Raw genomic sequence first — 203,384 nt, 5'->3', positions numbered from 1 at the left:
TATTGGAAGTGAATTCAACGCAGTTAGCGCTAAAACTGGCTGCTAGAAAGGCATTAATTATCCGCAGCTCAGGTTATATTACTTAAGTTAATCTCTCGGCAAGGTTTCAAACGCCAGCACTTGCTCTAATTTTTCATCCCACTTCGCTTTACTCGCGATAAATAGGTGTGCCGTTGGCGTAAGACTCGGCGCATCATCTAAGCTACCGGCAGGTACCACTAAACCAACAGGCTGCTGGTTTGGTACTGCGGAACCACAAAAAGCGCAAAAGGCTTTAACGTGCTTAGTATTCGGTAAAGTAAAGCGGGTTATCAACTTTTCGCCCGCGAGCCAAGTTAGCATTGCATTTTGAAAAAATAAATTCGCAGCATGTGCGGATCCTGTGTCTTTTTGACAATATTCACAATGACATAGATAAAAGCCCTGCACGTTGCCCTCTACAAGATATTTAACCTGACCACACAGACAACTACCAGCAAACATCTCTTTCATTTGCATCTCCTTATCAAATACAAAAACACCAGCTCACTAGGCTGGTGTTTTAAAAAGCTTAAATTACTTTCTTCTTGGGGTTTTGACCCTTTGATTATGCTTTTTCACTGCTTTGCGGATCTTATTAATTTTCGCGCGCTTGTCTTTACGCTTTTCTGGCATGACCGACAACTTAGTTTGCTGCTCGGCTCTCATGCTTACCGATTTACGTAAGTAGTTAACATCTTCTAATTTTAATTCTTCCCATCCACCTTGTGGCAAGCGTTTGTTAAGCTCCAATTTACCATAACGGATACGGATCAAACGCGACACTTCAACCTCTTGCGACTGCCAAAGACGCCTGACTTCACGATTACGCCCTTCGGTCAGTGTTACGTTGAACCATTTATTCAGACCTTCACCACCAAGTGGCTTAATCTTAAGGAATTTTGCAGGACCGTCTTCTAGCTCAACGCCTTTGGTTAATGTACGCAACGTTTGATTTGTTACTTCACCAAATACCCGGGCAGAATATTCACGTTCGACTTCGTATTTTGGATGCATCAAGCGATTAGCTAGCTCACCATCATTGGTAAAGAGTAACAGGCCTGATGTATTGATATCTAATCGCCCAATAGCTATCCAGCGGTCACCATCTAACTTTGGTAGCCTATCGAATACAGTACGACGACCTTGAGGGTCGCGACGAGTACACAGCTCACCTTCTGGCTTATGATACATAAGTACGCGACAGATGCGCTCTTCTTGCTGCTCTATTTTAACAATATGTCCATCTACACGGATCACCGAAGTCTCTTCCACTCGGTCTCCTAGCTTGGCAACTTTTCCATCTACACTTACGCGGTTAGACTCAATATACTTTTCCATTTCGCGTCTTGAGCCAACGCCAGCTCTTGCCAATACTTTTTGTAGTTTTTCACTCATTCAGATGGTTCTCTCACAGAAGGATCGTTTAATAACTGTTCTATTTTCTCATTATGTTGTTCAGGTAATCGAGGTAATTCTCCAAGGCCAGATAATGAGAAGTAATCTAAAAATTGTTTTGTCGTTGCATACAATGCAGGCTTACCCGGTACCTCTTTGTAACCCACCACTTTTATCCACTCGCGATCTATCAAGCTTTTGATAATATTAGAACTCACGGTAACCCCGCGAACTTGCTCTATTTCACCTCGAGTGATTGGTTGTCGGTAAGCAATCAATGCCAAAGTCTCAAGTGTAGCACGTGAGTATTTTGGTGCTTTTTCCTGCCACAGTTTACTTAGCCAAGGGCTCAAGCTCGGGCAAGCTTGAAAACGGTATCCGGTACCAACCTCAACCAGCCTTACACCGCGAGTTTGATAATGATTTACCAGTGTTTCCAGTGCCTGATCAATACGCGGTGATGACACGCTGATATCTTCCAGCACAGTTTCTTTTAAGCGCTTTTTAGATAACGGCTTATCTGAAACGAAAATCGCTGCTTCAACCAATTCAACCAGTTGTTCATCGCTAACGCGTCTTTTCATATTTTATGCTTGAAGATAAAAATGCGGAGTATAGCAGAGGCTGCAGCCATCCCCTAGCCTTTTAAATGCAGGTAAATCGACGCTGCCGTTGCTGACTGAATATAGTCAACCAATTGCTCCTTAATGAGTTCGAGCATGGCAATAAAAGTAACCACCACACCACTGCGCCCTTCGTCCAAGGTAAAGAATCGCGCAAATTCTACCGGCTTATTCTGTTCTCGTAGCAATTGCAATATAAAACTCATACGCTCTCGAGTCGAAAGTGCTTCTGCGGATATATGATGGTGCTCAAAAGTCTTGGCTCTAGCCATCACTTCCGACAGCGCCAAAAGTAATTCCCTCAGTTCAATGTCTGGGAATTCTGGCTCATTGTCGGTACTACTGTCTACCAGCGCATGAGCGACAAAGATATCACGCTCAACACGAGGGATCTCATCTAAATTCTCAGCGGCTTGCTTAAATTGCTCGTATTCCTGCAAGCGTCTCACCAGCTCTGCTCTGGGGTCTTCCTCTTCCTCTAACTCTTCGTGTTTTGGTAGTAGCATTCTTGATTTTATTTGTGCCAGCAAAGCTGCCATCACTAAGTATTCACCCGCAAGTTCGAGCTGCATGTCCTTCATCATTTCAACGTACTGAACATACTGCTGAGTAATACTAAAAATCGGTAATTCTAGAATATCTAATTTATGTCTTTTAATAAGATAAAGCAGTAAGTCCAACGGGCCTTCAAAGGTCTCTAAGATAACTTCTAGGGCTTCGGGGGGAATATAAAGATCTTCCGGCTTTTCAATTACCGCTTCACCGTGTAAAAAAGCCAGCGGTAATTTCTGTTGGAGTGCTTCTGTCATCTCAACATGCGTTATTCAAAAGGCGATGTATCGCCACAGCCACGACGCAAAATTTCAATGGTGTCTTCAGACATATCAATAACTGTGGTTGCTTGCTCGATTAAATAGCCACCATGAATTATTAAGTCTACGTGCTTCTCAAGACGCATGCGGATATCATCGGGGTCAGACTCAGTAAACTGCTCTCCTGGCAAAATCAAAGAGCATGACATCAAAGGTTCACCCAGCGCTTCCAACAACGCGCAAGTAATTGGGTTATCAGTCACACGGATCCCGATGGTTTTTTTCTTCTCATTGAGCAAACGACGAGGAACTTCTTTCGTCCCTTTAAAAATAAACGTGTACGGACCGGGCGTATTATTTTTAATCATCCTAAACATTTGATTATCGACACGGGCATAGGTCGAAAGCTCCGACAGATCGCGGCATAAAAGAGTGAAGTTATGGTGCTTTTCAATGCCGCGGATCCGCTCTATCCGCTCCTTAGCTTGCTTATTACCGAGGTTGCAACCAATGGCATAGCCGGAGTCGGTTGGAAACACCACCACGCCACCTTGTTCAATAATATCAGCCGCTTGGCGAATTAAACGCGTTTGCGGGTTATCTGGGTGAATATGAAAAAATTGGCTCATAAGCTTATTCCTCTTTGCCTCCCCAATGACGCCAAACTCCTTGACAATCTTTAGGTAAATACAAGTTACGACCAAGGTCGACCCAAGGCATTGGGAAGTGGAAATCTGACCCTTGGCTTGCTAACAATTCAAACTCTTGACTTAGTCGCCCCAAAAATTGGCGCTCAGTAGGCGCTTGCTGCGGCTGTGCAACTTCCATTGCAGCTCCCCCAACCGCTTTAAACTCAGCAATTAACTTTCTTAACCACTTATTCGACATCTTATATCGAGCAGGGTGTGCCAATACACTTACTCCACCCGCTGCGTGAATAGCGGTAACGGCCGTTTGTATATCGCACCATTGACTTGGCACATACCCAGTTTTACCACGTGCTAAAAATTTATTGAAAACGCTTTGCACGTTTTTAGCCACGCCCCGCTCAACCAGCACTTGAGCAAAATGCGCTCTGGTGATCTGCGCCGTTTGGGCAAGTGCAAGGGCATCTTCGTAGACATGTTCATAGCCCTTTTTGGCTAATCGCTCGCCGATTTCTTTTGCTCTGGCTTCTCGCTTTTGCTGCTGCTCGTGCAGCAACTTCGTCAATGCTTCATGCTCAGGGTCAAAATTTAATCCAACAATATGGATCTCAAAGCTTTCCCACTTTGTGGAAATTTCAACACCATTAATAAGCTCTAAAGTGAGATTATTTTGGCTAATGTAGTCTCGGGCAGGCTGGATCGCATCTATCGTGTCATGATCTGTAATTGCAAGAATATCAACGCCTTTTTCCGTTGCTCGCTCAAGCAATTCAGCAACAGCTAAGCGGCCATCGGAAAAAGTAGTATGGCTGTGGAGGTCATATTTAATCAAAATGTATTAACTATCTCTATGAATTATCAACGTTTTGATTATATCACAAGTTAACTGATACGACCTTAGGTTATTTTCTGATATTTGCCCTTGACACTTGTAGCAAGAATAGGGTTTACTGTAGCTAATTTAGATTAAACAACGAAATATTCACAAATGAACAAACAAATTCAAAAAAACATTTGGTGGTGGCACTCGAACTAAGCGGGTGTGTTTCGTTATATCTACGATTTATCAACCCGCGCAATGTCGCGGGTTTTTTTATACTTTTTAGAGGCTTATATGAACAACAATATCACAGTAAACACAATTTGGTGGTGGTGGATGCCCTAGCGGGACGGTATTGTTGTGTCTGAACAATAACCCCCGCAGAGCTCAGCTTTCGGGGGTTTTTTATTTTCTAAACAGAATATCTAGAAATTAAGAGGAATGAGGTTTGATTTTTAGTCATATAACGACCACACCAGGTGAGGTCACCAGCATAAGACAAAGGCGCGATTATATTGCCAGCCCACTGTCTTTATACGCAGGTTTAAACAAAACAAACTCGTTACTGCTCGAATCAGCAGAAATAGAGTCTAAAGACAATGTGAAAAGCATCGTGCTTGTGGATAGTGCGATTCGATTCGAATGCAATGGCGCCCAAGTCATTGCCAAAGCCTTGTCTAACAATGGTGCTCAGTTGCTACCGTACCTTGCGCAAAAGGTCACTAATTGTGACGTGATCCTCAATGATAATACCTTGACGCTCACGTACAACGCATTGGAAAGTAACATTGATGAGCATACAAAACTAAAAGCGGATAACGCCTTTAGTGCGCTCAGAACCTGTATCAATGAAATTAAACGTAACTCAGATACGCCGTTTTCCGTCTTTTTAGGTGGAGTATTCGCCTATGATATGGTGGCAAACTTTGAGCAACTTCCTGAAGTACCAGATGGGGACAACGACTGTCCCGACTATGTTTTCTATCTCGCTGAAACCTTAGTTGTGATCGATCATCAAGCACGAACTACTGAGCTCATTGGTAATGTTTTCAATGGCCCTGAGGTTCACGCCAATTGTTTTGAAGTAGGCAAACAGCTAGAAGAGCTAAACAGTCAGTGTGACCAAATCACTGAATTTCAGTTTGAGCCACAAAGTGGCAGTGCAGACGTCAAAGTCAATGTGAGTGACGACGAATATTGTCAACACGTTGAAAAGTTGAAAACCAACATTATCAACGGTGACATCTTTCAAGTCGTTCCCTCTCGCACTTTTTCACTTCCTTGCCATAACTCACTCGCCGCCTATAAACAGCTCAAACTACAAAATCCTAGTCCCTACATGTTTTATATGAAGGATGAACGTTTTGTACTATTTGGCGCATCTCCAGAGTCGGCGCTCAAATATTGTGAGCAGAGTAACCAAGTTGAAGTCTATCCCATCGCGGGGACGAGACCACGAGGTAAGTTTGCTGATGGTAGTATCAATCCAGATTTAGATAGTCGCATTGAGCTTGAGCTGCGCAACGATCAAAAAGAGCGTGCTGAGCACCTTATGCTGGTTGACCTTGCTCGTAACGATGTCGCACGGATCAGTATTGCAGGTACTCGACACGCAAAAGAATTATTGAAAGTGGACCGCTACTCACAAGTCATGCATTTAGTATCACGCGTCGTTGGCCAATTAAAGCCGGATTTAGATGCGCTTCACGCCTATCAGGCTTGTATGAATATGGGCACTCTCGTCGGCGCACCAAAAGTTAAAGCCGCAGAACTTGTTCGCCATACAGAAAAGCAGCGTCGTGGTAGTTACGGCGGAGCGGTAGGTTATTTGATGGGCAATGGCGCGATGGACAGCTGCATCGTAATTCGCTCCGCGTTTGTAAAAGATAACGTTGCTTACGTGCAAGCGGGTGCGGGTGTTGTGTTTGATTCAAATCCACAAAGTGAAGCAAATGAAACCAAAGCTAAAGCCATGGCAGTGATTAAAGCAGTACAGTCCACGTATGAAGGAGCAAACCATGACTAAGGTATACTTTTTAGATAATTTTGATTCTTTCAGTTATAACCTTGTGGATGAGCTTAGTTTGCTAGGGCTCGATTTGATCGTTTATCGTAACAATCTCTCTGCCGAAACCATTTTCAATAAAATGTGTGCAGAGGTTGATCCAGTGATATTAGTTTTATCACCTGGACCTGGCGCGCCATCGGAAGCAGGCTGTTTGCTCGCGTTAATTGAGCTATGTAAAGGTAAATTCCCCATGCTTGGGATTTGCCTCGGTCAACAAGCCCTAACCCAAAGTTATGGTGGTGAAGTTGGCAAAGCGGGTGAGACGGTACATGGCAAATCTTCTATTATTGAAGCGGATGAGCATCCGGTATTTGCCGGACTTGGGACGCAATTCCCCGTGGCGCGTTATCACTCTTTGATGGCAACAAGCGTACCACCAGCACTGCAAGTGATCGCGAGATATCAGGCCATTCCGATGGCTATCTATCACAGTGAACACAAAGTGATTGGCTATCAATTTCACCCAGAATCAATATTGACCCCCAATGGCGCTCAGCTATTACAACAAAGTATCGCGTACCTTAGCGCTTAGGAGATCAGGATGGAAAAGTTACAACCTCTATTACAGCAACAAGATTTATCGTTCGACGCCGCCAAATCCTTGTTTAGCGATATTATGGCTGGACAACTGAGCGACATCGAACTTACCGCAGCGCTGCTTGCGCTAAAGTTTAAAGGTGAAACAGCGGCGGAAATAGCCGGAGCAGCTCAGGCTATGCGTGATCATGCCACCGCATTTGACAAGCAAGACCTACTCGCAGCAGACAGCTGTGGTACAGGTGGCGATGGCACAAATACCATCAACGTGAGTACCACCGCCGCCATTGTCGCCGCAGCATGTGGTATTAATATGGTCAAACACGGTAATCGCAGCGTGAGCAGTAAATCAGGTTCCGCGGATTTACTAAAAGCACTTGGGATCAACATTGATATGACCCCCGCACTTGCAGAAAAGTGCTTAGCAGAGACCGGCTTTACCTTTTTGTTTGCACCGCATTACCACGCTGGTGTAAAGCATGCCATGCCGGTTCGCACGCAACTAAAAACACGCACGATATTTAATATTCTCGGGCCATTGGCAAACCCAGCTAAGCCTGAGGTGCAATTACTCGGCGTTTACGACCCTGCCCTTGTTTTACCCATGGCTGAAACGTTAAACCGCTTAGGTACGAAACGAGCGATGGTAGTTCACGGTAGTGGCACAGATGAAATTGCCCTACACGGCGAAACGCTAGTCGCAGAAGTAAAGCATGGTGAAGTGACGCAATACACCGTTACCCCAAGCGATTTTGGACTAGAAAACTATTCACTTGAATCTATTGCTGGTGATACGCCAGAATATAACGCGAAAGCGAGCCTTGCGATTTTAAATGGTGAAGGCGAAGCTGCACACAATGCAGCGATCATTGCAAACGTTGCAGCCTTGTTGGTATTAACCAATAAGGCGTCAGATTTTAAAACCGCAAGCCAACAAGTACGCGAAGTGCTTGCAAGCAAAAAAGCCATGACAACCTTGGCTAACATTGTAGAGGTGAGTAATGGCTAATGTATTAGAAAAAATTGTTGCCGATAAAGTCGAAGAATTAAAAGCGCGTAAGGCGCAGCGTCCGTTAAGTGACTTTATCGACGAAGTAACCCCCACCACGCTTAACTTCACCGCTGCGTTGGCGCAAGCTGGGACACAATTTATTTTAGAGTGCAAAAAGGCGTCACCTTCAAAAGGCCTTATTCGCTCACATTTTGATTTGACTGAAATTACCAGTGTTTATCGTAAGTACGCGACATGTATTAGTGTACTGACCGACGAAAAATACTTTCAAGGCAGTTATGAATACCTCGCCACGGTGAGAAAGCTGGTTGATCAGCCTCTGATCTGTAAAGACTTCTTTATTGATGAATACCAAGTTTATCTCGCCCGCTTACACGGTGGCGATGCCATTCTTTTGATGTTGTCTGTATTAAATGACGAAGAGTATTTGGCACTAGTGAGCGTGGCCAAATCACTTAATATGTCGATTTTGACGGAAGTAAGCAACGAAGAAGAAGTGACAAGAGCGCTTGCGTTAGATGCTGAACTTATCGGTATTAACAACCGTGACCTCAGAGACTTATCAACGGATTTAGCAACAACAGAGAAACTAAGAAAGTTAATCCCCGAAGACAAAGTGGTGATTTCAGAGTCTGGCATATACACGCACCGCGATGTGAAACGCTTATCACCGATTTGTGACGGTTTTTTGGTCGGCAGTTCATTGATGGCTGAGCAAGACTTGGAACTTGCTTGCAGACGCTTGATTTTGGGCGAAAACAAAGTGTGTGGTCTTACTCGAAGCCAAGATGCGCAAGCAGCTTATGAAGCTGGAGCGGTATACGGCGGTCTTATCTTTTATCCAAAATCGCCTCGTTATGTCGACATTGATTGTGCGAAGGCCGTCGCCGATAGCGCACCGCTCAAGTACGTTGGTGTGTTCGTTAACGCACCGCTTGAGCAAGTTGCAGAGTATGCGCAAATATTAAAACTGAGTGCAGTGCAATTACATGGCAACGAAGATGAATTGTACATCGATACCCTGCGAAAACAACTTCCAGTGACCTGTCAAATTTGGAAAGCACAAGGTGTGGACACAACACTGCCAAGCCCCTTCGCTGGCGTAGACAAGCAATTGTACGATACCAAAACCGACACTGCATTTGGTGGCACGGGACAAGTGTTTGATTGGCAGCTATTAAATCGTAGTTCGAGCAATTATATGTTGGCTGGCGGCCTAAACCCCGACAATATTCACGGTGCCGTTAATATAGGTGCCGATGGTCTTGACCTAAATTCAGGCGTTGAGCAATCGCCTGGTAAAAAATGCGCTCAAAAAATCGCTAACGCGTTTACACAAATTCGAAAATATTGAGGTGGACATGAGTAATTCAGCTTATTTTGGTGACTTCGGAGGCATGTTTGTGCCCGAGTTACTCGTACCTGCGTTAAAGCAGTTAGAACAGGAATTTTATAAATCACAAAAAGACCCAGAATTTCAGCAGGAGTTTTATCAACTTTTGAATGAATTTGCGGGTCGCCCAACACCACTGACCAAGACACGCAACTTAGTTAAAAACCCTAAGGTCAAACTGTACTTAAAGCGTGAAGATTTACTTCACGGTGGTGCACACAAGACCAACCAAGTGTTAGGTCAAGCGCTCTTAACCAAACGTATGGGTAAAAAAGAAGTCATTGCTGAAACCGGCGCTGGACAACATGGTGTTGCAACCGCCCTAGCCTGCTCCTTACTCGGCTTAAAGTGCCGGGTATACATGGGGGCTAAAGATGTTGAGCGTCAGCAACCAAACGTATTTAGAATGCGTTTGATGGGTGCGGAAGTTATCCCAGTTACCGCTGGCTCAGGCACATTAAAAGACGCGGTAAATGAAGCATTACGTGACTGGTCTGCAAACTACAAAACGGCACATTATTTACTCGGAACGGCTGCAGGCCCTCATCCATTCCCGACGATTGTCCGAGAGTTCCAAAAAATGATTGGTGAAGAGGCGAAACAACAAGTACTAAAAGCGGAAGGTCGTTTGCCAGATGCGGTTATCGCTTGTGTGGGCGGCGGCTCAAATGCTATTGGTATGTTCGCAGACTTTATTGATGAAAAAGACGTTAAGTTAATCGGGGTGGAACCGGCTGGTAAAGGCCTAGATACCGATGAGCACGGCGCTGCACTATGTAAAGGAAGTAAAGGCATCTTGCACGGCGCCTATACCTATATCATGCAGAACAAAGATGGCCAAATTGAAGAATCTTACTCTGTTTCAGCAGGTCTTGACTACCCAGCTGTTGGTCCACAACACGCCTACCTTCATGAAACAGGCCGCGCGCAATATGTTGGTATTACCGACACTGAAGCATTAAATGCCTTTCAAGCGCTTGCTAAACACGAAGGTATTATTCCAGCCCTAGAGTCAAGCCATGCTCTGGCATACGCACTAAAATATGCAGAAGCGCAAACCGAAGAAACGGTGATTGTTGTTAACTTAAGTGGTCGCGGAGACAAAGACTTAGCTCACGTCCACCAGGTACTGTCTGAGCGAGGTGAACTATGAGACGTTATGACGCGATGTTCGCGCACTTAAATGAAAAAAACCAAGGTGCATTTGTTCCTTTCGTGACGATTGGCGATCCCAATAAGGCTCTCAGTATTGAGATCATTAAAAGTCTGATTGACGGTGGTGCTGATGCATTGGAGCTCGGTATTCCGTTTTCAGATCCCATTGCCGATGGCCCTGTTATTCAAGCAGCTAACATCCGTGCATTAAAGCAAGATGTTAACACCCAAGACTGTCTTGAGATCATCGCTGAAATTCGTCGTTACAACAGTGATATTCCAATTGGTTTGTTGCTTTACTCAAACTTGATTTTTGCTCGTGGTATTGAGCAGTTTTATCAAGACGCCAAAACTGCGGGTGTGGATTCTATATTAGTTGCTGATGTGCCACTGCACGAAGCCAAACCGTTTAGGCTCACTGCAATGGCAAATGATATTGCGCCAATTTTCATTGCCACACCGAATGCCTGCGATGATACGTTACGAGAATGCGCCACCCGAGGTCGTGGCTATACTTATTTACTTTCGCGTGCAGGCGTGACTGGTACAGAAACGACGGCACAAATGCCGGCAACAGAGATGATCACCAAACTTATCGAGTATCATGCTGCGCCGCCACTGCTAGGGTTTGGTATTTCTGAACCGGAGCATGTAAAGCATGCGATTAGCTCAGGTGCAGCAGGTGCGATAAGTGGCTCTGCGGTGGTGAAAATCATCGAAAAACACTTAGATGATCCTAGCACTATGTGCTTTGAGCTAAAAACCTTTGTTGCGCGAATGAAAGCTGCAACGCAAAAGTAATATTACTTTCAAGCCAGTGTTAAACACTGGCTTTTCTTAGAATTAACGCAAGTTATCTTTTAAGGCTTTAGCAGGCTTAAACAATACCTTGTTTTGTCCCTCAATGGTGATGGTCTCACCTGTTTGAGGATTACGTCCTTGCTTTGGGGGATGATAACTTAACGCGAATGTCCCAAGTCCATTAATTTGCATCTGATCGCCTTCTGACAAGCGCTTTTTAGTGGCCTGTAAAATGACATTTAACACCGCCTGTGAATCTTTCTTTGTTAATCCACTAATTTCCGCCATTTTTGTAACTAAATCGCTCTTATTCATGCAAATACCTCTGAACCATTGAATGAGCGCAGCAGGCTATGGGTTTCATCAAAGAAAGTCAATGTTGATGTTCTCGCCGTATCTTGGTAAAACCCTTACAACCAACTTTGTTAGGATAAAAAATGTCATTTTTAATTGAGTACTTACCGCTCATCTTATTTTTTGCGGTTTATAAGTTTGTCGATATTTTTTGGGCAACGGGTGTGCTAATCATTGCCTCTCTTATACAGGTCACACACCAATACATCACTAAGCGCGAAGTCGCAAAACGTCATTGGGTATTCTTAGCGATTGCGTTGATCCTTGGTGGGATGACGATTTTCTTCCATGATGAGCAGTTTATTAAATGGAAAGCCACGATTATTTATGCCATTTTAGGTGCGGCACTACTCATATCTAGGTACCTGTTTAATAAAAACTTGGTAAAAGGCGCACTCGAAGGCGTGTTAAAGTCAGTTGCTGAGAAGGAGAAAAGCGAGATTGATATTGATTTACCAGCCAAAGACTGCGACCAATTAAATCTATTTTGGGCAGTATTACTTTTCTTCATCGCAGGCCTAAACCTTTACGTTGCGTACCACTTCTCTCTTGATTTTTGGGTGAACTTTAAAGTCTTTGGTTTAATTGGGATCACCTTCGTTGCACTCCTCTTTACCATGTTTAAAATTCAAAAATATTTACCTGAAGAGTAACCATTCAAGGTTCATCTGCAGCTGCTATAGTTAACGAGTGAGAGCTAACTATAGCGGCTTGTAGCCGCCAAATATTTTGGGGAACTAGCCTTGAACGCAAGCCAATACCGGTGGTGTGAACTCGTATTTGTATTCTTTGTCCTGCCCATTGTCGCTTATCAATTCCGTGATCACCTCAACAATTGGCTTTTTCCAGCACTGATCATTTTAATGGCAATCTGTACCCATTTACTACTAACCGATCCCCATTTCAAACGCTTTAGATTAACCAGTTTGGGGGAGTTTTCGTCCGTCAAAAAGCGATTATTTACCACGTTTTTCGCAGGTGCAATGTTTTCAGCCGTGCTCTATGGTTTAGTTAGTCAAGGAAATTGGTTTTCCCTACCGCTCAATTCCCCCAGCGACTGGTTATTATTATTAGTTGCTTACCCTATTCTTTCCGTCTTACCACAAGAGTTAATTTTTAGGAGCTACTTCTTTCATCGCTATAAAAGGATTTTACCAAATAAAAACAATCGAGTTTTGCTAAGTGCATTAGTGTTTGCGCTTGCTCACTGCATCTATGACAACTGGATAGCCGTGGCGTTATCTTTTGTTGGAGGGCTACTATTTTCTTATACCTACGCCCATAGTCGTTCGCTTGCGGTGTGTGTGTTAGAGCATAGCCTGTGGGGACTGTGGATGTTTACAATAGGAATTGGGCAGTACTTAGATTCGGGCGTAAAATTTTAGTGGCTTAGTGGAGAATAAACATCGGCGCATTAATACGCCGATGTCATCATGCCCAAAACGAATGTCTTGTCGCTAGAAGCCAAAGATACTGAAAGCAAAATACTTAGTTGCAACGGTATTAATGAAAATAGCCAACAGGATCACTGGGATGAATGTAGATAGAGAGAAATTAATATATTTCTCAGTAAAGCTACCTACGTACCCCTCTGCGCCTTGCGCAAGTTCTTCATTCAAACCAGATTTTTTCCAGCGATAAGTAACGAATAGACACAACAGCAAACCATTCAACGGTAAAATAGTATCGTAAAACACGTCGTAGACTAGGTCAAAGAAGCTCTTCTGAGCATCGCCATATCTTACAAAACTTGTAAGCCAGTCCACCATTCCAAAAGACATCGTAGATAGCACAGTCAAAATACCTGTGGTCAACGCTAAGATAATCAGTGCCTTTTTACGTGAAATGCATTTTTCTTCCATCAAAGTCGCGGTAGGCACCTCGACAATTGACACAAGCGACGTTATCGCTGCAAAGAAAACCAACAAAAAGAAAGTACCTGCAACAATTGAAGCACCGACGTAGCCAATATCATCTTGTAAAGCCAATAACAATTTAGGTAAGTAATCGAAAATCATAGATACTGAAGAGTCCGATAACTTACTTGGATCTGTATTCGGATTAAAACTAAAGATAGCCGGAAGTACCATCAGACCGGCAATGAATGCCACTAATGAATCTGTAATAGCGACCATTTTAGAGCTACCGACAATGTCGTCTTTCTTAGAGATATAGGAAGCATAAGTGATCAATATACCCATACCTAAAGACAGTGAAAAGAAAGCCTGTGATAACGCGCCATTTAGCACACTTGCATTCATCTTTTCGAAGTCAGGAACGATGTAATAGCGTACACCTGCCATTGCGTTATCAAGGGTTAATACGTATGCGACAAGGCCAATTAACATGACAAATAACGCTGGCATGAGTAACTTAGCTGCTTTTTCGATCCCTTCTTTTACACCGCCAACCAAGATAAGATTAACGATCACACCCACTATCAACATATAGATGAAGACATTGGTATCGTTGATAAAAGTGCCAAAGTACTTCGGAGAGGCGAGTACATCTAAGTTACCTAAAGCTGTTTGCGCTAAGAAGCCAAAGATCCAAACGGTAATAACCATGTAGAAGACAGCAATCATAAACGGCGTGAGTACAGCCAAGAACCCAGCTATTGACCACTTTTTATCATGATTAGATAGCAGCTTATATGCGCCAAACGGGTCCTTTTGGGCTTTCCTACCCATAGCCATTTCGGCCATCATGACAGGTAAACAGATAAACACTACAAATAGTGCATAGATTAGTAAAAATGCCCCACCACCATTTTTTGCGGCGGAAACAGGAAAGCCGACTAAGTTACCAATACCAACAGCAGAACCTGCAGCGGCAAGGATAAACCCTAATCGGGAGCTAAAATGCTCACGGTTTGCACTCATTGCAATCAACCTTATTATTATTTTCTACAAATATCCGAAGGACTCTACCAGTCAAGCTGAGTGTTTTTCAAGTTTAAATGTCTAATCACTGAAAAACTCTGTGTACATTTACTTTTGCACTGAGGGCGTTTTATCATAGTATTGATAAACGGCCCTGAAAAGCCGACAAAATACGTAAAAATAACAATAATAACCTAGAAACTAATCTGGAACTAATACTTATGCTTTACATGATCTACTCAACCGACGCTGAAAACTCATTAGCAAAACGTCTTGCTGCGCGCCCTGCTCACTTAGCTCGTTTAGAAGAATTAAAACAACAAGGTCGATTGTTTGCAGCAGGCCCGTTACCAGCTATTGACTCGGAAGATCCTGGTGAAGCGGGTTTTACGGGTTCTTTGGTTATTGCTGAGTTTGAAAACTTAGAAAGTGCGCAGCAATGGGCGAGCGTCGATCCCTATATTGATGCTGGTGTCTATACTGCTAGTATTGTAAAACCGTACAAGCGAGTTCTGCCATAAAAGTTTACTGAACATTAAGTTCAGCAAAGGTTAATTACAAAAGCACTAAATTTGTTTGGGATTTATGAAGTTTAGACACTTAGTATCTATGAAACTGTGGAGCTTAAAATGCGATTGCAACTCACTCTCTTAGCGTTGATCTTGGCGTTCGCTTCGAGTGTAGCAGACGCCAATAGCCGCAATGATAAGAATGTAAAGACGATTACAAAAAAAGAAGCTGTGTCTCTGGCGCTTGATAAGTACGCTGGGAAGACGCTTAAGATTTCTGAAGAAAATCAGTTTTTTGTGGTAAGAATTCTCCAACCAGATGGTCGAATTGTTGACTTAAAAGTCAACAAGAAGACAGGTGAAGTAAATAAGGACTAAGGATGCGTATTTTAGTTATCGAAGACGATATTCAACTAGCAGAAAACCTGCGAAATGCATTAGAGAAAGAAAAATATAGCGTTGACTTGTGTCATGATGGTGAGTCTGGATTATTTCACCTTGAAGAATATCCGTTAGATATGGCAGTGATTGATCTCGGCTTGCCAAAGCTTGACGGTATTGAAATTATCCGTAGAGCACGTGCTAACGGCGTAAAGATCCCTATTTTAATCTTAACAGCACGCGACCGCTGGCAAGACAAGGTAGAAGGCCTTGATGCAGGAGCTGATGACTACCTCACTAAACCGTTTCATGTTGAAGAACTGATTGCACGCTGTAATGCACTGATTAGACGTAGCGCTGGACAAGCAAATCCAGAGATTTGTATTGGTCCAATCAAAATCCACACTCGCTCACAGCAAGTCTGGGTTAACGATAACGAGCTATCACTAACGGCCTATGAATATAAAGTTTTAGAATACCTAATGGTTAACCCACAAAAAGTTATTTCTAAATCTGAACTCACAGAGCACATATACGATCAGGACTTTGACTTAGACTCTAACGTCATTGAAGTGTTTGTCTTAAGACTGCGTAAAAAGCTAGACCCTGATGGCACTCTGAACCCTGTTGAAACCCTTAGAGGACGTGGATATAGGTTCAAAAATCAGTGGTAAACAGCTCTCAAATTTCGCTTAAAATAAGGCAAGGATTTATCCTTGTCTTTGTGCTTATTATTGCCCTTCCCGCGCTGTTTTTCTCCGTGGGCAGGGCTTATTATTCTTCTTTAGTCGATGCGACTGAAAAAACATTGGAAGCCCACCTCTACTCACTTATCTCTGAAGTCGAATTTGTCTCTAACGGACTCGAAATGCCTCGCAGTATTCTTGCACCTGAGTTAAACAGACTGAATTCTGATACTTATGCACTGGTCTATCAAGATAACTCCCTCGTTTGGTATTCCGAGTCGGCTGTAAATCTCTCGATTTCACCTGACTTTTCAGAAAACCAGGCTGGAGCATCTGAGTTTAAACGAGTTGAATATAATGGTGTACTGTTTTGGCAACTTAGCCTGACCGTTATTCTCGGAAATGCAGAGCAATCGCAGCAAGCCCGCTTTGTACTTTTAAAAAAAAATGACGCGCTGATGGAGTTAATGTCAGGGTTTAGAAACACCTTGGTCAACTGGATGCTGGTTATGGGTGTGGTGATAGCAGGATTGATGGCATTTGGGTTTGTATGGAACGCAAGGCCGTTACAGCGATTGGATAAAGAAATTAAAGAGATTGAAGCTGGCGAGCGCGATAAGATCACGGGTCTTTACCCCGTCGAGCTTCTAACAATCAAATCCGACTTAAACCTACTATTGGAATCTCAAAAGCGTCAAAAAGAGAGATATAGAGCGTCACTTAGCGACCTTGCGCACGCGTTAAAAACGCCCCTTGCGGTGATCAAATCCAGTCCACTGGCAAAAGATGCAGACGCTCAGGAGCAACTAGACAGAATCAATGCGATGATCGAACATCAATTGAAACGTGCTGCAACGGGTGCATCCGATACATGGAAGAAACAAACATCAGTAAAACCCGTACTAGACTCAATACTCAACGCCATGACTAAAGTGTATCACGACAAGCACATTCAATTTTCCTCCGAATGTGGTGAGGAGGTTGCATTTCTTGGCGATAAAACGGACTTAATGGAAATTCTTGGTAATATTATAGATAACGCCTGTAAAGCATGTGGTTCCTTGGTCGATATAAAAGTAAGTGCACCTAAAAAGCGCCTACTAATCATAGAAGTAGAAGATGATGGCCCAGGCATTCCAGAGCATCGCCGCTCAGAGCTACTGACCAGAGGTGCAAGATTAGACACCTATGAAGCTGGCCACGGCGTAGGAATGGCTATCGTATCTGATTTAGTTAAGTCGTATCATGGCTTGATGCAAATCGGTACTTCCCAACATGGTGGCGCAAAATTTACGATAGAGTTTAACCATGAAAAGAATAATTAGCAGTCTATTGGTATCGGGATTAACCTTTTTTGTGATTGCGGACGACGATGTCACACTACAAGACTGTACGAAGTATGAATCAACGCATCCGGAAAAAGCAAAAAAATTCCTCATGTGCCTGGATGGCAATATCAACTTACTTGAACGTCATCGTCAAACCTGGATCACTAAGTTATTGCTTGATACTAAAAAGTATCAAGCGGACACGGGTAATACTCAGATCTTGCCAATTATGGAACGTGCCCTTCGCAATCAGGAGGAATATATGGAAGATAGCTGCCGGTGGCGATACTTACTAGATATGCCAAACGCGACGCGCTCAGCGACGGCTTATAAAAATTGCAAAATTGCATTCTTAAAAGCCCACATCATTGAGCTGAAAAGCAGTAAAGTATTGAAAGAAGATTTGAATCTCTAGCCGCATTTTTGATTGGATTATTAGGTGCTAAGCCTTAATAACCTGAGCTTCAGATAATAACGAATAAAATACTTAGAGAAGGAGCTGTTTGTAGCTCCTTTTTATTTGCCTAATCTCAGTGTTGTTAAGATGGTCTATTATCGGGTTGTTCTGAACCGAGAAGGATTGCAAGCCATTTACCCTCTTCACTGGTTTCAAGGGCAATTTTCACAACCATGGTAAGTGGCACAGAAAGCAGCATTCCCACAGTTCCGAGTAACCACCCCCAAAAGATTAACGAGAGAAACACGACTAGAGTCGATAAACCTAACCCTCGACCCATAAACCTCGGCTCAATAATGTTGCCCATTAAGGTATTAATACAAATGTAACCCACAGCAACAATGCCACTCACCAATGGTCCTTGTGTCACTAAGGCCAGTAAAACAGGCGGCACAGCCGCAATGATTGAACCTATGTTTGGAATATAGTTAAGCAAAAATGCAACTACGCCCCAAAGCACGAAGTAATCAACACCTAACGCCCATAAAAAAACAGCCGCTACGACACCTGTCGCCAATGACACCAGCGTTTTAATCGCCAAATAGCTATTGATAGAATCTAAAAATCTATCAATTTGCTGCATTTTCATCTCTGGATCGTCTAGGGCAAGATGCACTTTGTGGCCCAAAGAAGGTGCCTCAAAAAGCATGAAGACGACGATAAGCAAAATTAAAAAGCTATTTGCCATCACACCACCAAAGCCAGTCAGCATGTTGGTGGCCACATCGATTAGCTTATTTGGGTCTAGCATACTAATAAGTTGTTGTTTATCCAATAATATATTGTAGTTCGCGGCAGTACTAACCAACCAAACGAACTTTTCTTGTAAGTCTTCTTTATAAGTTGGCAGCTGCTTAGAGAAGTCATTGACTGATTGCCCAACAAGCCCACCAATACTTGCACCTATTAAAATCACAAGTGCGATAATCACCAGAATGGCCAGCCCTTTTGGTATTTTAAAGCGAGCCAAAAACTTGAGCATGGGATTACAGATAATCGCAATGAATGCGGCTAATATAAACGGCACAACAATCTCAGACGCAAGCTTGATACCACCTAACACTAAAAATAGCGAGGCCAAAACCACCAGCGTTTTGTTAATTCCAGTCAGTGAAGACACAGTTCACTCCTTTTGCTTTTTTACCATTCTAAAACAAACCACCTATAATGAAAATGAGTGATCTAACTCCTTGCTAAAACGTAGGTTTATTTGATTACAATAAAGAGTATTGAGCATGAATATATTCATAACAGGCGCAACTGGATTAATTGGTAAAAAGTTATGCCAATTTTTAGTACACAAACATAATCTGATTGTATTGAGCCGTTCGCCTTCAAAAGCTGCAAACCTATTACCAAGTGGGGTTAGCTGCGTTACTGATACTGATGATGTCGACTTTAATGAGCTTGATGCGGTCATTAATCTTGCGGGTGAACCAATCGCCAATGGCCGGTGGAGCAAAGAGAAAAAACAAGAGATCTACAATAGCCGGATAAAAATCACTGAGCAAATCGTTGCAGCGATAAATACTGCGACGTCAACGCCCAAGGTGTTTATTTCAGGTAGTGCAATAGGTTTTTATGGACGCCAACCGGATAACTTGACCATCACTGAAGATTTCAAGGATTACCATGATGAATTCTCTCATAGGCTGTGCAAAGATTGGGAAGATACCGCCTTTAGAGCCGAGTCAAGCCATACTAGAGTCTGCATATTAAGAACAGGCATTGTGCTTTCAAAATCTGGGGGCGCTTTGGTAAAGATGTTGCCACCCTTTCAATTTGGCGTTGGCGGTCCGATTGGTTCAGGAAGACAAATAATGTCTTGGATCCATATCGACGATATGATTCAGGCGATACTGTATATCCTTAAACATGACGAGATCTGCGGTGTTGTTAATGCTACAGCCCCTAACCCGTTATCAAATAAGCAATTTTCTCAAGCCTTAGCACGCGCTATCTCACGCCCTTGCCTATTTACCGTACCACCGTTTGTCCTCAAATTGGCATATGGTGAAATGTCAGAATTGCTATTGTACGGCCAATGCGTCGTACCAAAAAAACTTCTCGATGCAGGTTATCGATTCCGCCACGATCACATTGAAGGTGCCTTGAGCGCGCTTAACTTATAACTTTTGTGCAATACCTTCTTCTGGCGCTATATAGAGCTTTTCTCGCGTTAAGACTTTGTCCAGATAATGTTTGGTTTCATCATAAGGTAAACTTTTGTCTAGCGCCGCTAGTACGTTTTCTGGTGAGAGTGAATTAATTATCTTTGCCGCTTTTGTGATTGATCTTGAGTCATCAGCATTAAACACACGGGCAACATTGCCAGCACCCGTATTGTAAGCCGCAATGATGCAATACTTACGACTAATTGGATTCTGTATTTTACTCAGGTAGCGTTTATCGAGAATATTCAGGTAAGCGGTCCCCGCTTCAATATTATTGTCCGTCACATATAAATAAGGCGCCGACATCGGTTCATCGCGATTGTACAACATACGATTCACATCAACACCCGCACTCGTCGGTACAATCTGCATCAAACCAAACGCAGGAATATGTGACTTTGCCATTGGGTTAAAGTGGCTTTCGGTATGCATAACCGCAAAAATTAAACTTGGCTCAATGTCAAAGCGCTTCGCTTGTGCATTCACTTGGCTAACATAACGTTCTGCTCGATGCTTGGAAAGTTCAGTCTGTTTGGGTAGCTTAAGCACGATTTCAGATACGACTGTTGCTTCACTTTTACCGGTATTACTTGCAGTTTCTAATAGCTTTTTAAGACGTTTTTGTTTTAACAGTTCAAGCTTTTTCTGTTGCGCTTGTTGTTGAGCCTCTGCTAATTTTGTATCTTCGCCGTCAATGATGGCCTCATCCGTCTGGCGTTCTATATAACGTTGCTGTTGTTCGAATTGGCTGTCTATTTGCTTTTTCGCTGCGATCAACGCTTTTGCACGAGCAGCATTATCCACTTCACGTTTTGTTGTTTCACTTTGGTTTACCGCGAGCGTATCAGCATTAAATACATCAATTACTGCACGGTCTTTCGCGATAAACTCTTTATATAGGGCTTGAAGTTGAGCCTGAGATACCTTTTCATCTGCCGCATGCCTAATGCTTACAACCAGCTCATTGGCTTCAAAGTCGACAACCATTCTGGATGATAAATCATCACTGTAGGTGACAAATGCGGCTTGATCAGAAACAGTTATATCTCCCCACTGTTGGATCACGTTATCACGAAAGGCATCGTACTCTTCAAAATGCTCTTCGACATAATCAGCAAACTCACTTAATTGTTGGCGTTTATATTGCTCAAACTCGCTCAGCTCTTCATCACTAGGCTCGGAGGTTTGCCAACGTGACATTTTCTCTGACAGCTCTTCAAAAAGCTGGGCTTGACTCGCCACCGCACTTGGAATGGCACTTAACGCCATGACTAAAAATGAGTATACCGATTTGCGCATAGAGCGTTCCTTTCAAAAAATTAAAGCGTGAAACTCACGCTTTAATTAGTTAGCCTTGCAATTTCCTTCTCAAGATCTTTTTCCGCTTTGTAAGCTTTAAATTCTTGATATAAAAACTTTTCATCCTGAGGATTTACACTACGCTTACTTTCTTTGATCAAATCTTTGAAAAGCTCTTTAGTCTGATCAGGTGATAACGTCGTCAATGCACAGAAATAATCTTTACCAGAAATATCGATAACATCGGCCTTAACGATACGAGAGCCATTTAATGTTTGTTTGGTAAGTTGTTTGGATACAGAGCTAAAGGTTGCGCCTACCGTTGTGTCCTCGTTTGCATCTGTACGGTTCGCGAATGTCTTATCAAGGCCTTCGATGCGTGTTTCAATCTGTTGAGCAAGAGCAAGACGTGCATTTGCAACCGCCATTTTTTGATCGATTGAAATATTGCCCGAGTATTTCACACAATCTGCTGCCGCTATACCATCTTCGATTGTTGGATTGAGAACCCACTCTGGAATATTAACTCTTGGACTTGAAGCCGCATCGTCTTTACTTGAACTACAAGCCGATAGTATCCCTATAACGGCCACTGATATAAGTAGTTGTTTTGCTTTCATGTTGGGTTCCTTAATTGCCCTGATTACGGAATAAAATTTATCAAAAAAATCATTGATTAACAGTAATAAATTGTAAAAACGATTTTTAACAATTTAGCACTTTCAATTCAATTTTTTACTATTTAATTTATTGTTATATGATTGAACACAACAACACTGCCATTATAAGAACAAGTATGCAAGGAATGCGATTCCAAATTGATTTATATAACTTCATGATAAAACTCTTGATCTTTACAGGTTGCTTGATGCTGAGCGGCTGTAACTTGACTCCTAAAGCTAACAAGCAGGCCATAGAATACGCGGAGCAAGGAGATTTTATCTCAGCCCAACAGCGTATTGACTATGCCTATAAAAACTCATCTCGTGACGAGCTATTGTATTATCTTGAATCAGGTATGTTAGCGCATTTACAACACCATTATGAATTAAGTAATCAACACCTTTCTCACGCAAAGGAAATCATTGAAGCCGCCTACACTGTCAGCATCAGCGACCAGCTTTTTTCTACTTTTACTGGCGCAAGTTACAAAAAATATACTGGTCGCGCTTTTCATAAACCCATGATCCATACATTAATGGCGCTTAATTATGTGTCGTTGGCAAACGCCTCGAAGGTAAACCGTGTTGCTTTGTATGACTCTGCACTGACAGAAATGCGCCAACTGGACTTATACCTATCTCAATTACAGCAACAAACCGGAGGCTACGTAAATCAACAAAAACCAGGAAGTGATATTGAACAAATTTTTAAAGCTATTTTTAATCAACCATTTATCAGCGGTGAACTTGAGTATAAAGATGATGCATTTGCACAGTATTTAAGTGGCGTCTTATATGAACAACAAGGCGAGCGAGATAGTGCTCGGATCCAATATGAGCGAGCGGTGAGCGCATACAAAAATGGCTTTAGTAAACAATACAAACTAGGTCAATATGCAGGCCAACAAGCACAGCAAGATCTCAACAGAATGGTTGCAGACAAGGAAGAAAACTACTTCACATTAGTTCAAAGCTTAGGTGTATCACCGCAGCGCAAAGAGTTTAACCTTTATCTTAGACCTGATGAAGAGGCACAAGCGATAGTGATTACGCCGATTTATTGGGGGACAAAAGAAGAACGCCAAGCCCAGTTCGCATGGTTTAATTTAATGTTTGCTGATACCAGTTTGTTTGATCTCATTCAAAACTATGCAACAGGTGACTTTAGTGATGTTGTCTTAGGCACTGTCACAAAACGCTTACCTCTCGGTGATAAATTATGGCAAAAAGCCGTAGACGAAGGGGTGATTGATGCACTCAAGTATGGCAGTAGAATCTCAGTTACTTACTTACAACCTCATAAAAACGATATCCAACATGTTGCGCTTTTCGCTAACGGACAAAAACTTACAGAATTACATCCCTTTTATTCGGTAAACTTACTCACACTGTATGACGCGCTAGGTAATGCCAATATGGAAATTTACACCGCTATTTCTCGAGAAGTGTTAAAAGCAGTCACCGCAAGTAAAGCTATAAAGCAAGTTGGCATCCAGCAGAACTCGCTGTTGGCAGGGCTTGCTCAGCTAACATCATCTGTCACCAACGCCATTACAGCAGCGGCAGATACTAGACAGTGGCAATCTTTACCAAGTGAAATTAGAGTGGCTCGAGTGAAATTACCCGAAAATACCACTCACCTGCAATTGCAAACCCAATTAAGGACTGGCAGAGTGATTGAACAGGATATACCGCTGAATCAAACAGCACCGTTGCTTAGCCACATTCGCACCTTCACCGGTGTAGCTGAACCAGAAAAACAAAATTATTTATCATCTTTAACTAACATGGACTGAATACATGAAGCCTAAATTTGCAGTTAAATTAGTTGTCCCAATGCTCATCGCGTCTAGCGCAGCGATGACGGGTTGTTCTTCAACAACCAAAGTGAGTCGTGTGGACACCAATGAAGAAATAGCGCTTTCAGATAAATGGAATGCCAAAGACTCTCAGTTAGTTGCTGAAGCAATGATAAGCGATATGCTCGGCTTCCCTTGGGTACGTGAACACCGTGCCAAAGAAGGCACTCGACCCGCTATCATTATCCAATCTGTTCGTAACAAGTCGCATCAGCATATTGCAGTTGACACCTTTTTGAATGACCTCAAGCGCGCTATATTGCGAAGCGGGCAAGCTGACTTCGTCGCAAACCGCTATGTACGCGATGAAATTCGTGAGGAAAGACGAGACCAAGAGCTTAATTCAAGCCTCGAAACTCGTAATGAGATCGGCCAAGAGCAAGGTGCTGATTATGCACTATCCGGCACGATTAACTCATTTGTTGACGAACAAGGTGGTAGTCGGGTCACTTTCTACCAAGTAGATCTTCGATTAATAGACATGACGACTAACCGAGAGGTGTGGAATGGACAGAAGAAAATTCAAAAACTTCAAGAGCGCAGCGGGTATGGTTTCTAAACGTCTAGCGTTACCTCTGTGTATTCTACTTAGTTTATCTGCCTGTCAATCTACCAAGCAGGCGGTTGCAAAGGAAGAAAGCTTACCCACTTGGGCTACGCAGCAACCGAGTTCCGATTATCTAGTGTATGGCGTTGGTTCAGCGAGTCATATTGTAGATAGGACGGAAGCCAAACTTGCCGCCCAAGAAGCAGCTAGATTGGCGATTGCCAAACAGTTAAATGTGGAAATTGAAGGAACGACACAAGTTGCTCAAAGTCAGGCTAATGGCGATTTTTCGTATCGAGTGGATGAGATTTTATATTCTCGAGTTCCAAGCATACAATTACAGGGGATCAATATTGAGCAGGAGTTTTACTCCTCGGAGCAAAAAACGGCCTATGCCCTTGCCTCATTTAACAAGATTGAGTCGAGGATGCACGCTGAGCTTGATATTAGACAACTTGACGAAGAGATCAGTAACGCGACTATTTCGGCACTAACCAATTCAGAAAAACTAAAAGAAGCGATGGCAATTAAACGACTAATTGCTAAAAGACGCAAAGCAAACGAATATCACAGGCAATTAGGTGGCGGCAGCATTGCCATACCAACCTCAGTGAGCAACAAAAACAAAATGCTGAATGATTTTATTCAGTCATTAACGTTTAGTATTTCATCAAAGTTTTGGGGACAGAAGTCTATCCGCAACCAGTTGGCCGAAAGCTTGACTAAGCAAGGTCTTACTGTTGTGGGTGAAAAACAAAGTGCAGACTTTCAAATTGACTTTCGCGTAGATTTCGAAGACGTAAAGAAAAACAGCACTTATTATGTTTTTGCCAACTCGAGTTTAACACTCATGGAAAACGATAAAGAAAAGGCGCATGTTTCTGCACAAATAAAAGCAGCGTCTAGTTTTGAGAACATGGCTAAGTCTAATGCTGAAGAAAAGTCAGCAAAAATGCTAAGCAAAAAGCTGACGATGTTAATCATTGATAGTAAAATCTAAAGTAAGGCCCTTTTTTATAGGGCCTTACTTATCTCTTCCTAAAATGACTTCACCACTTTAACGCTGCTATCTGCGGCTCCCGAAGACACAAACCCAATTAGGTTAGGGTTACTCGCAACGAGTTTAAGTACCTCAGCATCATCGGCGGCTTCTTTTGGCGGTGTCCCTTTTCCAGTAAATACTAATTTTGACCAATAAGCTTTAAGTTGACTTGATGACTTATTAAGTACCTTTTCATTAAACTCATCGGTTACCGTCGAGCCATCAGCCTGTGTTATCGGAAGTGCTTTAGAGCCATCGGAGAATGACTTTGATTTACCAATAAAAATTTGCTTAATTTCGTTTTCATCAAGTGTAGAAGTATTGGCAGGGTTGACAATGACATCCACGGCTAGGCAACTAAAAGCGCTGCAAAGTAGAGTAAGTAAAAATAATTTTTTCATGCTTCTCTCCTTAAAATACCATGTCGATGCCAATTGTAATGGCTTTACTATCACCTGCGACTGCTAAACCAACGGAGTTATCCTCTACCTCATCGTACTGGATCTTGAAAGCGGCGGAGGAATGGAAATCCCAACGTACTCCAAACGAAGTGGTTTCATGGCTTTCGGCATCGTCGCCCTCGCCTTCAAAATCTGCGTAAGATACGAATGGCGTGATATTGTCAAAGCGATAACCCAGTGTCAGCATCTTGGTGTCTAGATTACCGTCTAAGTCCAACCGATTTAGCTCAGATAAAATAAAGAAATTTCCCCAGTCTGCATTTACTGCTAAACCATAAAACTTACCATCTCGCTCATCACTCCCCTCCCATAAGACAGGCTCTCCAGAGCGATACCGCTGGTTAGTGTAACGCATGTGGGTTAAACGCACTTCAAGCCAATCATTACTGGTTTGAATTACGCCGCCTAGGATGTCTTTCCAGATTTCTCTAGTTGGCTCTTGAAAGAAAAACTCGCTCAACAGCTTATTGTCATCATCGTCTTCTTTACCAGCGTAAATATTCCCGCTTAATGACCAGTCGCCTATACTGCCGCTGTAGAGCATATTGATGCCATTATAATTAAAGATTTGCCAGGTGTAGTTGTCCGCGGGTGCACGCATCCAAATATAGGCGTAACCCACATCATAAAAGTCGGAATAATAAAATAGCGGTAAGCGCTTTTTACCTGCTTGGAAAGTCCAATTCTCATTAATCTCATAGGACAAATAAGCCCACTCAAACTTTGCATCAAAATCGTCTGCGCCGCGCGCAACAATCTGACCAGTAACACTTAAACCTTCGGTTAGATCAGCACTAAATTGAAGGCCCATCAATGTTTCAGGTTCAAATGAGATATCCTCGTCGTAAACACTGACGATAGGATAATCGGCGAGAAATATTGGATCGTTTATTCCGAATTGTGGAACACCACTTCCGCTCAGCACCTTACCAGCATTGATACTTGCAAATCCGGAAAAGTTAACCTCTGCATGCCCTGAAAAACAGGCAAGGCAAAGGGTACAACCTAAAGCTAGTTTCATCTTCATTGTGATTCATCCCAATTGCTTGTTCTACAAGTACTACATTGCAAGTATAGTTAAATTTGAAAAAATGCTAGCAAAAGCAGCAAATTGATAAAAATATTTGCATAAAAAGGGATGAAATAGGAACAAAAAAGCAGCTTACGCTGCTTTTTAACAATTAAGATTCGTCGTTATAATAACGTTCAATTTGATCCTTCAAGTTAGGCGGTACACCTTTAATCGTAAGCGTATCAGTCGCAGCATCATAAATAACCCGCTCACCCAAATGCTTACGTTCAAAGCCAACGCTTACTCCACCGCCAAGCCCAGAAAATTTCACCATACTCGTTACTGTCTTTTTATCGACAGGAAAGCTTTCTTCCAGCTCATAGCCCTGCTCTTTATAAAAGTCTTCAAATTTTACGTCTGAAGACTTAGAAAGCGTCTCGGACAGTGTATTAACATCCGCATCCTCGCCGCTTGAAACACAGTCGTTACAGTAATCAAAAATCTCCTTGCGGATGTCGTCTTTTTCAGACTTTTCAAATTGCTGTGTCGACAAATAATCCTCAACCGCGTGTAACATAGTTTGCGATTGCTGCTTTGGATCGATCCCCTCTTCACAACCAAGAAAATCTAAAAAGAAATCAGCAACTTTTCGACCAGCACGCCCCTTAATGAAGGAAATATAACGGTTTTCTTCTGCGGCTGTATCCCAAGCATCTAAATCGATTCTAGCAGCCAATTGCATACGTGAAATATCTAAGTGTTTTGCTGCGGATAAGTCTAAGTCTGAGGTAATTGTGTAATGTTCTTTAATATTAATCAGTGCAATCATAATAAAATTGCTGGCAACATACTGATAATGACAAAACACTAAATACCCAGTTTCATGAAATGCATACTTATTAAGTTCTTCTTTAAGCACATTGGTTGCTTCTTGGGTTAAATTCCAAAAGTTAAGCTCATTATTTCTATAACTCTGCATCGCAGACGCGACCACACTGCTTTTTTCGCCGCTAAAAGCACAGAACCCTTTACCCGGTTTGCCATTGTAGGCATGATGCAATTGTTCAATGAAAACATTAACTTTGTCATTGATTTGCATTTCATCGTCACGTAGATGTATTTCGGTATCTTCGTCTTGTTTGTCTACATAGTGAACAACTAGTTTTTTTACCTCAACGCTCATCTTTGTTTTTCACGCCTCTAATGTTAAAATGTAAAAATTATTGCTTTTATAAATTGAACCAACTGATGCCTATCCAATCAAAGTATTCCAATAAACAAGTAGAAGAAATTGTTGACCAATTAGTTAATGTATTAAGCTCGCAAAACGCACCAGTTGATCTCAGCTTAATGTGTTTGGGTAATTCTATCACGCACATTCTAAAAGAACATGTTCCAGAGAGTAAGAGACAATCTGTTGCCGAAAATTTTGCCAAAGCACTTACACAATCAGTAAAGTAACGGAATGAATCTTACACCGCACAGCCCTTTTTCATCAAAAGCAAGTCAATTACTCAGCTGGGGACACTGGTTTACCTTTGCTAACATTGGCTTGGTTTTATTGATTAGCTCAGTTTATTTGTTCGCCGACAAAGCGCCAAGTACCTTTGTCGGTTGGTTTTATATGCTGATCACGTGGATAAGCCATACCAGCTTTATCACTTTTTGTGCGTTTGTATTAACTATCTTTCCGCTTAGTTTAATATTCCCTTACCCGCGACATATTCGCGGGATGGCTGCAATTATTGCCTCGGTTGGTATTGTTGTACTAACAGTGGATGCCTTTGTTTACCTACAACTTGGCTACCATATAAACCCAGCTTCGCTTTCCGATATTTTTGTTTTATTGTGGGAAACCTTAGTCGGATCATCCCTAGTTAATCTCATCATTACCATTGCAATGCTTGGACTGGTGCTCACTTTTGAACTACTCGCAGGCAATTATGCTTGGCGTCATTTGGCCGAGCTTAAATCCTATAAATTCCCTCGCTATGCAACGGGGACCATTGTTACCTGCTTTGCGCTCAGTCATAGCCTGCATATTTGGGCCGATGCGAATGCCTTTTTCGATATCACTAAGCAAGATAATGTATTACCTCTCTCCTATCCTACAACCGCAAAGAGCTTACTCGCCAGACACGATTTACTTGATATCGAGCAGTATGAGGAAGCGCACTCACTAAGCATTGGTGATACGCATTCAAAATACAAAGTCCCTGTAATTTCGGCGGTATGCAAAGAAAAGAAAGATACCACAGAGCAACCTATCAACGTTTATGCTTACACAGATGAGGCGCTGTTCCAAAAAACAGCAACAGCACTTCAGAGCAACGGTAAAAATAACGTGTTCCGAATGGATTCTGTTTTACGCGCAGGAAATAGCAGCGATGCGCTATTCAGCCTGATATACGGTCTACCGAGTTATTATAAAGAGTCTGTCCTGCTACAGCAGCAAGTTCCGGTATGGTCAATTAATAATGACTTAATGAGTGTTAATGCTAACGGCGAGTTCTCTTTTGTTCCCTCTCATCAAGCAAGTAAATTAACAATCATTGAAGTAAGTGACGAAATTGACATTGATAGTTCAAAGTCGTTCGTGGCAATTGATATTAGTGCACAGCAAGCGACGGTATTAACCAGTTCTGCGGTAACGAACATTGAGCTGTTTGCTCAGGCTTCTGGTCTTGTACAGCCCAATGACATCACCTACACCCTGCTAAGCTCTTATCTTGGCTGCGACCCCCTTGCTCAACAAAGTATGCTGGCATCGAACATAAAAACTCGCTCTCATGCAGAAGGCGTTAACTTTACCCAAGGTGTCTTAGTTGCCTTCAAAAAAGACAAAATCACCTTAGTCAATCAAGATGGCAGCTTCAAGCAGATGTCAGCAAAGGAAGGCTTTGTGTTAAACGGTAGTCTAGATATTCCATTTTTAATACAAAGTATTAAGACATTAAAAAAATTCACAGCCCCTGAAGCACAATAACCTTGAACAAAGTGGGATGTCATCTATGGTTAAGTAGATATTAACTGTTACAGCAAGGATGCCATATGCAATTGTATCTAAAACTACTTGTACTTATTTTTGTCTCTACTCATTGTTTCGCCACAACAACGGTAAAATACTTCAAATGCACGACCGACAGAGGCATCGTTTTTAGCCAATTTCCCTGCTCGGCCAATGCGACCCAGCATACGATAACTACATCCGATCCTAAAGCCTCAGCTCCCTCAGAACAGCACTATAAAACGCTAAATAATTTGGAACGTAACCAAATTGCGAAAAGGACAAAGCGTGCGCTCAGAGCCAAACACCATGAAAAAGCCGTGCTCAATCGCAAAAGAGATACCGCGGTTAGAGAGCAACAGGATAAATTAACTAAACTGATGAATGAAGACAGGCGTAAAAAGGTCGTCAGACAAGTTAAAAAGGAAATAAAGGCCATTAATAAGGCATATGCTAAAGCGATTAAAAGCCTAGAGAAAGAGATTTCAAAATTAGAAAAGCAACTCAAAGAATATGAGTGATATAGCCGCTCAATTGCATGGATTGCCTTTTTGAGAATCGCACTTTAGCCAATGAGCATTCGCTATCGTTATACAAATGCTTTAACTGGTATTACCAGATGACTTTTCGCACATTACCTTGTAAAGTGAAACCACTCCGCGTGGATAATTTATGAGGGATGTAGATGCAAGCACAGCAGTTAGCAGAGCGAATTTTATCAGGTTTCCAAAACCACTATCACGCATTTGTAAAAATTACCAAACTGGCACCCATCGCTTTTGCTGCTCAAAATTGGGGAGAGATAGAACGAATAAGTAAAGCGAGGATCAGCCAATACGATAGCAAAGTTGATGAAACCGCACAAAAGTTAATACAACTCTATGGCTCGACGCAACTGGATGAATCGCTATGGTATCAAGTAAAACAGGCTTACCTTGAGCGTCTTACCTTTCACCCTCAACCAGAGCTTGCTGAAACTTTCTATAATTCAGTTTTTTGTCGCCTCTTTCACCGCCGATATTACAATAGCGATTTCATTTTTGTTGAAACCCAGCTAGCTAACGCCACGTCACTCCCTGTAGAAGCTGAGTATCGAAGTTATTTCCCAGTCGTCAATGGCCTCAAGCCCACCATAAAAAGAATTATTGAACATATTGACTTTCATTGTGAATTTGAAGATTTAGATAGAGATATTCGACTACTCGTTAAGGCGTTTCTTAAACAAGCACCTAACACGCATCATCAGGCGCACTTAATGCGCTTCGATATTCTCAGCGCACCATTTTATCGTAATAAAGGTGCCTATATTGTCGGCCGAGTGGTATCTAAATCTGGTGTACAGCCGTTTATCATTTCAGTGTTACATGCACAAACTGGGGGCTTACTGATCGATGCGCTGCTTACCAATAGCTCACAAATGCGAGTGATTTTTGGCTTTGCGCGTGCTTACTTTTTAGTAGAGACTCATGCTCCATCTGCGCTAGTTAAGTTTTTAAATCAACTTATGCCAAATAAAACAAAGGCTGAGCTTTATAATGCCATCGGCTTTCATAAACAGGGGAAAACCGAATTTTATCGTGAGTTTTTACACCACTTAGCTAATTCCGAAGAACAATTTGAAGTCGCACCAGGTACACCGGGTATGGTGATGATGGTATTCACTCTGCCAAGCTTTCCCTATGTTTTTAAAGTGATCCGTGACCAATTTCCAGAAAGTAAGCCATTTACAAAAACAACCGTTTTAGAGCGCTACCAACTCGTAAAGCGCCACGATCGTGTGGGTAGAATGGCAGATACAATTGAATATTCCGATGTAGTGATCCCACTTGCACGTATTTCACCAGCCCTTTATCAGCTATTGCTGGATTCTATCTCTCAAAGTATACGTATTGAGGGGGACAATATGGTGATAAAGCACTTGTATATTGAGCGCCGCATGACACCGCTCAATCTCTTTGTACAGCAAGCCGATGAAGAAACGTGCGAGCAAGTCATTAGAGATTATGGCTATGCGCTCAAAGAAATGCTCGCTGTAAACATTTTTCCAGGAGACATGCTGTTAAAAAACTTTGGCGTAAGTAAACATCATAGAGTTATCTTCTATGACTATGATGAGGTGCAATATCTCACAGAAATGAACTTCAGAGCGCTGCCAAAACAAGGGCTTGATAATATGTACGACTCTGGCGATATTTCCAGTGCACCGCAAGACGTCTTTCCTGAACAGTTGTGTACATTTGTTCTGACAAATCCTACACTAAAGGAAATGTTTCTGCGCCATCATGCTGATTTGGCTGAGGTGTTGTTTTGGCAGCAAGCACAACGCGATATTCGTGAGAAAGTCGTAAGACATATTTACCCTTATCCACATGAAAATCGCTTTCTCCAAGATGCCAAAAAAGAAGAATAATACAAAGGAAAACTGAGTGAACATTAGTAAAATTGACCTTAACCTGCTGGTTTACCTCGATACCTTACTTCGAGAGTGCAATGTAACACGTGCCGCAAATCAATTAAGTATTACCCAACCGGCAATGAGTAACGGTCTTAAGCGTCTCAGAAACCTCTTTAATGACCCTATTTTAGTACGTACCAGCGAAGGCATGGTGCCAACAGAGCGCGCGCTTGAGCTGCAGCCTGTGATCCGTGGCATACTCATGACTTTGGAAGAAACCTTAGCCCCTAACAGGGAGTTTGAAGCAGCGAGTAGTAATCGAGTATTTAGGATTATGGCCAGCGACTATGCTGCAAGTACGCTTGCGCCGAAACTTCTAACTAAACTTCATGAAGAAGCTCCAGATACGACCCTTGATATTCTCACGCCGAGTGATGTTACTTTTCATGATGTAGAAAATGGCAAGGTAGACATGGCAATTAACCGCTTCGAAAATCTACCGCAATCGTTTCATCACAAACGAATTTGGAAGGATAGTTTTTGCTGTCTGGTGAAATCCGATAACCCGGTTATTACCAACTTTACGCTTGATGCCTATTTAAAATCTCGCCATATTTGGGTAAGTAAAACCGGATTTGGTGTTGGGGTAGGAATGGATCCCGCTGATGTACAGAAGCTTGGCTGGGTTGACGAGGCACTTGCACACTTTGGAAAACACAGAAACATCGCAACTTTTACACGTAATTACCACGTTGCAATTCATTTAGCAAAAGAGCAGAACTTAATCGCAACATTGCCGTCAAAAGCCGCGAATATCTATCGTGATGATCCGACCTTAGCGGTTCTGGAACCGCCATTCCCTATTCCGCCGTTTGAGTTAGATATGATTTGGAGCCCGCTATTACACCGCGATGCGAGCCACATTTGGTTGAGACAAAAAATTGCTGAGGTAGCTGAAGAGCTAGCATAGCGATATAACTAAGCTTTGCTTTGGTGCGCTTTTTGAAATTGGTATCGCCAGCTAATTGAACTATCCTTTTATCTATATGCATAAAAGGTGCGATAGAGCATGGCGAAATTCTCTTATAGAGCAACGGTTGATAGTAAAGAGAAACTTATCCACGCAGCCGCATACGGGGAATGCGTGGAAGCCAATATTATTGAGATGTACAAAAATTTAGGGCTTGCACTTAAAGCGAATCAGCTAAAAAGTTTAGTTATCGACGTCTCTCAATTACATATCACCTACGACTATCCAAGCGTGCTAACCGTTTTACAAAAACTCAATCAATTTGTCGATGGGATTACTCTTGCCCGAGTTATCTCCCCCTCAGACACCAAAAGTGGATTAATTGAAGCATTTGCTGACAAGCACGGCTTAACGATTAAGAACTTCGAGAACTACAACGACGCAGTGGCTTGGGTGCATACTGTGAATGAAAAAAATATATAAAATTAAGTGAATATTCAGAATAAAGTCATGATATCAGTGATATTATTTGTCGTTGGTCAATAACAACCGGCCAACCATAAGTAATACCAATTGAATTAATTCTCTAATCAATTTGAAGGGTGAAATAGCATATTAGCTTCGTTAAAAATTTCTCATTTAGAACAACTAAATAGCAAAATTTTTGCCTTGCTACTAAAGCTATTTCCCCGCTTCAAGATAGATCATTTACTTAATACAACTGGTATAATTTGTGAACAACCTTTATTTCATACTAGGGAACTATGGAACACTATATCTCAACGTTCATTTTTTTCTTTGCGGTCATCGACCCCATTGGCACCATTCCAGTATTTATCGCAACCACCACAGGCTTTGATATTGCGACAAAACGAAAAATAGCGGTTAAAGCCACACTGGTTGCAGCCATTGTATTGCTGTTTTTTATTATTGCAGGCGAAATCATTTTAAACGCAATTGGTATTCCCCTACCTGCATTCGCGATTGCCGGAGGCATCGTACTATTCATCTTTGCCATGACAATGATTTTTGGCGAGGGTAAGCCAAGTGAAGAAATTAAGTTAGACAGTAAAGCATCCGATACCGCTATTTTCCCTTTAGCAATGCCTTCTATCGCAAGCCCAGGGGCAATGCTGGCAGCCGTTTTGCTGACTAAAAACAGCGAAAACAATGTATTTGAACAACTCCAAACCTCAATGATTATGCTCAGCGTATTGGCTATCGTGTTAATATTTTTACTAGTTGCGACAAAAATTCATCAATGGATTGGTGATAGTGGCGCAAGTATCGTCAGCCGAGTAATGGGACTTATTTTAGCTTCCGTTGCGGTATCTAGTGTATTGGCGGGTATTAAAGAATATTTTATGTTGTAATAGAGAGTAACGAGAGGGCTAGCCCTCTCTTTCGATGTCATTGTTTCAAAATAAATTTCTTCACCGCTTTATTATGCTCAGTCAGTGTTTTCGAAAAGTGATGCCCACCATCTCCTGACGCAACAAAGTAAAAGTATTCGGTTGTTGCTGGATTAAGTGCCGCATGGATAGCAGCACGAGACGGCATTGCAATGGGTGTCGGTGGCAAGCCATCAATTCGATAAGTGTTATATGGCGTTTTTTCACGGATATCTTCACGTTTAATGTCACCATCAAAGTGCTCACCAATACCATAAATAATGGTTGGATCTGTCTGTAAACGCATACCTTTACGTAAACGATTGATGAAAACCGAGGCTACTTTATCTCTTTCTGCAACTACGCCCGTTTCTTTCTCAATAATCGAAGCCAAGATCAAGGCTTCATAAGGCGTGTTTAAAGGAAGGTCTGGCATTCTATTTTGCCATTCCTTTTCAAGCACACTCTGCATTTTGGTATGAGCACGTTTAAGTAACCGTAGCGCTGAGTCATTTCCATGATAGTGGTATGTATCGGGGTACAACCATCCTTCAGCTGAACTTTGCGATATATTCAGTTGTGCTGTCAGCTTATCAATGTCTTGCGTTAAGTAGGGGGCGCTGAGTAGCTTGTTTTTGACTTCCCAAATGGGCATCCCTTCAATGATTGTAAAGCTAAAGTTGTGTTGATCCCCGCGACTAATTTTGCTGATGGCATCTAGCACAGTTAGCCCTTTAAGATCGTAAAAGCCCGCTTGTAACGCGAATAACTTAGGCTCTAACTTACTATAAAGTTGATAAGGAAAACAGTTAGATAATGCCCCGCTACGCTGCCATAGATGACATAGCTGATTAAATGTTTGCCCAGCCTTTATCTCAACTAATGGCTCAGAGATATTAAGTGGTTCAAATTTAACCTTATTTATTTGCTGAGATAACCACCATGACGCTGCTGCTATCAAAAATGCGACTATGATAAACAGTTTTTTCATTTATATTACTTCCCTAAAAATCGCCTTTTCAATTCATGTAAGTCGGCGATATCGAAATGTTTATTCTCAATTCTTACTACAGGTACCAACTGCATTAAACTATTACAAATAAATACACCATCAGCTGCTTTTAACTCGTCAAAAGCAATATTTTTGACCCTAATGTCGTGTTTACTTTCAAGTGCGCTTAAAAACACCCCTTTAATGCCTGAGCCACTAAGATCTGGTGTATGCAGCGTGTTGTCTTTAATCATGATGATATTTGCCGCTGATGCTTCAATCACCCTATCATTGATGTCCGTCACAATGACATCGTCGCAAACCAATGTCAGTGCATCTTGTTTAATAAGTACTTGTTCTAATCGATTCAGTGTCTTTAATCCAGCGAGTAACGGCTGAATACCCAGTTTAACTCGGCTTAATGCGACCTCAATCCCATTCTGCTGCCAAGTTGTATAGTATGAAGGAAAAGGTAATACCTGAATACTCACACTCAGCTTTGGCGTCTCAGGAGCTTGATAACCACGGCCTCCTTCCCCTCGAGTGATAAGGATCTTTAGCACCGCTTCCGCTTTATCTTTAACTTGCTCTTGAACCAAAAACTCGATTTCGTCTAGTCGTAACTCAGGAAAGCCCAAGCGCTGCTGACATTCCACCAGTCGGTTTCTGTGAAGTGGCCACAAATCAACATTTCCATCACGGACTAACGCAGTGGTAAAAAAGCCATCGCCATAGGCCAATCCTCTGTCAGTGTTAGAAAAAAGCTGTTGATTATCCACATCACTTTCCTTTTTAAGGGTATCAAAAACATAAAAAAACTCGGCAATGCCGAGCTTTTTTATCATAACCTACTTTGCTATAAGATTACTAAGGCTGATCTACACCTTTTTAAATAGCAACGAACCGTTTGTTCCACCGAAACCAAACGAGTTACACAAAGTGTACTCTAGTTTCGCATCACGGGCAGTATGAGGCACATAATCTAAATCACAGCCTTCATCTGGGTTATCCAAGTTAATGGTCGGCGTTACTTTTTGGTCTTGCAGCGCAAGAATCGAAATAATTGATTCAACTGAGCCCGCAGCACCAAGTAAGTGACCCATCATTGATTTAGACGAGCTCACCATCACATTTTTTGCCGCAGAACCAAATACCGACTTAACAGCATGCGTCTCTGCAACGTCACCCGCTGGAGTAGAAGTACCGTGTGCGTTGATATAGCCAACCTGCTCTGCATTGATCCCTGCATCATTCAATGCATTAACCATAGCTTGTGCAGCGCCAGCACCATTTTCTGGTGGTGATGTCATGTGATATGCATCGCCACTCATACCAAAGCCAACCAGTTCAGCGTAGATTTTCGCACCACGAGCTTTCGCATGCTCATACTCTTCCAGTACGATCACACCAGCTCCATCAGCTAGCACAAAACCATCACGGTCTTTATCCCAAGGGCGAGAAGCCGCTTGCGGATCATCGTTACGCGTAGAAAGCGCACGAGCCGCGCTAAAACCACCCATACCAATTGGGGTTGACGCTTTTTCAGCACCGCCTGCTACCATCGCATCCGCATCGCCGTACGCAATCATACGTGCTGCATGGCCAATATTATGAAGGCCAGTTGTACATGCAGTAACAATCGAAATATTTGGACCTCTCAAGCCATGCATGATGGACAAGTGACCAGAGATCATATTGATAATGGTAGAAGGAACGTAAAACGGAGAAAGCTTGCGTGGACCGCTATTTAATAGCTTAACGTGGTTTTCTTCAATTAGCGTCAAGCCACCGATACCAGAACCGATGGCTACACCAACTCTAGCGGCGTTCTGTTCGTTAACTTCAAGACCTGAGTCTTTTAAAGCCTGTACACCTGCAGCGATACCATACTGGATGAAGACATCCATTTTTTTAGCATCTTTAGGGGAAATGTACTCAGTGACATCAAAGTCGTTAACTAAACCAGCAAACTTAGTCCCGAAACCTTCTGTGTCAAAATGCGTGATATTGCGAATGCCACTACGGCCTTCTAATAAGCCCTGCCAGGTAGATGCAACATCATTACCCAGCGGCGTCAACATACCTAAGCCAGTTACTACGACTCGACGTTTAGCCACGGTGTCCTCCAAAAAGGGATTATTATAATAATTGGGGGGTCTAGAAAGAGTTAGGGCAGCGAGTGCTGCCCTAATAGAAAAGCTAGTTACTCAGCGTGAGCAGTAACGTAGTCGATAGCTGCCTGAACAGTAGTGATTTTCTCTGCTTCTTCATCAGGGATCTCTGTATCGAACTCTTCTTCTAGCGCCATTACAAGCTCAACAGTGTCTAGAGAGTCAGCACCTAAATCATCAACGAAAGACGCTTCTGATTTAACTTCTTCTTCTTTAACACCTAGTTGTTCAACAATAATTTTCTTTACGCGTTCTTGGATGTCGCTCATTCTTCTTTCCTTTATTTAAACGCTACTGCGTTAATTTTCAGATTGCGGCGCAGTTTACGACGCATCATTCTGGGATTCAAGGATTGACCCGTACTTTTTTTTCTGGTCAAACCTGTTACAAAGCTTTGGATCTTTTTATCGCCTATTTTCGCGACGATTTCAAGTACGTTGTCGACAAGATCACAAAAATTTCAATTGATTTGTGATCTTAGCGGGTTAAACCATGTACATCGCACCATTTACGTGCAAAGTTTCACCAGAAACATACGCTGCCGCATCTGATGCTAAATAAACCACAGCCGCTGCGATTTCTTCTGGCTGACCTAAACGACCTGCTGGTACATTCGCCAAAGTCGCTGCTTTTTGCTCATCAGTTAGCTCATCCGTCATGTCTGTCTGAATGAAGCCCGGTGCTACAGTATTTACCGTAATACCACGAGATGCAACCTCACGCGCCAATGATTTTGTAAAACCAATTACACCCGCTTTTGCAGCAGCATAGTTAGCTTGACCCGCATTACCCATAGTGCCCACTACCGAGCCAATGTTAATGATACGGCCATTTTTCTTCTTCATCATTGGGCGAAGTACCGCTTTTGATAAGCGGAAAATAGATGACAAGTTTGTATCGATGATGTCATCCCACTCTTGATCTTTCATGCGCATCAGCAAGTTATCGCGTGTGATACCAGCATTGTTTACCAACACATCGATATCACCTAAGTCTGCTTTGATTGCATCCAAAGTTGCTGCGATTGAGTCGGCATCTGTCACGTTTAGGGCATAACCTTTACCATTTTCGCCTAGATACTCAGAGATACGCTCTGCACCAGACTCACTCGTTGCTGTACCCGCAACTTTTGCACCTTGTGCCACTAAGGCGTTAGCGATTGCTTTACCAATACCACGGCTAGCACCCGTTACTAGTACTACTTTTCCTTCTAAAGAAAATAAATTACTCATAATGCTCTCGTTATTATTCTGCTGCAGCAATGGCAGCTAAATCATTTACTGACACACACGACACTGAGCGGTCGATGCGTTTGACAAGACCCGAAATCACTTTACCAGGGCCGAACTCAAAAGTTGTTGTAACACCTTCTTTTGCAACCGCTTGTACAGTTTCAGTCCATCTTACTGGACTATAGAGCTGACGAATAAGCGCATCTTTTATTGCTGCAGCATCTTTTGCAACAGCAACGTCAACATTGTTGATCACATCAAACTTTGGCTCTGAAAAAGCGAGTGCTTCAAGATCTTTGGCTAATTTATCAGCCGCAGGTTTCATTAATGCGCAATGAGATGGAACGCTAACTGCAAGTGGTAATGCGCGTTTAGCTCCTGCTTCTTTACACGCTTCAGAAGCTCGATTTACGGCTTCAACGTGACCCGCAATCACCACTTGGCCTGGTGAGTTGTAGTTTACCGGCGAAACAACGTCACCCTGTGCAGATTCGGCACACACCTTGGCAATCACGTCATCATCCAAACCAATAATTGCCGCCATTGACCCGGTGCCAGCAGGAACTGCTTCTTGCATGTATAAACCACGTTTTTCAACTAACTTAACGGCATCTGCAAGGGTTAATACTTCTGCACATACTAGTGCAGAGTATTCACCTAGACTATGGCCTGCTAGTGTCAGTTCAGCTTCAACACCTTTCTCTTGCCATGCTCTAAAGATAGCAACACTTGCGGTTAATAATGCCGGTTGAGTACGATGCGTTTGGTTTAATTCTTCTTCAGGACCGTTTAGCACAAGTTCGGCTAAATCGTAGCCTAGTGCTTCTGAGGCTTCAGCGAAAGTCGCTTTAACGATATCAGAAGATGCTAATAATTCAGATAACATGCCCACGCTTTGTGAGCCCTGTCCTGGGAAAAATAATGCGATTTTTTGTGACATATTGTGCTCTTATTTTCTCTGTTGTCGCCACGTCCTCATGTCACTTAGCAGTGTTAGGGATGCGGACCTGACGGTTGTTTTTCTGTGTCGACCTGAGCAAACACCGCTTGGATCTTTTCAGGGATCTTGCGTTGTACTTCTTGCGCAGCTTCTTCAATCGCGGCTAAAAATGCCTTCGTTGTGGCATTTCCGTGACTTTTCACAACAATACCGCGCAATCCTACCAGACTTGCGCCGTTATACTGGTCGGGGTTCACCCTTCTATACAATTTTTTTATAACGGGTCGAAGTAAAAAGGCCAACGCTTTATAAAAAAAGTGCTTTTTTAACGCTTTGCTAAACTTATGCATGATGAGTTTGGCAATCCCTTCACAGGTTTTCAAGGCGACGTTACCGACAAATCCCTCACACACAATTACATCGGCTTTGCCAGAGAACATATCGCTCCCCTCACAATAGCCTTGATAATTAATAACAGATGAGGATTTCATTAATTTTGCAGCTTGCTTGATACCATCATGGCCTTTGATTTCTTCAGAGCCAATGTTTAGCAAACACACTTTAGGTGAAGGAATATTTAATGCCTCTCCAGCCACGATTGAGCCCATAATACCAAACTGGTAGAGGGTTTCAGGGTCGCAATGTACATTCGCACCAAGATCAAGCAAATAAACGGGCTGCTTTTTCTCTGTTGGAACGGCTGAAATTAACGCGGGACGCTTGATGCCAGGCAACATTTTTAACACATAGTGGGCCATAAAAAAGAGCGCACCTGTATTTCCTGAACTAACACAAGCCTGCGCTTCGCCAGATTTCACTAAATCAAGCGCAATACGCATTGAAGACTGCTTTTTATTTCTAAGCGCTGAGGCTGGTTCACAACCGTTAGTGACGACTTCTTTACAGTGTTTAATTTTGAGTCTTGGATGATCCAGCATATTTGCTTTAGTCAAAGCACTTTCAATAACTTGCTGATTACCACAGAGGATTAAATTTAGATTTGGGTGCTTAAGCACAGCAGCGACAGCTGCGGGGATAGATGAACGGGGGCCGTAATCGCCCCCCATCATATCTAACGCAATGGTTAGATCGGTCAGCATAAAGTAATCTCTTACTTAGAAATTACTTTAACGCCTTTGTAGTAACCGTCAGCAGTCACGTGGTGACGACGATGAGTCTCGCCAGAAACCTGATCTACAGTTAGAGCTGGTCCACTGATCGCATCGTGTGAACGACGCATACCACGACGTGCGCGTGACTTCTTGCTTTTTTGTACCGCCATTAGCCTTCTCCTAAGAATCTTTCTTAAGTTGTTTCAAAATTTCAAATGGATTTGGTTTGCTATCTTCTGCTTCAATTTCACCAAAGCTCTTTGGCTTATCAGAATAAGAGCATAGTGCTTCATCATGCGTCGGGACTATCGGAATTGCGAGTAATAGCTCATCTTCGACGATCTGTCTTAGATTAACCTCACCCTCTTCATCCAGTTCCAACACATCATAACGCTCGGGAAGATCATCCGACTCTGCACCTAATCCGACTGGCGAATACGCAAAGTCTTGTTCCAAATCCAACCCTAATTCATCATTACAACGCTGACATACAACGGTTAGATGGGCTCGGACTTTGCCTTGCACAACAACCAAACCTTGTTCGTCGATGTTGAAATGAATGTCTACCGCTATTTCACTATTTTGATCACGCACAACTTGCTGCAAGCGAGAAAGTTCTTCAAGCATTACAACACCGTCATAAGATGCTCGACGTTGCGCTGCTCTGCATGGATCAATAGTGATGGGAATTTTCACCTTTTGCATAGGGGCTGCATCATATAGATAGTTACTGTGTTAGTCAAAGTAAAAATACACTTTCCCTTTGTTTTTCGCGTTATTGCGCATTATCCTGTTGGCAATGTTGTCACAAAGATAAAAATCTCATGAAAACGCCCCTTATTCTAGCCTCAAGTTCGCCATTTAGGCAGTCAATTTTGAAAAAATTAATGCTTCCTTTTGCATCTTTTTCACCGGATGTAGACGAGCAAGCACTCGAAGGTGAATCAGCACAGCAACTTGTTGCACGGTTGAGCGAATCAAAAGCCAAAGCAGCATTAGTAAAATATCAACAAGGTGTGGTGATTGGTTCAGACCAAGTTGCACTATTCAACGGTGAGATCCTAGGAAAGCCGCATAATAAAGCAAACGCGATTAAGCAACTAAGCCTATTTAGCAATAATCGCGTGACTTTTTTGACTGGTTTAACCGTTTTCGACATTGAAAGCGGCAAAACGGTCACTGAAGTGGTACCGTTTCACGTTTACTTTCGCCAACTTACCCAAGCCCAGATCAGTAACTATTGTGATGCAGAAACACCTTATAACTGTGCTGGAAGCTTTAAAAGCGAAGGATTAGGGATCTGTCTGTTTGATAAACTTGAAGGAGAAGACCCCAATACCCTGATTGGCCTTCCCCTTATTCAACTCACTAAAACACTGCTCGCGTTTGGTATTGATGTGCTCGCAGAGCAATCAGGCCAACAATAGGTTAGACAAGTCATGATAGTTATCGCAAATATGGGCAGCCGACGTTTGCGATAACTGCTCTCTTGTTGCAACACCCATAGTGACGCCGATCGCGTCAATGCCTGCATTTTTCGCTAAATTCATATCAATTATCGTATCGCCTATCATGACAGCCTCTGTAGCTTCCACATTTAGTTCAGCCAAAATCTGAAGCAACATATCGGGATGCGGTTTAGACTCCGCCTCACATGCTGTCCGTGTCGTAACGAAAATATCACCCAACCCACTTTCTGCCATCAGGCGGTCAAGTCCTATTCGGCTTTTTCCTGTTGCAACCGCAACTTTGATACCACTGCCATGTAATTGCTTTAAAAGCGTTTCAGCGCCTTCAAATAGAGGCGCTGGGGTTTTGTCTTGATGCTTATAGATATATTTATAAGCCGCAATTAAAGACGCTAATTTGTCTTCATGATTTGGAAAAAGTGTCAGTATCGCTTTATCGAGAGACAGGCCGATAATACTTTTCGCCGCTTCGTTACTGATGGGTGCAATCCCACAAGATTCAGCAGCCAAATGAATGGTATTTACGATTTTTGGCACAGAGTCCATGACGGTGCCATCCCAGTCGAAAATCACACACTTGTAGCGCATGTTACTTCCTCAATTTAACTAAGCATGCTTCCAAAGCCCCATCCAATGGTGCCTCTACATGGTGTGTCGTTTCTGTTTTTGGGTGCATAAATCTGAGTTCTTTGGCATGCAAAAACAGTCTATTTAATCCCACTTCACGCATTTTGGCATCAAACACCTGATCGCCATACTTATCATCACACGCAATCGGATGTCCTTTACATTGTGTATGCACTCGGATCTGGTGCGTTCTACCTGTTACGGGTGACGCCTGCACTAAAGTTGCGGACTCAAAACGCTCAACGACTCTAAAACGAGTATGAGAAGGCTTGCCTTGCTCATGATCCACTCGCACCACTCGCTCACCTGACTTTAAGGTATTTTTACGTAGCGGTTCGGTGACATTTTTATGTTTGGCATCCCATTGCCCTGAAACCAGCGCAAGGTAATTTTTCTCCATGGTCTTTTCTCTTAGCTGCTCATGAAGTCCTTTAAGCACAGCGCGGCGCTTTGAAATCAACAAACAACCCGATGTGTCGCGGTCCAAACGGTGAACCAACTCCAAGCTTTGCTCTTGTGGGCGTAATGCTCTTAATGCTTCAATTAAGCCATAGCTTAAGCCGCTGCCACCATGTACCGCCATACCGGCAGGCTTATTTATAACTATCAGATACTTATCTTCATAAAGAATGGCATCTTCTAAGTTTGCGACTTTATCTAGATTTTTAGGCACAAACTCTGTTTTCTCCGCAACACGCACAGGTGGGATACGGATTTCATCATTGATTTGTAGTTTATATACAGGCTTCACCCGCTTTTTGTTTACCCGCACTTCCCCTTTACGAAGAATTTTATATACGGCGCTTTTTGGCACCCCTTTCAAATGCGTAACTAAAAAGTTATCGATCCTTTGACCTTCTTGGTCTTCAGTCACGGTAACAAAGCTAACTTGTAATGCGGGTTTCTCTGACATTGCCTAATCACTGATTTGAGTAATAATTTAGTTGCTATCTCGACATTATTAGTGGGATAATCAGGCCGCAAATTTTTGCGAGGTGCTTTTTATCGCAAAAACAATGTCGTGATGCACATCTTGGATGGCAGATCATACAGATTAGAGCTAATATTTCCAAAGCTTTTATCATGCATCTAAGATAAACACGTGCGAACAGTCAGTGCGAAGCGCGTAATATTTCGTTTAATGACTGGACACGATGAACAAACCAAAAAGCAAGAAATTAAAATTTGTCTGATACGTTTACCACAGTTGCAGTAATACCCGTGCATAGCAGGCCGCAACTCGTGAATAATCACAAAGCAATCAAGTCAAAAGATGGTGATAGCCAAGCTTGGCAAACCAAGCTCAACTTACCCCGTGCATGACTACTTTGTGAAACGAATAAACGTGCAAAAAGCGAACGATGGATCAGTGATTTTACCCTGATTTAAAGCGGAAACTGTGAATATGTTCCCTTTCCCCCAGTCGTGAGACTGCATCATTTAATAGGAACATCCAAGGCGTAGCACGCTGTCGCTGGCAAGACGTATCAGGCGCTGTAAATAATTAAGTAGAGAATTACAATATGAAACGTATGCTGATCAATGCAACGCAGCAAGAAGAAATGCGCGTGGCACTGGTTGACGGCCAGCGTCTATACGATCTAGATATAGAAAGCCCTGGTCACGAACAGAAAAAAGCCAATATCTATAAGGGTAAAATTACCCGTATCGAACCATCCCTAGAAGCCGCATTTGTTGATTATGGCGCTGAGCGTCACGGATTCCTTCCTTTAAAAGAAATCGCTAAAACGTATTTCCCAGATGGCTATACATTCAATGGTCGCCCTAACATCAAAGACGTGATCAAAGAAGGTCAAGAAGTCATCGTTCAGGTTGATAAAGAAGAACGTGGTCAAAAAGGCGCGGCACTCACAACGTTTATCAGCGTCGCTGGTAGTTACTTGGTATTAATGCCAAATAACCCAAGAGCTGGCGGTATTTCACGTCGTATCGAAGGTGATGAGCGTATTGAGCTAAAAGAAGCATTGAGTCGCTTAAACGTACCTAAAGGTATGGGTCTTATCGTTCGCACCGCGGGCGTAGGTAAATCTTTCGAAGAACTAGAGTACGACCTTAAGGCGCTACTCGTTCATTGGGACGCAATCCAAAATGCGGCAAATAGCGGTAAAGCACCTTTCCTAATTCACCAAGAAAGTAACGTTATCTTCCGTGCAATTCGCGATTATTTACGTCGTGATATCGGTGAGATCCTAATTGATAAACCGCGTGTTTTTGAAGAAGCGAAGGCGCATATTGAGCGTTTCCGTCCAGATTTCATCAATCGTGTTAAGCTTTATCAAAACGATGTGCCGTTATTTACGCATTATCAAATTGAGAGTCAGATTGAGTCAGCTTTCCAGCGTGAAGTGCGTTTGCCTTCAGGTGGTTCTATCGTTATTGATCCAACAGAAGCACTCACTTCTATCGATATCAACTCGTCAAAAGCGACAAAAGGTGGCGATATCGAAGAGACGGCGCTGAACACTAACTTAGAAGCGGCTGACGAGATTGCACGCCAATTACGTTTACGTGACTTAGGTGGCCTAATCGTTATCGACTTTATCGATATGACTCCGCCTCGCCATCAACGTGAAGTAGAAAACCGCTTGAAAGAAGCCGTTCGTACCGACCGTGCTCGCGTGCAAATCGGTAAGATTTCTCGTTTCGGCTTATTAGAAATGTCGCGTCAACGTTTGCGCCCGTCTTTAGGTGAAGCGAGCCAACATACGTGTCCACGCTGTGACGGCCAAGGCACCATTCGCTCAAACGAATCCATTGCTTTGTCTATCTTGCGTCTAATCGAAGAAGAAGCGATCAAAGATAATACCGCTCAGGTCAACGCTCAAGTGCCTGTTGCTGTTGGTGCTTATCTATTAAATGAAAAGCGTCGTTCTGTGCAACGCATCGAAAAGCGCCACGAGTGCCACGTTGTTATCATTCCTAACCAACATCTAGAAACACCGCACTATGAAGTGGTTAGATTGCGTAAAGATGAAACAACAGAAGCTGCGAGCTATGAGCAAATCACCGCGCCTGAGCCTGAAGTTGTTGAAATTGCTCGAGCTCAAGCGATTGTGAAAGAGGAGCCTGTGTTAAAAGGTGTCGTTATGCCTGATGCACCAGCGCCTGCGCCAGCCCCTACTTCAACTCAAGCTGCAAAACCACAAACGCATAAGCCACAAGCAAAACCAACTCAAAGCGGCACTAGCTTGTTTGCGAAGATTGGTCAATGGTTCAAGAGCCTATTTGCTAGTGACAGCGATAACCAAGAAGAAAACAAATCTTCTGAAGAAAAATCATCACGCGATAACAACCGTGATAATCGCCGTCGCAATAATAACAATCGTCGTCGTAACAATAACCGCCGTCGTAACGATCAACAAAAAGAAACAACGGTTGAATCGAAAGACGAAAACAACGGTAACGAGCAACGTGGTGATAACCGCAAACGCCGTCGTCCAAATAACAGAAAACGCCAAGATCAGGACAAAGCAAACCGTCCAGCTAAGGAATCTGTAAACGATAACGTTGAAACGCTCGAGGCTAACGACGCGCCAGTTAAAGAAGCAACAGTAAAACCACGCAGACAAAGACGTAATCTTCGCAAGAAGGTACGTGTGGAAGAAACCAACGCACAGGATACTAACACCTCAGAGCAAGCTAGCACTGAAGAAGTGAAAGTAGAAGCAAAGCCGCTTGAACAACCAGCGAAAACGGCAGCTGAGCCTAAAGCTGAACAAAAGCCAAGGCAAAGAAAAGCGAAACCTGTCGCGGATAAGTCAGAACAAGAGTCTGCAACTAACGAACAAGTAGCAGCACCTTCTGAACAAGCTGACGTACACGCTCAAGCAAAGCAGCAAGAAACAGCTAGCACTGAGCGCCACGAACAAAACGATGTTACCGAGGTGGTATCTGCTGAACTTTCAGAATCGCAAACTGATGACGAAAATAAAGAAGGCCGCACTCGCTCTAGACGTTCTCCGCGTCATCTGAGAGCTGCAGGTCAACGTCGCCGTCGTCAGGATACGCCTGAAAAAGGTCAAGCTGCTGCATTTGTACCCGTAGCAGATCAAGCCGCTGCAGAATACGAAGCTGAGCTAAAAGCGAAATCTTCTTCTGACAGTGAAACTCAAGCGGAAGTGCAGCAAGAAGCAAGTACAGTTGAGACTCAATTGTCACCTGAAACGGTAGCTGAAGATAATGCACCAGCGGCAGAAGCGACAGTTTCTGAGACGCACACTGATGCAGACCAAGATGTTGAAGCTAAGCCAGCCGAAGCACCGGTTGACGAAAATGCAGCGCAAGAAATAGAGCCTGCAAACGAAGTTGAAGCAGCCACTGCTGAAGCACCAATGCAACAAGCTGCACAGCCCGAAACGTCTGTAAGCGCTGACGAAGTAGTCGCAGAAGAGCTTGAAGCTATGCCGCCAGAAGAAGCCAAAGTAGTTAAAGCTGAGCCAATCGCTGACACAGTAGAGGCTGAACAAGTTGAAACGGCAAAGGCTGAAGATGAAGCTGAAACTGCAGTTGTAGAAGAAACTCAGGCTTCAGACACTGAGGCAACACCAGAAGTTCAGGAGCCAGCAGTCGAGGCACCAGCAACAGAAGCGGTTGTGGAAACAACAGCAGCTGAAGCAGTTACTGAATCTTCAACTGAAGAGACACCAGCCGCTAACGCTATTGAAGCACCTACTCAGCAGGTAGTAAACGGCAATTCAGTACAAAGCCGTGTACGCTTCAACCAAACGGCTGCCGCGCCAATGACAAAAGCACAAAGCGTGATTGAGGATGTCGTGGTAGAAATACCATCTGCGATGCCACATGAACTACGTCAGGCTGTGGCAAATAGCGGCTTGGGTGTTGGCTCTAAGTCACCAACAGGCAGAGCAAGCGCCGACATGGCCTCTCCTGCTCAGGTTGACTAAGCAGTAATTGAAAAGCCAGTCTTTTTAGACTGGCTTTTTTGTGTCCGAATTTTACTGAGTAGACAAATGGTAATACCAGTCCTTCGTAGCACTCCGTGTTATTTATCAGTAGAATGCCGTCAATTCTTTGATCGTTAAAGTCAAAAGTATGATCACACTTAAGAGATTTAAAAACGCCTCTTTAAAAGGTGACCTATTCGGTGGTGTAACCACTGCAATTATTTCTTTACCACTCGCACTCGCTTTTGGTGTTGCCTCTGGTGCTGGCGCAGAAGCTGGGATGTGGGGCGCAATTTTGGTTGGCTTATTTGCCGCGCTTTTCGGTGGTTCAACCTCCCTCATTTCTGAACCAACCGGCCCAATGACTGTTATCATGACAGCAGTACTCACCGCCATGATGAGCAAGTACCCCGAAAATGGTCTTGCGATGGGCTTTACTGTTGTCATGATGGCAGGTGCTTTTCAGGTTTTACTCGGTACGCTCAAGTTAGGTAAATACGTTACCTTGATGCCTTACAGCGTCATCTCCGGATTTATGTCTGGTATTGGTGTTATCCTCATTATTTTGCAGCTTGCTCCTTTACTTGGACACCAAGCGCCTGCAGGTGGTGTTGTTGGCACTTTGTCTAACTTGCCCAGCCTGCTGATGGACTTACACTTTTCTGAGTTGTTCCTCGGGGTGATCACACTTGCAATCTTATTCAAAATGCCAAGTAAGTGGCGCCAGTACGTCCCCGCTCAACTGGTCGCACTCGTCGCCGTTACACTGCTTTCAATTATTATTTTTGATACCGATAGTATTCGCCGCATCGGAGAAATTCCAAGTGGCCTGCCAAGTATTGTGTTTCCTGTATTATCACCAGAGCTATTAGTTGAAATGCTTATCGACGCATTAGTACTGGGCACCTTGGGTTGTATAGATACATTGCTAACAGCAGTAATAGCCGACAGTTTAACGCGAACCGAGCATGATTCTGATAAGGAGCTCAGAGGCCAAGGTATTGCCAATATGATAGCTGGCCTTTTTGGTGCATTGCCAGGTGCTGGCGCAACGATGGGAACTGTGGTCAATATTCAAGTGGGCGCTCGCTCGCCAATCGCTGGGATATTCAGGGCACTAATTTTGATGGCCGTAGTCTTTATCGCGGGCAGCCTGACCGAGCCAATCCCAATGGCGGTGCTTGCTGGTATTGCAGTGTATGTTGGTTTTAATATCCTGGATTGGAGTTTTATCCAGCGTGCTCATAAGCTTAGTGTCAGTCAAATGGCGATTATGTATGGCGTAATGCTACTTACCGTTTTTGTTGACCTGATTGTTGCCGTGGGCCTTGGCGTATTTATCTCTAATGTGATGATCATAGAGAGATTAAGCCGAGTGCAAGCTAATCACGTTAAAGCAATTAGCGACAGTGATAGCGATGAAGATGTGCCACTGACGAAAAAAGAAAGCGAGCTGTTAGATAAAGCCAACGGTAAACTATTATTCTTTTATCTTTCCGGGCCCATGATTTTTAGCGTCTCAAAAGCAATCGCAAGACAACACCGCAAGATTAGTGAATACAAAGCCATGGTATTAGATTTAAGCGACGTAGCTATGATTGATGTCACCGTGGGCTTAGCCATTGAAAATGCGATTACAGATGCGCTTGATGCTGACTGTAGCGTGTTTATCTATTCACCGAATTTGGAGACCACCGATAAACTCAAGCGCTTAAACATTCATGACCGTCTAGGTGACCGTGCATTTTGTGATAGTCGCGAGATAGCGCTTAGTCAAGCCATTGATACTATGGCTAAAACTTATTAAAGTGCGCACTTAAGTGATCCAGTAACAATCGTAAACTGGTCGCGACAAATTGTCTGGGTGGATACAGCGCCCAGACGCCCTCTTCCTCAGGTCTAAAGTTGGTGAGTACCTCTGTTAACTCTCCACTCTCTAGCGCCTCTTGCACGTAATAATGCGGTAACTGTACCAAACCTAAGCCCTGCTTTGCTGCTTCCAAGAGCCCCCAACCACTGTTGCAACGAAGTGGCCCCGCCACTTTAATTTGTCGCGCTTTACCGTGCTCAACAAAGCGCCATTCGCTACTATTGCCAATTAAACATTTATGATTACTAAGCTCAGCGAGCGTATGCGGTTGGCCAAATTGATTTAAATAGATATTTGCACCACACACCATGGTTTTACGTGTGGTTAGCCGTTTGGCGCGCAGTGATGAATCCTGTAACTTACCGAGGCGAATTGCCAAGTCAAAGCCCTTATCGAGCAAGTCAACTTGGTTGTTCGTCAAATGCATTTCTACCTCAACTTTGGGATACAAACGCATAAAGTCAACCACGGCAGGCATGACATAAGATTCGCCGTACATTACCGGTGCGGTAAGCTTAAGTTTGCCTGTAGGCTGTCTATCACGTTGACGGATTGCAGCAGTGGCGTCATCTAATCCATGCTGTAAATGTTTTGCGTGAGATAAAAACACTTCACCTTCCTGAGTCAGCGCTAATTTTCTGGTAGTGCGCGTCAAAAGTTGGATGTTGAGCCGCTCCTCTAACATTTTCACTCGGCGACTAATTTGTGCAACCGAAGTATTTAACTGAGTTGCTGCCCCACTAAATGAGCCATTACTCGCGACCGCAACAAACTCATCAATGCCAATCCATCTATCCATTATTACATATACGTAAAAGTCTTTATGATTTTTATAGATTATCAAAAATCGTAATGTAGTTATACTGCTATCAACTTTTAAGAAAGGAACAAACCATGTCTGAATTTATTAAATCTAAAGCAGCAATCGCTTGGGGCCCAGGTCAACCGCTTAGTATTGAAGAAGTTGATGTTATGCCACCGAAAAAAGGCGAAGTCTTAGTTAAAATCACCGCAACGGGCGTATGTCATACCGATGCTTTCACTTTGTCTGGCGACGATCCTGAAGGCGTATTCCCAGCAATCTTAGGTCATGAAGGCGCAGGTATTGTTGAAGCGATTGGTGAAGGCGTTACCAGCGTTGCCGTTGGCGACCACGTGATCCCATTGTACACACCAGAATGTGGCGAATGTAAGTTTTGTAAGTCTGGTAAAACGAACCTTTGTCAGCAGATCCGTGAAACCCAAGGTAAAGGCTTGATGCCTGATGGCACAACCCGCTTTTATAAAGACGGCCAACCAATTTATCACTACATGGGCACGTCAACGTTCTCTGAGTACACTGTACTGCCAGAAATCTCTTTGGCTAAAGTAAACAAAGAAGCGCCTCTTGAGAAGATCTGTTTGCTTGGCTGTGGTGTCACCACGGGAATGGGCGCAGTAATGAACACCGCTAAAGTGCAAAAAGGCGATACCGTCGCCATTTTCGGCCTAGGTGGGATCGGCTTGTCCGCTATTATCGGTGCGGCAATGGCTGGCGCGAGTCGGATCATTGGTATCGACATCAATGAAGATAAGTTTGAGCTGGCGACAAAGCTTGGCGCAACCGATCTTATCAACCCGAAAAACTTCGATAAACCTATCCAAGAAGTGATCGTTGAAATGACCGATGGCGGCGTGGATTTCTCGTTCGAATGTATCGGTAACGTAGATGTCATGAGAAGTGCCCTTGAGTGCTGTCACAAAGGTTGGGGTGAGTCGGTGATCATCGGTGTTGCAGGCGCTGGACAAGAGATTTCAACACGCCCATTCCAATTGGTTACCGGTCGCGTATGGCGCGGCAGTGCTTTTGGTGGCGTAAAAGGTCGCTCAGAGCTTCCTGAGATTGTTGAACGCTATATGGCTGGTGAATTCAAGCTCAATGATTTTATCACTCATACCATGAAGCTCGAAGATATTAATGAAGCCTTTGATTTAATGCATGAAGGCAAGAGTATCCGCTCAGTGATCCATTACTAGTACCCGCTCAAGGACGCACAGGTTGCGTCCTATTTCGCTTAATTAAGGAGCACTTGATGGAACTGATTTCCAGCAACAAAGTATCCGGCGGTTGGCATAAGCGCTACACACATACCAGCCAGTCGACACAGTGTGAAATGACCTTCGCCATTTTTTTACCTGAAATTGTCAATGAGGGACAACAAGTCCCGGTTTTATATTGGCTCTCAGGGTTAACCTGCAGCGATGAAAACTTCATGCAAAAAGCAGGCGCGTTTAAAAAAGCCAACGAGCTTGGCATCGCGATTGTCGCACCAGATACAAGCCCGCGTGGAGAAGGCGTTGCAGATGATGAAAATGGCGCTTATGACTTTGGTCTAGGTGCGGGATTTTACGTCAATGCGACACAGGCGCCGTATAGTCAACATTATCAAATGTATGACTACGTGACAGAAGAGCTGCCTCAGTTAATCGAAACGCACTTCCCTGTTAGCCCACAAAAAGCCATTAGTGGTCACTCCATGGGTGGGCACGGTGCGTTAATTATTGGGCTTAGAAACCCTGATGCCTATACGAGTATCTCTGCGTTTAGCCCAATCGTTAACCCAAGTAACTGCCCCTGGGGTCAAAAAGCGCTAACAGGATATTTAGGTGACGACAAACAGCGTTGGCAACAATATGACGCGACCGAACTATTGTCGCACTATGTTAGCCCAACAAAACGTCCGATACTCATTGAGCAAGGTTCAAGTGACCAGTTTTTAGACGAGCAGCTAAAGCCTTGGGTATTCGAACAAGCTGCAGAAAAAGCAGGCTACCCTATCACGCTAAACATGCATGAAGGTTACGATCATAGCTATTTCTTTATCTCGAGTTTTATTGAACATCATCTTGAGTTTCATGCTAACTATATGAGGTGAGCCTGACTGCCGTTTGCGCATTTAAGCACTAAGCTAAAAATAAAAAAGGCGTACTCCCTGTACGCCTTGCTTGCTTAACATTATTTGGTATCAAATCATCAGATTAAATCGCCGTATGGATTCGTTGGACAAAGCTGTATGCTTTGCTCGAACCCTGGAATGGCTAACTCTTGCTGACTTAAATTCAATTCAGACTCATCAATCATGCCATTGCCAAAACGATAAATGAGCTCGTATTGGCCATAATCAGCCGCTTGCTGATATGCAATTTGTCTTTGTGTTGTAATGGCAAGTTGTTGCTCATAATTTGCAAACTCAGCTTGGCTATAACGCTTGCTTAGTAGCTGCTTCGTGAGCTTTGGAGAAAGTACCGTTGCCGTTGCATTGTTACCACCAAACCCTTTTGAATTTATAAACGCTATATCCATAGGGTCGCAATGATAGTGCTCGGTACGAATATCTAGATGCTCGGCGTGAACATCTTCAGCTACTGCATTAATCGTGGTGATCCCTGGCATAATATTGTATTCAAACACCCCCAGTGCCATTGCTAATTGATCGCCAGAAGCTGGCGCAATGGTGTGACCAACATACGCTTTTGGCGCCGCCACTTTCCAGCAATTAATCGCAAAAGTTTCTGCGATTTTGTGGTAGATAAGCGACTCAGTAACCCGGTTTTGTGGTGTGCTTGAGCCATGTGCCAAAATAAAGCTGCGTTTTACTAACGCCTCGGTGCCTGCGATTTGCTGAGCCAGCGCGACCGATTTTGCCATGGTAATATAGTTACCAGGTCCAGGTGCCGTAATCGACTTTTTCACGCCGTCTGCGTTGACATATACATCAGCCACAGAGCCCATGATCTGCGCGCCAAGCTCCAGTGCTAAGGCGTCATCCATCAAAATAGCCACTTGTGCCCCTTCACCAATTGTAAAGCCACAGTTTTCACCAAAAGGACGACTTGTTTTGCGATAATCTACACACTCAGTACCATCAAGTTTACGCAAACCTTCTTCATTTGCGAGTGCGCCCATATTACCGAAGCCTTCGATGATCTCTGGTGTAATAGCACACTCAACACTGGCTACAATCGCCACTCGAGTACGGCCAGCCTGAATATCATTCACCGCAGCGCGAAGGTTATATAGAAACGTTGCACAGGCACCTGATGTCGTAAACGTTGTGCCAACGCTGCCAGTAACATAAGCATTGATAAAGTCAGTGGACATGGTATTGAGTCCTAACGCCAACTGCTTAGTGCTTACTCGGTCGCCACGTAAACGACTACGTACTAATCCACCTAAGCCCTCATCATTCATTTGCCCCGCCACAGAGGCAGAGTAAGTGCCGATTTGGTCCGGTCGTACGCTGTTCATTATCTTATCCCACTCAAGACCCGTTGAGCGGATAGCGTCGGTTGCAGCAAAAATCGTCGCCTGAAGGCCGCGTGGTTGGTAACGGCTGTTATACATGAGCGACGGCTCAAAGCCCGTTGGTAATTGGCCTGCGGCTTTAATTGGATTGTCTCTATAGCTATCGTGCTTAACTTCAATCTGGTCCGCAATGGTTACCTCAACCGTTTTTGGATCAAGCTCAATCACTTGCCAAGCTGCAGGGACTGGCTCTGGTAAGTCACGCTTACGACAACTGAATACTATCTTGCTGTCATCATTTGCTTTCATTGTGAGCTTTTGCTGCCAAGGGGTCGCATCTACATCAAAATGGTTTTTTTCGATTTTACGGATCAACGTACCCGCTAAGATCTGCTCACCAAAACGCGACTCAATCTCCACCTCTGGAATGACTTGGTCGTTTTGGTCAATTAGCTGGCCATCTTCATAACGCACTAAGTTCATTAAACTCGCAAGGCCCAAATAGGTCTCTTGTCGGTCTTTAGCATTTAGCTTATCAAGTACAATACGTTTGTAGCCTTGATGGAAAGAGGTGCGCCCCGCGGCGTTAATACCCCCCATTCCTACAATAATTGGCAATGCTGTCATGTCGTTCCTACTTCTGAACTAAGATAATGACTTGATTTTAATTGCATTCGAATTTAAGTTTTTACAAAATACGCCACACATAAATCATTTTTCGCCAAACCAAAGAGGTCGGAGCAGATGAAACCCTGTACAAAGGTCGCCATTGTGCTTTACAAGCATATGCTCGTTACCAGTGTCACCTTACCGCTGGAAATGCTCAAAGCCGGACAAGCCTTTGCTAAAGTGCATCTAAAAGAGGCTTATGTTCCTTTAGAAGTTCTCCTTTGCAGCAGCCAAGGCGAGGCAGTCAACGCCGATAATTACCTGACACTTGAGGCACAAAGTGACTTTAGCTCCTTGCCTTTATATGACTACATTATTGTGCCAAGCATATGGCGAAATCCAAGACCTATTGTAAGACAAAACCAAGCGCTGAGTGAGTCACTTGCCGATGCATGGGGAGCAGGAAGCACACTGATAGGTGTAGGTACGGGTGTTTGCTTTTTAGCAAGTTCTGGCCTGCTTGACGGGCATTCAGCAACGACCCACTGGCATTTTGCCAAACAATTTTCTCAGCTATATCCCAATGTTGAATTAAAACCGGATTACTTTATCACTCAATCAGAGCGGATCTACACTGTAGCCAGCTTAAATGCGCTGGCCGATGTGATTGTTCATATTATTGAGTTACTGTACGGGATAGAAGCCGCACACCATGTGCAGCAAAACTTCTCTCATGAAATTCGTAAACCGTACGAAGAACAGCGCTATTTAGAGGGTGCTGTTGACCGTCATGCTGATGAACAAATTGCCGCTATCCAATTTTGGCTTAAAAATAACGCCGCATCGGAAATCTCTTTACCCGCTGTGGCAGCGCAATTTGATTTGAGCTATCGCACCTTTAACCGCCGTTTTAAACAAGCAACAGGGCAAACCGCCGTTGCCTACATACAACAGGTGCGTATTGAGATGTGCAAAGAGCTGCTCGCGAGCAGTAATCTCTCCATTCAAGATATTGCCCTTGCTTCTGGATTTAATTCACAAGGGCAATTAAGCAGAGTATTTAGGCAATTAATGGGAAAATCACCAAGCACATATCGGGCAATAGTAAGAAAGAAATTGTTCTCGTAGCAACTCGTAGCAAAACGAGAGTAAACCACTCTACAGTATTTGCATCACGGTTAACGTTTGCTGTTGGCCGTTGAAGAAAAATGAAATATCTTCGTCTACCGTTAACCCTTTTAGGCGCTTGCCAAGAGGCGCATTAAACGTTAACACCAACACAGGTGTTTCTTTATATTGAATTTTTAGTCCGCCTTCGCAAGGCGCAAAATAGAACCAATGACAGTTGCCCTGCTCGTCTTCAATTTCAACTAGTGCGTTATGTGTAATTGTATTGCCCACAGCTAAAGCCAATTGATTCAATATTGTTTGTTTTGCCAAATGCATGGCATCAACGCGCTCACTTTGCCCTTCTGCTAGGTAGCCATACTCGATACTCAACGAGTCGTATTGTGTTTCAGCAGCACTTTGTTCGTGAGTCGCGTCAGCACGAGCACTGTTTGCCGCTTCAGTGGCTTCAAGCAGCTTTTGTTCAAGCGCAAACTTGAGATATTCGATAAAAACAGATTTATTCATTGGTAGTTTACAGCTATTGGATGACTGGTAGTAACAGACTGGCCGTTAACGGTTAGCGCTAAACGTAAAATCCAACGCATCGATTTATCCGTGCATACACCGACCATGGTTTTTGCTATCAGTGTGTTTTTGTCAAAGAACACGGGAATTCTCCCCATGTTCATATTTTCTCCCTCAAGCCATGCCGAAACGACCTCTACTTTAGTCGCACTTTTTAGCCCAATGGTAAATTCTGTTTCAGGTTGAACCTGCTCTGAGCCCAGATAAATCTGCACTTGTGGAGTTAAATCACAGGGCGTTGAAAAATTACAGACATTTCTTGTTACTGAACTTTCACTTTTTTCTGAACTTTCATGTATAATAATAGTCGGGTCTGAACAGGCCACGAGGAAAACACCTAGCAACCCGATTGTTAATTGCTTTGCAATCATGAGGGATTTACCGTCACTTCTGAATCCTGCGCAGTGTACGCAAGTTTCAGGGCAAATGCTAGGTTGCTTAAGAAGCGAACAAAAAGCGCGTGAAAACTTGATTGATGTCATAATTTTAGGCGTTTTAGGTATCTTTTCATAAGCAAAAAAATTATCATTTCCTCGCAAAAATAAAGGTTTCTCGGGCTGGTTAGGTTTTCACTCATCTTTTGAGTTAAAACATGACGGGCTTGAAGAAATATAACTAGGGCCTGTAATTCAGGTAATTCATTTCTAATCGCAATAAATTGCAGCGGAATCCAGAAAATGAGCCAAACAGTAGCATCACAAACTGAGTACAATTATAAAGTTGTACGCCAATTCGCTATCATGACAGTGATTTGGGGCATTGTTGGCATGGGTGTAGGTGTATTTATCGCAGCGCAACTTGCGTGGCCTGCGTTAAACTTCGACATTCCATGGTTAACTTACTCTAGACTTCGTCCGTTACACACGAACGCAGTAATCTTTGCATTTGGTACAAGTGCACTATTTGCAACCTCTTACTATGTTGTTCAGCGCACATGTCAAACGCGCCTGTTCTCTGACAAACTTGCCGCATTTACCTTCTGGGGTTGGCAAGCCATCATCGTATCTGCGGCTATCACGCTTCCTCTAGGTATTACTTCTTCAAAAGAATACGCTGAACTAGAGTGGCCGATTGATATCGCAATCGCGGTAGTATGGGTTACTTATGCTGTAGTATTCTTTGGTACTCTTATCAAGCGTAAAGTGTCACACATCTATGTAGCAAACTGGTTCTACGCTGGTTTCATTATCACTGTTGCAGTGCTTCACATTGTAAACAGTATGGCTATTCCTGTATCACTTACTAAATCTTATTCAATCTACGCTGGTGCAGTAGATGCTATGGTTCAATGGTGGTATGGTCACAACGCAGTAGGCTTCCTACTTACCGCTGGTTTCTTAGGTATGATGTACTACTTCGTACCAAAACAAGCAGGTCGTCCAGTTTACTCTTACCGTCTATCGGTTGTTCACTTCTGGGCACTTGTTTCTCTATATATTTGGGCAGGTCCTCACCACCTTCACTACACAGCACTACCTGACTGGACACAGTCTCTAGGTATGGTGATGTCAGTTATTCTATTCGTTCCTTCTTGGGGCGGTATGATCAACGGTATCATGACGCTGTCTGGCGCTTGGCACAAACTACGTACTGACCCAGTACTGCGTTTCTTAGTTGTCTCTCTATCGTTCTACGGTATGTCTACGTTCGAAGGCCCAATGATGGCTATTAAGTCTGTAAATGCGCTTTCACACTACACAGACTGGACAGTAGGTCACGTACACTCTGGTGCACTAGGTTGGGTTGCGATGATTTCTATCGGTGCAATTTACCACCTAATCCCTGCCCTATTTGGTCACGGTAACATGTACAGCATCAAGCTAGTTAACACACATTTCTGGCTACACACAGTTGGTGTTGTGCTTTATATCGTTGCAATGTGGATCTCTGGTGTTATGCAAGGCCTAATGTGGCGCGCAGTAAATGCTGACGGTACATTAATGTACAGCTTTGTTCAGTCACTAGAAGCTTCTAAGCCTTTCTACATCATGCGATTCCTAGGCGGTGTATTCATCGTAGTTGGTATGCTGGTAATGGCTTACAACGTATTCCGTACGGTTACTGCAAAAAGTGGTCAACTTGCCACTGATGCAAACCCGCAAGTGGCTTAAGGGGTATTGAGTATGAGCAACAATAACTCAACAAACAAACACGAAATCGTTGAAAAGAACGTTGGCCTGATGGCTATCCTAACGGTATTCGCGATTAGCTTCGGTGCACTAGTTGAAATTACTCCACTAATGTTCCAAAAAGATACCACTCAGCCAGTAGAAGGCTTACGCCCGCTTACCGCGCTTGAAATGGAAGGTCGTGACATCTTCGTACGTGAAGGTTGTTACAACTGTCACTCACAGATGGTTCGTCCATTCCGTGATGAAGTTGAGCGCTACGGTCACTACTCTGTAGCCGGTGAGTCGGTATGGGATCACCCATTCCAGTGGGGTTCTAAGCGTACAGGTCCAGATTTGGCACGTGTTGGTCAGCGTTATTCTGACGACTGGCACTATGCGCACTTAATGGATCCTCGCTCGGTGGTACCTGAGTCAAACATGCCAGGCTACCCTTGGCTTGATAGCACTAAAGTAGATACCACTTATACTCTGAAAAAATTACAAGTGTTCCGTGATGCATTTGGTATTGATAAGTCGTCAGACCGCTACAATGGCAAAGGCTACGGTGATGATGCTGAACTACAAGCGCAAGTGGATGAAATTCACGCGATGAACGGTGGTGAAGGTGCAACAGAAATGCAAGCACTTATCGCTTACTTACAACAACTTGGCACACATTTGAAGTAATTGTTATGGATTACGGCACATACAGAGGCATTTTGACTCTGGTAATTTTGGTACTGTTTATAGTGATTGTTGTGTGGGCATATAGCAAGCGGTCTAAGCGCCGTTTCGACGACGCTGCTAATGCCATTTTTGAAGATGAGAAAAAACATAACAACACTATCTCTAACGAGGAAAAGGAGTCTGAAAAATGACTAGCTTTTGGAGTATTTGGGTTATCGTACTAACCCTAGCGTGTCTAGCTCTGATTTTCGGCCTGCTAATTTGGAACCTGAAAAACTACACAGGTGTCAAAGAAGGCGAAAGCTGTGGTCACGAGTTCGACGGAATTGAGGAATTAAATAATCCACTACCAAAGTGGTGGACTTACATGTTCTTCGCGACTTTTGTTTGGTCAGTATATTATCTTGCTGCTTACCCAGGTCTTGGTAACTTTAAAGGTTTCTTGAACTGGACGAGCTCTAACCAAGGTATTACTACCTTGGCAGAGTCTAAGAAAGCAGTCGCTGAAGCACATGAAAATGGCCAGTGGGTACAACTTGATAAAGAAGTTGAAGCAGCACAAGACCGTTTTGGTCCTATCTTCCAAGAATTTGCAAAGCAAGACGTACTTACGCTTGCAAAGAATGAAGAAGCACTTGAAATCGGTCAACGTTTATTCTCGCAAAACTGTGCTCAGTGTCATGGCTCTGATGCTCGTGGTGGCGCAGGCTTCCCTAACCTAACTGATAAAGACTGGTTATATGGTGGCACGCCTGACAAGATCAAAGAAACACTGCTTAACGGTCGTGTTGCAGCGATGCCAGCTTGGCAAGATGCACTTGGTGATCAAGGCGTAAAAGAAATGACTGCTTATGTACTAAGCCTTTCTGGACGTACTGTTAACCAAAAAGATGCTGATGCAGGTAAAGCTAAGTTTGCAATGTGTGCGGCTTGTCATGGTATGGATGGTAAAGGTTCTGTTGCACATAACCTCCCGTTCGGTGCACCAAACTTAACCGATAATATCTGGCTATACGGTGGTTCTCAACGCGCAGTTGAAGACACACTTCGCCACGGTCGTGCGGGTGTAATGCCAGCATGGAAAGATATCTTAGGTGAAGATAAAGTACACCTTCTAACAGCGTATGTTTATAGCTTGTCACAAGACCAATAAGCTTAGCTTTTAGAACATTATTTGAGATCAAAAAAGCCTCCATTTGGAGGCTTTTTTTTAGGTATTTACCGCAACTTACGGTAGAATACGAGCAAGTTTTATAGCCATGTGAGCAACTATGAACCCTACCCCTTGGTATAAGAATTTTTGGCCTTGGTTTTTAATTTTTTTCCCACTCGTTACTGTCGTTGCCTGTGTTTTTCTCATCACGTTTGCAGTAGGTAATGGTCCTGATATGGTCGTTGATGACTACTACAAAAAAGGTAAAGCAATCAACCTAGAGCTGAGTAAGTTTGATAAAGCAAAAGCGCTCTATTTACATGGTGACCTGCAAGTAGCAGAGCAAAAAGTCACCTTTAAATTTACCAAGGGCGACGCTTCTAAAGTTCATGCATTAAAGCTCTCGTTTTACCACCGCACTATTGAGAAATACGATTTTGCAGTCACGCTGACTAAAAACGCCAGCGGCGAGTTTACTGGCTTATTTGATGAACCACATAGCGGTGTGTTCACGGTATTTATAGAGCCTATGGACAACAGTTGGAAAATGAAAGAAAAAATCCAACTGCCACATGATGGTATTATCGCGGTCACTCCACAGTATAAGTAAGCTGCCATGGCAAATTCGTGTTTTCATTGTTTGGAGCCTATCCCTAAAGGGTTTGTAGGCTCGGTTACCTTTGAAGGTAACGCACAACCGGTTTGCTGTATTGGCTGCCAGGCCGTTGCCGAAACCATTATTTCTCAAGGTATGAGTGACTACTATACTTACCGCACAGAAAGTGCAGGTAAAGTTGAAGAGCTTGTACCTGAACAACTCAAAATGCTACTCAGCTATGATAACGACGAGATCCAAGAGGACTTCGTCGAAATTAGCGGTGAGCACAAAGAGGTGCTGCTCAGTGTTGAAGGAATAAGCTGCGCCGCTTGTGCTTGGCTTATCGAAAAACAACTACTGGCGCTCGGCGGTATCGTTCGTGTTGATGTTAACACCTCCACCCATCGCGCCATGATTGTATGGCAAGATAAACACGTTAAGCTAAGCGATATCATTAAATCTTTGATGGAAATCGGCTATAAGGCCTACCCATTTCAAGCCGATGAAGAAGCTGCACAAAAGCAAGCCGTAGCGAAAGCATACATCCGTCGTTTAGGCGTCGCTGGCCTCATGACTATGCAAGTGATGATGTTTGCATTTGCCATGTACTTTGGCATGTTTTCAGGCATGGAAGAGGACTTTGAACAGTACTTTCGTTGGATAAGCCTCGTGCTTGCCTCTCCTGTTATTCTGTATTCAGCGATGCCATTTTTAACGAATGCGGTTAAAGGGCTGAAAGCTAAACAACTGAATATGGATCTCCCTGTTTCGCTTGCCATATTCGGAGCCTACGGCGCCAGCACTTACGCTACTTTTATGGAAGTCGGCGAAGTCTATTTTGAATCCATCTGTATGTTTACCTTCTTGCTGTTGTTAGGTAAATACCTTGAGTTCAGGGCCAGACTAAAAGCCAGCGAGTTTACTGCAAACCTGCAAAAGCTGCTGCCATTGACCGCCAGAAAGGTTGATGAGAATAACAATGAACAACATATTGCCGCCAAAAAGCTAAAATTGAACGATCTGATATTAGTTAAGGCGGGAGAAACTATCCCTGCGGATGGCTTAGTGATCAAAGGCCATACCACCGTTGATGAGTCGATGATGACAGGCGAACATTTGCCAGTTAAGAAATATCAAGGCCATCAAGTGTATGCTGGAACCGTGAATCATGACGGTGTAATTACGTTAGAGATCAATAAAATTGGGCAAAATACCCTGCTCAACCAAATTATTCGACTGCAGCATAACGCACTTACCAAACGCCCTAAGTTGGTGGAAATCACCGATAAAGTCGCGCAGTGGTTTGTTGCCTGTCTATTAATTTTTGCCTCAATTACCGCCATCGGCTGGTACCCAATTTCACCAGATAAGGCTTTTTGGGTCACGATTTCAGTGCTAGTAGCAACCTGCCCTTGTGCGTTAAGCCTTGCGATACCAACCGCGCTTACCTGCGCCGTTGCGTCACTTACGAAAAAAGGGATCTTGATTAAAGAAGCCCATGTATTAGAAACGGCAACCAAATTAACGCGTGTTGCCTTTGACAAAACAGGCACACTGACCGAAGGACGTTTCTCAATTAAACACATTGAGTTACTGCAAACGGAATACAACGAGCAACAAGTCTTGGATTTCGCAGCAGCGTTAGAGCGCTTTTCTGAGCACCCAATCGCTCGCGCATTTGCACATATCACCCCAACCGAAAACCTAGTCCAAGATGTTGAAGTTGTGGCTGGTTCAGGTATTCGTGGTCACTGGCAAGGAGTCACTATTGCCCTTGGGAAAAGCCATTGGTTTGATAACCACGCGTCATTTGCTCAAGCTACCTTGTTCATTGACAACAACGCAGTCGCTGATTTTTACTTCAATGACAAAGTAAAAAATAATGCAGAAGCAGTTGTTGAACAGTTACAACAAGCGGGCCTTACATGCCACATGCTAACTGGGGATAGCTCCAATGCAGGCAAAGAGTTATCGCAGCAGTTAGCATTAGATAGCTACCAAAGCGCTTGCACACCAGAGATTAAGCAACAAGCCGTTGAAACTTGGTCCAAACAAGGCGAGATTGTCGCTATGGTTGGTGATGGCATCAACGATAGCCCAGTATTCAATAGCGCTCACTTGTCAGTTGCGATGGATACCGGCGCTGATATCTCAAAGAATACCGCTGATGTGGTGTTGTTAAATAGCGATTTGAATGCCATTCTAGCCCTTCAGCAAGTAGCGAAACAAACGCGCAGAATAGTAAAGCAAAACTTAACCATATCACTTTTGTATAACGGCTCCATTTTGCCACTCGCTGCACTTGGCCTCATTCCACCTTGGATAGCAGTTATTGGCATGTCAGCTAGCTCGATCATCGTGATCGGTAATTCATTAAGGTTATTAAAGCTATGAGTATCATCTACGTATTAATACCTATCGCCATTTTATTCGTCATTATTGCTATTGGTATTTTCTTTTGGGCAGTAAAAAGCGAACAATTTTCAGATTTGAATAAACAGGGCCACAGCATCTTATTCGATGATGATAAAAAGCAAACGGGTGATAAGTCCGTAAAACCATCAAATAATAAGAGTAATAACGACAACTAGCATGAATGAGATAAGCTTGCTAAGTGCATTTGTAATGGGGCTTGCAGGAAGTGGTCACTGCTTGGTGATGTGTGGCGGTATTGCCAGCTCGCTACAACTGGCGAGTAAGCAGCTTTCTGCAGTGGTTGTTACCCTGTTGTATAATATCGGACGTATCTCCAGCTATGCACTAGCTGGCAGCCTTGTTGCCCTACTCGGGGCAAGTCTCGCCAAGCAAAACACGTCACTCGCCATTATATTACAATTGATGAGTGGTATTTTTATGGTGCTTGTCGCTATCTACGTAATGCGCTTAGCCAGCACCTTAAAATGGCTAGAGTCGTTTGCTAAAAGCTTAATTTGGCAACATATTGTTAAGCTCAATCACTACTTAGTCCCGGTCAATACAAAAACCAAAGCGTTTTGTTACGGGGCCTTATGGGGATGGCTACCCTGTGGCCTAGTTTATTCGGCTTTAACATGGACATTACAAGCAAAATCAGCAACTGAAGGCGCACTCATTATGCTCGCCTTTGGTATCGGCACAATGCCTGCGCTGATTGTAATAGGACAATCGGCTCAGCTGCTACAAAAGTTTATAAATCATTTAGTTACACGTATTATTATGGGTAATTTATTGATTTGGTATGGTGTTTATTTAATTATTATTGCAACTGATAAGTTAGTACATTAACCTATCCTTATCTAAGCAAACTCATCATTTAAGATTATTGGTTAGCGCTTTGAGATTAGGAGCTCCAATTGATAACCAAATTTTCTTTTGCGTGTCATATGAGTTTGTGGCGATCTGTAGTACCAAAACCGTTATGCTTTGATACTAGGTTGCCTTCACGTGCGTCATAGACTTATGGAAATTTTATGGACTTAAGTAATCAAAACCGCTCAAAGAGCCAATGCACAATCAGCTGCAATAATTGCAGTATCAGTCAACTTTGCCTCCCATTTTCGCTCAATGGCAGCGAAATGGACAAGTTAGATGAGATCATTGAACGTAAAAAGCCGCTTCATAAAGGGGATTTTCTTTTCGAGTCAGGTGCGCCATTAAATGCAATCTTTGCCGTTCGTTCCGGCTCATTTAAAAGCTACACACTGTCTGAGCAAGGCGACGAGCAGATCACAGGATTTCACCTTGCGGGCGATCTTGTGGGTTTTGATGCCATCAATAAAATGCAGCACCAGAGCTTCGCACAAGCTTTAGAGACCTCTATGGTGTGCGAAATCCCATTTGATACCCTTGATGAGTTAGCCGGTAAGCTGCCAAAGCTACGCCAACAGATCATGCGACTAATGAGCAGTGAAATCAATTACGACCAAGAGATGTTGTTATTATTGAATAAAAAGACTGCTGAAGAACGCTTAGCAACTTTTATCTATAACCTTTCAAATCGCTTCGGCGAGCGTGGTTTTTCTCGTAAAGAATTCCGCTTTACGATGACGCGCGGTGAAATTGGTAACTACTTAGGTCTTACTGTAGAAACCATTAGTCGTTTACTCAGTCGTTTCCAAAAAGCGGGAACAATAAAGGTCGAAGGCAAGTTTATTACCATTATTGATGCTGCAGCCCTAGCTGAGACAGCCGCAATTGCATCTTGATTTAGAACAAACTATTTATCGTTAAGACTTTATCCTTAGATAGGATCGGTTACACTCAATAAGGTCAGAGGTGAAAAAGCTTCTGATCTTATTTGTATACCGTTTTAAGGAGATAGTCGTGGATAAAATCAAAAGTATACTCACCGTAATTGATCCAACCAAAGAGCGCCAAAATAGCTTAGAACGCTCTATCAATCTTGCCAAGCGTACCGGTGCTGCAATCACTGCATTTATGTCTATTTATGACTTCTCCTATGAAATGACCACGATGTTGTCTAAAGACGAACGTGAAGCAATGCGTGAGGCAGTAATTAAAGACAGAGAAGCATGGCTTGCCGATATGGTTAAGGACTTTTCTGATGTGAGTATCCAAACTAAAGTGTTGTGGCACAATCGCCCCTACGAAGCAATCATCAAAACCGTGCTTGCACATGACTATGATTTGGTCATTAAATCCACCCATCAGCACGATACCCTAAAGTCAGTTATCTTCACCCCAACCGACTGGCATTTAATTCGCAAATGCCCTGCGCCACTATTACTGGTTAAAGATCACGCTTGGCCAGATCAAGGCAACATTATTGCAGCGGTAAACTCTGTCAGCGATAACGAACAACATCAAGAACTCAATAAGCGTATCATTACAGATGCTCAGTTTTTATGTGAATTAGCCAATGCTAAATTGAGCTTGGTAAACACCTATCCAGCAACGCCTGTTAATATTGCGATAGAAATTCCCGAGTTTAACCCATCGCAATACAATGAAGCCGTGAAAAAACATCATGAAGACGAGACATTTGCACTCGCAGAAACTTATTCAATAGATAAAAGCGATTGCATCATCAAAGAAGGTCTACCAGAGGACGTTATCCCCTATGTTGCTAAAGAAAAAGACGCTGAGTTAGTGGTCATCGGCACTGTCGGTCGCACTGGACTGAGTGCAGCGCTTGTTGGCAATACTGCTGAGCATGTGATAGATAGCTTAGACTGTGATGTCTTAGCACTAAAGCCAGATGGCTATAAATCCCCATTAGAAGACTAACTCAGCGCTCAAGTTAATTAAATGTGCGGTAAATACACAGCCGCACATCCCTTTATGTGTACCTGGCGAGCCAGAAATAAAAGTAAAATGCTGATAAACAAAATATCGGCAACGTTGCCAACTGTGCACCCGTTATACTTTTAGACTTAGTGCGCTTGTATGTCATCATCACGCCGGTAAACGACAGTCCGGTTAACGCAAGGCCAAACACAAACCATATAAGCTTAGAGGTGATCCCTGCAAAATAACCAAAGTGTAATGGATCTGCATGTTCGTTAAGATAATTGCCCCACGCCATATTTTCAGGTTGCTGTACTGCTAAAACCTCTAGCGTTGTTGGATCCATATAAACCTTGTGCGCTCTATCCCGAAGTAAAGGGTTTGTGCTCATCCCTTGAAAACGCAGCAACGCAGTATCTGCTCTTGGTAGCTGTACGGTTGTTATCGTCCAATTAGGAATGGCAAGCTGCGCTTTTTTAAAAGCGCTTTCAAACCTCTTTACAGAGAGCATGTTGACGTCTTTTACCGCTGTAACATGCTCAACTTTTGGAGCTGGAGGCTCCAAACTAAAACCGCCTACCCGTGCAGAAAACTCAAACAGATACCAAATACCTGTGATAATAATAAGTGTACTAAACCACAGTCCCCATAAGCCAAAAACCTTATGCAGGTCACTCAAAAATACTCTTGTACCTTGCGCCAATCTCAAACGCCACAGCGCAACTTTCCAATTTCGTGTGGTTTTCAGTCCGGTATAGACAGAGATCAGTAAAATGAATGCAAAAGCAGTGACAATTGGCAGCCCGGGCATTGCAGGCATAAATAGGTAGCGATGCAAATCTCTAAAAAATCGTTGAATTGTGAGTAATGGTATATCGCCCGTTACTTCATAAGTCCATTGATCAACGTGCACATACCTATCATTTTTAGCCTCGAAAGCCACCCGTGCTCGATAGGTAAAGTAGTCGCTCCCCATTGTACCTAAAGTAGTAATACGACCTTCTGGATAGCGTTCAGCTATCGACGCATACATATTTCTCCAAGATGCAGCCGTTTGCTCTTTTACCTCTTTGGGCTTTTGGCTCGCACGCATTTGCTCAAAAACAAGCCAATCTAATTCATTTGAAACAGTTGCGATTGTGCCGGTTGCGAGGATCACAAACATAACGGCCGCTAATTGAAAGCCTACCCAGGCATGTAAATCATATAACTTGCGTAGCCGCTTTCTTTGTCTAGCTTTGTCAGCCATCTTGATCCTTATAAAGATAGACTTTTATTTCCACAAGCTCGGATAACTCACCGAGCCTCAGATTAACTTAAGCATTACCAGTTGTAGGTAAACTCAAGGAAAGCATTTCTTGGATCGCCCGGAAAGTGTCCCGTGCGGTCTAAAAAGCCCGACTCTGCATATTCTTTATCGAATACGTTTTCAACTCTGAATAGCACACTATAGTTATCTAATTCCCAAATAATTGAGGTGTCAGCGACGAAATAGGAATTTAGTGTTTGGCCAGATAAACTAAGCTGCTCATCCACATAGTTACCGCCAACTGCGAAAGCCAGATTCCACTCAGGGATCTGATATCGAGTCCACACCCCAAACTGATTTTCAGGGGCGTTGGCAAATTTATCGCCAACACTATTGCGGATCCCACCAGCGCCATTGTCAGCGGTGATAGTCGCATCATTATAGGCATAGGCTAAGCTTACTACCCAGTCAGGGGTCACGTCGGTGATTAACTCGATTTCTAGGCCTTTACTCGTGATTTCTCCGATTGGCGCTAAATTATCAACACCATCTTGCTCGGGATCTGTACCTGTATTTTGTAGCAAGTTTTGCCTTGTTATCTGATAACCAGCCACTTTTAGCAATGTACTTCCGTTAAATAACTCTGCGTTAAGCCCAACTTCAATGATATCACCCGTCGTTGGCTCAAATGGACCACCCGCTTTTTCGTCCTGACTGGATACGCCTTGGGGTTCGTAAGAGTCAGCCCACTGTGAATACAATGAGATATCATCAGATAGCTTGTAGATACCACCAATTCTGAAGCTAACATTGGTATCATTAAACTTACTGCCATTGGCATCGTCTTCAAACTGGTCATAACGTATGCCTGCTACAAACGTTACTTTCTCCCAAGCGAGTTCGTTGAGTACATAAGTGCCATTACGCTGTTGTTTCGTTGTACTTTCTGGCGCAAACTTCACATTGTATTGATTTGGCTGCGTTTCTCCATAATTAGGGTTGTGGAGAGACAAAGGCAAAATATCCGAGTCTAACGACGTACCATTTAGATAACGAGTGACAAAGTCATTAGATGCTGACGCTCGACCCAACAACGCATCTTCTTCACCAGAATATATATCTAGTCCAAACGCGGTACGCTGCTCAGCACCAAGCATCTGTGTTTCATAAACAAAGTTAGCCGCAAAAGAGAGTTGAGACTGGGCTCTTAGTTGATCTCGGAACTCACGTGCGACCAAATCGATTTGACCATCTTTATTGCTGTCGATGAGTGCTCTTGGTTCATGATAGTTTTGTTCTTGCTCATTATCTATATAGCGAAGCGCAACGTTGTAACTTAGCGATGGGCTCAAATCCCCAGCAACACTCGCTTGCAATACATCTGAGGTTAGATTTAAAAAGTCTGTAGGCTCATTATGATTCCACGATGGGGTCGTTAGAAACTCACCGTCATCGCCAGCGGGGACCCCGCGTAAGCGATTCGCGTCCAAGTCCTGTTTGTAGTGCGTGTATTGCAAAATCAAACGAGCATCATCAAAATCATAAGCGTAACCTGCATCCATAATTGCCACTTCGCTTGCACTATTATCGCGGTAGGTATCTTGTTGTTCGTAAAACGCCCCCAAGCGAATGCTTTGCGCTTGTGCTACTTCACCAGTCACCTCACCAGAAGCACCATAGCGGCTATCTGTGCCCGCGATAATACGAGTATTGGCACTAAACTCAGATTGCGGCTTTTTAGTTATATAGTTGAATAACCCACCAGGTGCCCCGGGTCCATACAGCATACCGGCGGGACCTTTCAAAAAGTCGACACGCTCGACATTAAATAGCTGTGGGACATTAAACCCAACATATGGGTCGCCTCTTAGACCATCAAAATAGATTTCTTCTTGACGAAAGCCACGTGCAGTCACCCCCGCGTAGCTAAATTGGCTGACCCCCGCGATATTACGATAGAGATCTTTGGCATCTCTTGCGGCTAAATCACGGATCAGATTTGCATTGAGAGAAGTCACCATCTGGGTCGAGTTAAGTGGGTCAACCGCAAGCTTTCCCGTTGAAGATTCACCATTACGATATAAATTTAATGTTCGGCTAACGACGGTTATTTTTTCTATGTCTTGGTCTTTAAGCTTATCTTCTGACACTTGCTGCTGAGCTGATGCATGCAAAGAGGGATACATAATCGCTAAAGCGATAAGGGATAGTTTTGATATTGTTTTCATTTAGAGCCACAACTTGGTTATTATTAAAGCGCAGGCAAATGATAACAATTATTAATTACATTTAAAATAACCAACCTACATTTAATTGCGTTTTTTGCAAAACTAAGAACAAAAATATCTCATGCAGAGATCATTTTCCCGACAGCATGTATAAATTAGGTGCGTAGAGTTAACAGGTAATTTAAAGTGAAAGATGTTGGGGAGCAAAAGTAGTTAAGTTATAGAGTACCAATTATTGAGTTTTAGACTAGGCCTATCAGACCTAGTCTGGAAAAATCATTGTTGAGAATTAAATATTGGTTACATCAATAAACAATGATTCATCAATATTTGTCGAGGAAACCACTGCTTCATTAAAGTCATAAGCCTCACGTTCACCGTCTCTATCTAGAGGCAGACTTTCGAAGTCAAAGAGTTCAGTGTCAGCCAGTTGGCTTGGACTAACATTTTGAATTGATTTGAAAATATTCTCTACTCGACCAGGTGTTTTCTTATCCCACTCTACCAACATAGATTTAATGTTTTGACGTTGTAGGTTTTCTTGCGAACCACATAGGTTGCACGGAATAATAGGAAAATCCTTATGCTCTGCGTATTGAATAAGATCTTTTTCACGTGCATAAGTGAGCGGGCGGATCACCACATTACGACCATCATCAGAGCGCAGCTTTGGCGGCATCGCTTTCATTCGTGCGCCGTAGAACATGTTTAAAAACAGCGTTTCAACGATATCGTCTAAATGATGACCCAGTGCGATTTTAGTTGCGCCAATCTTTTCCGCAAATGAGTACAAAGTACCACGACGCAAGCGTGAACAAAGGCCACAAGTCGTTTTGCCCTCTGGTACTTTCTCTTTTACGACTGAGTAAGTATCTTTATCAATGATGTAATAAGGAATGTCTAACGTTTCGAAGTACTCAGGCAAAATATGCTCTGGGAACCCAGGCTGCTTTTGATCCAGATTGACCGCCACCACATCAAAGTGAATTGGTGCTGCCTTTTTTAGGCTAAGTAAAATATCCAGCATGGCGAATGAATCCTTACCACCGCTGATACAAGCCATCACCACATCGCCTTCTTCGATCATATTGTAATCTTTGATGGCGTTGCCGACATTACGGCGCAGACGCTTTTGCAGCTTATTAAACTCTAAAACTTCTTTGCGATTATCTTGCTCTGTCATGGTGTTAGGTGCCGTATTCATACTTACTCAACTGTGTACTGTGCGCGTTATCACGCTAGTACATTACTACATCAATTATGGGGCGCCGATTATACGTGAAATTGAGATGAGGTAAAATACAAAAATGGCGCCGCTCTGGGCGCCATTGTTGGGAACTAATAAATTATAGGCCGAACACTACCTTTTCACTTTTTAGCATGCGACTGCTTAGGTAGGTGAAAATAGCAAACAACCCCAGCGTTACCGCGCTCGACAACAATAGTTGTGGTACCGGTATCGCATTGCCTTTAATGATTTCAATCATTGCGTTTTGCTGCGCTGCGATCGGCATCCACTGCATAATGTCGGTAGCAATATCATAGGTCGTTGCCATACTCATCATTACCGGAATGAACAGCGCCATCGCTACATAAGATTGCGCCTCTTTAAATGATTTAGCTAAGAAAGAGATGAATATCAATAAACTGGCTGACATTAGCGCAATAGGCAGGCCAATGATAATTGCCGAAATAATGAATTTAGGACCAATAATCACCGTAAAGCCCATCATTTCCCAAGGCACCATATTATACGCAAACTTTGATACTATGGTGGTTAACACTAAAGCAATGATAGAGAAACCTGCAATTGCCCCCACTTTAGCTAACACAATATGCATAGTACTTATCGGGTGGCTAAGTAATAGCTGTAAAGAGTTTCGTTCACGCTCCCCTGCACTACTGTCAATTGCCATACCCATCGCCGCATAAAATAGTGAAATAATAATAGATAACGTTGCAATACCTAATACGAAGCCCCCTTTAGAGGTTGGTGTCGCTTGGTCATGAGTTTGAACATCTATCGCACGTGCAATTGTCGGATCGATACCACGCGCGACTAACCGCAATGAAGCAACTTCGCTGTTGTATAACATGAGGTTACGCTCTAGTCGGTTAATTGATGAACGTAACTTTTGCTCCGATTTATCAGCGATGATAAATACCGTCGCGCTCTTACCTTGCATCATATTCTCTTGGTAATCATCGCTTACCTCCAAGGTAATGGCTTTAACCTCTTCGCCTTCACCATGTTCAATTTCTTTACTCGCTAAAAATTGTACTAAGTTGGGCGCATTCTCCGCATTATTAATGGTGATTTTGAGTGCATCTGGCGAAGCCATTTGCTTAAACATGACGGTAAATAATACACACATTAGAATAGGTGCACCGATGCAATAGTAAAGGCCAGCCATCACTGAACGTTTGTCGCGGCTTGCGTCTAACACTTCTTTTTTAAATAAAACCGAGATTAATTTCATCATGCTGCAATTCCTTCATCCGTACCGATTAGGGTAATGAAAGCTTCCTCAAGCGACGCTTTACCTGTTTGTTCGCATAGAGCTTGTGGAGAACCTTCCGCGACCACTTTGCCTTTCGCCATGACCACCACATGATCGCAAAGTGCTGCAACTTCTTGCATCACGTGGCTAGAAAATAAGACACAGTGACCTTGCGCCTTAAGCATCAACAACAAATCTCGTAACACTCTGGTACTCATTACATCTAAACCACGTGTTGGCTCATCAAGTACAATATTCGTTGGTTTATGCACAATAGCCTGCGCCAACGCCGTTTTCATTCTTTGGCCTTGTGAAAAGCCTTTACAGCGTCTATCCGCGATATCCAACATTTGTAGCTTTTCTAACACTTCTTGTGTCGCGGCAGCGGCCGATCTTGCGTCCATGCCACTTAGTTCAGCGTAAAACTGGGTATATTCACGCGGTGTCATGCGCTCGTAGAGTCCACATGGGTCTGGGAACAATCCTAATTGTTGTTTTGCCCTGGTTGGCTCTTTGGCAACATCAATACTATCGATAGACGCCATACCTTGATCAGCTTGGAGCAGGCCAAATACGGTCCGTAAACAAGTCGTTTTACCTGCCCCATTTGGTCCCAATAGTCCCGTAATTTGACCATCTCGAGCGGTAAATGACAGCCCGTCTAGCGCGTTCACTTCACCAATCTTTTTATATAAGTTATCTACTTGGATCATGAGTTACTCCTTATTAGCGGTTGCTGGGCCATTGATGTTCATAAAGAATTGTTTGCGTGTATCTTCTTCAAGACAGCTAGTATCAAAGTCTCCCACTGTCTTTTCATCGTAAAACTTAGCAATAAGCTTATTAGCACAGCTTTGCCCTGCGACAATATGCGTAGCCGTTGGCGCAACTAAGTGCGTGGCATTGCTTAATTTTTCCATCGCAACTTCTGCCCACTTAGCAGGCGTTGCTGGATCTAATCCGCCAGAAAGCAGTAAGGTTGGAATATCTGACGCAACGGGTTCATAGTAACTACTTGGCACCGGGCTCACATTCCAAATTGGGCACGTCGCATCTAGTCCTGTGATCATCATCTCACCCATATAGTTTTCACTATATTTGGCTTTGTCCGCAGCCGTTAATCGTGGCCAATCTTCCCCACATACAATCGCCTGATGCATCCCCATGGCCAATCCCAGACCGTCTTCACTTGGTGCCATCATGCCAACAAGTGGAGCAAGGTTACCGTTAGTCGCTTCACTAATCGCAAGCGGCACCAATGCACGGAAGGAATGAGAGTAAAGCGCCATCCTAATCGCGCTAAATAGCTTCATTTTGGTCATCGTCATTGCAAGCGGTTTGCTGGTTCTTGGATGAAGTACAGACACTTCTATCGGCGTTTGCTCTACTTGATTAAGCAAGCTTTGCCATTGCTGCTTTAGATTCGGATAACTATTTGCACATTTTTTATCGGCTTCACATTGTGCAAAAAGGGCATTCAATGAGCCTTCTATCGCGCCACCAATCGCCATTAAACTTTGGTTATTGGGTGCAAGACCATCTAACACGGCCGATGCAACACTATCAGGGAACTGTCTCATATACTCAAGTGCGATGCGTGTTCCATATGAGCCACCATATAAGTGTAATTTGCTATAACCAAGCGCGACTCTTACCGCGTCAAAATCTTTTGCAGCTGCAACCGTCGTATAGTCGGAAAGATCTGTGTCTAGTTTTTCTTTACACTTAAGGGCATCTTCTTTGTAAAAATCGAGGCCCAATAAGGTATCATTTAGCGCAAACTGTTGCTCAAGATCATCCATATCGCATTGCAATAGATTAGACTTTCCAGTTCCCCGTTGATCAACAAGTATAATGTCTCTATTTTCTCTCGCGTATTTAAGAATTCTTTCAAAGTTTGCTGCAATTTCGGTGGCCGATTGTCCAGGTCCCCCTGCAAACGCAATAATCGCTTCTTGTGGGTAAAGCGGCTTTATTGCAGGAATAACCATAAAATGAATATCAATTTTTTGTTCTGTTTTGGTTTCACTTAATGGTTGCGAGATTTTTCCGCATTGCGCTCTGTCACTCAGGCCTTTTGCATAACAAGCGGATAATTCTGCGGTTGATGTTGCCGCTTGTAATGGCAGCACAGTTCCTAAAACGAGAGGAAGCAGCGCTAGCTTTACTAAGCTTTTCTTAAACTTAAATGGCTTTTTCATAGTTATTTCCTTGTTGACTCACGGTCAGTATGCTAACTTTAAGTGAGTGTATCAGTGTATTATTGTATTAATACAGTAGAATTAGAGTAATGCTAGATCTTATTCATGTCAACCCCAACAGCGCAGAGCCGATTTATAAGCAGCTATTTGATCAAGTAGTGCGTTTAATTGTGTCTGGTAAAGCACAAGCCGGAGAAGAGCTACCTTCTGTAAGAAAGCTAGCTGAGCACTTCTCGGTGAACCCGATGACCGTCTCTCGGGCTATCGGGCAACTTGTCGATCAAGGTTGGCTTGAACGAAGACGCGGCCAGCCGACACGCGTTGCACAGCAGCAAACGACACAACAGACCGATAATCTACTCCATAAAAACCTAGATATTTTAATTAGTGATGCGAAACAGCTTGGGATCAGTAAGACTGAATTGATATCATTGATTGATAAAAATTGGGGACAAGAATAATGACAAGCCCACTACTACAATTCACTAAAATCCATAAACAATTTGCCGACAAGCCGGTTCTTGAAGACATAAATCTTATTATTGAACCAGGCATGGTTATGGGTTTACTAGGACGAAACGGGGCCGGTAAAACAACACTACTGCGAATTGCACTTGGGTTAATCGAACAAAATAGTGGTGAGGTTAGCTGCCTCAACAGCAGCAACCTTGAGCTGAGCCCTACATGCAAAAGCCAAATTGGCTATGTCCCACAACAGCCCTGTGGCTATCAAGGCTTTAAAGTCAAAGACGCCCTAACACTGCATCGCAGCTTTTATCCAAATTGGGATATTACACTTGAGCAAGAATGGCTTTCTCGCTTCGAGTTAGACGAAAACAAGCTGGTAAGTAACCTTTCAGTTGGCCAACAACAAAGCTTAGCGCTGATAATGGCGATGTCGTACCGCCCTAAGTTACTGATCCTTGACGAGCCAGTGTCAAGCCTCGACCCCATTGCACGCCGGGAGTTTATGTCGGACTTATTCGAGTTAGCACTTGAGTCCGGCTCTGGTGTACTTTTCTCCTCGCATATTACATCTGACGTTGAGCGCGTTGCGAGTCACATTGCCATTATTAAAGATGGTAAGGTTTTGGTTACTGGCGAATTAGATACACTAAAAGAACAAATTAGGCTTGTACCACATCATCTTACAAGCAAACTGCCATCAGGAAACGTACTTCATCAATCTGAACGTTTTAGCATTTATCAAGCTCACGACAGTGCAAACTGGTCAGCAGACCTACAGCAAAGCCATAGCAACCTTGAGCAGCTCTTTGTGGAGCTACACGCATGAGTACATTAACTCAGCGCAATTGGTGGACCGGATTTTCCGGGTTTTGGCTGCGAGAGTGCGGCTCAGCAAATTTTTTCATTCCTGGGTTCTTAGCGTCTATCGCTTCACCTTTATTAACCTTAATAGAAGATCAAAATATACAAGCATTTAGTTTGGTCTTTTCAATCAGCGCTTTATGGATGGCTTTTTGTTGGCAGTTAGTGAAGTTGCAAGCACAGGAGAGCGCCTTACTGTTCCCTGCAATTAAACAGCACATATACTTGCAAGGTACGGTAATTCTGGTCATTGGCTACTTACTCAATGCCCTTGCTCTTTTCAACCGCCCCGCATCTGAAGTTGCCTATGCCATGTTATTTGCAACGAGCTTTGGCGGTAGCTTCTTTTTGCTATGTCTTCGAAATAGTGTGTATTTTAGACATAATAGTTACGTTTTTATGCTAGTACTCGTGCTCGCTATGTTTTTTGGCGATACCCCACAAATTTTAGCACTGCTTGCCGTTCCCCTTATGGTAATGGGAACATACCTGTTAGTTACACGGACTCATCACTGCCAATGGCATCATATGGCATATCAAACCTACATAAATAATATTCAAACAGGGTGGCTCCCAAGCAATACCTTCGCACCAGATTTCCTCACTCAGGGGTTTAGACAATTTTTTATGCCAATGAGCTATTTTGCGGGTAATCTGTTGATACAAACCTGTCAGATATTGCTTATCTCTGGACTATTAGCCATTGTGGCAAGTGGCTTTTTTGGTGTCACACTCCATTTTGTTATCGGCTTTACCGATATGCTTGTTCTGATGGTCGCTATTTTTGTCTGTTGGTCCAAACTACAAACAAAAATGACATGGGATCAACTATACCTACTCCCTATCTATTCAAGCCTTAAAGCGATAAAGCAGGCTTACCACGTCTCTGCAGTTAAACTTGGGTTTTGCCTAGCCTTGTTTCAACTTTTAGTATTGCTAGCTTGTAGCTTCTTTTCCACATTCGAGACTGTGGCTTTCTATTTAGTGATATTTACAGGCTCTGTAGCAGGGTTTGTTCTTTGTGTTGCGCTAGGAAGCATGATTAAAAGCGCCCTTACGTTGTCGCTTTGCTGCATGTTCGTAGTCATTTTGCATAGTGCATTTAAATCTTACCTGTTAAATCACGAACAATCAGCAACCACCGTATATCTATTATTAGGTTACGTTGCGATAGCCACCTCACTGCTTGTTTACAGTAATAAGAAGTTTGATTAATACCAGTTGTATTAAGTAAATGATCTATCTTGAAGCGGGGAAATAGCTTTAGTAGCAAGGCAAAAATTTTACTATTTAGTTGTTCTAAATGAGAAATTTTTAACGAAGCTAATATGCTATTTCACCCTTCAAATTGATTAGAGAATTAATTCAATTGGTATAAGAAAGGGGTCACTCGTAAAGGCGTGGCGCTAGCACTTGAACCACCGGAGACAGCGCTGGTTAGAATAAAGGAGTGATCGTGAGCATAAGTCGATTATCACTCCTTTATAGCCGCAATTTTTAATGGGAGTGGGTTCGACTATTAATAAAGTCGGTGACCGAAAACAACACCCCAGAGATCACGAAAGTAATGTGTATGCCTACTTTCCAAGCAAGCTGCTCACTGGTTAAATCTTGAGAATGAATAAAGACCTTGAGCAACTCTACGGCAGATATCGCTACGATGGCGCTGATCAGCTTGATTTTAAGCCCTGAGAAGCCAACTTTCCCCATCCAAGTCGGTTTGTCTTCTTGTGGTTCAACATTAAGCTTGGAAACAAAGTTCTCGTAGCCACTAAAAATAATGATGATCAACAACCCAGCCAGTAAAGCCGTATCAACCAATGTTAAGATACCAATGAGTAATTCTTGATTTGTCGCGGTAAGCGCACTGATGGTCATCACATAAAGCTGTTTAAAGAACTTAAGTAACAGCAACACAATCGCGAGTAGTAGGCCAACAAAGAAAGGCGCTAACAGCCATCGCCCTTTAAATAAGGTTCTTTCTAAGAGATATTCATAACGATTAAATTGCTCATTCTCAGACTTAGTTTCTTGCTCCATGTTTTTGATTTTCACCATCTTTAATTAGTTTAACTGAACCTATAAATGTAGCATCAACGCTTGTATTTCTCACCATTTATTAATGTAAATTTGAATCAATTTTCTGCTCTTAAAGAGAAAATTAATTCGTTTTCCTTATTTTAAATTTTGCTTTAAAACATGCTTGTTCTTTCAACTAACAGGTAACACGAATGAAAACCTTAGTTTCATCATTAATCGCTCTATCTCTTTTTGCTTGTGTACAAGTACAAGCCAATGAAGAGTTACCAGTCGCGCCTGCAGACTTGGTTCAAGAGTTAACTCAAATGTGCCTTGATTGGGCAAAAGATGATGATGTACAAGCATCTGAGATGAAAAAATATGTTTTGAATTGCGTTAACGACGAACTAGAAGCAACTGGCTATCAAAAAGTCAAAGACGTAAACATTAAATAATACCAGTTCGCTTATTTAACCTGAGCTGCGGATAATTAATGCCTTTCTAGCAGCCAGTTTTAGCGCTAACTGCGTTGAATTCACTTCCAATAGCCAGCTATTGGTGCGTAAATTCGCCTTGTTTTCCCTAAAACTTGCTGGCTAGACAAGGAAAAACTAAGTTGTGCTTTAGCAACAATGAGTTGGAACATTCCTTATCCAAACCTCAGGTTATTTAAGTGATGGCATTCATGATGAAAAAGGCCGCTCAATGTGTTGAGCGGCCTTTTATTTTCAATAACATTCTAGACAAAATATCCATAGCATCTAAAGACACCTATCGATGTTTGGCTAGTCGTTAAGCTTTCTTTTTCTTGGTAGTTTTCTCTTCTTCTACCCATTTACCATTGCTATATGTCGCTTTCCAACCCGTCGCTTTACCATCCACTTCTGTCATCACATATTGTGTCTTGGTTTTTCTAGAGTAGCGAACAATCGCAGGGTTACCATCTGAGTCTTGCTCAGGCGCATCAGCCAGATAATAGAATTTAGGTGAAATTCTATCTCTGAAGCGTTTTAGCTCTGATACTTTCGGGGCTCTTGTCTCACGTGATTTCGGGAATGTGTGCGCCGCTAAGAAAATACCTGAAGCGCCATCTCGAAGCACAAAATGCGCATCCGACTTTTCGCATTCTAGTTCCGGAAGCGGAACTGGATCTTCTTTCGGTGGTGCGGCTTCACCGTTTTTCAATAGCTTACGTGTATTTTTACAGTCTTCATTTGTACAACCAAAATACTTACCAAAACGGCCTGATTTAAGCTGCATATCCGAGCCACACTTGTCACACTCAATTAGTGGTCCATCGTAGCCTTTGATCTTAAATGCACCTGTTTCAATGACATAGCCCTTACACGCGGGGTTATTACCACATACATGGAGCTTTTTCGTTTCATCGATAAGGTATGAGTCCATTGCCGTTTCGCAAATTGGACAACGTTTCATATGACGCAGCGATTCAGCTTCCGCCTCTTCATCCGCATCCGCGGCAACCGCTTCATCACCAGACACTAGATTAATTGTGGTGGTACAACGCTCTTTTGGCGGCAAATTATAGCCTGTACAGCCAAGGAATACCCCTGTAGAAGCAGTACGAATACCCATTTTGCGTGAACATGTGGGACAATCGATGTCTGTTTCAACCATCACATTTTGTCGCATGCCGCCTTCACTTTCATCGCCAGCGGCTATTTCTAGCTGGTTAGAAAAGTCGGCGTAAAACTTATCAAGTACCTGCGTCCATAAACGTTCGCCTTCTGCGATATCATCAAGGCGACCTTCCATTTTGGCGGTAAAGTCAAAGTCCATTAAATCGTTGAAATTCTCAACGAGTCTGTCAGTTACGATCTCGCCCATTTTTTCAGCGTAAAAACGGCGGTTTTCAACTCGAACATAACCACGGTCCTGAATCGTTGAAATGATAGCTGCATAGGTAGATGGACGACCAATACCACGCTTTTCTAATTCCTTAACTAAGCTTGCTTCGCTGAAACGTGCTGGTGGTTTAGTAAAGTGCTGCTTAGGATCAATCGCAATAAGATCAAGCTTGTCGCCAACTGAAACACTTGGAAGCGCCTGCTCTTCTTCATTCTTCTTACGAACGGCTGGTTGTACACGTGTCCAACCATCAAAACGTAGCACGCGCCCTTTCGCTTTTAACGTGTAATCTTCCGCGGCGACGGTCAGCGTCGTTAGGTCATACTCTGCTGGCATCATCTGACACGCCACAAACTGACGCCAAATAAGCTCATAGAGCTTCTTAGCATCTGCCTCTACGCCGTCTAAATGACCTGATAAGATCGTCACATCAGATGGACGAATTGCCTCGTGCGCTTCTTGTGCGTTGCCTTTTGCGGAATAACGCAGTGGTGCTTCTGGAAGATACTTACTACCAAATTCACTATCGATATAGCCACGACACATTTCTAACGCATCGTTTGATAAATTCGTCGAGTCCGTACGCATATAGGTGATGTAACCCGCTTCGTATAGACGCTGCGCTAACATCATGGTTTTCTTTACGCCATAGCCTAAACGAGTACTTGCCGCTTGCTGCATTGTCGAGGTAATAAATGGCGCACTTGGCTTACTCTTGCTTGGCTTTTCTTCAACCTTGACTACTTCGTAAGCACTGTTTTCAAGCACTTGTACGGCAGTATCAGCCTGCGCTTTATTTACAGGCTTAAATGCCTCACCTTTAAACTTAGTAACCGCTAGGCGAATATCATCTTTTGTTGCTTTAACATCGGCGTGAATATCCCAAAACTCTTCTGGAATAAACGCTTTAATCTCACGCTCTCGCTCAACAAGTAATCTCACAGCAACAGATTGTACGCGACCTGCCGATAACCCTCTTGCTACTTTTTGCCAAAGCAGCGGGGATACCATAAAGCCAACAACTCGGTCAAGGAATCGTCTTGCCTGCTGCGCATATACCATGTCGGTGTTAAGGTCGCCAGGCGCTTCAAACGCTTGGGTTATCGCGTTTTTGGTGATCTCGTTAAAGACCACACGCTTATATTTGCTCTCATCGCCACCGATAATCTGTTCAAGGTGCCAAGCAATAGCTTCCCCTTCTCTATCCAAATCGGTTGCGAGATAGATATGGTCAGCATCCTCAGCAAGTTTCTGTAGTTCTTGAACTACTTTTTCTTTACCCGGCAAAATTTCGTAATGCGGTTCCCAACCCTTCTCAGGATCAATCCCCATCCTCGCAACTAAATTTGCATAATCTTTTTGCTTTTTATATTGCGCTTTTTCTTCAGGTGACATTTTACGTACTTCAGCTGGCGACTTAGTTGCCAAGCCTTTCGTCTTACCTGCCCCTGAGGTAGGAAGATCTCGAACATGGCCTACACTGGATTTAACAATGTAATCCTTGCCGAGGTATTTATTGATTGTTTTTGCCTTCGCGGGAGACTCTACAATTACTAGCGATTTGCCCATAGCTGCCTATTTTTGACCGATTCTGTCTGATGTTTGCCCTTACTTGGGCGTTAAATTACTTATAGGTATATCTACAAACACCTATTGTTACAAGCTAAAAATACTAACTTTTCCCTGATCACCGAATTATTATCCAATTTATGTACAATATTCAGCCAATTTAGGGACGCATTTATATATATAAGGTTAAGGCACGGGAATATAAAGGAATAGAAACAAAAATGCCAACCCGAAAGTTGGCATTTGTCATTTTATCCAGCGTCTGTAACGCTTATTCCGATTGATTGTGTCTTTCGTTCGTCATCATCATCTCCTAAAGCTGGGAAAGTAAATTTGATCCCCAATACGCCAGAAAGTTTGTTGTTTGGCTCAGCTTCCCTCGCCAAAGTAACGTTGAAGAAGTTTGGCTTATCACTTGTATAGTTCCCTAAGGTGCCAGACACACTTCCACTGGTTAGCTCACCGTTATTTGTTGAAATTTCTACTTCTGTACCAGCTGGAAGCGGATTACCAAACTCATCAGTGAAATAAATTGTAATAGGAACGGCTGATGGGCTGCCTGCCGCCGTGAAATCTACACTGGCGAGGTCGCACACACCGTCTACTCCAGATGGTTCAAGCACTAAGCCATTGCCACTTGGACACGCATTAGAACCTGCAAGCGAAGCTGGCACTGTAAACCGCACAAAAGCATTATCGCCAGACATTATCAATTCAAATTGTCTGTATACATTAACTAGCTCTTTAGTACATTCTCCTGCGGCTTCAGCTGCTTCTGAACAAAGCAAACCATTATATTTGCCGTCCCCTTCATAAATATTGTTGCCATCGATATCAAAATCAAAGCGACCATTGTTATTGCTATCCACCCACCAATCGTCATGACCGCCATTTACAGTTCCCGTTGGAGAACAAGGTCCTGTGTTTGCAGCAGAATCACAATTCTCTTTATCAAAACGACCATTTTCATTGGTATCTAGGAATGCTTCTGTAAGATCAAACTCTTGGCGATATTCGCCAATGTCGAACCGACCATTACGGCGCTCTACTCCACCGCTTGATTGCTCATCTCTGAAATTTTCTTGGCCTTTAACAAAAGCCAACACACTTACACGCCCACCCATAACAATTCGTCTAAGTGCAGTTGTAGCGCCATCGTTCGACGAAGCGTCTTTTTGTCTTAGCATGCCATTAATACATGGTGCGGCATTACCAAAATATGGGTCACAGTTCCAATTAGCTGAGCTTTGCTTTTGAGTATTTGATAATGTAGCTGCTAGTCTAGGTGCTACCGCTTCAAAGGTATTTACATTACCGTCTATATCACCAATGCGGTTACCCCAACGATATTCATAGAAAGGTCTATCTCCTTGGCTACGCCACACCACAGTACAAGCAGCATTATTCGTTCTACAATCGTAAGTGTCCTCAGACTCAGTACTACCAATAGCACCGGCTTCAGCAATCACAGTTGCAGCAACGCCATCAGCATTGAACTGATTGAATTGATCACCAAAGAACAAGGTAATATTTGTTGTTACCCCATTATAATTAAGCGAATTGGTATTGAAGGTAACAGGGGAAGCGTCAAAGGTATCCTGATCGGTGACACCTGAGCTTAAAATTAATCCTGACGATACACCAAATATCTGCTCACTTAATGGGATAGTATGCATAACACCTGCGGGACAGCGGACATCGTCGTTTGATGCATCTGCATCATTACATGCTTTGGCGATATCCGTCCAACAGGTAATCGCATCACCTTCAGGTAAATTCACGTAAGATTCTTCTGGAATATAACACGCACTGACAACGAGCGGACCTGGCACAATACCAGACTTAACCGTTGTTCTTACAATACCATTTGCATTGGTGTTTCCGGTAATTTGCGTAAGCGAGGCTAGGCCTTGCTCATCTGACAATCTAAAGTCGACTCGCGCTCGTGGAATTGCAAGGTTATCTTCATCTACCAGTTTAAAGCTCACAACAGATTGGGTTGGTAAGCCGCCTTCACCAGGAGGTAAAGCAATAAACTGATTAAAGCCATCTTCCTCAGGTAAAAACTGTACCGCTTGTGCAAGCGCGCTATCCACTTCAATAATCGTTTCTTGATTTATTGGAGAGCTGCCATTTTGGATAGTAACAGAAATTCTATCTTCGCCTTGGCAACCTTTAGCACGGTATGTAGAACGGGCGATACCATTTGAGGTATTTACCGTTTCATCTAATTCTGCAAGCGCAGGGGTCGCTGCGGAACAAGCTGAGCTAAATGCAACTTCAACAGCGCTATTGATTAATGCCCCATTCTGATCCTTTAACGTCACGGTAATAACCGTACTTCCACCTGCGGAAAGCTTTTGTTGAACTCCATTACTATCAACCAAACCATTGTCAATCGTAACATTCAACTGAGCAACACCAACATTAAAATTGATAGCCTGAGTGACATCAACATAATCAGGAGAGTTTACCGTGATAGTACCTGCGCCACCTTGATTACCAGGCTGAAACTTTAGGATTGCAATACCAAAAGAATCCGTTAACGCGGTGCCTGTCGATGGTAAGATAGCCCCTAAAGTAGTCTCAGCGCTAATTAACGCGTTGGCTATAGCATCACCAGTTTGGCTAGATGTCATTTTGATGAATACATCAGCCGTCTCGTTTGACGATACTTGATTGACGCGAGTACACCCAGCAGCAATTGGATCTATCATTGCCTGATTTCGGCTATCATCCCAACCTGCAGGACATTTACTTAATAACATGACCTCAAGTTTTGCTGACGCGGTTACATTGCCGTCATCACCACCACCTTGAGAGGTAAAATCAAAAGATCTCGTTGCACTATTATCACCTTGAGTGTAAGAGGCCGTAATACGTCCAGCACCCACAGTAGCCGTTACTTTTAACGTAATTGACGCTTTACCCTCAGTATTTGTAAGCACAGACCCTGAGCTGGGTTCCATGGTAGCAAATTCGTCGCTCTCAAAAACGACTCGACTATTTGCCAGAGGGCTACCATCTTTTGTTAACGTGGCAGTGATTACTAGAGGAGATGAAGATGAAAGTGTATTCGTTGAATTACCACTAGTATCCGCTCCTGAAAGCGTAATGGCATAAGTACCATCGCTACCATCACCATTACCATTATCTGTATCTTTTTGGATACTGCCGCCGCCACCGCACGCGGTCAGTAAGAATGCTAGCATCAGTATGCTAAAATAGCGCATCAAGGGCATTCACCTATCTCCCTAGCTAAGTTAATTTTATTATTGTTCAATAGTAACTCAATTTTAGCGATAAAATCACAATTTTTTATTAGATTAGGTAGATTTTCTGTCGTGAAATGCTGTTCATCTGCGCCAAGCCTGTTAAGCTTTAGCAGTTTTAAGATACATAGTGTTAGGACAATGTCAGAAAATCAAAAAATGGGCCTAACGGCGCGCATTATGATAGGTATGGTGTTGGGTGTTGTATTAGGCCTCACTCTTCAAGCCATCCTAGGTAAGAATAAAGAAATACTCATTCCTTTAGGTCTCTTTGACCTCCCCATTAAAGGTTTTTTCGTTGACGGTTTATTCCACATAGGTGGGCAAATCTTCATTGCAAGCTTAAAAATGCTTGTTGTTCCTTTAGTGTTTATTTCCCTTGTTTGTGGCACATGTAGCCTTAGTGACCCAAAGAAATTAGGCCGCTTGGGTGGTAAATCCATTGGTTTGTATCTCATTACAACAGCAATCGCAATCACGGTTGCAATCACGCTCGCACTACTCATTGCACCGGGCGGTGGCGTTGAAATTCCAAGCAGCGCGTCATTTGACGCAAAGCAAGCGCCAACACTTGTGCAAGTCATAATCAACATGTTCCCAACCAACCCAATTGATGCGATGGCCAATGGTAACATGCTTCAAATCATCGTCTTTGCGCTGCTATTTGGTATTGCTATGGCATTAAGCGGAGACGCTGGTGCTCGCCTAGCAACCGTATTTGAAGATCTCAATACAGTGGTGCTTAAGCTAGTGACTTTATTAATGAATGTCGCTCCATATGGCGTATTTTGTTTGATGGCTAAGTTGTTTACAACCATCGACATGGGGTTAATCGCCGAGCTTGGCAAATACTTTATGGTGGTGCTGGCAGCGCTGCTAATTCATGCATTCATTAACTATTCAATCTTATTTAAGCTATTGACGGGCTTGAGTCCAATCATCTTCCTAAAGAAGATGAAAGACGCGTGTATGTTTGCCTTTAGTACTTCAAGTTCAAGTGCGACTATGCCTGTAACATTAGAGACTGCGACTAAGAAGCTAGGTGCACATAACTCAGTCGCTTCTTTCACAATCCCTCTGGGTGCAACCATTAATATGGATGGCACAGCTATTATGCAAGGTGTTGCAACAGTCTTCATCGCACAGGTATTTGGTGTAGACCTCACCATCAATGACTATCTCATGGTTATCTTGACTGCTACTCTTGCCTCTGTTGGTACGGCAGGTGTGCCTGGTGTGGGCTTGATCATGCTTGCAATGGTGCTTAACCAAGTTGGATTGCCAGTTGAAGGTATCGCGCTTATCATTGGTGTAGACAGACTGCTAGATATGACAAGAACAGCCGTTAATATAACAGGTGACTGTATGGTTACTTGCGTTGTCGCTAAGTCTGAAAACGAATTTGATATTGATGTTTTCAACGACCCTGATGCTGCAAAAGAACTGGAAGAAACCACTTCTAAAGCAAAATCGTAAATATCAATAACGCAGCTAGTTATAATAGCTGCGTTATTCTCCTCAATAAGCTAACTCAATACTCTCCTAGCGACATATCTGCTATCCATACCCTTTTCTTCATTGCCATTTTTTCCTAGGTACAGAATAAGATTAAGCAGAAGATTCTCCGTGCCTATGCATATGAGTACTTTAGTTATTGCAGGATTTGGACATGGAGTTACCGGTAAGTCTCTCCATTTCAAAGCTAGGCCACTTAATTAAACGAATTGGTATAAGAAAAAACCGCGCTATAAAGCGCGGCTTTCATCTTAATAAACGTTAATGTATTAGAATTGGTATGCAAACTTCACGTATGCTTGACGACCAAGGATACTGTGCGTTTTATTGTCAATTCCCATAGACTCTGAAGGAGCAAGCGGCGCTTCCTCATTAAACAAGTTAGACGCACCGAGCGTTACTGTCAGCTTTTCTACGCCAATATAACTGACGCTTGTATCAACGGTAGTCCATGAATCAATCTCATATTTATTGCCATCACTATCGGCAAGGTCTTTATACGAATCGACATAGTTTACGCTGATATTTGCAAGCCAATCATTCTTGGCCCAGTCCATGCCTGCGGTCCAACGGAACTGTGGATGCTGGTATTCTCCATTGAGATCTTCTGCAACATTGAATGTGTTACCTTGATCGTCACTTTCAAATGATTGCTCTTCAAAGTTAAGTGCGTAAGTTAAGTTATAATTGAACTTAAATTCACCCATTTCACGAGTAGTTAACGCGTAGGCTAAGTTAACATCGAAACCGTCTGTTTCACGACCACCAATATTAACAAAGGTGTCGTTAATAGTGAGAATACGACCAAGTGTGCTGCCCTGATTCGGTGCACGAACAACTAAATTAGGATCAGTGCCACAACAATCAACTAACTTCTGTGCACCTATCTTCTTGATAAGATCTTCTTGATCATAGTTCCAGTAATCCACACCGATACTAAAGTCATCGGTCGCTTGCCACACAACACCTAAGTTGTAGTTTTCTGACTCTTCTGGTTGTAGATTTTTGTTACCAGACACAATCGCAGTGTATTCATACGGGCTACAATCATCATCAGCGCCAGTTTGGCGACAACGCTCGCGGTCTATCACGCTTGGAGATTCGTCTGTTCTACCTAGATGTAGCTGCACAAGAGAAGGTGCTCTAAATGCTGTTCCCCAAGAACCACGAACCACAAGGCTATCAAGTGGTGACCAACGGAATGCTACTTTTGGATCGGTTGTTGTCCCAAAGTCACTATAGTCTTCATAACGCAATGCTAATTGTAGCTCTAGCGTATCTAGCACTGGTACGCTAAATTCTGCGAATATCGCAGTATTGTCGCGATCACCGTTCGCTTGCGTCGCTTCTGTACCAAAGATTTCGCCTCGGATGTATTGACTATCTGGGTTATCTTCGATTTTCTCGTAACGATGTTCGAAACCAAACGCTGCAGCAACGTAGCCTGCACCCAATTCAAACAGTTCGCCTGAAATGGTACCGTCTAATGATTGCATGGTTGATGCACCATAACGCGTAGTCGTGGTCTCAAAAAACGCCAAACCTGCTTCTGTATTGGTGCTTGGTTCAAATGGGTTCCAAAGACCCTCATCAATCGCTTGCTGCGCTCTTAGCTTGTTAGGGAAACCATCAAAACCCTTTTCAACTGCACTTGAACGAATGGCAGAATATGCAACTTCCCAAGACCACGCATTCCACTCACCACGAGCACCAAGGACGGCGCGGTAATATTCAGAATCAACATCTTTTTTACGGTTACCGATATCAACCGTACGACGACGCATTGAAATATCGACACCATGTAAGAAATGGTCAGGATCGTTAAATAGTGGATGGTTTGGGTTGTCCCCATCCATAAATAGTTCTGTAAAGCTTGGACTACCTGCACCTTGAATGAAAGTTGTAGAGTGCTGTGCCGAAATTTCTGCAAAACCTTCAATACCTTCAGTGATTTCTTGTACACCGTTATAGTTAAAGCTAATACGCTCTGTCGATGGAATTGCGGTCATGTGTGCCGCATAGTCATAACGACAAATATCACCAATATCTAAAGCAGGATCGCATTTATCATTACCCCATACGTCCGTAAAGATAGTCTGTCTCACCTGAGTGCCATCGTCTTCAACACGAACAACAGGTAATCTCGCCCACTGCTCGTCTGTTAACATGCTTCTCATTACTTCAACACTACCTGGAACACCAGCAGAACTTAATGAGTTATTACCACCACGAAAACGCTGATCAGCAGATGCCGTATAGTCACGATCTGCATACGTTAAGTGACCACGTTTAAAATAATCGAGTGAGAAATTATGGTGGCCATTTTGTGTTGACGAACCCCAAAGAAGGGTAAAGTTTTGCTCTTCGGCACCACCATCTGCGGTGTCTGAGATTTTACCTGCAACTTCAAAACCGTCGATATCATCACGAAGAATGATGTTAATAACACCTGCTACCGCATCCGAACCATAAGTTGCTGAGGCACCATCTTTTAGAATATCTATACGTTTAACCGATGAAACCGGAATGGTATTTAAGTCCACAAATGATGTTTCGATATCTTTTGCAAATGGGCTAACCGCAACGCGGCGGCCATTGATTAATACAAGCGTCGATGATGCCCCTAACCCTCTTAGAGCAACACTAGAGCCACCATTTGCTGTGTCATCGCTGGAGTTACCTTGCGTACTAAAAGTACCAGTACCCGATACCGGCAGCTTTTGCAACGCGCCAATAAGGTCCGTTGATCCCGTTGAAGCTAGATCAGCAGCTGATAAACTTTGGATTGGTGACGGGCCTTCTAAATCTGTTCTTTTAATGTGAGAACCGGTCACTTCAATACGTTCAACTTGCTTCGTTTCTTCAGCCTTAACTTGTTGATTCATGCCGATTAAAACGGCAATAGAGAGCGCACTGAGTGGTAATTTATAGGTCATCCTGTTTCCCCTTAAGTTGATAATTACACTGTAGTTTTTTTAATAATCCAGCCATTATTAGCATACCGAAGCAACTTTAACAATGCATTTATTTAACATTAAGTTTCCATTTTGGGGGTCTAATGGCAGAAATTCACGACGAATAGATATCGCTGTTTGCCGGTATGAATTATTGTCAAAAGAAGGATTAATGGTGATGAGAGAGGGTTTTATCTGTAAGAAATGCAAGGGTGAAGTAACGTCCAACGAATTTCGTTAGTCTGAATAGCTCCGACTAAAGTCTATAGACGTTACTTTATATTATGATGGGCTAGTTATAGTGCTAGCCAAGGTTGCACTGACTTCACATTAGCAGAGTCTGCAAAATGTGTATTGTCGTTTGACCATGCCTTCGGGACGCTGATTTGACAGACTTGCGACTCACACTTCATTGTAGCGTCGGTGACAGTTTGACTTCTGCCAAAGGTCACAATAACCCCTTGTTGCTCAGGCAGCAAAAATGACAGTAAGTTTTTAATAAAAAAGCCAGAGAGATCAGCGAGTAGCTCTTCGAATTCCTGTTGCATTTTATAAAGGTCAGCTTTGCTCAAAGATGTTGTGTTAAATAACTCAGCTTCAATCTGCATTTTTAGCTGGCAGTCCGAGTTTGCACCCTTCGTTTCAATCACTACTTTTGCTTTGTCTTTGTCCAATTCTTTGTCAAATGGCAGCAATAGCTGCGCTTCATCTGTGTACGACAATGGAAAGCTCGCTTCCTCGGTCACAATATTCCCCGTTGTGATTTTACAGGCTTGCATGCTCACTGTATCGACAAGGTAAAAACCCACACGTGCAAACTCAAACTCGCCTTTACTTACCACTTTTAATCTGTCGTAAAAGCTGTCATATACAAAGGTGACTGTTTTAGCTGAGGCTATCGCACTCCAAAGTGCCATTATCAGGACAAGTACTATCTTACTCTTCATCAAAATACGCTCGGTTATGCCTTATCATATCGTTAAGTTCGTTCACGTAGTCCTCACCACGCTCTGAATAACTCAAAAGACCACTTGTTAATACTGTCGCGTCAATCGGCGCTTTTTGAGCTCGCAGCTCTGCTCGTACCGAACGCAACTCCCTGTATGCATCATTGGTGTTAATATTTCTAAAGTATGACTTGACCGCGGCTCTTACCGACTGAAATGCTCTAACTTCATGATCGGCCGCATCTTCTCGCCGCTTAGGCACCATACCGCAGCCTTTGGTGTAACACCATTGACCAAAAAAATTTAACCCAATTCGTGCAAACCGTGACGTACCCCAGGCTGATTCATTAGCAGCTTGCATCAGCGCCAGCTCTTTAGGAATAATATCCACTCGGCGCAATGCTCTTTTGAGCGAAGATTCATTAATGGCTTCGCCTTTTAAATCATACTTTGTGAAAATCATCGCAATCTTTTCTATTTGTTTGCGTGTTAGCGTTTCATCAAATTGCACCATCATCAGAGCGATTTCAAGCGTTGCCCGTTGCTCTAAGATCTGTTTATTTTCGGCTTCTACGTGCGGTTTAATAAAGTCGAAAAACGCTGTTTTCTTTTCCTTAATGTCACGAATGGCTGAAAAATTGGGTAGCTTTACACTATGGAGTGGCTTTTCCGGCACCTTAGGTACAACCTCAGCACTCGTATCCTCTTGATCTAAAGTAGAATCTTGAGGACTTTTATCTTGGATAAAAGGATAAATTAACGCCCAAATGGTCACTAGGGCAACAATGAGTTTAATCAGTTTAGCTTGCATACTTCTCCTCGCAGTGGCGTTGTTCTGGAAACGGAGTCTCTTTCCCTAAGTCTCTAAGAACTTTTCTCAAGCCCGCTCAATAACAGTTTTATTCTGTTACTATAGTTTGATAGAGCGTTGATAAATTGCGCCAAAATAACAGTATTCAAAAATAGCGGCTGATAATATCAAAAGCCGCAATTAAACGCGAATTTTCGTTCAGTTATCGTACATAGTTTAGACGAGTTTGAGATATAAAGAAAAAGGAACAGAAGTATGACGTCTAACGCTTGGCAGCAGCGTCTGCTATCGCAGCAAAAAAACCGCCCTAACGACAATCGCTCAGCATGGCAAATAGATCGTTCTAGGATCATACATGCCGCGGCTTTTAGGCGCTTGCAAGCCAAAACCCAAATTATGGCAATCGGCGTCAACGACTTTTACCGGACTCGCCTAACACACTCTTTGGAAGTATCGCAAATAGGCAGCGGTCTATTGCGCCATTTAAGAAAACAACACCCTGAATTTGAACATTTTCCTTCAACAAGTCTTATTGAAACTTTGTGCCTAGCGCATGATATCGGCCACCCGCCTTTTGGCCATGGTGGAGAAATAGCGCTTAATTACCTTATGCGCGATCACGGAGGGTTTGAAGGAAACGCCCAAACCTTGCGCATTGTCACCAAACTGGAACCATACACTAAAGGTTATGGCATGAACTTAACGCGCCGCACCTTATTAGGTTTTATTAAATACCCTGCATTAATCGACACACTTTGGTATCACCAACCAACGCAAACACAAAGTCGAAAATACATATTGTCCAGTGATTGGCTGCCTGCAAAAGGCATTTATCAATGCGACCAATCGGTATTTGATTGGATCCTCTCGCCATTTTCTCAAAACGACCAAATAAAGCTGCAAGAAACCGAGGTAAAAGACACCTTCCGTCGCAAGACAAAGTTTAAATCGTTAGATTGCGCCATTATGGAATATGCCGATGATATCGCCTATGCAGTTCATGATTTAGAAGATGCGATAGCAACCGAGACCCTTAACGAGGCAGCATGGCATGATTTTGCTCTGCCTGAATTGCAAAAGTTAGACTCACCTTGGTTAAAGCAAAACTTACCGCGCGTGAGCGAGAGTTTATTTTCAGAAGATGAATCTAATCGAAAAGATACCATAGGTGAACTCGTCAACCTGTTTATTGTGCATTGTAAACTCACCGTTCAAGACTCAGATTTTGACTCCGCCCTACTTCATTTTACCGTTGAGATGGCACCCGAATTTCAGGAAATCCTGCAAGTATTAAAAGTGTTCGTATATCAAAGATTAATTCGTGAACCTAAAATGCAGCAAATTGAGTTTAGTGGTCAAAACCTGCTTATTGATTTATTTGAAGTTTTTGCCAGTGACCCGATGCGATTGTTGCCGTATACAACCCAAACATTGTACCAGCAAGCAACCGATGAAACGCAGCAAATGCGCGTGTTAGCGGACTATCTTGGTGGCATGTCTGATGAGTATGCACGAAAAACGCATCGACGCTTATTTACCGGGGAACTGTAAACTCTGCTCGAAGAGGTAAAAATTAATCATGAAAAATTCGCATACATTGGCGATTAACTCATTCTTTAATTTTTCTTAAGCCTTTCTTAAGTATTGGCATATATGTTTTCAACGTAGCTTGATATTTTTCAGTTGGAGCATATATGCCAGCCAAAACCGTTGCGGTATTCGTGTTAGTCACTTCAATCACTCCTGCGTTTGCTGGTGACCCATTTAGCATCGACTCCCTTTGCAATAATAACGCTGAACATAGTAACAAAATGGCGCGACAGACGGATAAAGCAAGTCAAGAGAAAAACATCAAGATTGAGTCTATCGAAATAAACTCAAACCCTATTTTTAATCCGGACGACCCAGAAACGACCTCTTTCCATGACTTCGTAAACTGGCTGCATATAGAAACCCGAGATGCGACTATCGCTTCTCAACTCCCTTTTCAGGCTGGTGACCTAGTCAGCGAGGCCGATATTTTAGAGGCTGAGCGGATCTTGCGTGCTAAAAAATACATCAGAGAGGCGAAAATTAACTATGCCAAACCATGCAGCAGTGCCGAACCACAGAAAATATCAGTGCAAACGTGGGACACCTGGAGTTTGCTGCCCAGTGTAAACTTTGGCCGAAGTAGTGGAAACAATAAGTTAAGTCTGGGGTTTAAAGAGGAAAACTTGTTAGGGTATGGCGTTAGAGCATCCGTAAAATACAAATCTGACCATGAACGTTCCGGTTACCATAGCGTGTTGCAAATGCCTGCGCCATGGCAACCACATGCCATGATAACGGTGCAAGCAGATGATTATGATGACGGTCAAATATTTATGACTGACATTTATCAACCTTTCTATCAGCGCTCCAGCTCTTTGTTATATAGAGCTTATATTAATGCACAAGACCAAACGACTTCTATCTATCATAACGGTCAAACAGAAAGTCAGTTTCGATATAATGGTACATCTGCGCAGTTTGCTTATGGCCGTTTATGGCAGCAAACCAACACCACCACACTTAGGTGGATAGCTGGTGTCGATTACCAAGATGTCAGCTATGACGAGCCAAACTTAGCCATAAGGGATAACCTTTATGACTTCAAATTGTTAGCGCCTTGGATAAGTCTTCAATATATCGAAGATAATTATATCGTGCTGCAGGACGTAGACTTAATCAATCACAGTGAAGATTTCAACCTCGGATGGTCACTTGCGGCCAAAGCAGGTATTGATACCGAAGCGGATGGAGTTGGCTCAATTTGGGAGTTTTCAGCCAATAAAGCATGGCTATTTAATGATGATGTCTTATACCGATTTAAAGCATCAACCAATGCCCAAATCGGCACGCAGCAAGGTGATAGAGTATGGTCTACTCTCGCTGCAAAGGTAAATTATCGCTGGAGCGATAGTTTTGCTTTTTATGCTGATGTCATTGCTGCGTGGCAAAACAAGGAATTTGCCGAGCGTCCTCTTGCACTCGGTGGAGAAGAAGGGCTCCGTGGCTTCCCACAAAGCTATCAACAAGGTACGCAAACGGTCAAATCTTCATTCGAGCTCCGTATGTACCCTAACATTAATATTTATCAGCTTGTTGATTTAGGGTTCGTTGGCTTTGTTGATATGGGAAAAGCATCCGGGAATATACAACATCCAAATATAAGCAATAAAATGCTAGGTAGTGTAGGGCTCGGAGTTCGTTTATATTCCGCCCGTTCAAGCAACGAAAACGTAGTGCATATAGACTTTACTAAACCATTAAGTAACTATCCTGAAGTTGACAGCTGGGAACTTGGTTTATCAGTGGAAACTCACTTTTAAATAGCGCTTCAAAGGGTAAATGTAAAGGTGATGGTACTCGCTTCCAACGCAACAGTGAGTTCCGCGTCAATGGCTTCAGCAAAGGTCCTAGCAATAGGCAAGCCCAAGCCAAAGCAATCATTCGCGCTTCTCGATTGGTCGCTTTGCCATAGTGGTTCAAATAATTGTGCTAAATTCACGTTTTCGAGCTCGCCGGAAACCTGATTGCTCACTCGAACATTTATCCCATTTGTCGCCCCCTTTTCAACAACGATAAGTGCTTCAGAACCCAGTACACGGTGGCGCTTGGCATTTTTCAGTAAGTTACCAATGATGCTCTCGACTGCCATTAAGTTGGTCTGAATTGGACATTCGGAGCAAGTTGTCTGAATCTCAACATTATCAAATGCTATCTCACCAATCGAACGGTTGACGACTTGCAATACATCAACAACATCGTCTTTAGGTAGCTTTATCTGCTCATATTTATGTAGCAACATTACATTGGTGACGATGTTTTTCATCCGCTGACTTATTCTTAATACTTCTGGCACAAAGTCATCCGCCAGTTCATTGTCTTCCGGGAAGCGTGAAATAACTTCCGCCAAATTAATAAGCTCCGTAATGGGCGTTTTTAATTCATGCGAAATATCTGAGGTTAAGCGCTTTTCTCGCAAGTACAATTGTCTGTTTTCAACGATAAAACGGTTTAAGCTTTGCTCAACGGGTAATAGCTCAGAGACTGGCTTTTCTAATATTATGGTGTCTGAATCTTTAGAGAAATTTAGTTTGGCTATCTGAGCGTTCATGCTATTCAACGGCGCGAGACCAACATCGACCGTTTTACGCACAAAGACACGAATAAACACCACAACACATACGATAGTCACGATAAAAACGATATCAATGAGCCAAAGAATAAAGTCCAGTCCCTCTGACGAGGCCGCATAGGCAATAACAAGTTCGTCGTCAAAAGATGTTTTTTCCCCTTTTAGGGTATGGATCTGCGGAATAAAACGGGTATATATGATCCGTCCCGCACGACCATCTGGCAGGGTTTCATTTACCACTTTGTTCTCGCCAAGTGATAACGACAAATAAGGTAACTCGTGTTGCGAAAAAAGATCTAAGCTGTCAGAGCGTGCAAAAACTCGGTCGTTCAACCAGATTTGATAATATTCGGGCTCGATATTGCCAGTAAATTCAGGTAAAAACTCACCGGAAAAGTGCAGTTCAAGATGATCTTCATCTTCAGAGACTAACGTCATCAGCATGCCAACTTTTGTATGCATCGCTTTGTCGAATTGTGAGTCAATCCAAGAGTCCACAGCCAAATCTGTAGCGAGTAAAATGGCGACTACAACACCTGTGATGGTAATTGATAATGTGCTAACTAAGTTCCCTCGGATCGACTTCATGGTAGTTGCTCAACATAATATCCAAACCCGCGTTTAGTTTTAACTGGCAAGCATTGACCCAGCGCTTTGACCTTTTTACGTAGCGAAGAAAGGTGAGCTTCGATGGCATTTTTCGACACGCTATCGAAATTGCCGGTAATATAAGTGCTTAATTTTTCTGGTGTAATAATCTTATTTTGATTAGTAAACAAACATTCCAAAATTTTATACTCATTGGGTGTTAAGTCTATCCGCTGCCCTGCAATTAACGCTGACTTTAGCTGCAAGTCAATGGTCAAGAAGCCATGCACTATTTCATCACCATCTTGTTTAAATGCCCCTCTTCTCATTAGCGTTAATAGCCGTGCATGCAGCTCATCAAACGAAAAGGGCTTGGCGAGATAGTCGTCTGCACCACTTAATAAACCCAGCACTCGGTCTTCAGGTTGTGACTTTGCTGACAACACCAACACTCGAGTGTCGTTCTTCTGTTGCCTTAGCGCTTTAAGCACACTTATGCCATCCAAACTAGGCAACATGATATCTAAAATAATTACATCATAGTGATCCATCAGCGCCATACTCAAACCGCTAGAACCATCCGCCGTATCATCTACCGTAAAACCCAGTTTAGAGAGCCCTAAGGTTAAGCTGCGACGCAAGGACTCAGAATCTTCAATCAGTAACACATTCATAAATAAACCTTCGGCTAGTGCTTAATATCACATAGCTTAGTTGCTCAAACTTAAGATTCGCTAAAGAGAACTTCAACTTTCATCAATTCCGAAGGATTTCCTAAGCTTTTCTTAAGTTTCGTCGGATAGTCTTGTGATAAATGCAACTATTCTTAACATTCTATGAACAAAGTACACTTTTCAACTCCTTATGCACAACCTTTCATGGTGTTTTTCCTGTCCTTGTTGGTGATTTTGACGCTTAGCCGTTTAGGACTATCAGCTTGGATGTTAGAGAGAATGGCAGGCTCTGATCCTTTGACCTTTGTGATATCAGGCCTGCGAGTTGATTTGAGTACTACCGCTTATCTCGCAATACCGCTCTTATTGTTAATGGTCACACACTATTTTATGCCTAAACCATTGAAGCCTTTACTTACGGCGCTAGTAACGGGGTATATTGCGTTGGGTATTGCATTTGTCCTACTACTCGAAGCTGCAACTCCTGCATTTATTTTGCAATACGACATCAGACCAAACCGTTTATTTATTGAGTATCTGATTTACCCCAAAGAAGTCATGTCAATGTTGTTGAGTGGTCACTTGGGCACAGTGATATTGACCCTACTTTTATGTACTTTAGCTTTAATAACCACCTTGAGATATTTTCCTCGCATTGGCAACGATGTGCCATTAAAACGGAATATGGCTATCTCTACTTTTTGTAGTCTAATCTGTTTAGCGCTATTAGCGAGAGGTACTCTGGGTCATAGACCACTAAACCCTGCTACCGTCTACTTCTCACAAGATGCATTGGTTAATTCGTTGACCATCAACTCTGCTTATAGTGTTGCGTTCGCAGCAAAAAATATGGGTAGCGAAAAAAGTGCCAGTGCGCTTTATGGTTCGCTATCCAAAAAAAAGGTTTTTGATACAGTAAGAAAAGCAAGTTACAAACAAGGTTTTATCTCAAATACACTTCCTACCCTAGCCACTAATCCGGCATACCATCAGGGTAAAAAGAAAAATTTAGTGATTATCTTGGAAGAAAGCTTAGGCGCGCGTTTTGTCAGCTCGCTAGGGGGAGCAAATCTAACCCCAGAGTTAGATAAACTGTATCGAGAAGGCTGGGGGCTGGAGAACCTCTACGCAACGGGCACCCGATCGGTTCGCGGAATTGAAGCCGTGATCACCGGCTTTGTACCTTCACCGTCACGCTCCGTCGTTAAGCTTTCAAAGTCTCAGCAACAGTTTTGTACGTTGGCGGATATTTTAGCCAAAGAAAACTATACCACACAGTTTATTTACGGTGGCGAAAGCCACTTCGATAACATGAAAAGCTTCTTCTTAGGAAATGGCTTTCAACGTATCGTTGACTTTGATGATATTGAAAACCCAGAATTTGTTGCGTCTTGGGGCGCCAGCGACGAAGATCTGTTTAATCAAGCGGATAAAGAACTAACTCAGCTGAGTGAAGAAGAAAAGCCATTTTTTAGTTTGATCTTTACATCTAGCAATCACGACCCGTTTGAAATTCCTGACGGAAAAGTAATGTTACCAACAAATCATAAAAGTGATAAACCTGCGCGAGATCTCGCTATCAAGTACGCCGACTATGCGCTCGGAAAGTTTATTGATAAGGCCAAGCAAAGCCGATATTGGCAAGATACTATCTTTTTAGTCGTTGCAGATCATGATGTCAGGGTGTATGGATCCGAGCCCGTCCCTATTAAGTCTTTTCATATTCCAGCCGTTATTTTGAATTCAGGCTTTAATCAGAAACAAGATAAAAGGTTGGTCAGTCAAATTGATTTACCTGTCACTTTGCTTTCTTTAATAGGGGTTGAACGCCCAACGCCTATGCTTGGTTTTGACTTAACCAAACAATATCCAGTGCAAAGAGCGATGATGCAATATTACGATAATTTTGCCTACATTGAAGATGACAAAGCCGCCATTTTGATGCCAGGCAACAAAGTGAGTTATTGGCAATATGACACGGCGACTAAGATGCAAAAACCACTGGTGAATACAACGCACACCATTGATTTGAAAGAAAAAGCACTATCTCATGTATTATTTAGTAATTTGGCCTATCAGGAGCAAATTTATCGATTAAAAGAGTAAAGCATAAGGTTGTCTTAAGTATTTCTATAGAAAATAAAGATAACTTAGTTTTTATTTTCTCATCAGGAGTTGGATATGTTTAAATTTTTAAAACATATCTCCCCATCAGGCTATACCAGCCTGATGGTTCTCGCCACCCTTTATTGTACCTTTGCTTTTAATAGCCTATTTATTATCAAAGTCTTTAATGTTTCTACAATACAGGAGTGGTCCGATTGGCTATTTTTAGCGTCTGTCCCTATTCTTTTGTTTTTCCTGACACTGTTACTATTTAGTTGGTTTTCTTTAATCACCTTCGTACGGCCTTTTCTATTCATTACCATTGTGTTATCTAGTGTGTTGCTATACGCATCAATAAACTACGGCGTCATATTTGATAAAAGCATGATGCAAAATATTATTGAAACAGACACAGGGGAAGCATTTTCATATTTAAATATAAATCTAGTTCTTTTCGTACTAACTTTGGGTTTAATTCCTGCTTATTTAATGACAAAAAACAAAATCAGGCAGCCACTAAAGCAAAGACTAAAATCCTTTATTCTCATTAATTTTGTTTCAATAACCTTCATCTCTTTGATAGCATTTAGCTTTTATCAAAACTATGCTTCCGTTGGTAGAAACAATAAAGAAGTCGCAAGCTATATCACGCCATTTTCATTTTATATTGCAGGATATAAATACCTGAGAGATAACTATTTTTATCCTCCATTACCATTTCGATTACTAGATAAAACACCTGCTTTAGCTTCCAAGTCAGGTGCTAATATTACCGTTGTCGTCGTTGGTGAAACTGCACGTGCAAGCAACTTTTCACACGGAGGCTATAAAATAGATACTAACGAATACACTAAACAGGACGGCATCAAATATTTTAGTAAAATGTCATCTTGTGGCACAGCGACAGCAATTTCAGTACCCTGTATGTTTTCACGGCTAGATAGAGCACATTACAATAGCCGTCTTGCTCAGAGCCAAGATAACGTGCTTGATGTGATCCACAGGGCTGGCGCCGAAGTGTTTTGGATAGACAATAATAGTAGTTGTAAAGGTGTATGTAATCGGGTTGAGAATTATCGGATTGATACTAACAAGGATAACCCGCTGTGCGACGGTAAGTATTGCTTTGATGAGGTACTAATCCCATCACTTATGACTACCATAAACAACGCGCAAACAAGCAATATTGTTGTTGTCTTACATATGATTGGCTCGCATGGCCCAACTTATTACCGCCGCTACCCTAAAACGCAGCAAAAATTCCTCCCAGATTGCCAACGTAGCGATATCCAAAATTGTACGCCTCAAGAATTAGTGAACACCTATGACAATACCATTGCTTACACAGATTTAGTGTTGCACAAAATCATTACACAACTGTCTTCGTTAGACGCAGAAACAGTCAACATGCTCTATGTTTCCGATCATGGCGAATCACTTGGTGAAACCGGATTATATTTACATGGCTTTCCATACCGTCTTGCGCCTAAAGAGCAAACCCAGATCCCGATGATTTATTGGAGTAATCGCCTAACAAATAAAAGCTACAGTGGTTGCATTGACGCTGTAAAACAGCAACCCCTTTCTCATGACAATATCTACGATACGTTACTTGGCTTAACCCAAGTTAATTCGAAAACCTATCAGTCCAAAAATGACATATTCGCAACCTGTCGAACTCAATTACTCGCAACTAATGGAGAAACTAATGCATTTTGATAACACCAATAAGCCAACTGGAGCAAAACGACTATTGCTGGCGCTTGGACACTCATTTAGAGCGTTTAATTGGCTCACAAAAAATGAATCCGCCTTTCGGCAAGAGCTTATTCTACTGCTGGTTACTATCATTTTGCTGTTTACACTTGAACTTTCACTCTATGAGCGCGTTATGCTGTTTTGTGCAACGCTGTTTGTGATGTTTGCAGAGATAGTAAATACCGCTATTGAAGCAACAATTGATAGAGTCGGTTTAGAAATCCATCCACTGTCGGGGCTTGCCAAGGACTTGGGCTCTGCAGGCGTATTGATCGCACTTATCGTTTTTATCTGTATCTGGGGCAGCTGTTTATATCAAAACCTCTACTAGCAATTAATGGCCAATGATGCTTATGTTTGGATGAGAGAAGCCAAACATAAGCTTTAGCGCTAAGCCATTACTTCCTTTTACGCTTGGTTCTTGTTCCTAGAATACGCTTTTTGTCTCTTTGCTTCTTAGATTTACCAGAATTACGGCGAGTGTCTTTAGGCTCTTTGGTTAAATCAGGTTCATAGCCTGGCAGCCATTGCGGTGCAAATCGCTCATCTAAGAAAATTTCTATTTCTTCTAGTAGCCACTGTTCATCAATACTCACAAGCGAAATGGCTTGGCCATTTTGTCCAGCACGACCACTACGGCCGATACGGTGCACATAGTCTTCAGCAACATAGGGTAACTCAGCATTGAAGACATAGTTTAGCGAGTCAATGTCAATGCCACGAGCTGCTACATCCGTTGCAACTAAGACGCGAATTTCACCTGATTTGAATTGAGATAGCGCTTTGTCACGCGCGCCTTGAGACTTATCACCGTGGATCGCTGCGGTTTTAAGGCCATCCTTATTCAATTCTTTTGTGTAGCTATCAGCACTATTTTTTGTGCGAGTAAACACCAGTACCTGATGCCAATTATTTTTGCCAATCAAGTGGGAGATCAATTCACGTTTGCGATCTTCGTCTACCGAATAGAAAGTTTGCGTAACTGTGCTTGCGGTGCTGTTTTGGGATTCAACTCCTACTCGCTTAGGGTCGTTCAACCAAGGTTTTACTTGGGATAACACAGCATCGTCAACCGTAGCTGAAAATAGCAACGTTTGACGCTTAAGCGGCATAGTGCGCATGATCCGCTTAATTTCCCCCATAAACCCCATATCTAACATGCGATCTGCTTCATCGAAGACCAAGTGTTGAATATTTTTGAGTGTTAATGTGCCTTTGATTAGGTGGTCAAGTAAACGCCCAGGTGTCGCAACCACTACGTCTACACCCGCTCTTAAGCGCTTTTCTTGCGGGCCAATATTTGCACCGCCATATAAGCACACGACATTCAAGTTAGTGTTCATCACTAACTTTTCAGTATGCTCTGCAACCTGCTGTGCCAGCTCACGAGTCGGCGTTAATATCAATGCCCTAACCGATTTCTCACCTTGCGTGGCGCCTATCAGCATGGAGTGCAAAATCGGCAGCATGAAGGCGGCAGTCTTACCGGTTCCAGTTTGGGCACTTGCAATTAAATCACAACCACTGAGCAGAAGTGGAATACTCTTTTCTTGAATTGGTGTGGGTGACTCAAACCCAAGCTCAGTAATTGCGCTTAGTAGTTCAGGGTGAAGTTGTAACTCGCTAAATGTCATTGGAGATCAGTGTCTATTACCAAAATTGAGCGGATTATAGCAAACAATTATCTAAGCACTGTAATGTTCAATCTAGTTAACCTGAGGTTTGGATAAGGAATATTTCAACTCATTGTTTCTAAAGTACAACTTAGTTTTTTCCTTGTCTAGCCTAAGAGTTTTAGGGAAAACACCGCTTCCGCGTCCTGCTCTCGCTAAGGTACCTACATCCTGTAGGCAAGACGAATTTACGCACCAATAGCTGGCTATTGGAAGTGAATTCAACGCAGTTAGCGCTAAAACTGGCTGCTAGAAAGGCATTAATTATCCGCAGCTCAGGTTAGTTACTTTCCACTGATTTCTATTTGGCCAGAGCAACTTCTCAGATAAGATTAATCACGCTAATGCTCAAAAGTGATAAATAAGGAGATGCACATGTCACAAAAGCGATTGAAACTTCTAGCGGTGAGCCTAGGGTTTCTTGCCATTGCGCCTTTATTTGGTTTACTCATTGCTGAGCTTAGTGTTGCAGTACTAGATTGTCGGGTTTCAGAAAGTGGTCATTCTGATTGTGTTATCGGCGGTATTGATATTGGAATGCTACTGGCCATTTTATATACAGGTGGTTGGGTAAGTATGATTTCTATTCCTGTGGCAGGCTTGGCGGCTTTGGTCTGTTACGCCAAATACCGTGATGCAAACCTAAATAACAACCAATAAAAAAGGGGCTAACTGCCCCTCTTCTCTTTACATCAATTTGATTAAATTGCTGCGTTTCTGAATTCTTTAACAAATTGCTTAACAGGCATATCGTTACAACGTAAGTTGCGAACCTGTTGGTTGTTCAAACGTAAGTGATTAACGCCGTGACGTACTGCATCTAAACATAGCTCAGTTGCGGTATCTGTTTTTTCAGCGATTAGCTCAACTTTCTTTTCTTGCTTTTGCGAGCGCTTTGCCGCTTTTGCAAACTCACGGATATCTTCACCATTACAGTGGATGCTTGGTGAGAAGCGAGAAATAAATAAGCCTAGTGATGCAGCTTCTTTACGTGCTGCACTGAAACCTTGCTCTGCTGCAACAGCACATACTTTCGTCGCTGGTGATGCGTCAGCTTGAGTGAACTCAACCTGTGAAGCGAAAGCCGTTGTAGAAACCAAAGAAACAAGACCAAAGAAAGAGAGAGATTTAAGCATAATATACCCCAATTGAACGATTCGGCGCGGATTATAATTACAACGACGAATAAGTAAACAGCTAAATCATGCAATTTTGGTTATTTAATGATCTATTTACACTAAGCTAAAATCCTCGTTATCCTCTCGCTAAACTTGTGCAAAATTTAACAACTGCCAACATGCTTATCAGCTGACTAAAGAAGTAATTTCACCCAAGCGCTGACCCTCTCGTTTTTAAGTGATAAACTTTGCCAAATAACAGCAAGAATCTAAAGAGAGCGCTATGAAAATTGTTTCGTTTAATATAAACGGCCTCAGAGCTAGACTGCATCAATTACAGGCATTGATTGAAAAACACCAACCTGATGTCATTGGACTGCAAGAAATTAAAGTCCATGACGAAGCTTTTCCTATCGACGATGTAGAAGCACTTGGCTACCATGTTTACTTCCATGGTCAAAAGGCGCATTACGGTGTGGCACTACTCTCCAAGAAACCTGCAAAAGCTATCCAAAAAGGCTTCGCAACGGATACTGAAGAATCACAACGTCGCATGATCAGCGGTACATTTGAAAGCGATTCAGGTAATGAAGTTACCGTTATGAATGGTTACTTCCCTCAAGGTGATAACATCAGCCATGAAACTAAATTTCCGTATAAAAGACAATTTTATGCAGATCTCATGACCCACTTGAATGATTTTGCCGATCCTCAATCTAACCTTGTTGTCATGGGCGATATTAATATTTCTCCACTTGATGCGGATATTGGTATTGGTGAGCAAAACCGCAAGCGTTGGTTAAAGACGGGTAAATGCTCGTTCCAACCAGAAGAGCGCGAGTGGTTAAAAACACTGCTAGATTGGGGCTTTAAAGATACATTTAGAGTGCTGACACCTGATGCAACCGAAAAATATTCGTGGTTTGACTACCGCTCAAAAGGGTTTGATGATAACCGAGGTCTGCGCATAGATGTGGTTTTAGCAACCGCTCCATTAACTGCGAAATGTATTGAAAGTGACATAGATTACGAATTGAGAGGAATTGATAAGCCCTCTGATCACGCACCAATTTGGGCAACTTTCGACATTTAATCATCTGCTTTTTCCGCCGAGACTGTGAATACAGTGCTCGGCATAGAGCAAAATCACCAATTTTAAAAACTGGATAGAAACGTGACGTTTATCGCTGCCCTTGGGTTATTTTTACTCAGTTTTCATCGCAAAGAATACCAGCAATTACTACAAGTACCAGCCAGACAAACCGGCGTATTAAGTTGTGCGGTTGTCCTCACGTTGCTGTGGCAAATAAAAGCAGGCATTTTACCTGAGCTGAACATTCATATTCTTGGAATAACAGCAGTAACGTTAATTTTAGGTTGGCGACTGGGTGCGTTAAGTGCAACTTTGGCCTGCTTCGTCCATAGTTACTTTAGTGCTTTTACCTTGGTGGAGTTTGGTAATTTTTGGCTGTTTACTGCACTGATACCTGTCTACTTAAGCTATGGACTCTTTGCCCTTTGCTATCATCATTTACCGCGGCACTTTTTCGTTTATATTTTTGTTTGTGCATTTATTTTCGCAGGTACGGTGGGCTGTTTAAAGATACTTCTAAGCGCATTCTATTATTATGCAATCGATGCCTATACTTGGTATCAGTTGGCAGACAATTATCTCCATTTTGCCGTAATAATGTGGTTCCCTGAAGCCATGTTAAATGGCATGGCCATCACCTTACTCATTACATATCGCCCACATTGGGTAAAAACTTTTTTTGATAGGGAATACTTAGACAAATGATCTCCCACTACCGCTGTCCACTGTGTAAACTGCCTTTATATCAAGGCGGTGCAAGCTACAGCTGCAATAATAATCATCAATTTGATATTGCCAAAGAAGGCTATGTCAACTTACTACCCGTGCAAAATAAAAAGTCAAAACAGCCGGGCGACAATCAAGAAATGGTTGCGGCGCGTCGGGCATTCTTCGAAACCGATCATTATCACTTTCTACGTGATAGGCTTGCACAAATTGTCTCTGAAAAAGCACCGACTACCCTGCTGGACTTAGGATGTGGTGAAGGCTTTTACACCCATGAAATCGCAAATCGCTGCGAGAATGCCAAAGTCTACGGGGTCGATATCGCAAAGCCTGCTGTCCGCTATGCCGCTAAACGCTATCCTCAAGTAGAATTTAGCGTAGCCTCCATCAAAGAGGCTCCTTTTGAAAATGAATTTGCAGATGTGATTGTGAGTATTTTTGCGCCAGTGTTCGCCGAGGAGCTCGCCCGTCTATGCAAACCATCAGGCAGTTTGTATGTCGTCTCACCCGGTGAACACCATCTATTCGAACTCAAGTCTCTGATTTATGACAATGTAAAGCTACACAAGGCACCAGAAACACCACAAGGGTTTGAATTGGTTGAACGGACTAAATTACAACAAACACACAGAATGGAATTTGAGTGTGTTGAACACCTAATCATGATGACGCCATTTGCTTGGAAATTTAAGCAACAACACATGGACAGATTACAGAAGATGGACCATATCGAAATCACGCTCTCGTTTTTGATAAACGAATATCAGCGCAAGTAACCCAACATCAGATCACTAATTATGAGCAAATCGCTGCCTACTTGCTTGGTAGGCAGGAAAACAGAAACTACAGATTTTCTTGCGTAAACGCTTTGTCCATTTTATCGAACATATCTTTTAGCAATCGCGCTAAATCTCTATATCTAGGTTTTCTTGAGGACAGGGGTGCATCGTAGCCATTGGCAACCATCTTTTGATGCAGTTCTGTATACCAAGAATACAAAGCCGGATTTAACGGCGTTTCAGCTCTTTTACCAAGCCATAATAATCCTTGGACAGGAAGCGATAAAAAGAACAAAGCAATCGCAATGGCTTGCGGCAAATATTGAAAACCCAATTGGCTGGTCTGCAAAAACAGGGTAAACACCGCCAGCATAGGCATTGTATTTAAAGCAAGTTCTGTCGCCTTGATCACCCTAAATTCGGGGAACAACGGTGCTAATTCCTTGCGCATAGGCCACTCTTTCGAGTATTGACGTCCAAGTTGCACTTGCGAAATAAGACTTTTTTGCATCATAACTCCTAGGTGCTAACTTTTATATAAAAAATGAGGTAAAATCGACGTCTTTACTGTCAACTATACCTTAGTCTAAATGCGTAGCTTATATGCGCTATAGCTTTAAGCTTAATACGCAATAACTGTTATTGTCAAAACGGAAAGTCATTATGTCATCTCAGCATGTTTTGGTTCTTAATTGTGGAAGCTCCAGTCTTAAGTTTGCAATCATCGATAACGCAACGGGAGAGGAGATATTATCAGGTCTGGCTGAACGCCTAGCTGAACAATCACCACAAATTAAATATAAGTTCCAAGGCAACAAGGAAATCGTGCCCCTAAATAGTGGTGATGCGCACCAAGTTGCGATCACGACACTTGTAAAACTCATCAAAGATCTCGCGTTAGACGCAAATCTTGTTGCTGTCGGCCATCGCGTGGTACACGGCGGTGAGCGCTTTACACAATCTGTCATTATCGATGACTCCGTTATAAATGCTATCCAAGAAACGGCTAGTCTGGCGCCTTTACATAATCCAGCTAACCTACTTGGGATCCGCGCAGCTCAAGCCGCATTTGCGCATCTACCGCAAATTGCTGTCTTTGATACGGCTTTCCATCAAAGTATGGATCAAACAGCGTACCTTTATGCCCTACCTTATTCACTATATCGTGAACATGGTGTTAGACGTTACGGTTTCCACGGCACCAGCCATGCTTATGTATCGGCGCAGGCCATTGAGATTTTAGGCTTAAAAGATAAGCCATCTCGTATTATTACCGCACACTTAGGCAATGGTTGTTCCGTTACCGCGATTAAAGACGGTAAATCGGTGGACACCAGCATGGGCTTAACACCATTAGAGGGTCTAGTGATGGGCACCCGAAGTGGTGATATTGATCCGGGCTTGTTCTCGTTTTTAGTTAACCACCTGAACTATTCAACACAGCAAATTGACACTTTGTTGAATAAACAAAGTGGCCTTCTAGGTATTAGTGAGCTTTCTAACGATTGCCGAACGATTGAAGAAGCTGCACAGGAAAACCACCCTCAAGCAACACTGGCGCTTGATATTTTCTGTTATCGTTTAGCCAAACAAATTGCTAGCTTCTTGGTACCACTAAACGGTTTAGATGCACTTGTATTTACCGGTGGAATTGGCGAAAACTCTGACGTTATCCGTGAAAAAGTAGTAAACCAGCTTAACTTCCTTGGCATGCATATCAATAAAGCGCGTAACCTCAACGCACGCTTTGGAAATCAAGGTGTGATCACTGATGAGTCTCACTCTCCTGTCGCTATGGTCATCCCAACCAATGAAGAATGGGTGATTGCCAACGACGCAGCTACGCTTGCTAAAGGAGTGTAATGATGGGTCGTCGTATTATGCTTATTCCTATTTCAACGGGCGTTGGTTTGACGTCGGTGTCTGTAGGAATAGTCCGAGCACTGGAACAAAAAGCGGTAAAAGTAAACTTCTTCAAGCCAATCGCACAACCTCGTAAAGATGAAGTCGGCCCTGAGAAGTCAACACTCATCGTTCAGCAAGGTTCAACCATTGCCCCACCCACGCCCTTTGAGCTGAGCTACGCTGAGCAAATGATAGGTGATGGTAAAGGCGATGATTTGTTAGAAGAAATTGTGGAGCGCTTTGAAGGCACAGTACAAGACGATGAAGTTGCCATCATTGAAGGAATGGTACCCACCCGTCGTCAACCTTACGCTGGCCGTGTAAACCGCGAGATTGCGCAAACATTAGGTGCAGATATTGTGTTTGTCTTAACGCCGGGTAATGACTCTATCGACGAGCTTGAAGACCGTTTAGAGATTGCTGCAGGCAATTATGGCGGTGTAAACCACCCTCGCGTATTGGGTTGTATTTTCAATAAAGTGAATGCACCGCTGGATGAAGATGGCAGAGCGCGCGCCGATCTGGTTGATCAATACAAACCAGAAGAGCTTGAAAACGAAATGAATCGTTTGGCATCGCTGCCTATTTTCAGAAAACATCCATTTCAACTTTTAGGTGCCATACCATGGGACTTTGACTTAGTTGCGCCGCGAGTTATCGACTTAAGCAATTATTTAAAAGCCGAAATCATCAATGCGGGTGATATGGAGCACCGTCGTCTGCGCCGTGTTACTTTCTGTGCAAGAACAGTATCGAACATTCTTAATCACTTTACGCCAGGTGCCCTGTTGGTTACTCCAGGCGATCGTTCAGATATCCTAGTCGCTGCGTGTTTATCGGCCATGAATGGCACCAAGATTGGCGCTATCTTGTTAACTGGTGGATTCAAACCAGAAGAGAAGATCATGACCTTATGTGAGCAAGCGATGGATACAGGTCTGCCTATTCTCGCTACTGAGGCTGATACTTGGCGCACTTCTTTGCTATTACACAATTTCAATATGGAAGTGCCCAGCGATGACGAGCAGCGCATCGAGCGCGTAAAGCAGCACAACGCCCGTCACATCGATAGCGAATGGCTGGAAAGTTTGGCCAAAGGGGTCGCAAAAACTCGCAAACTCTCCCCTCCTGCGTTTCGTTATCTGCTAACTGATTTAGCTAGACGTGCAAGCAAAACCATTGTGCTGCCTGAAGGTAATGAGCCGAGAACGATTAAGGCAGCTGCTATCTGTGGTGCGCGAAATATCGCTAAAACCGTACTACTTGGAGACAGAGAAGAAATTGAGCGTATCGCCCAGCAACAAGGTGTTGAGCTGAATGAAAACGTGACTATCTTATCTCCTGAAGAAGAGCTGCAAAAGTACATTGCGCCTATGGTTGAGCTACGTAAAAACAAAGGCCTAACCGAGGTTGTTGCGGCAGAGCAACTGCAAGATAACGTCGTGCTCGGCACCATGATGTTAGCCGAAGGCCAAGTTGATGGCTTAGTATCTGGTGCGGTAAATACCACCGCCAATACCATTCGCCCACCACTGCAGTTAATCAAAACGGCACCAGGCGCGTCGTTGGTAAGCTCAGTATTTTTTATGTTGCTACCGGACCAAGTGTTAGTATACGGCGACTGCGCAATTAACCCAGATCCAACGGCAGAGCAGTTAGCAGATATTGCAGTTCAATCTGCAGATTCCGCTGCAGCATTCGGCATTGAGCCTCGCGTTGCCATGATCAGTTACAGCACAGGAACATCAGGACAAGGTGCAGATGTAGAAAAAGTGCGTGAAGCCACAGAGATCGCACAAAAGAAACGCCCTGATCTCGATATTGACGGGCCGCTGCAATACGATGCTGCCATTATGGAAAATGTCGCACGTAAAAAAGCGCCAAACAGCAAAGTCGCTGGTAAAGCAACGGTATTTGTCTTCCCAGATTTAAATACAGGTAACACCACATACAAGGCGGTGCAGCGAAGTGCTGAACTTGTTAGCATCGGACCTATGTTACAAGGTATGCGTAAGCCGGTTAACGACCTAAGCCGCGGGGCTTTGGTTGATGACATCGTGTACACCATTGCCTTGACTGCTATTCAGGCAACACAAATCGAAGAATAATCTTTATACCAAGGGCTCAATGCATGAGCCCTTTTCTTTTTCATCTCACTAATCCTTTCTTTTGCCTAGAATTCGGGCGAACGCTCTGGTCTTTAAATTGACTTCGCTATACTATGAATTATACCAATTGGTATTTTTCCAAAAACAAGGGTTGGTAATGTCAAAGCAAACGCTGCAATTGCTCAAACAAGAATTTACGATACATAGCTTGGATTGCGATGACGCTGTTCCACAAGCAGTGTTAAACAGTGAAATCTTTTTTATTGCCAAAACTGAGGATGAACTCTCTATCGTTTGCGCGTCAGATATCGCAGTCAGTAGCCTCGCGGCTGAAAGTCATTGGAGAGCATTGGAAGTCGTTGGCCCGCTGGGATTTTCGCTGACGGGTATTATGGCTAATATTTCTGGTGTGCTAGCAAAGTCCAACGTCTCTATTTTTACCTTATCAACATACGATACCGATTATATTCTGGTAAAAGAAAGCCAAATCCAGCAAGCGATGCAAGCGCTCAAAAAAGATGGATATTTATTACTTTGATTGAACTCTCACCACCAATCCAATATCGGCCAATCTCCCAAATCGCAAACCCGATTGCGCATATTCCAAGTCCTTTTTCCGGCAAAGTCTTACCGCTCAGTACGCATCCAAACGCGGCGATTGCGTCTGGTATGTTAGGAATAGGCGTTTGCGTACAAATGCGTGTGCCTTTGTTGCTATCTCCTTGTAACGGAAAACTAATCCAGATCAGAAAAAATAACTGCGAATACATTTTACACGCCAATAACGGCTTAAAAATGTTACTGAGCTTAGAAATCGGCAATGAGTTTGCCAAACCCGAATATCTCAAAGCAAACAGCTTTGGCAAAACCACGATTAAGCTTGGAGAGCCGCTATGCTTTTTTGATATTCCACTCAGTGAAGCAAAAACCATGGCCGCCATTGTGCTACTCAATGCACAAAAGCTTGGTGCGTGTTATTATCCTTTAAAACAAGTATCTGCGGCCAAAGAGCCGATAATCACAATTGCAAGGGCGTGTGCTTTATGACAATCACCATGTATGGGATCAGCAACTGCGATACCATTAAAAAAGCCAAAAAATATCTCCAAGACAACAATATCGAATTCACCTTTCACGACTATCGCAAAGATGGATTAGACGAAGCTCTACTCACTGCTTTTATTGACCAACTTGGCTGGGAAAACGTGTTAAACAAACGCGGGACCACATACCGAGCGCTTAGCGAAGAACAAAAACAAAATCTCGATGCGCAGTCAGCTAAGCAACACCTTTTGGCGGCACCAGCCATGATAAAACGCCCTATTTTGCAGTACCAAGGTCAATATCACTTGGGTTTTAAAGCTGCACAGTATGATGAGATTTTTGCCTAATGAGCGAAGTAGTTAAGCTCGCTCAAGCTCTGATCCAAAGGGCTTCTGTTACACCTGATGATGCTGGCTGCCAACAATTAATGAATGAACGCTTGGCAAAGCTTGGCTTTATCATCGAAGAACACTTCTTTGTTGATACGCTCAACACCTGGGCACGAAAAGGCGACAGCGGACCACATTTTTGCTTTGCTGGACACACAGATGTAGTACCGGTTGGTGACGAGAGTCAATGGCAGCACCCGCCATTTGCTGCAGTGATTGAAAATGACATGTTACATGGCCGCGGAGCTGCTGACATGAAAGGCTCACTTGCAGCTATGGTCGTGGCAACGGAGAGGTTTATCGAAAAACACCCCAACCACAAAGGGTCATTGTCTTTTCTGATAACCTCTGATGAGGAAGGCCCTTTCGTGAACGGCACAACTCGAGTTATAGATTTATTAGAAGCCCGAAACGAAAAAATTGATATGTGCTTGGTTGGTGAACCTTCATCACGCTATGAGCTTGGCGACGTAGTAAAAAATGGTCGTCGCGGTTCACTCACCGGACACCTAAAAGTGATTGGAAAGCAAGGTCATGTAGCCTACCCTCATCTCGCTAAAAACCCCATCCACTTGTCTGCAGCGGCAATTGCTGAACTCAGTCAGACCGAGTGGGATCAAGGGAATGCATTTTTCCCCGCAACAAGCTTCCAAGTTTCCAATATCAATGGCGGAACTGGAGCTGGCAATGTGATACCGGGCTCTTTGCAAGTACAGTTTAACTTTCGCTTTAGCACCGAAGTTACAGCCGATGAGCTCAAACAACGTGTTATTACTATTCTAGACAAGCATCAACTTGATTATGAGCTGAATTGGATACTGAATGGCCTACCGTTTTTAACAGAGCCAGGTCCATTGCTCGATGTGACGATTGCAGCCATCAAAGAAGTGACGGGAAGGCAAACCACACCGGAAACTTCAGGTGGCACGTCGGATGGCCGATTTATTGCCCAAACGGGATGTAAAGTAATTGAGCTTGGTCCAATTAATGCCACAATCCATCAAGTCGATGAATGCGTGAGTTGCAAAGACTTAGATCAATTAGCCTTAGTCTATGAAAAGATCTTGGAGAAGCTACTTGCCTAGCCGCTATATGCTTACAAGCGCTGAATGCAGCGCTTGTGGCGTTAATGAATCACATCTGTTTTTTTACCATGGTCGTCATGTGCACAGCGCAATCGTTTCCGATCTCAGCGCCCTCTCACAAGCTGCAAAAAGGGCAGGTTTTGAGTTCTACATGGCGTCCGCATATCGAGGATTTGAAAGGCAAAAAGCGATTTGGAATAGCAAGTTTGCAATGCGCCGTCCTGTTTTTGATATCACTAACCGAAAGATAGAACTGAGTAATCTCTCAGACATCGACAAAGTAAAAGCAATTATGCTGTTCTCCGCCCTACCTGGTGCTAGTCGCCACCATTTGGGCACTGATCTGGATGTGTTCGCCAAAAACCTCGTACCGACAGGACAATCACTTCAACTAGAACCATGGGAATACCAGCAAAATGGGCATCAGCACGAATTTTCGCTGTGGCTTGATGCGCATTTAGCAACTTTTGGTTTCTACCGGCCTTATGATTGCTATCGAGGGGGAGTTGCTGCGGAGCCTTGGCATATTAGCCACCAGCTAACGGCATCAAAGCTTGCCACGCTGCAGTCCGTTGATGCAATTGATGCCGTGCTGAAACGCAGCGATATCAAAGGTAAAGACGCAATATTGGCGAATCTCAGCGCACTACATCAGCAATTTATCACCAATGTAGCGCAGCCATAACGACTGATCCGAGCTTAAGTTACTTAGACTAGAAACGAAAGGTTATTTGTTTTTGTCGTGGATAGCATCAAGTCTTGCCAGTAGACTTGAGGTATCAAAACGGTTGCCGCCAAGCGCTTGAACATCTGCATAATATTGGTCCACTAAAGCTGTAAGCGCCAAATTTGCGCCGTTACTTCTTGACTCGTCTAGAGCAATGCCTAAATCTTTTCTCATCCAATCGACTGCAAAACCAAAGTCATATTCGCCCGCTAACATGGTTTTATAACGATTCTCCATTTGCCAAGAACCAGCGGCACCCTTAGCAATCGTTTCAATTACCTTTTCACCATCAAGACCCGCTTTTTTAGCAAAGTGTAAGCCTTCTGCAAGTCCCTGCACCACACCCGCGATACAAATCTGATTAACCATTTTACAAAGCTGCCCTGCACCCACTTCTCCAATTAATTGGCTAAAACGAGCAAACGCGGCCATGATTGGCTGCGCTTTAACAAACGTACTTTCGTCTCCTCCAACCATCACCGTCAACACGCCATTTTCTGCGCCAGCCTGACCACCAGATACCGGGGCATCTAAGAATTCAACTTGTAATTTCTTGGCTTCTTGCGCTATTTCACGGGCAACTTTTGCAGATGTTGTAGTATGGTCAACTATCACAGCTCCCGGCTTTACTCCCGCTAATACACCACTTTCGCCATATACGACTGAGCGTAAATCGTCATCATTGCCAACACACATAAATACAAAATCACAGTCAGTCGCCGCGTCTTTAGGTGTAACTGCAAAGTTGCCAGCATACTCAGCGGCCCATTTTTCGGCTTTGCTGGTGGTACGATTGTATACTGTGACTTGGTAACCCGCTTTTTGCAAATGCCCAGCCATTGGATACCCCATGACACCTAATCCTATAAATGCGACTTTCACTGACATATTTCTGTCCTATTTCGTTGTTATCTTAATAAGAATGGAGTTTTTATACCCGAGCACCTCTGTCATAGCAAATGAAAAAACCGCTTTGATACCGAATAACATGAATAAATCACACGGAGCCTGAAAGGATGGAGAATATTTATCGTTTTAGTGCACAACTTATTGATGGCCAAGTTTTGCCATTACAGTCTCTGGCGGGAAGACCGCTATTGATCGTTAACATTGCGAGCAAATGTAGCTTTGCTCCGCAACTGTCTGCACTTGAAAAGCTATACAGCAAATACAAACCTTTTGGATTTGAGGTACTGGCCTTTCCTTGTAACCAGTTCGGTCGCAATGAACCACTTGAAGATGAAATGCTTAAAGAGTTTTACAATACACATTTCAATTTAAGCTTTAAGATCTGTACTAAAACACAAGTCAACGGACCTGATGCACACCCATTATTTAGCTATTTAAAATCTCACACTCGTGGTATCGCGCAAAACCGCGCAATTAAATGGAATTTTACCAAGTTTCTAATAAACTCTGAAGGCATGCTAGTATCAAGATATGCCCCAAGAACAAAACCAGAAACGCTTAAGTCAGTGATAGAGAGCCACATTAATCATGAGAATCGCCCTATTCAGTTCGCAAAACTATGAAGTGCCGTTTTTTGAGCAAGCCGTAAATTCCTACTCTGAACTTGAAATAAGTTTTATTAGTGAGTCACTCAATGAAAAAACTGTTTCGCTGTGCCAGCACTATGACGCGGTTTGTGTATTTGTAAACGATACTGTAAATGCGCAAGTGATTGATAAACTGGCTGACTATGGCGTTAAAACCATCGCCCTACGCTGCGCAGGTTTCAATAACGTTGATATTCAACAGGCAAAACAGCGTGACATAAAGGTTGTCCGTGTTCCAGCCTACAGCCCAGAAGCGGTTGCAGAACACTGTATCGCGTTGATGCTAACGCTCAGCCGCAAGACACATAAGGCCTACAATCGAGTTCGAGAAGATAATTTTGATCTCAACGGCTTACTCGGTTTTAATATTTATAATAAAACGGTTGGTATCATCGGCTGTGGCAAAATTGGCCAAGCCTTAGTCAGTATCTTAAACGGCTTTGGTGCCAATGTGCTGGTTTATGACCCAAACATTGGAGAAGGCCCCTATACTTTGGTCTCTCTAGATATCTTACTAGCACAATCGGATATTATTAGCTTGCACTGTCCGCTTAATGAATATACTCATCATATTATTGATGATGCTGCGTTTGCCAAAATGAAAGCGGGTGTGATGCTTATTAACACCAGTAGAGGCGCGCTGTTAGATAGCAAAGCCTGTATCGCCGCGCTCAAGTCTAAACGCCTCGGTTACCTTGGCTTAGACGTGTATGAGCAAGAGTCAGAGCTATTTTTTAAAAACCACAGTGAAGAAATAATTCAAGACGATGTTTTCTCGCGTTTGGTTAGCTTTCCCAATGTACTAGTTACAGGGCATCAAGGCTTCTTTACCAAAGAAGCACTAAAACAAATTGCAACAATAACCTGTGAAAACCTCGACGCAGCAAGACTGGAAAAGCCGTTGATAAACCAAGTAGTCTGATTTCAGAACCAAAAAAAAGAGCATATCAATCATGATGTGCTCTTTTGGTTACTTCAAAGTCGGGGGAAGTAATTTGATTTATGCTTTACTCTTCAATTCAGCCGTAACCTGAGCTAAACCTACTTCTGAAATTCTCATCGTGATCTCTTTTTGCTTAGCACTCAATAAAGAAATACCTTCAGCAACCATGTCATACACTTTCCAGTCTCCATCTTTGCTTTGACGAAACTTAAAATGCATGTCTATATCTGGTTTTGATTGCTCTCTTATTACCACCTTAACCGTCGCAAAATCAGCACCATCAGAAACCGGTAACTCTTCAAACAATACGTCTTGGCCTTTGTACTGTAAAAGTGCATTAGCGTAAGTAGATACAAGATAGTTATCAACCGCACTAATAAACTCGATGGCTTCGTCTCTTTTTAACCCTTTAATATGTTTACCAAGCAATTTAAAAGATACAAACTTCACATCGATGTGTGGCATCAAGCGACTACGTACTATGCCCTTCATCTGAGTTTCAGTTGCCTTGCCATCTTGATTAACCGTTTTTATATCAGCAAATAGCTTATCGCCAACTTGGTTAATTAATTCATAAGGTGTGTCATTCGCAAACGCGACACCTGAGAAGATGAGAAAACTGAAAATAACAAGTAACTTTTTCATTGTTTAATCCTTATTAAACTGATGACACTAGTCTATCCAATTTGACGAGTGCAAATAAACATATCAATTCGCACCAAATTGATGCCCCTCCGACATCAATTAACGCAATGTAAAATTTCGCCTTACGATGACAATGACTCTTTATGAAGTCGTAAAGGAAAGGCGTATTCCCTTCATGGCGAGGCCTGCAGGGAAGTATACGGTGTTCAAACGATGAAAAATGTCAGAAATTGTATCAATTTATTTGGACGCTGAGCCTAGCGAATGTAGCCAAGCTCAGTATTGTTGCGTAAAGAGGATAAATTATTGTTGCTAGTGGGGACTATAGTTTCATATCTGCCGCAAAAAACGTGATGTTATCGTTGCTTTCTAGCTTTTTCAGCGTTTCAATTATCGCATCATGCTGCGGTGAAATTGATTCAAGTTGCTGCAAAGTAATTTCATTTTTTTCAAGCTTTTCTGCAAGAGCGTTTCCAATAAATGCCATTCTTTGCTGCGCACAAACGCTATTAGAGAGCCAACTACCACATAAAGAAACAATTCCTATGTTCGGCGCTTTCTTCATTAATATATGCTGTTCAATGGCTGGCAACCCAGCTAGGCAGCTTACTCGGCCACAAAATGTCAAATGAGAAATCAATTGTTGGGTATGTGTACCTGTTAAATCTAGTGCGCCTTGCACCTCTGTTGCACCAAAATGAAGCTGTAGGGCATCGGCTAGGCCGGTGAAGTCAGGTTGGGTATACACGAGATCCGCACCGAGCTTTTCAAGCAGCTTTTTATGTTTGAGCTCGGAACGTGCCGCTACCCCAAGCCCCAGCTGTTTCGCAAATTGTATTGCCATTTGACCAACAGGGTGATGAGCCGACTCGATTAAGACCGTATCCCCTGCATTTAATTGCAGCTTGAACAGCCCTATTAATGCACACATTGCCGGTGCAATTGAAGCGGCAGCCAACTTTCCATCAACATTTTTTGGCAATACAGTAAGCGCGTGACTTGGCACCAAAGCAAATTCGCTCATCGTGCCTTGCTCTCGAATGTCACCGTGCCAAAAAACCCGCGTACCCGGTTCAGGAAACCCCGTTTTACATGCTTTTTCCACGACCCCCACGGCATCCACACCAAACACTCTGTTTGGTGTCTCATCACAGGGGCAATTAGCCACTTTGGTATCGATAAAGCTTAAACCAACGTATTCAACTTTGACCAAGACTTGATCATCGGTTGCCTCAGGTAAGTTAATTTCTCCCTGCTCGAAGGTAAGTCCATTTGTGTGATTGAATCGGACTGCTTTCATCATATGCCTTTGCGTTATGTTAAAAATAAAGTAGTGAGACTAAATTCATTAAACCATTGTTAGCATTTTGCCACAACTTTATTAGTGTAAATATGCCCCTCGCAATTCCAATTGTTTAGTGTCACAATGGCATCAGTCTTAGTGAACTTTCTCGCATTATGGATATTAGCAGCAGATTATTAATCTTTTTAGACGTTGTGGAACGTGGTTCCTTTGCCAGTGCCGCACAACTGAGAAATATCGATCGCTCTGTCATTTCTAAGCAGATGACCAAGCTGGAAGAAGAACTCGGTGTAAGATTAATGAATCGTACAACTCGTTCCTTCTCGCTCACCTCTGCAGGTTCCGAGATGGTAAAAAAAGCAGAAGAGCTAAGGCTGCTACTAAACGATACTCAGCGTATCGCACAGAATTATCACACCGAGCCTAAAGGATTGCTTAAAATCGCCAGCTCTACTGTGGTAGGTCGACGCTATGTACAACCTGTTATCAATGACTTTCAAAAACGTTTTCCTCATGTTGAAGTTGAGCTTAGGCTTGAAGATAGGCTCGTGGACTTAGTGGGTGAAGGTTTTGATTTAGCTTTTCGTGTCGGCGAGCCGAAAGATTCATCGCTTATCGCCCGCAGAATTGCGCGCAATCGATTGCTCATATTAGCAAGCCCAACGTTCTTAAAAACCCATGGCACGCCAAACTCGCTCGAGGAGCTCAGCGAATTACCTGCAGCAACCTACGCCAGTGATGCATTAAGGTTTACCAGTATCACCTATCAAGACGAGCAAGGTATCGAACAACAAATGCCAGTGAAGAGTATCTTCAGAACCAACGACGGAGATACATTAATGGAAAGTGTCCTATCCGGTACTTGTTATATTGTTGCACCAGCCTTTTTAGTCGGCAAAGAAATTACTGAAGGCAAATTACAACCGATTTTAACTAATACAAAACTGGTCGATTTTGCTGCGATGTATGCGCTCTACCCCCACCGCGACTTGCCTGTTAGAACAAGACTCTTTTTAGATGCATTCCGGGCATATATTGGTGAAGAGACCCCAATATGGGAAACTGAAATCCCAGGGTTTGAACAAATGTACGGCTTTGTCCCACCTAAACCCATGTTAACTTTCTAGTCGACTGCAATTTATTCGTATATCTGGGTATCAAGCTTTTTGCAGAGGGAGGGTATTGACCTCAACCGTCTAACCTTTTCATCGCCCCTCTCACCATGTTCTGGGAATTAATCCACTTTACGCATTCGCTTAGCGAGAGTGGTTCACATATCTGAAAGCCCTGAATATAAGGACAGTCTAAGCTATATAAATACTGCAAGCAGGCATCGCTTTCAACACCCTCGGCAACAATACTGCAATTCAATTTACGCGCTAAAAACATACTGGTTTCTACTATGGCTTGATCTTTTTCACTTTCATGACTTAGCCTTACAAACGAACCATCTATTTTAATCTGCGAAATTGGTAACTCTTTTAGAATAGAAAATGAAGAAAAACCAGTCCCAAAATCATCAATACTCACTGCAAATCCCATGTCTATTAATGTTTCAATTAAGCTTCTCGCTTTTTCCACTTCTTCCATTACGGTGCTTTCTGTAAGCTCAAATACTATATGAGTTGGGTCTACTCGATGAGTATCCAGTAGCATGGCAAGGGTATTAATTAGATTCTGTTCAGCAAAATCTTGGCAGGAAAGATTGATATGCACAACCAACTTGTCGTCTATTTCAATCAATATTGCGAGGTCTTGGAATACACGGTTAATCACAAACGCACTCAATTGCCTGATCAAATTATTGCGCTCCGCTAACTCAATAAACTGATCTGGCATTATCATTGTGCCGTCGGACTGAGGCCACCTTAATAGCGCTTCTACTCCATGAATATCACCGCTTTGAGAACACACTATCGGTTGATAATAGAGCGTCAGTTCACCTCGAGCGAGCGCAACTTTGAGGTTAGCCAACAGTTGGAATTCAGCCTCAATTCCCTCATGGAGCTCTTCATCGAAGATGACGATGCTTTGACGGCTATGTTTGGCCGAATACATGGCAATATCGGCTTGCTTCAAAAGGTCAAACACATCAAGTTGGCGCGATTTAGTCCATAAGCTTGCTCCTGCACTATACGTCACGTCCAGCTGCAACTCTTCAATTTCTATACCTGACTTTAATTCGCTCAGCAGTGCATTATTTTGAGAGTAAATACAATTTACGTCTGTCACGTCCATCAAGATGATAAATTCATCGCCGCCCATGCGATATAACTTGCTACGAGGAAGCAATGCTGCGCGCATCTTGTGGGCAAGTTCCACCAGCAACTTATCACCAAAGAAGTGCCCTTTTGCATCATTGATCTGTTTAAAATTATTCAAATCAACCAAGATAACACTAAAGTCGAGCTGCTGATGTTTACGTTCATTAATGGCATCAATGCAGCGCTGACGATTCTCCAAATCCGTTAAAAAATCATGTTCAGCGTTATATTTGGCCTGCGTTGCAATTTCATTTAATTCTTGCAGGCTAGTTAGACTTAGACAATTCACCACAAAAACAAAAATGGAGCCAAGAAACAGGATTAAACTTAAGCCTTGCTCAATAAAACTAGCGCTATTGTGATCGTACAGGAAGTAGGCAAAGCTCAAGTATCCGAGTTCAAACAGAGCCATAAGAATTAACAACACTCGCCACCCGACCGAAGAGGTTAATCGACATATCTTAAAGGCCGGAGAAAAAGCTAATCCCATGATAAAGCTGCCAGCTAATACTAATATAAGTGCAATCAAAGGAATCGTCGTGGATGGAATACAATGGTTAGAGTATAGATTATAAATCTGCCCTTGCTCGGGACAGGCTAAATTATTCAACAATTGGTGGGGAATTTAGTAGCGGACTTGGCAGCCCGCTCACATCGGCCGGTTGGCCTTGATTAACAGTTAATCTGCACTTTTTAGAATTCGGTAAAGTTGATCTTTTAACCACAGCCTCTTTTTCTTCAGTGATTCAAGATACTCATCACTTGAGTGCTCTACACCGTCTTCAATTCGAATAACTTCATTGTCTACTTCATGGTAATCTTTAAATAACTTTGAGAAATGTCCATCAGACAGTTTCAAGTCGTGAATTTTATCTTTAAATTCTGGGAGTTCTTTAGCTAGGCTGTGGCGTTCAATATTCATCGTTTTATTCCCATAATAAGCTAGGCAATCTGAGTTTAGGTTCAAACCTCAGGTTAAGGCTGAAAATGCATTTGAGTTTTGGGTAGACCCAATCAATGCGCCGTTAGTGACAGTGATTTCGAATACATTTTTTGAAGTTACTGTCTGATTGGGTCTGTATTCATAGTACGCTGCTACCTTCCTTGAATATTGATCTAACGCAAATCACATTCAGTTATAAACAATCAAAGTTTTTGTCGTTTCTTTATACTGTTCGAGATACAAAATCGAGGACCTTTGACCACATTCTTAGGGTTTCTCGCAAAGTCGCTAGCCGCCTAGATGCAATTGTTGTAAAATGTCGGCGTTTCTAAGCAAATCTATCTAGCAACTTTTGAGGAAAACCTGTGAGCGAACAAAAACAGTCTCTTAGTTATAAAGACGCTGGCGTTGACATCGATGCGGGCAACGCATTGGTCGAAAGAATTAAAGGCGTAGTGAAAAAAACTCGTCGCCCAGAAGTAATGGGTGGCATTGGTGGTTTTGGTGCACTATGCGAACTTCCAACTGGATATAAAGAGCCTGTTTTGGTTGCTGGCACTGACGGTGTTGGTACTAAGCTACGCTTAGCTATCGATTTGAAAAAGCACGACACAGTAGGTATTGACCTAGTTGCTATGTGTGTTAACGATCTTATTGTCCAAGGCGCTGAACCCCTATTTTTCTTGGACTACTATGCTACAGGCAAGTTAGACGTTGATGTTGCGGCGGACGTAGTATCTGGTATTGGTAAAGGCTGTGAACTATCTGGTTGTGCGCTTATCGGTGGTGAAACGGCTGAAATGCCAGGCATGTACGAAGGCGATGACTACGATATGGCTGGCTTTTGTACTGGCGTGGTAGAAAAGTCTAAAATCATAGATGGAACTAAAGTTGCAGCTGGCGATCAGCTGATTGCGTTGGGTTCAAGCGGTCCGCACTCAAACGGCTACTCTCTAATCCGTAAAGTACTAGAAGTATCTGGCGCAGATACTAACGCAGAGTTCGAAGGCAAAACTCTAGGCGAGCACCTGCTAGAGCCAACGCGTATCTACGTGAAGCAAATCTTAGCGCTATTAAAAGAAGTTGATGTTCACGCACTTTCTCACATCACTGGCGGTGGCTTCTGGGAAAACATCCCTCGCGTGCTACCTGAATCTGCAAAAGCGGTGATCAAAGGTGATAGTTGGCAATGGCCTGCAATCTTCAACTGGTTACAAGAGAACGGTAACATTGCAACTCACGAGATGTACCGCACATTCAACTGTGGTGTTGGCATGATCTTAGTTGTTCCTGCTGACAAGCTTGAGCAAAGCCTTGACATCCTGAAAGCACAAGGCGAGAACGCTTGGCACATTGGTGAAATTCAAGACGCTCAGGCTGGTGAAGAGCAAGTTGAGATCTTAGGTGGTGCCGAGTAATGGCACCCACTCGCCTTGTTGTTCTGATTTCTGGTAGTGGTTCAAATTTGCAAGCAATCATTGATGCTTGCAAAGCTGGCTATATTCAAGGTGAAATTGCTGCCGTTATTAGTAATAAAGCGGACGCATACGGCCTAACCAGAGCGCAAGAGGCTGGTATAGCAACATCTGTTTTAGACCATAAGCAATATGCTTCTCGTGAAGAGTATGACGTTGCGCTTGGTCAACTAATTGATAGCTTTACACCAGATTTGGTTGTATTAGCTGGATTTATGCGTATTCTAACTCCAAACTTGGTGCAAAAATTTAGAGGAAAAATGTTGAACATTCATCCTTCTTTGTTGCCTAAGTATCAAGGGCTGAACACCCACCAAAGAGCAATCGATGCAAACGATGCAGAACATGGTGCTAGCGTTCACTTTGTCACAGAGGAGTTAGATGGTGGTCCTGTGGTCTGTCAGGCCAAGGTCGCTGTTCTTCCAGATGATACGGCAGAGTCACTGGCGCAACGTGTGCATAAGCAAGAACACATTCTTTATCCTTTGGTGGTCAAATGGTTCAGCGAACAAAGACTAACAATGGAAGCAGACTATGCTGTTTTTGATAACAAAACCTTACCAGTTCAAGGTGCGCCGTACCCAGAAAAATAAAAAATGGAGCGCTGTGCTAATTGGTATTAGCGCTCTACTTTCTACTTCGACATTCGCAAACTCACTCACTGAATATCACGCCGAATACCAAGTTTCGCGCAAAGGTAAGGTTCATGGTAGTGCCACGCGAGACCTCACAAAAATAGCGGATGCAACATACGCTGTTCGTTACAAAAGCGATATCGAATGGATGATTTTTTCAGACGTAAGAACTGAAGAATCATTGTTTAAAGTCGCTGAACATACCGTCAGCCCACTACATTACAGTATGACTCGTGAAGGGACTGGCCCAGATAAAAGCTACAAAATTAAGTTTGATCACCAAAACCAAGCAATTACCTCCAGTGAAGAAAAGTATCCACTGAAAGTGAAATGGCTTGAGAATCAGCAAGATTTAATTAGTTATCAAGTACAGCTGCGAGAAGATTTAAAGGCGGGAAAGACCAAGTTTAGCTACCCTATCATAGACAAAAAAGGCGACCAGCGAAGCTATGATTTTGAGGTGGCCGGCGAGGAAATGATCACTCTGCCTTTTGGCAACGTCAAAACCATTAAAGTTAAACGCGTTTACGATGATAGCGATCGTCAGGCCATTGCTTGGTTTGCACCGAGTTATGATCATATGCTGGTGAAAATGTACAAAGGTAAAGATGGTATGGAGCAATTTCAGATAGAGCTTAAAACCTACCAACCCAAATCAGAGAGTTGATAGCAACATCGTTAATTCATCAAGGCGGCTCAACTAAGCCGCCTTTGCTTACAAAAACTCAGAACTACACCTTCTCACCTAATTTGAATAAAGCAAACTCACCGGGCTCAAGTTTCTGCCACTGTTCATCGTTGGTCAGCGGTCGAGTTGCAATAACAGTGACAACATCATCTGGTGTGGTTTCTTTTTGGAAGTCTACCACCATATCCGCATCAATTAAGGTTGCCTTACCAAATGGGGCTCTACGGGTTATCCAATGTAGGTTATTGGTGCAATACGCCAACACATAAATACCATCGGTTATCAACATGTTGAATACCCCTTTGTCTCTCAATGTGTGCGCTAGCTTTGCGATATACCTGAAAACTGAGACCATGTTTGACGGGCGGCTTGGGTATTTTTCTCTTACTTTGTCCAAAATCCAGCAAAAGGCAAGTTCACTGTCTGTATTCCCAACAGGTCGATAGAAGTCAGTTTTTAAATGTTTATAGTCCGAAAGCTGACCATTGTGAGCGTAAGTGATCTCCCGACCCCATAATTCACGAGTGAACGGATGGGTATTTTCAAGACAAGTCCGCCCCCTATTTCCCTGTCGAATATGACTTATTACAGACACGCTTTTAATCGGATATGCTTTGACTAGTTTAGCAATTTCAGACTGACAGCTAGGCTCTGGATCTTTAAAGGTTCTACATCCTTTCCCCTCGTAAAAGGTGATACCCCACCCATCTTTGTGAGGACCTGTATTACCACCGCGCTCCAACAAACCAGAAAAGCTAAAACAAATATCCGTCGGTACGTTCGCCGACATCCCCAAAAGCTCACACATAAATCACTTAAACCCTAAATATCATAAAGTTATGATTAAAATACAAATCACAAATATCAAAAGGTCACACGTTTGGTCACACTTATGACTAGTAGCTCGATTATCGTAGATAGTCATACTACTGAATTATTGGCGGTAAGTTTATCATGTATCTCTGCGTCTTTACTTTTTTAAATTCAACTACCTTGAGAGCGGTATTAATACGATTATTTTGAATGACTGTCGGGCTGTTCTCATCTAGAAAGCACTTTATTGGTTGAGAACCTTAATGACCACCCCAAGTTGATTAATAGATAAATCATATAGACACAAGGTCGATTACGAACTGAGGGTTACTTCGCAATATCTAACCAAGTGCCACCTGTAAGCGTATCTAGATCATGCGCTGTTAACTCAAAAACCGAGTTGGGCGTGCCTGCAGCAGCCCAAATACGATCGTATCGCTTTAAATCTTTATCAATTATCGTCAACACGGAATCAGTGTGTGCCACAGGAGGCACACCGCCAATGGCAAACCCGGTTTTTTCCCGCACAAAGTTTGCATTCGCTTTTTCGAGCTTTACATTAATTGCAGCTTCCACTTTTTTCACGGACACTTGGTTACTACCTGAAGCAATAATCAAGACCGCTTTATCTGTATTGCTATCTTTAAATATCAGAGACTTGGCGATTTGAGACTCAGTGCAACCAATCGCATTTGCAGCATCTTTCGCAGTACGAGTAGAGTCTGCAAGCTCTGTAACGGTGAAGTTATGCCCATAACTGGCTAGGAACTCTTGAACCCGTATTGATGAGGATTTTAACGGCTGTGACATTCAATTGCTCTTCCATGCTGTGGTAGTTAAAACCAATCTAACAGCTAGTGAGCGGATTTTAAACATCCAGTATGTTTTATACTATTTGTGATATGAGGCTAACCCTATCTCGGGGGTAACATTGAAAAATATCCGAATATCCCATTAAGAGAAACTCGGATCATGGCTGTATATAAACACTCAAGATATTAAGTTCAGTAAAGTCTATATTGTTACCACATGCCATTGGTACGCAAGGCTAGCGCCAGCCAATGAGCATGCTAATAAAAAATTCATTATCTCTTTTGAGCTAAGTGAACGAGACTCTCGAGAAAAATGCTTAGCATGTAATCTCATACCGAGTGGTTGCAATTCTTTTTCATGTTTTGGCAATGCTATCAATCCAGCAAGTAGCATGACTAAACAAAGCATATAACTACCTTGCACGATAAAGAATAGAGTAAGTGAAAATGCGGTGACAGAAAAAATCCAAGAAATGAATTTGAACATAGCAGCTCCGTTTGCTATCAGTGTTACCAGTTCGATTTTACAATCATCAAGCTGGCTAGTTTCTAATTTTAATACGGAGTTTAGAGTTATTAGTTTAAAAGCACAAGCAGACTAAAGTATTAGCCCTTATTTTCGAACAATGCCTTCATAAATTCATAGAATGCCTCTGCCTTGCGTGTCTTCAGCGAGTGCTGAGGCCGGACAAACCAAATAGGTGCGTCGTCACTTTCGAGACAACCTGGAATAATAGGCACTAACTCACCTCTTTTTAGGTTATCTCTGATGGCTATGTGAGATTTAACTGCAATGCCATGCCCAGCCAAGGCGGCTGAAGTCATGTTGTCTGAGTTTGAAATCGTAAAACGAGTTTTTGCGTTAAAGTGTACAATTCTACCGTTTGGTTCTTTTAACTTAAATTCTCGTTGCCAAGGTAAGCATACAAAAAAATGATTTTGTAATTCGCTGATATTTTCAGGCATGCCATAGCGGTCAATATAGCTCGGCGCTGCACATAATATCCGGTGGTTATCGCATAGTTTTCTCGCCAACAACCCAGAATCAGCCAATTGTCCAACGCGTATCGCTACATCTTGAGCACCTTCAACTATGTTTACAAACTGGTCGTTGATCAGGAAATCAAGTGCTAACTGTGGGTGCGCTTGCTCAAATTGACTTAGGTTTGGCATCACAAATTGTGAAAACACCCAAGGCGGCATAGTGACACGAAGTAACCCGCTCACCGCTGAGCCCCTTGCACCTATTTCGTGCTCAGCATCATAAAGCGCCTCCAATATATGCTCCACTCTCTCTCTAAAAGTACTTCCGGCAGGGGACAATGTTAGCGTACGACTATCTCTAAACAGCAAAGTCGTACCTAAATGTTGCTCTAACTTATTAAGACGATGACTAACTGTCGCGGGTGAGAGTCTCAATTGCTTCGCAGCATTAACCACTCCTTGATGTTTAATAATAGCTAAGAATGTTTCGAGTTCAGCGATTGAATACATGTCGATTTAGTTTTTTCGAATCTTGCTTTCGAATATGCGCGCTTTGTTTAAATTTATCAAATAAATATACTGCTTCTCACCGCAACTAAATTGGAATTATCAATGAAACGCATCTTAATTAGTCTATACGTTATGTTAGGAGGCCTAATGCCGAATATTAGTCAAGCCAACTCAAAGGTTGAACGCCCGGAAGTTATTTTCTTCGATGTCAATGAAACCTTACTTGATTTAGAGTCAATGAATAAACCGGTTAGCCAAGTTTTGGGTGGCGATGAGTCCCTATTACCTCTTTGGTTTTCCACTATGCTACATCACTCGTTAGTGACTACGGTAAGTGGTGATTATCAAGATTTTGGCAAGATAGGCGTTGCCGCGCTACAAATGGTTGCAAAAAACAAAGGCCTGACAATAACTGACGCACAAGCTAAACAAGCAATTGTGCCCGCTCTGCTCTCTTTGCCCCCACATAAAGACGTCATTCCGGCACTAAAACGGCTCAAGCAAGCAGGCTTTAAACTCGTGAGTTTAACCAATTCATCGAATGCGGGAGTTAAAGCGCAGTTTGAAAATGCCGGTCTAATCACCTATTTTGATCAACGCTTGAGTATTGAAGACATTAAAGTGTATAAGCCCGACCTTAGAGCCTATGAATGGGCGTTACAGCAATTAAATATTCGTCCAGATCAAGCGCTAATGGTAGCGGCTCACGGCTGGGATGTTGCCGGCGCTAAAGCCGCGGGCATGCACACAGCATTTATTGCAAGACCACAAAAGCAGCTCTACCCTCTAGCAGAAGCACCAGATTACGTGCTACCTGACTTAACAAGTTTGGCTGACAAGCTCACCACTTCTGGAAACGAGTAACATTGGAAATGTATCAGCTGGCACCTTGATACCAGCTGATAAAAATGCTCAGCATGCTTTATCTACATAATAAATGTACTAGATTTAAGGAGGTGAATCGAAGGAATAGCCTCCATGAATATAAATAAAAACACCCACATTGTGATCTGGATAATCATAGGTGTTAGCTTAACTATCCACGGCGCATCCCTTTTACTGAGCAATACGCTTCTTAATAATATAACTTGGCCGCTGATAGAAGCGCATGCAGTAGTTGAAACCTTCGGCTCCGCTGTCGCCCTTTTCATTGCATTAGCGTTGTTATTTTTTGAAAAGTACAACACCGGGACAAGTTTTAATATCGAAATCGCCACGGCGCTGCTGGTAATGGGGATCTTAGATGGATTCCATGCCGCCGTAAATGTTGGCCAAACCTTCGTTTGGCTTCACAGTATCGCGACTTTCTTTGGTGGTCTCACTTTTATCACCCTGCTTGCTCACAACCGATTTACTTGGTTTAAAAATCGCTATTGGCTGATCAGCGCATGCACAGCCGCTATCATCATCGGCACCATGAGCCTAGCTTACCCTACGGATTTACCACACATGGTTGAGCAAGGTCACTTTACTGGTACAGCGATGGCACTCAACGTCATTGGCGGTACTATGTTTTTTGTCGCCGCAGTTAAAATTCTCCTTGTATATCGCGACTCTCATAATGTGAGCGATTTGCTCTTTTGCTTACATTGTTTCCTATTTGGCGCGGCCGCTATTATGTTCGAGCAATCCAAGTTGTGGGATACCGCTTGGTGGGGCTGGCATATTTTAAGGTTAATGGCCTATATCGTCGCTTTAGGGTTTTTACTAGTTGAAGGAATGCAAATCTTACAAGAGTTAAAACAACATAAAGAGCAGTTAGAAGAGTTAGTGAGTGAGCGCACTCGCTCACTAGTCGAGACCAATCAAAAGCTAGAAGAAACCGTCGCCTATCTCAACCGTACTCATACGCAATTACTTGAACGGGAGAAAATGGCATCGCTTGGCGATTTGGTTGCGGGTGTTGCACACGAAATCAACACCCCCATCGGGATTGGCATCACTTCCACCACTTATCTACAGCAGCACTTAGACGACCTCACCATGAAGTACCAAACTAAAGTGCTCTCTACCGGAGTATTGGAGGACTTTATTTCAGATTCAACTGGCGCTTGCAAACTGCTATTAAAAAACCTCCAACGCACCGCGAATTTAATTAATAGCTTTAAGCAAGTCGCTGTCGATCAATCTTGCGAGCAAGTGAGGGCCTTTAATGTCCATGATTATGTTCAAGAGATCATCGCGGCACTCAGTCCAGAGATTAAAAAGCATGACCATAAAATCAAGTTTCATTGCGATCCCGGCCTTATCGCCACGACCTATCCCGGTGTTATTTTTCAGATCATTTCGAATTTAGTCGCAAATTCCATTGCACATGGCTTTAAAGAGTCGGAACAAGGTGAGATCACCATTGAATTATTTAAACATGATGAACACATTGAGCTTATTTATAAAGACAATGGTAAAGGTATGTCGGAGCTTGAATTAAGTAAGTTATTCGAGCCATTTTACACCACCAAAAGAGGAAGTGGCGGTATGGGACTTGGCGCTTATATTATCTATAACTTGGTGACTCAAGGGCTAGATGGAGATGTACACACCGTCAGCGAGCCCGGCAAAGGACTCGAATATAGGATAGCATTTGCTAATAAGCAGGCGACGCCATTAAAAGTCGTTTCTTAACCGGATGACTGATTGAGTACTGCCACAATGGTCAGTACTCAATACTTCTATAATAATTAAATTAGAAAAACCCTAAAGGACTGGTGCTATAGCTCACTAAGAGGTTCTTGGTTTGTTGGTAATGATCCAGCGCCTTTTTGTGAGTTTCTCTGCCAATGCCGGATTTTTTATAACCACCAAATGCCGCGTGTGCAGGATATATATGATAACAGTTAGTCCACACGCGGCCCGCTTCGATTTGGCGACCAAATTGATATGCGCGATTCATATCTCTAGTCCACACCCCAGCACCTAAACCAAACTCAGAGCTATTCGCCAATTCCAACGCCTCTGCTTCATCTTTAAAAGTGCATAAAGAGATCACCGGACCAAATATTTCCTCTTGGAATACCCGCATTTGGTTATGCCCTTTTAACAGCGTGGGTTGAATATAAAAGCCTTTATGATAACCCTCGCCAAGCTCTGCGACTTCACCACCGATTAACACTTCAGCCCCTTCCTTCTTGCCAATATCAATATAGCTAAGGATTTTATCAAATTGAGCTTGTGAGGCTTGTGCACCAACCATGGTCTCTGTATCAAGCGGATTGCCGCGTTTAATCGCCTTAGTGCGTTCGATGACTTTGGCTATAAAGTCATCGTATATATCTTCTTGCACGAGCAAGCGCGATGGGCAAGTACATACTTCTCCTTGGTTAAAGTAGGCCAGCACAGCGCCTTCAATACACTTACTTAGGTAATCATCGTCAGCTTGCATCACATCACTAAAGTAGATATTAGGCGACTTACCCCCTAGCTCCACCGTTGAGGGAATGATATTTTCAGCCGCACATTTTAGAATGTGAGAACCTACTGGAGTCGAGCCTGTAAACGCAATTTTCGCGATACGCGTACTCGTAGCAAGCGCTTCACCCGCCTCTTTCCCAAAACCGTTTACGATATTAACCACGCCATTTGGTAATAAATCAGCGATAAGTTCCATCAACAACAAAATAGACGCAGGCGTTTGCTCCGCAGGCTTTAGCACTACGCAGTTTCCAGCAGCGAGAGCGGGTGCCAGTTTCCAAGCGGCCATAAGTAATGGGAAGTTCCATGGGATGATCTGTCCCACAACGCCCAGAGGTTCATGAAAATGATAGGCCACGGTTGACTCATCAATTTCACCAATGGCTCCTTCTTGAGCACGAATACAACCTGCAAAATAGCGGAAATGATCAGCAGCGAGCGGAACATCAGCGGCTAGCGTTTCACGTACAGCTTTACCATTATCCCATGTTTCGGCTACCGCTAGGTATTCAAGGTTTGCTTCTATTCGGTCTGCGATTTTGAGTAATATATTGCTTCGTTCAGTGACCGAAGTTTTACCCCACGCCGCCTTTGCAGCATGGGCGGCGTCAAGTGCCAGTTCAATGTCTGCATCATTTGAACGCGGGATCTGACAAAATACTTCGCCATTAACAGGACTAATATTGTCGAAGTACTGACCGTCAACGGGTGGCGTCCACTCACCACCAATAAAGTTTTGATATTGCGACTTAAAGCTGACGATTGCACCTTCAGTATTTGGATTTGCGTATATCATTTTTACCTCTGCAACTTGTGTTATTTATTTGGGCTTCATTCGTCCCAATTTTGTTTTTACTAATATTTGACATTAGCCAAGTTCACCTTTAAAAACTTAACTTAGGGTCTCGGAATGTATACGCACAGTCCAAAAATAACCGAGAAGGAGTGCATTGTTTGCAGATCTCTAAACATCGCAGTCGTGTCGAACGCTTAGTTGAAAACAAAATAAGTTTTGCTGCCAATCAAGTAGAGCTTAGCGTCTATGACACATACGAAAGTACCAATAGAGTCAAACTCGCCTCTAATGAAGTGTTGTTTTGTGCGATGATCACTGGTAAAAAAGTGATGCACGTAGACAGTTGTGACTATCACCAGCCCTTTTTACCTCATCAAAGCTTCGTATTGGCACCAGAACAAACCGTATTTATAGACTTTCCCGACGCCAGCTTATCCGCTCCCACCACCTGTTTAGCAATCGAGATCAGTCGAGAGAAAATTAATACCGTGAGCGAGAAGTTAGCGCTTTCGCTTCCTAGTGATTTTAATTATCAAAAGCAGCTGGTTCACACCGAGCATAACTGGCAAACCCAGCACTGCTTGGGGCGATTGCTCCATCTATTCAGTGAGAATGAGGCTGAGCGGGGGTACTTTATCGATTTGGCAATGGACGAACTAATTGCAAGACTACTACAGCAACAAAGCCGAGATCTGCTGTTAGGTGCAGTAAAACAAGCACCAGATCATAATGGTTTGTATCAAGCGGTGCATTATTTGGAGACTCATTTAGACGAGCCATTAGATGTAGAGAAACTTTGTAAACTTAGCTGCATGAGTAGAAGTCGCTTTTTCAATCAATTTAAAAAATCATTCGCGACGACGCCACAGCAGTGGCTCCAAGCACGTAGACTAACTGAAGCAAAGGCAAAACTAAAAGCAGGAATTCAGATCACCGCAATTAGTTTCGCACTCGGCTTTAAGCATCCAAGTCAATTCAGTCGAGCGTTTAAACAAGCCTTTAATATCACGCCGAAGGACTATCAACTTCAGGCACTAAAAGCCGATAAAAACGACTGGTTACTCCGTTAGTCCAGCCAAAACCCTGTTGCACCACGTATTCTCCGCCACTTGCCTGTTTATCCGGTTCAACCACATTATACTTCTCAAGCAAACAGCCGATTTGCTCAAAGCCGGTTTCAACAGCATAAAGCCATGCTTGCATAATCTTATTCGCGAGTTGATTTTGACCATATGCCCTTAAACCTGACACCGCAAACCACTGCAGTGGTGCCCAGCCATTAGGACTGTCCCACTGCTGTGAAGTAGTGACTAAGGTACTAACCAATCCACCTTGCTGCAAAAACTCTGCCTCGAGTTTTTTGCCAATATGCTCTGCCTGCTCGGGTGTAACCAGCTCAGCAAACATAGGCACAACGCCCGCTAGAGATTCAACGGAGGTACGCGCATAATCATTAAGATCCACATCGAAAAACCAGCCTTTTTTATCACACCAACAATATTTCTGTATCAGTGCACTGCGATTTGACGCTAAATTGGCATAGTACTGAGCTTGCGTTAGCTCGTTTAATTTCTCAAAACAACGTGCGATTTGCGACTCAAGCAATACTAGTAGTGCATTTAAATCCACAGGGATAATGTCTGTTGTACGAATGCTCGCTAAATCGTCAGCGTTTGCTAACCAACGGCTACTAAAGTCCCACCCCGACTCGCAAGCCGCACGAATGTGCTGATAAAAGGTTCCGCTGTCCGTAACCGCTGCGGCTAATTCTATATCCTCAATAAAAGACTCTGGGCGCGGTGCTGCAAGCGGATCCCAGTAGCGATTCAGTGTGCCCCCACATGGCATGTTGACGACTCGGTAATGCGCTTTTTTATCCGTGCAACTCAAATCCTCTCCAGTCTGCCAAAACTGATGTTCTTTCAGTAATGCCTGAGTAACTCGCGACAGCCACTGCTTATCATGAGATTTTTCCTGCCACAGTAAATCAGCCATTAATGCTGTTACAGGTGGCTGGGAGCGGCTTTGGTAATAATCTCGATTACCGTTAGGTACATGTCCAATACGATCAATAAGACTCACAAAGTTATCTAACATTCCTTCAACGAGATCGCTTCTGTTCGCATCCAAAAGCCCGAGTGCCGTAAAGTAGCTATCCCAGTAATAAATCTCATTAAAACGTCCACCCGGTACAACATACGGATGGGGTAAAGGTAGCAAGGAGCCTTTAGCAACGGTGCTCGGCTTTCTAGATAAACGCGACCACAGCACACTGATATACTGCTGCGCACTAGTAAAGTCTGGTAAGGCATCTAACTCTTTGTTGGCAATAAAGTCAAAATGCGCATGCACAAATCTAAGTAACGCCTCTCCCGTTGGCTTTTGCATCACATACTGGTTTTCTATCTCTGCGAGCGGAATTTTTGCGATGGCATCTGCAAAAACTTTACTATCTGAAAACAAATCAGCGCTTTGCACCGCCTTAAAAATCTCTGTGGAATAAAAGTTTGATTGGTACTGCATGTAAGACCTCAGCTCACCTTTTGTTGATTTGGCGTGTGAGCATGATTTGATTGGCTAGACTCACTCATCGATTTAAAGAAATATAAACACACAGCAATCACCAGCATGGGAATAAGTGCCCCATAAAACGCTTGTTGACCACCAAAATGTTGAAATACTAAACCTGTGATCATTGAACCCGTGCTACCACCCAGCGCTGAAAATACAACGATTAGCCCTGTCATCGACGCGTGCTGTGTAGTGGGTAAACTACTTAGCATTACCGAATTAATCACCGGATAAATAGGCGCCATAAAAAGACCGATCAGCGGCATGAGAAAAGCCACAAGGGGTGCATCAAATAACGAAGAAATAAGCGTTTTCTCAATACCCTCAGTCATCGGTAACGTTAAAATCACTAATCCTGCCATTGCGGCAAGGCAAACATTTAACACCACATACCAATGTACTTTGGTTAGCACAATGCCAGCACCTAGCCGACCAAGTGCTAAGCAAGCAGCAAAAACACTGGTAATTTGCACGCTAATGTTCACCGGTAATGACAAGATCTCATTATTAAAAGTAGGCAGCCAAGTGCCTATACTCTGCTCTATCAATACGTATAAAAATGCGGAAATCACAAATACCAGCACAAGCGGCTTAGCCACAAGCTTTAGCATCGCTATAAATGCAAAGACACTAGACTCGGTGGCTTGCGTTGGCTCTGGCTTTGCAATTGGGGAGATCCAGACAATAAATGCGGTGAAAGCGCTCAGCACAGCTAACACGAAATAGACGTTTAACCAGCCAAGAGAGTTATCGCCGCTGTCAATAAACGCCGCAAAAATCCAATAACCGCCGAGGACCCCTAACATAAACACGCCTTCAATAAAATTAAGCAGGCTTGAATGTTGATTACTCCCTTCAGTAACTTGGCCAACGAGTGCATAAACCGACACTTTGACCACCGCAAATGCCGCCCCCACACAAGCAAATACTAATTTAAGAATCCAAAACTCAGCGACCATAGGAGTGATACTGCAAATCAATGCTACGCCCGCGAGCACTGCGGTCAGAGCGATTTTAAATCCGACCCTAGGGATAACCGACGCAACCAGAAATGAAACGATGGCGATGGGAAGATCTTTAAATGCCTCTAAGGTGGCGGCCTGCGCTTTTGTAATGCCAAAGCTATGAATAGACTGCAAGATGACCGTCCCTACACTATTGAGCAAAATAGCAAATAGGAAGTAACTAACGGCCATGGCAAGTATGATACGTGCTCGATTCATTGTTATTCTCGTTAAAACACTGTGATTCCTTTTTAGTCTAGACAGACTTTTTTATTTTTGCAATCGTTTGCATTTCAAATCACATCAAAACAATTTAAGCTAATGATTGTTATCGCATATTGTGCTGCGTTAACTAGATTGTCTTATCACTAATAATGACGGCACCTCTTGAGAAGCACATGTCTCACCACTTAACTGAGAGAGCAGCTTTTCCACCAATAACTGAGCTGCGGCATTGGTGTCTTGTTTAATCGTAGATAGCGCAGGGAAGCTGATCTGTGCCATGGCTATATCGTCAAATCCGACTATTCGTACGTCATTTGGTACGCTAACGTAACGCTCTTTTAGCGCTTTTAGTGCCCCAAGCGCGACCATATCACTACACGCAAAGATCCCATCAAAGGTTAATCCTTGTGCTCGCAACAAAGCGTTTATACTCGCGTAGGCAGCCTCTGAAGTAATGTCGATTTTAATCATTTGCGCTTCCACCTTGGCTTTTTCCACCGCATGGCAAAATCCGCGATAGCGCTCACCAAGTTCGGCATGACCCGGATCGCCCAAAAATAGAAGTTTAGACGCTCCCCTGGCAATTAAGTGCTCCGTTGCGTTAAGGCCACCAATAAAATTGTCACTCCCAACGATAGGATAATTTGCAGAAGTTTTAGGGTCGCCCCATACCACGATCGGCGTGCCAGCTCTTGCAGCACGCTCAATTCGTGCTTGCTCCTTGCCTTGGCCGACGACAATAACTCCATCGGCTCGACGGCCAGAAATAAAATAACCATGCCAGTCTTCCCCCGCCATATAAGAATTGGAGAGCAATAACTCGTAGCCTTTTCGGTTCACTGCACGATTAATATCGCTCACTACTTTAAGTAAAAATGGGTCGTCGACGGATTGTTTGGTTTCGGCTTCGAGATTGATAATAACGGCAATGACTTTGGTTTTTTGCATCCGTAAGCGACTAGCCGCCGCGTTAACACTAAAGTGATGCTCTTTTGCAAGCGCCTGAATGCGCTCTCGAGTTTCCTTTTTTATCAGAGGGTTATCATTGAGTGCACGGGAAGCTGTGGAGGTAGAGACTCCAGCTAGCCTTGCTAGATCCGATAGCTTTAATTGTGTTGTTCCCATCGCAAACCCCTTCTTAGCACACGTTATTACATCGCTATTCTTACAATTTTTTGATACTTAAACCATAACTAATTGAATCTCCTACCCTAACTAAGCAGAAAAGATAAGCAATCACTGTAAATTTGTAACGCCTTACATCATTTTATGACAAATTTTTAAACAACATCATTGCAAACGTTTGCATTAAGATCTATTTTAAAAAATAGACAGTCGTTAAATACCAGTCTATGACAACAACAAGAGGGCTTTAGCCGTGATAAAAACTAACTCCTTAAGCTTGATCGCTACTGCTATAACGCTTGCGTTAAGTGCATCAGCTCAGGCTGAACAACAACCGAACAATAACAAAGAAAAAGTAGAAACCATCATTGTCTCAGGTACACCAGGTGGCGCAGGGATCAGAAAAATTGATGCAAGCTTTGCTGTGACTAACATCGATGCTGTGCAAATTGATAAGCTCGCCCCCAAAAGTACCGCTGACTTGCTTAAAGCGGTGCCTGGGATCTGGGTTGAAAGTTCAGGAGGTGAATCCGGTGCTAACGTTTTTGTTCGCGGCTTTCCAGGCGGTGGTGATGCACCATTCTTAACGGTTAGTTTGCAAGGTAGTCCTATCTATCCCGCGCCAACGCTCTCATTTTTAGAAAACACCTCGATTTTCAGGCTCGATGAAACCATCAGTATGATGGAAGGCCTGCGTGGTGGACCAAACCCCGTGGTGTCTAATGGTCAGCCTGGCTTAACAACTAACTTTCAACTTAAACGTGGCCAAGCCGACACCGAAGGGACGTTTAAATACACCACCACAGACTATGGTCTAAACCGCATTGACGGCGTGTTAAGTGGTGAGATTTCCAATGACCTTTACTACATGGTTGGCGGTTATATCAAACGCTCTTCTGGGATCCGTGATGCGGGCTTTACCTCAGAAAAAGGTCATCAATTCACCATAAACCTAACCAAAGAGTTTGCTGACGGTGAGTTTAACCTTTATACCCGTCAAACTGATGACAGAGGCGCATGGTACCTGCCAACCCCACTTAATGTGGAGGGTGTGGATGCGGGCTTTACTCAGCTGGGAACGAATAATCGCAAGGCGATTATTTATGTCGGTGATGAAAATGCACCGATGAGCGTAGATATGGGTGATGGTCGTGGCTGGAAAGGCCATGTTTCTGGAGGTAGCTTAAAAGTAGAATTCAAAAACGGCTGGCAATTAAATGACCGCTTTAGCTTAACGCAAGGCGATGCAAATACACTAGGCCTTGTGCCTGCTGGCAGTGCGATGCGTTTAAGTGAAGTGGCGGACAATGGTGAAACCGCAACAGGTAGCGTCACGGGCGATGAATACGCGGGCGATACTATGGTACAACAATATGGTCGCTGGGTTGTATTAAAGGATATCGAAGCTTTCACCAATGACTTAGCCTTAAGCAAAACCTTTGGTGATTGGTCAAGTGCCTTTGGTATTTATACAGCAACTACCTCAGCAAAAGATTGGTGGAGCTTAGGTAATACCGCCTACCATGTGTTGGAGCAAGGTGGCGAAGCATTGAATGGTATCGCGTGTAATAGCGATGTTGCGGGTTGTGCCTTCAACTACGACATTAACAGTTCTGGTGATGCGACAACGTGGGCCATCTACACCACCCAAAGTTACCAAGCAACGGAAGCCCTTAAGTTAGATTTAGGCTTACGTAGCGAGCAACACGAGGTTGAGTATTCGGTCGACGAAGGTTTAGATGGGGCTATCACCAAAGCGGTTGACTATGATGAGCGCAAGACTTCATGGACCTTGGGTGCTGACTATAGTTTGAGCTTAGATTCAGGTGTTTTTGTGCGTATGAACAAAGGCTACAAAATGCCTTATTTCGACGACTTTAGAGACAATTATAGCACCTATGAATCGGGCGAGTCGCTGATTAAAGCAGTCACACAAGCTGAGCTTGGCTATAAATATATGGGTGAAACCGGCGACCTGTTTGTTACTTTATTTACCAACGAAGTAAAAGGCGACACGTTTGTAAGACGCCCAGGAGTACCTGCGGAAATTCTAACCAACGAAGCAACTGGTGTAGAACTTGATTACAGTTACAACCATGAGTCGGGCCTATCGGTAAACTTGAATGCCACATGGCAAGACACTGAAATTACTGAAAGCCCGACCAATGACGGGAATAAAGCGCAGCGCCAACCTGACTGGATGCTACGTATTACACCGAGCTATGACTTTGAAATGTCGGGTATGTACGCCACCTTGTATGGCACCCTTTCGGCTGTAGATGACCGTTTTGGGGATAATGAAAATACTGTCGTGTTAGAGGGCTACGAAAAGCTTGATATTGGCCTTATCGTAGAGCCAACAGAGGGCGTAAAATTACAACTAGCGGTAGATAACCTTACTGACAAACAAGGGATCACCGAGGGGGATCCTCGTAACCCAGATTCGCCCAATGGCCGCTATATCATGCCAAGAAGTGTAAAGTTTAGTGTTGCGTATACGTTCTAGTTGCTGTAACTAAGCGTTTAACATAGCGCTGCCTGCTTATATCAAATGCCTGAGGCTGGTAGCGCTAAAAAGACCTAACACGTTTATTGCTGGGCAACTTCTTGCAAATGCACTTCAGAGTGCCCTCTGCTACCCTAAACCTTCGTTATTGTGCCAAGAGAAACCGCCACCAACTTTTCTTCGTCACCGCTTTTCGCATATACCTTACATTCGCATGTCGCCTGACGTTTACCCGAATACAACACGGTTGACTTTGCGATTAGCTTATCGCCAATAGCGGGCCTAACATAATTCACTTTATACTCTGAGGTAACACAGCTACCAAGCACCGATGCACCAGCAAAAGTAATACAATTATCAGCTAGATAGCTAACCACGCCACCATGTGCAAAGCCATAGTTTTGTTTAAGATCATCTCGAATCGCAAGGCTTAACTCAGCAACGCCAACCTCAAACACCTCCAACTCAGCGCCTAACAATAAACTAAAAGACTGCTGTGCTAGGATCTCCTTTCCTTCTTCTAACATAGTATTGCTCAACTTCTTCTCCTTAGTAATATTTACGCTCAAATAGACTCTACGTCGCGAATGGTGTTCACGTTTATAGGTAAAGAACATGATTCACTAAAACCACGATATGATTAGTTAAACACGACTAAAACAAAATTACAGCTTAAAACGGCAGACATTGCTACTAGGTTATACTTTCTAAATTGGATATAGGTCTTAACTTTATTGTCGGATACCGTCGAGAAAAAACCAGTTTTAAGCGATTCACCCACGGCAGCATTTAGCAGTGACCATTGCGATGTGCCAAGGGTGTGCTTTGTTAGTTTATGCCACTCTTCTGGATACAATCTTGCCAAGTATTTACACAAATTCTTATACATTTTAATTTGTATGAACAGCAGTATGGTAATCAAGGTAATGGGGATAAGTTCTTCCATGTGCTAAAGACCTTTTAAAAGTGCAAAAAACAGCTCTATCTAAATATACGATTCAAAACTGGAATCGAGATATTGCCTATCACTAGACTCCCATAGGTTAACCACAATGTAAACAAGCAGTTATATCTATGCTTTTCGTTATGCTGAATGAGTTTCAATATAATTTAGGACGAGAGACTTAAAACAAAAAAAGCCGCCTAGCAAGAAACTAAGCGGCTTTTCTATATTCAAACTAGAGCTGGATTAATCTAACCAGAACTCTTTTTTGAACTTAATACCAAACTCACTGCGGTCATTGCTACGCATGACACCAACAAAGCCACTTTGCTGTAGACGACCTACATCATATACTTCGTTTAGCACGTTTTCACCGTATAGCGTTACTTCCATATCACCTTCAGCGTTGGTGTATGAGATGTTAAAGCCTAACAGTTCGCGAGAATCAATATGCTCGCTTGCACGTGTTACAGACTGACCTTGCATGTCTGAGCGGTACGAGTAGCTTGCGTTAACTGCAATCGTTGCACCATGCTCTAAGTCATGGAAGTAAGATGGTGCCACCATCACAGTCCATCGAGGTGTGAGTGCTGGCGCATCGCCTTTACCAATACCAATAACACCTTCATCAACATGGGTAATTTCTGAGTCTAGGTAACCGATTGAGCTGCGTACTGAAAAATCATCAGTAATTGCGATTGTCGTTTCAAGTTCAATACCTTGTGCTTTCGACTCACCTGCATTTTCCACGATAGTGACGAAACCACCGCCAGCAGTCGGGTCGTTGAAAGGTAACGCCAGATCAGTGTAATCAGTTACAAATGCAGCAACCATCATAGATACGTTTTCATGCACTTGGCCTTTGAAACCGATTTCGTAGTTAATCGCTTTAGTTTCATCAAACGCAGCGAATTGATCTGGGCCACCAAATGGACGTGGTGGGAAGCCGCCACTTTGGTATCCTTTTTGGACCTGGGCGTAAACATTGATGTCACGAGTTAACTGGTATGACGCATTCACGTCCCACGTCACTTCGTCAAAGTCTGCGCTTACGTATTTACGAGCACCAAAGCTTGGGAAGAGTGCGTTTGCCTCTTTTTTGTCTTCAGAGTAACGTAAACCACCACCAATGCTGAACAGCTCAGTCACGTCAAAGCTTGCATTGATGTAAGCCGCATAGGCATCGGTTTCTTGGTTGATATCAAAGTAACCGTAGCCACCAAAAGAAGCAGTCTGACCATCGTTTAATAAGCCATTTGGCGTGTTCCACGGGCTAAATACGAACGGACCAGAGCTGGTAAAACCGTCTTCGTTAAAGTAATAAAGACCCGATACAAAATCCCAAGAGTCATAAGTACCGTTTAGTTGTAGTTCAAATGAGTACTGATCTGCACCGCCCTCTTCTGGGAATTCAGATAGATTAAGTGCTACCGCATCGTCATCTAGGCCGCCAGTATACTCAGAGCTACGCTTGCTTGCGATAAATTTAACCGAGTAAACATCACTTGCTTGCCAATCAGCAGTCACTGAGCCGCCCCAACCAGAGTAGTCTGTGCTTTCAATGCCAGCAACCGTTGTTGCCAAGTCATCAGGATTGTTTGGCAGCATAGATTCATCTAGCAATGGGAAGTCACCATTGAAAGGGTCATTTGAGTCAAGTGGATCTGTTAACTCGATAGTATACGGTGATTGACCAGACTCGTTCTCAACGCCGTCAAATGCAGCGGTGACAACTAAATCATTCGTTGCTTGCCATCTAATTGCTAAGCGACCACTAAACTCTTGCTCTTCGCCGATTTCTTTTTCAGGATTTGCTAAGTTGATTGCTTTACCTACACCATCACGCTCTTTATAAGAAGCACTTGCAGAAAAGCTTAGTGTGTCTGTTAACGTTTGGCTGGTATAAAGATCAGTCGCTAAACGACCGCGAGAACCTATTTTAGCTTCAACGCGTGCAACTTCTTCAGCGCCAGGTTGTTTAGTGATCACATTTACCGCACCGCCTAATGTGTTGCGGCCGTACAGTGTACCTTGTGGACCACGTAGTACTTCTACGCGTTCAACATTGGGCAGTGAAAGGTTAGAACCCATCTGACGGCCAAGGTATACACCATCAACATAAACACCAACACCGGGGTCTGTTGTGATCACATGGTCCTGTAGACCAATACCACGGATAAATACAGAAGCATGTGCAGCGTTACCTACACCATAACGAGTAATATTTAAGTTTGGAACGAACTTACCAATATCGTCTAGATTGCTGATATTAGCTTTATCAATATCACTAGCACCGATAGAAGTAATCGCAGTAGGCGTTTCGAACAAACTTTCAGTACGTTTACGAGCAGTCACTTCTATTTTTTCAAACACTTGTTTTTCTTGCTCTACATTAGCTTGTTCAGCCAATGCTGTACTAGGAAGGGCTACGGCTGCTAACACTGCAGCTGAAATCGCAGATAAACCAAGGCGAGGTAAAACTGTAATCATATAATCTCCAAAGGAATCACCGTGTGTGTACTAGTCGCGAGAGGTCGCAAACTAGAGAAGCAACAAGCTCAGTGTTATTACTTCTAGCCCTGTAATCCATAAAATCTAAATAGATTTGGACACTACAAATTTTGGGCATAAAAAAAGATGCACTAGGGGCATCTCTTTCCTCTGGAGGGGTATTATAGTCACAACTTGGGCAAATTGAAATATTTATTTAATAAAAATTACTTTTAGGGATTTTGTAACCATAATAAAACCAATGTTAGGAAATTAATTTTAATAAAAAATCGTTATAGAACAAGTAATTATACCGGATAACTGGATAATATGTTACTAAATTGAAACTTTACCTAGATTTTTACCATGGTTTATATTTGTTTGAAATAACTTCTATTGACGAATAGCGAACCTGTGAATTGTAAGACTAATTAGACTTAGCGACAAACGGTAGACGAAAAAAAACCAGCCTAAGCTGGTTTATTTATTTGGTGCGAATGGGGGGACTTGAACCCCCATGGCCGAAGCCACCACCCCCTCAAGATGGCGTGTCTACCAATTCCACCACATTCGCAAATTCGGTGTATTTCCTAATGATTAGTTAGGTACGTCAGAAGCTGGATTTTCTTCTGTCGCTGGCACATCATTTGAAGCTGGAACCGTTGTTGCAGCAGCTGGTGCCTCTAGATTTTCCCACTCATTAGTCTTTTTAATCTGACCCGTAGTTAGGTTACCTAGAACAATACTTAGCACAAAGAATACCGTTGCTAAGATTGTTGTTGTCTTGGTCATAAAGTTGCCTGCGCCTGATGAGCCAAAAACTGTCGCTGATGCACCTGCACCGAACGAAGAGCCCATATCTGCGCCTTTACCTTGTTGAATTAACACCATACCAATTAATGCTAATGCCACAATTAAGTAAACAACCATTAGAATTTCGTACATTTACTTATCCTTTTGCACTTCTGCATATAGCAGCGAAACTCTCAGGTTTTAGGCTTGCGCCACCGATAAGTCCACCATCTATATCGTCTTGTGCGAATAACAATTCACTGTTCTGTTCATTAACACTGCCACCATAAAGAAGTTGCAGTGATTGTGCAATTTGCTTGTCATTGCCTGAAAGCAAATCACGTATAAATTTGTGTACTGCTTGCGCTTGCTCAGGAGATGCTGTCTTACCAGTACCAATAGCCCAAACAGGTTCGTATGCTATCACAGAGTTTGCTAGCGCTGCTACACCTAATTTGGTGATAACTGCGTTTATTTGCCTAGCAACTACTTGCTCTGTCTGCCCATTTTCTCTTTCTTCTTCGGTCTCACCAACACATAAAATTGGTGTCAAACCTTGTTCTTGAGCTTGTGCAAATTTATTAGCAACATCTTCATCGCTTTCGCCATAAATAGCTCGACGCTCTGAATGACCAACTAAGGTATATGTTGCACCTAGCGATTTTGCTAGGGACGCCTGAATTTCTCCAGTGTACGCGCCTTCTTTGTATTCCGAAACAGTTTGTGTTCCGACAGTAAGCCCTTTACTTGCTGCTTGCTCAATGAGCATGGCAGGAGGAAAAACAATTACATCTGCTTGAAATGTTTGATTGCTTACTGCTTCTGATATTTGGTCAATGAGGTCTTTTGAGCCATTCATTTTCCAATTACCAGCAACAATTTGCTTTCTAGTTGTCATACGATACTCCGCAGTAGAAAGCGGGTGAGATACTAACTCTACTCACCCGAAGTTACAAGAAATAAATTTAATTTTTGGTTTAATTGCTCACAGATTCAACAACTTCAGCGATTTTTTGGGCAAAATCGATAACTTGCTTCTGTTGTTGAGCTTCAACCATGACGCGAACCACTGGCTCTGTACCAGATTTACGCAATAGCACTCTGCCCTTACCTGCAAGCTGAGTTTCAACTTCAGCGACGACTGCTTTAACAGCGTCTTGCTCAGTTGGATCATCTTTAGTGCTATAACGCACGTTAATCATCTTCATTGGGTATTTGCTAAAACCTTCACCCAAATCTTTTAATGTTTTATTCTGCGCAACCATGGCTGCAAGCACTTGTAAGCTAGAGACAATGCCATCACCGGTGCTGATCAGGTCCAGATTTAAAACGTGACCTGAACTTTCGCCGCCGATTTTCCAGCCTTTCTCACCAAGAAGCTCCATCACATAGCGGTCACCGACCTTACTGCGCTCAAAAGCAATTCCGCGTGATTTAAGGGCGTTTTCGAGCCCCATGTTAGACATTACCGTACCGACAACACCGCCACCTAATGTGCCATCGGCATGAGCTTGGCATGCAATAATATAGACGATATCATCACCATCAAATACATGGCCGTCGTGATCAACCATCATAACTCGGTCACCATCACCGTCATAAGCGATACCAACATCCGCTTGATGTTCAAGCACGGCTTTTTTCAACGCTTCGACATGCGTTGCACCGCATTTTTCGTTGATGTTAACACCATTCGGTTCACATGCAGTTGTGATCACATCCGCACCAAGTTCACGCATTACGCTAGGCGCAATGTGATAAGTCGCGCCATTTGCGCAGTCCAATACCACTTTCAACCCTTCAAGCGATAGCTCTTTAGGAAACTGGCCTTTACAAAATTCGATATAGCGACCGTCCGCACTTTCTAGACGCTTAGCTTTACCGAGCTTCTCAGACGCTACACACGTCATCGGTTCATCCAGCTTTGCTTCTATTGCAAGTTCCACCTCGTCAGGGAGCTTTTTGCCATCGCCACCAAAAAACTTGATGCCATTATCATGGTATGGATTATGAGATGCACTGATCACAATACCAGCCTCAGCTCTGAACGTTTGCGTCAAATAAGCAACAGCAGGTGTCGGCATCGGCCCTAATAAAATCACATTGATCCCAGCGGCAATTAATCCAGCCTCTAACGCGGTTTCAAGAAGGTAGCCAGAAATACGGGTATCCTTGCCAATAATTACCTTTTTGGTACCACGCTCAGACAGCACTTTTCCAGCCGCCCAGCCTAGTTTCATTGCAAACTCAGGCGTAATTGGGAACTCGCCCACCATGCCCCTTACACCATCCGTACCGAAGTACTTTCTTGTTGTCATTGAGTAACTCCATTGACCGACGCTAGCCATACATTAAGCGCGTCGCTTGTTTCTTTTACGTCATGAACACGAATTATGTGCGCGCCTTTCTGCACACATATCAGTGCACCAGCTAGACTCGCAGCTACGCGCTCATGCGTTTCCCGAGTGAGTAGTTGTCCAAACATGGACTTTCTAGAGAGACCTGTCAGAATAGGCAAATCGAAAGCATGAAACTTGTCCAGCCCGCCTAATATCTGAAAGTTATGCTCTAGAGATTTACCGAAGCCAAAGCCAGGATCTAAAATCAGCCGATTGATATCAATCCCAGCTTGCTTGCACGCACTGATCCTAGCTTTGAAAAACTGACTGATGTCTGAAAATAAGTCATCATAGTGAGGGTTATTTTGCATTGAGCGAGGTTGACCTTGCATATGCATTAAACAAATTGGTACATCCCTGTATTGAGCTGCGGCTTCGAGCGCACCTGGCTCTTGCAACGCTCGAACATCATTAATGATATCAGCGCCAGCCTCTATTGCTTGCTTCATCACCTCGGCTTTACTGGTATCTACCGAAATCACACAGTTGGAGTGTGTACGAATTGCTTTAATAACCGGTATTACGCGCTGTAATTCTTCTTCTAGTTGTACGTCTGGCGCGCCGGGACGAGTGGACTCTCCACCTATGTCTAAGATGGTAGCGCCTTGTGAAAGCATTAAATTTGCTTGCTCTATCGCACTATCAAGGTGAGTAAAATGTCCACCGTCAGAAAATGAGTCGGGAGTAACATTTAAAATCCCCATTACTTGAGGCTTATCTAAACTAAGGGTGCGCCCTTTGGGTAAACGTAACTCGTACATTCTATACCTATTTTCTGTAGTTTAAGTTTGATGATAACGAAAGGCTTATAGCAGTTGATTTAAGTTCTCGCATTGAGTGCTGATAAAACTTATATCAACTGATACAAAAAAGCCCCGATTGCTCGGGGCTGTCGTATTCTACCTAATCTTACGATTTGTCATCAAGTTCTGAGTTTGATGATGTGTCGTGTGACTGCTCTTCTGCTGGTTTTTCAGCTTTAGGCTCAGGTTTTACTTCTGTTACTTTCGCAGATTCCGCTTTTTTCTCTGGCTTAATGTCATGCGCATCCCTTGGTGGACGAACATCACGGCGCTCCATTAGATCATCAATCTGCAATGCATCAATCGTTTCGTATTTCATCAACGCGTCTTTCATCGTGTGAAGAATATCCATATTATCTTTTAGGATTTGCTCCGCACGTTGGTAGTTGCGATCAATGAAATCTTTAATTTCAGCATCAATAAGCTTAGCGGTTTCATCCGACATACCTGACATGCGGTGAGAACCACCACCCATGTACATCTCGCCTTGCTCTTCCAAATACATCTGTGGACCCAGTTTCGGACTTAAGCCCCACTGAGTAACCATTTTCTTAGCAATATCGGTTGCGCGCTCAATATCGTTGCTCGCGCCTGTCGTTACTTTGTCATCGCCGTAAATCAGCGCTTCAGCGATACGACCACCGTATAAACTCGAAAGCATAGATTCTAGGTGTTGCTTAGAGTGACTTACACGGTCTTGCTCCGGTAAGTACATTGTTACACCCAGCGCGCGACCACGTGGAATAATCGACACTTTATATACAGGATCATGTTCAGGCACTAAACGACCTACAATCGCGTGACCGGCTTCGTGATAAGCCGTCATTTCCTTCTCTTGCTCGCTCATCACCATGGACTTACGCTCAGCACCCATCATGATTTTATCTTTCGCGGCGTCAAACTCCGCCATACTTACTTTACGCTTGTTGCCGCGAGCAGCAAACAGTGCAGCTTCATTCACAAGGTTAGCTAAGTCAGCACCAGAAAAACCCGGCGTACCACGTGCAATAACAGACGCTTCAACATTATCGTCTAATGGCACTTTACGCATGTGTACGTTTAAGATTTGTTCACGACCACGAATATCCGGAAGACCAACTACGACTTGGCGATCGAAACGACCAGGACGTAATAATGCAGGGTCTAATACATCAGGACGGTTAGTAGCAGCGATAACAATAATACCTTCGTTACCCTCAAAGCCATCCATTTCTACAAGCATTTGGTTAAGTGTTTGCTCTCGCTCGTCGTGACCACCGCCCATACCAGCACCACGCTTACGGCCTACCGCATCGATTTCATCGATAAAGATGATACAAGGCGCAGCTTTCTTTGCCTGTTCAAACATATCACGAACACGAGATGCACCAACACCAACAAACATTTCTACGAAGTCAGAACCGGATATAGTAAAGAATGGTACTTTTGCTTCACCAGCAACGGCTTTCGCAAGTAGAGTTTTACCCGTACCAGGAGGACCAACCATTAACACGCCTTTCGGAATGCTACCGCCCAACTTTTGGAACTTTGACGGGTCACGCAAGAAATCTACTAGCTCAGTAACATCCTCTTTCGCCTCGTCACAACCAGCAACATCCGCGAATGTTGTCTTAACTTGGTCTTCGCTCATTAATCGAGCTTTACTTTTGCCAAACGACATCGCGCCTTTGCCGCCACCGCCTTGCATTTGGCGCATGAAGAAAATCCATACCCCAATAAGCAAAAGCATTGGAAACCAAGAAATAAAGATGTTTGCAAGAAACGATTGCTCTTCTGGCGCAACGCCTTTGATGTTTACATCGTTCTTAAGTAAGTCATTAACTAAATCCAAATCAGTTAATGGGATCACTGTTTGAAAACGATCGCCACTTGAACGAACGCCACTAATCACGCCGGTTTGACGATCAATACTGACTTCTCTTACAGAGCCATTGCGCACATCCTTTACAAATTGTGTGTAACTCGTTTGGCGATCATATTGTTCGCCACCGTTAAAGCTCTGGAACACAGTCATTAGCACTACTGCAATCACTAACCAGAGTATTAGATTTTTAGCCATATCGCTCAAGGAGTTAACCTCTTGTATCCAAAAAAATTCAAATTCAACTTGATGCTTTCCAACTGTACTACAGTTTGTAACCTGTCGCCACTACATATACTTCACGTGAACGAGGACGAGACGCTTTTGGTTTACGGATCTTTACGACCTTAAAACAATTACGTACCTCTTGTACAAATTGATCAAAGCCTTCTCCTTGGAAAACTTTAACCGCAAATGCACCGTTTGGTTTTAGCACTTGATGGCACATATCTAATGCTAGCTCGACCAGATACATACTGCCAGATTGATCGGTTGACATATTTCCGCTCATATTTGGTGCCATATCAGAAAAAACCACATCAACATTCTTACCGTTTATTCTATCAAGTAACGCATTTAATACCGCTTCTTCTCTGAAGTCCCCCTGAAGGAAATCGACACCCGCTAATGAGTCCATCGGTAAGATATCACAAGCAATAACTTGTCCGTCAATATCTACCTGCTCTGCGAGATACTGCGACCAGCTCCCCGGAGCAGCTCCTAAATCAACTACCGTCATTCCTTTACGGATCAATTTATCCTTTTGCTGGACTTCTTCCAGCTTAAAAACCGCTCGTGAACGATAGCCACGTTTTTGGGCTTCATGCACATACGGGTCTTCTACGTGTTCTTTTAACCAACGTTTCGAACTGGCGGAATGTTTTTTATTTGCCATATTAACTACAACTCATTAGTAATATTGTCTAGATGGCGTTAGAATATCGATAATTCAAGCCTTTTAATAAATAAGATTGTATCAATATGACCTTATCAAATAAACAAAAGCAGTTCCTAAAAGGGCTAGCTCATTCTTTAAATCCAGTTGTTCTTCTAGGCGCAAACGGCCTAACCGAAGGCGTCATGGCTGAAATTGAGCAAAACCTGAACATTCACGAACTTATCAAGGTAAAAGTACCAACCAATGATCGTGAAACTAAGAAACTGATTTTTGAAGCAATTGTTCGTGAAACAAATGCACATAAAGTACAAACCATTGGCCATATCATTGTATTGTACCGCCAAAGCGAAGACAAAAAGATCCAGTTACCTCGTAACTAATCTTTGTTGTCTGCGACGTTTTCACCTGAAGACGTCGCAATCTCTTGTAATAAACTCGCTTCTTCTGCTTTTACTTTCTTAATTTCCTGCTCACTCACCTGAGGCAGTAATTTCTTCTCAAGCGCCAATGCGTCAACAATAAAGTCGTTCGTTAGCTGATTAATAATGCCACTCTCTGCATTTAACAGTAGACTAAACCCAATTCCAAGCTCTGGAATAATCACCACATCGGTACGATAACCTTGCACCCAGCCACTATGGTAATAGAGCAATTTGCCATCATAGCGATAAATTCGCCATCCAAGTCCATAGTAAGCTTCTTCTACATGACCACGCCAAACACGCCTGCGCAGCTCACGTTTCGTCAACGTATACGGCACTGATTGCTTACTCAGAGCATCTGGTGATAAAACACTTGGATACAGACCTAATTGTGCTTTTAACCACTGCGCCATATCAGCAGCACTGGCGTTTACACCAGCTGCGGGGAGCACTTTATAATAATGCGGCTTTAATTTAGCGGTATGCCAACGCTTTCGCCCTCTGACATGCGGCCACGCAAAATTATCATTTTTTGTCATTTGCTCGTAGCCTAGACCGGCGTCATGCATATTAAGTGGCGCGAAAACAAACTCTTCCATCCAAGTTTTGTAACTAATGTTCGTCGCCTGCTCGATAACATCTCCAATTAAGCTAAACATGACATTTTGATAACCATAACACTCCCCGGGCTTACATAACGCTTTGACTTGCAGTAAGCGCTCAACAATTTGTGGGTAGTCCATACGAGACTCGATTAAATTATCGTAGGCATTAGGCACTAAGCCACTCGAGTGACTTAACAAATGATAGAGCTTAAGTTGGCTATAATCACCTTTGGCGACTTGCGGCAAATAGCTACCCACTCTATCGTCAATATTAAAATACCCTTCGCTCGCCAATTTAGCCGTTAGACTTCCTGCAAACGTTTTTGAAACCGATGCCAAGCGAAAGCGAGTTTGTTCGTTGACCACACTTCCTTGTCGACTTTTTGTCTTGCCAAAACCTTCTGCGTAGCTGCCGTGCTCGACATGCACGACGGATAAAGCAGCACCGGGCACCGATTTTTCTTTTAGTTTGCGCTCGACTTGCTTAGAATAGCTCTTTAAAAATTGTGACCATTGCTGGTTTGGGGTTTTTGCAATCGTTATTTTTGGATAACTAATGCAAAAAAAACAAACTAATGTGAGAATTAGCGACTTCATAATGACTCATTTCATTAACACTCGCCCGCCATACTAACATGATGAATTGGCGGAACTCACTAAATATAAGAAAATAACTGTTTAATTGAGGTATTTTAATGCGTTTAGTGCTAGCAGCTCTATGTACAAGTCTACTTTTTGGATGTGTCACCACAGCGCCATTAGCGCCAAAGTTAGATGTACCTAAGAAGCCACTACTAAAAAAGTCTGTTTATCAAATCAGCTATAGTACCGAACTTAATTCCGCACGAATTAAATCAGTGCAATTGCCAGCTCATCCACTTGCTCAAGGTGACACAGTCTACATCAATGCCGATAAGGTAAGCTTGACTGATACACTGAGAAAGCAGATTGTTGCTTTACTTGAGAAAAAAGGTCTGAAAGTTGTTGCAGCTAAAAACGCAAACTACACGCTAACGATTCATCAACTTGATTTGGAATTTGCAGCTAATAAAACGTACGCACTGGATAGGCCAAGAAATCCACATCCACATATTGCTGAACTTGCTCAAAATTCGCCAGCATTTCAATGTACTAATATTGTAGCTTCTGTCAGTATGCGTTTAGCGCATCAAGCATCATCCGATGTTGTCTGGTTTGCCAAGTCATCGGTAGATAGCGCAGGCTTCCAAGGTATCCCTTTACAATTCACCTTTACTGAAGTGGAAAAAATAGAAAACGAACACGATGTACTGTCGTTTATCGTCGCACAAAATACCGACGAGGCACGCCGTCAACGTGGCGAGAAGCCGGTTGATATTCCTCCTTACAAGGTAACTAAAACGGTTTCACCGCTTGAGAAAACCGCTGGTGCATGTACCCAAACGGAAGTGTCAGCGTTAACTGCGGATATGCAAAAACACTTGGCCGAGAGTTTAATTGAAAAGCTAAACGTTAAGTAACATAAGTACTCGCCAGTTTGACAGAGGTCAACTGCAGGCTGGCACTACACTTATTTACAGACAATAACGCTTTTAGGATTATACTCGACGCAGAAAAATAAAAAGTTCGGAGTAAAGACATGGAGCAATACGGCACAATTTTATTGGTTGAAGATGATACTTCATTGGCGCAATGGGTCGCCGAATATCTTGATAACCAAGGCTATAAAACACATTGCTGTTATCGCGGTGATGAAGTTATTGAACGTGTTAAGTCACTAGACCCCGACCTTGTTTTACTTGATCTTATGCTCCCTGGCAAGGACGGTATCAGTGTATGCCGCGACTTACGTCAGTTTTATAACAAGCCTGTTATTATGCTCACTGCCAAAGATGAAGAAATGGATGAAGTCATCGGTTTGGAAGTCGGTGCTAGCGATTACGTTATCAAGCCTGTTCGTCCTCGTGCCTTACTCGCTCGGATCAAAGCAAATGTGCGCGCTGCACAGGAAAAACCGCAAGATCAACACGCAGCCAATCACGAACTCGTAGTTGGACAGCTATGTATCGACACTCAAGCTCGCAAAGTCAGTGTTGCTGGCCAAGAAGTCATTGTTTCTAGTGCTGAATATCTACTACTGCAATTTTTAGCCAGTCACGCTGGTGAAGTTGTCTCTCGCGATGCGGTATTTAAAGCGACAAAAGGGAGAGAGTATGACGGCCTCGACAGAAGCGTTGATGTACTCATTTCTGCCTTGCGTAAAAAGTTTAATGATGATCCTCAAAACCCAGAAAAAATTAAAACGGTGTGGGGTAAAGGATATCTACTCGTACCATCAGCTTGGTAATGAAGGTCGCAAGCTAATATCGTGAAGAAACTCTACATCTACTTACTCGCTGGTGCATTGATTTCGATCTTTGCACTGGGTTGGGTGATCGACACCTACAATCAGCAAACCGCTCCCTTAGAAGATAGTTTTGAGTGGCAAAGCAAGCTGATCACCGGCCTTGCGAAGCAAGTTGCAAATATAGAGCAGGAAGAGCGCGAAAATGCAACAGCTTTAATTGCCCAACAATTCGACATCAACATTCGTTATAAAGATGGCGATACTTTAGCCATGCCGCCCGAATTAAAGCAACAGATGTTACTACCTGATGGGTTAGTGATAGAGAATGAGAATGTATATCTGCTAAAAACAACCCCTGAAATGGCGCCTGATTACGTTGAACTTGAATGGGAGCCTCAGGTTGAACAGGCAGATTACGACGTATTGCTGACGTTATTTTTCTACGGTGGCATTTGCGCAATATTATGGTTTATTCTCTCTCCGTTAGTTAAACGCTTGATCGTTCTCAACACTGCAGCAAAGCACTTTGCCAGCGGTAATCTAAGCGCGCGCATCGCCCCCAATCATTTCACTTACATCCGTGACTTAGAAAACACCTTTAATCGCATGGCAAGCCAAATAGAGAAGTTAATGGCTGAGAATAAGCTAATGGCCTCCAGTCTTTCTCATGACATTCGAACACCTGTTGCGTGTTTAAGATTTGGCCTAGATGCAGCGTTAGATGAAAGTGATATTGATGCTATTCACGACTATTTGGCGCGCATGGAAAAAGATCTAGATCAAATGGAAGATATGCTCTCGAGCTATCTATCTTTTGCGACGCTTGAACAAAAGTCTCATTTACTCAAGCACGAAGTAACAACCCTATCTCGCTATGGTCAAGACCTGATGCAGCAAATGCAACCAAAGCTGCAAAAGAACCAGCTGTCTGGCCGCGTAGAAATTCCTGAACACTTAATGATCCATGGTGACTTACATTGGCTTGCAAGAGCGGTAAGTAATTTGATCAGCAATGCCTGTGATTTTGCCACTGCCTGTGTGTTATTAAGTGCACACCGCACCGAGCATTGGCTCATTATTACCGTTGAAGACGATGGCCCTGGGATCGCGAGACAAAATTGGGATAAAGTCTTTAGTCCTTTCTTTCAAGAGCAAACTCACCGTAACCGTGCAGGTAAAAGCTACGGCTTAGGCCTTGCAATCGTTGCAAAAGTTATGGATTGGCATCATGGTACAGCCACCGTTAGCCAGTCAGAACGATTAGGTGGCGCAAAATTTGTGCTTTCGCTACCCTGTAAAGAAAAATAATTATTGTAAATAAGTCGCTACACGTCGACTTATCTCATATAGAAATAATCGTGAAAACATTAGCTTATAAGCTAAGCTTTGCTTTTTGAGTGCAACAACTTAATTACGGCTAAATATCAGGCTAAAACTTGCGCTAAATCAAGATAATTTACTCTTTTTATTTCTTTTTAATTACAGTAGATTGTCAGCGCCGTTAGAAATTTTTAGAGAAGTATAATAATTATGAGCAATGTCCGAGGAGAGTTCAGCTCTCGCTTTGGTTTTATTATGGCCGCCGCAGGGTCGGCGGTAGGTTTGGGAAACATTTGGGGGTTTCCAACACAAACGGCATCCAATGGTGGTGCTGCGTTTGTTTTAGTTTATCTGGTTTTGGCTTTTTGTCTTGCCTATCCAGCACTAATGGCAGAACTTGTCATTGGTCGTCACGGCCAAGCAAATGCCGTATCTTCACTGCGCAAACTAACAAATACAGCATGGCAAAGTAAGCTTGCTTTTGTTGTCGGATTCGGCGGCATAATTTGTGCGGGTCTCATTTTAAGTTTCTATGCAATCGTAGCTGGGTGGATGTTTAGCGCAACACTTGAACCCATCGCAGAAGTTGCATCAATGACTCAAACGCAATCTTGGCTTGCTGACTCGTCTATGTCGCGCAACATCGTCTTTACAGCCGCCTTTATTGCACTCACCGTGCTTATAATTAGTAAAGGCGTAGAAAACGGGATTGAAAAGTGGTCAAAGCGTCTGATGCCTGCACTTATCGGTATTTTATTCTCGTTAATTGCGTATGTATTAACCCAAGAAGGTGCCGTTGAAGGACTTAAGGTGTATCTTGTTCCTGACTTTTCTTCTGTGCTCAATCCGCAGTTACTCGTTGATGCCCTAGGACAAGCATTTTTCTCGCTTTCGCTTGGTACCAGCGTGATGATCATTTACGGCTCATACATTAGTAAAAAAGAGAATTTAGTTTCACTTGGTGCCATGGTTACCTTAATCGACGTCTTTATCGCGTTCGTTGCTGGCTTACTTATCATTCCCGCCATGTATGTTGCGCAAGCGCAAGGCGTAGAGATTTTTGCAGCTGACGGCTCACTGCTAAATGAAGACACCTTAGTGTTTCAAGTATTGCCAGCATTGTTTGATAGCATGGGGAGTATAGGCCTTTTAGTAAGCTTTGCTTTCTTTGCTCTGATGAGTATTGCCGCACTCACCTCATCTATTTCAATGCTAGAAGCGCCAGTTTCTTATGCCGTTGAACGTTTTGCATTGGGCAGAGTACAGGCCACCTGGATCATCGGTACCTTGGTAACAGCCGTGAGCTTCACCATTTTGGTAAACATCGAAACCCTGTTCGGCTTTACTGTTAGCCTAACAACTAAGTTTGGCCAGCCACTACTTGGCATGCTGTGCTGTGTATTTGTCGGTTGGATTTGGCACAGAGCAAAACTGCTTAAAGAAATTGAATCAGGATGCCCGGAAGTTGGCAGTAGTTTCTTCTGGAAAGTATGGCCTTGGTACATCCGCTTCGTTTGTCCAATTGCCATTGCTGCGGTATTTTTAAATTCACTATAATTTCGCTCATAAAAAGAGGCTACTCGTAGCCTCTTTTACTTTTTCACAAATAGCATATCCTGATGTGGGATCCCATCTTCTAGATAATCTTCACCTTGCTTCACAAAACCGAGCCCAGTATAAAACTTGTCTAAATAACACTGCGCAGAAATAACTAAAGCTTCATGAGTAATATCCGTTTCACAACAAGCAATCGCGCGATGCATAAGATCATGTGCAACGCCCTGCCCTCGTAGCATTGACGAAACGATAACACGGCCAATGGATGCAGTAGTTGCTGATTTTCTATAACAACGTGCATACGCTAAAATTTGTTCATCTTTAACTAAAAATAGGTGTCGAGTGTCAGGCGCCCTATCGGTATCATCAATTTCTGGATAGGGACATGCTTGTTCCACAACGAATACCTCTACCCTTAGCTTTAAAATCTCAAAAAGCTCATCTTTAGTGAGCGCATCATAACTTTTAACTTGCCAATTCATATTATTCTCTGTCATACCAATTAGCTTTATTAAGACTAATTGGTATCATTTATGCTTGAAATAAAAACGCCCAGACAAAGCTGGGCGTTTGATTAAATTAAGTGATTATGAGAACAGCCGCTCCAACTGATCGCACAATTGAGAGATATTTACGTGATCGTGCTCAATCGTTAGATCGACGTAACCATCCCCTCGAAACGCTCTGTCCAACTCTATCAGTACATGAGTTCGATGCGCTTCAGGTACAAATGAAAGCTCAACTTCTTGTAGTCCAAATAATGCACGTGAGTTTGGTCGGTATTCTAATTCTTGGTAACAACCAGAAACAGACTGAAACTCAGACGCTCGTAAATAGCCCTTTTCTACATCCGCTTTCACTAAATGGAAACCTAAACGCTCCATCGCTGTCATACATGCTTTCACTGCTTCATTTGGATAAATGTGTAAAGCATCTTTGTCTGACGGATCGATTGCTAAATCAATGTCTAAGCCAGTTTCAATCCAAACATGACAACGGTTGAAGCCTGCATTGATTTCTGTGATTGGTGTTTCTGAATGAAGTCGAGCTTCAAAAGGAATAACTTTTTCTTCGCCTGGGCCTATCGTGAAATTATTACCTACACGCCAACGGTCAATAACATGATTACTAAAGTATTCTCCGTCTTCCCCTTCAACCTTAACTCTTGTCATTAGCGCAAGCTCTAAACCTGTTACTTCTTGGCTAACGTCACCGCCTTTTACTACAATTTGCGCTTGAAATTTCTGTCCCGGGTGCAAATGCTCTGTTTCCAATACAGTGTCTACTTTTGCCGCACCGATACCGACAGATGCTAGGATCTTCTTAAACATTACGTCTCCTGTCCGGTATGTCCTTACCTGCATCATAACCATATTTTTTCCAACTTGTCAGCGAAAATTTATAATTTATATATCAGGAGGTTTTGGTACACTGCTCATATCTTGGATAAAAATTTAAAGTTATGGAACTGCTCTATTTTGCTGTCGCATTTGCATGCGGATTTTCTGTTTATCAATTAAAGCTTCCTCCTTTAATTGGTTTTTTGATGGCAGGCTTTGTCTTAAACCTACTTGGCCATAAAACCACGGACTTACTTACCCAACTGGCAGATCTTGGTGTCACGCTGCTGCTTTTCAGCATCGGCTTAAAGTTACGAGTTGGTAACTTGATAAAGCCTCAAGTTTGGGCGCCAGCGAGTATGCACATCATTACCAGTACGGCGTTTTTCGCTAGCCTGTTGTTGATGCTAGGGGCGATGAGCCTACCTTTATTTACTGACCTAGACTGGCAAAGCGCTTTATTGGTTGGCTTTGCATTTAGCTTTTCCAGTACCGTTTTTGCGGTAAAAGTGCTGGAAGAACGCGGTGAAATGGCAAGTCTTCACGGTAAAATCTCAATCGGTATTTTGGTTATGCAAGATATCTTTGCGGTTATCTTTCTCGCCGTCAGTACGGGCAAAGTACCCAATATTTGGGCACTGGCACTGCTTGTAGTGCTACCGCTTGTACGCCCAGTTATGTTTTGGGTATTAAGCCGTTCAAAGCATGGTGAGTTACTTCCTCTTTTTGGCTTCTTTTTTGCGCTAGTCGCAGGCTATCATGCCTTTGAATTTGCGGGTCTCAAAGGAGATCTCGGTGCGCTGATCATGGGTATGATTTTTGCCCCACATAAAAAAGCCGGTGAGTTATCAAAATCACTACTGAATGTAAAAGACATCTTGCTTGTTGGCTTTTTCTTGAATATTGGTTTGAATGCCACGATTACACTGGACGCACTTTTAATAGCGATTCTACTGGTAATTGTTCTACCGATTAAAGTCTCACTTTATTATCTCTTCACCAATATGTTCAAATTGCGTGCTCGTACATCGCTATTGAGCGCTTTTACACTCACTAACTATAGCGAGTTTGGTCTTATCGTGTGTGCTGTTGCATCTGCTTCTGGTGCGGTTGCTCCTGACTGGTTAGCAGTCGTGGCTATTGCTGTTTCTATTACTTTTGTGATTGCGTCTCCGCTAAACAAACGCTCTAACGAAATCTACGTTAAATTAGAGCCTTGGTTATTAAAGTTTGAAAGCCAAGACCGCTTAGAAGAAGAGCTCCCCGTAAACCTAACCGATACCAAAATCGTAATATTTGGCATGGGAAGAATTGGAACAGGTGCTTATGAAACGATACAAGCTAGCTTCCCAGACACCGTTGCAGGTGTAGATATTAAGCCAGAGGTAGTTGAAAAACATGTATCCAGAGGCCGCAGAGTATTGACTGCCGACGCAACCGATCCTGACTTTTGGCAACGTGTAAATCATTCTGAAGTAGAAATGGTAATGCTCGCGATGCCAAAGCATATGCAAAACATTTACGCACTAGAACAGCTCAAAGCATCGGGTTATAACGGCCAAGTTACCGCCATTGCGAACTACCCTGACCAACAGAAGGAATTAGAAGAAATGGGCGTGAATTCTACCTATAACTTCTACCTTGAAGCAGGTAGTGGTTTTGCAGAACACGTAAAAGAGAAATTATTTACTTAAATTAGATATTGGTTCTCAGTATCATAATTGGTACTGAGAACTATTTTCATATTCAGATCATTGTGTTACGTCTAGACGTCTATTTTCATTGTTTCATTCCTCTCATTATTCGATTTACAAAGCTTTACATCCAAGATGGTAATTTGCCCCCACTTCAGAGTAAACTGATCACATCGGACATGGCGTAAGTATCTATTTTATGAACATAAATTGATACCGAATGCCTTTTGAACATCGTGTCACTGGATTGTGAACAAGCTATACCTTTGGGGGTTTTATGATTAAGAATAAATCTAATGGTCAATTTTCTGCAGTAGTGGATGACGTCAAGGCTGCGCCTTTTTCAGACCTCCAAGAAAGACTAGACGCAATTCAGGACAGCGGCATGACAGCGCTGGCAATTCGCAATATCCTATTTCATAAAATGCTCGATATGCACGCAGTACCAAACGATCATTATTTAAGAGATGAAGAAACTCCGAGCCGTTTAGACGATCCAAAACTAATTGAGAAGTTAAATGAGCTAGGCTTTTTCCGCAGCAAGCCTTCATTGCAACTACACTAGTAAAGATTTAGGGAGCCTACTCTCCCACATAGGCTGACAATGCCCGTCGTCAGCCTATTTTCCTCTTCCAACGATAAGCCTTTTCCTTTTACCTAAGTATGCTTATTCACAGTAATAAAAAACGTAAGCTATTACGGCGATTAGCAACAGCAACTTTTCCCTGCAAAGAAGTAGAGCTGAATAACCTAGGTTAGTCACCCTGCGAAGATTTAAGTGGTGGGTTATTTTTCTTTTTCGGTAATAACGTTTTCCAAGCCTGCTTAAATGGCTTCAAATAAATCGCGGTCAGTGAATCATGCCCTGCATCATATTGTCCGACCCCAATGGTAATTTTACCCGCACTCGAGGCCTTAATCAGCGAACCATACATCCGATCCCAAATGGCAAGTGCTGAGCCTAAATTGGTATCAAAGTGAATTGGATTGTCACTGTGATGTACTTGATGTTGTGCCGGGCTAATAAACCAATTCTCTAGTCTATCACCCCAACTCAGCCAGATATGTGAATGCCTTAAATTGGCCCCAAAGATATTAAATAAAAAGACAAACGCATTCGCACCAAGAATATCGTACATACTCAAACTACTGCCAAATACGTAATACCCTATTCCAACCACAATTCCTTGGGTTAATGCCATACGACAGGCGTACAGGTAGCTTTCAACGGGATGTGAACGATAAATGGTAAAGGGGGTCAGGACTTTTGCAGAATGGTGCACCTTGTGAAACTCCCAAAAGAATGGGATTTTATGTAGGAGCAGGTGCAGCAAGAACCGAGTGAGGTCATCGACTATAAACAAAAATAACGTAAATAGTCCAATCACCACCCATTCTGGCGCTTCAAGATGTAACGCTGGGCCAAAAAGCACTTCAAGCCCACCTGATAACCCCAACGCCACCGGTACCATAGTCAACACGATAGGCGTAAACGTCGCTGCCTTTATCAATCGATTTGTGAGCAATAAACAGTAATCGAGCTTGGCGCTTTTGCACCACCACACTTGCTTGGGAAACAGAAACTTTAAAAAACCTTTACCAGAGCGCGCTTTTTCTGTGGCGATATAAACAGGAACAGCCATTAAAATAGCACTAAACAAGTATGGCAAATACACTCTTTTATTGGCATCGAACAAGTAGCCAGGGAGTTCAGTAATGCTTTGCCATAATTGCTCTAACATAGTCATTTCCATCAAAAAGAAACAATGAATTCATATATTTTTGGAATAGCTCCATTGGTCTAGCGACAAGCCGCCATGAAGCTGCGGCTCTTACTCAAGAGCCGCATAGACAATCAATTAAAACTGGTATTTATAACCTACACTAAATTGTCTTGGTTTGCCCGGACGTGCGCCATACGGGCGACGACTGACAATTTCTGCTTCGTCGAACAAGTTGTCGATTTTAGCATAAACTTGACCATACTGACCTAGCTCGTAACTTGCGGATACATCAACGATCGTTGTGCTAGGCACCTTGGCACCTTCAAGTACAAGCTCAAAGTCTTCAGTGCTTCTGCCAGCAGCTTCGCTCATCTCACTGATATATTTGATAGCTACGTTAACTTTCCAGTCACTTGCTGCAAGGCCAATATTAAAAGTGGCTTGATGAGACGGCAAATACGGAAGCTCATCACCATTTTTAATATAACCCCATTGTGCAAACGTTGTCGCACGCTCATTTTGGAACTCACCTTTAGTATAGGTGTAGGTCAGGCTGTAAGGGATATCCAGTTGAAGATTCAAAGGATAACGCTGCGCAAACTGCATCTCTAGACCGTAAACATCCACCTCACCGCCACTAAACTGCTGGTCTTGTTGGTCATTAACACCACAGTTAGACTGACCACAGCTTTCATTCAGATTCTCATAGTCATTGAAAAAGCTCACAATCTCAAACTGCGTCACACCATCATTAAAGCGCCCACCAAATTCGTAGTTAACACTCTTCTCAAGCTCTATATCCGGATCTTGTTGTGGTGAAGAAGGTACAAAACCTTGGTGCACGCCAAATAAGAGACCAGCATCATCAGAAAGCTGATAGAAACCACTTAGGCTAGGTAGCCAAATACGAGTGGTTTTATCAATCCAAACATCGGCATTTTTATTGTCTTGGTATGACATGTCCATCAGTTCGCCACGAAGACCAAGGCCTAGTGTCAACGCATCAAATTGTACTTTATCTTCTAGATATACCGACCACGCTTTGGTATTTTCAGTATTCAGCGATGTAAACTGCTTTGAACCCTCAAGCAACACAGGTGAACCACCTTCCATTGCATACGCTTGCTCAAAGTGTTTGCGCTCAATTTCATCTTCGTGGAAACGCACACCAACTGCGACGTCATGGGTTAAGTTAAACAGGCTAAAGCTCGTATTGGCATCGACTTGAAGACCTTGAGAGAAATATTCACGATCATTAGTTCCCATATTCAAAAAGATATTTGAACCCGCAACGACAGAGTCCCTTGCCCCTGTGATCACGCCGTACTCATTTGCAAAAGTCTCTGGGTTTGCCATGATTTTTGACAGTGATGGTCCACTTTTGCTCCCCACACTATTGAGCTTGAGCCAAGCTCGCTCATAGTCATTACGGTACAATCTTGTTGTAACGTTAAAGTCTTTGCCATCAAGCACATGGGATAACATTATCTGAGTATGCTTAGTATCCATCTCTGCAGGCTGAGACGCTGCATATCGACGATACGGGTTTTCAGCAAAATCTGCATCCGTTAAACCAAGGTAAGTTTCATCGGACAACTCGTCGGCATAGCTGAGTTTTAAGCCAAACGTATGGTTTAGCTCACCTTGAGAAAGTTTATAATTAAACTTGGCTAATATATCGTTCTTCTCAAACCCCGTATCACCACCGCCATCAAGCTCTTTAAAACCATCGGCTTGTAGGTTTACCGCTTCGAATAAGAAGCCGACATTATTTACTACTGAACCGTAGTAACCGTGTGCTTTGGAATAACCGTCGCTGCCAGCCGCAACATCAATACCGCCTTCTGTAAATTCTGGCACTTGGCGAGTCACTAAGTTGAGCGCACCAGCAATTGTTTGCGGACCATGCTTGATAGCCGCAGGCCCTTTGAACACCTCAACCGCTGTCATACGAGTCGTAACCGGAAAATAATAAGCAGCCGGCGCAGAATAAGGAGCTGGGCCAATGAGCACACCGTCTTCCATAATGGTGATTTTTTTGCTTCGCTCAGGTGTTACACCACGAAAACCAATGTTTGGTCGCAGGCCATAACCATCCTCTTCACGAATATTAACGCCAGGTACATTGGAAAGAATACGGTGAATATCGTCGTATTCGTATTCTGCCAACTGCGCTTCTGACAACAAGGTTGCAGAGCCGGCTTCTTTTCGCAATTTATCGTGATGGCTGATAATAGAGATATGCTCAATATCTTGATTATCATCCGCAGCTTGCGCTTGAGGTAGTGCAAAAATTACCGCTACCGCTAATAAAGATTTCTTCATGTTCATGCGCTTAGTCATTGTCACCTGCCGAAGTTTGTGGAAGTTCTAGGGCGAGCTTTTCGATAAACTCGGTCTTTAAATCATCCGTCACTTTTTTAACGTCTGTATGCGTTTGCGTCACTTGCTCTGTAGAACCTGCAAGCTCAGCTTTCAGGCTCGCATTCATCGCAAGCAGAGTAGCTTCTGCATCAGCTAGCCCTGCAAGCATGCGCTCTTTTACATCACTACCATTCTCAGCATCTAAAAAGTCGTCAAAGCCCAATGTATTCTCAGCATCTTGGCCATTACCAGTGAAGATGTTTCTAAATGCTCTGATGTTAGCAAGTAAATTCTCTTTCGAATGTTCTGCAATTGGCGACTCCACCGCTTCAGGGCAAGCCTCTAAACCACACGCATTCGGAAAACCTAGGCCTAACGGCGTCGCTATTTTGCCGTCTTTTAGCTCTTCGGTCATGTAAAATAGCGCCTTTGATATTTCATTGAGCGCTAAGTGAGGCGTGTCAAACGGTGACCCTGGTTGTCCTGCATTAACAAGTTTAGCTGCGTAGCCATTTTCTCCACTCCATTGAGACAGAAGTGAACTACTCTGTGCTTCAATGTCTTTAGCCACTTCCGTCGCAAACTCACAACGCGCAACCGCTCTTTCCTGAGTTGAACGGCTATTCCATGGTGCCAACGCATCATTCACTGACGAGCAGTTGTGATCAAGATTGGCATTGAATAGAAGGTGCTCTAAGGCAGTTAAGCCTTTACGGTTTGCAGTACGCTCAGAGATATTATAAGGATTGCTAGCATTACCGTTAATAACGCCATCCTCAAAATACACTACATCCAAGTCGATATCACATAATGAGCCTGTAGCGGGCCAAACATAAATATTATTTTTAAGCTCTTTACTATTGGCAGTAAGTGGACCCATTTGCATCAATTCAACATACTGCCACCCAACCATAGCGTTGCGCCAACTTTGTTGAGCATTTTGCTTTAACGCAGCGGTATTTTCAGCCAGTACTTTTTCAGCACTACAATAACTCGCAACTTCAAGTTGTTGTGTTACAGCGAGTTCATTGAATTGCTCAATTGCAGGGGTAAGCACATTATTCACAAGGTTACTTACCAGGGCCGCTTCATCAAATTGCGTAGGTAAAGTTGGGTTATCCGTTCCAGAGTTATTATCCTTCACTCCAGGTCCTTGGCTACTTGAAGTACTTTCACCACAACCAGACAATACCAAAGCCACAGCGACGGCAGCAGCACTTAAACGTTTAGATACTCTCATTTGTATTCTCTATTATCTATATACAACAAAAGGTTAGCAGAATTAACGGCTAACCTTTTAACGTTATAAACGAAAATTTAGATTACCAGCTGGCAACATTCTCAGCATCGAAATCATATGCAGTTGCAATGATTTCTCGCGCTTCCAATAAAGCAGTCTTATAAGCTTCCACTTTATCTGCCGCGAATTCAGGCTTATCACCCATTAATTCATGGATTTTAACAAAATCTGCATCTGTAACAGGAGAAAACGGATTAAACTGGAAGTTTAATGCGAAGCCTTTCATTTCAGACCAGTGCTTTGCTACTGCATAGAATTGATCAGCATCAAAATCACCTGATGCGATATCATCTAAATCACCATCATCATTTGAGATTGTATCATTGATATAATGCACAACGGTTGCAGCGATAGACTTTTCCCATGCTAACAACGCTTGATTACGCAATGCTTCTAAGCGTGCTTTGTCCTCGTCTGACCACTGCGCAACATTAGTACCAACATTAGCGTTGATAAGTTTACGCGCTTCAATAAATGCTAATTGTGCTTCAGCGCTGAAGTCTGTTGGGTTAGCGTTAGATTTAGTGCCACGGTCACGCTTTGCTGCATTGGTTGAGTTACCAAAGTTAAATTCAGATAGTAGATCGATTTCGCCGTCATTATCCAAATCATGATAACCACTTGCATACGCTTCACGGCCACCTTTAGCTGAAAGTTCATCGTCTGTGTAGTCTAGATAATCAACAGCAGCACCGAAATAGCCATAGCCTTCATCAAACTTGTGTTCAAGTTCAGTGTAGCTTTTGCCATCCGCTAATGTCGCGTTATCAGCTGACTTTTCACCAATGAGTAAATCATCTAGATAATCGTCCGCACCTTGAGAAAGCGATACTGCACCGTTTAAGTGTTTTTGCATTAGCTGGGCAAGATCAAGGCCTTCCGGTGTTACATATAGTTTGTTCAGCGTGATAGCTGTGCCATTATGCTCTGCTTTGATTGTTGAGCCATTTTCAAATTGCTGAAGTTGCGCTTGTAGCAGGTCTAAATAGTGTAGGGCTAAACCTTCAGGTGTTTTTGGCTGTGTACCAAAGTTAACCCAACCAGCCATGACACCATCCTCTTCCCATGCTTTATGCATATTAGAGGTATCACGTCCCGCAATTTTACCACCTTCGCCAGCGACGTTTTTCAGTGAACTTGAAATTTGTCCTAATGTAGTTTGTGCAGCGTTTGCGGCAACAGCGAAATCAAGGGTTTCATCCAAGACCACTGTGTCTGTCGGCATTAAGAAGGTTTTAATCTCAGTGATTGCCGCTTCAGCTGTTTTTTGCTCCGCCGCATTACCCACAGTTTCATTATTAAGCTTACCCATTAGGCTCTTAATATGAACCATAGCTGCGTGACGTGCGATTTGGCCAGAATAAGAAACTGAAGATTCGCCTTGTGTGTTATTAAAGGCATAGCGGTTTACACCCGCTTTGTTTTCTTCAGCAATTTGTTGAACAGCAATTTCAGCTTCAACTTCTGTTTTTTCGCCTTTGCTGTCGGTTGCAGTGATAGTTACCGATACTTTACCGCCTTCAACCTGTTCGAAGTTTAGTGCGTTTGCAGCTTTGAGCTTAACCGCACCATCAACAATTTCAAAACGGTTGTCAGAGATGGTTAGTGTCAATGCACTTACTTCATCGCTATCGTCAGAAAAAGAGATATTTGCAACCGCAGCACCAAGCGTATCCTCAGATACTGATGCACTGTCTACGGTAATAGTAGGTGCAGCATTGGTGGCTGGAGGTGGTGTTGTGTTGTTATCATCGTTGTCATTTGAGTTGCTGCTAGAGCCACCACATGCGGTGAGGCCTAAAGTTGCAGCGAGAATAGCAGTCGTTAACAGAGACTTTTTAAGTGCCATTGAATTGTTCCTTTGAGACTAATTATGTTTATATTTTCATAACTAGGCGTAAAGTATACACACACCTAAATAGCAATCAATATTATTTGCATTGTATAAATAACAATTTTTTTAAAAATGCTACGTAACAGCTAACTACTCCAGCGCTACCATTCGTGAAAGAGAATACGGATACTCCATATAAAACAAAGGGATAACATCATAAAAATGACGTTATCCCTTTGTATCAGAAACCTGTTTCACAAATTTCTCCGAATTGAGCATTCGAAAAATTCGAAGTATCTTTGCGTTAAATCAAATTGTTACTTTTTAGTTCCAAACGTCAGTAACAAATAAGTAACCCTGACGCCAAATCGTTTTGATCTTCTCTGGACGACTCGGATTATCGTGTAGCTTTTTACGCAAACGAGAGATGCGGACGTCTATTGTTCGCGTATCTGGGCGATAGTATTTGCCAAGGATCTGCTCGTATACAAAGTCACGTTTCACTACTTTGCCGCCATTGCTCGCAAGTAACCATAGCAACTCAAACTCATGGGTTGTGAGGTCAATGCGCTCCTGCCCATAACTCACGCGCCTGGTGTTTTTGTCGATATGCAGTTGGCCAAAGGTTAATTGCTCTGGCTCATCGTCAAACTGCGAGTTTGCAGCTTGCCTTCTTAACACTGCATCGAGCCGAGCTCGCCATAATCTAGGCTTTGCATCTTTGGAAATAACTTCATCAGCACCGAGCTCTAAAAACAGGCTGTGAACATCCTCGTCATCGCTGTCAAGACTGACGATCACAGGGGCTTTGAATCTTTGTCTAAATTGGCTGATTGAATCGCAGGTTGGTACGGATGCGATAGCTTGATCAAGCACGATACCGTTAATAGATTTCCCTGAAAAACCATTCAATTGACCTAATTCCCTCAACAACTCAACAGTATAGCCTTGCTCTTCAAGCATTTTTTGTTGTGATGTCAATATATTGTTATTGCTTTGTGCAACCAAGATAGTGGACACGGACGCACCTCATTCATTCAACATAGATGAACACAGTGTAGTCACGCAACCTGAATGGATGCTTTACAGCGTAAATAATCCTTTTGCCGTATCCCAAAGTGCTTTAACAACTGGGTCATATAACCGTTTATTCTTAGTTACAAGTCCAATTTCAATTTCATCCGATCTAAGCTGTAAAAGCTGAACTTGATTCTTAAATGGACTTTGACTAATTACTATCTCGGGGACACACGCAATACCAAACCCTAAACTCGCGAGCGCAACCATAGCTTCATGACCCGAAACATGCGCATAAACTTTAGGAACAAAATTGTGTTTTTTGCAAAAGTTATCAATTCGATCTTTTAACACGCCTTGCTCTGGCATAATAAAAGACAGCCTCTGCCACGGCATTTCGCTATGACTATATTCATCAATAATAGACTTAAGCGGACAGTCCATCGTTGGGCCAATAAACACCAATCTCGAACGGCCGATTGGCAAGTACTCAATACCGTTCGGTAGATGTTTTGGCTTCACTGCTACCGCAACATCTTCCTTACCACTAGCCACTTCTGCTATTGAATGCGCGGGATCACCAGTAATAAGATTTAACTCTACTTGCGGGTACAGATGGCGAAACTTGGAAAAAAGATCATAAATAAAACTGTAAGTCGCGGTCACTGAACAAAATAAACTCAGCTCACCAGTCAAAGGCTTATCATCGTCAACGCATTCACTCTTAAACTGCCGCCAGCTTGCTAATGTCGCTTGCGCGTAATGAACAAACGCCTTGCCTTGCTGAGTCAACTCAACGGTGCGATTATCTCGTAGGAATAAAGGCGCGCCAACTTCCTCTTCTAACTGCTTGATTTGACGGCTTAATGTCGGAGGACTTACAAAACAGCGTTCACTCGCCCGAGAAAAATGCAGCGTATCTGCAAGTGCCAAAAAATATTTAAGTTGTTTGTGATTCATAGTATTTCACCTTTTGAAACACTATAGTTCAAATATATCATTTTACGCAATCAAAAGTTCGCCCTACTCTGACTTCAATCTATTTCTACAGAATCAGGAAATATCATGTCGAATTACTTTAATACTTTATCTTTACGTGAGCAATTAGCTCAGCTTTCTCAATGTGAATTCATGGATCCAAAAGAATTCGAACAAGGTGTCGACGTTCTGATTGGTAAAAAACTGGTCATCGTTGGTTGTGGCGCACAAGGCTTGAACCAAGGTCTAAACTTAAGAGATTCTGGCTTGAACGTCAGTTACGCACTACGTCCTTCAGCAATTGAAGAAAAACGTCAATCGTTTCTTAATGCATCTGAAAACGGCTTTATTGTTGGCACTTATGAAGAACTCATTCCTGAAGCTGATTTGGTTCTAAACTTAACCCCTGACAAACAACATACTTCTGTTGTAAACGCAGTCATGCCGTTAATGAAAAAAGGCGCAACACTTGCCTACTCTCACGGCTTCAACATCGTGGAAGAGGGTATGCAAGTGCGTGAAGATATCACCGTAATTATGGTTGCACCAAAATGTCCTGGCACAGAAGTACGTGAAGAGTACAAACGCGGTTTTGGTGTACCTACGCTGATTGCAGTTCACCCTGAAAACGACCCTGAGGGTAAAGGTCTCGCGCAAGCTAAGGCATATGCGGCGGGAACCGGTGGTCATCGTGCTGGCGTATTGCAGTCATCATTTATTGCTGAGGTAAAATCAGATCTAATGGGTGAGCAAACCATCCTATGTGGTATGTTGCAAACTGGCTCACTACTATGCTTTGACAAAATGGTAGAAGAAGGCATTGAACCTGGATATGCATCAAAGCTCGTACAATATGGCTGGGAGATCATCACTGAAGCGCTAAAACACGGTGGTATCACCAATATGATGGACAGACTGTCTAACCCCGCTAAGTTACGCGCATTTGAACTGAGTGAGCAACTAAAAGACATCATGCGCCCGCTCTACAACAAGCATATGGACGACATCATCAGTGGTGAGTTTTCAGAAGGTATGATGGCTGATTGGGCTGAAAACGACAATAAATTGCTTACATGGCGTGCAGAAACCGCACAAACTGCGTTTGAAAAGCAAGCGAATACTGATGCTGAGATTTCAGAGCAGACTTTCTTCGACCAAGGTATTTTGATGGTTGCTATGGTCAAAGCTGGTGTAGAGCTAGCGTTCGAAACCATGACAGCAGCAGGCATTATTGATGAATCAGCGTACTACGAATCACTACACGAAACGCCGCTAATCGCGAACACCATTGCGCGCAAAAAGCTGTTCGAGATGAACCGTACTATTTCTGATACCGCAGAATATGGTTGCTACCTGTATAATCACGCATGTCTACCACTATTGAAGCCATTTATGGAATCAATCACAAAACGTGAGATTGGTGAAGGCTTGTTAGACAGTGACAATTATGCTGACAACCAAAAGCTCATAGCTGTAAACCGTGCGATCCGTAACCATCCGGTAGAAAAAATAGGTGAAATCCTTCGCGGTTACATGTCCGATATGAAAAAGATTGTTTAGTAAGTAGAAATAAATTTGCGTCAATAATATAGCAAACTAGTTCGCTTGTTAGTAACCAAGGCCACTTTCCACCCTGAGATTGTGGCCTTTTATCTCTATTTCTCAACATGACCACCCATTTAACTCAAATACAGTTAACACTAAATACTGAGATTAACTTTATTTTATAAACCAAAATTATTTTTTTGTGACTTGGATTGTTACTTGTTCCGAGCTGGTTATTTACTATGCTAGAATAATCGGTTCCACGGGATTACACACACTAATCGAATGCAAAACACAGGTTTAACAATTACTCAAAGAATTACCCTTTTGGGTAGTCTCATTGCGATTGCTGTCGCTTGTTTAATCGGGTTTACCTCGCTTTACAGCGCCAAAACGCTCATTAATGAACGCATGATGCAGTCTGAATTGCCAAGCAAGATAGAAAGTATCAATAAATCATTAAGCAAGCAGATAGACACGTTGAAAAATGCAGCCGAGCAGCTTTCAAGCAATTTATTAATCACCCAAAGTGCCAAGCAAAATACTTTGGACGAAAAACTTCTTGTCAACGAACTCAAGCGTATTGCGGCGCAGTATGACTTAGTTACGGCTTCTTGGGCTAACCGCGAAACCAATCAATATTGGAATCAAAACGGCTTTCTGCGAGTACTAAATAGAGAGCAGGATGGTTGGTTTTTCGGCTTTACCACTAGTGGCTCGCCATACTCTATTAGTATCTATCAAGAAGCACCGGGCGATGTAAAAATGTTTGTAAACCATCAACAGCTAAGCGGTGTTGGTTTAGCTGGACTTGCGAAAAGTATTGATGACATGCAGGCGATGCTTGCTAATATGAAAATCGAGCAAAGTGGCTTTGTTTTCGTCATTAATAGGCAAGGTACGGTGCAATTGCACCCAGATGCAAGCAAAGTCGCAAAGTCCTCGATTGAAGACTTTTACGGCCAGCACAGTCGCGACTTTACCTCCACAGGTGGATTTATCGTTAAAGAGTTGGAAGTGGATGGCGAAACCAATTTAGTTGCAGCGAGCCCAATTCCAAACACAGATTTGCTTGTTATTGCCCAAGTGCCAACCAGTGAAATCAATAGTGGGATCACTTCTTTGCAGTGGCAAATCATTGGTTTTTCGCTGGTGATTGCGCTAGTGGCGAGCTTTTTTAGTATGCTGCTGGCTAAAAACTTAAGCGCGCCACTTAAAAAGATGGCAGATTTATTTGAACAGCTTGGCAGCGGCGACGCAAAACTCAATTATCGTTTACCAGACTCAGCACAACCTGAACTTCATGCTTTGGCTGGCGGCTTCAACCAGTTTATGGCTAAGATCGAAGAAGCTATCCACATGGTTGCGGAAGAGAGCCGTTCAATTCGCGTGACGAGCGAAGCCGTGTTTAAACAGAGCCAGCAAAACTCTCAGTCTCTGGATGAACAAAAGTCTCAAACTATGTCTGTTGCCGCGGCAATCAATGAAATGGGTGCGACAGTACAAGAGATAGCGAGCAGCGCGACCAATACGGCAAAATTAACAGAAGAAAGTAAAGCGTCAACTAAGCGCAGCCGTCAAGGTGTGCAAGAAAGCCAAGAAACACTTCACTTACTTGCTGGTGACATCGAAAATATGGCAGGTCAAGTCGCTACATTGGCCGAAAAAACACAGTCCATTGCCAACATCGTTGATGTGATCAGAGGCATATCTGAGCAAACCAACTTGCTTGCACTCAATGCCGCGATTGAGTCTGCGCGTGCGGGTGAGCATGGCCGTGGGTTTGCCGTCGTTGCAGATGAGGTGAGAGCGCTTGCGAGCCGTACATCACAATCTACCGACGAGATCCAAGCAACGATATCTGAATTAACTCAGGTGTCTGGCGCTGTCGTAAACCAAATCCAACAATCCAGTGAACAAGCAGAGCAAAGTGTTCAAACAATGCAATCGTCAGTGGAGTTAATGTTGGAAATATCGGAAACCGCAAATCAAATAAATGACATGACCGCGCTTATCGCAACAGCGACAGAAGAGCAAAGTAATGTCGTCGCGGACGTCGGCCGCAACATCGAGCAAATTAGCGAAATAAGCGATGCCGTGATGAACGAGCAACTTGACACGGAACAATCAATTCAGCGTCTTGCTGCATCAGCAAAAGCGCTTGATGATCTCGTCGCGAGCTTTTAACCTCTGTTCAACTCTAAAATAAGCCTGCATGTTTCGTCTTGTAGGCTTACCCTTTCAAATTGTCTCTTTGTTACATGGTGTAACAATCACACCGCGCAAATTTTGCAATTATAGTCTAAATTCAATAATAGTAAGGGCCAAAGGTAAGCAATTAAGCCATAACTAAAAGTCAGCCGAATGCCCAATCTGGAGGTTGTATGAAGATAGTAATTCAGTTCTCTATTATTGTGCTTAGTGTTTTACTTAGTGCCTGTAATAGCACTCCCAAAGCGACGATAGACACGTCAATTCTTAATTCAAAGCATCAATTTAATATCCAGCCTGTAGAGTCATACTCAGAGGTATTTCAGCTAAACAATCAAATTAAAGCAAAACTCGCGCAATATTTTCATAACGACGAAATTGGCGTTAAACGCGCAAAAATGTTGATGGCGTTTTTGGTCAATAGTGGCGACGATTCAATGTCATATTTATCTGGTGCTAATCTCACTGCCAACCAAGCTTTTAGTAATATGAATGCCAATTGTCTTTCGCTTTCAATTTTAACCCATGCTATCGCGAGACAAGTGGGTTTGAGAACACAATTTCAACGTGTACACATACCCGAATATTGGGACGAGAGCCAAGGCTACAGCTTGCTCACTGGGCACGTAAATATAAAAATCTTTGAAGTGGATAATACCCAAGATTCTGTAAAGACACTGTATGTCAAACCCGCTTCCGTTACCGTAGACTTCGACCCTAATAGCAGAGCACAACATTTTAGTACATCGGCAATAGATACAAACACTATCTTATCCATGTTTTATAACAACAAAGGTGCCATGGAAATGATTAATGGCGACCTTGACATGGCCTACAGTTACTACAAAGCAGCGGTAGAGAGCGATCCCTATCACGATGGCGCATGGGGTAATCTTGGGATCCTATATCGCCTAACTCAACAGTACGACCTTGCTGAGCGCGCATATAACCAAGCACTTGCCATTAATCATGACAATCGAAACGCACTAGGCAATCTTGCAAAACTTTACCACCTCACAGAGCGTGACCACGAAGCAAAAGTGATCGAAGCCAATATTCACAACTTAAGAAAGAGCAATCCCTATTATATGCTAGTGTTGGGTAATGAAGCGTTTAAGCATGGAAATTTAAGTCGCGCTAAGCATTTTTATCAAAAAGCTTATCAACTCGACCATAGTATTCACGGCAGTTTCTTTGGATTAGCAAAAGTCGCATTTGAAGAAGGGAATAGAGAAAAAGCAGAGTATTACCTCAATAAAGCATACAAAGCATCTGTCTTCGAGCACGACAAAGCACGCTACGAAGGAAAATTAGCCTTATTGAGAGGTGTTGCAAGCAACCAGTTAAATTCCACAGACAACGATGAGAGATAATAATAAGAATGAAGAAGCTCCCTTTCCAACTACTCGGCATAATGCTGACCGCGATATGTACCACGAGTGCAGTGGCGCAGGCGCAACATCCAAGTATTGCTAAAATTGATAATATATTGGTACAGGATTTACAAACACTTACGAGCATTAGTCACCAAGGCCGTAAAAGTGGAGCCCAATCGCCTAACATCAGTGCACAATATATTTTTGCTGCTTTTGAGCAATTAGGTGGAAATCCGAGCTATCAGCACTTTACCTTTAGAGCCGGCATTTTTAGTAAAGACGCAGGTCACAACATCACAGCGACTTTGCCTTGCACCCAACCTCGTTGTGACAAGGCCATTGTTATCAGTGCGCATTACGACCATTTAGGAACCACAGGACAGAGACATTATCCAGGCGCCAATGATAATGCATCTGGCGTAGCTGCGATGTTACACATGGCTAGGCAACTCAGTAAAACAAATCGCGCTCGCGATATATTGTTTGTCGCAACCGATGCTGAAGAGCGCGGCTTACATGGTGCAAAATATTATGCCAAACACCTTACTCAGGAAGTTGAACTCAATATCAACCTCGATATGTTAGGGATAAATAACAACAACCGTTTATTTGCGTTGTTTTCACCGGGTTTTAAGGAATATAAAACTGAGCTCCAGAACAAGGCAAAATATCAAATCAAATTGACTATAGTATCGTCACAACGACAAATTGAGCGTTATACAAACAATCCAAGAATTGATTGGCACAAAGCAAGCGATCACTACGCCTTTTATCGCCAAGGGATACCCTATATTTATTTCGGTATGGGTGAAGACAAACATCATCACACTACAAGAGATACATTAGATAATATGGATTTAAATAAGTATCAGGCAGGGGTAAATCTCATCAATGACTTTATTTTGTCATTAACTCGCTCACCACTTGACTCTACTAGCTGAATTTTTTGTGCTTTTGTAAGCTGCTTAACATGCCACTCAAGTTTTGCAGCTTGGGACTTAGTGCCGACTCGATATTGGTATTTTAACGTTAAGGGCCCTTTACCTTTTAAATTTTTTGCCCCCTTCCCAGCCTGATGCTGCTCTATGCGTCGCTCTACATTGGTTGTTATTCCTGTGTACCAATGACCAAAGCGCGTTTCTAGGATATATAAGCTCCAAGTAGCTTGGTGATCCGTTTTATTGGGCTCGCTAAATAACATTTTTCCTAGCACTTCGTGGTTCTCCTCAAGATCTTATCAACAATTTGTGTTGCACATGATGACTATTGCAACTTATGTACGAACTTTTTACACTTAGTGCAGTCCAATTCCGCTAAGAGACTTTACCTTCTCTGTGCAATCGGTATCATGCAAACAACTGATAATAAGGATACACAATTTCATGCTGTCTAATAAAACCCTTTCTGTTTGGCTCAGTGCTGTAGTTATGACGGTTTTTATGTCTGGCTGTTCAAGCTGGATTTATCGCATCAACGTGCCACAAGGTAATTTCTTAGAGCAGTCAGATGTAGATAAGCTTCGCGTCCAAATGACCAGAGAGCAAGTGCTATATGTACTAGGTACACCACTTGCAAAAGACACTTTTAATAACAATGTCTGGCATTACCAATACGTATTTAATATTGACAGAGACTCTGAGGTCCGAAAGTCATTTAGCGTTTATTTCGAGAATGACAAATTAGTTCGCGTAAGCGGCGACTTCGAAGAGCCAGAAGAATTTAACACACCTTTAGACTCATAGAGTCAAAGGGCACACATTATTTCGTAGTCAAAGGGGAAAGGTATTTCCCCTTTTTTAATTAGCCTGAGGTTTGGATAAGGAATGAGCTAACTCATTGTTTTTAATACCACATTAAATTATACCCTTATCTAGCCAGAGAGTTTTAGGGATAACAAGGCGAATTTACGCACCAATAGTTGGCTATTGGAAGTGAATTCAACGCAGTTAGCGCTAAAACTGGCTGCTAGAAAGGCATTAACTATCCGAAGTTCAGGTTAATTATTCCTTATCTCCTAAAGAGACAGGTCGCCCACCGGTAACTTTGCTTGCACGACCTTCTTCTTTTGCTTTCTCCGCACGGCGCCTGCGCGCTTCTTTCGGGTCAGCAATTAACGGACGATAGATTTCGATTCTGTCACCATCACTGACTACTTGCTGTAATTTTACCGTTCGGTTCCAGATCCCGAGCGTCAAATCATTCGCATCTATCTCTGGGCATTTTTCTAAAATCCCTGACTGTAGTACTGCTTGCTCAACAGACGTCCCTTCAGGCACATCAACCGACAATGACGTCGCGCTGTCTGGCAATGCAAATACCACTTCAACCTTTATCATCATCTCGCTCCGTAAACAACTTTGGCTCGCTGGGTAAACGCAGACACCATATTCTTGGCCACTTCATTAAATAGCTTGCCAAACGCCATCTCAATTAATTTGCTCGCGAATTCAAACTCTAATTTTAAACTCACCTTACAAGCCTGTTCATCAAGCGCGGTAAATTCCCAATAACCATTTAAAGACTTAAATGGTCCATCTACTAGGCACATTTTTACTCGATTGCCGTCAAATTCATTTTTTGTGGTAAACCACTTTTTTAGGCCGGCTTTCGAAATTTCTAGACTCGCGGTCATCCCTTGATCATCATTGCTGATAACTTTTGCATCTGAGCAATGCGGTAGAAATGCGGGATAAGCGTCAACATCATTGACCAATTCAAACATTTCCTTGGTGCTATACATCACCAAAGCACTTTTTTCTATCTGTGGCATAGACACTCCAAATCTTAATACAAGGATTTTACCAAGGTTTTGCAGATTTATCTTGTTTGCAGCCACTGACTAAGTAAAAATACGTCACATTAATGAAAAAGCGCTGTCTTAAAACAGGATTTATAGGTAGACTAAGCCATTATGGCAAAGAAAAATTCAAGTAAATCAAATAGCAATACCATAGCGCTAAATAAAAAAGCGCGTCATGAGTATTCACTACATGAAAAGTTCGAAGCAGGTATCGAATTACAAGGCTGGGAAGTAAAAAGTATCCGCGCCGGTAAAGTCAATATCTCAGATACTTACATCCATATCAAAAACGGCGAAGCCTATTTGTTGGCCAGTCAAATTCAGCCGTTAAATAGTGCCTCTACACATGTGATATGCGATCCGCTTCGTTATCGTAAACTGCTACTAAATAAACGTGAAATCTCACGTCTTATCGGTGCAACCGAGCGTGATGGTTATTCTCTGATTGCCACAGCAATGTACTGGAAAAAGTGCTGGGTAAAACTCGAGTTCTATCTTGCAAAGGGTAAAAAGCAACATGATAAGCGTGCTGATATTAAAGACCGTGACTGGTCACGTGATAAAGAACGTTTGATGAAACACAATGTACGTTAATTTATTTTAATATACGAACAGAACGAAAAAAGCAGGCTTAGCCTGCTTTTTTGTGTTTGATATAAAGTTAAGTGTAAAGTGCTTAACCTTTGTACTTTTGCATCACAAGTGTTGCGTTTGTACCGCCAAAGCCAAAGCTGTTTGACATCACCGTATTAAGCGGCCCATCACGCCGCTCGGTTACAATGTCTAAACCTTGTGCTTGTTCGTCCAATTCATCAATGTTAATTGATGGTGCGATAAAGTCATTATCTAGCATCAGCAAAGAGTAAATCGCTTCATGCACGCCAGCCGCACCGAGTGCGTGGCCTGTCATTGCTTTGGTTGCACTAATAGCCGGAGAATTATCGCCAAACAATTCTTGAATAGCGCCTAACTCTTTCACGTCACCAACTGGTGTTGAAGTACCGTGCGTGTTTAGGTAGTCAATCGGTGCGTCAAGACCTTGCATCGCTTGCTTCATACAACGTACCGCGCCTTCTCCAGATGGTGCTACCATGTCGTAACCATCTGATGTCGCACCATAGCCAACGATTTCAGCATAAATGTGCGCGCCGCGAGCAAGTGCGTGTTCTAGCTCTTCAACTACCACAATACCGCCACCGCCAGAGATTACGAAACCATCACGATTTGCATCGTACGTACGTGATGCGCGCTCAGGCGTTTCATTGTACTTGGTTGACAACGCACCCATGGCATCGAATTCCATCGCCAATGTCCAGTGTAACTCTTCGCCACCACCAGCAAAAATAACGTCTTGTTTGCCTAGTTGAATTTGTTCAACTGCATTGCCAATACAGTGTGCTGATGTTGCACATGCAGAGCTGATTGAGTAGTTCACACCTTTAATTTTAAATGGTGTTGCCAAACACGCAGAAGTCGTGCTTGCCATGGTACGTGGAACCATATAAGGCCCTACACGTTTAACGCCTTTTTCGCGCAGAATATCAGCGGCTTCAACTTGGTACTTAGACGAACCACCACCAGAACCTACGATAAGGCCTGTGCGTTCGTTTGATACTTGCTCTTCTGATAGCCCTGAATCTTCAATTGCTTGTGCCATCGAGATATAAGAAAACGCTGCCGCGTCCCCCATAAAACGATGTGCCTTACGGTCAACGAGAGATTTTACGTCGATATCTATTTTACCAGACACTTGGCTACGTAGGTTGTAGTCTGCAAATTCTTGGTTAAAAGCAATACCGCTCTTACCTGCTTTTAATGACTCTAAAACTTCTTGCTTGTTGTTGCCGATGCTCGAAACAACACCGATCCCCGTAATAACGGCTCTTCTCATGGGTTTATTCCCTTCGATATTACAAATTATGCGTAGTATACGCTGAATTTTAGCGCCAAGTGGTCAGCTTTCCAGCGTACACATGTACTCTGAACCTAAATAACTAAAAATGCAACCAGACTATTGAGTCGAAAGACAGTAAAATAGTTCCCAAATAGTCGAACATAGAGTCTTTCATGATAAAAAACGCTCAAATACACTTCAACGATGCTGGTACCCCTGTTGCCGATAGTTTTGACGATGTCTATTTTTCCAACGATGATGGGTTAGCTGAGTCACATTACGTCTTTTATACTCAGAACCATATCGACGAGCGGTTACAAAATCATGGCAAAGACCGATTTGTCATCGCAGAAACTGGTTTTGGTACTGGATTAAACTTTCTCAACGCTTGGTATCACTTCAACCAGCGTAGCAAAGACGCATGCGTTAACCAACTTCACTTTGTCTCATTTGAGAAATATCCAATCCATATTGATGATTTAGTTAAAGCGCTACAAGCTTGGCCTACGCTTGCCCCGCTCGCCGAAAAACTTTGCCAACAATACCCGATGGCCCTTGAAGGATGCCATCGCCTAGAGTTTGACGATGGTCAAGTGACCTTAGATTTATGGTTTGGCGATATTCACGATAATTTACCACAGCTAAGTTTTGAACAAGCTGGATTTGTAGATGCGTGGTTTTTAGATGGCTTTGCGCCGAGTAAAAACCCAGATATGTGGCAACAAAGCCTATTTGATGCCATGGCCAATATGAGCCGAGATAACGCTACTTTAGCAACATTCACCGCCGCGGGTTTTGTCCGCAGGGGACTACAAGACGCCGGGTTTGATTGCAAAAAAGTCAAAGGGTTTGGTCGCAAACGCGAAATGGTGATTGGAACGCTGAATCGTGCTAATAAAAATTACAATACTCCAGCGTATTACAGCACCACACCGCGTAAGCTAGAGAGCATCGCTATTATTGGCGGCGGTATTGCCTCAAGTTGTTTGTTGTACCACCTTAGTAAACGTAATCTTGGCGCAACACTTTTTTGCCAAGACGACGCGTTAGCCAAAGGCGCTTCTCACAATCGTCAAGGCGCGCTATATCCAAACCTGCAAGCAGATCACACGCCCTCGAGCGAGCTATACGCCCACAGCTTTTTATATGCAAAACGTCTTTATCAGCATATTGCAAGTACAGGCTACCACTTTGCGCACGATTGGTGTGGCGTACTCTTGCAGTCCGTTAATGAGGCCAAACGAGCGCAGCATCAAAACCTAGCTGAAAAAGCAACTTGGCCGCATGATTTAATTCATGCCGTTGACGCCAAACAAGCTTCAGTTATAGCAAATACCACGCTGCCTTACGGTGGACTTTATATTCCTGAGGCTGGCTGGCTAAACCCTGCAGAGGTAACGCAAGCTGTGTTTGATGCAGCTCACGCATTAAAAGCAGTTTCGACTTATTTTAATACTGACATACAAAAGCTCGAAAAAACCGAGAGCGGCTGGTTATTACACGGTGAAGATAATACGTTTGGGCCGTTTTCAGATGTCTTTGTCTGTGGCGGTGAGCATTCTGACCGATTCGAGCAAACCAAACATATTCCTCTACACGGCGTTCGCGGTCAGGTCTCTCATATTGATGCTGGAGAAGAATCACAAAAACTCAATACCGTACTTTGCCATAAGGGGTACTTTACTCCCGCAATGAATGGACAACATTGTATGGGCGCGACATTTGAAAAAAATAGCAAAAGCCGAGAGGTAAAAGCCGAAGACAATGCAGTTAACCGTGCCCAGCTTGAACGCTTTTATAAAGATACGGATTTAGCCGCGAGTCTTGGCGAGATCACCTCAGCAAAAGCCGCAGTACGTAGCTGCTTTAACGATCATTTGCCTATGCTTGGTCAAGTCCAGCATAACGATGAGTTTTGCTCGGCGTTTGCCAATTTAAGAAAGGGAAAACACTACGGTTTTGGGAAGCCAGCACTACCCTATCAAGGAATTCATATTGTTACCGGCTTTGGCGCACGAGGACTGTGCAGCGCTCCACTTGCTACTGAGCACTTAGTTGCAACTCTACTTGGCGAAGCAAGACCTTTAAGCGAGCGTGTACATCAGGCAATCCACCCAGCCAGATTGCTCGTCAGAGATTTAATTAGAAGTAAAATTTAATAATGGCGAAGGCATAATACCCCTAGATATTATGCCTTCGCGAAATACACCCATTACACGGTAAAGATCTGTCTATTTACGACACCCCAATAGTCGTCTTGATATTGAGATTCGCAGTAGTCGATACCGTTTAACGTCAATGCGTTGCGCCAAAAATTGATCGCGTGATCTGCGCCTTGAATTTGCTTGACTTGCCAATGCCCTGGATACATTTGCCATATTTTGGACATAAATGAAGAACCGAGTTTACGTTTTCTCGCTGCAGGCACGATATAAAACTCACACACCTCAAAAGTATTTTGCACTTTCAAAATATTGATAAAACCAACCGGGCGGTCATTTTCATATGCCAAGTAGCCAAGGTGCTGCTCATCTATTGGCGTATCTATCTGAAATAAACCGTTACTATCTGGTAATTTTTCCGTCAACACTGAAAACTCAGCTTCATATGCTTGCACCAAATTAAAATAGACTTGTGTTAATGAACCCACTACTTGACGAATTTCCAAAATACCGACCTTTACTCACAATTAGTCGGCGTAACTTACAGCAGTAGTGCATAAAGTTAAACAGACAAAATTACTATTTCATCTGAACTTGGAATTAGAAATGAACTAACTAAAATGCATCGATCAAAAATATCATGCGACTCTAGCACGGTGCTTTTACTCCGGATATAAAACCCAATACCGGCAACGGCATTGGGTTGTGGTTAATATTAAGTCAGAAAAGTAATTGTATTTAGCTGCTTAATACGGGTTATTGGGTAAATAAAAGTTACTCAAGTTTCCGTTAATGGAGACCGCGAGTTCACCGCTACTATGTGTGTGGGTGTAGATGTTGTAACTCTGCCCCGGCAACACTTTAACTCGCAAAAAGTCTTGATATTGTACTGCTTGACCGCAAGCAAGTGCTGTTCTTTTAGTTTGTGCTGTTTCTTTGAGAATATAAACTTCAGCGCTGCCATCCACGATCCCTTCGCCTTCGCTATTGATGAAAATTGATGTTGCTTCACTCGCTGCAATATTAAAATAGTTACTACTGTGGCGAGCTAAAGATACGGCTGCACGTCCCATTCTGTCACGCTCAGCAAAGTGCGTGTCTGTTAGCGCATTGTCTAGCATAGGGATAGAAACAAACCGACTACTAAAATTCAGTGTTTCGTGACAAAAATCGGTTACTACTTCACTGGAGATAGCACCGAGCACACCATCAGGATCGTAAATACTGTCGGCCAGTAACGCCATTCCAGCTGATGTACCACCAACAACACCTCCCTTATCAAAAACGTGCTGCACCGCGCTTTGGACAGAGGTTCCTTGCCATTTATTTAGATAATCAGACTGATCGCCTCCAGCAAACCAGACAAACTCGGCACTGCGAATCGCCCAATCAACATAAGGGTCATTAGCCTTACTAACAGAATCAATAATTAACGTCTCAACTGAATCTGCCGCCATCAGACCAAGTAAGTAATCATTGTACGCGTCCGTGTCGGAAGTACGCAGTACCACCACATCAGCACCATTACCAATATGAGGAGCTACTCTTTGGCTAAAAGCATTATCAACATCGGTTCCTCCTCCCATTAAGAGCGTGGCACCGTTATCCGGTGTGAGCGTGTTGCACGTGTCTGAGCTATTTCCAGCAAGATAAGCCTTTAATGCCCCAGGTTTTGACGGACGAATACCGTAATTACACTCTCCAGTTGGCGGCGGAGGAGTTTCACCTTGGACAAAATTCACAATCAAATCATACCAACCAGAGCCACTATATCGGGTTAGCTTTATATAATAGGTACCTGCAGTCTCAGCATAAAAACTCCCCGTTTCTGGTATTTGACTCGTTTCCCTACTGACAACTGCTGAGCCTGTTTCTTGATATAAGAACCAGTCAAAATCATCACCAGAGCTATGGTCTAGCGAGATATCTATCGAACCTGGCGCCGCTACATCAAAAGTAAACCAGTCGATATCACCTCTGGATAACTCGCCGCTAATTGTCGTGTTATTACACACTCCACTATTGGCATTACCTTCGCTGTCGTTAGATTCAGTTTCAGTAGTTGAGCAAGCATAGCTATGGCTTGCAACAAGCATTAAAGCAGCTAGTGATACAAATAGAATGTTATTGTTTTTCATAGTATTTACCTGAATGATATATGTTTCTATGATCCGTACCGTTGCATTGCAAAGCTACGCTGCCGCACACGGTATTTGCACGAAGCGCCCACGGCAACTTATACACTGATGACGATGGCCAAAAGTGCAGAAGTAAGCCTTATACCAATTGAATTAATTCTCTAATCAATTTGAAGGGTGAAATAGCATATTAGCTTCGTTAAAAATTTCTCATTTAGAACAACTAAATAGCAAAATTTTTGCCTTGCCTATATGGATATAGTTACCTTAGCGGTAGCAGGACGCGAGAGCGGTGCTACTAAAGCTATTTCCCCGCTTCAAGATAGATCATTTACTTAATACAACTGGTATTATTAATTTGGTTTTTTGAAAAACCTAAACGCAATTAGCGTTAGGGTTTACATTCGCATTGATACGGAACGTGATAAAACCCGACCAACAAATTGTCGGTGGGAATAGAATTGAAATTCAGGTGAGGCTATTCGTCGAACCACTCACTCAAGTGGTAATTAACGGAACATTCATGCAGATCACTAGGGCGTTGTTTGTTGTAGATGAACATTTACGTCTCCTAGATGATAGTTAAAAGAATGAGTATTAAGCAGATGTAAACAACCCGCTTAAAAAATATGGCATGCAACGCCCACCTTTTCAACTTTTATTATCAAAAACTCAACAAAACAATCATCGAATGGCGTCAATTACGGACTCTCGACATAACAGCTCGGCTTTCTTGGACAGCTTTTTCCTCGAGTACAAATCACCCTAACAGAGCCCTCAAGCCCTCTTTCAATCCACTGGATATTTAAAATCTTGGCGACACGGAGTAATTGGGTTTTCATATGATAGGGCACCACACTCGCGCCACCATGGCTAATACAAGCTTGTTGCAACTCTCCAATCAAGGTGTCAGCATCAATTCCTTGTGCATTAATAGCAGGATTGAGATCAAGACCCGCACACAGCACCCTTGGACGATTCGCCACATCAACGATTTTTACTGACTCACAGCAATACAGACGCGGTTTACCATTGACGTTCAGGATCGAAAGCTGAGCACTGGCACTATTACTATCATCATGAAATTTACGAAATACGGCCCAGTGCTGACACGGATCGGCAACGCTACGCATATTACCCCAAGGTAAAGGAATACCATTGCCCCGATACACCGCCTTGAGTTTACCTGCTTGATAAGCATCAAAATAATGCCAATGTGGATAAGGTGAAACCGATGTCATTCTGCGCATTGCGACGGAAGCAGAAATACCAAGTTGCTCATGGACGCGCACATCGTAACCTCGGCTTTCGAGTAACTGCCGAAATGGTGTACGGGGACACAATAAGGCCCCTGCGAAGAAGCTCGATTCAAAATCCTGCCACGCGCTCAAAATATCTTGAGCATTAGGAGTATCATGATCGGGGTTATCGCTACTTTTACGACTTTCTCCAGTAGTGAGTACACATTCTAACCCTTCACTATTGTGAAGCACTGCATGGCCAATATGAACGGCTAAATCGTATTTCATTCTCGCGGGATGTGCGTACAACGCGCGATTTATAAACACCATGTTTGGCTCTTTGAAATAAGAAGTGATCATCCCCTCTCCGTCAGGCGAAGATTGCTCAAACCACTCCACTTTTCGACCTTTTGCTAGCAAAATTGCCATGAGGTCATCACAACTGAGATAGAGATTTTTACCTCCCACTTCATCGGCTGCTCGCTCTAAATCAGGAAAGTGGTTTTGATGGTGCTCTTGGTGGGCGCGGATCAAAAGGTGCGCAAACTGCCTACCACTGATCCCCGCTTGGGATAGCATTTCTGGGATCGCAATTTGTAATATCTCTTTGGCAAATAGAAAGTTGGGCTCTAAAGCCATCCCCACTATCCCACCGAAATTGCCTTTATCTGGCGCAATCTCCGGCGCTTCTGGTTGACTATCTAAAAACCACTCAACCGGCTTTTGAAATACAGTGGAGAAATTTTCGAGCATCGCTTCGCTTGGCGTACGCTGTCCTCTTTCAATCATTGATAGGTAGGAAACGGAGGGCGCGCTGGCTGGATCTTGCTTAACGCACCTAGCCGATAAGTCTTCTAAAGTCAGATGGTTACGCTTTCTTAGATTTCTTATTTTAGTACCCAAAAAGTGGGACTTTCTAATTAAGCTTGCAACTTTTGCCATGATTTCACACCCCATTTTTGTGAAATTCACACTGTGAAATTCTTTTTGTGAAATTATTTGAATATTTAACTTACACTCAAAATGTACACGAAACAACCAGAATATATTTCCCAATTTATGACAACATGAACAAGTGAGGTGGATCATGGCAGCGCAATTACAACCGCATACAGAGCAACCAATTGACGATACAAAAGCGCAACAGTCAATGCTGGCAAAACAGTATCTTGATGAACAATGTCCTTTAGAGTTTGGCTCACACATGGAGGTGACAGACTATGTGGTTTACTACAATCACCTGCTTGCGTTTTTTGCCAACGGCACCCATTGCGGTTTAAAAAACTGTAGCCAATTCGTCGCGCTTTGCGGTCACCGTGAAACACCGGAGGCTATTTTGTTAAAACAGGAAGATGGCTTACATATTGAAATTACCTTCAATCGCACCGGAATGCTCGGCCAATTTGATAGCGCCCATATCGAAGATATTATCGTCGAAACACCACTGGCGTCTGTGGTTGGTAAAAAGACTAAAACCCAGCTACAAAAACTATGGATGAGCTTTTATCACGGCGTGCAACAACCGGCAGGAAAAGCCTGTTATCGTGCCAAAAATGGGGATGATTATGAACTTTGAGTAAACACTCGATAATTTGTAATCAAATCGCTCAAACATTCAGTAAGTTTTAAGCTAAGCTAATTAAAATACCGCTCTTTTTTCGACTGAGCACATGACTAAATTGCTTAATTTTCTAAAAAACATTAACTGGATGCTTTGGGCGCTCATACTTGGCATTTTTGCTGGTTTAGTTTTCGGTGAACGGTTATCATTTTTAAAACCTATTGGTACAGGTTTTGTAAACCTGATGCAAATCACCATTCTCCCTTATATTGTCGTCAGCCTTATCGTGGGTTTAGGCAAGTTTAATCCCGAACAAGTTAAAAGCATTCTTGCAAAAGCAGCGCTAGTCATGATCTCCATTTGGGTGGTAGGTCTTGCTGTGATCTGGTGCTTTATTATGACATTACCAGCGCATGATGCCGGGACCTTTTTCTCACCAGCATTGGTCGCCGCAGCTCCCGAAGTAGACTTCGTTAAACATTATATTCCCTCTAATCCTTTTGCTTCTATGGCAGAAGGTAATGTACCGGCCTTAGTCATATTTTGTATTGCGCTAGGTATGGCGCTTATTTCTAATCAAAAGAAAAACCGTTTACTCGATGTGTTAGAAGTCGTTGGTCAAGGTCTGTCGGTGATTTCCAAGAAGATCATTGCCATCTTCCCTATCGGCATTTTTGCGATGACAGCAAGCACCGCTGGCACCATGAGCGCAGAAGAACTGTCTGAATTGCAAGTGTACTGGGTTGTCGTTTTATGTGTTGGCGTGTATTTGATGTTAGTACTACTACCTATGCTTGTTGCCGCACTCACCCCTGTTAAATACCGCGACCTCATCATGGTTATGCGCAATGCTTGGATCACCGCATTTAGTACCGGAAACGTTTTCATTGTATTGCCGGTGATCACCGAGGGGATCAAAGATCATTTACGCAAAATTAAGCAAAGCGACGAAAGCTCTGATCACATCGCTGAGGTGTTAGTGCCTATCGCTTATACCTTCCCGAGCTTAGGAAAGCTTACGACCCTCATTTTTGTCTCTTTTGCAGCATGGCTTACCGGCAACCAAATCGGCATCGAACAAATTCCTAATGTGTCTTTATCAGCGATGCTAAGTTACTTTGCAAACGTACATATCGCGATTCCCTATTTGCTCGATACCTTGCGTGTCCCGGCTGATACTTATCAGTTATATTTATCGATGTCGGTACTCACCGCAAAAGTGGTTTCACCGACCACTGTGGTATATATCTTCGCATTTGTGTTTCTATGTATTTTTATCAACCGCAGACAATTACACTTAAAACGCGTACGTTCGGTTTATTATTTAACGCTACTATCTGCACTACTCCCAGCATTTATGTTGTTGAGTTTTACGGCAAATAATTATCTCGGTAAGCAAACCAAATCGGCCGATGAGGCCATAGCTAATATGGTGATCTCGGATACCGTCCCTGCTCATGTGCTTAGCTATGTCCCTAAAGCATACCAAAGTGGTGAGCTGTCTCTGACAAATATCGATGTGATTAAAAAACGTAACCTGCTGCGTGTAGGGTATCTTATCGATAATGTGCCATTTAGTTACTTTAATCAAAAAGACCAGTTAGTGGGTTTTGATGTCAGCCTCGCACATAGGCTCGCATCCGACCTTGGGGTTAAAATCGAGTTTATTCCTTTTAAAAAGCCACAACTGGCAGAGTATCTCAACAAGGGATATTTCGATATTGCAATGTCCGGCCTTGAAATTAATATTGCCGACTTACAAAGCGTGCGCTTTAGTGACAAGGTGTTGGAGCTGCAACTGGCGCTCTTGGCCAAAGATCATGATTTGAAGAAGTTTGCTGACAAGTCAGCCCTACTTACGCTTGATAAGCTGAATTTAGCCCACGTTGAGTATGCTCCGCTACTCAAACAATTGGCGCAGCAAAACCCTAAGGTAAAAGTATCCAGCATTAACAATTTGCAAAGCTATTTTAAGCACCCAGCAAAATATGACGCCTTAGTGATCAGCGCAGAGGCAGGCTTTGCATGGAGCATGTTCTACCCTGAATTTGGTGTTGTGGTGCCGGAAGGGGCGAGTTTGAAATACCCAGTTGGATTTGCTGTCGCTAAGCGTAATCAAGATTTACTGAGTTATGTAAATGCTTGGTTGACTATCCAGCATACCAATGGCCGTATTGAAAAAACTTATGATTACTGGATCTTAGGAAAAGGTAGTGTACAAAAGCAAACTCGCTGGTCGTTAATGGATGAACTGGAAATCGACCCTAACACACTTATTGATAAACTAAAGTTCTAATACCAACGGAATAAAAAACGCCGTCAGTTAACACGTTAACTGACGGCAAGTCTACTCACTGGGCGAGCTAGCTTTCAAGCTCACTTTAACCTTAGCCAAACCATAAAATAAAACAAGTTTTTAACAAAAAATTCATCAATTTGATAACCGACTTCGTAAACCACTACTGCGGCTCACACTTCGATTCATACCCTGCACTAATACTTTATATTGCGCCACCAATTCAAACTGCTGTTTAGCTCGGGTGATCCCTGTATAAATGAGCTGGCGGTTTATCCCCTGCTGCGCACGTTGAATTGGTGGTAATATCATTGCCGTGTAAGCAAACTCCGAGCCTTGCGATTTGTGGATAGTCATTACATACACTCTATCAAAGCTCGGCAATCTGGCAGGATAAAAGCGCCTAACGCTGCCCTGTTCATCAATAAATGATGCCTGTAGCTCACCCTGTTCGTCGCGTAAAATGATCCCGATATCGCCGTTAAATAGTTTCAACTGGTAATCGTTTTGGGTGATCATAATGGGCATACCAACGTAAAAGCGCCCTGTCGGTTGTACCAATCCCATTTGACTAAGCTTGAGCTCTATTCTGCGATTTAATTCGTTCACACCGTAAGGGCCTTCTCGCACGGCCGCAAGCAATTGATAACTGGCAAACTCGCTATGTATTATGGCCTCACTCTCACCATGATGAATGGCAAGCAGGTATCGCTGGTATTGCTCCGCCGCTCTGGCAATTAAGGCATTATAGGTTTCACTATTTAATTCATGATGCTGTATATCGCTATAACCTTGCCCCAGCACGCTGTCTAATTGCCGCTTATTGTTGCTATTTACGGCAAATGCTAACTGACCAATCCCGCTTCGACTGTCAAAACGGTGACTTTTTTGTAAAAACGCCAGATTGTCTTCCAACATAAAGTCAGCGCTGGTATCACCCGACTCAGGCAAGTTTTGTTTACTCAACTCAGCTAGCTTTGCTTTCAGTGCCTGACTGTAATGTGGTGCTTGCCCAAGCGTTAAGTTTTCACATAAGTCGCTGAGTACGTTACCGGTATCTACCGATGCCAGCTGATCTTTATCGCCGAGCAAAATAAGCCGTGCATGTTTTGGTAGTGCATCCACCAGCTTAGCCATAAGCGATAAGTCCACCATGGATGCTTCGTCAACAATCAGCACATCAACATGCAGCGGGTTATCTTGATTATGACGATAGTGCACGCTATTAGGAATAACGCCTAACAAGCGATGAATAGTTTGCGCCTGCTCCGGCAGTAAATCAGCAAGCGCTGGCGGCAGGTTTAACCTCGCTTTCGCACCAATAATTGACTCACTGAGCCTCGCAGCCGCTTTGCCGGTCGGCGCTACTAGCTTGATGGTCAACGGCGCACTGTTATAAAGCGACTGTAAAATAGCAAGCAGTTTTGTGACCGTCGTGGTTTTTCCTGTACCGGGACCACCCGTGATGACACAAAATCGCTTAATAATAGCAAGCGTACAAGCCACTTTTTGCCAATCAATGTCTTCTTCACTGGCTGGAAAAAACGACGCCAACAGTGCACTCAGTTTTGCTTCGTCCAGCGTAACATCGGCTTTTGCCAACATTTCAAAGTGTCCAGCAAGCCTTGCTTCATAATTTGCTAATCTCGCCAAGTAGAGCTTATTACCGTATAGCCGAAGCGGCTTATCTTCACCTATCGCAGGATGCTGTGCGAGCGCAGCAAAGGCTATACCTGTGCTTGAAAATGGCGACAACTCTACAGATCCATCCGCAACCGCGTAGCTGAGCTCAAACGGATCCTGGTAATTAATACTGTCTAACTCTAAACAACTATGCTGACGACCATGAGCGATTAATAATAGTAAAAATACATAGAAGTGATCGTCGTAGCCTTGCTGATTCAGCAACTTGGCTAACGCGATATCGGCTTTACCAACTCGTTTATGTTCAAGCAATAACGTTATAAAGCTATGATGGTCAAATGCCTCAAAGTCCATACTTAACTGGCTCATACAGACTCCTCAAATAATGCATCTAATTCTAACACCTGCTCTACGCTTAACTGATTGAAGAAAATCCCCTGATTGTCCGGTAATGCACGTAAGAACAAATAGTAGTTCCCGCCCAAATGCTGCTCAGGGTTATAGTCCACAAGGCGCTGCTTTAACAAGCGGTGAAGTGCCACGGTATAAATCATATACTGCAAATGATACTGATGAGACGACATCGCGGCATTGAGGTTATCGTAGTGATAATCTTCTGGGCTATCACCAAGGTAGTTGGACTTGTAATCGAGAACAAAAAACTGTCCTTGCCACTTGAAGATTAAATCGATAAACCCCTTCAGCATGCCTTTCACATCATCAAAGTTTAAAAACGACTTTTGTCCAGTGATATCACTGAGGATCTTGTTCAGCTTCACCGCACTGAGTGGTTTCAGTGGCAAATAAAACTCCATTTCAACAATGCAGTCGTCCGGTGGCAGCACACCAAGTTGTAAATGAGGATGTGGCGCAAATGGTGCTGCCAAACAGCTTGTTATCCAGCGCTCAGCGGTCTCTTGCCATTCGGTCGCAATACCAAACTTATCCAGAGATTTAGTGACCGCTTCGGTCAACGTATACTTATCTTCGTTTTTGGGGGAATTCGGTGCGGTAAAATCTATTAGCTCAAAGATTTCGTGCAAACAACTACCCGGCTTGGCGCCCTTAGGAAATGTATAAGAGTTTTTTTCCCGCTCTTGATGCTGCTCAGGTAAGTCCAGTAAATGGTTTTCGTCCACGGCCCCGGCTGGTTTATCACCATGATGCGTGTGATAGCTTAGCTGGCTGAAGCTTGTGGTACGCCAATGGCGTTCAATCTGACCGGTGAAGGTTTTCGCTGACAAAGTTAGAGGCTTGTCTTCAAGCGATATGTTTATCGCTTGCTGTGGCGCGGTGATTTCATCTACTCTTACGCACTCCATTGCCGCATGTGCTTTACATAACTCGCTTAGGGCACCTTGCCAAGCCTCAGCACTGTCGAAGGTTTCCATGCCAAACAAGGCAAACCCTAAAGCCGTTTTGTGCAGCGCAGACTTTTTACTGCGCCCTTGTTGAATATCGTAAAGCCCAAGCTCGCAATAATGCACCGCACGCGTCAGCGCAACGTAAAGTAAGCGAATATCCTCAGCCAGTCGTTCTTGCTCTGCTTTTTCTTTGGCGTCGTCACTGGCTTCAAGATCGACAACTAGCTTATCTCCTTGGTGATAAACTAACGTATCAGGTTCACGAAACCCAAGCGCAAATGGCATAAAGACAATCGGATACTCCAAACCTTTTGATGCGTGCATGGTCACAATTTTCACCAGATTGGCATCACTCTCTAAGCGAATTTGGCTGCTGTCACTCTGGGCGTTATTTAGCTGCGATAAAAACCAACGAAGCACACGACCCGTGCCATCAAGCTCTAATTGTTTATGCTGTAAAAGCTCAGCCAAATGGCGGAAGTCAGTAAGCCAACGCTCCACTTCCATTCCCTGCTGCTGCCAAATCACTGGCAGCTCACAAGTTATCAATAAATGTTCCAGCATCGCCATCGCACCAGAGCGATACCAAAGCTGTGTTAACTCACTAAATAACTGCAAATAACCTTGCCACAGCTGCTCATTAAACTGCAAGTCATACAGCGCTTGGTTGTTTAAATAAAATAATGGTCCCGCAAGCACGCCTCTGAGCGCCGCTTCGTCGTAACTCCCGTGCAGTACATCAAGCAGTTGATACAAGGCAATTGCGAGCGGCTGCCTAAATACACTATCTCTGGCAAGGTACACACTGGCAATATCGAGTTGATTTAAGGCTCGTTTGATCAAGCTCGCTTCTATGCGGTCGCGAACTAACACACAGATATCCGCTGGCACAACTGGGTTTTCGCCAATCTTCGCAATCCCCGACTGCCCTTGCTCGATAAGCGCTGCAACTCGACCGGCGAACACCTGACTTAGCCGGGCTTGCGCGGCGCTTTTGTTAAGCGCTTCATCCTCATTTGGTAATACACTGAAGCGCAGAGCTGACGACTTTTTAGACGCGATAGTAAATTGCGCATCCTCGGCTTTACCTTGCGCGCTCACCTCAATGAAAGGGATATCTTTGTTGTAGATAAAACTATTGGGATGGCGAGTAAATATCGTATTCACTGCGGCAACCACGTCACTATCGGAGCGATAATTGGTTGCAAGCGTATACTGCCTGTCTTGCGCAACTCCTTGCTTTGCACCGATATAAGTAAAAATATCAGCTCCGCGAAAGCCGTAAATGGCTTGTTTTGGGTCGCCTATCAAGGTTAATGCGGTACTTTCCTTTGCATAAACTCGGCTAAAGATCCCATATTGAATGGGATCGGTATCCTGAAACTCATCTATCATGGCAACCGGATATTGCTGTGCAATTTTTTCGGCTAAGCGCTCACCACTGTCGCCTAACAGCGCTTGATGCAGCTGCTTAAGTAAATCGTCGGGAGAGATCAAGCCATATTCTTCTTTGTGGGCGTGAAGTAAAGCTCTTACCTCGTTCACCGCGTGTTGCACTAACGCGATTTTAAGCCCACTCCCAACCAACTGGTGGAGCTCTGCCAAGGTATCAAAGTGACGAATAAGCTTATGCTCCAGCGGCGTTGTATTCTTTTTATATTGAGCAACATCGGTGAGGCTTTCACTGCCCCAAAGTCCAAAGGAGTGATTACTGCTACCAAACTCAAACCACCATTGCTCACTGTTGACATAATCCTCCAGCGCTTGAAGATTAGCTTTTCGCCCAGGTGCCCGATTGCCTGCCAGTCCTGCGTTTTTCAACACATTGATGTAGTCAGCTTTGACTATTTCGGCCTTTAGCCACAGTGCTAATGTTTGATATTTTTCGCGAGCTGCAAACACTGCATCTAAGGAAACAGAGGGTTTAATTTCGGCATTTTCTCTTGCTAATAAGGGTCTAACTTGCTTCGCCAGGGCATATGGCGTGGCAAATTGCTCTATCACAGCCTGTGTTTTTTCTGTATCTAGTGGATAGACAAAACGTCGCCAATGATCTGCCATAGCGGCGTCAATCAGCTCGCTCTCGTCGAGAATAAACTCGAGATTAAATGCCACCTTAGACTCAAAAGCATGTTGCTTCAGCATTCTTTGGCAAAAGCCGTGAATGGTGAATATCGCGGCCTCATCCATTGACTTAGCGGCTGCATCAAGGAGATCAAAGGCACGCTTTTTATCTTCAACTTGCGCCAAAATGGCACCTATCAATTCATCTTTACAGTTTTCACCTAGTAGCACGTCTCGAGCTTGAATAATGCGTTTTCTCACTCGGTCTTTTATCTCTTGTGTTGCCGCTTCTGTGAAAGTTACCACTAAGATCTGTTCAACGCTTAACGGCTCATGTTGCTGATCAGAAGTACGCAAGCCAAGTAAATAGCGCAAATATAAACCAGTGATGGTGTAGGTTTTCCCCGTACCTGCACTGGCTTCAATTAGGTTTTGGCCACTTAGAGGCATAGTAATGGGATTAAGCATCTCCATGGCGTACCTCCTCGGCGGCATCAAGAATAGGTGTTAACAAAGTAAGGCTAAGAGCACAAAAACACGCTTCATGAGCTGACAAATCGCTAAAGCATAATTGAACATAGGGATCTTCCCCTTCTCCTCGACCAACATATTGCGGCTTAAATTTATTTACAGCCTTTTTAATATCCTGTGTCTTGGCGTATTCCATGCTAGAACTTGGAAAAAATGCCACAGGTTCACTCAGTGCTTGCTTATAAAAAGCCAGCCACTGCTCCAAATATTGCTGTGCTTGCGGCTGTGAAATAGCGGCAAAGTGCACGCTTTGATCTAGCCCAACAATATAAGTAGTGACTTCATGCCCCATTACACAGGCCGCGCAATGATGTAAAAACCCTTTAATCAAATCTTTGGCTTTAATGCTGGCACTACGATAATACACTTGCCTGTTGTCATACACACAATCAAGCCAACCAACCAGTATATGCTCTGCAACACTAAGTTTTAGCTCTAGAGGCTCCTTTGGCTCATTAAGTAATGGGGCCAGTACGTTAACCATAGGTTCAACGCGGCTGAGCAGGCCCTCCAGCTGTAGTTTGCCAATGTTTGCTTGAGGCAGCGAGCCTCGTTGTAATATCTGTTCAAGATTTAAGGGCTGTTGTTGTAGCTGAGCATCCAACACTTCATCTAAATATTGATAGCGCTCCAAAGCATCTAATGCAAAAGGCTCTTCATCGAGTGTTAACGCTTCTATTGGTTTGAGCTTAATGCCCAGCGCTTGCTGATAAAATAACTTTTGCGGCTCGCAAATGCCGCGCAGCAAATCGCTAAACTCAATTTCTGCGTCTAAAACTGGTGCCAACGGTTTTATTTCATCAGCTTGCGCCGCTCTATGCCGCCAAAGCCAGGTACGATTGTAGCTCTGTAGTGAGCCTGCTTTAAAATGTTCAGGATTAAAAGGTTGTAATGGCAGTTGTGAAGTTAATCGGGTAACAAGCGACTGCTTTGGCATATCTTCAAAATAAAAGCTGCGATCTAGATATTCAGTCAATTCGCTGACTAGAACGGATGGCACTTGGGCTTCGTTGTTAAAACAAGAGCGGCCAATATAACTGATATACAAGTTTTCTCGAGCACTGAGTAACGCTTCTAAGAACAAGTATCTGTCGTCTAGTTTTCGTGAGCGATCGCCTTTACGTCTCGTGGAGTGTGCGACTAAATCAAAACCAATAGGCTGCACAGTACGAGGATAGTCCGCGTCATTTAGACCAAGCATACACACCACTTTAAATGGAATAGCACGCATCGGCATCAACGTACAAAAGTTTACCGCTCCGGCTAAAAAGCGCTGCCCAACCCCTTTTTCTCTGACGCCTTGCTTAACCAAATACGCTAAGATTTTTGCTGAGACTGGCGCTTGAATATCGCCATTTTCATGGTGTTTTTCGATGTTCTCTATAATCTGCTCAAGCTTAAGTAAATCCCAACTCTGTTCAGACTCTGACGAGTAAAATAGCGCCATGGCTTCACGTAGAATTGCTGCGAAGTTCGTTAAGGTCTTTTCGCTGCTGAGTTGTCGCTTTAACCAAATCAGCGCATCAACAAAGCCGATAAGCTTGTTAAGTACTGCCACCGACATACCTTCGACTTCATCAGCAGGATAAATAGATGCGAACGGCGTCTGTTCGTCGTTTGTTGCAACCCCTAAGAGCAAACGGTTGAGTCCATGCTGCCAAGTATTTAGTGGTATTTTTGGCAAGCCATATTCGCTTTTATGGCTGTCATTTAAGCCCCATTTAACACTGACCTGATCAAGCCAATAGCGAATTAAGTCAAACTCATGGCTTTCAAGGTTAAACTGTTCGGCGATCGGCAAAACGCCCAACAAATCGAGAATATCCGACACGCAAAAACGGTTATTGGGTAAGTCTGTTAGTGTCACAAAAGACGTTAAAATAGGCCGCTCTTGCTCGATTGCAAGATCGGAAATCGCATAAGGGATCCTTAGCCTATCTTCACTGCTGTCAAACACTGCTTTAATAAATGGCGAATAGGTGCCCACATCAGGCATCATGACGATAATGTCTTTAGGCGTCAGGCTTGGATTTTGTTCAAACAGATTGAGTAAATAATCATGGAGCCGTTCGACCTCACGCAGTGGCGTGTGGCAATCCTGAAAAACGATACTGGTATCATCGGCCATAATGGGTAACTTGCCCTGCTGCGAAACAAACCAATTTGGATCCGCGGTTAACGACTCTCCTTTAAATGCCAACTGGTAGATCTCATGCTGTACCTGGCCAAGCAGGCTGTCATCAAACACGTCATCAAATCCATCAATCCAACTGGCATCAAGCTGCAATAATTGCTCAAAATAGTCACGCCCGAGCTTTCCCCATGAAGAAAGGAGTGGATTGCCGATGTAATAATACTCGCCGTCTTTCGCTTCGAGTTCTGGCATCTTGGCGTATTTTGCAGCGACTTTAGCTTGAGTCTTCTCATCGACTAAATCTCCCCAGTAGTGTTCACTGGGGTTAAAAAAGAATAAAAATACATTCGCTTTTTGGCCAAGTGCTTGAAAAATATCAAGCTGACTGGTCGATATGGCTGACAGTCCAAATATACAGATCCGCTCGGGAAGCTTGCCTTCTGGTGCATTGGCCAGCCCTTGCAGCAATTTCTCGTGCATGTTGGCACGGTGATATGGACTTTGTTCAAGCACTTCAACATGGTGGACTAAACGACGCCAGAGATCTGGCTGCCAAGGGGCGATGGCTTCAACATCCACATCTATGAGCGTATCTTGGCCCTGATCCCAAAGTTCAATCCACTGGGGGCGGTACATTAAATATTGGTCAAAAACGTCGGCAATTTTTTCACACAATGCAAAGAGTTTAATTCCTGACGGGTCGTCACCTAAATAGTGCTTAAGCGCAATATATTGAGGCTTATCAATGCAGTCAGGTAACAGCGTAAATAGTTTCCAAGTCATATTGTCTTTATTAAAAGCGGATTCCTTGGGAACATCATCAATAAAATTTTGGTATAGCTTCCAAATGAAGCTAGATGGTAATGGAAAGTCGACCTGTGCACTTATTCCTAAATGTTGACTCATGCCTAGTTTGAGCCATTCAGACATACCTGGAGATTGTACTAACACCACTTCTTTTGCAAAAGGGTTAGCGAGCGGTGCTGATTTTATGAGTGTGCAGAGTTGCGCCTGCAAGATTTCCATTCGATTCGATTGGATGATGTGTAACATGTTGTCTGCCATGCAGTTTAACGCTGTGTTAAGTGTATCTGAATCTTCCTATAAGCGGTAGTTATTGAGGTTAATGCGAGTGCGCTTGAATAGAAAAGCGACAACCGTCGCTTCTTAGATAAACTGTTAGAACAAATCTATATCAGAGCTCTCTTCCGGCGCTTCAATTTTATGCTCAGACAGCAACGCTTCGTAAAAACAAAGCATATCGCGACCATTATCTTTTGCGTAATAAAGCGCTTTGTCGGCGTTTTCAAGCACAGTGATGGGGAAATCATACGGGCTAATGCGAGACATTCCAACACTGACGGTAAGCTTTTTTACGAATGGAAAGTGGGTATTTCGTACCAACTCCATAAACTCGTCCATCTTAGCTTTTATTGAGTCGTAATCCGTTGGCTCAAAGACCAGTACAAACTCTTCGCCACCGAAGCGAAACAACAAGTCTGTGGAGCGAAAAAATTGGCGCATGCGCTGCGCTAATAGCAGTAAAACCTCATCTCCGCACACATGTCCGTAGTTATCGTTTACTTTTTTAAAGTGATCGATATCCATGATTGCAAGCCATGAGGTTGCGCCTTTATGCACCGAGCGCACATCACCATGCCATACCGTTTTATGTTGTTTGATAACTTGCTTTTCAATCAGTTGTTTCAAGCGCTTTTCAAACGTTTGACGATTCAGTAGTCCGGTGAGTTTATCGCGCTCGTTTTCGTGAAGAATGGTGAGATAATTTTCAAAAATGCGGCAAAATGCATTAAGTAGTACTTGATCTGCACTCGACAACCCAGTGCTTACAACTGCGATAGCACCAACTGGCTTTTCTTGAAGGCTGATAGGCACCCAACGATGCTCAATACCATCCTTAGCTTGTACGGTGATAATGCAAGCTGATTGCAAACAAGAGATTAACTCTTTATCTGGTTCTTTAACTAGGCTTCGCTCTTCCCAGTCAAATTCCTTATCGGAGAGCTTTCTTAATAGTAAGCTTCTTTCAATTGCTATCTCTCCGGGAACGAGCAGATCCTTATAAACAGCAACTTCTTTACAGCCTATAAACTCTTGAATAGTTGACACTAAGCTGTATTCAAGAGAATCGACGTCTCTCGTTTTTGTTATTCTGATAACGGAATTTAGTAAATCTTCTTGCATGTCCGACGCACTCACAACTGCATTGCTGGCATATTATTACACACTTAGCGAACAAATAAACTCCAAAGTACTCCTTTATTCCTATCAATGTTAAAAAATAAGCTACAATCCAGTTGACTATTAATTAGCAAATGCTTGACAGTAAAATACTTAAAACACATTCAAGCTAAATGGATAAAGATGACAACTTTTATACCAAAAGTTGCCGCTTTCCCTCTGACGCTAGCTATAAGCTTATGCAATATACAAAAAAATGCCAAACTTAAGTGTCTGGCATCCCACTAAATTCATACTTATGGATTGGTTTTAGTCTAATGTTGCAAGCATAGACTCATCATACTCTTTCACGGCTTGACCGGCTTGCACCCTCTCCACATAATCAGGATTAGCAATAAACGGCCTACCAATCGCCAATAAGTCAAATTTTTGGTTTTGGATAGCCTCAGCACCTGACTCAGCTGTATAGCTCCCCACACCTACCAACGTTCCTTTATAAATGCTACGCAAGTAAGCTGAAGCACTGCCACCCAAATAATCAAACTCCATCGCATCGTCGAAGATGCCCAGATGCAGATAGGCTAAGTTGCGGCTGTTTAACGCTTTAATGAGGTAATCAAATACAGCTCTGTCTCTTTGGTCGCCATCCATATTGAAGTAAGCGCCAGGTGATAGTCTTAGGCCGACTCTGTCAGCACCGATACGCTCAGCAATGGCATCTGTTACTTGCAAAGCAAATCGGCTCATGTTTTCTGGCGTTTGACCATACTCATCGGTACGCTGATTCGCAGCGTAATGTAAAAACTGGTCAATTAAATAACCATTGGCACCGTGAATTTCAACTCCATCAAAACCAGCTTCTATTGCGTTTGCTGCCGCTTGTGCATAATCGGCAATGAGCTTTGTAATGTCTTCCTTAGTAGCTGCTTTTGGCGTTTGGTAGGTTAAATCACGCATTCTTGGAATAGAACCTTCGATACCAATAGCTGAAGGTGCTAAGACCTCTCCATCAAAGAAGTATGGATGGGCTACACGTCCAACGTGCCACAATTGTGCAAACATTTTGCCGCCTTCAGCGTGTACCGCATCCGTTACTTTCTTCCATCCTGCAATTTGTGCTTGTGTAAATAGCCCCGGCGTATTTGGGTACCCTTGAGCATCAGGGCGAATAATCGTTGCTTCACTAATGATTAATCCCGCTTTTGCTCGCTTTGCGTAGTACTTCACCATGTCATCGGTAGGCACTAAGTCGTCGTCTGCCATACAGCGCGTCAACGGCGCCATCAAGATGCGATTATTGAGTGATATGGTGTTATTTAGCTTAACATTTTCAAAAAGTACCTGTGGCATGTATGACTCTCCATATATTTGAATATACATTCAAGATAGGGATTCTTGAATTATTATTCAAGTTAAACCTTTACATTTTTTTCATTGTTATCAAAAATGGGCTGAAGTCTTGGTATAATGGTGATGTTTAAACACATTTTGTGCACTTAGGAAATCAATGAGAACAGCTGAGTTTGATAGAGAAACCGTACTGAGAAATGCCATGCAAGCATTTATGACTTATGGCTACAACAAAACCAGTATGCCCAAACTGACCGAAGTAACCGGACTCCATCCGGGTTCTATCTACTGTGCGTTCAAAAATAAAAAAGGTTTGCTATTAGCCGCCATAGATCAATATCAAGCAGACCGACGAGTGCATTATCAAAAGCTGTTCGAAAACAGCACTAGCCTTCGCTGTGCACTTGAGCGATTCTTACAAGATCTTGTCGGTGAATGTTTAGGCGACGAGTCAAAGAAAGTGTGTTTGCTCACCAAAACGCTTAATGAAATTGGCGAGCAGGATGCGGAAATTCAAGCGGCACTCAGCGCTAACTTGCACCAATTTGAATCACTGATCAGGCAACAGTTTTTGATAGCTTGGCCCGATAGTGAAGCATTAAGTGAAGAGGAAGCCACAAAGAGGGCCCGTTTCTTTATTATGTCTGTATATGGTATTCGAACTTATGCAGCGACGCAGTGCGATAGCTCACACCTAAATGCACTGGCAGATAGATTATTGGAAGTCTCAGTTTAAAGCCGAGAGCTTTGCGCTTGGCTAAACTGCTGTTTAAACGTATCGTGTAAACTCTTGTCTATGTATTCTAGATGCCAATTAATAAAGCGCTCGTCCATCGTCAAGCCCGCCAATACAGAATTAATCGCCGCTAAAAACCCGCGTGTAACGGGTGTATCCCGACAAGCGATATGCCCAGTAATAAATGGAGCAAAACCACTAACCGCAATTGGTACGGGTTTTTCTGATGCATCTTTCGCGTGGTATGCAATAACCGAGGGATATTCAAGCAGCAACTCAAAACGTTTGCTCATCAACATAGAATACATTTGCGCTTCGTTTTCGCTGCCTTCTTTCACGTAGAGCTGATCTGGCGGCGTCTGCTGTATCATGGCGTCGGCAATATCACCATATGAGCGCTCTTTTTCTACGCCCAACAACCATTTGGGATGACTCGTTAACAATGCCTCTAGGTTTTGCTCGGTTTGTGTAGACAACAATTGCACTGAGGGTGCAGCAAAAACTTGTAACCCCAAAAAGTAAGTGGTCGGCTCTGAAAATAGCAATGTTTTACTGCGCGCTTTATTCACAACTAAGTTTCTAACGCACTCCCCTTCACCTCCTGCAATATTTTTAAGCGCACGGTCAACACTGGCATCAGACTGTGTAATCTCAAACTGAGTTAATTGGCTTTGCAGATAGGAAAATACACGGCTTTCGGTTTGAACACCTTGAGAAGGGTTATTGTAAATTGTGATTGCTTGCGGCTGGGGCTGAGCGATTGAATAGCTACAACAAAATAACAAACCAATTAGTATGCCAAGTCTATTCATTGATACATCCTTTTATTTCCCGTTGAAACGTGCCACACGCCGTTTGATATATAAGGCAGAGTATACAACGAGAACAAGCCCAAGATAAATGAATCACCGGAATTGATATCTACGGATACTTTTCATACAACACTGTTACTTTCGATATTTTTCGTACAGAGAATCAATTGAGTATTCAAATAGCGCTTTTATATGATTTTTAGCCTCTGGAATTGAGACAAGCTCAAAATCGACTGAAGCAGATTTACCACCAAAGAGTCCAAAAGTAGCTGGCTTAGACACAATATCCAAAGTCAGTAATCCGCGGTTATTTTCTATTGGTGTCAATTGGTAAGACGCGCACTTACCGCCTTCATCGCCAAGTATAAAAAAGAACCCGCCACCTTCCCCAAGTGCCTCAAACAACTCCAATTCCTTGTCCCAAGGGTAATGATCAATAACATCCCAAGCCTCACGATAAGACTGTAATTCTTTTTCATAATTGATGAGCTCAGTGCCACCGTCACGATGTTGGTAATAGACTTTAACTCGCCTCATTAAACTTTCCTTATCCACTAACATCACATTTTTTGAGAATTTGCTGCCGGAGAAAAGCCTTCAGCAGCTTAGTTGACATACTCTACATTTGCGCCGCAAATACGTCATGTATTTTCTCTGGCGTTAGCTGGTTGAAATCACCGTCATGATAGTTTTCGACATATTCAACGTTGCACTAAAGTTAAACTCGAAAAAGCGTCAAATATCGAAGCGAAGTTTGTAACAATGCTGGTCTTTATATGTTTTTAAATTTACTGCTTTGAAGTAGAATTTTTCGCGTTCACTTCTCGCTGGCAAAGTTTCAAATTCAACATGTTCTTGAGCGTTAAATGAAAATGGAAGAATTAAAATCAAATTATTAAACTTTCCTTCAAGAATATATCTAGTAGTTTTATTCGTCGCCTCTTTACTTACTTCTAAAGACATTATTTGAGGTAAATTTGCGTCTGGTAGTCTCACACCATAAGCAATTTTAGCCTCGTACTTAAATGAGCTGAACCCTTCATCAGAGAGTAACCATTCAATAACATTATCGAATAAATTCAGTTCATCATCAGGGAGTAACGATAGTAAGCATTTTAAAAGAGCCTTGTAAACTTTCACTTGAGAAAACTTTGGCATTACAACATTGAAACCTTTGTCGAGTGTTTCAAGGCCAGCCTGTATTTTTATAAAATTAAAATCTCCAGAGATCTTACGACCCCCTTTAAAATGAACTTCGTTAAAGCCATTTTTCCCTCTTATTCTAGTGATAAATGATGGTGGGATGAACTTAGCTAATTCGGCTTCATACTTAGCGAACTTTCTATTACAAAAATCACATTCATTTATAGTAAAGACACTTTTGTTTCCAAGCATTTCCGGAACAGAGTGCGATCTGTTTTTGAAAGATACAGAGTGGCTTTTACAAAACCTACAAATGTTGGTATTAGTTCCTATTACTTTCTTCGGCCAATCCAAGTTATCTTTTTGTGTATGTAAAAATAAGCAGTTATTCAAGCTGGTTCCCAGAAATAGAAAGAGTTACGATATAAACACCTTGCATATATATTCTCCAATCGGAGTAATTCTCAAGCAGAAAAATATCATAAGTATAAATTGCAGGCACCCACTTCAAATGTGATTCAAATATGTAGTGTTACTTCTGAGCGACTTTTATCGAATTGTAAGTCTGAAGCATTTGTTGGTATTCCCTACTACTTTCTCCAAGTCGCAACTTAATTTCCTGCATAGCTTTTTTAAAGTCTTTCATTTGAGCACCAGAGACAACAAACGGCTCGGTAGGGGGAACATCAATCTTCCAGTTACATGTTTCTAATATAGGAGATAAAGCTGTTTTCAAACCTGTAGTATTAAATACCGCTGTAACAGGGCTTTCGTTATAAGGAGTTATTTGTGCCACGAATTGATTTGATGAAGTTATATCACGCAGTAAGCTCATAGAATTTTGCGCAAAGGATGCTTTTTTATCAGTAGATAAAGACCAATTGGAGGTTTCTGCTGATTTAGACCCAACTCGGGTTGTGACTATTGCTTCACTACCCAAATAATCATTCCAATTTATGTAAACTTCTGTTTTACCACTTTTACAACGGACATAAAAGTTTATTGGATTCCCCAAGATATTTGATCCATTAGATGCAATGAGAGAAAGAGTTATCGTCTTTGTATCATCTAAAGGGTTGATTTGGGTAAATATTCTCCAATCCCCTTCGGTGCGTTTCGTTTCCTTCACTGTACTTACAAAACCTGACTTTTGAGCCAGTTCATCGTAACAAGCTAACCTATCAAGGGATGAAGTATTGTTAGCACATTTAGAAAACTCAGTTTTATTAATTGCTGCTTGTGTATTTGCGGCATAAAGCAAAAGCAATATTTGATAAGCTGTATTAGGTTTGAAAGAAAGCATGAGTGAATTCCCTTTTAGTAATAATTGATACTGTTATGAGTAAAACAAATCATTGTAGCAATAAATAGTAACTCCCCTGTAATACGCGATTGTATCTGCGATATGTTCATGCCATACCTCGTCGGCAAGCTGCGGCGGTGTGATTGGCGTATCTGGATATTTCGACTTCAATATCAGAAATTGTCTATACAGTACTTCTGCTTGAAAACAATCAGCCTCTGTCATCCCAGCTGCGGTTTTGAGTCTATGTGTTACTCGGCTCAGATCCAAGCCCTTAAGTCGCTCACTAAGATTTGTCATCTTAATGTTCCTTTCTGCTTTCTATCTTCAGGGTATCAAATCTAAACTTAGCGCTATTTTCAAAATTGGACAACCTCTGGCAATGCTAGGTGCTAAATACTCGAGTATTCAAAACCTCTTTAAATATTAAATAGCTTCTGAATATCCAAAGTTTCATCAATTAGGTAACACACAATTTGTCTGGGAAAGTTGATAAGAGGAGAATTCAAGGCACAAAAAAACCAGCTTTAGCTGGTTTTAGGATGGCGGAGAGAGAGGGAGTCGAACCCTCGATACGCTATAAACGTATACACGAGTTCCAGTCGTGCGCCTTAAGCCACTCAGCCATCTCTCCGCACTGAATTGCGGGGCTAATACTATGAAAAGCCTCGCACTTTATCAAGCAGTTTTTTGCTTTTAGGATCTATTTGTCTATTAATCCTACTATTTCTGCAAGGATGCAGAAAAATCTAGCATGCGATTAAGCGAACGTAGTGCGCCTTCACGCAATTCCATATCAACGAAGACTTCTTTGCCTTGTGGGCTGATAAGCGCTTCTTCAATTGCCTGTAGGCCGTTCATTGCCATCCAAGGGCAATGGGCACAGCTACGACATGTAGCGCCTTCACCAGCGGTTGGTGCTTCGAAGAATTCTTTCTCAGGGCAAAGTTGCTGCATTTTATAGAAGATACCGCGATCGGTGGCAACGATAAACTTCTGATTATCCATTTCTTGCGCAGCTTTAATTAATTGACTCGTTGAGCCTACTGCATCCGCTAAGTCTACGATTTCCGCAGGAGACTCAGGGTGAACCAGTACCGCAGCGTCAGGATGTAGCTGCTTCATGTCTTTAAGGGCTTTGGTTTTAAATTCATCATGAACGATACACGCACCGTTCCACATGATCATATCGGCGCCCGTTTTCTTTTGGATATAAGAACCTAAGTGCTTATCCGGACCCCAGATGATTTTTTCGCCTTGCTCATCAAGGTGCTCAACAATCTCAAGCGCGCAAGAAGAGGTGACGATCCAATCCGCTCTGGCCTTTACCGCAGTTGAGGTATTGGCGTATACCACCACTTTTCTGTCTGGGTGTTGATCGCAAAACGCAGAAAACTCGTCGATAGGGCAACCAACGTCCAACGAGCAAGTTGCTTCGAGCGTTGGCATCACAACAGTTTTGTGCGGTGTTAATATTTTTGCCGTTTCGCCCATAAAGCGCACGCCGGCGACGATGATCATGTCTTTGTCTTCTTGCTTAGCGCCAAACCGTGCCATTTCTAATGAATCAGCAACACAGCCGCCAGTTTCTTCAGCAAGTGCTTGGATCTCAGGATCAGTATAATAATGGGCAACCAGTACCGCATTTTTTTCAACTAATAGCGCTTTGATACGCGCTTTATACTCTGCTTTTTCTTCAACGGTAAGAGGGGCAGGTTTTGGAGGGAAGATATAATCTTCCGGCATAATACGTTCAGCTAGACTCATTTCTCGACCACTAGTCCACATTGCATAATTAGGTAGAATTATACGAAAAATACAGGGGTAATCCTAGCGAATGTTTAGCTCAAAATGGCGAGTTTAAGAAAGTATTTTGAATAATATATGAAGAATATGAGGATGGTGGGTCATGATGGACTCGAACCATCGACCAATGGATTAAAAGTCCACTGCTCTACCAACTGAGCTAATGACCCGCTCAAGAATAATAAGTGCCATTGATTCGTCCTGAAGAGGTGTTCCGGCTCGTCGTCCTGACTCGCGTTCAAAAAGCTGCGAAGCGTTGCTTCGGTCTTTTTTCACCCAACTGAGCTAATGACTTGCTCAAAATTGAATTCGTGTGCTTGTAAGTGGTGGGTCATGATGGACTCGAACCATCGACCAATGGATTAAAAGTCCACTGCTCTACCAACTGAGCTAATGAC

The 203,384-nt window shown here is 43.0% G+C and carries 183 protein-coding genes and 3 tRNA genes; 88 read left to right on the top strand and 98 right to left on the bottom strand.

Annotated features, from left to right (window positions below; translation table 11 throughout):
• Positions 1 to 87: 87 nt before the first annotated feature.
• The 6 genes from EXT47_RS07005 to EXT47_RS06980 form a co-directional block, all read right to left on the bottom strand.
• Positions 88 to 492: a GFA family protein gene (locus EXT47_RS07005; RefSeq protein ID WP_039497595.1), complete on the bottom strand. Its 405-nt coding sequence runs from the start codon at positions 490 to 492 to the stop codon at positions 88 to 90.
• A 63-nt stretch (positions 493 to 555) separates the two neighbouring features.
• Positions 556 to 1,416, bottom strand: a complete 861-nt coding sequence (gene rluB, locus EXT47_RS07000) for a 23S rRNA pseudouridine(2605) synthase RluB (RefSeq protein WP_039497594.1) — start codon at positions 1,414 to 1,416, stop codon at positions 556 to 558.
• Positions 1,413 to 2,000 carry an SMC-Scp complex subunit ScpB gene (gene scpB, locus EXT47_RS06995; RefSeq protein ID WP_010378581.1) on the bottom strand — a complete coding sequence of 196 codons (588 nt, stop codon included), beginning with the start codon at positions 1,998 to 2,000 and terminating at the stop codon, positions 1,413 to 1,415. Before scpB ends, rluB begins: the two co-directional genes overlap by 4 nt.
• A 53-nt stretch (positions 2,001 to 2,053) precedes the next feature.
• Positions 2,054 to 2,848, bottom strand: coding sequence for a ScpA family protein (locus EXT47_RS06990; protein WP_039497593.1), 795 nt, complete (start codon positions 2,846 to 2,848; stop codon positions 2,054 to 2,056).
• An 11-nt stretch (positions 2,849 to 2,859) separates the two neighbouring features.
• The gene (locus EXT47_RS06985) at positions 2,860 to 3,480 is read right to left on the bottom strand and encodes an L-threonylcarbamoyladenylate synthase (RefSeq protein WP_010378577.1); all 621 of its coding nucleotides are present in this window, start codon (positions 3,478 to 3,480) and stop codon (positions 2,860 to 2,862) included.
• A gap of 4 nt (positions 3,481 to 3,484) precedes the next feature.
• Positions 3,485 to 4,330: a PHP domain-containing protein gene (locus EXT47_RS06980; RefSeq protein WP_039497590.1), complete on the bottom strand. Its 846-nt coding sequence runs from the start codon at positions 4,328 to 4,330 to the stop codon at positions 3,485 to 3,487.
• Positions 4,331 to 4,766: 436 nt separating this feature from the next.
• On the opposite strand from EXT47_RS06980, the gene EXT47_RS06975 reads away from it, so the two are divergent.
• Genes EXT47_RS06975 through trpA form a run of 6 tightly spaced genes read left to right on the top strand, consistent with a single transcriptional unit; the run spans position 4,767 to position 11,284 of the window.
• Positions 4,767 to 6,344 (top strand): anthranilate synthase component 1, encoded by a 1,578-nt coding sequence (locus tag EXT47_RS06975; RefSeq protein ID WP_039497589.1) that lies wholly within the window; start codon positions 4,767 to 4,769, stop codon positions 6,342 to 6,344.
• Positions 6,337 to 6,918, top strand: coding sequence for an aminodeoxychorismate/anthranilate synthase component II (locus tag EXT47_RS06970; RefSeq protein ID WP_039497587.1), 582 nt, complete (start codon positions 6,337 to 6,339; stop codon positions 6,916 to 6,918). Before EXT47_RS06975 ends, EXT47_RS06970 begins: the two co-directional genes overlap by 8 nt.
• Before the next feature lie 9 nt (positions 6,919 to 6,927).
• Positions 6,928 to 7,932, top strand: coding sequence for an anthranilate phosphoribosyltransferase (gene trpD / locus EXT47_RS06965; RefSeq protein ID WP_039497585.1), 1,005 nt, complete (start codon positions 6,928 to 6,930; stop codon positions 7,930 to 7,932).
• Positions 7,925 to 9,289 carry a bifunctional indole-3-glycerol-phosphate synthase TrpC/phosphoribosylanthranilate isomerase TrpF gene (trpCF, locus tag EXT47_RS06960; RefSeq protein WP_130126168.1) on the top strand — a complete coding sequence of 455 codons (1,365 nt, stop codon included), beginning with the start codon at positions 7,925 to 7,927 and terminating at the stop codon, positions 9,287 to 9,289. The genes trpD and trpCF overlap by 8 nt, the downstream gene beginning before the upstream one ends.
• Before the next feature lie 7 nt (positions 9,290 to 9,296).
• Positions 9,297 to 10,481 (top strand): tryptophan synthase subunit beta, encoded by a 1,185-nt coding sequence (gene trpB, locus EXT47_RS06955; RefSeq protein WP_017219145.1) that lies wholly within the window; start codon positions 9,297 to 9,299, stop codon positions 10,479 to 10,481.
• On the top strand, positions 10,478 to 11,284 hold the full coding sequence (gene trpA, locus EXT47_RS06950; protein ID WP_045989645.1) for a tryptophan synthase subunit alpha: 807 nt from the start codon (positions 10,478 to 10,480) through the stop codon (positions 11,282 to 11,284). The genes trpB and trpA overlap by 4 nt, the downstream gene beginning before the upstream one ends.
• A gap of 42 nt (positions 11,285 to 11,326) precedes the next feature.
• On the opposite strand, the gene EXT47_RS06945 is transcribed toward trpA, so the two are convergent.
• On the bottom strand, positions 11,327 to 11,599 hold the full coding sequence (locus EXT47_RS06945) for an HU family DNA-binding protein (RefSeq protein ID WP_010374071.1): 273 nt from the start codon (positions 11,597 to 11,599) through the stop codon (positions 11,327 to 11,329).
• Between the two features lie 122 nt (positions 11,600 to 11,721).
• Here EXT47_RS06945 and EXT47_RS06940 point away from each other — a divergent pair, with 122 nt between their 5' ends.
• Both EXT47_RS06940 and EXT47_RS06935 read left to right on the top strand, forming a co-directional pair.
• Complete coding sequence (locus tag EXT47_RS06940; protein WP_130126167.1) at positions 11,722 to 12,291, top strand: inner membrane-spanning protein YciB; 570 nt, start codon at positions 11,722 to 11,724, stop codon at positions 12,289 to 12,291.
• A gap of 90 nt (positions 12,292 to 12,381) precedes the next feature.
• On the top strand, positions 12,382 to 13,023 hold the full coding sequence (locus EXT47_RS06935) for a CPBP family intramembrane glutamic endopeptidase (RefSeq protein ID WP_130126166.1): 642 nt from the start codon (positions 12,382 to 12,384) through the stop codon (positions 13,021 to 13,023).
• Between the two features lie 72 nt (positions 13,024 to 13,095).
• On the opposite strand, the gene EXT47_RS06930 is transcribed toward EXT47_RS06935, so the two are convergent.
• The gene (locus EXT47_RS06930) at positions 13,096 to 14,520 is read right to left on the bottom strand and encodes a sodium-dependent transporter (protein ID WP_039497572.1); all 1,425 of its coding nucleotides are present in this window, start codon (positions 14,518 to 14,520) and stop codon (positions 13,096 to 13,098) included.
• 221 nt (positions 14,521 to 14,741) lie between these two features.
• Here EXT47_RS06930 and EXT47_RS06925 point away from each other — a divergent pair, with 221 nt between their 5' ends.
• The 5 genes from EXT47_RS06925 to EXT47_RS06905 all read left to right on the top strand — a co-directional run bounded on the left by EXT47_RS06925 (position 14,742) and on the right by EXT47_RS06905 (position 17,839).
• On the top strand, positions 14,742 to 15,041 hold the full coding sequence (locus EXT47_RS06925; RefSeq protein WP_045989641.1) for a YciI family protein: 300 nt from the start codon (positions 14,742 to 14,744) through the stop codon (positions 15,039 to 15,041).
• A gap of 108 nt (positions 15,042 to 15,149) precedes the next feature.
• Positions 15,150 to 15,407 carry a PepSY domain-containing protein gene (locus EXT47_RS06920; protein WP_010374059.1) on the top strand — a complete coding sequence of 86 codons (258 nt, stop codon included), beginning with the start codon at positions 15,150 to 15,152 and terminating at the stop codon, positions 15,405 to 15,407.
• A gap of 2 nt (positions 15,408 to 15,409) precedes the next feature.
• Complete coding sequence (locus EXT47_RS06915) at positions 15,410 to 16,084, top strand: response regulator transcription factor (RefSeq protein WP_010374057.1); 675 nt, start codon at positions 15,410 to 15,412, stop codon at positions 16,082 to 16,084.
• The gene (locus EXT47_RS06910) at positions 16,078 to 17,421 is read left to right on the top strand and encodes an ATP-binding protein (RefSeq protein WP_010374055.1); all 1,344 of its coding nucleotides are present in this window, start codon (positions 16,078 to 16,080) and stop codon (positions 17,419 to 17,421) included. Before EXT47_RS06915 ends, EXT47_RS06910 begins: the two co-directional genes overlap by 7 nt.
• Positions 17,405 to 17,839, top strand: a complete 435-nt coding sequence (locus tag EXT47_RS06905; protein WP_010374053.1) for a hypothetical protein — start codon at positions 17,405 to 17,407, stop codon at positions 17,837 to 17,839. The genes EXT47_RS06910 and EXT47_RS06905 overlap by 17 nt, the downstream gene beginning before the upstream one ends.
• Before the next feature lie 124 nt (positions 17,840 to 17,963).
• Here the strand turns inward: EXT47_RS06905 and EXT47_RS06900 are convergent, their stop codons facing one another.
• Positions 17,964 to 19,001, bottom strand: a complete 1,038-nt coding sequence (locus EXT47_RS06900; RefSeq protein WP_039497563.1) for an AI-2E family transporter — start codon at positions 18,999 to 19,001, stop codon at positions 17,964 to 17,966.
• 115 nt (positions 19,002 to 19,116) lie between these two features.
• On the opposite strand from EXT47_RS06900, the gene EXT47_RS06895 reads away from it, so the two are divergent.
• A complete protein-coding gene (locus EXT47_RS06895; protein ID WP_130126165.1) occupies positions 19,117 to 20,013 on the top strand; it encodes a TIGR01777 family oxidoreductase in 897 nt (298 codons plus the stop codon).
• On the opposite strand, the gene EXT47_RS06890 is transcribed toward EXT47_RS06895, so the two are convergent.
• Both EXT47_RS06890 and EXT47_RS06885 read right to left on the bottom strand, forming a co-directional pair.
• Positions 20,008 to 21,354: a murein transglycosylase domain-containing protein gene (locus EXT47_RS06890; protein WP_130126164.1), complete on the bottom strand. Its 1,347-nt coding sequence runs from the start codon at positions 21,352 to 21,354 to the stop codon at positions 20,008 to 20,010. The two genes, EXT47_RS06895 and EXT47_RS06890, sit on opposite strands and share 6 nt — an antisense overlap.
• Positions 21,355 to 21,395: 41 nt before the next feature.
• The gene (locus tag EXT47_RS06885; RefSeq protein WP_039497557.1) at positions 21,396 to 21,974 is read right to left on the bottom strand and encodes an LPP20 family lipoprotein; all 579 of its coding nucleotides are present in this window, start codon (positions 21,972 to 21,974) and stop codon (positions 21,396 to 21,398) included.
• A gap of 176 nt (positions 21,975 to 22,150) precedes the next feature.
• Between EXT47_RS06885 and EXT47_RS06880 the strand changes: the two genes are divergently transcribed.
• The 3 genes from EXT47_RS06880 to EXT47_RS06870 are packed head-to-tail and all read left to right on the top strand — an operon-like array spanning position 22,151 to position 25,422.
• The gene (locus tag EXT47_RS06880) at positions 22,151 to 23,812 is read left to right on the top strand and encodes a hypothetical protein (RefSeq protein WP_130126163.1); all 1,662 of its coding nucleotides are present in this window, start codon (positions 22,151 to 22,153) and stop codon (positions 23,810 to 23,812) included.
• A 4-nt stretch (positions 23,813 to 23,816) separates the two neighbouring features.
• Complete coding sequence (locus EXT47_RS06875) at positions 23,817 to 24,434, top strand: penicillin-binding protein activator LpoB (protein ID WP_017219134.1); 618 nt, start codon at positions 23,817 to 23,819, stop codon at positions 24,432 to 24,434.
• Complete coding sequence (locus tag EXT47_RS06870; RefSeq protein WP_226898922.1) at positions 24,382 to 25,422, top strand: hypothetical protein; 1,041 nt, start codon at positions 24,382 to 24,384, stop codon at positions 25,420 to 25,422. Before EXT47_RS06875 ends, EXT47_RS06870 begins: the two co-directional genes overlap by 53 nt.
• A 38-nt stretch (positions 25,423 to 25,460) precedes the next feature.
• On the opposite strand, the gene EXT47_RS06865 is transcribed toward EXT47_RS06870, so the two are convergent.
• The 3 genes from EXT47_RS06865 to yejK all read right to left on the bottom strand — a co-directional run bounded on the left by EXT47_RS06865 (position 25,461) and on the right by yejK (position 28,120).
• A complete protein-coding gene (locus EXT47_RS06865; RefSeq protein ID WP_010374038.1) occupies positions 25,461 to 25,865 on the bottom strand; it encodes a phosphate ABC transporter substrate-binding protein in 405 nt (134 codons plus the stop codon).
• A gap of 10 nt (positions 25,866 to 25,875) precedes the next feature.
• Entirely contained in the window at positions 25,876 to 26,952 is a 1,077-nt protein-coding gene (locus tag EXT47_RS06860) for a porin (protein ID WP_010604987.1), read from the bottom strand.
• A 154-nt stretch (positions 26,953 to 27,106) separates the two neighbouring features.
• Entirely contained in the window at positions 27,107 to 28,120 is a 1,014-nt protein-coding gene (yejK, locus tag EXT47_RS06855) for a nucleoid-associated protein YejK (protein ID WP_039497545.1), read from the bottom strand.
• A gap of 65 nt (positions 28,121 to 28,185) precedes the next feature.
• Here yejK and EXT47_RS06850 point away from each other — a divergent pair, with 65 nt between their 5' ends.
• From EXT47_RS06850 to EXT47_RS06820, 7 genes are all read left to right on the top strand, one after another.
• Positions 28,186 to 28,398, top strand: coding sequence for a DUF1414 domain-containing protein (locus tag EXT47_RS06850; protein ID WP_010374035.1), 213 nt, complete (start codon positions 28,186 to 28,188; stop codon positions 28,396 to 28,398).
• Positions 28,399 to 28,402: 4 nt separating this feature from the next.
• Complete coding sequence (locus tag EXT47_RS06845; protein ID WP_130126162.1) at positions 28,403 to 29,923, top strand: DUF3413 domain-containing protein; 1,521 nt, start codon at positions 28,403 to 28,405, stop codon at positions 29,921 to 29,923.
• 65 nt (positions 29,924 to 29,988) lie between these two features.
• Positions 29,989 to 30,465 carry a DUF4124 domain-containing protein gene (locus EXT47_RS06840; RefSeq protein ID WP_130126161.1) on the top strand — a complete coding sequence of 159 codons (477 nt, stop codon included), beginning with the start codon at positions 29,989 to 29,991 and terminating at the stop codon, positions 30,463 to 30,465.
• Between the two features lie 164 nt (positions 30,466 to 30,629).
• Positions 30,630 to 32,354 carry a bifunctional isocitrate dehydrogenase kinase/phosphatase gene (gene aceK / locus EXT47_RS06835; RefSeq protein WP_130126160.1) on the top strand — a complete coding sequence of 575 codons (1,725 nt, stop codon included), beginning with the start codon at positions 30,630 to 30,632 and terminating at the stop codon, positions 32,352 to 32,354.
• Positions 32,355 to 32,370: 16 nt separating this feature from the next.
• Positions 32,371 to 33,309 carry a LysR family transcriptional regulator gene (locus EXT47_RS06830; RefSeq protein WP_010374031.1) on the top strand — a complete coding sequence of 313 codons (939 nt, stop codon included), beginning with the start codon at positions 32,371 to 32,373 and terminating at the stop codon, positions 33,307 to 33,309.
• 99 nt (positions 33,310 to 33,408) lie between these two features.
• Positions 33,409 to 33,792, top strand: a complete 384-nt coding sequence (locus EXT47_RS06825) for a hypothetical protein (protein WP_130126159.1) — start codon at positions 33,409 to 33,411, stop codon at positions 33,790 to 33,792.
• A gap of 281 nt (positions 33,793 to 34,073) precedes the next feature.
• A complete protein-coding gene (locus EXT47_RS06820) occupies positions 34,074 to 34,682 on the top strand; it encodes a MarC family protein (protein ID WP_039497532.1) in 609 nt (202 codons plus the stop codon).
• A gap of 37 nt (positions 34,683 to 34,719) precedes the next feature.
• Here EXT47_RS06820 and mltG read toward each other — a convergent pair whose 3' ends face one another.
• The 9 genes from mltG to yceD form a co-directional block, all read right to left on the bottom strand.
• Positions 34,720 to 35,691 carry an endolytic transglycosylase MltG gene (gene mltG / locus EXT47_RS06815; RefSeq protein ID WP_039497530.1) on the bottom strand — a complete coding sequence of 324 codons (972 nt, stop codon included), beginning with the start codon at positions 35,689 to 35,691 and terminating at the stop codon, positions 34,720 to 34,722.
• Positions 35,692 to 35,696: 5 nt separating this feature from the next.
• A complete protein-coding gene (gene pabC / locus EXT47_RS06810; protein WP_039497528.1) occupies positions 35,697 to 36,536 on the bottom strand; it encodes an aminodeoxychorismate lyase in 840 nt (279 codons plus the stop codon).
• A gap of 33 nt (positions 36,537 to 36,569) precedes the next feature.
• Complete coding sequence (fabF, locus tag EXT47_RS06805) at positions 36,570 to 37,808, bottom strand: beta-ketoacyl-ACP synthase II (protein ID WP_039497526.1); 1,239 nt, start codon at positions 37,806 to 37,808, stop codon at positions 36,570 to 36,572.
• A gap of 86 nt (positions 37,809 to 37,894) precedes the next feature.
• Complete coding sequence (acpP, locus tag EXT47_RS06800) at positions 37,895 to 38,131, bottom strand: acyl carrier protein (RefSeq protein ID WP_010374019.1); 237 nt, start codon at positions 38,129 to 38,131, stop codon at positions 37,895 to 37,897.
• Between the two features lie 216 nt (positions 38,132 to 38,347).
• The gene (gene fabG, locus EXT47_RS06795) at positions 38,348 to 39,094 is read right to left on the bottom strand and encodes a 3-oxoacyl-ACP reductase FabG (RefSeq protein ID WP_039497522.1); all 747 of its coding nucleotides are present in this window, start codon (positions 39,092 to 39,094) and stop codon (positions 38,348 to 38,350) included.
• A gap of 13 nt (positions 39,095 to 39,107) precedes the next feature.
• On the bottom strand, positions 39,108 to 40,034 hold the full coding sequence (gene fabD, locus EXT47_RS06790) for an ACP S-malonyltransferase (protein ID WP_039497519.1): 927 nt from the start codon (positions 40,032 to 40,034) through the stop codon (positions 39,108 to 39,110).
• Between the two features lie 53 nt (positions 40,035 to 40,087).
• Entirely contained in the window at positions 40,088 to 41,134 is a 1,047-nt protein-coding gene (plsX, locus tag EXT47_RS06785) for a phosphate acyltransferase PlsX (RefSeq protein ID WP_039497517.1), read from the bottom strand.
• Between the two features lie 11 nt (positions 41,135 to 41,145).
• The gene (gene rpmF / locus EXT47_RS06780) at positions 41,146 to 41,316 is read right to left on the bottom strand and encodes a 50S ribosomal protein L32 (RefSeq protein ID WP_010374010.1); all 171 of its coding nucleotides are present in this window, start codon (positions 41,314 to 41,316) and stop codon (positions 41,146 to 41,148) included.
• Between the two features lie 10 nt (positions 41,317 to 41,326).
• Positions 41,327 to 41,851: a 23S rRNA accumulation protein YceD gene (gene yceD / locus EXT47_RS06775; RefSeq protein WP_010374009.1), complete on the bottom strand. Its 525-nt coding sequence runs from the start codon at positions 41,849 to 41,851 to the stop codon at positions 41,327 to 41,329.
• Positions 41,852 to 41,970: 119 nt separating this feature from the next.
• Between yceD and EXT47_RS06770 the strand changes: the two genes are divergently transcribed.
• Positions 41,971 to 42,573 (top strand): nucleoside triphosphate pyrophosphatase, encoded by a 603-nt coding sequence (locus EXT47_RS06770; RefSeq protein WP_084204359.1) that lies wholly within the window; start codon positions 41,971 to 41,973, stop codon positions 42,571 to 42,573.
• Here the strand turns inward: EXT47_RS06770 and EXT47_RS06765 are convergent.
• Both EXT47_RS06765 and rluC read right to left on the bottom strand, forming a co-directional pair.
• Positions 42,559 to 43,203, bottom strand: coding sequence for an HAD family hydrolase (locus EXT47_RS06765; RefSeq protein ID WP_039497514.1), 645 nt, complete (start codon positions 43,201 to 43,203; stop codon positions 42,559 to 42,561). The two genes, EXT47_RS06770 and EXT47_RS06765, sit on opposite strands and share 15 nt — an antisense overlap.
• A gap of 1 nt (position 43,204) precedes the next feature.
• On the bottom strand, positions 43,205 to 44,155 hold the full coding sequence (gene rluC, locus EXT47_RS06760) for a 23S rRNA pseudouridine(955/2504/2580) synthase RluC (protein WP_010374006.1): 951 nt from the start codon (positions 44,153 to 44,155) through the stop codon (positions 43,205 to 43,207).
• 610 nt (positions 44,156 to 44,765) lie between these two features.
• On the opposite strand from rluC, the gene rne reads away from it, so the two are divergent.
• Together rne and EXT47_RS06750 are read left to right on the top strand one after the other, a co-directional pair.
• Complete coding sequence (rne, locus tag EXT47_RS06755; protein WP_039497511.1) at positions 44,766 to 48,167, top strand: ribonuclease E; 3,402 nt, start codon at positions 44,766 to 44,768, stop codon at positions 48,165 to 48,167.
• A 148-nt stretch (positions 48,168 to 48,315) separates the two neighbouring features.
• Positions 48,316 to 49,974, top strand: coding sequence for a SulP family inorganic anion transporter (locus EXT47_RS06750; protein WP_165383801.1), 1,659 nt, complete (start codon positions 48,316 to 48,318; stop codon positions 49,972 to 49,974).
• On the opposite strand, the gene EXT47_RS06745 is transcribed toward EXT47_RS06750, so the two are convergent.
• On the bottom strand, positions 49,961 to 50,836 hold the full coding sequence (locus EXT47_RS06745; protein ID WP_010374004.1) for a LysR substrate-binding domain-containing protein: 876 nt from the start codon (positions 50,834 to 50,836) through the stop codon (positions 49,961 to 49,963). The genes EXT47_RS06750 and EXT47_RS06745 overlap by 14 nt on opposite strands.
• Positions 50,837 to 50,931: 95 nt before the next feature.
• On the opposite strand from EXT47_RS06745, the gene EXT47_RS06740 reads away from it, so the two are divergent.
• Positions 50,932 to 52,053, top strand: coding sequence for an S-(hydroxymethyl)glutathione dehydrogenase/class III alcohol dehydrogenase (locus tag EXT47_RS06740; protein WP_039497506.1), 1,122 nt, complete (start codon positions 50,932 to 50,934; stop codon positions 52,051 to 52,053).
• 56 nt (positions 52,054 to 52,109) lie between these two features.
• Positions 52,110 to 52,952 carry an S-formylglutathione hydrolase gene (fghA, locus tag EXT47_RS06735; protein WP_130126158.1) on the top strand — a complete coding sequence of 281 codons (843 nt, stop codon included), beginning with the start codon at positions 52,110 to 52,112 and terminating at the stop codon, positions 52,950 to 52,952.
• Between the two features lie 98 nt (positions 52,953 to 53,050).
• Here the strand turns inward: fghA and EXT47_RS06730 are convergent, their stop codons facing one another.
• Positions 53,051 to 54,949: a beta-ketoacyl synthase gene (locus EXT47_RS06730; RefSeq protein ID WP_130126157.1), complete on the bottom strand. Its 1,899-nt coding sequence runs from the start codon at positions 54,947 to 54,949 to the stop codon at positions 53,051 to 53,053.
• Between the two features lie 117 nt (positions 54,950 to 55,066).
• On the opposite strand from EXT47_RS06730, the gene EXT47_RS06725 reads away from it, so the two are divergent.
• Positions 55,067 to 56,059 (top strand): GlxA family transcriptional regulator, encoded by a 993-nt coding sequence (locus tag EXT47_RS06725; RefSeq protein WP_045963910.1) that lies wholly within the window; start codon positions 55,067 to 55,069, stop codon positions 56,057 to 56,059.
• 30 nt (positions 56,060 to 56,089) lie between these two features.
• Here EXT47_RS06725 and EXT47_RS06720 read toward each other — a convergent pair whose 3' ends face one another.
• Entirely contained in the window at positions 56,090 to 56,566 is a 477-nt protein-coding gene (locus EXT47_RS06720; protein ID WP_130126156.1) for a transcription elongation factor GreAB, read from the bottom strand.
• Positions 56,563 to 56,997 carry a hypothetical protein gene (locus EXT47_RS06715; RefSeq protein ID WP_010605011.1) on the bottom strand — a complete coding sequence of 145 codons (435 nt, stop codon included), beginning with the start codon at positions 56,995 to 56,997 and terminating at the stop codon, positions 56,563 to 56,565. The genes EXT47_RS06720 and EXT47_RS06715 overlap by 4 nt, the downstream gene beginning before the upstream one ends.
• Positions 56,998 to 57,303: 306 nt before the next feature.
• On the opposite strand from EXT47_RS06715, the gene ccoN reads away from it, so the two are divergent.
• The 10 genes from ccoN (at position 57,304) to uspE (ending at position 66,401) form a co-directional block, all read left to right on the top strand.
• Positions 57,304 to 58,737: a cytochrome-c oxidase, cbb3-type subunit I gene (gene ccoN / locus EXT47_RS06710; protein ID WP_010373997.1), complete on the top strand. Its 1,434-nt coding sequence runs from the start codon at positions 57,304 to 57,306 to the stop codon at positions 58,735 to 58,737.
• A gap of 12 nt (positions 58,738 to 58,749) precedes the next feature.
• Positions 58,750 to 59,424, top strand: coding sequence for a cytochrome-c oxidase, cbb3-type subunit II (gene ccoO, locus EXT47_RS06705; protein WP_010373994.1), 675 nt, complete (start codon positions 58,750 to 58,752; stop codon positions 59,422 to 59,424).
• Positions 59,425 to 59,429: 5 nt separating this feature from the next.
• Positions 59,430 to 59,615: a cbb3-type cytochrome c oxidase subunit 3 gene (locus EXT47_RS06700; RefSeq protein WP_010373992.1), complete on the top strand. Its 186-nt coding sequence runs from the start codon at positions 59,430 to 59,432 to the stop codon at positions 59,613 to 59,615.
• Positions 59,612 to 60,577: a cytochrome-c oxidase, cbb3-type subunit III gene (gene ccoP / locus EXT47_RS06695; protein ID WP_039497495.1), complete on the top strand. Its 966-nt coding sequence runs from the start codon at positions 59,612 to 59,614 to the stop codon at positions 60,575 to 60,577. Before EXT47_RS06700 ends, ccoP begins: the two co-directional genes overlap by 4 nt.
• Positions 60,578 to 60,695: 118 nt before the next feature.
• The gene (locus tag EXT47_RS06690; protein WP_010605013.1) at positions 60,696 to 61,187 is read left to right on the top strand and encodes a FixH family protein; all 492 of its coding nucleotides are present in this window, start codon (positions 60,696 to 60,698) and stop codon (positions 61,185 to 61,187) included.
• Positions 61,188 to 61,193: 6 nt separating this feature from the next.
• Positions 61,194 to 63,569, top strand: coding sequence for a heavy metal translocating P-type ATPase (locus tag EXT47_RS06685; protein ID WP_039497493.1), 2,376 nt, complete (start codon positions 61,194 to 61,196; stop codon positions 63,567 to 63,569).
• The gene (ccoS, locus tag EXT47_RS06680; protein ID WP_039497491.1) at positions 63,566 to 63,766 is read left to right on the top strand and encodes a cbb3-type cytochrome oxidase assembly protein CcoS; all 201 of its coding nucleotides are present in this window, start codon (positions 63,566 to 63,568) and stop codon (positions 63,764 to 63,766) included. Before EXT47_RS06685 ends, ccoS begins: the two co-directional genes overlap by 4 nt.
• Before the next feature lies 1 nt (position 63,767).
• Positions 63,768 to 64,439, top strand: coding sequence for a sulfite exporter TauE/SafE family protein (locus EXT47_RS06675; protein WP_039497489.1), 672 nt, complete (start codon positions 63,768 to 63,770; stop codon positions 64,437 to 64,439).
• A gap of 185 nt (positions 64,440 to 64,624) precedes the next feature.
• Positions 64,625 to 65,359 (top strand): FNR family transcription factor, encoded by a 735-nt coding sequence (locus EXT47_RS06670; RefSeq protein WP_010373979.1) that lies wholly within the window; start codon positions 64,625 to 64,627, stop codon positions 65,357 to 65,359.
• A gap of 118 nt (positions 65,360 to 65,477) precedes the next feature.
• The gene (gene uspE / locus EXT47_RS06665; RefSeq protein ID WP_010605017.1) at positions 65,478 to 66,401 is read left to right on the top strand and encodes a universal stress protein UspE; all 924 of its coding nucleotides are present in this window, start codon (positions 65,478 to 65,480) and stop codon (positions 66,399 to 66,401) included.
• Between the two features lie 52 nt (positions 66,402 to 66,453).
• Here the strand turns inward: uspE and EXT47_RS06660 are convergent, their stop codons facing one another.
• The 6 genes from EXT47_RS06660 to EXT47_RS06635 all read right to left on the bottom strand — a co-directional run bounded on the left by EXT47_RS06660 (position 66,454) and on the right by EXT47_RS06635 (position 74,580).
• Positions 66,454 to 67,650 carry a PepSY domain-containing protein gene (locus tag EXT47_RS06660; protein WP_130126155.1) on the bottom strand — a complete coding sequence of 399 codons (1,197 nt, stop codon included), beginning with the start codon at positions 67,648 to 67,650 and terminating at the stop codon, positions 66,454 to 66,456.
• A gap of 74 nt (positions 67,651 to 67,724) precedes the next feature.
• On the bottom strand, positions 67,725 to 69,878 hold the full coding sequence (locus EXT47_RS06655; protein WP_130126154.1) for a TonB-dependent siderophore receptor: 2,154 nt from the start codon (positions 69,876 to 69,878) through the stop codon (positions 67,725 to 67,727).
• 289 nt (positions 69,879 to 70,167) lie between these two features.
• Positions 70,168 to 71,061 carry a tRNA 2-thiocytidine(32) synthetase TtcA gene (ttcA, locus tag EXT47_RS06650; RefSeq protein ID WP_010373971.1) on the bottom strand — a complete coding sequence of 298 codons (894 nt, stop codon included), beginning with the start codon at positions 71,059 to 71,061 and terminating at the stop codon, positions 70,168 to 70,170.
• Between the two features lie 163 nt (positions 71,062 to 71,224).
• Positions 71,225 to 72,361 (bottom strand): ABC transporter permease, encoded by a 1,137-nt coding sequence (locus EXT47_RS06645; RefSeq protein WP_039497482.1) that lies wholly within the window; start codon positions 72,359 to 72,361, stop codon positions 71,225 to 71,227.
• A complete protein-coding gene (locus tag EXT47_RS06640; protein ID WP_039497480.1) occupies positions 72,358 to 73,092 on the bottom strand; it encodes an ATP-binding cassette domain-containing protein in 735 nt (244 codons plus the stop codon). Before EXT47_RS06640 ends, EXT47_RS06645 begins: the two co-directional genes overlap by 4 nt.
• Positions 73,093 to 73,095: 3 nt before the next feature.
• Positions 73,096 to 74,580 carry an alpha/beta hydrolase gene (locus EXT47_RS06635; RefSeq protein WP_039497478.1) on the bottom strand — a complete coding sequence of 495 codons (1,485 nt, stop codon included), beginning with the start codon at positions 74,578 to 74,580 and terminating at the stop codon, positions 73,096 to 73,098.
• An 89-nt stretch (positions 74,581 to 74,669) separates the two neighbouring features.
• On the opposite strand from EXT47_RS06635, the gene EXT47_RS06630 reads away from it, so the two are divergent.
• The 3 genes from EXT47_RS06630 to EXT47_RS06620 are packed head-to-tail and all read left to right on the top strand — an operon-like array spanning position 74,670 to position 77,124.
• Positions 74,670 to 75,041 carry a GntR family transcriptional regulator gene (locus EXT47_RS06630; RefSeq protein ID WP_039497477.1) on the top strand — a complete coding sequence of 124 codons (372 nt, stop codon included), beginning with the start codon at positions 74,670 to 74,672 and terminating at the stop codon, positions 75,039 to 75,041.
• Positions 75,041 to 75,874, top strand: a complete 834-nt coding sequence (locus tag EXT47_RS06625; RefSeq protein WP_039497475.1) for an ABC transporter ATP-binding protein — start codon at positions 75,041 to 75,043, stop codon at positions 75,872 to 75,874. The genes EXT47_RS06630 and EXT47_RS06625 overlap by 1 nt, the downstream gene beginning before the upstream one ends.
• A complete protein-coding gene (locus tag EXT47_RS06620; RefSeq protein WP_039497473.1) occupies positions 75,871 to 77,124 on the top strand; it encodes a hypothetical protein in 1,254 nt (417 codons plus the stop codon). Before EXT47_RS06625 ends, EXT47_RS06620 begins: the two co-directional genes overlap by 4 nt.
• A 282-nt stretch (positions 77,125 to 77,406) precedes the next feature.
• Here the strand turns inward: EXT47_RS06620 and EXT47_RS06615 are convergent, their stop codons facing one another.
• Complete coding sequence (locus tag EXT47_RS06615) at positions 77,407 to 77,967, bottom strand: TIGR00645 family protein (protein ID WP_039497472.1); 561 nt, start codon at positions 77,965 to 77,967, stop codon at positions 77,407 to 77,409.
• Positions 77,968 to 78,140: 173 nt separating this feature from the next.
• On the opposite strand from EXT47_RS06615, the gene EXT47_RS06610 reads away from it, so the two are divergent.
• Positions 78,141 to 78,383, top strand: coding sequence for a hypothetical protein (locus tag EXT47_RS06610; RefSeq protein WP_039497469.1), 243 nt, complete (start codon positions 78,141 to 78,143; stop codon positions 78,381 to 78,383).
• A 337-nt stretch (positions 78,384 to 78,720) separates the two neighbouring features.
• On the opposite strand, the gene topA is transcribed toward EXT47_RS06610, so the two are convergent.
• Positions 78,721 to 81,366, bottom strand: a complete 2,646-nt coding sequence (gene topA / locus EXT47_RS06605) for a type I DNA topoisomerase (protein WP_010373951.1) — start codon at positions 81,364 to 81,366, stop codon at positions 78,721 to 78,723.
• Positions 81,367 to 81,617: 251 nt separating this feature from the next.
• Positions 81,618 to 84,599 (bottom strand): hypothetical protein, encoded by a 2,982-nt coding sequence (locus EXT47_RS06600; protein ID WP_240701597.1) that lies wholly within the window; start codon positions 84,597 to 84,599, stop codon positions 81,618 to 81,620.
• 180 nt (positions 84,600 to 84,779) lie between these two features.
• Between EXT47_RS06600 and EXT47_RS06595 the strand changes: the two genes are divergently transcribed.
• Positions 84,780 to 86,114: a dicarboxylate/amino acid:cation symporter gene (locus EXT47_RS06595; protein WP_045989330.1), complete on the top strand. Its 1,335-nt coding sequence runs from the start codon at positions 84,780 to 84,782 to the stop codon at positions 86,112 to 86,114.
• 308 nt (positions 86,115 to 86,422) lie between these two features.
• On the opposite strand, the gene EXT47_RS06590 is transcribed toward EXT47_RS06595, so the two are convergent.
• The 3 genes from EXT47_RS06590 to EXT47_RS06580 form a co-directional block, all read right to left on the bottom strand.
• A complete protein-coding gene (locus EXT47_RS06590; RefSeq protein ID WP_039497460.1) occupies positions 86,423 to 89,089 on the bottom strand; it encodes a TonB-dependent siderophore receptor in 2,667 nt (888 codons plus the stop codon).
• A 314-nt stretch (positions 89,090 to 89,403) separates the two neighbouring features.
• The gene (locus EXT47_RS06585; RefSeq protein ID WP_130126152.1) at positions 89,404 to 90,054 is read right to left on the bottom strand and encodes a DUF2987 domain-containing protein; all 651 of its coding nucleotides are present in this window, start codon (positions 90,052 to 90,054) and stop codon (positions 89,404 to 89,406) included.
• Complete coding sequence (locus tag EXT47_RS06580) at positions 90,044 to 90,865, bottom strand: glucosaminidase domain-containing protein (RefSeq protein ID WP_130126151.1); 822 nt, start codon at positions 90,863 to 90,865, stop codon at positions 90,044 to 90,046. The genes EXT47_RS06585 and EXT47_RS06580 overlap by 11 nt, the downstream gene beginning before the upstream one ends.
• A 255-nt stretch (positions 90,866 to 91,120) precedes the next feature.
• Here EXT47_RS06580 and EXT47_RS06575 point away from each other — a divergent pair, with 255 nt between their 5' ends.
• Positions 91,121 to 92,416, top strand: a complete 1,296-nt coding sequence (locus EXT47_RS06575) for an anti-phage deoxyguanosine triphosphatase (protein ID WP_039497453.1) — start codon at positions 91,121 to 91,123, stop codon at positions 92,414 to 92,416.
• A gap of 143 nt (positions 92,417 to 92,559) precedes the next feature.
• Complete coding sequence (locus EXT47_RS06570; protein ID WP_130126150.1) at positions 92,560 to 94,218, top strand: hypothetical protein; 1,659 nt, start codon at positions 92,560 to 92,562, stop codon at positions 94,216 to 94,218.
• Positions 94,219 to 94,226: 8 nt separating this feature from the next.
• Here the strand turns inward: EXT47_RS06570 and EXT47_RS06565 are convergent, their stop codons facing one another.
• Positions 94,227 to 95,615 (bottom strand): HAMP domain-containing sensor histidine kinase, encoded by a 1,389-nt coding sequence (locus tag EXT47_RS06565; protein WP_039497449.1) that lies wholly within the window; start codon positions 95,613 to 95,615, stop codon positions 94,227 to 94,229.
• The gene (locus EXT47_RS06560; protein ID WP_039497447.1) at positions 95,612 to 96,289 is read right to left on the bottom strand and encodes a response regulator transcription factor; all 678 of its coding nucleotides are present in this window, start codon (positions 96,287 to 96,289) and stop codon (positions 95,612 to 95,614) included. Before EXT47_RS06560 ends, EXT47_RS06565 begins: the two co-directional genes overlap by 4 nt.
• 162 nt (positions 96,290 to 96,451) lie before the next feature.
• Between EXT47_RS06560 and EXT47_RS06555 the strand changes: the two genes are divergently transcribed.
• The 3 genes from EXT47_RS06555 (at position 96,452) to EXT47_RS06545 (ending at position 100,484) form a co-directional block, all read left to right on the top strand.
• Positions 96,452 to 98,395, top strand: a complete 1,944-nt coding sequence (locus EXT47_RS06555; RefSeq protein ID WP_226898917.1) for an LTA synthase family protein — start codon at positions 96,452 to 96,454, stop codon at positions 98,393 to 98,395.
• Positions 98,396 to 98,470: 75 nt separating this feature from the next.
• Positions 98,471 to 100,114, top strand: a complete 1,644-nt coding sequence (locus EXT47_RS06550; protein ID WP_130126149.1) for a phosphoethanolamine transferase — start codon at positions 98,471 to 98,473, stop codon at positions 100,112 to 100,114.
• The gene (locus EXT47_RS06545; RefSeq protein ID WP_010605037.1) at positions 100,104 to 100,484 is read left to right on the top strand and encodes a diacylglycerol kinase; all 381 of its coding nucleotides are present in this window, start codon (positions 100,104 to 100,106) and stop codon (positions 100,482 to 100,484) included. Before EXT47_RS06550 ends, EXT47_RS06545 begins: the two co-directional genes overlap by 11 nt.
• Before the next feature lie 67 nt (positions 100,485 to 100,551).
• On the opposite strand, the gene EXT47_RS06540 is transcribed toward EXT47_RS06545, so the two are convergent.
• Positions 100,552 to 101,787 carry a DEAD/DEAH box helicase gene (locus tag EXT47_RS06540; protein WP_130126148.1) on the bottom strand — a complete coding sequence of 412 codons (1,236 nt, stop codon included), beginning with the start codon at positions 101,785 to 101,787 and terminating at the stop codon, positions 100,552 to 100,554.
• Positions 101,788 to 102,201: 414 nt separating this feature from the next.
• Between EXT47_RS06540 and EXT47_RS06535 the strand changes: the two genes are divergently transcribed.
• Positions 102,202 to 102,486 (top strand): hypothetical protein, encoded by a 285-nt coding sequence (locus EXT47_RS06535; protein ID WP_130126147.1) that lies wholly within the window; start codon positions 102,202 to 102,204, stop codon positions 102,484 to 102,486.
• 41 nt (positions 102,487 to 102,527) lie between these two features.
• On the opposite strand, the gene EXT47_RS06530 is transcribed toward EXT47_RS06535, so the two are convergent.
• Positions 102,528 to 102,962 (bottom strand): hypothetical protein, encoded by a 435-nt coding sequence (locus EXT47_RS06530; protein WP_010373924.1) that lies wholly within the window; start codon positions 102,960 to 102,962, stop codon positions 102,528 to 102,530.
• A gap of 265 nt (positions 102,963 to 103,227) precedes the next feature.
• Here EXT47_RS06530 and xthA point away from each other — a divergent pair, with 265 nt between their 5' ends.
• From xthA to rlmA, 3 genes are all read left to right on the top strand, one after another.
• Complete coding sequence (gene xthA / locus EXT47_RS06525; RefSeq protein WP_010373922.1) at positions 103,228 to 104,037, top strand: exodeoxyribonuclease III; 810 nt, start codon at positions 103,228 to 103,230, stop codon at positions 104,035 to 104,037.
• A gap of 81 nt (positions 104,038 to 104,118) precedes the next feature.
• The gene (locus EXT47_RS06520; RefSeq protein ID WP_045963956.1) at positions 104,119 to 104,742 is read left to right on the top strand and encodes an energy-coupling factor ABC transporter permease; all 624 of its coding nucleotides are present in this window, start codon (positions 104,119 to 104,121) and stop codon (positions 104,740 to 104,742) included.
• Positions 104,739 to 105,539 (top strand): 23S rRNA (guanine(745)-N(1))-methyltransferase, encoded by an 801-nt coding sequence (gene rlmA / locus EXT47_RS06515; protein WP_045989340.1) that lies wholly within the window; start codon positions 104,739 to 104,741, stop codon positions 105,537 to 105,539. The genes EXT47_RS06520 and rlmA overlap by 4 nt, the downstream gene beginning before the upstream one ends.
• A 67-nt stretch (positions 105,540 to 105,606) precedes the next feature.
• Here the strand turns inward: rlmA and yfbV are convergent, their stop codons facing one another.
• Positions 105,607 to 106,053, bottom strand: a complete 447-nt coding sequence (gene yfbV / locus EXT47_RS06510) for a terminus macrodomain insulation protein YfbV (RefSeq protein WP_010605045.1) — start codon at positions 106,051 to 106,053, stop codon at positions 105,607 to 105,609.
• A 152-nt stretch (positions 106,054 to 106,205) separates the two neighbouring features.
• Between yfbV and EXT47_RS06505 the strand changes: the two genes are divergently transcribed.
• From EXT47_RS06505 to EXT47_RS06475, 7 genes are all read left to right on the top strand, one after another.
• Positions 106,206 to 107,405 (top strand): acetate kinase, encoded by a 1,200-nt coding sequence (locus tag EXT47_RS06505; RefSeq protein WP_045989341.1) that lies wholly within the window; start codon positions 106,206 to 106,208, stop codon positions 107,403 to 107,405.
• Between the two features lie 2 nt (positions 107,406 to 107,407).
• Positions 107,408 to 109,555, top strand: coding sequence for a phosphate acetyltransferase (pta, locus tag EXT47_RS06500; RefSeq protein ID WP_205991254.1), 2,148 nt, complete (start codon positions 107,408 to 107,410; stop codon positions 109,553 to 109,555).
• Positions 109,556 to 109,712: 157 nt separating this feature from the next.
• Positions 109,713 to 110,093, top strand: a complete 381-nt coding sequence (locus EXT47_RS06495) for an ACT domain-containing protein (protein ID WP_010605048.1) — start codon at positions 109,713 to 109,715, stop codon at positions 110,091 to 110,093.
• On the top strand, positions 110,090 to 110,602 hold the full coding sequence (locus EXT47_RS06490; protein WP_039497428.1) for a PTS glucose transporter subunit IIA: 513 nt from the start codon (positions 110,090 to 110,092) through the stop codon (positions 110,600 to 110,602). Before EXT47_RS06495 ends, EXT47_RS06490 begins: the two co-directional genes overlap by 4 nt.
• Positions 110,599 to 110,946: an ArsC family reductase gene (locus tag EXT47_RS06485; RefSeq protein ID WP_039497426.1), complete on the top strand. Its 348-nt coding sequence runs from the start codon at positions 110,599 to 110,601 to the stop codon at positions 110,944 to 110,946. Before EXT47_RS06490 ends, EXT47_RS06485 begins: the two co-directional genes overlap by 4 nt.
• Positions 110,946 to 112,073, top strand: a complete 1,128-nt coding sequence (dapE, locus tag EXT47_RS06480) for a succinyl-diaminopimelate desuccinylase (RefSeq protein ID WP_130126145.1) — start codon at positions 110,946 to 110,948, stop codon at positions 112,071 to 112,073. The genes EXT47_RS06485 and dapE overlap by 1 nt, the downstream gene beginning before the upstream one ends.
• Entirely contained in the window at positions 112,042 to 112,758 is a 717-nt protein-coding gene (locus EXT47_RS06475; protein WP_240701596.1) for a M15 family metallopeptidase, read from the top strand. Before dapE ends, EXT47_RS06475 begins: the two co-directional genes overlap by 32 nt.
• A gap of 42 nt (positions 112,759 to 112,800) precedes the next feature.
• Here EXT47_RS06475 and EXT47_RS06470 read toward each other — a convergent pair whose 3' ends face one another.
• Positions 112,801 to 113,688: an NAD(P)-dependent oxidoreductase gene (locus EXT47_RS06470; RefSeq protein WP_039497421.1), complete on the bottom strand. Its 888-nt coding sequence runs from the start codon at positions 113,686 to 113,688 to the stop codon at positions 112,801 to 112,803.
• A gap of 128 nt (positions 113,689 to 113,816) precedes the next feature.
• On the opposite strand from EXT47_RS06470, the gene EXT47_RS06465 reads away from it, so the two are divergent.
• Positions 113,817 to 114,332 (top strand): glutathione peroxidase, encoded by a 516-nt coding sequence (locus EXT47_RS06465; protein WP_010373899.1) that lies wholly within the window; start codon positions 113,817 to 113,819, stop codon positions 114,330 to 114,332.
• A complete protein-coding gene (locus tag EXT47_RS06460) occupies positions 114,298 to 115,278 on the top strand; it encodes a 2-hydroxyacid dehydrogenase (protein WP_039497418.1) in 981 nt (326 codons plus the stop codon). The genes EXT47_RS06465 and EXT47_RS06460 overlap by 35 nt, the downstream gene beginning before the upstream one ends.
• A gap of 78 nt (positions 115,279 to 115,356) precedes the next feature.
• On the opposite strand, the gene EXT47_RS06455 is transcribed toward EXT47_RS06460, so the two are convergent.
• Positions 115,357 to 115,944: a phospholipid-binding protein MlaC gene (locus tag EXT47_RS06455; RefSeq protein ID WP_039497416.1), complete on the bottom strand. Its 588-nt coding sequence runs from the start codon at positions 115,942 to 115,944 to the stop codon at positions 115,357 to 115,359.
• 322 nt (positions 115,945 to 116,266) lie between these two features.
• Positions 116,267 to 117,247, bottom strand: coding sequence for a zinc-binding dehydrogenase (locus EXT47_RS06450; protein ID WP_226898914.1), 981 nt, complete (start codon positions 117,245 to 117,247; stop codon positions 116,267 to 116,269).
• Between the two features lie 155 nt (positions 117,248 to 117,402).
• Here EXT47_RS06450 and EXT47_RS06445 point away from each other — a divergent pair, with 155 nt between their 5' ends.
• Entirely contained in the window at positions 117,403 to 118,374 is a 972-nt protein-coding gene (locus tag EXT47_RS06445; RefSeq protein WP_130126144.1) for a LysR substrate-binding domain-containing protein, read from the top strand.
• Between the two features lie 61 nt (positions 118,375 to 118,435).
• Here EXT47_RS06445 and EXT47_RS06440 read toward each other — a convergent pair whose 3' ends face one another.
• Entirely contained in the window at positions 118,436 to 119,938 is a 1,503-nt protein-coding gene (locus EXT47_RS06440; RefSeq protein WP_239359244.1) for a bifunctional diguanylate cyclase/phosphodiesterase, read from the bottom strand.
• A 252-nt stretch (positions 119,939 to 120,190) separates the two neighbouring features.
• Complete coding sequence (locus EXT47_RS06435) at positions 120,191 to 120,433, bottom strand: YdcH family protein (RefSeq protein ID WP_039497408.1); 243 nt, start codon at positions 120,431 to 120,433, stop codon at positions 120,191 to 120,193.
• Between the two features lie 386 nt (positions 120,434 to 120,819).
• Here EXT47_RS06435 and purM point away from each other — a divergent pair, with 386 nt between their 5' ends.
• From purM to EXT47_RS06420, 3 genes are read left to right on the top strand one after another with little or no spacing between them, the layout of a single operon-like run.
• Positions 120,820 to 121,872: a phosphoribosylformylglycinamidine cyclo-ligase gene (purM, locus tag EXT47_RS06430; RefSeq protein WP_039497406.1), complete on the top strand. Its 1,053-nt coding sequence runs from the start codon at positions 120,820 to 120,822 to the stop codon at positions 121,870 to 121,872.
• Complete coding sequence (gene purN, locus EXT47_RS06425; RefSeq protein WP_010605061.1) at positions 121,872 to 122,522, top strand: phosphoribosylglycinamide formyltransferase; 651 nt, start codon at positions 121,872 to 121,874, stop codon at positions 122,520 to 122,522. Before purM ends, purN begins: the two co-directional genes overlap by 1 nt.
• Positions 122,523 to 122,535: 13 nt before the next feature.
• The gene (locus EXT47_RS06420; protein WP_019647394.1) at positions 122,536 to 123,231 is read left to right on the top strand and encodes a DUF3108 domain-containing protein; all 696 of its coding nucleotides are present in this window, start codon (positions 122,536 to 122,538) and stop codon (positions 123,229 to 123,231) included.
• A gap of 64 nt (positions 123,232 to 123,295) precedes the next feature.
• Here EXT47_RS06420 and EXT47_RS06415 read toward each other — a convergent pair whose 3' ends face one another.
• The 4 genes from EXT47_RS06415 to EXT47_RS06400 form a co-directional block, all read right to left on the bottom strand.
• Positions 123,296 to 124,060 carry a class II glutamine amidotransferase gene (locus EXT47_RS06415; RefSeq protein ID WP_130126143.1) on the bottom strand — a complete coding sequence of 255 codons (765 nt, stop codon included), beginning with the start codon at positions 124,058 to 124,060 and terminating at the stop codon, positions 123,296 to 123,298.
• Positions 124,061 to 124,392: 332 nt separating this feature from the next.
• Entirely contained in the window at positions 124,393 to 124,875 is a 483-nt protein-coding gene (locus EXT47_RS06410) for a YbaK/EbsC family protein (RefSeq protein ID WP_039497404.1), read from the bottom strand.
• A gap of 204 nt (positions 124,876 to 125,079) precedes the next feature.
• Positions 125,080 to 125,364, bottom strand: a complete 285-nt coding sequence (locus EXT47_RS06405; RefSeq protein ID WP_039497402.1) for a hypothetical protein — start codon at positions 125,362 to 125,364, stop codon at positions 125,080 to 125,082.
• A gap of 119 nt (positions 125,365 to 125,483) precedes the next feature.
• On the bottom strand, positions 125,484 to 126,371 hold the full coding sequence (locus EXT47_RS06400; RefSeq protein ID WP_039497401.1) for a LysR family transcriptional regulator: 888 nt from the start codon (positions 126,369 to 126,371) through the stop codon (positions 125,484 to 125,486).
• Between the two features lie 147 nt (positions 126,372 to 126,518).
• Here EXT47_RS06400 and EXT47_RS06395 point away from each other — a divergent pair, with 147 nt between their 5' ends.
• Both EXT47_RS06395 and EXT47_RS06390 read left to right on the top strand, forming a co-directional pair.
• The gene (locus tag EXT47_RS06395) at positions 126,519 to 127,235 is read left to right on the top strand and encodes a haloacid dehalogenase type II (protein ID WP_039497399.1); all 717 of its coding nucleotides are present in this window, start codon (positions 126,519 to 126,521) and stop codon (positions 127,233 to 127,235) included.
• A gap of 114 nt (positions 127,236 to 127,349) precedes the next feature.
• On the top strand, positions 127,350 to 128,993 hold the full coding sequence (locus EXT47_RS06390; RefSeq protein WP_039497397.1) for a sensor histidine kinase: 1,644 nt from the start codon (positions 127,350 to 127,352) through the stop codon (positions 128,991 to 128,993).
• 61 nt (positions 128,994 to 129,054) lie between these two features.
• On the opposite strand, the gene EXT47_RS06385 is transcribed toward EXT47_RS06390, so the two are convergent.
• Positions 129,055 to 130,575, bottom strand: coding sequence for an aldehyde dehydrogenase family protein (locus tag EXT47_RS06385; RefSeq protein ID WP_039497394.1), 1,521 nt, complete (start codon positions 130,573 to 130,575; stop codon positions 129,055 to 129,057).
• A gap of 158 nt (positions 130,576 to 130,733) precedes the next feature.
• Here EXT47_RS06385 and EXT47_RS06380 point away from each other — a divergent pair, with 158 nt between their 5' ends.
• Entirely contained in the window at positions 130,734 to 131,645 is a 912-nt protein-coding gene (locus EXT47_RS06380; protein WP_039497388.1) for an AraC family transcriptional regulator, read from the top strand.
• Here EXT47_RS06380 and EXT47_RS06375 read toward each other — a convergent pair.
• The 3 genes from EXT47_RS06375 to EXT47_RS06365 all read right to left on the bottom strand — a co-directional run bounded on the left by EXT47_RS06375 (position 131,581) and on the right by EXT47_RS06365 (position 135,500).
• Complete coding sequence (locus tag EXT47_RS06375; RefSeq protein ID WP_130126142.1) at positions 131,581 to 133,098, bottom strand: trehalase family glycosidase; 1,518 nt, start codon at positions 133,096 to 133,098, stop codon at positions 131,581 to 131,583. The two genes, EXT47_RS06380 and EXT47_RS06375, sit on opposite strands and share 65 nt — an antisense overlap.
• Before the next feature lie 8 nt (positions 133,099 to 133,106).
• Complete coding sequence (locus EXT47_RS06370) at positions 133,107 to 134,369, bottom strand: sugar MFS transporter (RefSeq protein WP_039497386.1); 1,263 nt, start codon at positions 134,367 to 134,369, stop codon at positions 133,107 to 133,109.
• A gap of 129 nt (positions 134,370 to 134,498) precedes the next feature.
• Complete coding sequence (locus EXT47_RS06365; RefSeq protein ID WP_017215948.1) at positions 134,499 to 135,500, bottom strand: LacI family DNA-binding transcriptional regulator; 1,002 nt, start codon at positions 135,498 to 135,500, stop codon at positions 134,499 to 134,501.
• A 253-nt stretch (positions 135,501 to 135,753) separates the two neighbouring features.
• On the opposite strand from EXT47_RS06365, the gene EXT47_RS06360 reads away from it, so the two are divergent.
• Positions 135,754 to 138,006, top strand: coding sequence for a TonB-dependent receptor (locus EXT47_RS06360; protein ID WP_130126141.1), 2,253 nt, complete (start codon positions 135,754 to 135,756; stop codon positions 138,004 to 138,006).
• Positions 138,007 to 138,140: 134 nt separating this feature from the next.
• On the opposite strand, the gene EXT47_RS06355 is transcribed toward EXT47_RS06360, so the two are convergent.
• From EXT47_RS06355 to rlmE, 10 genes are all read right to left on the bottom strand, one after another.
• Complete coding sequence (locus EXT47_RS06355) at positions 138,141 to 138,545, bottom strand: PaaI family thioesterase (protein ID WP_223193607.1); 405 nt, start codon at positions 138,543 to 138,545, stop codon at positions 138,141 to 138,143.
• A 101-nt stretch (positions 138,546 to 138,646) separates the two neighbouring features.
• Positions 138,647 to 138,952 (bottom strand): hypothetical protein, encoded by a 306-nt coding sequence (locus EXT47_RS06350; RefSeq protein WP_039497383.1) that lies wholly within the window; start codon positions 138,950 to 138,952, stop codon positions 138,647 to 138,649.
• Positions 138,953 to 139,195: 243 nt separating this feature from the next.
• Complete coding sequence (locus EXT47_RS06345) at positions 139,196 to 141,439, bottom strand: TonB-dependent receptor (protein WP_039497382.1); 2,244 nt, start codon at positions 141,437 to 141,439, stop codon at positions 139,196 to 139,198.
• Positions 141,440 to 141,928: 489 nt separating this feature from the next.
• Positions 141,929 to 142,013, bottom strand: a tRNA-Leu gene (locus EXT47_RS06340).
• A gap of 23 nt (positions 142,014 to 142,036) precedes the next feature.
• A complete protein-coding gene (secG, locus tag EXT47_RS06335; protein WP_130126140.1) occupies positions 142,037 to 142,384 on the bottom strand; it encodes a preprotein translocase subunit SecG in 348 nt (115 codons plus the stop codon).
• A 4-nt stretch (positions 142,385 to 142,388) separates the two neighbouring features.
• Positions 142,389 to 143,129: a triose-phosphate isomerase gene (gene tpiA, locus EXT47_RS06330; RefSeq protein ID WP_130126139.1), complete on the bottom strand. Its 741-nt coding sequence runs from the start codon at positions 143,127 to 143,129 to the stop codon at positions 142,389 to 142,391.
• A gap of 79 nt (positions 143,130 to 143,208) precedes the next feature.
• On the bottom strand, positions 143,209 to 144,549 hold the full coding sequence (glmM, locus tag EXT47_RS06325; RefSeq protein WP_010373858.1) for a phosphoglucosamine mutase: 1,341 nt from the start codon (positions 144,547 to 144,549) through the stop codon (positions 143,209 to 143,211).
• Positions 144,546 to 145,391 carry a dihydropteroate synthase gene (gene folP / locus EXT47_RS06320; RefSeq protein ID WP_130126138.1) on the bottom strand — a complete coding sequence of 282 codons (846 nt, stop codon included), beginning with the start codon at positions 145,389 to 145,391 and terminating at the stop codon, positions 144,546 to 144,548. Before folP ends, glmM begins: the two co-directional genes overlap by 4 nt.
• Before the next feature lie 148 nt (positions 145,392 to 145,539).
• Positions 145,540 to 147,492: an ATP-dependent zinc metalloprotease FtsH gene (gene ftsH, locus EXT47_RS06315; RefSeq protein WP_130126137.1), complete on the bottom strand. Its 1,953-nt coding sequence runs from the start codon at positions 147,490 to 147,492 to the stop codon at positions 145,540 to 145,542.
• A 67-nt stretch (positions 147,493 to 147,559) separates the two neighbouring features.
• Positions 147,560 to 148,189, bottom strand: coding sequence for a 23S rRNA (uridine(2552)-2'-O)-methyltransferase RlmE (rlmE, locus tag EXT47_RS06310; protein ID WP_017215956.1), 630 nt, complete (start codon positions 148,187 to 148,189; stop codon positions 147,560 to 147,562).
• A gap of 86 nt (positions 148,190 to 148,275) precedes the next feature.
• On the opposite strand from rlmE, the gene yhbY reads away from it, so the two are divergent.
• Complete coding sequence (yhbY, locus tag EXT47_RS06305; RefSeq protein WP_010373854.1) at positions 148,276 to 148,572, top strand: ribosome assembly RNA-binding protein YhbY; 297 nt, start codon at positions 148,276 to 148,278, stop codon at positions 148,570 to 148,572.
• Here the strand turns inward: yhbY and EXT47_RS06300 are convergent.
• Complete coding sequence (locus EXT47_RS06300) at positions 148,569 to 149,816, bottom strand: serine hydrolase (RefSeq protein ID WP_130126136.1); 1,248 nt, start codon at positions 149,814 to 149,816, stop codon at positions 148,569 to 148,571. The two genes, yhbY and EXT47_RS06300, sit on opposite strands and share 4 nt — an antisense overlap.
• A gap of 98 nt (positions 149,817 to 149,914) precedes the next feature.
• Between EXT47_RS06300 and EXT47_RS06295 the strand changes: the two genes are divergently transcribed.
• From EXT47_RS06295 to EXT47_RS06280, 4 genes are all read left to right on the top strand, one after another.
• A complete protein-coding gene (locus EXT47_RS06295) occupies positions 149,915 to 150,718 on the top strand; it encodes a hypothetical protein (RefSeq protein WP_010605083.1) in 804 nt (267 codons plus the stop codon).
• Between the two features lie 119 nt (positions 150,719 to 150,837).
• A complete protein-coding gene (locus EXT47_RS06290; RefSeq protein ID WP_130126135.1) occupies positions 150,838 to 151,545 on the top strand; it encodes a response regulator in 708 nt (235 codons plus the stop codon).
• 21 nt (positions 151,546 to 151,566) lie between these two features.
• On the top strand, positions 151,567 to 152,853 hold the full coding sequence (locus EXT47_RS06285; protein WP_130126134.1) for a HAMP domain-containing sensor histidine kinase: 1,287 nt from the start codon (positions 151,567 to 151,569) through the stop codon (positions 152,851 to 152,853).
• 222 nt (positions 152,854 to 153,075) lie between these two features.
• Positions 153,076 to 154,422 carry a sodium-dependent transporter gene (locus EXT47_RS06280; protein WP_045987612.1) on the top strand — a complete coding sequence of 449 codons (1,347 nt, stop codon included), beginning with the start codon at positions 153,076 to 153,078 and terminating at the stop codon, positions 154,420 to 154,422.
• Between the two features lie 35 nt (positions 154,423 to 154,457).
• Here EXT47_RS06280 and EXT47_RS06275 read toward each other — a convergent pair whose 3' ends face one another.
• Both EXT47_RS06275 and EXT47_RS06270 read right to left on the bottom strand, forming a co-directional pair.
• Positions 154,458 to 154,904, bottom strand: a complete 447-nt coding sequence (locus EXT47_RS06275; protein ID WP_130126170.1) for a GNAT family N-acetyltransferase — start codon at positions 154,902 to 154,904, stop codon at positions 154,458 to 154,460.
• 105 nt (positions 154,905 to 155,009) lie between these two features.
• A complete protein-coding gene (locus tag EXT47_RS06270; RefSeq protein ID WP_010605088.1) occupies positions 155,010 to 155,753 on the bottom strand; it encodes a sporulation protein in 744 nt (247 codons plus the stop codon).
• A gap of 131 nt (positions 155,754 to 155,884) precedes the next feature.
• On the opposite strand from EXT47_RS06270, the gene EXT47_RS06265 reads away from it, so the two are divergent.
• Both EXT47_RS06265 and EXT47_RS06260 read left to right on the top strand, forming a co-directional pair.
• Entirely contained in the window at positions 155,885 to 157,456 is a 1,572-nt protein-coding gene (locus tag EXT47_RS06265) for a cation:proton antiporter family protein (protein ID WP_045963476.1), read from the top strand.
• Positions 157,457 to 157,733: 277 nt separating this feature from the next.
• Positions 157,734 to 158,021 (top strand): hypothetical protein, encoded by a 288-nt coding sequence (locus EXT47_RS06260; RefSeq protein WP_039497363.1) that lies wholly within the window; start codon positions 157,734 to 157,736, stop codon positions 158,019 to 158,021.
• Positions 158,022 to 158,211: 190 nt separating this feature from the next.
• On the opposite strand, the gene EXT47_RS06255 is transcribed toward EXT47_RS06260, so the two are convergent.
• The 6 genes from EXT47_RS06255 to ilvY all read right to left on the bottom strand — a co-directional run bounded on the left by EXT47_RS06255 (position 158,212) and on the right by ilvY (position 166,655).
• On the bottom strand, positions 158,212 to 159,198 hold the full coding sequence (locus EXT47_RS06255) for a sterol desaturase family protein (RefSeq protein WP_130126133.1): 987 nt from the start codon (positions 159,196 to 159,198) through the stop codon (positions 158,212 to 158,214).
• A gap of 117 nt (positions 159,199 to 159,315) precedes the next feature.
• Positions 159,316 to 161,523, bottom strand: coding sequence for a TonB-dependent receptor (locus EXT47_RS06250; RefSeq protein ID WP_130126132.1), 2,208 nt, complete (start codon positions 161,521 to 161,523; stop codon positions 159,316 to 159,318).
• Positions 161,516 to 162,784, bottom strand: coding sequence for an imelysin family protein (locus tag EXT47_RS06245; RefSeq protein ID WP_130126131.1), 1,269 nt, complete (start codon positions 162,782 to 162,784; stop codon positions 161,516 to 161,518). The genes EXT47_RS06250 and EXT47_RS06245 overlap by 8 nt, the downstream gene beginning before the upstream one ends.
• An 82-nt stretch (positions 162,785 to 162,866) precedes the next feature.
• Positions 162,867 to 164,693 carry an Ig-like domain-containing protein gene (locus EXT47_RS06240; protein WP_130126130.1) on the bottom strand — a complete coding sequence of 609 codons (1,827 nt, stop codon included), beginning with the start codon at positions 164,691 to 164,693 and terminating at the stop codon, positions 162,867 to 162,869.
• A gap of 309 nt (positions 164,694 to 165,002) precedes the next feature.
• Positions 165,003 to 165,698, bottom strand: a complete 696-nt coding sequence (locus EXT47_RS06235) for a response regulator transcription factor (protein WP_010373828.1) — start codon at positions 165,696 to 165,698, stop codon at positions 165,003 to 165,005.
• A 63-nt stretch (positions 165,699 to 165,761) separates the two neighbouring features.
• Positions 165,762 to 166,655 (bottom strand): HTH-type transcriptional activator IlvY, encoded by an 894-nt coding sequence (gene ilvY / locus EXT47_RS06230; protein ID WP_010605095.1) that lies wholly within the window; start codon positions 166,653 to 166,655, stop codon positions 165,762 to 165,764.
• A gap of 105 nt (positions 166,656 to 166,760) precedes the next feature.
• Here ilvY and ilvC point away from each other — a divergent pair, with 105 nt between their 5' ends.
• The 4 genes from ilvC (at position 166,761) to EXT47_RS06210 (ending at position 172,746) form a co-directional block, all read left to right on the top strand.
• The gene (gene ilvC, locus EXT47_RS06225; protein ID WP_039497351.1) at positions 166,761 to 168,233 is read left to right on the top strand and encodes a ketol-acid reductoisomerase; all 1,473 of its coding nucleotides are present in this window, start codon (positions 166,761 to 166,763) and stop codon (positions 168,231 to 168,233) included.
• 270 nt (positions 168,234 to 168,503) lie between these two features.
• Positions 168,504 to 170,405 carry a methyl-accepting chemotaxis protein gene (locus EXT47_RS06220; RefSeq protein WP_039497349.1) on the top strand — a complete coding sequence of 634 codons (1,902 nt, stop codon included), beginning with the start codon at positions 168,504 to 168,506 and terminating at the stop codon, positions 170,403 to 170,405.
• 197 nt (positions 170,406 to 170,602) lie between these two features.
• The gene (locus EXT47_RS06215) at positions 170,603 to 171,802 is read left to right on the top strand and encodes a tetratricopeptide repeat protein (RefSeq protein ID WP_130126129.1); all 1,200 of its coding nucleotides are present in this window, start codon (positions 170,603 to 170,605) and stop codon (positions 171,800 to 171,802) included.
• A gap of 8 nt (positions 171,803 to 171,810) precedes the next feature.
• Positions 171,811 to 172,746 carry a M20/M25/M40 family metallo-hydrolase gene (locus tag EXT47_RS06210; protein WP_130126128.1) on the top strand — a complete coding sequence of 312 codons (936 nt, stop codon included), beginning with the start codon at positions 171,811 to 171,813 and terminating at the stop codon, positions 172,744 to 172,746.
• On the opposite strand, the gene EXT47_RS06205 is transcribed toward EXT47_RS06210, so the two are convergent.
• Positions 172,674 to 173,006: a GIY-YIG nuclease family protein gene (locus EXT47_RS06205; protein WP_130126169.1), complete on the bottom strand. Its 333-nt coding sequence runs from the start codon at positions 173,004 to 173,006 to the stop codon at positions 172,674 to 172,676. The genes EXT47_RS06210 and EXT47_RS06205 overlap by 73 nt on opposite strands.
• A gap of 181 nt (positions 173,007 to 173,187) precedes the next feature.
• On the opposite strand from EXT47_RS06205, the gene EXT47_RS06200 reads away from it, so the two are divergent.
• Complete coding sequence (locus tag EXT47_RS06200; protein ID WP_010373815.1) at positions 173,188 to 173,547, top strand: outer membrane protein assembly factor BamE; 360 nt, start codon at positions 173,188 to 173,190, stop codon at positions 173,545 to 173,547.
• Positions 173,548 to 173,805: 258 nt separating this feature from the next.
• On the opposite strand, the gene EXT47_RS06195 is transcribed toward EXT47_RS06200, so the two are convergent.
• Positions 173,806 to 174,141, bottom strand: a complete 336-nt coding sequence (locus EXT47_RS06195) for an RnfH family protein (RefSeq protein ID WP_052258375.1) — start codon at positions 174,139 to 174,141, stop codon at positions 173,806 to 173,808.
• Positions 174,141 to 174,575: a type II toxin-antitoxin system RatA family toxin gene (locus EXT47_RS06190; RefSeq protein ID WP_017215972.1), complete on the bottom strand. Its 435-nt coding sequence runs from the start codon at positions 174,573 to 174,575 to the stop codon at positions 174,141 to 174,143. Before EXT47_RS06190 ends, EXT47_RS06195 begins: the two co-directional genes overlap by 1 nt.
• A gap of 141 nt (positions 174,576 to 174,716) precedes the next feature.
• On the opposite strand from EXT47_RS06190, the gene smpB reads away from it, so the two are divergent.
• Positions 174,717 to 175,199 carry an SsrA-binding protein SmpB gene (gene smpB, locus EXT47_RS06185; RefSeq protein WP_010379116.1) on the top strand — a complete coding sequence of 161 codons (483 nt, stop codon included), beginning with the start codon at positions 174,717 to 174,719 and terminating at the stop codon, positions 175,197 to 175,199.
• 82 nt (positions 175,200 to 175,281) lie between these two features.
• Here smpB and fabB read toward each other — a convergent pair whose 3' ends face one another.
• Positions 175,282 to 176,496, bottom strand: a complete 1,215-nt coding sequence (gene fabB, locus EXT47_RS06180) for a beta-ketoacyl-ACP synthase I (RefSeq protein WP_010379118.1) — start codon at positions 176,494 to 176,496, stop codon at positions 175,282 to 175,284.
• A gap of 176 nt (positions 176,497 to 176,672) precedes the next feature.
• Here fabB and mnmC point away from each other — a divergent pair, with 176 nt between their 5' ends.
• Positions 176,673 to 178,658 (top strand): bifunctional tRNA (5-methylaminomethyl-2-thiouridine)(34)-methyltransferase MnmD/FAD-dependent 5-carboxymethylaminomethyl-2-thiouridine(34) oxidoreductase MnmC, encoded by a 1,986-nt coding sequence (gene mnmC / locus EXT47_RS06175; RefSeq protein WP_130126127.1) that lies wholly within the window; start codon positions 176,673 to 176,675, stop codon positions 178,656 to 178,658.
• 53 nt (positions 178,659 to 178,711) lie between these two features.
• Here the strand turns inward: mnmC and EXT47_RS06170 are convergent, their stop codons facing one another.
• The 3 genes from EXT47_RS06170 to EXT47_RS06160 all read right to left on the bottom strand — a co-directional run bounded on the left by EXT47_RS06170 (position 178,712) and on the right by EXT47_RS06160 (position 182,982).
• On the bottom strand, positions 178,712 to 179,167 hold the full coding sequence (locus tag EXT47_RS06170) for a GNAT family N-acetyltransferase (protein WP_130126126.1): 456 nt from the start codon (positions 179,165 to 179,167) through the stop codon (positions 178,712 to 178,714).
• Positions 179,168 to 179,407: 240 nt separating this feature from the next.
• On the bottom strand, positions 179,408 to 180,799 hold the full coding sequence (locus EXT47_RS06165) for a pre-peptidase C-terminal domain-containing protein (RefSeq protein ID WP_130126125.1): 1,392 nt from the start codon (positions 180,797 to 180,799) through the stop codon (positions 179,408 to 179,410).
• Between the two features lie 701 nt (positions 180,800 to 181,500).
• Positions 181,501 to 182,982 carry a DUF3612 domain-containing protein gene (locus tag EXT47_RS06160; RefSeq protein ID WP_130126124.1) on the bottom strand — a complete coding sequence of 494 codons (1,482 nt, stop codon included), beginning with the start codon at positions 182,980 to 182,982 and terminating at the stop codon, positions 181,501 to 181,503.
• A gap of 145 nt (positions 182,983 to 183,127) precedes the next feature.
• Here EXT47_RS06160 and EXT47_RS06155 point away from each other — a divergent pair, with 145 nt between their 5' ends.
• Positions 183,128 to 183,616, top strand: coding sequence for a malate synthase (locus tag EXT47_RS06155; protein ID WP_130126123.1), 489 nt, complete (start codon positions 183,128 to 183,130; stop codon positions 183,614 to 183,616).
• 94 nt (positions 183,617 to 183,710) lie between these two features.
• Complete coding sequence (locus EXT47_RS06150; protein ID WP_130126122.1) at positions 183,711 to 185,897, top strand: cation:dicarboxylase symporter family transporter; 2,187 nt, start codon at positions 183,711 to 183,713, stop codon at positions 185,895 to 185,897.
• Between the two features lie 135 nt (positions 185,898 to 186,032).
• Here the strand turns inward: EXT47_RS06150 and recD are convergent, their stop codons facing one another.
• The 5 genes from recD to EXT47_RS06125 form a co-directional block, all read right to left on the bottom strand.
• Complete coding sequence (gene recD, locus EXT47_RS06145) at positions 186,033 to 187,910, bottom strand: exodeoxyribonuclease V subunit alpha (protein ID WP_130126121.1); 1,878 nt, start codon at positions 187,908 to 187,910, stop codon at positions 186,033 to 186,035.
• The gene (gene recB / locus EXT47_RS06140; RefSeq protein ID WP_130126120.1) at positions 187,907 to 191,443 is read right to left on the bottom strand and encodes an exodeoxyribonuclease V subunit beta; all 3,537 of its coding nucleotides are present in this window, start codon (positions 191,441 to 191,443) and stop codon (positions 187,907 to 187,909) included. Before recB ends, recD begins: the two co-directional genes overlap by 4 nt.
• On the bottom strand, positions 191,430 to 194,687 hold the full coding sequence (gene recC, locus EXT47_RS06135) for an exodeoxyribonuclease V subunit gamma (protein ID WP_205991253.1): 3,258 nt from the start codon (positions 194,685 to 194,687) through the stop codon (positions 191,430 to 191,432). The genes recB and recC overlap by 14 nt, the downstream gene beginning before the upstream one ends.
• A 126-nt stretch (positions 194,688 to 194,813) precedes the next feature.
• On the bottom strand, positions 194,814 to 195,839 hold the full coding sequence (locus EXT47_RS06130; RefSeq protein ID WP_130126118.1) for a GGDEF domain-containing protein: 1,026 nt from the start codon (positions 195,837 to 195,839) through the stop codon (positions 194,814 to 194,816).
• Between the two features lie 306 nt (positions 195,840 to 196,145).
• On the bottom strand, positions 196,146 to 197,186 hold the full coding sequence (locus EXT47_RS06125) for an alkene reductase (protein WP_130126117.1): 1,041 nt from the start codon (positions 197,184 to 197,186) through the stop codon (positions 196,146 to 196,148).
• 157 nt (positions 197,187 to 197,343) lie between these two features.
• Between EXT47_RS06125 and EXT47_RS06120 the strand changes: the two genes are divergently transcribed.
• A complete protein-coding gene (locus EXT47_RS06120) occupies positions 197,344 to 197,922 on the top strand; it encodes a TetR/AcrR family transcriptional regulator (RefSeq protein WP_039497317.1) in 579 nt (192 codons plus the stop codon).
• Here EXT47_RS06120 and EXT47_RS06115 read toward each other — a convergent pair.
• From EXT47_RS06115 to EXT47_RS06075, 8 genes are all read right to left on the bottom strand, one after another.
• A complete protein-coding gene (locus EXT47_RS06115; protein WP_039497314.1) occupies positions 197,919 to 198,734 on the bottom strand; it encodes a hypothetical protein in 816 nt (271 codons plus the stop codon). The two genes, EXT47_RS06120 and EXT47_RS06115, sit on opposite strands and share 4 nt — an antisense overlap.
• Before the next feature lie 135 nt (positions 198,735 to 198,869).
• Positions 198,870 to 199,271 carry a hypothetical protein gene (locus EXT47_RS06110; RefSeq protein ID WP_130126116.1) on the bottom strand — a complete coding sequence of 134 codons (402 nt, stop codon included), beginning with the start codon at positions 199,269 to 199,271 and terminating at the stop codon, positions 198,870 to 198,872.
• A gap of 198 nt (positions 199,272 to 199,469) precedes the next feature.
• Positions 199,470 to 200,270 carry a hypothetical protein gene (locus tag EXT47_RS06100; RefSeq protein ID WP_130126115.1) on the bottom strand — a complete coding sequence of 267 codons (801 nt, stop codon included), beginning with the start codon at positions 200,268 to 200,270 and terminating at the stop codon, positions 199,470 to 199,472.
• Between the two features lie 139 nt (positions 200,271 to 200,409).
• A complete protein-coding gene (locus EXT47_RS06095; protein ID WP_130126114.1) occupies positions 200,410 to 201,180 on the bottom strand; it encodes a type VI secretion system-associated protein TagO in 771 nt (256 codons plus the stop codon).
• Between the two features lie 33 nt (positions 201,181 to 201,213).
• Entirely contained in the window at positions 201,214 to 201,480 is a 267-nt protein-coding gene (locus EXT47_RS06090) for a hypothetical protein (RefSeq protein WP_130126113.1), read from the bottom strand.
• A 243-nt stretch (positions 201,481 to 201,723) separates the two neighbouring features.
• Positions 201,724 to 201,814, bottom strand: a tRNA-Ser gene (locus tag EXT47_RS06085).
• 89 nt (positions 201,815 to 201,903) lie between these two features.
• Positions 201,904 to 202,947 carry a quinolinate synthase NadA gene (nadA, locus tag EXT47_RS06080; protein WP_026000839.1) on the bottom strand — a complete coding sequence of 348 codons (1,044 nt, stop codon included), beginning with the start codon at positions 202,945 to 202,947 and terminating at the stop codon, positions 201,904 to 201,906.
• Between the two features lie 133 nt (positions 202,948 to 203,080).
• Positions 203,081 to 203,156, bottom strand: a tRNA-Lys gene (locus EXT47_RS06075).
• Between the last annotated feature and the right edge of the window lie 228 nt (positions 203,157 to 203,384).

The organism is Pseudoalteromonas sp. CO342X (assembly GCF_004208915.1).
Taxonomy (GTDB): Bacteria; Pseudomonadota; Gammaproteobacteria; order Enterobacterales; family Alteromonadaceae; genus Pseudoalteromonas; species Pseudoalteromonas maricaloris.
Note: the sequence above shows the minus strand (reverse complement) of the source record. Positions and strands in the feature narration are given on the sequence as shown.

Coding starts and splice junctions, on each gene's coding strand:
- rlmE (WP_017215956.1), bottom strand. CDS start 148,189: ATGGCAAATAAAAAACATTCCGCCAGTTCGAAACGTTGGTTAAAAGAA.
- tpiA (WP_130126139.1), bottom strand. CDS start 143,129: ATGACAACTAGAAAGCAAATTGTTGCTGGTAATTGGAAAATGAATGGC.
- EXT47_RS06405 (WP_039497402.1), bottom strand. CDS start 125,364: ATGTTCAAATTCATTTCTTGGATTTTTTCTGTCACCGCATTTTCACTT.
- ccoN (WP_010373997.1), top strand. CDS start 57,304: ATGAGCCAAACAGTAGCATCACAAACTGAGTACAATTATAAAGTTGTA.
- EXT47_RS06585 (WP_130126152.1), bottom strand. CDS start 90,054: ATGAAGAGTAAGATAGTACTTGTCCTGATAATGGCACTTTGGAGTGCG.
- EXT47_RS06620 (WP_039497473.1), top strand. CDS start 75,871: ATGAGTACATTAACTCAGCGCAATTGGTGGACCGGATTTTCCGGGTTT.
- EXT47_RS06530 (WP_010373924.1), bottom strand. CDS start 102,962: ATGCTTAAATCTCTCTCTTTCTTTGGTCTTGTTTCTTTGGTTTCTACA.
- EXT47_RS06740 (WP_039497506.1), top strand. CDS start 50,932: ATGTCTGAATTTATTAAATCTAAAGCAGCAATCGCTTGGGGCCCAGGT.
- EXT47_RS06165 (WP_130126125.1), bottom strand. CDS start 180,799: ATGAAAAACAATAACATTCTATTTGTATCACTAGCTGCTTTAATGCTT.
- EXT47_RS06550 (WP_130126149.1), top strand. CDS start 98,471: ATGTTTAAATTTTTAAAACATATCTCCCCATCAGGCTATACCAGCCTG.
- EXT47_RS06450 (WP_226898914.1), bottom strand. CDS start 117,247: ATGATGAAAGCAGTCCGATTCAATCACACAAATGGACTTACCTTCGAG.
- smpB (WP_010379116.1), top strand. CDS start 174,717: ATGGCAAAGAAAAATTCAAGTAAATCAAATAGCAATACCATAGCGCTA.
- EXT47_RS06125 (WP_130126117.1), bottom strand. CDS start 197,186: ATGCCACAGGTACTTTTTGAAAATGTTAAGCTAAATAACACCATATCA.
- EXT47_RS06280 (WP_045987612.1), top strand. CDS start 153,076: ATGAGCAATGTCCGAGGAGAGTTCAGCTCTCGCTTTGGTTTTATTATG.
- EXT47_RS06660 (WP_130126155.1), bottom strand. CDS start 67,650: ATGGCTGACAAAGCTAGACAAAGAAAGCGGCTACGCAAGTTATATGAT.
- trpB (WP_017219145.1), top strand. CDS start 9,297: ATGAGTAATTCAGCTTATTTTGGTGACTTCGGAGGCATGTTTGTGCCC.
- EXT47_RS06750 (WP_165383801.1), top strand. CDS start 48,316: ATGATCACACTTAAGAGATTTAAAAACGCCTCTTTAAAAGGTGACCTA.
- EXT47_RS06925 (WP_045989641.1), top strand. CDS start 14,742: ATGCTTTACATGATCTACTCAACCGACGCTGAAAACTCATTAGCAAAA.
- yfbV (WP_010605045.1), bottom strand. CDS start 106,053: ATGCAAAAAAGTCTTATTTCGCAAGTGCAACTTGGACGTCAATACTCG.
- EXT47_RS06300 (WP_130126136.1), bottom strand. CDS start 149,816: ATGAAGTCGCTAATTCTCACATTAGTTTGTTTTTTTTGCATTAGTTAT.
- EXT47_RS06565 (WP_039497449.1), bottom strand. CDS start 95,615: ATGAAGTCGATCCGAGGGAACTTAGTTAGCACATTATCAATTACCATC.
- EXT47_RS06820 (WP_039497532.1), top strand. CDS start 34,074: ATGGAACACTATATCTCAACGTTCATTTTTTTCTTTGCGGTCATCGAC.
- EXT47_RS06095 (WP_130126114.1), bottom strand. CDS start 201,180: ATGCTTTCTTTCAAACCTAATACAGCTTATCAAATATTGCTTTTGCTT.
- EXT47_RS06945 (WP_010374071.1), bottom strand. CDS start 11,599: ATGAATAAGAGCGATTTAGTTACAAAAATGGCGGAAATTAGTGGATTA.
- ilvY (WP_010605095.1), bottom strand. CDS start 166,655: ATGAATCACAAACAACTTAAATATTTTTTGGCACTTGCAGATACGCTG.
- folP (WP_130126138.1), bottom strand. CDS start 145,391: ATGTACGAGTTACGTTTACCCAAAGGGCGCACCCTTAGTTTAGATAAG.
- rlmA (WP_045989340.1), top strand. CDS start 104,739: ATGATCTCCCACTACCGCTGTCCACTGTGTAAACTGCCTTTATATCAA.
- EXT47_RS06245 (WP_130126131.1), bottom strand. CDS start 162,784: ATGAGAGTATCTAAACGTTTAAGTGCTGCTGCCGTCGCTGTGGCTTTG.
- EXT47_RS06570 (WP_130126150.1), top strand. CDS start 92,560: ATGCCAGCCAAAACCGTTGCGGTATTCGTGTTAGTCACTTCAATCACT.
- fabD (WP_039497519.1), bottom strand. CDS start 40,034: ATGTCACAAAAAATCGCATTATTTTTCCCAGGACAGGGCTCACAAAGC.
- EXT47_RS06110 (WP_130126116.1), bottom strand. CDS start 199,271: ATGAGGCGAGTTAAAGTCTATTACCAACATCGTGACGGTGGCACTGAG.
- EXT47_RS06190 (WP_017215972.1), bottom strand. CDS start 174,575: ATGCCACAGATAGAAAAAAGTGCTTTGGTGATGTATAGCACCAAGGAA.
- recD (WP_130126121.1), bottom strand. CDS start 187,910: ATGAGCCAGTTAAGTATGGACTTTGAGGCATTTGACCATCATAGCTTT.
- EXT47_RS06640 (WP_039497480.1), bottom strand. CDS start 73,092: ATGATCCAAGTAGATAACTTATATAAAAAGATTGGTGAAGTGAACGCG.
- mltG (WP_039497530.1), bottom strand. CDS start 35,691: ATGAAAAAACTGTTTATCATAGTCGCATTTTTGATAGCAGCAGCGTCA.
- EXT47_RS06295 (WP_010605083.1), top strand. CDS start 149,915: ATGCGTTTAGTGCTAGCAGCTCTATGTACAAGTCTACTTTTTGGATGT.
- acpP (WP_010374019.1), bottom strand. CDS start 38,131: ATGAGCGACATCCAAGAACGCGTAAAGAAAATTATTGTTGAACAACTA.
- EXT47_RS06455 (WP_039497416.1), bottom strand. CDS start 115,944: ATGAAAAAGTTACTTGTTATTTTCAGTTTTCTCATCTTCTCAGGTGTC.
- topA (WP_010373951.1), bottom strand. CDS start 81,366: ATGGGCAAATCGCTAGTAATTGTAGAGTCTCCCGCGAAGGCAAAAACA.
- EXT47_RS06635 (WP_039497478.1), bottom strand. CDS start 74,580: ATGAAAAAGCCATTTAAGTTTAAGAAAAGCTTAGTAAAGCTAGCGCTG.
- EXT47_RS06920 (WP_010374059.1), top strand. CDS start 15,150: ATGCGATTGCAACTCACTCTCTTAGCGTTGATCTTGGCGTTCGCTTCG.
- EXT47_RS06150 (WP_130126122.1), top strand. CDS start 183,711: ATGACTAAATTGCTTAATTTTCTAAAAAACATTAACTGGATGCTTTGG.
- EXT47_RS06590 (WP_039497460.1), bottom strand. CDS start 89,089: ATGACCTATAAATTACCACTCAGTGCGCTCTCTATTGCCGTTTTAATC.
- fabB (WP_010379118.1), bottom strand. CDS start 176,496: ATGAGAAGAGCCGTTATTACGGGGATCGGTGTTGTTTCGAGCATCGGC.
- EXT47_RS06725 (WP_045963910.1), top strand. CDS start 55,067: ATGAAACCCTGTACAAAGGTCGCCATTGTGCTTTACAAGCATATGCTC.
- EXT47_RS06885 (WP_039497557.1), bottom strand. CDS start 21,974: ATGAAAGCAAAACAACTACTTATATCAGTGGCCGTTATAGGGATACTA.
- EXT47_RS06940 (WP_130126167.1), top strand. CDS start 11,722: ATGTCATTTTTAATTGAGTACTTACCGCTCATCTTATTTTTTGCGGTT.
- ccoP (WP_039497495.1), top strand. CDS start 59,612: ATGACTAGCTTTTGGAGTATTTGGGTTATCGTACTAACCCTAGCGTGT.
- pta (WP_205991254.1), top strand. CDS start 107,408: ATGGGTCGTCGTATTATGCTTATTCCTATTTCAACGGGCGTTGGTTTG.
- EXT47_RS06985 (WP_010378577.1), bottom strand. CDS start 3,480: ATGAGCCAATTTTTTCATATTCACCCAGATAACCCGCAAACGCGTTTA.
- EXT47_RS06130 (WP_130126118.1), bottom strand. CDS start 195,839: ATGCAAGAAGATTTACTAAATTCCGTTATCAGAATAACAAAAACGAGA.
- EXT47_RS06895 (WP_130126165.1), top strand. CDS start 19,117: ATGAATATATTCATAACAGGCGCAACTGGATTAATTGGTAAAAAGTTA.
- EXT47_RS06205 (WP_130126169.1), bottom strand. CDS start 173,006: ATGTTATTTAGCGAGCCCAATAAAACGGATCACCAAGCTACTTGGAGC.
- ftsH (WP_130126137.1), bottom strand. CDS start 147,492: ATGGCTAAAAATCTAATACTCTGGTTAGTGATTGCAGTAGTGCTAATG.
- plsX (WP_039497517.1), bottom strand. CDS start 41,134: ATGCTGACCGATCTAACCATTGCGTTAGATATGATGGGGGGCGATTAC.
- EXT47_RS06850 (WP_010374035.1), top strand. CDS start 28,186: ATGCCTATCCAATCAAAGTATTCCAATAAACAAGTAGAAGAAATTGTT.
- EXT47_RS06415 (WP_130126143.1), bottom strand. CDS start 124,060: ATGTGTGAGCTTTTGGGGATGTCGGCGAACGTACCGACGGATATTTGT.
- EXT47_RS06845 (WP_130126162.1), top strand. CDS start 28,403: ATGAATCTTACACCGCACAGCCCTTTTTCATCAAAAGCAAGTCAATTA.
- EXT47_RS06675 (WP_039497489.1), top strand. CDS start 63,768: ATGAATGAGATAAGCTTGCTAAGTGCATTTGTAATGGGGCTTGCAGGA.
- recC (WP_205991253.1), bottom strand. CDS start 194,687: ATGTTACACATCATCCAATCGAATCGAATGGAAATCTTGCAGGCGCAA.
- EXT47_RS06990 (WP_039497593.1), bottom strand. CDS start 2,848: ATGACAGAAGCACTCCAACAGAAATTACCGCTGGCTTTTTTACACGGT.
- EXT47_RS06470 (WP_039497421.1), bottom strand. CDS start 113,688: ATGTCAGTGAAAGTCGCATTTATAGGATTAGGTGTCATGGGGTATCCA.
- EXT47_RS06840 (WP_130126161.1), top strand. CDS start 29,989: ATGCAATTGTATCTAAAACTACTTGTACTTATTTTTGTCTCTACTCAT.
- EXT47_RS06610 (WP_039497469.1), top strand. CDS start 78,141: ATGAAAACCTTAGTTTCATCATTAATCGCTCTATCTCTTTTTGCTTGT.
- EXT47_RS06700 (WP_010373992.1), top strand. CDS start 59,430: ATGGATTACGGCACATACAGAGGCATTTTGACTCTGGTAATTTTGGTA.
- glmM (WP_010373858.1), bottom strand. CDS start 144,549: ATGACAACAAGAAAGTACTTCGGTACGGATGGTGTAAGGGGCATGGTG.
- scpB (WP_010378581.1), bottom strand. CDS start 2,000: ATGAAAAGACGCGTTAGCGATGAACAACTGGTTGAATTGGTTGAAGCA.
- EXT47_RS06575 (WP_039497453.1), top strand. CDS start 91,121: ATGACGTCTAACGCTTGGCAGCAGCGTCTGCTATCGCAGCAAAAAAAC.
- EXT47_RS06545 (WP_010605037.1), top strand. CDS start 100,104: ATGCATTTTGATAACACCAATAAGCCAACTGGAGCAAAACGACTATTG.
- EXT47_RS06505 (WP_045989341.1), top strand. CDS start 106,206: ATGTCATCTCAGCATGTTTTGGTTCTTAATTGTGGAAGCTCCAGTCTT.
- ttcA (WP_010373971.1), bottom strand. CDS start 71,061: ATGACAGAGCAAGATAATCGCAAAGAAGTTTTAGAGTTTAATAAGCTG.
- trpD (WP_039497585.1), top strand. CDS start 6,928: ATGGAAAAGTTACAACCTCTATTACAGCAACAAGATTTATCGTTCGAC.
- EXT47_RS06870 (WP_226898922.1), top strand. CDS start 24,382: ATGGACAGAAGAAAATTCAAAAACTTCAAGAGCGCAGCGGGTATGGTT.
- EXT47_RS06460 (WP_039497418.1), top strand. CDS start 114,298: ATGAGAATCGCCCTATTCAGTTCGCAAAACTATGAAGTGCCGTTTTTT.
- EXT47_RS06255 (WP_130126133.1), bottom strand. CDS start 159,198: ATGTTAGAGCAATTATGGCAAAGCATTACTGAACTCCCTGGCTACTTG.
- EXT47_RS06495 (WP_010605048.1), top strand. CDS start 109,713: ATGTCAAAGCAAACGCTGCAATTGCTCAAACAAGAATTTACGATACAT.
- recB (WP_130126120.1), bottom strand. CDS start 191,443: ATGGAGATGCTTAATCCCATTACTATGCCTCTAAGTGGCCAAAACCTA.
- EXT47_RS06825 (WP_130126159.1), top strand. CDS start 33,409: ATGGCGAAATTCTCTTATAGAGCAACGGTTGATAGTAAAGAGAAACTT.
- EXT47_RS06385 (WP_039497394.1), bottom strand. CDS start 130,575: ATGATATACGCAAATCCAAATACTGAAGGTGCAATCGTCAGCTTTAAG.
- EXT47_RS06535 (WP_130126147.1), top strand. CDS start 102,202: ATGTCACAAAAGCGATTGAAACTTCTAGCGGTGAGCCTAGGGTTTCTT.
- EXT47_RS06875 (WP_017219134.1), top strand. CDS start 23,817: ATGAAGCCTAAATTTGCAGTTAAATTAGTTGTCCCAATGCTCATCGCG.
- mnmC (WP_130126127.1), top strand. CDS start 176,673: ATGATAAAAAACGCTCAAATACACTTCAACGATGCTGGTACCCCTGTT.
- aceK (WP_130126160.1), top strand. CDS start 30,630: ATGCAAGCACAGCAGTTAGCAGAGCGAATTTTATCAGGTTTCCAAAAC.
- EXT47_RS06745 (WP_010374004.1), bottom strand. CDS start 50,836: ATGGATAGATGGATTGGCATTGATGAGTTTGTTGCGGTCGCGAGTAAT.
- EXT47_RS06155 (WP_130126123.1), top strand. CDS start 183,128: ATGGCAGCGCAATTACAACCGCATACAGAGCAACCAATTGACGATACA.
- EXT47_RS06555 (WP_226898917.1), top strand. CDS start 96,452: ATGAACAAAGTACACTTTTCAACTCCTTATGCACAACCTTTCATGGTG.
- EXT47_RS06615 (WP_039497472.1), bottom strand. CDS start 77,967: ATGGTGAAAATCAAAAACATGGAGCAAGAAACTAAGTCTGAGAATGAG.
- rluB (WP_039497594.1), bottom strand. CDS start 1,416: ATGAGTGAAAAACTACAAAAAGTATTGGCAAGAGCTGGCGTTGGCTCA.
- EXT47_RS07005 (WP_039497595.1), bottom strand. CDS start 492: ATGAAAGAGATGTTTGCTGGTAGTTGTCTGTGTGGTCAGGTTAAATAT.
- EXT47_RS06365 (WP_017215948.1), bottom strand. CDS start 135,500: ATGGGAACAACACAATTAAAGCTATCGGATCTAGCAAGGCTAGCTGGA.
- EXT47_RS06375 (WP_130126142.1), bottom strand. CDS start 133,098: ATGCAGTACCAATCAAACTTTTATTCCACAGAGATTTTTAAGGCGGTG.
- EXT47_RS06115 (WP_039497314.1), bottom strand. CDS start 198,734: ATGAATAGACTTGGCATACTAATTGGTTTGTTATTTTGTTGTAGCTAT.
- EXT47_RS06880 (WP_130126163.1), top strand. CDS start 22,151: ATGCAAGGAATGCGATTCCAAATTGATTTATATAACTTCATGATAAAA.
- EXT47_RS06645 (WP_039497482.1), bottom strand. CDS start 72,361: ATGATGAAATTAATCTCGGTTTTATTTAAAAAAGAAGTGTTAGACGCA.
- EXT47_RS06670 (WP_010373979.1), top strand. CDS start 64,625: ATGGACTTAAGTAATCAAAACCGCTCAAAGAGCCAATGCACAATCAGC.
- EXT47_RS06400 (WP_039497401.1), bottom strand. CDS start 126,371: ATGTATTCAATCGCTGAACTCGAAACATTCTTAGCTATTATTAAACAT.
- trpCF (WP_130126168.1), top strand. CDS start 7,925: ATGGCTAATGTATTAGAAAAAATTGTTGCCGATAAAGTCGAAGAATTA.
- EXT47_RS06220 (WP_039497349.1), top strand. CDS start 168,504: ATGCAAAACACAGGTTTAACAATTACTCAAAGAATTACCCTTTTGGGT.
- EXT47_RS06860 (WP_010604987.1), bottom strand. CDS start 26,952: ATGAAGATGAAACTAGCTTTAGGTTGTACCCTTTGCCTTGCCTGTTTT.
- ccoS (WP_039497491.1), top strand. CDS start 63,566: ATGAGTATCATCTACGTATTAATACCTATCGCCATTTTATTCGTCATT.
- xthA (WP_010373922.1), top strand. CDS start 103,228: ATGAAAATTGTTTCGTTTAATATAAACGGCCTCAGAGCTAGACTGCAT.
- EXT47_RS06970 (WP_039497587.1), top strand. CDS start 6,337: ATGACTAAGGTATACTTTTTAGATAATTTTGATTCTTTCAGTTATAAC.
- trpA (WP_045989645.1), top strand. CDS start 10,478: ATGAGACGTTATGACGCGATGTTCGCGCACTTAAATGAAAAAAACCAA.
- ilvC (WP_039497351.1), top strand. CDS start 166,761: ATGTCGAATTACTTTAATACTTTATCTTTACGTGAGCAATTAGCTCAG.
- EXT47_RS06540 (WP_130126148.1), bottom strand. CDS start 101,787: ATGACATTTAGCGAGTTACAACTTCACCCTGAACTACTAAGCGCAATT.
- EXT47_RS06865 (WP_010374038.1), bottom strand. CDS start 25,865: ATGAAAAAATTATTTTTACTTACTCTACTTTGCAGCGCTTTTAGTTGC.
- EXT47_RS06720 (WP_130126156.1), bottom strand. CDS start 56,566: ATGAATAAATCTGTTTTTATCGAATATCTCAAGTTTGCGCTTGAACAA.
- EXT47_RS06690 (WP_010605013.1), top strand. CDS start 60,696: ATGAACCCTACCCCTTGGTATAAGAATTTTTGGCCTTGGTTTTTAATT.
- EXT47_RS06195 (WP_052258375.1), bottom strand. CDS start 174,141: ATGATAAAGGTTGAAGTGGTATTTGCATTGCCAGACAGCGCGACGTCA.
- EXT47_RS06905 (WP_010374053.1), top strand. CDS start 17,405: ATGAAAAGAATAATTAGCAGTCTATTGGTATCGGGATTAACCTTTTTT.
- rpmF (WP_010374010.1), bottom strand. CDS start 41,316: ATGGCGGTACAAAAAAGCAAGAAGTCACGCGCACGTCGTGGTATGCGT.
- EXT47_RS06350 (WP_039497383.1), bottom strand. CDS start 138,952: ATGGAAGAACTTATCCCCATTACCTTGATTACCATACTGCTGTTCATA.
- EXT47_RS06160 (WP_130126124.1), bottom strand. CDS start 182,982: ATGGCAAAAGTTGCAAGCTTAATTAGAAAGTCCCACTTTTTGGGTACT.
- EXT47_RS06265 (WP_045963476.1), top strand. CDS start 155,885: ATGGAACTGCTCTATTTTGCTGTCGCATTTGCATGCGGATTTTCTGTT.
- EXT47_RS06930 (WP_039497572.1), bottom strand. CDS start 14,520: ATGAGTGCAAACCGTGAGCATTTTAGCTCCCGATTAGGGTTTATCCTT.
- rne (WP_039497511.1), top strand. CDS start 44,766: ATGAAACGTATGCTGATCAATGCAACGCAGCAAGAAGAAATGCGCGTG.
- EXT47_RS06390 (WP_039497397.1), top strand. CDS start 127,350: ATGAATATAAATAAAAACACCCACATTGTGATCTGGATAATCATAGGT.
- EXT47_RS06240 (WP_130126130.1), bottom strand. CDS start 164,693: ATGGCACTTAAAAAGTCTCTGTTAACGACTGCTATTCTCGCTGCAACT.
- EXT47_RS06395 (WP_039497399.1), top strand. CDS start 126,519: ATGCCGAATATTAGTCAAGCCAACTCAAAGGTTGAACGCCCGGAAGTT.
- yhbY (WP_010373854.1), top strand. CDS start 148,276: ATGACCTTATCAAATAAACAAAAGCAGTTCCTAAAAGGGCTAGCTCAT.
- EXT47_RS06715 (WP_010605011.1), bottom strand. CDS start 56,997: ATGATTGCAAAGCAATTAACAATCGGGTTGCTAGGTGTTTTCCTCGTG.
- nadA (WP_026000839.1), bottom strand. CDS start 202,947: ATGAGTCTAGCTGAACGTATTATGCCGGAAGATTATATCTTCCCTCCA.
- EXT47_RS06290 (WP_130126135.1), top strand. CDS start 150,838: ATGGAGCAATACGGCACAATTTTATTGGTTGAAGATGATACTTCATTG.
- EXT47_RS06465 (WP_010373899.1), top strand. CDS start 113,817: ATGGAGAATATTTATCGTTTTAGTGCACAACTTATTGATGGCCAAGTT.
- EXT47_RS06630 (WP_039497477.1), top strand. CDS start 74,670: ATGCTAGATCTTATTCATGTCAACCCCAACAGCGCAGAGCCGATTTAT.
- EXT47_RS06595 (WP_045989330.1), top strand. CDS start 84,780: ATGTCAGAAAATCAAAAAATGGGCCTAACGGCGCGCATTATGATAGGT.
- rluC (WP_010374006.1), bottom strand. CDS start 44,155: ATGTCAGAGAAACCCGCATTACAAGTTAGCTTTGTTACCGTGACTGAA.
- EXT47_RS06730 (WP_130126157.1), bottom strand. CDS start 54,949: ATGACAGCATTGCCAATTATTGTAGGAATGGGGGGTATTAACGCCGCG.
- pabC (WP_039497528.1), bottom strand. CDS start 36,536: ATGATAAAAAAGCTCGGCATTGCCGAGTTTTTTTATGTTTTTGATACC.
- EXT47_RS06765 (WP_039497514.1), bottom strand. CDS start 43,203: ATGCGCTACAAGTGTGTGATTTTCGACTGGGATGGCACCGTCATGGAC.
- EXT47_RS06560 (WP_039497447.1), bottom strand. CDS start 96,289: ATGAATGTGTTACTGATTGAAGATTCTGAGTCCTTGCGTCGCAGCTTA.
- EXT47_RS06600 (WP_240701597.1), bottom strand. CDS start 84,599: ATGCGCTATTTTAGCATACTGATGCTAGCATTCTTACTGACCGCGTGC.
- EXT47_RS06370 (WP_039497386.1), bottom strand. CDS start 134,369: ATGAATCGAGCACGTATCATACTTGCCATGGCCGTTAGTTACTTCCTA.
- EXT47_RS06250 (WP_130126132.1), bottom strand. CDS start 161,523: ATGACTAAGCGCATGAACATGAAGAAATCTTTATTAGCGGTAGCGGTA.
- EXT47_RS06580 (WP_130126151.1), bottom strand. CDS start 90,865: ATGCAAGCTAAACTGATTAAACTCATTGTTGCCCTAGTGACCATTTGG.
- yceD (WP_010374009.1), bottom strand. CDS start 41,851: ATGCAAAAGGTGAAAATTCCCATCACTATTGATCCATGCAGAGCAGCG.
- fabG (WP_039497522.1), bottom strand. CDS start 39,094: ATGAGTAATTTATTTTCTTTAGAAGGAAAAGTAGTACTAGTAACGGGT.
- EXT47_RS06915 (WP_010374057.1), top strand. CDS start 15,410: ATGCGTATTTTAGTTATCGAAGACGATATTCAACTAGCAGAAAACCTG.
- fghA (WP_130126158.1), top strand. CDS start 52,110: ATGGAACTGATTTCCAGCAACAAAGTATCCGGCGGTTGGCATAAGCGC.
- EXT47_RS06120 (WP_039497317.1), top strand. CDS start 197,344: ATGAGAACAGCTGAGTTTGATAGAGAAACCGTACTGAGAAATGCCATG.
- secG (WP_130126140.1), bottom strand. CDS start 142,384: ATGTACGAAATTCTAATGGTTGTTTACTTAATTGTGGCATTAGCATTA.
- EXT47_RS06345 (WP_039497382.1), bottom strand. CDS start 141,439: ATGATTACAGTTTTACCTCGCCTTGGTTTATCTGCGATTTCAGCTGCA.
- EXT47_RS06485 (WP_039497426.1), top strand. CDS start 110,599: ATGACAATCACCATGTATGGGATCAGCAACTGCGATACCATTAAAAAA.
- EXT47_RS06260 (WP_039497363.1), top strand. CDS start 157,734: ATGATTAAGAATAAATCTAATGGTCAATTTTCTGCAGTAGTGGATGAC.
- EXT47_RS06210 (WP_130126128.1), top strand. CDS start 171,811: ATGAAGAAGCTCCCTTTCCAACTACTCGGCATAATGCTGACCGCGATA.
- EXT47_RS06275 (WP_130126170.1), bottom strand. CDS start 154,904: ATGAATTGGCAAGTTAAAAGTTATGATGCGCTCACTAAAGATGAGCTT.
- purN (WP_010605061.1), top strand. CDS start 121,872: ATGGCACCCACTCGCCTTGTTGTTCTGATTTCTGGTAGTGGTTCAAAT.
- EXT47_RS06770 (WP_084204359.1), top strand. CDS start 41,971: ATGAAAACGCCCCTTATTCTAGCCTCAAGTTCGCCATTTAGGCAGTCA.
- dapE (WP_130126145.1), top strand. CDS start 110,946: ATGAGCGAAGTAGTTAAGCTCGCTCAAGCTCTGATCCAAAGGGCTTCT.
- EXT47_RS06890 (WP_130126164.1), bottom strand. CDS start 21,354: ATGCGCAAATCGGTATACTCATTTTTAGTCATGGCGTTAAGTGCCATT.
- EXT47_RS06215 (WP_130126129.1), top strand. CDS start 170,603: ATGAAGATAGTAATTCAGTTCTCTATTATTGTGCTTAGTGTTTTACTT.
- EXT47_RS06200 (WP_010373815.1), top strand. CDS start 173,188: ATGCTGTCTAATAAAACCCTTTCTGTTTGGCTCAGTGCTGTAGTTATG.
- EXT47_RS06270 (WP_010605088.1), bottom strand. CDS start 155,753: ATGTTTAAGAAGATCCTAGCATCTGTCGGTATCGGTGCGGCAAAAGTA.
- EXT47_RS06410 (WP_039497404.1), bottom strand. CDS start 124,875: ATGTCACAGCCGTTAAAATCCTCATCAATACGGGTTCAAGAGTTCCTA.
- EXT47_RS06445 (WP_130126144.1), top strand. CDS start 117,403: ATGGATATTAGCAGCAGATTATTAATCTTTTTAGACGTTGTGGAACGT.
- yejK (WP_039497545.1), bottom strand. CDS start 28,120: ATGAGCGTTGAGGTAAAAAAACTAGTTGTTCACTATGTAGACAAACAA.
- EXT47_RS06625 (WP_039497475.1), top strand. CDS start 75,041: ATGACAAGCCCACTACTACAATTCACTAAAATCCATAAACAATTTGCC.
- EXT47_RS06475 (WP_240701596.1), top strand. CDS start 112,042: ATGAAAAGATCTTGGAGAAGCTACTTGCCTAGCCGCTATATGCTTACA.
- EXT47_RS06090 (WP_130126113.1), bottom strand. CDS start 201,480: ATGACAAATCTTAGTGAGCGACTTAAGGGCTTGGATCTGAGCCGAGTA.
- EXT47_RS06435 (WP_039497408.1), bottom strand. CDS start 120,433: ATGAATATTGAACGCCACAGCCTAGCTAAAGAACTCCCAGAATTTAAA.
- ccoO (WP_010373994.1), top strand. CDS start 58,750: ATGAGCAACAATAACTCAACAAACAAACACGAAATCGTTGAAAAGAAC.
- EXT47_RS06655 (WP_130126154.1), bottom strand. CDS start 69,878: ATGAAAACAATATCAAAACTATCCCTTATCGCTTTAGCGATTATGTAT.
- EXT47_RS06685 (WP_039497493.1), top strand. CDS start 61,194: ATGGCAAATTCGTGTTTTCATTGTTTGGAGCCTATCCCTAAAGGGTTT.